This window comes from Micromonospora parathelypteridis (assembly GCF_014201145.1).
GTDB classification, from domain to species: domain Bacteria; phylum Actinomycetota; class Actinomycetes; order Mycobacteriales; family Micromonosporaceae; genus Micromonospora; species Micromonospora parathelypteridis.
Genome location: NZ_JACHDP010000001.1, coordinates 4,577,970 through 4,808,655, shown reverse-complemented (window position 1 = coordinate 4,808,655; position 230,686 = coordinate 4,577,970). Strand labels below are relative to the sequence as shown.

Genomic DNA, 230,686 nt, shown 5'->3' with positions numbered 1-230,686 from the left:
GCAGTTGCGGCCCAGCAGTCGAGCGAGCGCGGCGATGCTCGCGTGCTCGGGAAGCCGCTCGGGAACCCCGTAGCAGTCCACGACCGTCGCGAACTCGCCCGGCGCCTGCCAGACGTCACACACCACCGCGTACGCCGGCAGCCGGGCCGGGTCGGCCACCGCCAGCGGCATCACCACCCGACCAAGCGCCTCGGCCAGCGCAGGGTAGACCTCCACGGGTCGTACCCCGTCGATTCTCCAGTTCCACAGCTCGGTCATTCCGCCTCCTCGCTGCGTTCGTCCCACCGGCCTCCGGATCGGGCCTTACACACGATGGTGGGGGGCATTTGACCCCAGCCGGGGGCAAGTTACCGGTCTGTGACCATTCCGGGCAAAATTTCCCTGAGCAACGTTGCTCGGAGTAGCGGGAAGGTGACAGTTTATCGGCTATGGTGCGCCGACCGCACCACCGCCGCCGCGTGTCCTCGCGTTCGCAACCGCCCTCCGACCGGTCGCCGGGCGGCGGTCAGCGCAACACGACCAGGTGCTCGCTGCGGGGCAGCAACTCACCCACCACGGGCGCGCCGGGCACCTCGCCGGCGACCAGCAGACCGCCGGAGGTCTGCGCGTCGGCCAGCAGCAACCGCTCGTCCTCGCCCGCGGCTCCGAAATCGGTCCACGGGGTGACCCACTGCAGGTTGCGCTGGCTGCCGCCGCTGACGTACCCGTCGCGCAGCGCCTCTCGCGCACCGGCCAGGTACGGCACCCGGGCGGTGTCGATGGCCACCGTGAGCTGGCTGGCCCGGGCCAACTTCGAGGCGTGCCCGAGCAACCCGAACCCGGTCACGTCGGTGCCACAGCGGATGCCGGCCGCGACCGCCGCGCGAGCGGCATCCCGGTTGAGGGCGCTCATCGTGGCCACCGCCTCCGGGAAGCTCTCACCGGTGGACTTGTGCCGGGTGTTCAGCACACCCACACCGAGCGGCTTCGTCAGCGACAACGGCACCCCGGCCCGCCCGGCGTCGAGAGTGATCAACTCTTCCGGTCGGACCGTGCCGGTGACCGCGAGGCCGTACTTCGGGCCGTCGTCGTCCACGCTGTGCCCGCCGGCCAGATGACAGCCGGCCTCCCGGGCCACGTCCTGGCCGCCGCGCAGGACCTCACCGGCCAACTCCATCGGCAGTACGTCGCGCGGCCAGCAGAGCAGGTTGAGGGCCACCAGCGGGGTGCCGCCCATCGCGTACACGTCGGACAGCGCGTTGGCCGCGGCGATCCGACCCCAGTCGTACGCGTCGTCGACCACCGGGGTGAAGAAGTCGGCGGTGCTGACCAGGCCGGTCCGCTCATCCAGGCGCACCACCGCCGCGTCATCGCCGTGGTCCAATCCGACCAGCAGCTCGGCGGTGCCGGTGGCCGGGCCGAGGCCCGACACCATGATCTCCAGCTCCCCCGGCGGGATCTTGCAGGCGCAGCCACCGCCGCGGGCGTAACGGGTCAGGCGTACGGGTTCGGTCATCCCTCCATGATCTCGACAACACACCACGATCGCCACCGTCCCGGCTCGCACAGTGACCGGAATCGGACGCGCGACGACGATCGTGACCGGTGTTACCGCTCCGTGACCCGCTGAGTTGCATTCCGCCACATCACGCCGCCTACAGTGGCCGCACCGGGGGTCAACCGACCCCGATCCGGGAGACGACAGGGGACGGTGGACGACGTGACGACGGGCGAACCGCTCATCGTGCTGGACGCGGTCAACAAGTGGTTCGGGCCGCTGCACGTGCTGGACGACGTCTCGCTGTCGGTCGGCCGGGGCGAGGTGGTCGTGGTGATCGGCCCGTCCGGCTCCGGCAAATCGACGCTGTGCCGCGCCATCAACCGACTGGAACCAATCAACTCGGGCACCATCACCTTCGACGGCCAGCCACTGCCGGCCGAGGGCAAGCCCCTCGCGAAGCTGCGCAGCGAGGTGGGCATGGTGTTCCAGTCCTTCAACCTCTTCGCCCACAAGACCATCCTGGAGAACGTCACCCTCGGCCCGATCAAGGTCCGCAAGGAGAAGCCGGCCGCCGCCCGCGAGCGCGGCCTGGCCCTGCTCGACCGGGTCGGCATCGCCAACCAGGCGGACAAGTTCCCGGCCCAGCTCTCCGGCGGCCAGCAGCAGCGGGTGGCCATCGCCCGGGCACTGGCCATGCAGCCCAAGGCGATGCTCTTCGACGAGCCCACCAGCGCACTGGACCCGGAGATGGTCGGCGAGGTGCTCGACGTGATGACCTCGCTGGCCAGCGACGGCATGACGATGGTCGTGGTCACCCACGAGATGGGCTTCGCCCGGCACGCCGCGAACCGGGTCATCTTCATGGCCGACGGGCAGTTGGTCGAGGATGCCCCGCCTGCGGAGTTCTTCGCCAACCCGCGCAGCGAGCGAGCCCGGGACTTCCTCTCCAAGATCCTCACGCACTAGGCGTCCGTAGTGGAGCGCGCCGTACTCGGTGGGCTCCGTTGAAGAAGGAGAAGAGTATGCGTATCAAGCGCGTTGCGGCAGTCGCCGCGGTCGCCGCTCTGGCGCTCGGCCTCACCGCCTGTGGTGGCGACGACGGCGGGGAGGGCACCGGCGCTGGCAGCAAGTCCTTCACCGCCGGCAGCACCATGGAGAAGCTGAACAAGGCCCAGAAGATCAAGGTCGGCACCAAGTTCGACCAGCCCGGCTTCGGCCTGAAGGGTCTGTCCGGCAAGCCGGAGGGCTTCGACGTCGAGATCGCCAAGATCATCGTCAAGGAGCTCGGCATCCCCGAGGACAAGATCGAGTGGGTGGAAGCCCCCTCGAAGGTCCGCGAGGACGTGATCGTCAACGGCACGGTCGACCTGGTCGCCGCGACCTACACGATCAACGACAAGCGCAAGGAGCGGATCGCCTTCGCGGGCCCGTACTACGAGGCCGGCCAGAACATCCTGGTCAAGAAGGACGACACCACCATCACCGGCCCGGACTCGTTCAAGGACGGCACCAAGAAGGTCTGCTCGGTCACCGGCTCCACCCCGGCCGAGACGATCAAGCAGTACGTCAAGGACGTCGGCTCCCAGCTGGTGCTCTTCGACACCTACGACAAGTGCCGGGACGCCCTCAAGGGTGGCCAGGTCAACGCCGTGACCACGGACAACGTGATCCTGCTCGGCTACATCGCCAAGGACGAGGCCTCCTTCAAGCTGGCTGGCACCAACTTCACCAAGGAGCCGTACGGCATCGGGGTGAAGAAGGAGGACGCCGACTTCCGCAGCTTCGTCAACGACACGCTGGACAAGGCGGTCGCCGACGGCAGCTGGAAGAAGGCCTGGGACGACACCGCCGGCAAGTTCGGCGCGGAACTGGGCTCGGCGCCCACCATCAACCGCTACTGATCTGATCCTTCGATCTGGAGGGTGGGGAGGAACACCGACCCGTGAACGTGCTCATCGACAAGTTCGACGTCTTTGCGGGTGGTTTCTGGCTCACCCTCCAGCTCTGCCTACTCGCCGCGATCGGCGCCCTCATCCTGGGCGCCATCGTGGCGGTACTCCGCATCTCCCCGGTGCCGCCGCTGCGCGCTCTCGGCACCAGTTACGTGAACGTCTTCCGCAACATGCCGCTGACGGTGGTCATGTTCTTCGCCGCGTTCGGTCTGCCGGCGCTCGGCTCCAACGCGGACTTCCTCCGCATCCCGGTGGTCGACTCGCTGTTCAAACGACTCGGCACCGACCTACCGTATTTCCGGTTCGCGTTGATCGCCCTGGTGCTCTACACCGCCGCGTTCGTCTGCGAGGCGCTGCGGTCCGGGGTGAACGCGGTGCCCGCCGGTCAGGCGGAAGCCGCGCGGTCGCTGGGGCTGACCTTCGGGCAGAACCTGCGCTACGTGGTGCTGCCGCAGTCCTGGAAGGCCTCGATCGTGCCGCTCGGCTCGGTGATCATCGCAATGATCAAGAACTCGGCGCTGGCCGGCTTCTTCGGGGTGGTCGGCGACCTGTCGGCCAGTGCTGATCAGCTCACCGGGGCCGAGGGCTACGCCTTCGTCCCGGTCGCCATCGGCATCTCGATCGGCTACCTGATCATGACGGTGCCGCTCGGCGCCCTGCTGGACCGGATCGAGAAGCGACAGGCGGTGGCCCGATGAGTCAGCAGACCAGCGTCCTCTACGACGTCCCCGGGCCTCGGCAGCGGCGGATCACGCTGATCAGCAGCATCGTCGCCGGGCTGGTCCTGCTCGTCGGGGCGTACTTCCTGATCTACCGGCCGTTGGACGACAAGGGCCAGCTCTCCATGGAGCTGTGGGGCCCGTTGATCGACCCCTCCAACGAGAACTTCTCCCAGGTGTGGGACCGGATCGGCCTCGGTTTCAAGAACACCCTGATCGCGGCGGCGCTGGCCATCGTGGCGTCGCTGATCCTGGGCACACTGCTCGCCGTGCTGCGGATCCAGCTCAAGAGCCTGACCCGGCTCCGGTTCACCGGTATGGCGACGCCGCTGGCGTACCTGCTGCGCGGGCTGAGCACCCTGCTCTCGGCGCTCACCCGCGTCTGCGTCGAGGTGTTCCGCGGCCTGCCCGTCGTGCTCACCATCTTCTTCGTGGCCCGAGGCTTCCCCGAGTTCGGCCTCTACCTCGACAACCTCTGGTATCTGATCATCGGCCTCACCATCTACAACTCGGTGGTGATCGGCGAGATCCTCCGCTCCGGTATGGAGGGACTGCCGGGCGGCCAGGCCGAGGCCGCCGCCGCCATCGGGCTGTCCCCGGCACAGAGCACCCGGATGATCCTGCTGCCGCAGGCCTTCCGGATCATGCTGCCGGCACTGATCAGTCAGCTGGTCGTGGTGCTCAAGGACACCTCGCTGGGGTTCATCATCAGCTACGAGGAGACCCTGAACATCGGCAAGCAGATCATCGGCGTGCTGGGCAACCCGATCCAGGTCTACGTCGTGATCGCCGTGCTCTTCATCGTGGTGAACTACTCGCTGTCGAAGCTCGCCCAGTACGTGCAGCGGCGGCTCGCCAAGGGCCGCAAGACCGCCGGCACCCCGGCACAGAACCCGCCGCCCGCGGCACTGATGTCCCAGGCCGAGGGCACCGGGGGCATCTGACCCTCAGCTCGCAGCAGAAGGGCCAGCCCGGTGTCCGGGCTGGCCCTTCTCGCTTCGGTCACAGACTGGCTGGCCCAAACGTCGGTCGGGCGGGTGCGAAGGTCTAGCGGGCGATCTCGGTGACCCGGGACTCGCGGACCACGGTGACCCGGATCTGACCCGGGTAGGTCAGCTCCTCCTCGATCTGCTTGGCCACGTCCCGGGCCAGCACGGCCGCCCCGATGTCGTCCACGTCGTCCGGCTTGACCATCACCCGGATCTCCCGACCGGCCTGCATGGCGAAGACCTTGTCCACGCCGAGCTTGCTGGCCGCGATCTCCTCGATCCGCTCCAGGCGCTTGACGTACGCCTCCAGGCTTTCCCGACGCGCGCCCGGCCGACCGCCGGAGCAGGCGTCCGAGGCCTGGGTGAGCACGGCTTCGATGGTCTGCGGCGGCACCTCGTTGTGGTGCGCCTCGATGGCGTGCACCACGTCCTCGTGCTCGCCGTACTTACGGGCCAGGTCCGCGCCGATGATGGCGTGGCTGCCCTCCACCTCGTGGGTGAGCGCCTTGCCGATGTCGTGCAGGAACGCCGACCGCTTGATGATGGGCACATCCAGCCGCAGCTCGGCGGCCATGATGCCGGCGATGTGCGCGGTCTCGACCAGGTGCTTGAGCACGTTCTGCCCGTACGAGGTGCGGTAGCGCAGGCGGCCGAGCAGGGTCACCAACTCCGGGTGGATCTCGGTGATGCCGACCTCGACCAGGGCATCCTCGGCGGCGCGGAGGCAGAGCTCCTCCACCTCCTGCCGGGCCAGGTCGTAGACCTCCTCGATCCGGTGCGGGTGGATCCGCCCGTCCAGGACCAGCTTCTCCAGGGTCAGCCGCCCCACCTCGCGGCGGACCGGGTCGAAGCAGGAGAGCAGCACCGCCTCGGGGGTGTCGTCGATGATCAGGTTGACGCCGGTCACCGACTCGAAGGCGCGGATGTTGCGCCCCTCCCGGCCGATGATCCGCCCCTTCATCTCGTCACCGGGGAGGTGCAGGACGCTGACCACGCTCTCCGCGGTCTGCTCGCTGGCGACCCGCTGGATCGCGTCCACCACGATGTGTCGGGCCCGCTGCTCGGCGGTGCTGCGCGCGTCGGACTCGATGTCGCGCACCAACAGCGCCGCCTCCCGCTTGGCGGACGTCTCGATCGCCTCGACCAACTCCAGCCTGGCCGCGTCGGCGGTGAGCCCGGCGACCCGCTCCAACTCCCGACGGCGCAACTCCTCCGACTCGGTGAGCTCGGCCTCCCGCTGGGCGAGCGTGGACTCCCGGGCCGCGAGAGCCGCACGCGCCTCGGTGAGCTGCCGCTCCCGCTCGGCGAACCGCTCCACCTCCTCGGTGTGCATCCGCTCCCGCTCGTCCATCCGGGCCGCCCGACGCTCCACCTCCGCAGCCTGCTCCCGGGTGGTGGCGGCGAGCACCGCGACCTCCCGCTCGCCGCTGCGCCGGGCCGTCGTCCGCAACTGCTCGGCGTCCGCCTCGGCCTGGTTGTGGGCACGCTCCAGGACGGTGTCCGCCTCGGCGCGGGCGTCGTCGAGCACCCGGCGCGCCTCGGCGCGGGCGGCCTTCGCCTCGGCCTTCGCCGCCGCCGCCTCGGTACGCGCTGCCGCCGCCGCGGACTTCGCCACGTCGATCGTGCTGTTCGCCTCGTCGGCCGCGTTGCGAAGGGCGGCCAGCGACTGCTCCTGGCGATCCTTCTCGGCGATGAAGGCGGGATCCTCCGGGGCCGGCGCAGCGCCCATGCGGCGCAGCGTCCGAATGCCAACCAGCACGGCCCCGATCACCACCACGGCGAGGACGAGGACGGCCGCGAGGAGCACGACGTCGAAGGCGTTCATGCCGGGACCGAGTCGGGTCTACCGGTGAACCTGTGCCGCCGCCCCGCCATGGCCGCCTCCCCTAACGTCGAGACCGCAGCGACCGTGCCGAGGGCACACTCCTGCGGCTGTGGACGCCCGACCGGAGCGGCTGGCCATGGGTAGCTCTCTCCGCCGGCGGTGCCCGCGGGCAACGTCGGCGACCGGGTGCAGTTGTCGCGGCGTTCCGGACCGGCCTGTCCGGATCTGCCGCCAAAGGCCGGGAGTCGGCCAAAGTGATGCTGTTCTGTTACGCGATCTATGTTGTGCGCTTAGCCTGCGCTGGTCGGGCAATGTGAGCCTGTATGGCGAGGCTAGGTCGCCGGGGGTGCTCTGGTCAAGGACTCATGATCAAACCCCCCGAACGGAGCGAAGTTGCACGGTCACTGAAAGCTGATGTCGTGCCGGACACCGGCGGACAAACACGGCGAGCCGACGGCTCGGATACGGATGTCGTACCTGTTCAGCGACGGCGACACCATGCCCAAAGGCGACTTTGTGACAACCACGACCCCAGCACCCGCGAACGTGCCGCACCCCACCCCGGCAAGATCGCGCTAGATCCTGGAAGTCGTGGCTTCAGCGCCGCGACGTTGCCCCTGGATCCTGGATCGAGCGTGATCATCCGTCCGGTGTCCACGCCGATGCGCGTGTGGACAGACTCCACGCCGCCGGGGGATTGTCGACCTTCTGCTCCGCCCGTACGTTCCGCGCATGATGCGGAAGGTGCTCCTCTTCGGGGTCGTGCTGGTGCTCTCGTTCGGCGTCGTGGTGGCCCTCGGCAACCAGCGGTCGAGCACCGGCGCGGGCGACACCACCCGGGCGGGCGACACGACCCGGCTCGACCCGGGTGAGCGGACCACCACCGAGGATGGCCGGGTGAGCTTCACCGCGCCGAAGGGTTGGACGGCACGCCCGTGCCTCCCCCTCGCCAGAGCGGGCTGTGTCCAGCTCTCGCCCAGGGGCGCGGCCGAGGGCGACACCGTCTCGGTGATGGTGACTCCGGCCAACCCGGTCGAGGGCACACCGATGGACCTGCTGCTGGTCGACGACCCGGCGCTGATGGTGCAGGACCCGTCGATCGAACGGCTCACGCTGGACGGCGCGAAGGTCGTCCGGATGGACATGTCCAACGTCCCCACCGGTCCCTGGTCGGACGGTGCGGCGCTGCCGGGTGTCGCGGACGTGATGGTCTTCGGCATCATGCCGGGCAGCACCGACCAGCTCTTGATCGACTGCCGGCACGACCGGCTGGCGGTGGAGATGCGGGCGGGCTGCGACCTGCTCGTGGAGAGCCTGCGCTTTCCCCGCTGAGCCGACGTCAGCCGCTGCGCCCGCCGCTCAGAAACGCCTTCACCATCGGGCCCACGCCTCCACCGGGCCGCTCAACCCTACGAGCGGTTGTCGCGGTCCAGCTCGCCCTCGGCGTCGGCGAGCGCGTCGGCGTCTATCTGCTCCGCGAACTCGGCGGCCTCGGCGCTCTGCGCGGCCAGCGCGTCCTTCACGGCCCGGATCGCCACGCCGGGCGGGTAACCCTTGCGGGCCAGCATGCCCACCAGCCGCCGGAAGATCGCGTCAGGCTCACCTCGGGCGGTGCGGAGCTTGCGCTCCACGAGGCCACGGGCGGTGTCCGCCTCGGTCTCCTCGTCCAGCTCGCCCAGCGCCTCGGTGGCCACCTCGCCGTCCACGCCCTTTCGGCGCAGCTCGTTGGCGAGCGCCCGGCGAGCCAGGCCACGCCCGGCGTGCCGGCTGGACACCCAGGCCCGGGCGAACGCCGCGTCGTCGATGATGCCGACCTCGTCATACCGGTCGAGCACCTCGGCCGAGATCTCCTCGGAGATGCCCCGCTTGGCCAACGCCCCGGCCAGCTCGGCCCGAGTGCGTGGCCGGACGGCGAGCTGGCGCAGGCAGATCTCGCGGGCGACCTCCGACTCGTCACGAGGCGGTGCCGGGGACTCGACGGCGTCGGCCTCCGCGGACCGGCCCCGGCCGCCCCGCCGAGGGCGAGGCGGCTCGCTGGCGTCGCCCGTACGGGGCGGACTGGCATCCCAGCCCCGCCCCGTACGGGCGCGTCGTCCTGCCATGGGTCAGCGACCGGTCAGAAGTCGACCGGCGGCAACTCCGGGCCACCGGCGGCGTCACTCGCGCCGACCCCGACGCCGAGCTTCTCCAGGATCTTCTTCTCGATCTCGGCGGCCACGTCCGGGTTTTCCTTCAGGAACTCCCGGGCCTTCTCCTTGCCCTGGCCGAGCTGGTCACCGTCGTACGTGTACCAGGCGCCGGACTTGCGGATGATCGCCTGCTCCACGCCGACGTCGATCAGCGAGCCCTCACGCGAGATGCCCTTGCCGTACATGATGTCGAACTCGGCCTGCTTGAACGGCGCGGCGACCTTGTTCTTCACGACCTTGACCCGGGTGCGGTTACCGACCACGTCGGTGCCGTCCTTGAGGCTCTCGATGCGTCGCACGTCGAGCCGGACCGAGGCGTAGAACTTCAGCGCCCGACCACCGGTCGTGGTCTCCGGGCTGCCGAACATGACACCGATCTTTTCCCGCAGCTGGTTGATGAAGATCGCCGTGGTGCCGGTGTTGCTGAGCACACCGGTGATCTTCCGCAGGGCCTGGCTCATCAGCCGGGCCTGGAGGCCCACGTGGCTGTCGCCCATCTCGCCCTCGATCTCGGCGCGCGGCACCAGGGCCGCCACCGAGTCGATCACGATGATGTCCAGAGCGCCGGAGCGGATCAGCATGTCCGCGATCTCCAGCGCCTGCTCGCCGGTGTCGGGCTGCGAGACCAGCATCGCGTCGGTGTCGACGCCGAGGGCCTTCGCGTACTCCGGGTCGAGCGCGTGCTCGGCGTCGATGAAGGCGGCGATGCCGCCGTTGCGCTGGGCGTTGGCCACCGCGTGCAGTGCCACCGTGGTCTTACCGCTGGACTCGGGACCGTAGATCTCGACCACCCGGCCGCGCGGCAGGCCGCCAATGCCCAGCGCCACGTCAAGGGCGATGGAGCCGGTCGGAATGATGGCGGTCTGGATGACCGGCCGGTCACCCAGTCGCATCACCGAGCCCTTGCCGAATTGCTTGTCAATCTGAGCGAGAGCAAGGTCGAGTGCCTTCTCCCGGTCAGGCCCTGCTGCCATGGTTGCCACCCCTGCCTTCGCCGGCGTCTTTGCTGAGCTTCGCGTCACGCGGACACGCTAGGCGCTGGGTCCGACAGAAAACCAGCCGACGGGCCGCGAGCTGTGGACGAGCACCCCGCTGTGGACAATAGCCGAACAGGTGTACGACTCGACAAGCGACACGCGGAAGCGGCGAAAAGGCTGCTCAGCGTAGTCGAGCGGGCACTCGATCGGGGTACGCGGCACAGACCGCCCTCCACACGACATGCGTCTGCTCCCCCGACGCCAGTGCCTGCTCGATGGTCCGTCCGCCGAGCTGCGACAGCACCTGGTCGCGGGCGATGCTGGCCGCGTAGCCGGGCCCGAACGCCTCGTCCAGGCGCGTCCAGAAGTCGGTCAGCCGCACGGTGATCAGCCCTCCTCGTCCGGTGCCCCGGTCGGCACCGGGCGCAACGCTAGCGCCACCAGGGGCACCACCGCGACCGCCGCGAGCAGGGTGAGCACGGGATAACCGGCGAACTGCATGACAAACCCGCTGACCACGGCGGCACCGGCCCCGGCCAGGCCCATGATCAGATCGGACAACCCCTGGACGCTCGGCCGCACACCCGCCGGCACCGACTCGGACAGCAGCGTCGAGCCGGCCACCATCGTCCCCGACCAGCCCAGCCCGAGCAGGACCAGACCCACCGAGAGCCGGGGTGTGTGGTGCCCGGCGGTGCCGGCCACCGCGCAGGCGGCCAGCAGCAGCCCGACCCCACCGAGGATCACCGCCCGCCGGCCGAGCCGGTCGGTGAGCCAGCCGACCACCGGGGAGAACGCGTACATGCCGGCGATGTGCAGACTCAGCACGATGCCGACCAGCCGCAACACGTCGGCGTCGGCGTGCGACTCACCGAGCCGGACCGGGGTCATCGCCATCACCGCCACCATCACCAGGTGGCCCACCGCCACGGCGGCGATGCCGAGCCGGGCAGCGGGCAGCCCGCGTACCACCGACCAGGCCGCACGCATCCCGGCGCCGCGCGGCGCGCCCACCCCGACCGGCGCGGCGGCGGGCGCACCGCCGGCCGGGCCGCCGTCCGCCGGCGCGTCGGCGGCAAGCGGCCGGTCGACAGCCGGCGCGTTGGCCGCCGCGAGCCGCCGCGCGGTGAGCAGCGGGTCGGGCCGGAGCAACCCGAGGAGTACGACGGCAGCCAGCGCGAACGCGACCGAGCTGAACGCGAACGGGCCGGCCAGCGCGGGCAGCCCCCAGCCGGTGGTGACCCGGTCCGCCAGCGCGGCGAAGTTCGGGGCGGCCACCGCACCGATGGTGGTGGCCCAGACGATCAGGGAGAGCTGCCGCCCCCGGCGGGCCGGCTCGGCGAGATCCACAGCCGTGTAGCGGGCCTGCAGGTTCGCGGCGGTGCCCCCGCCGAAGAGGAGCATGCCGAGGAAGAGCAGTGGCACCCAGCGGGTGGCCGCGGCCAGCACCACGAGCACGCCGCCGACGGCACCGACCGCGTACGCCACCACCAGGCCCGGTCGCCGGCCGTTCCGCGCCATGATCCGGGTGACCGGGACGGCGAGCAGCGCCGCGCCGACCACCCCGGCGCTCTGTGCCACGCCGGCCATCGCGGTGCCGGCGACCCGTGCGGCGAGCAGCGCTCCGACGGAGAGGCCGATGGTCACGCCGATGCCGCCGATGATCTGGGTGGTGAAGAGCAGCCGCAGGGTGCGGCGCTGGATCGACGCGACGTCGGGTCGGGCGGTGGTGCGCGGCGCGGTCAGGTCGGTGGCCATCGGCGCTCCTCACGACGGGGGGGTGACCCATCCTCGCGCACTCACGCCGACCAGCGGCAGTGGGTTTCACCCCGGTAGGGCAGGCACCTCCGGACGTCGTTCACTCACGCGGTCCCGGTGGGTTGGGCGCGGCGAGCAGGTGCGTCAACCGGCGGATCCGGGTCAGGGTGAACGCGGCGACGGCCACGCTGACCACGGCGACGGCACTGAAGATCACCGCGAAGCCCTCGTTGTCGGCGCCGAGCAGAGCGAGCAGGACCAGACCGAGGGACACGCCCATGATGAACAGCAGTGCCGCCCAGGTGGCCCGCCGCTGTCCTGCCAGGTACGCGGGCAGGTCGGCCCGTGCCGCGTCGTCCTCGGGCACGGTGCCGGTGCGTAGTGCATACCCGTCGGGATCCCGCCGCACGTCACCCACGACCCGCTGGCCCAGGTAGACCGAGGGGCCGATCCAGACGACGCTCAGGGCGGCGTTCAGCACGGCCTCGACAAGGGACTCCTGCCGGTCGAAGAGCCAGCGCACCGGCAGCCCGATCAGCAGCGTCATCGGCACCCAGTAGACGGCCATTATCTGCAGCCCGGTCGCCCGCTCGACGAATCGCTTCCATCCCCGACGCCCGGTGGCCTCGGCGGACTCCCCGGCCCGCCGCGCTTCGCTGTTCACGTCCATCGATCCTCGTTACCCAGCGGCGACCACTGCGAAATCCCCGGCGGACCGTCGATCCTGGACAGATCCTGACGTCAGTCGCGTAGGGCGCGGGTGACGACGGCGAGGTCGGTGACCAGCCCCTCGTACGCCTTGTCCTGGTCGTCGGCGCGCAGCACCGCGGACGGATGGATGGTGGCCAGCAGCCGAGCCGTCGGCGCATCGGCCCGCTGCCCGGAGTCGTCCACCGGCACCCGCCGGAAGTCCTCCGGGTGCTGGGCCGCCTCCGGCCAGAGCAGCAGTTCGCCGCGTTGCCGGGTGACCCGGAAGGACGGGCCGAGCAGCGCCTTGGCGGCAGTCGCGCCGAGCACCACCACGATCTCCGGACGCAGCCGGGCGAACTCGGCGACCAACCAGGGTCGGCAGGCGGTGATGTGCACCTGGTCCGGGGTCTGGTGGATGCGTCGCCTGCCGCGCAGCTCGAAGCGGAAGTGCTTGACGGCGTTCGTGAGGTAGAGCTCGGCCGGGTCCAGCCCCGCGTCATCGACCGCGCGGCGCAGCAGCCTTCCGGCGGGGCCGACGAAGGGCAGCCCTTTTTGATCTTCCATGTCGCCGGGCTGCTCGCCGACCAGCACCACCCGGGCACTCTCGTCGCCCCTGCCGAAGACCGTCTGCGAGGCGTCCCGGTACAGCTCACAGCCCCGACAGCCGCCGGCCGCGGTGCGCAGGTCGTCGATGGTGTCGGCGTCGGACGGGATGAACCGCTGGGCGCCTACGGCGCTCCCGGTCTGCTCGGCCATACCGACTGTTATATACCTGTTCGATGCTCAGTGCCGGGTACGCCCCGGCGCGGTGCCGAACGCTGCCCCGCGTCAGTACCCGTTACCGCCGCCGTCCCCACCGGACGCGATCGCGATCAGCACGATGATGATGATGATCACCGCCACCGCCACCGCGATCCAGACACCCTTGCGCGAACCACCTGAAGCCATGACCCCACCTCCGGCGCCCGCATACCCATCGCGTCCGCCCCGAATCCTCGCGATCTTGCACTTTCTGCCCCGACTTATCGGCCATAGCGGGCATATCAACGACACAAAGTGCAAGATCGCGGGTGGGGTTGGGGGTTAGGTGGGGAAGCCTCGGGGTGGGGTGGGGTTTTCGGCCTGGGCCAGCGCTGCCGCGAGGGGGGCTAGATCCTCTGCGCCCAGGGGGCTGACGGTGATGCGGAGGGCTGGTGGCGCGGCGATCCGGTAGAGGGCGCCGGGGGCCACCGCCCAGCCGGCATCGCGCAGCGCGGTGACCGTGCTGGTCTCGTCCGCGACCGGCAGCCAGATGTTGATGCCGCTGCGGCCGTGAGCGGTCAGGCCGTGCTCGGCCAGCGCGGTCAGCAGCCCGTTGCGCCGCTGCTCGTAGCTCTGCGCCGCCCGCTGCACCAACTCGGTGACCGTCGGGTCCTGCCAGAGGGCGAGGACCAGCCGCTGCAGCACGGTGGAGACCCAACCGGCGCCGACCCGCGTACGGCCGGTCACCCGGGCCACCGTGGTCTCGTCGCCGACCAGCACCGCCATCCGCAGGTCCGGGCCGAAGGGCTTGCTCACCGAGCGGACGAAGGCCCAGCTCCCGGTCGCCCCAGCCAGCGGGTGCAGGGGTACGCGGGCCAGCTCCGCGGCGTGGTCGTCCTCGATCAACAGCAGGTCCCGCCGGCCGGCGAGCAGCGCCCGCAGCGCCTCGGCGCGGGCGGCCGAGACGGCGGCGCCGGTCGGGTTCTGCGCCCGGCTGGTGACCACCAGCGCCCGTGCTCCGGCGTCGAGCGCGGCGGCCACCCCGGCGACCAGCGGCCCCTCGTCGTCGAGCGGTACGCCGATCGGGCGCAGCCCCAGCGCGGCGACCAGGTCGAGCAGGTTGGCCCAGCCCGGGTCCTCCACCGCCACCGCGTCTCCGGGGCGCAGGTGTGCGCCGAGCAGCCGCTCGATGCCGTCCAGCGCGCCGCCGGTGAGGGTGAGCTCCCCCGCCGGTACGCCGTCAGCGCTCAGCCGGGCGCGGGCCACCTCGGCCAACTCGGGCAGCACCCCGGCGTCGGAGTAGCCGATCGACGGGCCGGTCTCGGCGGCGAGCGCCGCCAGGTGCGGGCCGAGCGGGGGGAGCAGTCGACGATCGGGCTCACCCCGGGACAGGTCTCGGGCACCGGGCAACGGTGGGGGACGCAGCGCGGAGCGGCGAGCGGCGACCGGAGGGCGGGGGCGTACCCGGGTGCCGTGCCGGCCGGCCGTGGCGAGCAGGCCGCGCTGACGCAGCTCCTGATAGGCGCGGGCCACGGTGGCGGGGCTGACGCCCAGCTCGGCGGCGAGTGCCCGCACGGGCGGCAGGGCGGCCCCTGGCGACAGTGCGCCCGTACGGATGCCCGACTCGATGCTGGCCGAAATCTCGACGGCCGTCGTACCGGTGAACTGATAGCGTGCTGACACAAACAAGAGATTGTACTAGAACAAAGGGGCGAGCATGTACCCACCCACCGCCCGGACCACACCGAACCGGTCGCGCGACAAGATGAGCTACGACCGGGCCGCCGCCCACGCGGTGCTCGACGAGGCGTACGACTGTGCGCTCAGCTTCACCGTCGACGGCCAGCCACGGGTGCTGCCCACCCTGCACGTCCGCATCGGCGACACGCTCTACCTGCACGGCTCCACCGGCAGCCGTCCGCTGCTCGCGGCCCGGGGCGACGGGCTGCCGGTCTGCGTCGCGGTGACCCTGCTCGACGGGCTGGTCTACGCCCGCTCCCAGTTCCACCACAGCGCCAACTACCGCTCCGTCGTCGCGCTCGGCACCGCCCGACTGGTCACCGACGAGCAGGAGAAGATCGCCATGCTCACCGCGCTGGTCGAGAAGGTCGGCGCGGGACGCAGCACGGACACCCGCCCACCCAGCCGACGCGAGCTGGCCGAGACCGCCGTGCTGGCGCTGCCACTGCACGAGGTGTCGGTCCGTGCCCGCACCGGCGGGGTCCGCGAGGACGAGGCCGACCTGCACCTGCCGCACTGGGCCGGCGTGCTGCCGCTGCGGCTGACCGCCGGGGCACCCGAGCCGGACGCCGGGGTCACCGCACCGCTGCCCGCGTTCCTGCGAACGGCCCGCACTCCCTGGCACGAACCGGTGTCGCTGCACGGCGCGCAGGTCCGGCTGGAACCGTTGGAGTTGGCGCACGCCGACGAGCTGCACGCCGCCACGGCGGACGCGGAGGTGTGGCGGCACCTCAGCGACGCGCTGCCCACCGCCCCCGCCGGGACCGCCGAGGTCATCGGCACCGCCCTGGCCGCCCAGCACCGTGGCGAACGGGTGGCCTGGGTGCAGCGGTGCGCCGCGACCGGGGCGGTGGTCGGCAGCACGTCCTACTACGACATCGACCCGCAGCGACGGTCGGTGGCGATCGGGCACACCTTCCTCGGCCGACCCTGGTGGCGCACCGGGATCAACACCGAGGCGAAGCTGCTGCTGCTCAGCAGGGCCTTCGACGACCTGGGCGCGGTCCGGGTGGTGTGGCACACCGACATCCGCAACGTTCGCTCCCAGGCCGCCATCGAACGCCTCGGCGCGACCCGGGAAGGGGTGCTCCGGATGCACCGGCAGCGCCCGGACGGCTCCTGGCGCGACACCGTGCAGTACGCGATGACCGTCGATGAGTGGCCGAACGCACAGGTCAGGCTGCGAGAAATGCTTCGTCGGACCGCATCGGTGGCGTGATGATGGCGGGCGTGCTGGGAATCACCGACATCTGGACGTACGTGCTGGGCACCGTGGCCATCATCCTGCTGCCCGGGCCGAACTCACTCTTCGTGCTCTCCACCGCGGCCAAACGGGGCGTCAGGGTCGGCTATCGGGCCGCCGGTGGCGTGTTCGTCGGCGACGGGGTGCTGATGTTCCTCTCCGCCGCCGGAGTGGCGTCGCTGCTCAAGGCGTACCCGCCGTTGTTCCTGGTGATCAAGTACGCCGGTGCCGCGTACCTCGGTTATGTCGGGGTGACCATGCTGCTCGGCGCCGCGCGGCGCTGGCGCGACCGCAACGACCCGTCTACGCCGCGGCTCATCGACGCCGCGGAGCCGGCGGCGATGCGCAGCCCGTTCCGCAAGGCGCTGGTGATCAGCCTGCTGAATCCGAAGGCGATCCTCTTCTTCATCTCGTTCTTCATCCAGTTCGTCGACCCCGGCTACGCCTGGCCGGCGTTGTCGTTCCTGCTGCTCGGACTGATCGCCCAGCTGACCAGCGCGCTCTACCTGACCGCGTTGATCTTCGCGGGCACCTTCCTGGCCACGCAGTTCCGCCGACGCCGCCGACTGGCCGCAGGTGCCACCACGGCGGTAGCCGCCCTCTTCCTGGCCTTCAGCCTCAAGCTGGCCACAGCCAGCGCCGGCTAACCCCCGGCCGCGCCGCACCGCCCCGCGCTGGCCCGCCCCGCCCGCCCCCATGCTGCGCGCGATCTTGCACTTACTGTCGCCAAAATGCCCAGCTTGGGCGAATTGCCGGGGCAGAAAGTGCAAGATCGCGCGCGGGGCGCGGGGCGCGGGGCGGGTCGGTCAGGTGCCGTCGCCGCCGGAGCCGCCGCCACCTACGCCGGCGCTGCCGGCGGTGCCGCCGAGGCCGTAGCCGGGCTGGACCGGCTCGTCGGGGTGGCGACTGACATGGGCGGACCCCGCGATCTGCGCGGACCAGTCGGCGTGCGCGGCAGCGGCCGCGTGCCGGTTGATCGCCTGGCGTATCCAGCCGTCCACGGTGGCGACCCAGTCCCGCCGATCCGTGTCCGCATGCCAGATCCGGAACCGGCTGATGCTCTGGTGGGTGATCCCGGCGAGCGCCAGCCGACGATCCATCCAGAGGATCGCCTCCATGCCAACCGAGTTGGTCACGAAGATCACCTCCAGCTCGGTGATCGGGCCGGCGTAGAGCGGCCCCACCCAGTACCCCCAGCGCTGGTGCAGTGGCAGGGTGTGCTCCACCCCGGGCAACCCGCCCTCCTGCAACCCGGCCTGACGAATCATGAAACCCAGCGTGCCCAGCGCCGCCAGCACGTGCTGCTGGGTGGGGATCGGGTGCACGAAGACCGGCACCATGGCGCCCTGGTCGAGATCGGGGTCGACGGACACCTCGGTACGCAGACCCATCCGCAGGCTCAGCAGCGGCACCCCGCCGAAAATGGTCAGCGGGGTCTCCCACGGCAGTGGCAACGCGAAGTCGACCGCCCGACGCCGACCGGCCGGTACGACGAACCGGCCGGCGATCGGCAGTTGGTGGAACTGCACGAGTCGCCGGGCGGCGGCCGGGTCATCCGGCTCGACCGTGGTGACGAGGCCGAGCCGGATGTGTCGAACCAGCACATCCTCCGGCCCGGCGGCGAGGGTGACCCGCCCCGGCAGGCGCAGGCCCGGCCGGGTGCTCGGGTTGGGCAGCGTGGTCTGCACGGAAAGTCCCGTCGAGCCGGACTCCCGGGACACCCCCGTCAGCCGCACCGCGCGCCCCTTCCCGGGACAGGGCCCCGGCGGCCCCGCACCAGCCGCGCCTACCCCGTCGAGCCGACCTCAAGCCCGCAGCGCCGACCCGGCCGCACCGCGCGCTGACCCGGCCGCACCTCGTCGGCGCGGCCGGGTCGGCAGCTCAGCGCAACCGCCGCCCGCGCGGCACCGTGTCGGTCTCGTCGTCGAACTCGCCGATGACCTCCTCCAGGAGGTCCTCCAGGGCCACGAAGCCGATCGGCCGAGCCGGGCCACCGCCGTTGCGCACCAGCGCGAGCTGCGACTGCCGGGCCCGCATCGCTGCCACCGCCTCGGTGACCGAGGACGTCGCGGGCAGGGTGAACGCGGGCGTCATCAGTGCCCCGGCGGTGGCGACACGGCCGGTGGTGACCACCCGCACCGCCTCCCGGACGTGCACGAGGCCGCAGACGTCGCCCGCCTCGTCCAGCACCGCCAACCGGGACCGACCGCTGTCCCGGCTGATCTCTTCGATCCGCTCGGCCGGGTCGTCCCGCTGGACGGTGACCATGGTGGCGAACGGCTCCATCACCTGCGCCACGGACGTGCCCTGCAACTCCAGCATGCTGGTCAGCAACTGGTGCTGCTCGGCGCCGAGCAGCCCGTGCTCACGGGACTGCTCCAGCAGGATCCGCAGCTCGTCCGGGCCGTGCACCTGGGCGAGCTGATCCTGCTGGTTCACCCCGACCAGCCGCAGGATCGCGTTGGCCAGGGCGTTGAGCGCGGAGAGCACCGGTCGGGACACCCGGGCGAACCCGCGGAACGGCAGCGCGAGCAACGTCGCCGAGCGCTCCGCGTCGGTGATCGCCCACGACTTCGGCGCCATCTCCCCCACCACCAGGTGCAGGAAGGTGACCACCCCGAGGGCGAAGACCAGGGCGATCAGGTGACTGGCCGCGTCCGGCAGGCCCACCGCGTGCAGCAGCGGGCTGAGCAGGTGCTCGATCGCCGGCTCGGCCAACGCGCCGAGACCCAGGGTGCACAGCGTGATGCCGAGCTGTGCGCCGGCCAACATCAGCGACAGCTCGCGGACGCCGTCCAGCGCGGCGCGTGCCGCCCGACCACCTGCAGCCGCCGCCTGCTCGAGGCGGTACCGCTTGCTGGCCACCAGAGCGAACTCGGCGGCCACGAAGAACCCGTTCAGCGCCAGCAGGATCACCGAGCTGAACAGCGCGATCCCGGGGCTCACGCGCTCACCCCCGGTTTGGTCAGCTGCAGCCGTACCGAGTCGGCCACGTGCCGATCCACGGCCAGCACCTCGACCAACGCCCGAGGTTCCGCCTCGTTGTCCTCGCCGTCCGCCCCCTCGGGCAGCAGGCTGATCTCCAGCCGGTCACCGACCTCCGGCACCCGGCCCAGCTCCCGCATCACCAACCCGGACAGGGTGTCGTACTCCGGCGCCTCGGGCAGCGCGATCCCGGTGCTGTCGGCGACCTCGTCGATCCGCCAGCGGGCCGGCACCACCCAGGACCCGTCGTCCTGCCGGGCCGGCGCCCGATCGGGCGGGTCGTCCTCGTCCCGGATCGGGCCCACCAGCTCCTCGGCGATGTCCTCCAGCGTGATCACGCCGGCGAAGCCGCCGTACTCGTCGACCACGCAGGCCATCTGCCGGTGCCCGGACCGCAGGCGGTCGAGCACCGTGGGCAGGGGCAACGTCTCCGGTACGAGCAGCGGCGGCACGGCCACCTCACTCACCGGCGTGGTTGCCCGCTTCCCCGGGGGTACGCCGAGCACGTCGGCGATGCCGACGACGCCGAGCAGGTCGTCGACGCCCTCCGCCCCGCGCACCGGGAAGCGGGAGTGGCCGGTGTCGAGCAGCTCGACCACCCGGCTGACCGGCTCGTGCGCCCGTACGGTGTGCACGTCGACCCGGGGCACCATGGCCTCGCCGGCGGTCAGCTCGCGGAAGTCCAGACCTCGGTCGAGCAGCGTGGACATCTCGGCGTCGAGGCTGCCCTCCTCGCGGGACTCGGCGATGATCTGTTCCAGGTCCGCCGGGGTGGCGCCGCTGGGCAGCTCCTCGATCGGCTCGATGCCGATGCGGCGCAGCAGACGCACCGAGGCCCGGTCGAAGAGCCGGATCAGTGGCCCGGCGACGGCCAGGTAGATCAGGGTGGATCGGCTCAGCGCCCGGGCCAGTTGCTCGGCTCGCGCGATGGCCAGGTTCTTCGGAGCGAGCTCACCGAGGACCATCTGCACGACGGTGGCGATGACCAGGGCCAACGCCACCGACAGCGGCAGGCTGACGGCCTCGCTGACGCCGGCCACGCCGAACAGGTCGGCGATGCCACCGCCGAGGTACGGCTCGGCGACGTAACCGACGAGCAGGGCGGTGACGGTGATGCCGAGTTGAGCGCCGGAGAGCATGAAGGAGAGCCGGCTGGTGACGGTCAGGGCCCGGGCGGCGGCCTGATCGCCGTCATCGGCGAGCTGGCGCAGCTTGCCCCGGTCCACGGCGACATAGCCGAACTCCTGCGCCACGAAGTAACCGGTGGCGGCAGTGAGAACGATGATCAGAAGAAGACCAACGACGATCAACACGGGTCGCTCAGGGCTCCCGGGGTCGTCGGTACGGGGATATGCCGGGCACGACCCGGCTGGCTACTGCTGCCCTCCTGGGCAGAAGAGTCGATCATGCCGCTATTTTATCGGCGCTGGCTGGGACTCCGCTGGGGGTGGGCCGAAGGAGCGGAACGTCCGGTTCACCCGCCGCCGACCAGGTCGTCACGCCGGCCCGGCCGACCCACCACCCGGCCCACGTTCGGCCAGCTCATCGGCGTCGAGCAGGCCCCGATCGAGCCGCCCCGAGCGGTACGCGGCCCGCCCGATCATCTGGGCCGCGACCGGCGCGGTCGCCAACTGGAAGACCGCCACCAGCAGGATCATGCCCAGATCCGCCGGGGACCGCAGCCGCAACGCGATGCCCAGCAGCAGCAGGAGCACCCCGAGCACCTGCGGCTTGGTGGCCGCGTGCATCCGGGACAGCGCGTCCGGGAACCGCAGTACGCCGACCCCGGCGGCCAGGCCGAGCAGCGCGCCGGCTATCAGACAAGCGGCGCCCAGCCAGTCCGCGATCGTCGCGATCACTGCTGCTCCCGGACCGCGAAACGGACCAGCGACACCGAGCCCACGAAGCCGAGCAGGGAGAGCACCACCAGCACGGGCAGTGTGGTGGCATGGCGGTTGACCGCCGCCTCGGCGCCCACCGCGCCGATCATGGTGGCGAGCAGCATGTCCGCGGCGATCACCCGGTCCACCAGCGACGGGCCGCGGTAGAGGCGGGCCAGCGCGAGGAGCGCGGTCACCGACAGCAGGACGGTGAGGACGACGGCCAGGAACGTGTTCACGGGCGGTTTCCCCTCTCGGATCGGTCGGTCTCGACGCGGCGCAGTTCAGCGGTGGAGCCCACCGCTCGGACGAGTCGCCGCTCGACGGTGAGGGTGCGTTCCCGGGCCAGGTCCAGGTCCGCCGGCCCGTGGGTGTCCAGCACGTGCAGGTAGAGCGTTCCGGAGTCCCGGTCCACCTCGAGGATCAGCGTGCCCGGCACCAGCGAGACCGCCTCGGCGGTGAGCGCCAGGTTCAGGTCGGTGGGCACCCGCAACTGGACCGCGATGATCGCCCCACGCGGCCGGTAGCCGGGCTGCACGGCGATCCGGGCGACGTGCAGGCTCGCGCTGACCAACTCCACACCGAACCGCGCCGCGAACACCAGCACCCCCCGGGCCCGCAGCCGCCCACCGAAGCTGACCGCCGGCAGCGGGAAGAAGACCAGCACCGCGCCGCCCACCAGCAGACCACCGGCCACGTTCGCCCAGTTGATGTCGCCCCAGAGCAGGTTCCAGACCACCACCAGCCACCCGAGCGCCACCGTCTGGTCCCGCCGGCGCCCGAACCGGCCGCGACCCGACGGGGCGGGCCCAGGAGCATCCCGGGCAGTCTCGGGAGGGCCGGTCACGGCACGCCGCCCGGCAGCACGGCACGGACGTACGGGGTGCGCAGTCGCAGGTCGGCGGCTGCGTCGGCGGTGACGTCGAAGAGCGGACCGGCCAGCACGGTCAGCGCCAGCCCGAAGGCGACCAGTGCCACCGTGGCCCCGACCATCAGCTTCGGCAGCCGGACGGCCGGCTCAATGGTGGCCAGCCGGGGTGCGCGCCAGAAGGCGAGGTTCCACACCCGCGACGCCACGTAGAGGGTGAGCAGGCTGGTCAACGTGCCAGCCGCGACCAGCACCCAGGGCAGCGGCCCGCCGGCCGCCACCCCGGCCTGGAGCAGGCCGAGCTTGCCGAGGAAACCGGAGAACGGCGGCACCCCGGCGAGGTTCATGGCCGGGACGAAGAACAGGACACCGAGCAGCGGCGCCACCCGGGCCAGCCCGCCGACGCGGCGCAGGTCGGTGCTGCCGGCGCGCTCCTCGACCAGCCCGGCCACGAGGAACAGCGTGGTCTGGATGGTGATGTGGTGCACCACGTAGAAGATCGCGCCGGAGAGCCCGGCGGCGGTGCTCAACGCCACACCGAAGATCATGTAGCCGATGTGACTCACCAGCGTGAACGAGAAGAGCCGCTTCAGATCGGACTGCGCCACCGCGCCGAGGATGCCGATCACCATGGTCAGCCCGGCGACGACCATGAGCAGCACGTCGGCCTGTCCACCGGGGAACAGCAACGTCTCGGTGCGGATGATCGCGTAGACGCCGACCTTGGTGAGCAGGCCCGCGAAGACCGCGGTGACCGGGGCCGGCGCGGTGGGATAGCTGTCCGGTAGCCACGCCGACAGCGGGAAGACCGCCGCCTTGATCGCGAAGGCCAGGAGCAACATCAGCTCCAGGGCCAGTCGGACGCCGTCGGGCAGGTCGTCGAGGCGGTGGGCGAGCTGGGCCAGGTTGAGCGTGCCGGTGGCCGCGTACACCAGGCCCACCGCCGTCAGGAAGACCATCGAGGAGAGGATGCTGACCACCACGTACGTCGACCCGGTCCGGATCCGGGTCTCCGTGCCGCCCAGGGTGATCAGCACGAAGCTGGCGGCCAACAGGATCTCGAAGCCGACGAAGAGGTTGAACAGGTCACCGGCGAGGAACGCGTTGGTGACGCCCGCGGTGAGCACCAGGTACGTCGGGTGGAAGATGACCACCGGCGTGGTCTCGCTCGTCTCACTGCGACCCTGCCCGATCGAGTAGAGCAGCACGCAGAGAGTGACCGCCGACGAGACCACCACCATCAGCGCGGCGAGTTGATCGGCGACAAGCACGATGCCGACCGGTGCCGGCCACGCCCCGACCGCCACGACCACCGGCCCGTACCGGTACGCCTGCACCAGCAGCAGCACCGCCACAATGAGGGTTCCGCTCAGGCAGAGCACACTGATGGCCCGCTGCAGCCGAGGCTGCCCCGCCAGCAGCAGCGTCAGCGCCGCACCGAGCAGCGGCACCACCACCGGCAGCGGCACCAGCGCGCTCATCACGCCTCGTCCCCGCGTCGCAGCCGGCGGCGGGCGGGCTCCGGATCGACCTGCTCCGGATCGCCGTTCGGGCCCTCCCCGCCGAGGTCGACGGTGCCCACCTCGTTACGCACGGCCCGGCGGATGATCTGCCGGTCCTCCAGGTCGTCGGGCACCTCGTCGTCGCCGGTCAGATACCAACTCCGGTACGCCACCGCGAGCAGGAACGCGGCCAACCCGAAGGTGATCACGATGGCGGTCAACACCATCGCCTGCGGCAGCGGATCACTCATCCGCTCGACCGGGCCGGTGTCAACGATCGGCGCCCCACCGGGCCGCCCGCCCAGCAGGATCAACAGATTGACCCCGTTACCGAGCAGGATCACCCCGAGCAGGATCCGGGTCAGGCTGCGCTCCAACAGCAGGATCACCCCGCAACCGACCAGCACCGCGACGGCCAGCACCAGCACCAGCGTCGGTCCAGCGCCGCTCGCCGTCATGGTGCCGCCTCCATTCGCGACTGCGGGGCTCGCAACCCCGGCTCACTCCTCGCGCTCATGCCCGCTCGCCCTTGTCGACGGCCAGGCCGCCCGTGGCCGCCCCGGTTGCCTCGATGTGCCGGTCCACCTCGGCCCCGAGACTGCGCAGGATGTCCAGCACCAGCCCGATCACGACCAGGTACACGCCGATGTCGAAGAAGAGCGACGTGACCAGGTGGGTGTCGCCGACCAGCGGCAGGGACCGGTCGACCTTGGCGCTCTCCAAGACCGATCCACCGACCAGCAGCGCCACCACGCCGCTGCCCACCGACACGGCCAGCCCGGCGCCGAGGATCGCACCCGCGCCGATCGGGGCCGCCTCGGTCAACTCGTACCGGCCGCCGGCCAGGTAACGGACCACCAGGGCGAGACCCGCGACCAGGCCTCCGGCGAAACCGCCGCCCGGCGCGTTGTGCCCGGAGAAGAGCAGGAACAGGGAGAACAGCACCACGGTGTGGAAGATCAGCCGGATGACCACCTCCAACACGATCGAGCGCCGCTCCTCGTAGAGGGTGGGGCCGCCGCGCAGCCACACCGGCCGGCCGGGTCGGTTCGCCTGCGTGTCCGACTCCGGCCGGCGCGGTCGCGGCCCGGTCCGGGACCGCTCGAAGATCAGGCTGGCCACCCCGGTCGCCGCCACCACCAGCACCGCCAACTCGCCCATGGTGTCCCAGGCCCGGATGTCGACCAGGGTCACGTTGACCACGTTGCGGCCGTACCCGTGGGCCACCGCCAGATCCGGGAAGGCGGCGGAGATGTCCGGTGCCCGGCGGGCGCCGGCCGCGGTGAGGGCCAGCCCGGCGGCCACCAGACCCACCGCCACCCCGAGCGCCCGGCGGGCCCACCGGCTGCGGCGCAGCGGGCGGGCCGAGAACCGCTCCGGCAGGCGACGCAGCACCAGCACGAAGACCGCGATCGTCGCGGTCTCCACCAGGAACTGGGTGAGCGCCAGGTCCGGTGCTCCATGCAGGACGAACAGCATCGCGGTGCCGTAGCCGGTCATGCCCACCAGCAGCATCGCGGTCAGGCGGCGGCGGGCACCGACCGCCAGCACGGCGGCCACCGCGATGACCAGCACGACCACCGGTTGCAGCAGACTGTCCCAGAGCGGGATCCGAGCCCGCCACGGGCTGGCGGAGAGCATCGCCCCGCCGGGCACCAGCACCAGGGTCACCAGGATGACGCCGAGATACTGCGGCAGGGAGCCGCGCTGGGTCGCCCCGGTGACCTCGATGGCCAGCCGGTCGAACCGACCCACGATCCACTCGTACCCCTGGTTGCCGCCCACCGGCGAACGGAGCCGGGCCAGCACCGGGACGAGCGGCCCGCGCACGGCGAAGAGCAGGCCGCCTCCGCCGAGGGCCAGCACGGACAGGCCGAGCGCCGGGGTCGGTCCGGACCAGAGCGCCAGATGCGCGTCGACCCCACCGAGCAGATCGGCGTACGGGCGCAGCAGGCCGTCCAGCACACTCGCGGCCGGGCCGACGAGCACACCGATCCCGGCGAGCACCGCCGGCGGGACCAGCAGCGCCGCGGCGATCGAGCCCGGCTGGACCGGTGCCACGCCGGCCCGGTCGGCGAACGCGCCCCAGAGGAAGCGGGCGCTGTACGCGACGGTGAGCACCGTCCCGGCGACCAGCCCGGCCAGGAGCACCGGCTGGTCGGTGAACGCCCCGAACACCGCCTCCTTGGCGACGAAGCCGACCAACGGTGGCACGCCGGCCATCGACGCCGCAGCGAGCACCGCGACCACGAACAGGGGCCGGGACCAGTGCCGCAGCCCGGACAGCTCACGCAGGTCACGGGTGCCGGCACCGTGATCGATGATGCCGACGACCAGGAACAACGCCGCCTTGAAGAGGGCGTGCGCCAGCAGCATCGCGGTGCCGGCCAGGGCGGCGTCCGGGGTGCCCGACCCGGTCACCGCGATCAGCAGGCCGAGCTGACTGACCGTCCCATACGCCAGCAGCAGCTTCAGATCGGTCTGCCGCAGCGCGGCCCAGCCGCCGAGCAGCATGGTGGCCACGCCGGCGATCTGCACGACCGGCCGCCACGGGCCTACCGTGGCGAGCACCGGCGCGAGCAACCCGACCAGGTAGACGCCGGCCTTGACCATGGCGGCGGCGTGCAGGTACGCGCTGACCGGCGTGGGCGCCGCCATCGCGACCGGCAGCCAGGAGCTGAACGGCAGCACCGCCGACTTGGACAGCGCGCCGGCCAGGATCAGCAGCACGGCGACCACCAGGTATCCCCCGCCGGGCAGCGGCTGGGCGGCGATCTCCGACCAGCGGTAGGTGCCGGCGTGCTCGCCCAGCAGGATGAACCCGACCAGCATGGCGAGCCCGCCCAGCGTGGTGACGGTCAACGCCTGCGCCGCCGCCCACCGACTGGAGCGCCGCTCGGTGCTGTGCCCGATCAGCAGGTACGAGAAGATCGTGGTCAGCTCCCAGCCGACGTAGAGCAGCAGCAGATCGTCCGCGAAGACCAGGACGAGCATCGCGCCGGCGAAGGCGACCAGGACCGCGGCGAACTGTGCGAGCCCGCTCGAACCGGCGCTGAAGTAGCGGGCGCTGTAGACCAGCACCAGCGCGCCGATGCCGCCGATCAGCAGGGTCATCAGCCAGGACAGGGTGGTGAGCCGCAACGCGATGTCGAGGCCCAACTGCCGGATCCACGGGTACGTCTCGACCACTGCCCCGCCGTCACCGACGGCTGGCGTATGGGCCACCGCCCAGCAGAACGCGGCGGCCGGTGCCAGCGCCAGCGGGTAGCACGCGCGTGGACCCCACCATCGGACGAGCAGAGGCGCAACGAGGGCCGCCACGAGGTGGAGGACGAGCAGTACCAGCACCTGCGCTCCCGATCGAGGTGGCCGACGCCCGGGCAGCGGTGGCGCCTAGCAGCGATCAGACGCCAGTTCGTTGCCCGCCGGGCGGTTTTACCGGAATTCGCCCGCACGTCGGGTGCCCCGAGCCCGAGTCGATCATGGAGTCGTGGTGCCCGTTCAGGTCCATCTCGCCAGCTTTGTCACCCACCACAACTCCATGATCGACCGTGGTGGGGGTGGGCGGAGGGTGCGGGGGTTAGTGCAGGAGGGCGTTGCTGATGGGCTGCGCGTCGTCGCGGGCGGGGCGGTCGCGCGCCAACTCGGCCAGCAGGTCGACACGGCCCAACTGGCGCGCGACCCTGTCGACCACCCGCTCCGCGGCGGCCAGCGACCGCACCGACAGCAGTCGGCCTCGGCTCTCGCGGCGCAGCACGAAGTAATGGACGGCGACGCGGACCTGGCCGCGATCGGCGGCGCTGGCCTGGGCGGTGCACAGAACCAACTCCCGCAGGCAACGGGCGAGGCGTTCGGCGAGCTCGAGCTCGGGACCGTGCAGGCCGCCGCGGAGCGCGGCAAGGTGGCTGTCAACCTTGCGAATCAGCACGTCGGTGCCCGGTTCGACGTTGCGCTGCTCGCCGGCCATCAAATCCCCTCACCCCGGTTCGCGTTGGGAGTGAAGTTACTTTATGTTGCTCCTTAGAAGCAAGCAGTTAAGTGAGACTTAACGTATTAAGCACACTTTTAGCGCTTTTTGCTTTCGTCCGGCACATTCCGCCGGGGGTCGGTCGTGGTTGTCGTACCGGCGGGGCACGATGGACCGGTGACCGGGGCAGACGCAGACGCCGGCGCGGTGCTGGCCGGCTTCGGCCCAGCCACCCGCGCCTGGTTCGAGGCCGCCTTCGCCGCGCCCACCGCCGCACAGACCGGTGCCTGGCGCTCGGTCGCCGCTGGCCGCAACGCCCTCGTGGTGGCGCCCACCGGCTCCGGCAAGACCCTCGCGGCCTTTCTCTGGTCACTGGACCGGCTGGCCCGCGAGCCCGCGCCGGCCGAGGCTCGCCAACGATGCCGCGTGCTCTACGTCAGCCCACTCAAGGCCCTCGCCGTCGACGTGGAACGCAACCTGCGTGCCCCGCTGGCCGGCATCCGGCAGGCGGCGACCCGGCTGGGCGTCGCACCACCCGACATCACCGTCGGCATGCGCACCGGCGACACGCCGGCCGACGAGCGGCGAGCCTTCGCCCGCACCCCACCGGACATCCTCATCACCACGCCCGAGTCGCTGTTCCTGCTGCTCACATCCGCGGCCCGCGATTCGCTGCGCGGCATCCAGACGGTGATCGTCGACGAGGTGCACGCGGTCGCCGGCAGCAAACGCGGCGCCCACCTCGCCCTCTCCCTCGAACGTCTGGACGAGTTGCTGCCCGCCCCGGCGCAGCGCATCGGCCTCTCCGCCACCGTCCGGCCGATCGATGCCTGCGCGCAGTTCCTCGGCGGGGCCCGCCCGGTCGACGTCGTGCAGCCGGCCAGCACGAAGACCATCGAGGTCAGCGTGCAGGTCCCGGTGGAGGACATGACCCGCCTGGACGAGCAGGAGCAGCCACCGGAGGACGACCTCGGCGGCCCCGGGCCGCGCCGCGCCTCGATCTGGCCGGCTGTGGAGGAGCGGGTCTTCACCCTCATCGGGCAACACCGCTCGACCATCGTCTTCACCAACTCCCGACGCAGTGCCGAGCGCCTCTGCGCCCGCCTCAACGAGTTGGCCGCTGAAGAGGTGGCCTCGGCGTCGGGCGAGGGCGCTCTCGTCGTACCGGATGGGTTGTCGGCGGGCGACGACCCGGCCGGCGACGACGGCGCGGCATCCGGCGCGCAGCGGTGGGGTGGCCCCGCCGGTCCGGCGCGCAACCGGCCACCGGCCGAGGTGATGGCCCAGTCCGGCGCGGCCACCGGCGCGACGCCGGTGATAGCCCGCGCCCACCACGGCAGCGTCTCCCGGGAGGAGCGCAAGCACATCGAGGAAGCGCTCAAGTCCGGTCAGCTCCCCGCGGTGGTGGCCACCTCCAGCCTGGAGCTGGGCATCGACATGGGCGCGGTCGACCTGGTGGTGCAGATCGAGGCGCCGCCGAGCGTTGCCGCCGGGCTGCAACGGGTCGGCCGGGCCGGGCACCAGGTGGGCGCCGTCTCCCGTGGGGTGGTCTTCCCCAAGCACCGCGGCGACCTGCTCTCCTGCGCGGTGGTCGCCGAGCGGATGACCGACGGCGCGATCGAGGAGCTGCACTACCCGCGCAACCCACTGGACGTGCTGGCCCAGCAGATCGTCGCGATGGTGGCGCTGGAGCCGTGGCCGCTCGGCGACCTGGCCGTGCTGGTCCGCCGGGCCGCGCCCTTCGCCGAGCTGCCCGACTCCGCGCTGCACGCCGTGTTGGACATGCTCTCCGGCCGCTACCCGTCCACCGCCTTCGCCGAGCTACGCCCCCGGCTGGTCTGGGACCGGGCCACCGATCTGCTCACCGGCCGTCCCGGCGCACAGCGACTCGCCGTGACCAGCGGCGGCACCATCCCCGACCGTGGGCTGTTCGGGGTCTTCCTGGCCGGTGCCGAACGGGCCGCCCGGGTCGGTGAGCTGGACGAGGAGATGGTCTACGAGTCCCGGATCGGTGACGTCTTCCTGCTCGGCTCCTCGTCCTGGCGCATCGAGGAGATCACTCCCGACCGGGTGCTGGTCTCGCCAGCTCCCGGGCAGGCCGCGCGCATGCCGTTCTGGAAGGGCGACCAGCTGGGCCGGCCGGTGGAGCTGGGCCGAGCCATCGGCGCGCGGGTGCGCACCCTGCTGCGGCAGAGCGACGAGGCGGCGCTGACCGCGCTGCGTGACGGCGGGCTGGACGACTGGGCCGCCGGCAACCTGATGGCGTACCTGCGCGAGCAGCGGGAGGCCACCCGCTCCCTGCCGGACGACCGCACGATCGTGGTCGAGCGGTTCCGCGACGAGCTGGGCGACTGGAGGCTCGCCGTGCACAGCGTCCTCGGTGCACGCGTCAACGGGCCGTGGGCCCTCGCGGTGGGCCGCCGGCTGGCCGAGCGGTACGGGGTGGACGCCCAGGTGATGCCCTCCGACGACGGCATCGTGGTGCGACTTCCGGACACCGCCGACGAGCCGCCCGGCGCCGACGTGGTGGTCTTCGAGCCGGACGAGATCACCCAGCTCGTGGAGGAGTCGGTCGGCACCTCCGCCCTCTTCGCCGCCCGCTTCCGGGAGTGCGCCGCCCGGTCACTGCTGCTGCCCCGCCGCGACCCGCGCCGCCGCCAGCCGCTCTGGCAGCAACGGCAACGGGCCGCGCAACTACTCGACGTCGCCCGCGAGTACGCGGACTTCCCGGTCACCCTGGAGGCCGCCCGGGAGTGCCTCCAGGACGTGTTCGACCAGCCGGCGCTGGCCGGGCTGATGCGCGACCTGGCCACCCGGAAGGTGCGACTGGTCGAGGTGGAGACCTCCGCGCCGTCCCCGTTCGCCCGGTCGCTGCTCTTCGGCTACGTCGGCGCGTTCCTCTACGAGGGCGACGCCCCGCTCGCGGAGCGGCGCGCCGCCGCGCTCGCCCTGGATTCCACGCTCCTGGGCGAGCTGCTCGGCCGGGTCGACCTGCGCGAGTTGCTCGATCCGGCCGTGCTCGCCGAGACCGATCGGCAGTTGCGCTGGCTGACCGAGCAACGCCGTCCCCGCGACGCCGAAGACGTCGTCGAGCTGCTGCGGGTGCTCGGTGACCTGAGCGACGCCGAGCTGACCGAGCGGGGTGTGCCGGAGGCCTGGCTGACCGAGCTGGAGGCCACCCGACGAGTGCTGCGGGTCCGCATCGCCGGCGAGCAGCGCTGGGTGGGTGTCGAGGACGCCGCCCGACTGCGCGACGCCCTCGGTGTCGCACTGCCGGTCGGAGTGGCCGAGGCGTACCTCGCCCCGGTGGCCGACCCGCTCGGTGACCTGGTGGCCCGCTACGCCCGCACCCACGGGCCGTTCGCCGCCGCCAGCTGCGCGGCCCGCTTCGGGCTCGGCGTGTTCGTCGTCGAGCAGGCGCTGCGCCGGCTCGGCAGCACCGGGCGGGTGGTTTCCGGAGAGTTCACCCCGGACTCGGCCGGCGCCCAGTGGTGCGACGCCGAGGTGCTGCGGATGCTGCGCCGCCGCTCCCTCGCGGCGCTACGCCGCGAGATCGAGCCGGTGCCGCCCCGCGCGCTGGCCACGTTCCTGCCCCGCTGGCAGCAGGTCGGCTCGTCCGCCCGAGGTGTGGAGGCGCTCGCCGCGACGGTGGAGCAGTTGCAGGGCGCGGCGGTGCCAGCCTCCGCACTGGAACGGTTGGTGCTGCCCGGTCGGGTCGCGGACTACTCCCCCGCCCAGCTCGACGAGCTGTGCGCCAGCGGGGAGGTGCTCTGGGCGGGGTCGGGGGCGATCTCCGGGGGCGACGGCTGGGTCACCCTGGCGTACGCGGACTCCGCACCGCTGCTGCTCCCGCCGCCCGACGAGGCGTTGACCCGTACCCCGCTGCACGATGCGGTGCTCGACGCGCTCGGCGACGGGCAGGCGCTGTTCTTCCGGCCGTTGGCCGACCGGGTCGGCTCGACCGACGACGCCGCGCTGACCGGGGTGATCTGGGACCTGGTCTGGGCCGGGCACCTCACCAACGACACGCTCGCCCCGTTGCGCGCCGTGCTCGGCGCCGGCGGCGCACACCGCTCGCGGCCGTCCGCGCCGCGCACCCGTTACCGGCGGCCCGGTCGGGTGGCGCTGCCCAGCCGAGGTGGCCCGCCGACCGTCGCCGGTCGCTGGTCGCGCCTGCCCGAACGGGACGTCGACCCGACCCGACGCGCCGCCGCCCTCGCCGACGTGCTGCTGGAGCGGCACGGGGTGGTCACGCGCGGTGCGGTGATGGCCGAGCAGGTCGTCGGCGGGTTCTCGGCGGTCTACCCGGTGCTGTCGGCGCTGGAGGAGCGTGGCGCTGCCCGTCGGGGCTACTTCGTCGAAGGGCTGGGCGCGGCGCAGTTCGCGGTGCCCGGCGCGGTGGACCGGCTGCGCGCGCTGGCCGAACCGACCGACGGTGCCCGGGGCCGGGGCGCGCCGGCCACCGTGCTCGCCGCCACCGACCCGGCCAACCCGTACGGCGCGGCGCTGCCCTGGCCGGAGCGCGTCGTCGACTCCGGCGACGGAGCCGCCCCGGCGACCGGGCACCGGGCCGGCCGCAAGGCGGGCGCGCTGGTGGTGCAGGTCGGCGGCGACCTCGTTCTCTATGTGGAGCGCGGCGGCCGGACGCTGCTGTCCTTCAGTGACGACACCGACGCGCTCGCCGCAGCCGGCAAGGCGCTCGCCGACGCCGTCCACTCCGGGGCCCTCGGCGCGTTGTCGGTGGAGCGGGCCGACGGCGAGGCCGTGCACTCCTCGCCGCTGCGCGACGCGCTGACCGCCGCCGGCTTCCGGGCCACCCCGCGCGGCCTGCGCCTGCGCGGCTGATCCAGCCCCGCGCCGTATCTCCTGGCGTCGCGGCTGGGCGGGCGACCACCCGACGGGTCGCACCCGGTCGGCGCTCAGCGAAGGGCGTTGAGCACCTTCTCGTAGCGAGGGCGCTCGGCGGCCGGGGTCTTCGCCTCAAGGTAGTTGAGCACCACCGTGCCGCGCCGGTACGACTGACCGCTCCAGGTCTCCGCGATGTCACCGGCGCTGATCTCGTCCGGAAACACGTACACGGTGACGGCGTCGGTGGCGATCAGCTCGGAGCAGCCCAGGCCGAGCCCGTCCGGTCCGCAGTCGACCGAGCGGTCCTTCGGGTGCGGCACCTTCAGGCCGGCCGCCTTGAACGCGTCGACGACCTGCTTCGCCCCGGGCGCCCCGGCCGGACGTTTCGGCAGCACCACCGGCGGTGGGGTGGCCGGCCGTCGCTGCGTGGGTCCCTGCGCCTCGGCGGAGGACGGAGCCGGCACGGGCGGGGAGGCCGCGCCGCCCGCGGTGGGCGAAATCGGCGAGGGTGTCGGCGCGCTCGGGAGACCGGTGGCCGCCGGAGCCGACACGGGTGAGTCGGATGGGACCGCCTTCGGTCGGCCGGTGTCGGCACTGCCGCAGCCGGCCGCGAGCGCGACGGCGGCCAGCAGGACTCCGACGGCGGGCAGGCTCCGAACTGTCACCATGGCAGTCTGCCCAACGGCGTCCGGCGGCGGGAAGGGCTGGCCGGTCACCGCGCTGTCCCATATCCGCCTTCCGCCGGTCGACCGCACGACACGACTACTCTCTCCGGCGGGCAGAGCAGAAGCGGCAACGATCGGAGGCCGGGACGTGGGTGGGTTCGAGGTACGGGGGGCCCGACCCGCCGAGCGGACGGCGATCGACGCACTGCACGAACGCGAGTGGGGCGGTCCCTACGTGATCGCCCACGACACCCGTTATGACCTGCGTACCCTGCCGACACTGGTGGCAGTCGACGGCGAGACGGTGGTCGGCGCGCTGGCCTACCGGGTCGACGAGGGCGGCCTGGAGGTGGTGAGCCTGGTCGCGTCCCAGCCCGGCGGTGGCGTCGGCACGGCACTGCTGGCGGCGGCGACATCGACCGCAGCCGCAGCCGGACTGGCCCGGGTGTGGCTGATCACTTCGAACGACAACCTACGGGCACTGCGGTTCTACCAGCGGCGCGGAATGCGGTTGGTCGACGTGGACCGGGGCGCGGTTGACCGGGCCCGACTGCTCAAGCCGGAGATCCCGCTGGTGGGCGAGGACGGGATCCCGCTGCACGACGAGCTCGTCCTGGAACGAAGCACTGTTGCCGAGGGTTAGCCTGCCGGCATGTCCGTCACGCCCTGGATCTCGCTGACCACCGACTACGGCCTCACCGACGGTTTCGTGGCCGCCTGCCACGGGGTGATCGCCCGGATCGCGCCGGCGGCCCGGGTCATCGACGTGACCCATCTGGTGCCACCGATGGACGTGCGGCGGGGCGCCGCGGTGCTGGCGCAGACGGTGCCGTACCTGCCGGCGGTTGTGCACATGGCGGTGGTCGATCCGGGGGTGGGCACGGCCCGGCGGGGCGTCGCGCTGGCCACCCCGGGTGGGCTGCTGGTCGGTCCGGACAACGGGCTGCTGCCGGACGCCGCGGCCGCGCTCGGCGGGGTGACCGCCGCCGTAGAGTTGACCGACCCGCGCTGGCTGGCCGACCGGGTGTCCGGCACCTTCCACGGCCGGGATGTCTTCGCACCGGTCGCGGCCCGGCTGGCGCTCGGCGCACCACTGGGCGAGGCGGGACCGCCGGTCGACCCGGCCGGTCTGGTCCGGCTGCCGTCACCGACGCTGACCTCGGACGCGCACGGTTTCACCGCCGAGGTGTCGACCGTGGACCATTTCGGCAACGTCCAGTTGGCCGCACCGGCGCACCTGCTCGACCCGCTCCCGGCGGCGCTGCGGGTCGGTCCGCCGGATTCGACGCCGGCCCGGCCGGCCGTACGGGGACGGACCTTCGGCGACGCCCCGGACGATGGCCTGGTGGTGTACGTCGACTCGGCCGATCTGGTCGCGGTCGCGGTCAACGGCGGGCGGGCGGTGGACGTCCTCCGGGTGGCTCCCGGGGACCTCCTGCGGGTATCCGGCTGATATTCGACTGTGGAATGCTGCCCCGGTGGGTGAACAAGTGGTTCCCGTGGGTTGTCCCTGCTGTGCATCCCGGACCGGCGGGGGGACCTGCCCGGTCTGTTTCTGGACCGATGATGGCCAGACCGACGCCGACGCGGACGCGGTCCGAGGCGGCCCCAACGGCGACCTGAGCCTCTCGCACGCCCGACTCAACTACGCCGTCTACGGTGCCAGCCACCCTCGTTACCAGGACATGGTGCGCCCGGCTCGCCCCGACGAGCGCCCCTGATCGGCGCCCGTCGGGCGAGCGTGGCTCAGCAGACGGGCACGCTGCCGCCGTACACGCTTGAGATGTACGCGTGGCTGACGTACTGCCCGGTGGCCAGGCGGTTCCAGCGGGTGGTGGTGCGGTAGGGACCGGCCACCGACTGGCCGATGACGTAGCACTGGATCGGCACGTGGGCCAACCGGGCGGCGAGACCACGGATCGCGTACGACGTGCTGGCCCCGGCGCGAATGTTGAGCGGTCCGTCACCGACCACGCCGCGCGGCCCGCCCCCGGTCCACAGGTAGGCGACGTCCACCCAGGCGTTCGTGGTCAACCGCAGGCCGTCCCAGAAGGTGCCGTCGGCCAGGTCGATGCCCGCCGGGTTGAGCACGGTACGCCCGAACTGGTCACGCCCGCCGTTGTAGCCCGACTGGTACGCGGCCTGCGCCTCGGGCCGGCCCTGCGGCAGGTCCTTCCAGTTCTCCCGGACCGAGGAGAGGTTCCAGTAGTCGTCGCGGGTGTTCCACGGCCCGACGTCCCAGACCGGGGCGTACTCGCAGCGGGAGCCGCTGGTCGTGCAGACCCGCACGGTGTAGTCGCCGGTGTTGAGTGGGGACAGGCCGCGCCGCGACGGCAGCGCCACGAAGTGGTCCCGGGGTTGGACGGTTCGACCGTTGGCGGTCAGTTCGCCGACCAACCCGATGCGGGTGGCGTACACCCGGTAGGTGCGACCGGGCGTGGCGGCGGAGACGGCGGCGGCCGCGTCTGCGGTGAGCTGCACGCCGCGTACCGTCGCGGTGGCGCCGCCCCTGGGCGCGGTCAGCACCACCCGGGTCTGCACCCGGGTGACCGGTCGGTCGAAGACCGCGCCGGTGGTGGCGGCCCGCCACTCCGTCCAGCCGGCGGCCCGCCACCCGCGAACCTGCGCCTCCACGGTGGTGCCCGCGGGGACCGAGGCGGTGATCTGGGCACGGACGCGGGTGGCCGGCCGGGCGAGGGTGCGGGATGCGCTCAGGAGCATCCCCTCGGCGACCGCGCTGTGTGGGCTGTGCGCGCTGCGCCCGGCGGGACGGGACGCCCGCAGTCGAAGCCCGCTGGCGGTGCGCCGGACGTTGACGTCGTCGCGGTCGACGACGGACAGGTCGATGTTCCACCGTTCGGCGCCCGGGGCGGCGGCGAGGGTGATCGGACCGCCGACTGCGCCGAGGGTGATCGGGCCGCCAGCGGCGGCGTTGGCCGAGACGTCGCCCACGGTGGGCAGGAGCGCCGCGGTGAGTGCCAGGGAGAGAGCGCCGACGAGGGCGACGGATGGGAAACGACAACGAGGTCGTGTCATGGATATTCTCCTCAGAACCCCCTGACCTTCGCATGTCGGGAGATCATGAGGAACCTGTGTACAAATAGCGACACATGCGAATCCCGCTCGAAAGAGGGAGGATGGCGGGGTGCCCGAAGGCGACACCGTCTGGAACACCGCGCGTGTGCTGCACCGCGCGCTGGCCGGCGCGCGGATCACCAGCAGTGACTTCCGGGTGCCGCAGCTCGCGACCACGGATCTCACCGGCTGGACCGTCCGTGAGTCGGCCAGCCGGGGCAAGCACCTGCTGCTGCGCCTCAGCGCCCCGGACAAGACGCACTGGACCCTGCACTCGCACCTGAGGATGGACGGCGCCTGGCGGGCGTACGCCCCGGGGGAACGCTGGACGGGCCGGCCCGCGCACCTGATCCGGGTGGTGCTGCGCAGCCCCGGCGCAGTCGCCGTCGGCTATCACCTGCACGAGATGACCCTGGCGCCGACCGCGGAGGAGAACGAGCAGGTCGGGCACCTCGGCCCCGATCTGCTCGGCCCGGACTGGGACCCGGCCGAGGCGGTCCGCCGACTCGCCGACCACCCGGAGCAGACCATCGGCGAGGCGCTGCTCGACCAACGCAACCTTGCCGGGGTGGGCAACCTCTACAAGTGCGAGGTGCTGTTCCTGCGCGGCGTGTCGCCGTGGACGCCGGTCGGCGCGGTGCCCGACCTGCCCGGCCTGGTCGCCCTGGCGCAGCGGCTGCTCGCCGCCAACCGTGGTCGGTGGACACAGAGCAGCACCGGCTCGCTGCACCGGGGGCAGACCAGCTACGTGTACGGCCGCCGCGCCCAGCCCTGCCGCCGCTGCGGCACCGCGATCCGCAAGGAGGAGCTGGGCGAGCGGGTCACCTACTGGTGCCCGGTCTGCCAGCCCGAGCACCCGGGCCCGCCGATAACCGGCTGACCAGGGCGCCCGTCGCGCCGAGGCCATCCCAGATACGGACGATTGGGTAATTCCTATCTGGCCGCCGGAGTCGCATGCTGCGGTTGAGTGCTCACCGATCGTCAGCAGAGCGCCGAGGTCCACCACGCCGGGGTGGCGGGCCTCGCGCCCCGGCCCGGGGAGAGTCATGGCGATGTTCCGCAGACTCCGCTCCACCTTCTTCGCGCGGACCACCCGCGTCACCAACGGCCGCGCCAACGGCCGGACGGCGTCCGTGCCGGCCGCGCGTACCGCCGAGGAGAGCGCCCCGGCGCCGAGCCTGGACCCGGCCGTGGTGCCCCGCTGCTTCGGCCCCGTGCCGAACTTCGCACACAGCCCTCGCCCAACGCGCGACGGCTCCGGGCTGGTGGTGCCCGGGACCGGGCTGCGCAAGTTCGTCGACCCGTTGCCCACACCGGGCCAGCAGGGCCGCACCGACCTCGGCGGCCACCTGCCGGTGGCAACGCCGGACACGATCAGCTATCCGGGCTGCGACTACTACGAGATCGGCGTGCAGGAGTACGCGCAACGGCTGCACCGGGACCTGCCAGCCACCCGGCTGCGCGGCTACCGGCAGCTCAACCTGGGCACCGACAAGGCGGGACACAACACCGTCGCGCCCCCGGAGCGGCCCTGGCACCTCGGTCCGATGATCCTCGCTCGCCGGGGCCGACCGGTCCGGGTGAAGTTCATCAACCAACTCCCGACCGGTCGGGCCGGTGAGCTGTTCCTGCCGGTCGACGACACGATCGAGGGCGCCGGCCTCGGTCCGCTGGACGGGCCGGCGCCGTTCCCGCAGAACCGTGCGGTGCTGCACCTGTCCGGGGCGCAGACCGGCTGGACCAGCGCCGGCAACCCGGGGCAGTGGATAACTCCATCCGGGGAGATCACCCCGTACCCGACCGGGGTGGGGGTGACCCACGTGCCGGACATGCCGGCGCCGGGCGCCGGGGCCACCACGCTGTACTACCCGAACGAGCAGAGCGGCCGGCTGCTGTGGTTCCACGACAACACCCTCGGGCTGGCCCGGCTCACCGTCTACGGTGGACAGCTCGCGCTCTACCTGCTCACCGACCCGGCCGAGGACCAGCTCGTCGCCGACACGGTGCTGCCGGCCGACCAGCTACCGCTGGTGATCGAGGACAAGACGTTCGTGCCGGACGACGCCCAACTCGCCGCCGAGGACCCGACCTGGGACCGGGAACGCTGGGGCGCCCGGGGAAGCCTCTGGCACCCACACGTCTACCAGCCACGGCAGAACCCGTACCGGTCCGGCGGACGCAACCCCACCGGCCGGTGGGACTACGGCCCCTGGTCGCGCAACACGGCCCTGCACGGCGCCCACACCGACGGCTGGGTCCCGAACCCACACCACGACCCGGTGGGCGCGCCGGACGAGCCGCCGTTGAGCCCTGACGTGCCGCACCCGTCCGCGGTCCCCGAGGCGTACGGCGACACCCCGCTCGTCAACGGCGTCGCCTACCCGTACCTGGAGGTCCGGCCGCGCACGTACCGCTTCCGGATCCTCAACGCCTGCCTGGACCGCAGCCTCAACCTGCAGCTCTACCGCGCCTGCTCCGACGCCGCCATGTGGTCGGCCGACGGGGCACTCGCCGACGCCGACGCCGGTGAGGTGCCGATGGTGCCCGCCGTGCGGGCGGCGGACCGGCCCACGGGGTGGCCGACCGACGGACGCGACGGCGGTGTGCCCGACCCGCGCGCCGCCGGACCGGAGTTCATCCAGATCGGAAACGAGGCCGGGCTGCTGCCCGCCCCGGTGGTGCTGCCGAGCCGACCGATCGGCTACCGCTACGACCGGCTCGACCCGACGGTGCTGAACGTCGACGGGCACACCCTGCTGCTCGCCCCGGGTGAACGGGCCGACGTACTTGTCGACTTCTCCGCCGTGCCGCCGGGCAGCACGCTGATCCTCTACAACGACGCCCCGGCTCCGCTGCCCGGCTTCGACCCACGCAACGACCAGCACACCGACGCGCCGGACCGGACCGCCGAGGGCGGCCCGCCGACCACCGAACCGGGGTACGGCCCGAACACCCGCACCCTGCTCCAGTTCCGGGTTACCGGGGCGCCGGCGCCGCCGTACGACCTGGACCGGCTGCGCGAAAGGCTGCCCCTGGCGTACGCCGCCAGCCAACGCCCGCCGATCGTGCCGCAGCCGGCGTACGACCCGGCGTTCGGCACCCGGACCGCGTCGCAGACGACGGTGCCGGTGCACGCCACCTCGGTGACGTTCACGCCGACGGCCGGCGCCGGCCCGGTGACCCTGCCGATCGCGGTCAAGGCCGCACAGCAGGTCTTCGAGCCCGACCACGGCCGGCTGGCCGGCCGGCTCGGCGTCGGACACCCGCAAGCCGGGCCGCTCAACCCGACGACCCTGCCGCTCGGTCCGACCGACCCGGTCACCGAGGTCGTCTTCGCCACCGACCTCGCCGTGCCGGTGGGCGCTCCGACCGACGGCACCCAGCTCTGGCGGATCAGCGGCAACGTCCGGCAGACCGAGCCGCTGCATTTCGGCGGCTGCGACGTGCAGGTGGTCAACCGGGTCGGCTGGGACGGCACGCTCCGGCTCCCACACGGCACGGAGTTGGGCTGGAAGCAGATCGTCCGGGTCAACCCCCGGGAGGATGTGATCGTGGCGCTGCGCCCGGTCGCCCCGGTGCTGCCGTTCAAGTTGGGCGAGAGCGTCCGGCTGCTCGACCCCGGCCGCCCGGCCGGGTCCCGGACCGGGTCGACCCCGATCAGCCCGGCGGACGGGCGGCCCGCCACCGTGGTCAACCAACTGGTCAACCTGGGCTGGGAGTATCGCTGGCACAGCCAACTCGCCGGGCACCGCGACGGCGGGATGACCCGGCCGCTGGTGCTGCGAGTGGCGCCGAAGGCACCCACCGGGCTGACCGCCACGCCGGTGCCCGGCTCGGCCACCGCGCTACCCGCGATCGCGCTGGCCTGGACCAGCAACGGCGGCCGACCACCCGCCACCAGCCACCTGCTGCAACGGGCCACCGACGCGACCTTCAGCGAGGTCACCACGATCACCGTCGCGGCTGCCGCCACCCGATACACGGACGCGTCCGTCACCCCCGGGGTGACCTACCACTACCGGATCCGGGCGGAGAACGCGGTCAGCTACTCGTCCTGGTCGAACAGCGTGCCCGCCTCGGTGCACCTGGCCGCGCCGAGCGGCCTGGTCGCCACACTCGCGCCCGCGGCGCCACTGCGAGTGGCGCTGCGCTGGACGAACCGCTCGTTCGCCACCGGAATCGACGTGCAGCGGGCCACCAACCCGACGTTCACCAGCGGCCCGGGCACCACTGCGATCGGCGCCGGCGACAACCACCTGGACGTCACGATCGCGCCGGACACCACGTACTACTACCGCGTACGGACCACCTACCTGGGCGCCGCCTCGGCCTGGTCCACGGTCGCCCCGGTGACCTCTCCACCCGCGCCGGACACCCCGAGCGGGGTGAACGTCACCGCCACCGCACCGGGGCCGGACACCGCGACGGTGATCCTCGCCTGGGCGGCGAGCACACCTGCCGGCCCGGGGTCCGGGTTCATCGTGCAGCGGGCGCTGGACCCGGCGTTCGACCAGGAGGCGGCCACCTTCACGGTGACCGGTCGCGGCTTCACCAACACGGGACTGGCCCGAGGGGTGACCTACCACTACCGGATCCGCTCGTTCAACGTCGTGGGCAGCTCGCCGTACACCGGCCCGGTCCTGGTCACGACGCCGCCGTGACCGGCCGCGGCCGCGTCGTTCGGCGGGCGTGCGGGTCAGCGGGTGGGCGCGCGCAGCGGGGTGCCGGCGGCGCGCAGCTCGGCCAGGGCCCCGGCAACCCCGTGCAGCAGATCGGTTGCCTCGGTGAGCCGGTCGGCGGCCGGGTGGGCGGTCTCCGGTCGGGCGTCCTCGGCCAGATAGCCGGCGGCGGCGACCACCAGCCGTTCGTAGGCCGTGACCCCGCCCTCCAGTTGGGCGTTCAGCATGGCGTGTGCCTCGGCCAGCGGCGGCCGGGCGTCGACCGGGGCCAGCCGCAACGCACGTTCGACGCTGGCCACCCGTGCGGCCAGGTCGCGCAGCGAACGGTCGGCGGCGGCAGCCTCCAACACCGCCGGCTCGGCCAGCCCGGTGAGCCGGGGGGCCATCCCGGCCAGGGTGAGTGCCGCCCGGTCCAGTCGGGCCCACTGCTCACCCGCGCTGGTGCCGCGCAGCGCGATCCGGGAGCGGACCCGGCGGACCTCGGCCAGCACACCCGGACCGATCGGCAGGCGCTCGACGGCGGCGATCAACCGGGCCCGCGACCGGGCCGCGGCCTCGGCCGGGTCGAGCGCGGGGGGCGCCGGTTGGGCGGCGAGGGCGCGCACGTCGATCCAACGCCAGGCCGCGAGTGCCACCGCGCTGCCCGCGGCGCCGGCCCAGGCCGCATCGGGCAGACCGAGCCCGGCGTACGGGGTCAGCACCGCCGCCGCGCCGGCAAGCCCACCGGCCAGCACGCTCCACGATCGGGCGGACCGGCGAAGCCGACCCAGCCTCCGGAAGTACCGCGTCCGCTCGTCTGCCACCCTGACCTCCTCGGTCCGGTCGTTCAGCCGGCGGCGGTCGGGTCGCCGGTGCCCCGCTCGCGAGCCATGCTGGCGCGCAGTTCGTCCAGCCGAGCTGCGGCCGTCGGGTCGTTGGCCGGGGCGGCCTTCTCGGCCTGCGGCACGGCCGGTCGCTGCGACGCGCCGCCGAGCTGCTCCCCAGCCATGCTGGACCGGATCTGTTCCAGCCGGGCCGAGCCGGCCGAGTCGATCGTCGCCTTCTGGATCTCCAACATCCGGCCCTCGACGGAGTTGCCGGCCAGCTCGGCGCGGCCCATCGCGTTGGCGTACCGCCGTTCGATGCGGTCCCGCACCTCGTCCAGTGACGGGGTGGTGCCCGGCGCGGTCAGCGACGACATCGACTCCAGCGAGCGGGCCACCGTCTCCTGCATCTTGGCCTGCTCCAGCTGGCTGAGCAGCTTGGTGCGCTCGGCGAGCTTCTGCTGGAGGATCATCGAGTTGTTCTCGACCGCACGGCGGGCCTGGGCGGCGGCACCCAGCGCCTGGTCGTGCAGGGTCTTGAGGTCTTCGGTGGCCTGCTCGGCGGAGACCAACTGGGTGGCCAGGGTCTGCGCCGACTGCTCGAACCGCGCTGCCTCGGCCTCGTCACCCTTGGCCCGGGCCTGGTCGGACAGGACCAGGGCCTGCCGGGCGTTGCCCTGCAACCGCTCGACCTCGGACATCTGCCGGGACAGCTTCATCTCCAGCTGACGCTGGTTGCCGATCACCGCGGCAGCCTGCTGGACCAGCGCCTGGTGCTGCCGCTGGGCATCCTCGATGGCCTGCTGGATCTGCACCTTGGGGTCGGCGTGCTCGTCGATCTTCGCACCGAAGAGCGCCATCAGGTAGTTCCAGCCCTTGACGAACGGGTTCGCCATCTCCGCGGTATCCCCTCAGTAGCGTCGCTCCACCACGGCCGGGCCGGATGGACCGACCCGACCACCACCGGCCGGTCTCCATCGTCCCAGTCGAACGCCAACGAGGCATCCGTACCGGGCGGTCGAGGGCACCGGCAGCTCTTGCGGGCCACCCTACGCGGCCGGGGCCAGCCCACCCAGGGTCAACCAGAGGCCGGGCCTCAGGCGGCGCAGACCACGTCCCGGTCGCGCTCGGTCGGTCGGACGCGGGAGCTGCGCAGCGTGGCCTTGAGCGGAGAGTCCTGGCGGACCGAGACGGCGACCTTGCCATCGGAGGTGACCTGACGGACACCCCGGCTGGTGCTCTTCGGCACAGCCGCGGCATCGGCCGGCTCGTCCTGCATCGAGACGAGCACCTCGGGCATCTGCTCGGCGAGTGCCACGGTGTCGCTCACCTCACGCAGAAGCTCGGACAGACGGGCGCCGAGGGCGTCACAGATCGCGGCGAGCAGCTCGCTGGACGGCTCCTTGTGCCCCCGCTCGATCTCGGAGAGGTAGCCGAGGCTGACGTTGGCAGCGGTGGACACTTCACGCAGCGTGCGCTGCTGCCCCTGCCGGCGCGCCCGCAGTGCGTCACCGATCACCCGGCGTAGCAGGATCATCGCACCTCCCCCTGAGGGATACCTCGCGCCCGGCGCTGGGCAGCCGGCCGCGGTACACCGCGCCGACCCCGAAACGTCGGAGCCTTCCCGCAACCGTACCCGTTGCGGGCCCGGCCGACATCCCGCCCCGCCCGTCGGTTCGCCGGGACGGCCTCACCGGCGGCCGGCGCGGGCGGTTCCCACCCCGCCCCGAGTGGCCCCGGGTGTGGTCTGGGAGCCGGCTTCGGGGGTGGTTTCCGGGATGGCGGCCTCCGGGCTGACGGCGTCGTCGGCAGCGGAGGCTTGTGCGGCGTCGGCGGCGTGGATCCGCTCGGCGAGCAGCCGCAGCGCCTCGACCACCGCCGCCGCGCGGACGTGCTCTCGCCCGCCGCTCAGGGCGAGCTGGCGGACCTCACCGCCGTTCGGGCCGGCGACCGCGACGTAGACCAGGCCGACGGGCTTGCCGTCCTGCGGCTCGGGGCCGGCGACACCGGTGGTGGCGACGCCCCAGTCCGCGCCGCAGCGCTGGCGGCCACCCTCGGCGAGCGCCGCCGCCACCTCCGGGTCCACCGGTCCCCGCTCGGACAGCAGTTCGGTGGGTACGCCGGCCAGGGTGCCCTTCAACTCGGTGGCGTAGACCACGAGGCCGCCGCGGTAGATCCCGCTGACCCCGGCGATGTCCACGATCGATGCGGCCAGCAGCCCGCCGGTGAGCGATTCGGCCGTGGCCAGGGTCTCGTGCCGCTGCGACAGCCGGTGCACCACACCCGCCGCCGCGCTGCCTGCCGCGCCATCGTCCGCCGCACCATCCGCCGGCCGTCCGAAACCCGCCTCCCGCTGCATCAACCTGTCCTTCCCCACCCACCGACCCCCAACCTTCCCGGCCCGACCACGTTGATCATGAAGTTATCGGCCCGACACGCCGCCCAGAATGGCAATAACTTCATGATCAACCGGGGGCTCCGGGGGTGGGGGTGGGGTGGGGTGGGGTGGGGTTAGTGGGGGCGGCGGAGGCGGAGGGCTTGGGCTATGTAGTCGAAGCCGGTGGCTACCGTCACCAGGACGGCGGCGGCCATGATCCATGGGCCGACGGCGGCGAGGGCGGCCGGCATCGGCCAGAGGTACCAGGCGATGGCGAGGATCTGCAGCGCAGTCTTGACCTTGCCGCCTCGGCTGGCGGCGATCACGCCGTGCCGGAGCACCCAGAACCGCAACCCGGTGATGCCCAGCTCGCGGACGAGGATCAGCGCGGTCACCCACCAGGGCAGTTGGTCGTACCAGGAGAGCAGCACCAGGGCCGCACCCGTGAGCGCTTTGTCGGCAATCGGGTCGGCCACCTTGCCGACCGAGGTGACCAGCCCGAACCGGCGGGCGATCCAGCCGTCCACCAGGTCGGTCGCCGAGGCCACCGCGAAGATCAGGCAAGCCGCCATCCGCCAGCCCGAGTGGGTCATCCCTGACATGATCACCGAGGCTGCGAAGACCGGCACCAGCACGAGCCGCAGGGCGGTCAGCGCGTTGGCCGCGTTCACGACGGGCACCACGGCAACCACCCGGGCGGGGGTCGACTCCGCCGCCCCGGTCACCGCCGCACTCCGCTCGGGCAGCCGTGGCGTTCCCGGCACCGCACCACTGGGCTCCCCCGCTCCGCTCGGGCCCACCGTCACCGTGCCGCGCCGGGCGCTGCCGAGATCATCTCATCCGGCACAGCGAGCAGGTCCACCCCTTCGGTGCCCGTCACCGTTGCGCGTACCAGATCACCCGGGCGCAGCGCGGCGAGGTCGACCCCGCCCTCGGCCGGCGCGACCAGGGTGGTGGAGCCGTCCACCTCCGGCGCCTGGTGCGCCGCCCGGCCCTCCACCACGCCGTCGGCGATCGAGTCGACAAGCACCTCGACGGTCGAGCCGAGCCGGTCCTCGGCCCGCTGCGAGCACAGCTCGTCGGCGAGCGCGCTCAGCCGGTCGTAGCGCCGCTTGATCGTCGCGGCGGAGACCTTGCCGGGCAGGCCGGCGGCCTCGGTGCCGTCTTCGTCGCTGTAGTCGAACATGCCGATCGCGTCGAGCCGGGCCTCGGTCAGGAACCGGACCAGCTCGTCGACGTCGGCGCGGGTCTCGCCGGGGAAACCGACGATGAAGTTGCTCCGGGCGCCCGCGTCCGGGGCCAACGCGCGGGCGCTGGCCAGCAGCTCCAGGAACCGGTCGGTGGAGCCGAAACGCCGCATCCGGCGCAGCACCGGTTCGCTGGAGTGCTGGAACGACAGGTCGAAGTACGGGGCCACGCCCGGGGTGCTGGCAATCGCCTCGATCAGCCCGGGGCGGGTCTCGGCCGGCTGGAGGTAGCTCGCCCGCACACGGACGATGCCCGTCACCGCGGCGAGCTGCGGCAGCAGCTTCTCCAACGCGCGCGGGTCGCCCAGGTCCTTGCCGTACGAGGTGGAGTTCTCACTGACCAGCACCAGCTCCCGTACGCCGGTCTTGGCCAGCCACTCCGCCTCGGCGAGCAGCTCGTCCGGGGTACGCGAGACGAACGCCCCACGGAACGCGGGGATGGCGCAGAACGCGCAGCGGCGGTCGCAGCCGCTGGCCAGCTTCAGCGAGGCGACCGGGCCGTTGTCGAGCCGGCGGCGCAGCACCTGACGCAGGTGTGCCGGGGTGTGCTCGTCGGTGTCAACGACGGTGCGGGACACCGTGCCGTGCCCGGGCAGCGACACACCGGCGTCACGCCGCTTCACCGGGGTCAGCGGCAGCAGCTCACGCCGGTCGCGCGGGGTGTGCGCGGTGACCTGCTCGCCGGCGACGACCGCGTTCAGCCGGGCGGCGATGTCCGGGTAGTCGTCGAAGCTCAGCACCGCCTGCGCCTCGGGCAGGCTGTCGGCCAGCTCCCGGCCGTACCGCTCGGCCATGCAGCCCGCGGCGACCACCTTGGCACCCGTGCCGGCGGCGGCGAGCAGGGTCTGGATGGAGTCCTGCTTGGCCTTCTCCACGAAGCCGCAGGTGTTGACGACCACGACGTCGGCGCCTTCGCCGTCGGTGGTCACCTGCCAGCCGTCGGCGTGCAGCCGGGCGGCGAGCTCCTCCGAGTCGACCTCGTTGCGGGCACAGCCCAGGGTGAGCAGGGCGACGCGACGGCCCTCGGCGTGGTCAGAGGGAGAAGGAGAGGTGGCAGACACCATCCGAGGGTACCGGGCCGGCCGGGGAAGCCCACGCACGCGGGCTGGCAGCACGGCCGGAGAGGCCTCGTCAGCCCGCTCCGCCGTGCTGCGGCGCGGGCTCGCTCGGCAGCCGGGACAGGGCGGTGGCGAGCAGCGCGCCGAGCTGGGCGGCCTCGATCCCGCCGACGCCAGGTCCGCGGGCCACCAGCAGCACGAGATCCCCGCGGCGGGCGACCGCCCGGTCCGGTCCGGTGTACGCCTCGTCACCGACACCGGGCAGCGGCACACCCGTACTCCGGCCGAGGGCCAGGTTGAACCGGGCCATCATTCCCCGAGTGACCTGCAGCACGAGGATGATCGACCGGCCGCCCTCGGCGAACGACACGATGCCTCGCGCCTGGCTGCTGTGTCCGGTCGGTGGCACCAGCGACACCCGACGCCCGGTCGCGGCACCCACCTCCGCCGCGCTGAGCAGGCGCTCCGGCGCAACGGCGGCGTGGGTCGCGGTGGCGGGCAGGGCGGTGCCGAGCGGCGGGTCGTCATCGGCGTACGCGTTGGCAGGCTCCGGCGCGGCCCGCTGGACGGTCACTCCGATCACCCGCCGGGTCCACGGTCGGACGTGTGCGGTCACCACGTCACCGAGCCGGCATTCGCCCGCGATCTGGCGCGGGAGGACCCAGGCGCGCAGCTGGTCGGCATGGCCGTCGTCGATGACGAGGTAGTGGTTGATGATCCTGCCGGGCCCGTCGTCCGACGCCTGCCGCTGCCACACCTCGTGCCAGAGCACCTCGCCGGTGACCGTGGCCGGGGTGGCCAGGTCGAGAACTGCCCGGAGGGCTAGGTACCCGGCGAGGCCGAGCAGCGCGAAGCCCACCAGGACGATGCCGAGTGTGACCGGCCCGAGGTCGGTCAGCCGCGCCCACCCGGCCGACGACGGTCCCACCGAGGCGAGGAACGAGCCGCCCACCACGCCGACGAACGTCCAGCCCAGGGCACCGGCGAGCAGCGCCCAGAAGAACACCCAACCCAGCGCCTGCCCGTACCGGGGGAGCCCGCCCGGATAGCTGACGTTGACCTGTCGCCAACTGCCTCCGTACGACGACCAGAGCCGCCGGCGGTCGGCCATGCCGAAATTGATCAGCGGTGACGCCGTCCGGGTGAGGCCGAGCGCGGAGCCGTACGCCAGGTAGCGGTCCCACACCGCGACGGCGGCGGGCGGCAGGTCGCCGAAGGCCTCATGCCCGACGAGCCAGGCGCGCAACCCCAGCCAACGGGCGGCGGCGGCACGGCCTGCGGGGGTGTCCCGCTCCCCCAGGTCCCGACGCGCGAGGGCGACGAGCACCATGGCGGGGACGAGGAAGGCGGCGACCGCGCCGAACCTGTCCCCGCCGGACCGGTTCACGTAGTGCCAGGAACCGGCCGCGACCCCGCCGGCGGCGATCAGGCCGAGCACGCTCTGCAGGATGACCAGCGGGCGGGAGAACCGCCGGCGGGACAGCCCGAGCCGTTGGGCGTCGGCCACGACCGCTCGGCGCAGCCGCTTGGACCAGGCGGCGAATCGGTTGGCGTCGGAGAAGCTCAGCGCGGTCAGCGGGACCACCCCGTCGACCGCGCGCTCGGCCACCCGGTCGTAGACCTGCCGCTCGTACGGATTGAGGTCGTCGGGGGCGCGGTCGGTCAGGTGCACCGTGGTGTTGCGGGGATCCTGGTCGGCCTGGCGTAGCTGGAGATAACGGCGCGCGGCGAGGTCGAGGAGGGTGGACTCGGCGGCGTCCACCGTGTGCCGCCACCGGTTGGCCAGAAGGCCGACCACGGCCGGGGGCTCCTGGCCGGGCAGTCCCGCGGCGGCGGTAGCCGGAGTCACCGCGGCGGGGCGGCTGGCCAGCCGGGTGATCCCGTAGACCACCGCCCAGCAGGCCAGACTCGCCACTGGCAGGCCGATCTCGATGACCGGGTCGGAAAGGCTCGTTGCGGCGAGGGTCATGGCACCTCATGTTCGGGTTGCTTCGCCGGCCCCGTCGCGGCGGTCACCCTCATCATGATCGCTTAGCGACGCCGCCCGGGCCGACCGGTCGCCCAGGTGGTGATCAACTGTTCGGTCAGTCCCGTCCGCGACGGCGTCCCGGTGAGGGTCAGCGGGCCGCCGCGCTCATCCGGGTGAGCGCGTCGAGCAGGAAGACCTCGGTGCCGGCCAGGCCGGTGGAGCAGAAGACGGAGATCTGGTCCGCGCTGGTCCGGCCGGGGACCGCGCCGGCCAGGATCCCGCCCAGGTCGCGCAACCGTCCGGCGTACGGGGGTGTCGCCGCGAGCATCGGCGGCTGGTAGTCCGCCGCCTGGGCCGGCGAGTCGGTGACCAGCAGGTCCGCGGCGTCCAGCAGGTCGGTGCCGAATTCGCTGCGGTCGCGCTGCTTGAAGCCGACCGCGTTGACGTGCGTGCCGGGGCTGAGGTCGGCGGCGCAGAACACCGGGGTGGGGCTGGTGGTCGCGAGCACCACGATGTCCCGCCCGGTCACGGCAGAGGCCGGGTCGGCCACCGTGCGGGCCGACACGCCCAGCTCGGCGCGGACCCGAGCGGCGAAGGCGTCCCGCCGGGCGGCGGAGCGGCTGTGCACCACCACCTCGCGCAGCGGGCGGACCGCGGCGGCGGCCCAGACCTGGGTCCACGCCTGCCGGCCGGAGCCGATCACCCCGAGGCTGGCCGCGTCCGGGCGGGCCAGCACGTCGACCGCCAGGGCACCCAACCCTCCGGTACGACGGGAACCCAGCTCCTCGCCGACCGCAACCGCCCGGATCGCCCCGGTCCGGGCATCGTGCAGCACTACCAGCTGCTCGCTCTCCGGGTGGCCGAAGGTGTCGTACGAGCGGAAGCCGTACCACTCGCCGACCAGGTGCCCGGCGGTGAGCACCAGCCGCCCACCGTCGAGCGGCGCGGCGGCACGAGGCGGGGCGACCAGGCGTCCCTCGTACGCGGCCAGGAGCGCGGCACGCATGGCGTCGACCGTGGTGGCCGCGTCCAGCGCGGTGGCGACCTCGGGGTCGGCATAGATCAGCGTCATGTTGGCAATACTGCAAGTTAGAGTCAAGTGCAGGTCAAGACGGGGTGGCGAAGGTCACCGGATCATCGGCACCCGGCCCGACCGATCCACCACGACCGCTGACCGGTGCTAGCGTCGGCGTCGGTGGCCCGGTCGCCCGTGGCCACCCCGGACGAGTGGTGGGCGTACCCGGTCAGGCCAAGACGCCCTGCGACGTGCAGACACGACTCGTCCCGGCCCCGGCGGTCCGGGCACTCCCGCGTGAGGTGAACGATGGCCTGGCTCGTACTGGTGATCTCTGGACTGATGGAGACGGCCTGGGCGATCGCCCTGGACCGCAGCGCCGGCTTCAGCCGGCTGGTCCCATCAGTGGTGTTCGTGGTGACCCTGGCCCTGAGCATGGCCGGGCTGGCGTACGCGCTGCGCGAGATCCCGGTCGGCACCGGCTACGCGGTCTGGGTCGGTATCGGCGCCGTGGGCACCGCCCTGGTCGGGATGGTCGCGCTCGGCGAGTCGGCGAGCCTGCCCCGGATCCTGTGCCTGCTGCTGGTGGTCGCCGGCGTGATCGGCCTGAAGATCTTCCACTGAAGAGCCGCATCGACATGCGTGGCCGCCGCCCACAGTGGGTAGTGATCGGTCCATCACGACAGGCTCTCAACCGGAGGAAGACATGGCCGACTTGCCCAGCACCGCCCGTCCCCGCAGCAACGCCGCCCGCATCCTCACCATCGTGGGCTTCGTCTTCGCGGTCCTCGCACTTCTGCTCAGCCCGATCATCTTCGGCGTGCTCGGCCTCATCGCGGGCATCGTCGGCGCGGTGCTCGGTGACAAGCCGCTGGGCTGGTACGCAGCGGCGGCCAGCGTCGTCGGCGCGATCATCGGAGTGGTGATCGCTGCCGCAGTGCTCAACAACTGACCACTCCGCACAGACTCGGGCCCGCCGGATTCCGGCGGGCCCGTCGTGCGCTGTGGCTCGGTCGTACCCCCGACGGTCAGTCGCCGTCGCCGCGCAGGCCGACCAGGACCTCCTCCAGCTCGTCCGGCTTGACCAGCACGTCGCGCGCCTTCGACCCCTCGGACGGCCCGACCACGCCACGGGTCTCCATCAGGTCCATCAGTCGGCCCGCCTTCGCGAAACCGACCCGCAGCTTGCGTTGCAGCATCGAGGTCGAGCCGAACTGCGAGGTGACCACCAACTCCACCGCCTGCATCAACAGGTCGAGGTCGTCACCGATGTCCTCGTCGAGCTTTTTCTTGCTCTCCTGAGCGGGGGCCAGCACGTCCTTGCGGAACTCCGGCTCGCGCTGGTCCTTGCAGAACTTCACCACGTCGGCGATCTCCCGCTCGGTGACCCAGGCGCCCTGGATGCGTACCGGCTTGGAGGCGCCCATCGGCAGGAAGAGCCCGTCGCCGCGACCGAGCAGCTTCTCCGCGCCCGGCTGGTCGAGGATGACCCGGGAGTCCGCGAGCGACGAGGTGGCGAACGCCAGCCGGGACGGCACGTTCGCCTTGATCAGACCGGTCACCACGTCGACCGAGGGGCGCTGGGTGGCCAACACCAGGTGGATGCCGGCGGCCCGGGCCAGCTGGGTGATCCGGACGACCGAGTCCTCCACGTCGCGTGGCGCGACCATCATCAGGTCGGCCAACTCGTCCACGATCACCAGCAGGTACGGGTACGGGCGCATCTCCCGTTCGCTGCCCGGCGGGGCCTTGATCTCGCCGTTGCGGACCTTGCGGTTGAAGTCGTCGATGTGCCGGACCCCGTTGGCGGCGAGGTCGTCGTAGCGCATGTCCATCTCGCGGACCACCCAGTCCAGCGAGTCGGCAGCCTTCTTGGCGTTGGTCACGATCGGGGTGACCAGGTGCGGGATGCCCTCGTAGCCGGTCATCTCGACCCGCTTCGGGTCGATCAACAGCAGGCGCACCTCGTCCGGTGTGGCCCGGGTGAGAACGGACACCAGCAGGGTGTTGAGGCAGCTCGACTTTCCGGCTCCGGTGGCCCCGGCGATGAGAATGTGCGGCATCTTGGCGAGGTTGGCCACCACGTAACCGCCCTCGATGTCCTTGCCGAGCGCCACCACCATCGGGTGGTGGTCGCTCGTCGCCGCCCGCGAGCGCAGCACGTCGCCGAGGGCGACGTTCTCCGGGTCGGTGTTCGGGATCTCCACACCGACGGCGCTCTTGCCCGGGATCGGGCTGAGGATCCGCACGTCCGGTGACTTCACCGCGTACGCGATGTTGCGGGAGAGCTGCGTGATCCGTTCGACCTTGACGCCGTGCCCCAACTCCACCTCGTACCGGGTGACCGTCGGGCCGCGGGTGAAGCCGGTGACCGCGGCGTCCACATCGAACTGGTCGAAGACGCCCGTCAGCGCGGCGATCACCTCGTCGTTGGCCTTGCTGCGGGTCTTCGCGGCGGCTCCGGCGCTGAGCATGTTGGCCGGCGGCAGGACGTAGTCCCCGGCCAACCCGGTCAAGGCGAGTTGCTCGGCCCGGGTCGGCGGGGGCGAGTGCTCCGGCGGCTCGGCCGGCGGCCGGCGGCTCGCCGGCACCTTCGCCGGCGACTTGCGCGGCAGCACCAGGGTCTCCTGGAGGTCGGCACCGTCCAGATCATCGAAGTCGTCCGGGTCCAGCGGCGGCGGCATCCGCTTCGCCGGTCTCTTGCGTGCCGGCCGCGGGGCCGCCTCGTCCGACTCCTCGTCCACTGCGGCGTCCGGCGAGGCGACCAGACCGCCGGCGAGCAGGCCCAGCCGCTCGGGGATCTTGTTGATCGGGGTCGCGGTCACCACGAGCAGGCCGAAGAGCAGCAGCAGGATCAGCAGCGGCACCGCCACCCAGGCGGTGACCGCGCGCTCCAGCAGCCCGCCAATGCCCGCGCCGACCAGGCCGCCCGCGAAGTCCCGCTCCAGCGGGGTGGCCGGGGCCTGACCGATCTGGAGCAGCGCGGCGGTCGACACGAGCAGGGAGGTCCAGCCGATCAGCCCCCGGCCCCGGTGCTCCGGATCGGCCGGCTGACGCATCAACCGCCACGCCCCGATCATCAGCAGCACCGGCACGACAACGGAGATGGCGCCCAGGAACAACCGGACCGAGTCGGCCAGCCGCGCGCCCACCGGGCCCGCTCCGGAGAACCAGAGCGCCACCGCGGTGAGCAGGGCGAGCCCGAACATCAGCAGACCGGCACCGTCACGGCGGTGCTCCGGGTCGAGGTCGCGAGCCGAGGCGGCCTGCCGACCGGCGGCCCGCACCGCCCAACCCATCCCGTGTGCCACGCCCATCCACAAAGCACCCACCGCGCGGCCCACGTATGCCGCGGGGCTGGGCCGGGCCGGCGTGGTGCGACGCCGGACCGGCGCCCGGGTCTTCTTCGCCGGTTGACGGGCACGACTGTTGGTGCCACCGCGCGGCGACGCGCCGCGCCGCCGACTCGCCTGAGAGGTACGGCCCGCCATAGAGTCACGGTAACGGTGTGGCCGGGCAGATCCCCGCTTTTCCGGGTCGTGTCCGCGCGTCGCAACACCGGCCCTGCCGCCGGTCGTGATATCCGCCTCAGAAGGGATGCCCCATGGCGTCGCCGGAAATCGAGAGCGATCCGGGCGAACCGCTGGCCGGGCACCCTGGCGCACTGCGCCCACTGACCGGCGAGCTGGTCGCCGCAGTGCTCGCCGCCCGCGGCCTGCCCGTCGGCCTGACCGTGGACGGCGATCTGGTGGGCCGCTTCGACGACAACACGATCTGGTTCCTGCGCCTCGGCGGGGACGGCGAGCTGCTCCAGGTCCGCACCATGGTCACTGCCACCTTCGGAATCGAGCAGGTGCCCGCCCTGTACGCGTTCTGCAACTCGTGGAACCACGACCGGCTCTGGCCCAAGGCGTTCGTGCACGTCGACGACGACGGTCGCGCCCGGGTCTACGGCGAGGTGATCACCGATCTGGAACGCGGGGTGACCCCGCACCAGCTCGACCAGCTGCTCGACTGTGGCATCTCCACCGGCTGCCAACTCGCCGTGGCGGTCCGACGGCTGCCCGGCGCGGTGCCGTCGTGACCGGCCGGGACGAGTTCACCGACAGGCGCACCGACCGGGCGGCCCACCCCGACGCGCCGCACCTCGGTCCCGTCGGCTGGGCCGGCGGGCGTCGCCTGCCGGAGCTGGAGGCCGCGCTCGCCGATGCCCGGGACCTGCCCGACGGGCCGGCCCGACAGGTCGCCCTGGAGCGGCTCGCCGAGCGCGCCGACGCGGCCGGCGACGTCCGGTCCGGCGTGGACGCACGGTTCGCGCTGATCGAGGCGTACCTGCTGCACGGGGAGCGGTGGCGCCTGGTCGAGCCGGTCCGGCGCTGTCGGGCCGCCGCCGACCACCGGTCCGAGCTGCTCACCGACGCTGAGGCGGGGCTGCTGCTGCGTTATCAGCGGTACGCGGTGGAGGCGCTGATCGGCACCCCACGGGTCGGTCTGGACCAGACCAGGTCCCTGCTGCACGACCTGGCCCACCGCGTCGGCGTGGGCGGTCCGGACACGCCGACCGTTGCCGAGCTGCACTGCCGGATCGCCGACCACCTGGGTGACGAGCCCACCGCCCGCCACTGGTTCGAACGGTGGTCCGGTAAGCCCGGTCCGGCCGGTGGCTGCCCGGGCTGCGCCGCGGCCCGGCGCGCGGAACTGCTGGCCGGCTGGGGCGAGTGGCGGGCCGCGCTGAGCGAGCTGCGGGAGTCCGACGACGCCCGAGAGGCCTGCACCGACCAGCCCGAACGGGACCTGGTCGCCGGCCTGCTGCCCGCCCTGCGGGCCGGCGAGCCGGAGCGGGCCGCAGCGGCACACGTCCGGGCGTACCGCCGACACCGGCGCGAGCGCGCCGCGTTCGCGCATCTCGCCGCGCACCTGCGGTTCTGCGCACTGGGCGGGCACCTGGAACGCGGGCTGACCATCCTGGCCGAGCAGCTGCCCCGCCTGGACCGGCCGACCGACGACCTCGCCGCCATGGAGTTCGCCGCCGCCGGGGCGCTGGTTTGCGGGCTGGCCGTGGAGGCCGGGCTGGGCGGGCGGACGATGCCACGTCCGGCGTACGGCGAGCGACCCGCCGCCGAGCTGGACGTGGCCGCACTCGGCACGCTGCTGCTCGGGGTGGCCAACGAGCTGGCCGGTAGCTTCGATGCCCGCAACGGCACCGGCCACCACTCCGGACGCATAGCCGCCTGGCTCGCCGAGCGCCCCCTCGCGGCACCGGTCCCGCTGCCCGCCGACGACGAACCCGACGAGTCCGACGAGCCCGACGCCGACCGGTCCGACGACGAGGCCGAGGCGAGCGAGCGAGAGCTCGTGGCGCTGAGCCTCGACATGATCACCGCAGTCCTCGACGGGCGCGGCGACCGGCACCTGGTGGAGGAGGGCGACACCGTGGTCGGCCGGTGGGGTGGCGCGGTGATCCAGTTCCGGCGCGCCGGTGAGCGCGGGGAGGTGCTGCACGCGCGCGTCATGGCCGCCCGCCGGCTGCCGGCCGCCCGCCGCGCCGAGGCGTACGCCTTCTGCAACGCGTGGAACCACGACCGGCTGCTACCCAAGGCGTACGCGCACGACCTCGGCGAGGAGTTGGTGCTGGCCGGCGACGTGGCCACGGACCTGACGCACGGGGTGGCCCAAGCGCAGCTCATGGTCCTGGTGGACGCCGCCATCACCACCGGCGTGGCGTACGCCGAGGCGGTCGCCGCGCTGCCCTGAGTCGCGAACGGGGCAACAGGTTGCGGGGCAGGGCCAACCAGGTGACATCCGACAGTGCGAAACCGGAAGCGCGGTGTCGGTGTGGTACGGCCATCACCGACCACATCTTCCGGGAGTCGTCATGAACCGCCTGCTCAGCTCCGGCATCCTCGCCGCCGCCCCGACGAACCGCTACACCAACAGGGACACCGCGATGACGCTTCGCCTGAGCGGCACGGGCGGATCCGGCGCCGGCGCGGCCGCCACCCCGTCGCCGGCCGATCCGACCGCCACGCCGACCACCTCGGGTTCGTCCGCCCCGTCCGAGGCGCAGCTTCCCCGCACCGGCGTCTCCGGCAGCACGTCCGCCCTCGCCGGCGCAGTGCTGCTGGCCCTCGGGGTCGGGCTGCTCGTGCTGCGGCGTCGGGTGTCCCGCGGCTGAGCCGGAGCGCGCACCGATATGACCCGGGCCGGCCCCCGACATCCACGGGGGATGTCGGCGGCCGGCCCGATCACGCGTGTCAGACCTCGACGACGGTGGGCACAATCATCGGCCGACGACGGTACGCGTCGTTGACCCACCGCCCCACGGTCCGCCGGACGATCTGCTGGAGCTGATGCGGGTCGGTGATGCCGTCCGCCGCCGCCCGGTTGAGCGCCTCGGTGACCAGCGGGATCACCGGGTTGAACGCCTCCGGGTCCTCCGAGAAGCCCTTCGCGGACAGGGTCGGGCCGGCGACGACCTTGCCGGTGACCGAGTCGACGACCACGGTGGTGGCGATGAATCCGCCGTCGCCGAGGATCCGACGCTCGGTGAGCAGCGACTCGCTGACGTCACCGACGGCGAGGCCGTCCACGTAGACGTACCGGCTCTTCACGTGCCCGACCAGGCTGGCGCGGCCCTCGACCAGGTCGACCACGTCGCCGTCCTCGCAGAGCACCACCCGGTCGGCGGCGACCCCCGACTCGATCCCGAGCCGGGCGTGGGCGCGCAGGTGGCGCCACTCGCCGTGCACGGGCATCAGGTTGCTGGGCCGCACCACGTTGAGCAGGTAGAGCAGCTCCCCGGCGGGGGCGTGCCCGGAGACGTGCACCTTCGCCACGTCCTTGTGTACGACCACCGCGCCGGCCCGGGCCAGCCGGTTGATCACCCGGTAGACCGAGGTCTCGTTGCCGGGCACCAGCGAGGAGGCCAGCACGACCGTGTCGCCGGGGGCGATGGTGATGTGCCGGTGGTCGCCGCTGGCCATCCGGCCCAGCGCGCTCATCGGCTCACCCTGGGACCCGGTGGACATCAGCACGATCTCCTCCGGCGGCAGCGTGGTCGCCTCGTCGATGCTGATGACCAGGCCGGCCGGGATGTTGAGCAGGCCGAGGTCCCGGGCGATGCCCATGTTGCGGACCATGGACCGGCCGATCAGCGCGACCTTGCGGCCGTGTTCCGCGGCGGAGTCGAAGACCTGCTGCACGCGGTGCACGTGCGAGGCGAACGAGGCCACGATGATCCGGCCCTTGGCCTTTGCGAAGATCGAGTCGAGAACCGGCCCGATCTCCCGTTCCGGGGTGACGAAGCCGGGGATCTCCGCGTTGGTGGAGTCGGACAGCAGCAGGTCGACGCCTTCGGCGCCGAGCCGGGCGAAGCCGGCCAGGTCGGTGATCCGGCCGTCCAGCGGGAGCTGGTCCATCTTGAAGTCGCCGGTGTGCAGCACCAGGCCGGCGGGAGTGCGGATGGCCACCGCGAGGGCGTCCGGGATCGAGTGGTTGACCGCGAAGAACTCGCACTCGAACGGGCCGAGCCGCTCGCGGCCGCCCTCCCGCACGGTCAGCGTGTACGGCTGGATGCGCCGCTCGGCCAACTTCGCCTCGACCAGGGCGAGGGTGAACTGTGAGCCGACCAGGGGGATGTCGGGCTTGTGGGCGAGCAGGTAGGGCACCGCGCCGATGTGGTCCTCGTGGCCGTGGGTCAGCACGATCGCCTGGACGTCGGCCAGCCGGTCCAGGATCGGGCCGAAGTCGGGCAGGATCAGATCCACTCCCGGCTGCTCGACGTCGGGGAAGAGCACCCCGCAGTCGACGATCAGCAACTTGCCGTCGTACTCGAAGACGGTCATGTTGCGACCGATGGCGCCGAGCCCGCCGAGCGGGATGATCCGCAGCCCGCCCTCGGGCAGCGGCGGGGGAAGCTCCGCGTCGATGTGCGCCTCGGTCACGCGTCCACCTCATTCTGCGACGCCGTAACCCGGCGCCCATCGTGTCGTTCGATCATTCGGGCAGCTCCAGGCCCACTGCCGCGAAGTCCGCGCGCAGCTGGGCGATCTCGTCGTTGGTGGCGTCCACCAGCGGGGGTCGCACCGGGCCGGCCGGCAGGCCCAGCGATGCCAGGCCAGCCTTCACCAGGATGGTGCCCTGGGTGCGGAAGATGCCGGTGAACAGCGGCAGCAGCCGCCGGTGCAGGGCAAGCGCGGCCGGCATGTCCCCCGCGTCGAACGCCTCGATCATCTGTGCGGCCAGCGCCCCGACGAAGTGCGTCGAGGTGCCGACCAGGCCCACGCTGCCGGCGGCCAGCGCCGGCAGGGTGAGTGCGTCCTCGCCGCAGTAGAAGGCGAGGGCGGTCCGGCTGGTCACCCAGCTGGTGGCGACCAGGTCGCCCTTGGCGTCCTTGACCGCGACGATCCGGCCGTGCTCGGCGAGCCGGACCAGCGTTTCGGTGTCGATCGGCACGCCCGAGCGGTGCGGGATGTCGTACAGCATCACCGGCAGGCCGGTGGCGTCGGCCACCGCGGTGAAGTGCCGCAGCAACCCGCTCTGCGGCGGCTTGTTGTAGTAGGGGGTGACCACGAGCAGACCGTGCGCGCCAGCCTTCTCGGCGGCGGCGGCCAGCTCGATGGTGTGCCGGGTGTCGTTGGTGCCGACCCCGGCGACCACCTTGGCGCGGTCACCGACCGCCTCCACCACGGCGCGAATCAGGTTTTCCTTCTCCGCGTCGGTGGTCGTCGGCGACTCGCCGGTGGTGCCGTTGACGACCACCCCGTCGTTGCCCTGCTCGTCGACCAGGTGGCTCGCCAGCCGGGCGGCACCGTCAAGGTCGAGGGAGCCGTCGGAGGCGAACGGGCTCACCATGGCGGTGAGCAGCCGGCCGAACGGGCGGGACACCGGTCGGGCAGCGGCGTCAAGGTGGTCGTGCGTCATACCCCCCAACCTAGCGGACGACCAGCCGGGGCCCGCCAGGGAAGGGCTCAGGACGCCTCGTGCGGGCTGGCCGCCACCTCGGTGCCGTCCGGCAACGTGGAGATCACGAAGTCGGCGAACACGTTGGGGGCGACACCCTGCAGTTGGCGCAGGCACTCCACGGCCAGCTCACGGATCTCCACATCGGCGTGCTCGGTGGCCCGCATCGCGATGAAGTGCCGCCAGGCCCGGTAGTTGCCGCTGACCACGATCCGGGTCTCGGTGGCGTTGGGCAGCACCGCGCGGGCCGCCTGCCGGGCCTGCTTGCGGCGCAGCGTCGGGTTCGGCTCGTCGGAGAAGCGCTGCTCGAGGCCCTCCAACAACTCGGTGTACGCCCGGACGCTCGCCTCGGCGGCCTCCACGAACTTCTTGTGCAGCTCCGGGTCGTCGGCGATGACCGCCGGCTCGACCATGGCCGCGTCCCGCTCCGGGACGTAGCGCTGGGACAGCTGGGAGTACGAGAAGTGCCGGTGCCGAATCAACTCGTGGGTGAAGGAACGGGACACCCCGGTGAAGTAGAAGGTCACCGACCCGTGCTCCAGCACCGAGAGGTGCCCGACATCGAGGATGTGCGCCAGGTAGCCGGCGTTGGTGGCGGTGGCCGGGTTCGGCTTCTTCCACGACTGGTAGCAGGCCCGGCCGGCGAACTCGGCGAGCGCCTGGCCCCCCTCGGCGTCCGTCGACCACGGCACGTCGTCCGGGGCCGCGAACTGGGTCCACGCGATCAACTTGACCTGGGGCTGCACCATCTCCGGCATTCCTGGGACTGTAGTGGCGCGACGCCTCGGGGCCCAACTCAGGCGCGCCTCGTGCAATGTCGATCACTCAGCCGGCGGGTCCGAGCCGCCCGCCGACTACTTCCGCCCGCAAGATCGCACAACATCGTGGATGTAGTGGCATCCGCCGCGTCCGAGACCACTACATCCAGGATCGAGCACGATTTTGGGGCGAGGTGCGTCGGCCGGGGCGGGGCGCTCAGACGTAGAGCGAGGTGAACGGCGCCCAGGGCAGGTTGCGCAGCACCGAGAAGGCGAGCCACGCGGCCAGGAAGCCGCCGATGACCTTCGAGCTGATCCGCAGCTCGGGCAGTCGCCAGCCGAACGCCTGGTTGCCCGCCCAGGCCACGAAGAGGTACGCGAGGAACGGCAACGCGAAGACGAACAGGAAGTGGTGTCGGGCGGCGGCCGGCAGGTCGCCGTGCAGCACGTACCAGAGTGCGCGGGTGCCGCCGCAGCCTGGGCAGTCCAGCCCGGTGGTCAGCTTGAGCAGACAGGTGGGCGCGGCGTCCGGGTTGGCGTCGGCCGGATCGCTGAGCAGCGCGTAGCCCATGCCGGCGGCGACGCAGCCGACCGCGGCCAGCGGCACCGCCCAGCGCGGCGAACGCTCGTAGAGCCGCAGCACGAACCGGGTGATCCGGTCCGGCTCGGGGGCCGGGTAGCCACCCGGCGGGGTCGTCGGCCAACCGACCGGACCCGCGCCGACCGAATCAGCGCCGGCCGGGCCCGCGCCGGCCGGATCGGCCGGCACCGTGTGGACCGCCCCGGGGGCGGGCTGCGGCTGGTCGACCGGACCGGGGGCGCTCGTCACGCGCTCACGGTACACCGGACACGCTGGCCAACGCGGCGGTGAGCGGACCGGCCAGGTCGCCGGCCAACGGCGGTGCCACCGCGTCCAGGCCGAGCCAGCCGGCGAGCCGGTACAGCTCGGCGGCGAGCGCCGACGCGGTCTCCCCCGGGTCGGCGCCGGGCTCGATCCAGGCGGCCGGCACCAGCAGCACCCCGGCCTTGCGGTCGGCCTTCAGGTCGACCCGGGCGGTGAACCGGTCGCCCTGCAGGAACGGCAACACGTAGTAGCCGTAGACCCGCTGTGGCGCGGGAACGTAGATCTCGATCCGGTAGCTGAAGTCGAACAGCCGCTCGGTGCGGGCACGTTCCCAGACCAGCGGGTCAAAGGGGCTGACCAGCGTGTTACCCCGAATCCACCGCGGCACCCGGGCGGACGCGTGCAGCCACGCCGGCTGGCGCCAGCCCGCAACGGTGACCGGCACCAACTCACCGGCCTCGGCCAGCTCCGCCACGGCCTGCCGGGCACCGGCCAGCGGCAGCCGGAAGTAGTCGCGCAGCTCCGGCTCGGCGGCCACGCCGAGCGACCGTGCGGCACGAGCCACCAGCGAGCGGTACGCCTCGGCGTCGGTCGGGGTGGGCGCGGCCAGCACCGCCGCGGGCAGCACCCGCTCGGGCAGGTCGTAGCGGCGGGCGAAGGAGGTGCTGCGCTCGGCGGCGGCCACCTCCCCAGCCCAGAAGAGGTACTCCAACGCCCGCTTGACCGCCGACCAGTTCCACCCCCAGTTGCCGGTCTCCCGGGGCGCGTCGTGCTCGATCTCGGCAGCGGTCAGCGGGCCTCGGGCGGCCACCTCGTCGCGGACCCAGGCGACCAGTTCGGGCTGCTCCTGGGCGATCCGCCGCATCCCGCCCCAGGATTCGCTCTGCGCCCGGGCCATCCGCCAGCGCAGCATCGGGTGCAGCTCGACCGGGACCAGCGACGCCTCGTGGCCCCAGTATTCGAACAGCTCACGCGGGCGCCGGTAGGCGGCCTGGTCGAGCAGCGTGGTCGGGTAGGGCCCGAGCCGACTGAACAGCGGTAGGTAGTGCGCGCGTTGCAGCACGTTGACCGAGTCCATCTGGATCAACCCGACCCGGTCGAGCACCCGGCGCAGGTGCCGGCGCGTGGGCACGCCGACCGGCGCCGGGTCGGCGAAGCCCTGGGCGGCGAGCGCCACCCGCCGGGCCTGGGCGAGCGAGAGTGATTCCGGTGCGGCCATCGTCGGCGACCTTAATTCATCGGTACGACGTCGGTGCGGGAAGCTGGACGCGACGACCAACGGGGCATAGAACGGTGCAATGCTGACCATCCGCCGGGAGGAGCCGGACGACGCCGAGGCGGTCGCCCGGGTGCACGTGCACGGCTGGCAGGCGGGCTACGCCGGCTTCATGCCGGACGAGGTGCTCGGGCGGCTGAACGTGATGGCCTGGGCACAGCGCCGCCGCGACGTCGGCACCGCCGATCCGGAGCATCCGTTCACCACCCTGCTCGGGGAGGTGGACGGGCTGGTCGTCGGCTTCACCACCTTCGGGCCGTACCGCCGCAACCAGGACCGGGACGACCTGGACCCGACGGTTGGCGAGGTGGTCGCGCTCTACGTGGAACCCGCGTGCTGGGGTGACGGGACCGCCGCCGCGCTCCTGGCCGCCGCCCGGGACGGGCTCAGCGAGCGGGGCTGGACCGGGTACCGGGCGTGGGTGCTGGCGGACAACCGGCGGGCCCGCCGGTTCTGCGAGCGGGCCGGGCTGTCAGCGGACGGTGAGCAGTCGACCTATCAGGTGCCGCTCGCCGGCGGGCGTGGGCCGGTCGGGCTGGTCGAGCTGCGGTACGCCGGACGCCTCGACCACTGACCCGGCCGGTGCCAGCCAGCGGCGGATCGGCAGGAAGGCCAGCAGCGCCAGGCTGATCCACACGTAGGCGTTGCTGCCGAGGAAGCCGTCGACGCCGGTGAAGTCCTTCTCCCAGAACCAGACGGTCCGGCTGATCAACAGCGCGTACCCGATGGTCGCGGCGACCAGCAGGACCCGCCGTCGCCGGCCGGCCGGCGCGGCCATCGCGTTGTCGACCAGCAGGATCAGCGCGGGCAGCAGCCAGACCAGGTGGTGCACCCAGGTGACCGGGCTGACCAGGCACATCACCGCGCCGGTCAGCGCCAGCCCGGTCGCCTCGTCGCCCACCGCGACGGCGGCCCGGGATCGCCAGGCCCACAGCGCCAGGGTGCCGAGCACCAGCAGCAGCCAGAGCAGGGTGCTCGGGTGTTGCGGGTCGAGCCGGGCGACCACCCCACGCAGCGACTGGTTGGAGACGAAGGCGAGCTCGCCCACCCGGCCGGTGTTCCACAGGGCCTCGGTCCAGAATTCCCGGGACGCGTCCGGGAAGAGCGCGCCGGCCAGCAGCGACACCCCGGCGGCCGTGCCGCTGGCGGTGAGAGCCGCCCGCCACCGCCCGGTCAGCAAGAGGTAGACGATGAAGATGCCCGGGGTCAGTTTGATCGCGGTGGCGAGCCCGATGCCCACCCCGGCCCACCGGTTGCCGGCCGGCAGCAGCCGCAACAGATCCACCGCCACCAGGAAGAGCAGCAACGTGTTGACCTGGCCGAAGTTGACGGTCTCACGCATCGGCTCGAACGCGGCGGCCAGGCAGAGGGCCACGGCGAGGGCGAACCACCTGGTCCAGCCGGAACGCCGGGCGATCGGGTCGACCAGCCACCAGATCAGCACCGCCGTGGTGACCACGCTGGCGAGCACGCTCACCACGATCGCGGCCGTCCACGGCAGGTACGCCATCGGCAGCATGACAAGCGCGGCGAACGGCGGATAGGTGAAGCCGTACTGGGTGTTGGGCTTGAGGTAGTCGTAGATTTCCCCGCCGTCGTGCACCCACCAGGTCAACGCGCCGTAGTAGACCTTGAGGTCGAAGAAGCCGTGCCGTACGGCGGCGACGGCGAGGAACGCGGTGACCGCCGCGGCGAGCAACACCACCCCGCCGACCTGCGCGGTCGTCCTGTTGGCACCCTGCGCCACCGTCGCCTCCCTCGCCCTGCGTAGGCTTCCGTCCCATGGCTCTCGGGTTCGTCCGCCCGGCGCGTCCCGAGGACGCCGGCGAGATCGCACGCATCCAGCTCGCAACCTGGCGGGTTGCGTACCGCAGGATCCTGCCTCGGCACGTGCTCGACAACCTGGACGAGGCGTTCCTCGCCCGGCGGTGGAGCGCGGCGGTGCTGGAGCCGCCCTCGGCCGCGCACCGGGTGCTGGTCGCCGTCGAACAGGCCGAGCAATCGTATCTGGTGGGGTTCGCCGCCTCCGGGCCGGCCGACGGCGAAGCGCTGGCCCCGGGTGAGCCGGCCGACGCGCTCGGCCCGGACGTGGCCGCGGTGACCGACCTGCTGGTGGAGCCGCGTTGGGGTCGACGTGGGCACGGCAGCCGGCTGCTCGCCGCCACCGTCGACCTGTGGCGGGAAGACGGGTTGAGTCGCGCGGTCGCCTGGGCGTTCGACGGTGACGAGGCGACTCGCAAGTTCCTCACCAGCACGGGTTGGGAGCCCGACGGCGCGGCCCGCGCGCTGGACGTCGACGACATGCTGGTGCCGCAGGTGCGCCTGCACGTGGGCGTCCCGACGGAGAAGGTGACCGAGGACGTTCCAGCCGGCTGATCCGGTGCGGCGACCCGACGCGGGGCCGCCACACCGGCGGTCAGCCCTTGTCCGAGCCGTCGTTGGCGTCGCGGACGAAGTAGCGCTGGAACACCATGAAGATGATCGCCACTGGGATGGTGGCCAGCAGCGCCGCGCCGAGCTTGAGCGGGTACTGGGTGCCGCTGCCGAGTGAGCCGCTGACCAGGTCGGCCAGCCCTCGTGGCAGGGTGAACAGATCCGGGTTCTGCACCGACACCAGGCTGTGCGGGAACTCGTTCCAGGACCCCTGGAACGACAGGATGGTCAGGGTGATCAGCGCCGGTTTCGCCATCGGCAGCACCACCGACCAGAAGGTGCGGAAGATGCTCGCCCCGTCGATGCGGGCGGCCTCCTCCACGCTGACCGGGATCGACTCGAAGAACTGCTTCATGATGAACACACCCGCCGCGTCGGCCAGCAGCGGCACCACCAGACCCGCGTAGCTGTTGTAGATGCCGAGCTGGTTGAGCACCAGGAACTTCGGGATCAGCAGCACCACCCCGGGCACCGCCAGCACCGCGACGACCGCGGCGAACAACCCGTTGCGCCCCCGGAACCGCAGCCGGGCCAGCGCGTACCCGGCGAGCGAGTCGAAGAACACCCGACCGATGGTCACCAGCACCGTGACCAGCAGCGAGTTGCCCAACCAGAGCGGGAAGTTGGTGCCGGCGAAGATCCGCTCGAAGCTGTCCAGCGTGAGCGGGTCCGGGAACGGCGAGAGCGGGTTCGCCGCCGCGTCGGACTCGGTCTTGAGCGAGTTGCCGATCTGGATGACGAACGGGTAGAGGAACACCAGCCCGAAGAAGACCAGCGTGGCGTACCCCAGGAAGCGCGTGGCCAGGGTGCGGGCCGCGCGCTCGTCGCGCCGGGCGGGCGCCGCCGGCGGGCGGTCGTTCAGCACGGCCATCTCAGGACCTCTCCGGTACGCGCCGACGCCACCAGCCGCGGCGCGGCCGGTCGGTGTCCCGTTCGGCCAGCACTCGGCGCTGGATCAGCGTGAGCACGATGATGATCAGGAACAGGACGAACGAGATCGCCGCTCCGGAGCCGTAGTCGAAGTCCCGGAAAGCGGTCCGGTACGACAGGTAGGCCGGGGTGAGCGTGGTCTTGGCCGGGGCGCCCTGGCTCATCACGTACACCTGGTCGAAGACCTGCCAGGAGCCGATCAGACCGAGGGTGAGCACCAGGAACGTGGTCGGCCTGAGCAGTGGGAGGGTGACGTGCCGCAACCGCTGCCACCGGGACGCGCCGTCGAGGGTGCTCGCCTCGTCCAGGGTGACCGGCACGTTCTGCAGACCGGCCAGGAACATCAGCATGAAGGTGCCGGAGGTGGTCCAGATGACCAGAGTGATGATCGAGATCATCGCGACGCTCGGGCCGGCCAGCCAGTCCCACCAGCTCAGGCCGAGCGGGCCGCCGTCGGCCAGCGCCGCCGGGGGCGAGTCGACGCCGACCACCCCGAACAGCAGGTGCAGCACGCCACGGGAATCGGCGAACCACTCCGGGCCGTCGATACCGAAGAAGCCGAGCAGGGCGTTCACCGCGCCGGAGTTGGCGAAGAGGAACAGGAACACCACGCTGATCGCGACAGAGCTGGTGACCGAGGGGAAGTAGAAGGCGCTGCGGAAGAAGCTCTTGCCCTTGAGCATCCGGTTGTTGACCACCAGCGCCAAACCGAGCGCGAGCGCGGTCTGTGCCGGCACCACGATCGCCACATAGTAGAAGTTGTTGCGGATGCTGGTCATGAAGTCGCGGCGGGCCAGCCCGTCCTCGGTGAACAACTGGGTGTAGTTGTGTGCGCCGACGAACGGGACGTCGCCGGTGAACGGGCTGCCCTGGCCGTTCCAGTCGGTCAGGCTGACCCAGAACGCCATCAGGATCGGCAGCAGCAGGAACAGCCCCAGGATGACGATCACCGGCGCGACGAAGAGCCAGCCGGCGACGTTCTCGTTGCTGCGGATGCCGCCCCGGCGTCGACGCGGGCCGTCCCCGGTCGCGGTCGCCACGGCGGTCTGTGTCTCGGTTGCCATCTCCCCTCCCTCCCTGTCTCAGGCTGGAGGTGATGCAGGGGCCCCCGTGGTGTCGGGGACCCCTGCCGTCACCTCAGCTGCCGCCGAGCGCCGCCTTGGCGTTCTTGTCGAAGTTCTGCAACACGGTCTTCGGGTCGCCGGTGGTCAGGCTCTGCAGGCTGGCGTCGAGGTCCTTGAGGACGCTGTCCATCTTCGGAGCGTTCACCGGGCCCTGGGCGTACGCGGCGCCGTCGATGAACGGCTTGTCCTCGGGGTTGGCGGCGGTGTACTGGTCACTGACCGACTGCCGGGACGGCATCACGCCGACCGCCTTCGCGAAGACCAGCTGCTGCTCTCCGCTGGTCATCGCCTCGACGAACTTGATCGCCTGGTCCTTGAACTTGCTCTTCGCCGCAATGCCCCAGCACTGGGTGAAGGAGAGCGTGCCCTGCCCCTTCGGGCCGGCCGGCAGCGCCGCGACCTTGTACTTCACGTTCGGGAAGTCGTTCTTCAGGGCACCCTTGATCCAGTTGCCCTCGATGGTCATCACGGCCTTGCCCTTGCCGAACGCCTCACCGGACCAGCCGGCGTCGAGCTGCTTCGGGTACTTCGCCAGCCCGGTGGTGAGCATGGTCTTGACGTACTGGAGGGCGGCCAGGTTCTCCGGGGTGTCCGCGGTCGACTGCTTTCCGTCCTTGCTCAGCAGCCAGCCACCGTTCTGCACCATGAAGGCACCGATGCGGTCGCGGGTGTCGCCGAGTGCCAGCGGGACCTGCCCCTTGGCCTTGATCTTCTGGGCGGTCGCGGTGAGCTGGTCCCAGGTGGTCGGCACGTCGGCGTCGGTCAGCCCGGCCTTGGCCCACAGGTCGCTGTTGATCTGCAGGGCCAGGGTGGAGAAGTCCTTGGGCGCGCAGTACAACTTGCCGTCGTACGTGAACGCGGTACGCAGGCTCTCGTAGAAGTCGCCCGAGTTGCTGATCTTGTCGCCGTACGGCTCCAGGGCGCCGACGCTCGCGTAGTCGGCGAACTGGGCCGCGTCGACGTAAAAGACATCCGGGGGCGTGCCACCGGCGAGCGCCTGGCCGAGCTGCTGGGTGAGGTCCTGCGCCGGAGTGACAGTGGCGGTGTTGCCGGAGCTGCTGGCCCACTTCGCGGCAGCGTCCTGGACGGCCTTGGTCTCGGCCTCGCCCGAGGAGCCAATCATGATCTGCAGGCTGGCCGGGCCGCTGGACTGTGCGGCGTCGCCGGACGAGTCGTCGAAGCCGCTGCCGCAGGCCGCGGAGCCGAGGAGGGCGACGGCGGCGAGGCCGGCCACCGCCGCCCGGGTGATCGTTCGAGGTGCCATGTTCTTCTCCTGGTGGGGGTGGGACTACGCGGTGTGCCGCAACGCCAGCGAGGGCTGGAGCAGCACGTGGGTGGGGGTCTCGTGGTTGCCGTCGAGGACCCCGGTGAGCAGGTCCACGCAGCGGGCGGCGGCCTCGCCGAGCGGTTGGCTGACGCTGGCCAGCCCGACCGCCGCGGCCACCGGCGTGTCGTCGAAGCCGATCACCGACACGGGCGGGTCGGTGCCGCGGATCGCCTGGAGAGCGCCGAGGGCGAGCGAGTCGCTGGCGCAGACCACGGCGGTCGGCGCCACGGCGGCGAGCAGGTCACGCATCAACCGTTCGCCCTCGGCGATGCCGTCCTCGGTCTCCCGGTGCAGCCCGGTCGGGTCGACGCCGACCTCGTGCAGCGCGTCGCGCCAGCCGGCGCGCCGGTCGTCACCGACACCGGAACCGGCCGGCCAGCCGATGAACGCGATCCGTCGGTGCCCGGCGGCCAGCAGGTGCCGGGTGGCTCCGGCAGTGCCGGCGGCGCCGTCCACGTCCACCCAGGGGTGCGCGTCGAGGGCGTCCCACGGACGGCCGAAGGTCACGAACGGCACGTCCCGCTCGGCGAGCCAGGCGGTACGCGGGTCGCCGTACTTCGTCCCGACGAGCACGAACGCATCCAGCTCGTACGTGCCGAGCAGGTCGTCGTAGGTCGAGATCTCCCGCTCGTCGTCGGTGGCGGTGTAGAGCAGCACCCGGTAGCCGGCGGCGTCGGCGGTCTCGGTGAGACCGTGCAGGAAGCGGTCGAGCACCGAGCCGTTGATGCCGTCGCGGGTGGGTTCGATCCGGGCGGCGATGAGTCGGGACCGGCCGGTGCGCATCTGCCGGGCGGCCTGGTTGGCCCGGTAGCCGAGTGCGTTGATCGCGTCCTCGACCCGCAGTCGGGTCTCCTGCCGCACGATGTGCGGGGCGTTGAGGACGTTGGACACCGTCTGCCGGCTGACTCGGGCATGCCGGGCCACCGTCGCGATGGTCACCTTTTCAGCCACTTAATTCCTCTCGCCACCTTGAACGATCCAATTCGGATAGTGCAGGATTAGATCGTTCAAGTTTCTGGAATGTTTCGCACTTTGCACCGCCGGGGGCACGTTGTCAAGACGTCCGCCCCGCACCCCGATGATCTGGAGCCACAACCGTGATCGAACGCCAGCTGCAACCCCTCCTGCACGAGTTGGTGGGAGCGGTCTTCGCCCCCACCAGCGCGCTGGGGGACGCGACCGGGCAGATCCGTCCGACCGGCGTCCAGGGCGTCTTCCACGCCGACGCCCGCGTGCTCTCCCGGGCCGAGCTGCGGGTCGACGACCGGGAGTTGGAGAGTCTGACCCACGGTGACGACGACCCGCACGGGGCTCGCTTCGTGAGCCTGGCGCGCTGGCTCGGCGACCCCGTGCCCGACCCCACCGTCCGCGTCGACCGGCTCCGCCGGGCCACCCGCAACGGCCTCACCGAGGAGCTGCGGATCGTCTCCACCGCCACCGTCGACGTACGGGCCACCGTCACCATCGACCTCGGCTGCGACCTGGCACCCATCGAGGTCGTCAAGTCCGGTGGCGCCGCCAACGCGCTGGAGGCCAAGACCGGCCAGCCAGGAGTGCTCACCTGGTCGGCGGAAGGAATCACCGTCACCGTCACCGCCCCGGACGCCGACGTGCTCGCCACCGATGAGCGGGCCACCGCACCCCGGCTGGCCTGGCCGATCGAGCTGCCCCCCGGTGGCGAGACGGTGCTGCGCTGGCAGCTGACCGTCGAGGACCCACGCGCCGTCGTCGTCGGCCCAACCGGCGAACCGGAGTGGTCACGACCCGAGGTGACCGCAGACGACCGACGCCTGGTCCGGCTGCTCGACCGCAGCCTGAGCGACCTGCGCGGCCTGCGACTGGCCGAGACCGGCACCCCGGAGGACGTGTTCCTCGGTGCCGGAGTGCCCTGGTTCCTCACGCTGTTCGGTCGGGACAGCCTCTGGGCCGCCCGGATGATGCTGCCGCTCGGCACCGACCTGGCCGCCGGCACCCTGCGGGTGCTCGCCCGGCGGCAGGGCACCCGGATCGACCCCGCCACCGGCGAAGCCCCGGGCAAGATCCTGCACGAGCTGCGCCGCCACGAGCTGGCGCTGCCCGAGCACGGGCTGCGCCTACCACCGGCCTACTACGGCACCGTCGACGCCACCATGCTCTGGGTCAACCTGCTACACGACGCATGGCGCTGGGGCCTGCCTGCCGACCAGATCGAACCGCTGCTGCCATACCTGGAGGCGTCCCTGCGTTGGCTCGGCGAACACGCCGACCCGGACGGCGACGGCCTGGTCGAGTACATCGACACCACCGGGCACGGCCTGTCCAACCAGGGCTGGAAGGACTCCGGCGACGCCGTCCGATTCCACGACGGCACCCTGGCCACCGCGCCGATCGTGCTGGCCGAGGTGCAGGGGTACGCGCACGAGGCGGCGGTGAACGGCGCCGCCCTGCTGGACGCCTTCGGTCGACCGGGCGCTGACCGCTGGCGCGAGCACGCCGCCGCGCTGGCCCGCCGGTTCCGGGACAGCTTCTGGGTCGACGGCCGGTACGGTCCGCAACCCGCGCTCGCCCTCGACCGGGACAAGCGGCCCGTCGACTCGCTGACCAGCAACATCGGTCACCTGCTCGGCACCGGCCTGCTCAGCGGCGAGGAGGAGGACCAGGTCGCCAAGCTGCTCGCCACCGACACCCTCGCCGGAGGCTTCGGGCTGCGGACCATGTCCACCGAAGACGCCGGCTTCAGCCCACTGTCGTACCACTGCGGTTCGATCTGGACGCACGACACCGCGATCGTGCTCGCCGGGCTGGCCCGCGCCGGGCACCGGGAGGCCGCGCTCGGCCTGGCCGAAGGGCTGCTCAGCGCGGCCGAGGCCTTCGACTACCGGATGCCCGAGCTGTACGGCGGCGACGACCGGTCACTGGTGAACCGCCCGGTGCCGTACCCGGCTTCGTGCCGGCCTCAGGCATGGGCCGCGACAGGCGCCGTGCTCCTGCTCCAGGCGGCGACCGGCCTCTACCCGGACGTGCCGGGCGGGACGGTCCGGCTGGCCCCACTGGCCGGCGCCGAACTGGGCGCCCTCACCGTCAACGGCCTCCGCGTGGCCAACACCCCGGTCAACGTGGCGGTAGACCGCACCGGCCACGCCACGGTAACCGGCCTGCCCACCTCACTAACCCCAACCCTCCCCACCCAACGCCGCCCCACAACCCCCCTCCCCCATTAAGCCCCGACCCCGCCCCGCCGTCCCCCCGCGCCCGCGTACGGCACCCCAGCCCGCCCCGCCCGCGTCGATCATGGACTTGTGGTGGGCATTGGATCCGCATACGCCCCTTTTGCGAGGCACCACAACTCCATGATCGGCGCGGGCGGGGCGAGGCGCGGGCGGGGCGAGGCGCGGGGCGGGAGGCAAAGGGCGGGAGGCGGGACATGGGGGCGAAGTTGCCGCGGCAACGTGGGCCGCTTTCCCGGCGATCTTGCAGTTTCGGTCGCCGAAATGAACAAGATGTCCACTCATGTCTCGACAGCAAGTGCAAGATCGCGTAGGACGGGGCCTTGGGGTGGGTTAGGGGGCTTGCTCGGCTATTACTTCCTCGTCGTCCATCGCGCCCGTTGGACGGAAGCCCAGGGACGTGTAGAGGGAGGCGGCCGGGGTGTTGTCCGGGTGGTAGGAGAGGCGGACCGGGGGTTCGCCGTCCTTGGCACCCAGCCAGGTGGCCAGGGTCTGCACTGTCGCTCTGCCTACGCCGCGGTTCTGCTCGGCGGCGTCGATCAGCATTCCGCCGATCCAGTGCGAGCCGTCGTCGTCCGCACCCCACATGACGTGGCCGACGACGGTCTCGTCCGCGTACACGGCTAGCGACGTCCACACCTCGGAACGGGTGCTGAGCAGCAGGTAGCGGGCGCCCAGGGCGGCCACGAACCGGCGCTGGTCGTCGTGCGGAGCAACGTCGGCCACCGCCCGCCAGTTGTCGTCATCCACCGGGCGCAGGGTGACGAGTCGCCCGGCCCGGTCCAGGTGTCCACTATCGATCATGGCGGCAGCATAGGAGCGACCCGGCGACCCGGCGACCCCGTCCGCCCGGGGCGAGGCCACCATCGCGCGAGCGCCCCGCAGGCGCGGTCAGTCGAGCAGCGCGTCCAGGCCGACGGTGAGGCCGGGGCGGCTGCGCACCGCGCGGACGGCCAGCAGGACGCCCGGCATGAACGACGCCCGGTCGTACGAGTCGTGGCGGATGGTCAGGGTTTCTCCGGTGGCGCCGAAGAGCACCTCCTGGTGGGCGACGAGCCCGGTGGCACGCACCGCGTGGACGCGTACCCCGTCGATCTCGGCGCCGCGCGCGCCCGGCACCTCGTCCTTGGTGGCGTCCGGCACCGGGCCGAGGCCGGCCTCGGCGCGGGCCCGGGCGATCTGCCGCGCGGTGTGCGTGGCGGTGCCGCTCGGCGCGTCCAGCTTGGCCGGGTGGTGCTGCTCGATGATCTCGACGGACTCGAAGTGCCGGGCGGCCCGCGCGGCGAACTGCATCATCAGTACCGCGCCGATGCCGAAGTTCGGGGCGATCACCACGCCCACCTCGGGCTTGCGGGCCAGCCACTCGCGCACCTGCTCCAGCCGCTGCTCGCTGAAGCCCGTCGTGCCGACAACGGCGCTGATGCCCCGGTCGATGCACCAGCGCAGGTTGTCCATGACCACGTCCGGGGTGGTGAAGTCGACGACCACCTGGGCGTTGGAGGCGGCGGAGCGGTCGTCACCCTGGTCCATCGCGGCGACCAGCTCGACGCCGTCGGCGGCTTCGACCGCCTTGCAGACCTCGATGCCCATCCGGCCCCGGGCACCCAGCACACCGACCCGCAACGGCCCGGCCGGGGTCTTCTCCTGCTCGTCAGTCACGGGGCACAACCTATCCCAATCGGGACGTGCCCTCCCGGCCGGGACGTCCCCCGACCAGCGCGGCAGACCTCAGACGGCGAAGTCGCCCTCGCCGAACGGGCCGACCACGGCCAGCGACATCGGCCGGCTGAGCAGTTCGGCGGCGAGGGTGTTCACGTCCTCGACGGTGACCTCGTCGACTCGGCGGAGCAGCTCGTCCACCGGCATCAGGTCGCCGTAGAGCAGCTCACCCTTGGCCAGCCGGCTCATCCGGGAACCGGTGTCCTCCAGGCCGAGCACGAACGAGCCCTTGCTCATTCCCTTGCCCCGGGCCACCTCGGCTTCGGTCAACCCGTCGGCGGCCACCCGGGCCAGCTCGGCGCGGGTCAGGGCCAGCACCTCGTCCACCTTGCCCGGCGCGCAGCCGGCGTAGACGGCGAACAGGCCGCTGTCGGCGTACTGGCTGGCGTAGGAGTAGACCGAGTACGCCAGGCCGCGCTGCTCGCGGATCTCCTGGAACAGGCGGCTGGACATGCCACCGCCGAGCACGTTGTTGAGCACCCCGAGGGCGAAGCGCCGATCGTCGAGCCGGTCGATGCCGGGGCAGCCGAGGATGACGTGCGCCTGCTCGGTCTCCTTCGGCTCCACCAGGGTGGTCGCCGGCTTGGTGCGTACCGCCGGGGTTGCCGCGCGGTACGGCGCGGGCGTCGCCGGGTCGCTGTCCAGCGGGGTGCCTCGCACCGCCTGGCGGACCAGCTTGACCACCGCGGCGTGATCGAGGTTGCCGGCGGCGGCGATGACGATCTGCGGTGCGGTGTAGCGGTCGCGGTAGAAGCTCTGGATCTGCCGCCGGGTCATCGGCGTGACGGTGTCCGCGGTGCCGGAGATCAACCGACCCAGCGGGTGGTCGCCGTAGACGGCCTGGACGAAGAGGTCGTGCACCTCGTCACCGGGCTCGTCGTCGTGCATGGCGATCTCTTCCAGGATCACGCCACGCTCGGTCTCGACGTCGGCCGGCTCCAGCAGCGAATCGGCGACCAGGTCGCACATCACGTCGATCGCCAGCGGCAGGTCCTCGTCCAGCACGCGGGCGTAGTAGCAGGTGTATTCCTTCGTGGTGAAGGCGTTGGTCTCACCACCCACCGCCTCGATCTGCGAGGAGATCTCCAGCGCGGTGCGCTTGTGGGTGCCCTTGAAGAGCAGGTGCTCGAGGAAGTGCGCGGCACCGGCCTGCGGGCCGGTCTCGTCGCGCGAGCCGACCGCCACCCAGATGCCGAACGAGACGCTGCGCATCGCCGGGATCGCCTCGGTGAGGACGCGCAGGCCGCTGGGCAGCACGGTACGTCGTACCGTGCCGCCCAGCGGGTCGTCGCTGAGCGTCCGGGTCACCGCCCGGGCGGCACCGCCGGAGCGGCCCACCCCGGTGTCCCGGGACGCAGCCACCCCCCGTCGATCCGGTGGAAACGGCGCGCTGAAGGCCCGACTCACGTAGTGCTCCCGGTTCGACGAGGGGTGGGTGTTGCGATGTTCGACGATCAGCTGTGCCGGGTCCGGCGGCGCGGACGCTCGCCGCCCTCGCCACCCTCGCCGCCGCCGTTGCCGCCCTCGCCGCCACCGTTGCCGCGCTCCGGGCCACGTGCGCCCCGGTCGCCGCCACGCTCGCGGTCACCGCGGTCACGCGGGCCCCGGTCGCCCCGGTCCCGACCAGCCGGCCGGTCGCCACCGGCGGCCTCACCGGCGGCCGGCGCCTCGGCGCCCTCCGGGCGGACCTTGTCGAGGTAGATCTTGCCGCGGGCGTCGATGTCCGCGATCTCGACCTCGACCCGGTCGCCGACGTTGAGGAAGTCCTCAACGCGCTCGACCCGCTTGCCGTCGCCCACCTTGGAGATGTGCAGCAGGCCGTCGCGGCCCGGCAGCAGGGAGATGAACGCGCCGAACGCGGCGGTCTTGACCACCGTGCCGAGGAAGCGCTCACCCTGCTTGGGCAGGGTCGGGTTGGCGATCCCGTTGATCCGGTCGACGGCCGCCTGGGCCGACGGGCCGTTGGTGGCGCCGACGTAGATCGTGCCGTCGTCCTCGATGGAGATCTCGGCGCCGGTCTCGTCCTGGATCGCGTTGATGGTCTGACCCTTCGGGCCGATCACCATGCCGATCTTGTCCACCGGGATCTTGACGGTGGTGACCCGCGGGGCGTAGTCCGACATCTCGGCCGGAGCCTCGATCGCGGCCTTCATGACCCCGAGGATGACCTGCCGGGCCTCGTTCGCCTGCTGCAGCGCGGCGGCCAGCACGTCCGACGGGATGCCGTTGAGCTTGGTGTCGAGCTGGAGCGCGGTGACGAACTCCGGCGTGCCGGCGACCTTGAAGTCCATGTCACCGAACGCGTCCTCGGCACCGAGGATGTCGGTCAGCGTCACGTACTGGGTCTTGCCGTCCACCTCGTCGGAGATGAGCCCCATCGCGATGCCGGCGACCGGCGCCTTCAGCGGGACACCCGCGGAGAGCAGGCCCAGCGTCGACGCGCAGACCGAACCCATCGAGGTGGAGCCGTTGGAGCCGAGCGCCTCGGAGACCTGCCGGATGGCGTACGGGAACTCCTCGCGCGACGGCAGCACCGGGATCAGCGCACGCTCGGCGAGAGCGCCGTGGCCGATCTCGCGACGCTTCGGCGAGCCGACCCGGCCGGTCTCACCGGTCGAGTACGGCGGGAAGTTGTAGTTGTGCATGTAGCGCTTGCGGTTCTCGGGGGACAGCGTGTCCACCATCTGCTCCATGCGGAGCATGTTCAGCGTGGTGACGCCCAGGATCTGGGTCTCGCCCCGCTCGAACAGCGCCGAACCGTGCACCCGGGGCAGCACGCCGACCTCGGCGGTCAGCGCCCGGATGTCACGCGGGCCACGCCCGTCCATGCGGACCTGCTCGCGCAGCACGCGGTTGCGCACCTCGGACTTGGTCAGCGACCGGAAGGCAGCGCTGAGCTCCTTCTCCCGACCCTCGAACCGAGCACCCAGCTCCTCGGCGACGCGGGCCTTGACCCGGTCCAGGGCCTCCTCGCGGTCGGCCTTGCCGGCGATGGTGATCGCCTCGGCCACCTCGGTGCGGGCCAGCTCGGCGACGGCGTCGTACACGTCGTCCTGGTAGTCCAGGAAGACCGGGAACTCGGTGACCGGCTTGGCGGCGACCTCGGCCAGCTCGCTCTGCGCGCGGCACAGCTCACGGATCGCCGGCTTGGCGGCCTCCAGGCCGCTGGCCACGATCTCCTCGGTCGGTGCGGTGGCACCGGCCGAGATCAGGGCGACGGCGTTCGGGGTGGCCTCGGCCTCGACCATCATGATCGCGACGTCGCCATCCTCGAGCGTGCGGCCGGCCACGACCATGTCGAAGGTGGCCCGGGCCAGCTCCTCCAGGGTCGGGAAGGCAACCCACTGGCCGTCGATGTGGGCGACGCGGGTCGCACCGATCGGGCCGGAGAACGGCAGGCCGGAGAGCTTGGTCGACATCGAGGCGGCGTTGATCGCCACGACGTCGTACGGGTGCTGCGGGTCGAGCGCGAGGATGGTCTCGACGACCTGGACCTCGTTGCGCAGGCCCTTGACGAACGACGGGCGCAGCGGCCGGTCGATCAGCCGGCAGGTGAGGATCGCGTCCTCGCTGGGCCGGCCCTCACGGCGGAAGAACGAGCCGGGGATGCGGCCCGCGGCGTACATCCGCTCCTCGACGTCGACGGTCAGCGGGAAGAAGTCGAACTGCTCCTTCGGGTGCTTACCGGCGGTGGTGGCGGAGAGAACGACCGTCTCGCCCAGCTGGGCGATGACGGAACCGGCGGCCTGGCGAGCCAGCCGACCGGTGGAGAAGGTGATCTCGCGGGTGCCGAAGGACCCGTTGTCGATCACGGCGGTACGGGATTCGGTGCCGAGTTTGGTCTCGGTCATGTGCTGTCGTGCTCCTTCGCGTCGTGGGCCCACGACGTCGGGGAGCTGCTCAGCCGGCCGGTCTTCGATCGAAGCGCCCGGGTGGTCGGCATGATGCCGGGTTCCCGGGGGCCACTACCGGAGACCGGTACGCTGACCGGCTCCCTCTCGGGTGGTCGCGCGGCCCGTGATCTTCAGGTGGGACGCCGTACGGGGGAGCAGCCGATCGGCTGCTCCCCCGTCACGTCACCGGCGCAGGCCGAGCCGCTCGATGAGCGACCGGTAGCGGGCAATGTCCTTCTTCTGGACGTAGTTGAGCAGCCGACGGCGCCGGCCGACCAGCAGCAGCAGACCACGACGGCTGTGGTGGTCGTGCTTGTGCACCTTCAGGTGCTCGGTCAGCTCGGCGATCCGCTTGGTGAGGACCGCGACCTGGACCTCCGGCGAACCGGTGTCGCCCTCGGCGGTCGCGTACTCCGCGCGGATGCTGGCCTTGGCTTCTTGATCGAGCGCCATGTTCTCCCTGTTTCGGTGGGTTGATCAGTAGGTGTCCGTCGTCCCGGTAGACCGGGAACGGACCGGTACCTCGCACCCGCGGCGTCGAGCAGGCACGCGAGGCCCCACGCCGGTCACCCGACGTCTCGGCAAGACTACCAGCACTCGCCGGTAACACCCGGCCAAGGGCCTCGGTGGGGCCACGTCACCCCGCGACGATCAGGCCAGAGCGCTCCGGGTACGTGCGACGTCCTGGTTCATCTGGGCGATCAACGGCTCGATCGAGTCGTACCGGATCTGGCCGCGCAGGTGGGCCACGAAGTCCAGGGCCAGTCGCTCGCCGTAGAGGTCTCCGGAGAAGTCGAGCGCGTACGCCTCCACCCGCCGCTCCCGGCCGGAGAAGGTCGGGTTGGTGCCCACCGACACCGCCGCCATCAGCGGTTCGTGCTGCCCGCGGCGGATCAGCCGGGCCGCGTACACCCCGTCGGCCGGGACCGCCGCGTACCGGTGGCAGAGCAGGTTGGCGGTGGGGAATCCCAGTTCCCGTCCCCGCTGGTCGCCGCGGACCACCACGCCCTCCAGCCGGTGTGGGCGGCCCAGCGCGGCGGCGGCCGCGCCGACGTCACCCGCGTCGACGCAGGAGCGGATGTACGTGGAGGAGAAGACGGTGCCGTCCTCGGCGACCAGCGGGCTGCCCTCGACGCCGAAGCCGAAGGTCTGCCCGAGCCGCTCCAACAGCGCCACGTCGCCGGCCGCCCGGTGCCCGAAGCGGAAGTTGCCCCCGACCACCACCAGCGCGCTGTGCAGGTGCTCGACCAGGACGTCGTGCACGAACTGCTCGGCCGACAGCCGGGAGAACTCCGGGGTGAACGGCACCACGCAGAGCACGTCCACGCCGAGCGCCTCGATCAGCTCCGCCTTGCGGGCCGGTTCGGTGAGCACCGCCGGGTGCGAACCGGGGCGAACCACCTCAGCCGGGTGCGGGTCGAAGGTGACCACCACCGACTGCACGCCCAACTCCCGGGCTCGGGTCACGGCGTGCCCGATGGTCGCCTGGTGCCCCTTGTGCACGCCGTCGAAGACGCCGATGGTGACGACCGAGCGCCCCCACCCACCGGGCGCCGCGTCGTACCCCCGCCACCGCTGCATGCCGTTCCTCCCTGCTGTCCCACCGGCCGGCGGGTCGACACCGTCGGCCAAGGGCCGCCGGACCTGCGCCCCGCCGTCAGGCCGGGGCGAGCACGATTTCCGCGCGAGCCCGTCCGTCCCGCTCGCTGACGATAGCGATCAGGCCGCCCTCCGGTCCGAAGACGGCGTACGGCCCGGTGAGGCCGGCCGGGTCCAGCGGTCCCCCGTGGGCGAGCACCCGGGCCTCGTCGGGCGTGGCCTCCCGGCGCGGGAAGAACCGGTCGGCCGCCGCGTCCAGCGGCAGGTTCACCACGTCCGGGGCGCGCTGCTCCAACTCGTCGAGGGTCGCCGCCTCGGCGAGGGTGAAGCCGCCCACCGCGGTCCGCCGCAACGCCGTCAGGTGCCCTCCGACGCCGAGCGCCTGGCCCGCGTCCCGGGCGATGGCCCGGATGTACGTGCCGGAGGAGCAGGTCACGTCGACGTCCACGTCCACCACGTCCGGCTCGGTGCGGCGGATGGCCAGCACCTCCAACCGGGAGATGGTGACCCGGCGCGCGGGCAGTTCGACGCTCTCCCCGTCGCGGACCCGCTTGTACGCCCGCTGCCCGTCGATCTTGATGGCGCTGACCGCGCTCGGCACCTGGTCGACCTCGCCGCTCAGCGCGCCCAGCGCCGACCGGATCGCCTCGTCGGTGACCTGACCGGTCGGCGTGGTGGCGATCACGTCGCCCTCGGCGTCGTCGGTGACGGTGGCCTGACCGAGCCGGATGGTGCCGGTGTAGCTCTTGCCCGCGCCGATGACGTAGGTCAACAGGCGGGTGGCCCGGCCCACACCGATCACCAGCACACCGGTGGCCATCGGGTCGAGGGTGCCGCCGTGCCCGACCCGCCGGGTCTTGGCCAGCCGGCGGATCCGCGCCACCACGTCGTGCGACGTCATGCCGCCGGGCTTGTCGACCACGATCAGACCATCGGTGCTCACGTCGGCCAAGCCTGCCAGATGGCCGGTACCCCGGCGTGTGTGGGCGGGCCCGGCGTGACCCGAGCCTCCGGCAGCGCCAGGAGGAGACCTCAGCGGACCGCGCCGGTCACCGCCCAGTTGCCGTTGCGCAGGCGCAGCAGCAGCGCGACCAGCCGGATCACCACGAACAGGGTGAGCCCGGCCCAGATGCCGCCCAGCCCGAGGTCGAACCCGTACGTCAGCCAGATGGCCGGCAGGAAGCCGCCGAGCGCCGCCACGATGGTGAGGTTGCGCAGGTACCGCACGTCGCCGGCGCCGATCAGCACGCCGTCGAGGGCGAACACCACTCCGGCCAGCGGCAGCATGACGACGAACCACGGCCAGGCCGCCATGGCCTGCTCGCGTACGGCCTGGTCGGAGCTGAACCACGACGGTAGGACGCCGGCGCCGGCGGCGATGAGCAGCGCGAAGGCGACGCCACAGACGCCGCCGAGCAGCCCGATCCGGCGGGCGAGCGCCCGGGCGCCCGCGTCGTCGCCGGCGCCGAGCGCGGCCCCGACCAGGGACTGTGCGGCGATGGCCAGCGCGTCGAGCACCAGCGCGGTGAAGAACCAGAGTTGCAGGGCGATCTGGTGGGCGCCGACGGCGGCGGCCCCGAAGCGGGCGGCGACGGCGGTCGCGGAGAGGAAGCTGGCCTGGAACGCCAGCCCACGGATCAGCAGGTCCCGGCTGAGCACCAGTTGCTGGCCGATCACGCGGGGCCGGGGCCGCAGCGACACCCGCTCGGCGACCAGCGCGGCGGCGAAGAGCACCCCGCAGAGCGTCTGCGCGACGACGTTGGCCACCGCCGAGCCGATCAGGCCCAGGCCACCGGGGTAGACCAGCAGCGGGCAGAGCAGCGCGGAGATCAGGTTGGGACCGAGCACGAAGAACAACGGGCGCCGAGTGTCCTGCACACCGCGCAGCCAGCCGTTGCCGGCGGCGGCGAGCAGCAGACCGGGGGCGCCGAGGGCCGCGATCCGCAGCCAGTGCGCGGCGGCGTCGGCCACCTCGCCACCACCACCGGCGAGGGTACGCGCGAGCGCGCCCCCGCCGAACTGCATGCCGATCGCGATCAGCAGACCGACACCGAACGCCAGCCAGGACGACTGGACGCCCTCGGCCACCGCGGCAGCACGGTCGCCTGCGCCGAAGCGGCGGGCCGCGCGCCCGGTGGTGCCGTACGCGACCACGGTGCCGACCCAGGCGGTGAGCGTCATCACCGTGCCGCCGACGGCGAGCGCGGCGAGTGGCACCCGGCCGAGGTGACCGACCACGGCCGTGTCGACCAGCACGTAGAGCGGCTCGGCGGCGAGCACCACGAGGGCCGGCAGGGCGAGGCTGGCGATCCGGCGCGGCGAGGCGGGTCGGGTGGCGGTGGCGGTGGCGGCGTGGTTCATCGCCGCCGATCCTGGCACGAGGGCGGTAAGGATCGCAATCCCGCTGAGGGCTTACGTCGTCGGTGGGTGGCGGTCAGGTTCGACGTGGACCGGCCCCTCTGGTCGCCCGCCACCCAGCGGCTCCGACGTCACCGCCGGACGAACTGGTCTACTGGCGGGTGTCCATCGAGGTCTGCAGGGCGCGGCGAGCCTGCTCGCGGGCGTCGTCAGTGGTGGCCTCGGGCTTGGGCTTGTTCGGCATGGTGGCGCTCCTTCCAGGGCGCGAGCCGCCGGCACGCGGCGGCCCTCGCGGGCGGTCGTGCTGAGCGCCCCACGGCGGTCCGGGGTGACCGGAGCAGCCGGCTGGGCAGCGTGAGCCCGGGTCGGTCCGACCCTGGAGGGAGGCAGCACGAGGTGTGGCACCACCACCCATGACCTGCGCCGCCACGCGGCACCGGCCTGTCTCCCAAGTTATCGTTCAGGTCCATATGCTGCTTACGGTTCCCGCCATTTGGACAGGCGGTGACCCGGTTCAGCGGGCCAGGAAGTGCCAGCCCAGCCACCACCAGAACCCGAACAGACCGATCCGGCCCACCGGCACCGGGCCGACCTCGTAGCGCATCACGTACGCGCAGACCTCGCCCAGAGTGGGGATCCGGGAGCCTTCCCGCCGGGCCATCCACTCGACCAACGCGAACAGGGCCAGCGCGGTGAGGAAACCGCCGATCGCGAGTGCTCGCATCATCGCCGCACCAGCCCCCAGAAGGCGGCCAGCCAGGCGAACCACGCCGCCGACCGGGTCAGGTGATCTTCCAGGAGAGGGTCGGCCAGCCGGGAGAAGGTGGGGAACTCATCGCCCGCCGCCAGCACGAAGGTCACGCCCTCGAACACGCCGAAGACCACCACCGGCACCGCCCACCAGACCGCCCCAGCGCCCAACCGACGCGGTGCCGGTCGACGAGGCACCCGATTGCTCAGACCGAGCCAGATCAGCACCCCGCCAGTGCCGAGGGTGAACAGATTGGCTTCGGTGGAGAAGGAAACGAACCGACCACCGACGAGCGACAGGCAGACGAGGACGGGAACGGAGACGGCGGGCCGGTCCCAGGCGCGGGGGGCCTCCACGGTGAGGTCGTGCGGCTGCTCCATCCCGCAATTCTTCCCGGTCTCACGGAGCGCGGGAAGACCAACACTCCCCGGAACTGACCCTGATCTTCCCGGCCAACCGATCGACGGCGGCGATTAGATTCGCCAGGGTCAGCCGCGGGGGCGGATCAGTGCCGCGTCCAGTTGGCCGCGGATCGACTCGACCACCTGCTCGGCGCTGCCCCGACCGGTGAACCCGGCCGCGAACCGGTGACCACCACCGCCCAGCGTGACCGCGACCCGGCTGACGTCCACCGCGCCCTTGCTGCGCATCGACACCGCCCACTCGCCGGGCGTGGTCTGCTTCAACACACAGCTCACATCCGCCTCGGCGGTGCAACGCACCGAGTCGATCAGCGCCTCCAGCACGTACGGCCGCTGGTCGTGCCGGGCCAGGTCGTCCAGGGTGGCGAAGGTCCAGACCAACCCTCGGCCGCCAGCGGCGGCCGACTCCAACTGTGCCCGGCCGAGCACCTCACCGAAGAGGCGAACCGCGCCGAAGGGCCGGGTGTCGAAGACCCGCCGGGAGATGTCACCCGGCGAGATGCCGGTCGCCAGCAACCGGGCGGCCATCTGGTGGACCGCCGGGGTGGTCGCCTCGAACCGGAACGAACCAGTGTCCGTGGTCAGCGCCACGTAGAGGCACTCGGCGATGGCCGGATCCACCACGACCCCGAGCCGGGCCAGCAACTGCTCAGCCACCACCGACGTCGCCGCGGCACCCGCGTCGACCAGGTTGACCGTGCCGAAGCCGGGGTTGGAGGCGTGGTGATCGAGCACCAGCGCCGCCGGAGCGGACGACAACCGCCCGGCCAGCTCACCGAGACGTGACTCGCTCGCCGCGTCGAAGCAGATCACCAGGTCAGGTGCCGGGTCCGCAGCGCTCGCCGGGACCAGCAGGTCCAACCCGGGCAGCCCCCGGAACGGCTCGGGCACCTCCGGCGGCCCGGGGAAGGTCGCCTGCACCTCGCGTACGCCGAACTGCCGCAGACCCAGACCGAAGCCGAGCATGCTGCCCAGCGCGTCGCCGTCCGGGTTGACGTGACAGATCAGCAGCACCCGACCGCTCGGCGGGAGGGCCCGCACCAGCGCCTCGGCCGCAGCCCAGTCCGTCTCGGCGGGGCCGGCTCCGGCCGCCCCGGTGAGCGGGACGCTGGCGGTGCTGGTCACCGCGTTTCCCCACCCCGCGGGGTGCCCTCGACGCCGGTGGCCTCGTCGGCCTCGTCCGTCTCGTCGGCCTCATCCGTCTCGTCATCCACCCGGTACGGCTGCGCTTCGCCCGCGTACTTTGCCTGGGCGGCGAGCCGCTGCACCTCGGCGTCGGCGTTGCGGGCGGCGGCGAGCAGGTCGTCGATGTGCTTGACCTGGTCCTGCACGTCGTCCAGGACGAACGTGAGAGTCGGCGAGTGCCGCAACCCGAGCGCCTTGCCGACCGTGCTGCGCAACAGCCCCTTGGCGCTCTCCAGCGCCGCGGCGGTGTCCGCCTGGGCGACCGCGTCACCGAGCACGGTGTAGAAGACCGTCGCGTCACGCAGGTCCGCGGTGATCCGGGCGTCGGTGATGGTGATCATCCCGAGCCGCGGGTCCTTGATCTGGCTCCGCACCACCGACGCGACCAGCTCACGCACCCGTTCCGCGTGCCGGCGTACCTTGGCCGGATCAGACATCTCGCCACCTCCACGGCGTCCTGCTCCCGGCCGACCCGGCGACCCGGGGGCCGCCGGCCGACCGGCCAACATCTCGAACACTACCTTCGCGGCCGCACCGGTCGCCCGGCACAGCCGGCACCGTGGTCAGTCGTCGTCCACGCCGTACAGCCGGCGCCGCACCGACAACAACTCGACCTCGGGGCGGCCGGCCACCAGACGCTCACAGGAGTCGAGCACCTCGCGGACGTGCGCCGTCTCAGCGGCCACCACGGCCACCGCTATCTGCGCTCGACCATGCAGGTCGTGCGCTCCCACCTCGGCGGCCGACACCTCGAAGCGGCGCAGTGCCGCCACGATCGGCCGTACATATGATCTCTTGGCTTTGAGCGACCGGGAGTCGCCCGGCAGCAGCAGGTCGAAGACCGCGGTTCCGGTGAACATCGCCCCGGACGATACCGCCAACCCGCCCCGCATGATCAAGGGGTTTACGCCGTTCGGCGTAAACCCCTTGATCAGCGTGTCACTGCCGGATCAGGCGCGAACCTTCTCCCGCATCTCGAAGGTCTCGATGACGTCGCCGACCTGGACGTTGTTGTAACCACCCAGGGTCAGACCACACTCGAAGCCCTCGCGGACCTCGGTGGCGTCGTCCTTGAACCGCTTGAGCGAGGTGATCGTGAGGTTGTCCGCCACGACCGTCCCGTCCCGAAGCAGGCGAGCCTTCGCGTTGCGTCGGATGATGCCCGACCGGACGATACAACCGGAGATGTTGCCGATCTTGGACGAGCGGAAGACGTCGCGGATCTCCGCGCTGCCCAGCTCGGCCTCCTCGTACTCCGGCTTGAGCAGGCCCTTGAGCGCTGCCTCGATCTCCTCGATGGCCTGGTAGATGACGGTGTAGTACCGGATCTCCACGCCCTCGCGGTCGGCCATCTCACGGACCTTGTTCGAGGCCCGCACGTTGAAGCCGATGATCGTGACCGGCTCGGACGAGGCACTCGCGAGCATGACGTTGCTCTCGGTGATCGCGCCGACACCCCGGTCGAGGACCTTGAGCTGGACCTCCTCGGGAATGTCGAGGTTGAACAGCGCGTCCTCCAGGGCCTCCACCGAACCAGAGACATCGCCCTTGAGGATGAGGTTGAGCGACGTCTTCTCGCCCTCCTTGAGCTGCTCCATGAGCGTCTCGAGGGTGGCCCGACCACGGGAGTTGGCGAATGCCGCCGCCCGCCGCCGTGCCTGCCGCTGCTCGGCGATCTGCCGCACCGTGCGGTCGTCCGCCGCGGCGAGGAACGTGTCACCCGCACCGGGCGGCGCGGTCAGACCCAGAACCATGACCGGACGGGCCGGCCCAGCCTCGGAGAGCTGGTTGCCGTTCTCGTCGAGCATGGCCCGGACCCGGCCGTGCGCCCCGCCGGCGACGATCGAGTCGCCCGCCCGCAGGGTGCCCTTCTGCACGAGCACCGTCGCCACCGCACCGCGACCCTTGTCCAGGTGCGCCTCGATGGCCACACCCTGCGCCGGCCCGTCGATCGGAGCGGTCAGCTCCAGCGACGCGTCGGCGGTCAGCAGGACAGCCTCGAGCAACTCCTCGATGCCGATGCCCGGCTTGGCGGCCACGTTGACGAACATGGTCTCGCCGCCGTACTCCTCGGCGACCAGGCCGTACTCGGTGAGCTGCTGGCGGACCTTGTCCGGGTTCGCCTCGGGCTTGTCGACCTTGTTGACCGCGACCACGATCGGCACGTCGGCCGCCTTGGCGTGGTTCAACGCCTCGATGGTCTGCGGCATCACGCCGTCGTCGGCCGCGACCACCAGGATCACGATGTCCGTCACCTGGGCACCACGAGCACGCATGGCGGTGAACGCCTCGTGACCCGGGGTGTCGATGAAGGTCACCGCGCGGTCCACACCATCGTGCGGAACGTGCACCTGGTACGCACCGATGTGCTGGGTGATGCCACCCGCCTCACCGGCAACGACGTTCGCCTTACGGATCGCGTCGAGCAGCTTGGTCTTACCGTGGTCGACGTGACCCATGACGGTCACCACCGGCGCACGGCTGACCAGACGCTCCTCGGCCACCTCCGCGTCGAGGTCGATGTTGAACTGCGCGAGCAGCTCGCGGTCCTCGTCCTCCGGGCTGACGATCTGGATGTCGAAGCCCAGGTGCTCACCCAGCAGCTGCAGGGTGTCGTCAGAACAGGACTGGGTCGCGGTGACCATCTCGCCCAGGTTGAACATCTCCTGGACCAGCGAACCCGGGTTGGCGTTGATCTTGTCGGCGAAGTCCGACAGAGAGGCGCCACGGGACAGCCGGACGACCTGACCCTGACCCCGGGGAGCACCCGAGCTCATGGTCGGAGCCGACAGGTTGTCGAACTCCTGTCTGCGCTGCTTCTTGGACTTGCGACCGCGCGTCGGCCGGCCACCCGGACGCCCGAAGGCACCCGCGGCGCCGCCGCCACGGCCACGACCACCCGCACCGGGACGACCGCCGCCACCGGACGGAGCACCCGGACGGAAACCGCCACCGGGGGCACCGCCACCGCCGCCGGGACCGCCACGGTAGCCACCGCCACCGCCGGCACCCGCGCCGCCACCAGGGCCGCCGCGGTAACCGCCACCGCCACCGGCGCCACCGCCGGGACCGCCGCGGAAGCCACCGCCGCCGCCGCCGGGACGACCAGCGCCACCGCCACCGGGACGACCAGCGCCACCGGGACCGGGACGACCGGCAGCCGGACGCTGGCTCGGCATGGACGCCGGGCTGGGCCGCGGCGGCATGGAGTTCGGGCTCGGCCGCGGCGGCATACCCGCCGGGGTGTTGGGCCGAGGGCCACCCGCGCCAGCGGCCGGGGGCCGCTGCTGCTGGCCACCCTGGATGCCGAACGGGTTGTTACCGGCGCCGCGCGCCGGCGGGCGACCGCCCGGCCGGGCACCCGGACCCGGTGCCGGCGTGCTCGGGCGAGCTGCCGGCGAACCGGGACGGGGGGGCATCGCGGCGGGACCCGGCCGAGGGCCGGGGCCGGGACGGTTGCCGTCTGCCGGAGGCTCCCGGCGAACGGGGTTGTCCCGCTGCTGCTGGCGGGCGGCCTGCGCGGCCTTGACCGCGGCCTCCTGCTCAGCCTTCAGCGCGGCGGCACGCGCCTCCGCGGCCGCCACCTCGATGTCGTGGGCACTCGCCGGCTTGGCGACCGGGGCCGCCGACTGCGGCGCACCGGGCACCGGACCCTTGGGCTTCGGACCGGGTGCCGGCGCGGCCGGCCGCCGAGGCGGCATCGGCTTGGCCGAGACCCGGGGCGCGCCCGGGGTCGGGGACAGCGTCGGGGTCGGATTCGAAGCCGGCGTCGACGCGGGCGCCGACGGGGCAGCCGGTGCCGGAGCACCAGCGGACGCGACGAATGCGTTACGCAACCGCCGGGCGACGGGCGCCTCGACGGTGCTGGACGCGGACTTCACGAACTCGCCCATTTCCTTCAGCTTGGCGAGAACGGTCTTACTCTCGACCCCGAGCTCTTTTGCAAGCTCGTGTACGCGGGCCTTGCCTGCCACTGCACTCCTCACTCCGAGGTCGTGCGGGCAGCACCCGCAGCGACCTCACTCGTGCACTTGAAGCCTGGTCATTTCAGGGACTTCATCGTGTGCTCATGTCGGTCGTCCTACCCTGCTAGCGACCCTCGCCCGGTCGGGCTGACCGGACGTAGTGGTTGGCGCATCGACGTGCTCTGCCAGCAAACCGTGGTCGAGGACCTCGGTGATGCGCAGCGCGCGCCCGAAGGCGCGGCGACGCACCGCCAGCGCGAAGCAGGCCGGATCCGGGTGCATGTTCGCTCCCCGACCCGGCAGCCTGCGGCGCGGATCAGGCCGGAGACTGAGACCAGCCTCGTCCCTGACCGCGACGATCCGCAGCAATTCGCTGGCCGGCGCACGTTGCCGGCAACCCACACAGGTGCGCTCCGGCGTTGCGCGTCGTACCACTGGAGGAAGTCTACCCCTAGCTGCCCGAGATCGCGCCGCCCGGCTCCCGCACGTGATCAGCTGCCTCACGTGCGGCCGGGGCGGTCTGCTCCGCGTCGGACCGAATGTCGATCCGCCAACCGGTCAAGCGGGCCGCGAGTCGGGCATTCTGCCCCTCCCGACCGATCGCGAGCGAGAGCTGGAAGTCTGGAACGGTCACCCGAGCGGCTCGACCGGCCAGGTCGACCACCTCGACCCGCAGCGCCTTGGCCGGCGACAACGCGTTGCCGACGAAGGTGGCCGGGTCGTCCGACCAGTCGATGATGTCGATCTTCTCACCGTGCAGCTCACTCATCACCGCGCGCACCCGCTGGCCCATCGGGCCGATGCAGGCGCCCTTGGCGTTCACTCCGGGGGTGGTGGAGCGTACGGCGATCTTCGTGCGGTGACCTGCCTCACGGGCGATCGCGCCGATCTCCACCGTGCCGTCGGCGATCTCCGGCACCTCCAGCGCGAACAGCTTCTTGACCAGCGCCGGGTGCGACCGGGACAGGGTGATCTGCGGCCCGCGCATGCCCTTGGCGACGTGCACCACGACGCAGCGGACCCGCTCGCCATGCGCGTACCGCTCGCCGGGCACCTGCTCGGACTGCGGCAGCACGCCCTCCAGCTTGCCGAGGTCGACGCTGACGATGCCCTTCTCGGTACGCGTCTCGTGCGCCTGCACCACGCCGGTGACGAGGTCACCCTCGCGGCCCACGTACTCACCGAAGTGCACCTCGTCGGTGGCCTCCCGCAGTCGCTGGAGGATCACCTGCTTGGCGGTCATGGCGGCGATCCGACCGAAGTCGTGCGGGGTGTCGTCCCACTCCCGCACCAGGCCGCCGTCGGAGTCCATCTCCTGCGCGTACACCAGGGCGGCGCCCGACTTGCGGTCGATCTCCACCCGGGCGTGCGGTTCGGCGCCATCGGTGTGCCGGTAGGCGGTCAGCAGCGCGGTTTCGATCGCCGCGAGAATCGTGTCGAACGGGATCTCCCGCTCGCGCTCGAGTGCGCGCAGCGCCGCGAGGTCGATGTTCACCTCTCCTCGTCCTCCACATCATCTTCGTCGTCGATGTCGTCTGAATCGTCGATCTCGTCTGAGTCTTCCGCGTCGTCGAACTCTTCGTCCGGCTCGCCGAGCTCGGCGAGCCGGGTGAACTCGACCTGCACGCGGCCCGGGCCGAGCTGGGCGTACGCCCAGGAAGCACGGCCGCTCTCGGTCTCCAGCTGCACACCCTCGTCGTCGGCCGCGATCACCCGGCCGGTCAGCTGGCGGTCACCGGCGGGCTGCTCGCCCCGCTGGCCGGGCAGCGCGGCCGCGCCCCGGACAGTGACCTTGACCAGCCGGCTCACGTTGCGCCGCCAGTGGCGGGGCAGGGTGAGTGGCCGGTCGACGCCCGGCGAGCTGACCTCGAGCTGGTATTCCCCGGCGACGATGTCGCCACCGGTCTCCTCCGCGGCGTCCAACGCGGTCGACACCGCGCGGGAGACGTCCGCGACGGCGTCCAGGTCGATCCCGCCGTCGGCGTCCACCAGCACCCGCACCACGTGCCGTCGGCCGGCCCGAGAGACCGACAGGTCCTCCAGGTCGTAGCCGGCGTCGTTGACCACGGGCTCGATCACGGTCCGCAGCCGGGCACGCCGCGCGGCGAGGTCGCCGCCGCGGGGGCCCGCGCTATCGCGGGGTCGACCTGTCGACCTGGTGGCACGGCCACGCTGCGTCATCTCCGCACCTCTCCCTGGTCGACGGCGATCGGTCGTCCCGCCATGCCGGCACGCCACCGGAGCGGACGCGCCGGTGGCTGCGCAGAGCGTAACGCGCCTGCCCGGCGGCGGACCGGGCGGCGCACCGACGTCGGTGGCCCCCGCACCGGCGCGGATGGTGTTGACTTGCCCGGTGGGGACCGGCAGAACGACGCAGCGCGACCAAGCATCCGGACAATCCCGGCGAAAGATCCTGCGCGCCGGGGCACTGCTGGCGCTCGGCGGCGCCGCGGTGCCGCTGACCGGCTGTGATCTTTTCGACCGTGACGATCAACCAGCGCCACCACCGGACCCGCTACGGCCGATGGTCGACGAGTCCCTCGCGCTGGCCGCCACGTACCGGGCGAGCGCCACCGCGCATCCCGAACTGGCCGACCGGCTCAGCCCGATCGCCGAGGCGCACACCGCGCACGCCACCGAGCTGGCCCGGGTGATCGGTGTCGCCCTGCCGTCGGCGGTCGCCGCCCCGCCCAGCGACCCGGCCAACGACCCGGCCAGCGCGCTCGCCGCCCTGCGCAGGCTCGAGAAGACCGCCCAGCAGTCCGCCACCGTCGCCTGCGCGGCGGCGCCCGCGGAACGGGCCGCACTGCTCGGGTCGATCGCCGCGGCCCGAGCCACCCACCAGGAGGCACTGAAGTGAGGCAGCCGTCCGCCGGGGAGGCGCTCGCCGCCGCCCTGTCCGCCGAGTACGCGGCCATCTACGCCTACGGGCGGATCGGTGTCCGGCTCACCGGCGCGGCGCGGGACGCCGCACACCAGGCGGAGGCCGCCCATCGAAGTCGGCGCGACACGCTGGTGGTGCAGCTCAGTGCGGCCGGTGGCGTCGTGCCGCCGGACCGCGCGGGGTACGCGCTGCCGTTCCCGGTCACCGACCGGGCCAGCGCGCTGCGGCTCGCCGCGGAGGTGGAGGAGCGCACGGCCGCGCACTGGCGGGCAGCTCTGGCGTCCACCACCGGCGCCGACCGGGACCAGGCCCTGGCTGCCCTGGTCGAGTACGCGGTACGGGCCACCCGGTGGCGCAAGACGGCCGGGCTGGCCCCGCTGACTGTCCCGTTTCCCGGTCGACCGACCTGAACCGGCCCGCTCCGGTTGCGGTACGCATACCAGGTATGCATACTCCGTTGCCATGTCCATCCGTCACGGGTTGCTCGCCCTGCTCGAACGGGGCCAGATGTACGGCTACCAGCTGCGGGCCGCGTTCGAGGAGTCGACCGGCTCGACCTGGCCGCTGAACATCGGGCAGGTCTACACCACGTTGTCCCGGTTGGAACGGGACGGTCTGGTGCGCCCGCTGCCGGAGAGCGAGGCCGGGCAGCGCCCGTACGAGATCACCGACGCCGGGCGGGCGGATCTGGCGCTGTGGTTCACCACCCCGGTCAGCCGTACCGACCGGCCCCGCGACGAGCTGGCGATCAAGCTGGCGTTGGCGTTGACCACCCCGGGGGTGGACGTCCGCGCGGTGGTGCAGGCCCAGCGCAGCGCGACGATCCGGGCTCTGCAGGAGCTGACCCGGTTGAAGTACGGCAGCGAGCGACCGGAGGACCTCCCCTGGCGCCTGGTGCTGGACTCGATGGTGTTCCAGGCCGAGGCTGAGGTGCGCTGGCTGGACCACTGCGAGACAAGTCTGGTCCGGCACCAGCCCACCGGCCCGGCGCCTTCCGCTCCCCTCCCGGGTGACGCCGACGCACGCGACGCGGCGCGATGGGCCGGCGAGGAGGCACGACGGTGAGCGGATCGGACGACGCGGTGCTGGAGCTACGCGCCGTCCACCGCACCCACGGGGCCGGACCGGCGGCGGTGCAGGCGTTGCGCGGCATCAGCCTGGTCGTTCGGCCCGGCGAGTTGGTCGCCGTGATGGGTCCGTCCGGCTCCGGCAAGTCGACGTTGCTGGCCCTCGCCGGTGGGCTGGACCGCCCAACCGGCGGCGAGGTCCGGGTCGAGGGGCAACCGCTGGGGGACCTGGACCGTCGCGGGCTGGCCCAGCTGCGCCGGCGGCGGATCGGCTACATCTTCCAGCAACTCAACCTGCTGGGCAGCCTCAGCGCACTGGAGAACGTGGCGCTGCCACTGGAGCTCGACGGCGCCAGCGGACGCCGGGCCCGGGCGCTGGCCATGGCCGCGCTCACCGAGGTGGGCCTGCCCGCACTGGGTGACCGCTTCCCCGACCAGCTCTCCGGTGGGCAGCAGCAGCGGGTGGCCATCGCCCGCGCGCTGGTTGGCGAGCGTCGGCTGGTGCTCGCCGACGAGCCCACCGGGGCACTGGACTCGCAGACCGGCGAGGCGGTGCTGCACCTCCTGCGCCGCCGGATCGACGCGGGTGCCGCCGGGGTGCTGGTCACCCACGAGGCACGACATGCCGGCTGGGCCGACCGGGTGGTGTTCCTCCGCGACGGCGTGCTGGTCGACACGACGGCACCCCTGGGCAGCGTCGAGCAGCTGCTGTCCGGCAGCGAGCGGTGACCACCCGCCGTACGATGCGGGCCCCTGGCCGGGTCGACACCCCCGCGGCGCGGCCGATCGCGTCACCCGGCCGTGTCGGCCGGCGGCGGATCGCCGAGCTGACCGGCTCCTGGCGGGCCGCGTTGCGGATCGCCCGGCGGGAGTCCCGCCGGGCCAAGCGACGAACCGCCCTGGTGCTCGCGATGATCGCCCTGCCGGTGGCCGCGTTGGCCTTCCTGGCGGCCAGCTACGACATGGCCGAGCTGACCCCGCAGGAACGCATGGACCGCCGCCTCGGGGTGGCCGACGCCGAACTGCGCTGGGTCGCCGACAGCCCGGTGGGACAGGACGAGTGGGGCGAGGGCTGGTACACGCGGGAGGCAGAGCGGCAACCCACCGCCCCAGCCACCGCCGCCCAGGTGACCGCGCTGCTCGGGCCGGGCAGCCGGGTCACCGAGGTTCGCACCCGAATCCCGTTGACGCTGCGGGGCCCGCACCGCGACGAGGACGTGGAAGGGCGGGTGCTGGACCTCACCGACCCGTTGGCCCGCGGACTGGTGCGGTTCCGGGCCGGCCGGGCACCACGACAACCGGGCGAGGTCGCGGTGAGCCCCGCGGCGCTACGCCGCCTGGACCTGCGACTCGGTCACGCCGTGGCCCTCGCGGACGGGAGCAGGGCGTACACCGTGGTCGGGGTGGTCGAGTTCCCCGACGATCTCGGCACGGTGGTGGCCCTGCACCCGGGGGCCGCGCCACGGGCCGGTCCCGGGCCGGAGAGCACCTGGCTGGCGGACGTGCCCGGCACCGTCGATGCCGCACTGGTGTCCCGACTCAACGACCGGGGGGTGGTGGTGGCCGCACGCCCGCCGGCCGGCTCGACGGCGGGCTCGACGACCGAGCGGACGCGGATGTGGCTCGGTTCCATCGGCCCGAGCGACACCAACGACCTGAGCACCGGCGTGTTGATCGCCGGCCTCGGCCTGTTGGAGGTCGTGCTGCTGGTCGGGCCGGCCTTCGCAGTCGGCGTCCGTCGCCGACGCCGGGACCTGGCGCTCGTCGCGGTGGCCGGCGGGGACGCCGCCCAGCTTCGTCGGGTCGTGCTGGCGGACGGTGTGGTGCTGGGTGTGCTGGGCGCCGCCGCCGGCCTGCTGGTCGGCGTCGCCGCGGCGTTCGTCGGTCGTCCGCTGGTGGAGCAGTACGTCTTCGGCGCCCGCTTCGGTGGGTACCGCTGCTGGCCGACCGCGCTGGTGCTGCTCGGCGGGGTCGCGGTGCTGACCGGGGTGCTCGCCGCGCTGGCACCGGCCTGGACCGCCGCACGGCAGGACGTGAGCGCCGGGCTCGCCGGTCGACGCACTCCACCCGTGTCCCGGATCCGGTGGCTGGCCTTCGGGCTGTCGCTGGTGGCCGGCGGGGCGGGTTTGGCGGCGTTCGGGGCCGCCCGCACCTCCCCGGCGGTGATCCTCACCGGCCTGATCCTCGGCGAGTTGGGCCTGGTGTGCTGCACGCCCACGCTGATCGGCGCACTCGCCCGGCTCGGCCGGGTGTTGCCGTTGGCGCCGCGAATCGCGTTGCGCGATGCCAGCCGCAACCGGGCATCCGCCGCGCCCGCCATCTGCGCCGTGATGGCCGCCGTCGCCAGCAGTGTCGCGCTCGGCGGGTACCTGGCCAGCGACGGAGCCCGCGACGCGCGCGCCTACCGGCCGATGCTGCCGGCGGGCCATGTGCTGGTCTACCCCCACGATGCGGCTCGGCAGCCCACGCTGGCCCAGGTCGCCAGCGCGGCCCGGGACCAGTTGGGTACCGACGCGATCGCCCCGCTGCAAACGGTCGGCTGCGCGCCACCCGGCACGGGCTACTGCGACATCGCGCCGGCGCTTCCGCCGGAGCAGACCTGCCCCTGGCAGCCGGGGGACAACCTCTCCGCGGCGGACCGTCGGCAGGCTCGAGCCGACCCGCGCTGCCGGATCCCCGGGACGGACCAGTACGGCGGCTACGTGCAGACCGGGGTGGACGACGGGAGGGCGCTGCCACTGCTCACCGGCGCGGACCCGGCCGCCACCGCCGCCGCCACGGCGGTGCTGCGCGCCGGGGGCGTGGTGGTGACCGATCCGCGCTACCTGCACGACGGCCTGGTGACCGTACGGGTGAACGAGGTGGATTCCGGGACGGACCGGCCGACCGCCTCCGCCGACCTCCCCGGGTACGCGCTGCCGACGCCGATCGGCCAGCCCCAACTGCTGCTCTCACCGTCCGCGGCCCGGCAGCTCGGCCTGAGCTGGTCACCGGCCGGTTGGGTGATCGGCACCTCGACCCCGCCGGACCGGCACCGGCAGGATCGGTTCACCGACGCGTTGCGGAACTTCGGCACGTTCTCGGTGAGCGTGGAGTACGGCGGTGGCCCTCGCGACATCTCGCCGCTGCTCCTGCTGCTCGCGGCAGCCGCCGGGGTGATCACGATGGGTGCGGCCGGAATCGCCACCGCGCTCGCCGCCGCCGAGGGACGTGCCGAGCTGACCACCCTGGCGGCCGTCGGCGCGGCACCGGCGGTACGCCGGATGCTGGTGATCTGCCAGGCCGGGGTCATCGCTGGACTGGGTTCGGTGCTCGGCATCGTGGCCGGGCTGGGCACCGCCGCGATCGTCCTGTTCTCGGCCAACCGGCAGTACGCGACGAGCTGGCCGGTACCCGATCCGTACCCGTACCTGGTGCCGTGGCCCGCGCTCGGGGTCCTGGTGCTGGTGCCGGTGGTGTCGATGCTCGGGGCGGGCCTGTTCACCCGCGCCCGGCTGCCGATCGAACGGCAGCTCGACTGACGTCGGTGCCGTGGCCGGCCGGTCGGCGATCAGGTCCCCCTACGGGGGTGTCGCCGGGGCCCGGCAGCCGCCACACTGATCCGCGTGTCAGTGCTGGGAACCCTCACCCGTCGAGTCGGTCATCATCGCTGGTTCGGCGCCGCCGCACGTCTGCTGGTCCCCGCCGACCGGGTGGTCGGTCGACTCACCCGGGGCCGGGTGGTCGCGCTCGGCCTCATCCCGTCCCTGGTGATCACCACGACCGGCCGCCGCTCCGGCAAGCCACGCAGCAACCCGCTGCTCTACGTGCCCGACGACGACGCGTACGTGGTGATCGGCTCCAACTGGGGACAGACCCAGCACCCCGGGTGGGCGATGAACCTGCTCGCCGATCCCGCCGCGGAGGTGCACGTCAAGGGTCGGCGGGTCCCGGTGCGGGCCGAGCCGGCCACCGGCACCGAACGCGACCGGCTGTGGCAGCTGCTGGTCACCGAGTGGCCCGCGTACCGCACGTACGTGCAGCGGGCCGGCGGCCGGGAGATCCGCATCTTCCGGCTCGTGCCGACCGGGCGCGGCGCGCCGGCCGGTCCGCCGTCAGCTGGCTAGGCTGACCGGACCGCGAACAAAGGCATTCCGATGAGCGCGAGCAGCGGAGAGACCGGCGTCGGCCGGGGTTTCGACGATCCACGGTGGATGGTCGCGGAACGGGTCGCCGAGGCGGTTCAGCGGCGTTTCCCGGCCGATGTGCTCGCGGTCGCGGTGCATGGACCGCTGGCCCACGGCGACGATGACGGCGGTGGGGACAGCGAGGCGGGTTTGCTGGTGGTCACCTACCGGCCCGGTTCCGGCCCGCGACCGGCGACCCGGCGGGTGGACGGGGTGCTTGTCGATCTGACCGTGGCCTCCGCCGAGGACTACCTGGCGCAGGCCCGGGTGCTCTCCCCGCTGTGGCCGCTGACCGCCGACCGGTACGTCACCACCCAGGCGTTGCACGACCCGACCGGCTGGTTGCGGACGCTGCGCGACGAGCATCTCGGCCGGCTGGCCCGGGCCCGGCCGGCGGAGTTCAGCACCGCGGCCCGGCAGGCCTGGTATCGGGGCAGCGCGGCGCACGCGCGGGCCGCCCGGCTCGCCGAGTGGTACGAGACCGACCAGGCCCTGCTGATGCTCGGTGAGGCTCGGCTGGCGGCGGCCACGGTGTCCGGCCTGCTGAGCCGGACGTACTTCCGTGACCCGGGGGACGCGGTACGGCGCACCGGGTTGGCCGGCGCGGACATGACCGAGGTGGGTGTGGTGCTGGGTCGGCAGGCCGAGGAGTTGGCCGCCCGCGGTCGGGCGGTCGACGGCACTGTCGACGAACTGCTCACCGCTTGAGCGGTGTCACAGCCCGCCCTGTACGCCGATCAGCGAGCCGATCAGGTAGGTGGCCCCGGCCGCAGCCGCGCCCAGCAGCAGCTGACGCAGCCCGCTGGTCCACCAGGGCCGCCGGGTGAAGCGGGCGACCACCGCACCGGCGGCGAACAGGCCGAGCCCGCCGACGGCGAGTGCCAGCCACAGCTCGGTGGCGCCGAACAGGTACGTCAGCAGCGGGACCAACGCGCCCACCGAGAAGAACAGGAACGACGAGATCGCCGCTGCCCAGGGGCTGGGCTGGTCGTCGGGGTCGACGCCCAACTCCTCGCGGACGTGCACCCGCAGCGCCTCCTCCGGGTCGCGCCGCACCGCCTCCGCGACCTGGGTGGCGAGGTCCCGCGGAAGGCCTCGCGCCACCCAGGCGTCGGCCAGCTCCCGGGCCTCCGCCTCGGGGTGCCGCTCCAGCTCCCGTCGCTCCTTGGCCACCTCGGCGGCGACCTGTTCGTTGGCGGAGCGCACGCTGGTGTACTCGCCGAGCCCCATCGAGATCGCACCGGCCACCAGGCCGGCCGAGCCGGTGAGCACGATGCTGTGCGGCGACACCCCGCCGCCACCGACACCGGCGATCAGGGCGATGTTGGTGACCAGTCCGTCCATCGCGCCGAAGACGGCCGGGCGCAGCCATCCGCCGGAGACGTCCGCGTGGTGCGCCTCGCGCAGCGCGGCCGGGGTGTCGGTCACGGCAGGGTCAGGATTTCGTGACCGTCGTCGGTCACCACGATGGTGTGCTCGAACTGAGCTGTCCACTTCCGGTCCTTGGTGACCACGGTCCACCCGTCGTCCCACATGTCGTACTGGTAGGTGCCGAGCGTGATCATCGGCTCGATGGTGAACGTCATCCCCGGCTCCATGACGTCCGTAGGGCGCGGGCTGTCGTAGTGCGGCACGTAGAGCCCGCTGTGGAAGGCCTCGCCGATGCCGTGGCCGGTGAAGTCGCGGACCACGCCGTAGCCGAACCGCTTGGCGTACGACTCGATGACCCGGCCCACCACGTTGATCTGCCGACCCGGGGCGACCGCGCGGATGCCGCGCATCATGGCCTCGTGGGTCCGCTCGACCAGCAGCCGGGCCTCCTCGCTGACCTCGCCGACGCAGAAGGTGGCATCGGTGTCACCGTGCACCCCGCCGATGTACGCGGTCACGTCGACGTTGATGATGTCGCCGTCGGCCAGGACGGTGGAGTCCGGGATGCCGTGGCAGACGACCTCGTTGAGGCTGGTGCAGCAGGACTTCGGGAAGCCCTTGTAGCCCAGCGTCGACGGGTACGCGCCGTGGTCGCAGAGGAACTCGTGCACCACCTTGTCGATCTCGTCGGTGGTCACGCCGGGCTTGCAGTGCTCGCCGGCGAGCTGGGTCGCCTGGGCGGCGAGTCGGCTGGCGAGCCGCATCTTCTCGATGGTCTCCGGCGTCTGCACGTGCGAGCCGCGCCACTCCTGCGGGCGCTTCTTGCCCACGTACTCCGGTCGGGCGATCTGGGGTGGCACCGGTCGCATCGGGGTGAGCGCGCCTGGTGTCAGCGGCGGACGGACGGTCATGCCGCAAGCCTATCGCCGGGGCCGCTGGTGACCCGCGCCACGGGCGCTCCGGAGGGGTTGTTGCCCTGCCAGGTCGGCTGTGCCATGGTGTCAGCGTGGATCAAGGGGGAGCACCGCCCGTCTTCTCTGCCAGCGCGGAGATCGACGGCGACCACCTCCAGGTGCTGGTGGCCGGCGAGGTGGACATGGCGACCGCCGACACGATGCTCCAGACCGCGCTCCGCGAGCCCGCCAAGCGGATCACCCTCGATCTGAGTGCGGTCACCTTCTTCGACTCGGCCGCCATCCATGCCGTGGTCCGGCTCGCCCAGCAATTTCCGGGCACGCTCACCGTCCTGCCGTCGCGCCAGGTCCGCCGGGTGCTGGAGATCTCCGGCCTGGGCGAGCAGAGCTGGCTCGGGCCGGCCTGAGACACCCCGACGCCGTCGGGCGCACGGTCAGCCCCGCAGCTGCCGGCGCAGCGTCACCTCGGTGCCCTCATCGGTACGCCGCACCGTCAGGTCACCCAAGGCCCTGATCAGGGCCAGGCCACGCCCTCGGAATCCGGAGCCGGTCGACTCACGCCACTGCCCGGTGTCGCGCACGGTGGCCGTCACCGTCCGATCCTCGATGGCCACCTCCACGCTGATGACGGCCTCGACGGGGTGGACCGGATGCTCGATGGCGTTCGCCGCGGCCTCGGAGACGGCGACGGTCAGGTCGAACACGTCCGTCTCGTCGACCGCGTGCGCGACCAGGAAGTCCTCCAGGCGCTTGCGCAGTACGCTCAGCCGGGTCGGGTCCGCCGGTAGCCGCAACGCGAAACGGTTCAGCTCGGCCGCCTCAAGGGCGAGGAGCGCCACGTCGTCGCGGCGCGGTCGCCCGTCGACCCGCTCGACGACCGCGTCGATCAGGTCCGCCACGTGCTCACTGGGGGTCGCCGCGTCGACGCGCAGCTGGGCCAGCGCGGCGTCGATGCCGAGCTGACGGTCCTCGATCAGCCCGTCGGTGTAGAGCAGCAGTCGGCTGCCGGCCGCCAACTCTCCCTCGACCGTCTCGTACGTCGCGCCCGGGATGGCGCCGACCGGCGGGCCGAGCGCACGGCCGTGCAGGAACGCCACGTCACCTCCTCTGATCAGCAGTGGGGACGGGTGACCCGCGCTCGCGTAACGCAGCCGGCCGGTGCGGGGGTTGAACAGCAGGCAGACCACGGTCGCGAAGGAGCGGTGCTCGGTGGACTCGACGAGCCGGTTGAGCCGGGTCAGTGACTCGCCCGGGTCGTAGCCCTCCAGCAGGTACGCCCGCAGGGCGTTGCGCAGTTGCCCCATCGCCGCGGCGGCCTGGACGCCCTTACCGACCACGTCCCCGATGACCAGCACCAGGTCGTCGTCGGAGAGGGCGATCGCGTCGTACCAGTCGCCGCCAACCTCGACGTCGGCGCTGCCGGGCAGGTACCGGCTGGCCAGCACCGCGCCGGGCAGCTGCGGCAGCGACCGCGGCAGCAGGCTGTGCTGCAGGGTGGTGGCGATGCGGTGTTCGGCTTCGTAGAGCTGGGCGTTCTCCAGGCGCACCCCGACCAGCCGGGCGAGCTGGGTCAACGCGGCCTCGTCGGCCTGCGCGTCGTCGCCGGCCGGCCGCCAGACCCGCAACTCGCCGAGCGTGGCGCCGGTGGTGCCGGTCAGCTCGGCCACGAAGGACGGATCGGTGGCGGTGGCGCCGCCGGTGTCCGCCTCCGAGCGCGCCCCGGAGGCGGTGACCACCACCCGCGCGGCCTCGGCGAGGCTCAGCGCGTGCCGGGCGGCGACCTGGAGCACGTCGCCGGTGGAGCGGGCGGTGTTCACGGCCACCGCCGCGTCGGCCAGTGCCCGGAGTCGACGGATGATCTGCCCACGGAGCTGGCCCAGCTCGACGTTGGCCCGGACCCGGGCGATCAACTCCTGGCCGGAGAACGGCTTGGTGAGGTAGTCGTCGGCACCTGCGGAGAGGCCGGCGACGGCCTCCGCGGAGCCGGCCCGGGCCGAGAGCAGCACGATCGGCACATGCCGGGTACGCGGGTCCGCCCGCAGCGCGCTGACCAGCCCGAACCCGTCCAGTCGGGGCATCATCACGTCGGTGAGCACCAGGTCGAACCCACCCTCGCGGGCCAGCGGCAGGGCGACCAACCCGTCGCTCGCGGTGACCACCTCCCAGGTTGGGGAGAGCAGCCGGGTGACGTGCTCGCGCAGGTCCACGTTGTCGTCGACGACCAGGATCCGGCCGGCCGGTGCACCCTTCGTCGGCCGGCCACCTCCGCGCAGAGCGCGGATGCCGTCGTCGAACTCGGGTGCCGGCTCAACGCCGGTCCACAGGGCGGTCTCCGCCACGTAGAGCCGGGCCTGCTCGGGCTCTTCCGCGGGCAGCGGGCCGAACGCCGCCACCCGGTCGGCGGGCAGGTGTGCCGACCCGAACGGCACGGTCACCGAGAAGGTGCTGCCCTCGTCGACCTGGCTGGTCAGCCCGACCTCGCCGCCGTGCATCTCGACCAGCTCCCGGACCAGAGCCAGGCCGATGCCGGTGCCCTCATGGGTGCGCGCACGCACCCCGGGCACCCGGTGGAACCGTTCGAAGACGTGCGGCAGCTCGTCCGGCAGGATCCCGATACCGGTGTCCGTCACCTCCAGGCGGGCCGCGCCGCCCACGTCCCGGACCCGCACCCGGATCTCGCCGTCGAAGGTGAACTTGACAGCGTTCGACACCAGATTGAGGACGATCTTCTCCCACATGTCCCGGTCGACGAAGATCGGCGCCGGCAGCGGCGGACAGTCCACCACCAGCCGCAACCCGGCCCGGTCGGTGGCCGAGCGGAAGGTGCTGGCCAGCCGGGCGGTGTAGCCGGCGAGGTCGGTGGGCTGGTAGCGGGCGGCGAGCCGGCCAGACTCCAGCCGGGAGAAGTCCAGCACGGTGTTGACCAGCTTGAGCAGGCGCAGCGCGTTGCGGTGCATCATGGTGAGCCGGTCGGTCTCGGCCGCGGGTAGTGCCGGGTCGGCCAGCATGTCCTCCAGCGGGCCGAGCACCAGGGTCAGCGGGGTGCGGAACTCGTGGCTGACGTTGGCGAAGAAGTTGGTCTTCGCCAGATCCAGCGCGGCCAGCTCGGCGGCGCGGGCCCGCTCATGCTCGTAAGCCCGCTGCGTGCCGACCGCCCGGGAGATCTGGGCAGCGATCAAATCGAGGAAGTTGCGGTAGTCGTCGCCGAGCGGCAGCAGGCGGGCCACGCCCACGACCAGCGCGCCGACCGCCTGGTTGCTCGCCGTGAGGGGTAGCACGAGGGCCTGGTCGGCGGCGTCGACCGGCGTCGGGTCGAGCAGATCGGCCACGTCGACCGTGGCGGGCGCGACGCCAATCCGGGCAGACAGCTCGGCGGCGCCGACGGCGGCCGGGGCGGCACCGGTGGACCCGACCAGGGTGAGACGACCGCTCTCGTCAGTCAGGTAGATCAAGGCGAAGGGCACATCGGCCCGGTGCCGGTCGAGCACCCCGGCGGCGGTCCGGCCGAGCTCGGCCGCACTGCCGATGTCGCTCAGCTCCGCACCGAGTTCGGCCAGTGCCCGCAGCCGGCGCTCGCCGAGCACCCGCCCGGTGGTCTCGTTGACGATGCAGTAGACGCCACTGACCGAGCCGTCGTCACCCCGGATCGGGTCGTACGAGACGTTGAAGTAGGTCTGCTCGACAAAGCCGTCCCGGTCCAGCAGGAAGGGGTGGTCGTCGCCGCGATAGGAGCGCCCACTGCCCCGGACGCCGTCGAGCAACGGGCCGAGCACCGCCCAGGTCTCCGCCCAGTGCAGACGGGCCGGTTGGCAGAGCACCTCCGGATGTTTGCTGCCGATGGTCGATCGGAAAGCGTCGTTGTAGAAGGCGAGCTGCTCGTCGCCCCAGAACATGACGATCTGGGCGCTGGAGGCGAGCATCATGCCGACCGCGTTGGCAAGCGCCGTCGGCCATCGGTCGGGCCCGCCCAGCGGGCCGGTGGACCAGTCGAAGTCGCCCAGCCGCTCGCCCATCTCGCCACCGGCCGCGAACGCGGCCGTCAGCAGCGCGGGGGTCTCCCGGGCGGGCGCGACGGGATGCCCGATGTCCGCACCCCCCTGGGCCGAGCTCATGCAGCCTCCCGCTCCGGCCGTACCCCGCGACCGTTGATCTTCACCCGCCGTGCTTCGACTTGTACCCAGGCGGACCAGCAACGTAACGCATCACGAGCCATGGACGCTGTTTACGTACGCCGGGGCGGTCGGGCACCGGACGGTGCGGGTACGCACCGGCGTCGAGCGGCGGTCGCCGGAGCGCCCTGACGAGTCAGAAGACCGGAAGCCCGTCGATGCTCGCCGCGTTCCTGGTGGCCCGGTAGACCGCCAGGTCGTCGGCGGTACGGCGGGAGTGCGAGGTGAGCAGCAGGTCGCGTTCGGCGCGGAAGTCCATCAGTGGCACCGCATAGCCGCAGGAGTCGCTGACCCGGTCCACGTCGACGGTGATCACAGCCCGGACGGCGTGCACGTCCGGCGGTGCCGGAAACTCGGCGATCCGGTCGGCGAAGGTCTCCTCGGTCACCGCGACGCTGCTGCCCCGGCCCTGCAACCGGACGATCTTCGGCGGCCCGTCGAAGGCACAGAACATCAGCGTTATCCGGCCGTTGTCCCGCAGGTGGGCGATGGTCTCCGCCCCGCTGCCGTGATAGTCGAGGTAGGCCACCCGGTGCGGGCCGAGAATCACGAACGTGCCCCGCATGCCCTTCGGCGAGACATTGACGTGCCCCTCGGCGCCGGACGGCGCGGTGGCCACGAAGAAGACCGGCTGGCCCACGATGAAGTCGCGCAGTCGACCGTCGATTTCCGGATAGACCTTGCCCATACGGCGATCCTCCCACCGGCCTGTCCAGCGGGCCGGTGCGACTTGCGTCACACCGGGTGACGCCGCGCGATACGTTCGGTCTCGTCCTGGGCCACGACGACCCGAGCAGCCGCCGCGACCAGCGCGCTGATCGGGCGCGGGTCCGGCTCGTTCTCCGGATGCCACTGGACGCCGAGCACGAACGGCAGGGCCGGGTCCTCCACCGCCTCGATCACGCCGTCCTCGGACCAACCGGTGACGGCGAGCCGGCCCGCGTCGGCGACCGCCTGGTGGTGGTACGAGTTGACCCGGTCCACCCCGGCCAACACCGTCGCCGCGAGGCTGCCCGCCGCGAACCGCACCGGGTGGGAGCCGTAGACGCCGGGTGCCGGACGGTGCTCGTCGTGACCGACCACATCCGGCAGGTGCTGGTGCAGGGTGCCGCCGTAGGCCACGGCGAGCAACTGCATACCCCGGCACACGCCCAGCAGCGGCAGCTCGGCGGCGAGCGCGGCGGCCAGCAGGGTCATCTCACCGGCATCCCGGTCCGGTCGGGCCTCGGTACGCGGGTGCGGCGGCTGGCCGTACCGCCCCGGGCCCACATCGGCGCCCCCGGCCAACAGCAGCCCGTCGAGGACGGCCAGCACGTCGCCGTCCCCGTCGTCCGGCGGCAGGACCACCGCCCGGCCACCCGCGGCAGTGACCGCCCGCACATACGCCTCCGGGACCAGCACCGCCGGTACGCCCCGCCAGACCGCCCAGTCGGCCGGCTCGACGTACGCGCTGATCCCGATCAGCGGCCGCCGCCTCACAGCGGGGTGACGTACGCGCCCGTGATGCCGCCGTCGACCACGAACTGCGCGGCGGTCATGAACGAGGCGTCGTCGCTGGCCAGGAACGCCACCGCGGAGGCGATCTCCTCCGGTTGCCCGAAGCGGCCCATCGGCACGTGCACCAGTCGACGGGCGGCCCGCTCCGGGTCGGCGGCGAACAGCTCCAGCAGCAACGGGGTGGCCACCGGGCCGGGGCAGAGCGCGTTGACCCGGATGCCCTCGCGGGCGAACTGCACGCCCAGCTCCCGGGTCATCGCCAGCACGCCGCCCTTGCTGGCGGTGTAAGCGATCTGCGACGTCGCGGCGCCCATCAACGCCACGAACGAGGCGGTGTTGATGATCGACCCTTTGCCCTGCGCGCGCATGTGCGGGATGGCGTACTTGCAGCAGAGGTAGACGCTCGTGGTGTTGACCCGCAGCACCCGCTCCCAGGCGTCCAGGCCGGTGTCCAGGATGGAGTCGTCGTCCGGTGGGGAGATGCCGGCGTTGTTGAACGCGATGTCGACCCGCCCGTGCCGGTCGGCCACCCCGTCGAACAGGTCGCGTACCGCTGACTCGTCGGCGACGTCGGTGGCCACGAACTCGCCGCCGCACTGCTCGGCGGCCTTCTCGCCGGCGGCCGTGTCGATGTCCACGCAGACCACCCGGGCCCCCTCGGCGGCGAACCGCCGCACGGTGGCCAACCCGATCCCGCTGCCCGCCCCGGTGACCACGGCCACCCGGTCCTGCAAACGACCCTGCACTGGCGTCACTCCTCCGTCGCGATGAACACGTTCTTGACGTCCGTGAAGGAGTGCAGCGCGTCCGGGCCCAGCTCACGGCCGAGCCCGGAGCGCTTCATCCCGCCGAACGGGGTCCAGTAGCGCACCGAGGAGTGCGAGTTGACGCTGAGGTTGCCCGACTCGACGGCGCGGGCCAGGCGCAGAGCGCGACCCACGTCCCGGGTCCAGATCGAGCCGGAGAGCCCGTACTCGGTGTCGTTGGCGAGCCGGACCGCGTCGGCCTCGTCGTCGAACGGCAGCACCGAGACCACCGGGCCGAAGATCTCCTCCCGCCAGTGCGGGTCGGCCGGCGAGTCGGCCAGCAGCACGGTGGGCGCGTGCCAGAAGCCGGGGCCGTCGGGGCAGGAGCCGGTGAACGCGACGGTCGCCCCGGCCAGGTGGCCGGCGACCCGGTCCCGGTGAGCCGCGGAGATCAGGGGGCCCATCTCGGCGGTCTCCCGGGACGGGTCCTCCACCCGCACCGCGCGTACCGCTGGTTCGAGTAGTGCCAGGAAGCGGTCGTACACCGGACGCTGGACCAGGATCCGCGACCGTGCGCAGCAGTCCTGGCCGGCGTTGTCGAAGACCGCGCCCGGCGCGGTCGCGGCGGCGCGTTCCAGGTCCGCGTCGGCGAACACGATGTTGGCGCTCTTGCCGCCCAACTCCAGGGTGAGTCGCTTCACCTGGGTGGCGCAGCCGGCCATGATCCGGGTGCCGACCTCGGTGGAGCCGGTGAAGCAGATCTTGCGGACCGCCGGGTGGCTGACGAACCGCTCCCCCACCACGGCGCCCGCACCCGGTACGACGATGAACACGTCGTCGGGCAGGCCCGCCTCGCTGGCCAGGTCGGCCAGCCTAAGCGCGGTGAGCGGGGTCAACTCGGCGGGTTTGAGCACCACGGTGTTGCCGGCGGCGAGGGCCGGGACGAACCCCCAGGCGGCGATCGGCATCGGGAAGTTCCACGGCACGATCACCCCGACCACGCCGAGGGGCTCGTGGAAGGTGACGTCCAGCCCGCCGGGCACCGGGATCTGCCGTCCGGTCAGCCGCTCCGGCGCCCCGGCGTAGTAGTCCAGGACGTCGCGGACGTTGCCGGCCTCCCACCGGGCGTTGCCGATGGTGTGACCGGAGTTGCGGACCTCCAGCGCGGCCAGCTCGTCCAGATGCGCGTCGACGACGGCGGCGAACCGCCGCAGGAGCCGCGCCCGGTCCCCCGGAGCCACCCCCCGCCACGTCTCAAAGGCCTTCGCGGCCCGGTCTATCGCCGCGTCGACCTCCCCCAGGGAGGCCCCCGGAACCTCCCGAAACCCAACCCCGGAAGCCGGATCCACCACGAGAGTCACGCACCCAACCCCCTGCCATCGTCGAGGCCGGCCGGCGTGGGGGTGGGGGTTCTACAGGCGTTCGAAGCCACGGGTCAGCTCCCAGTCCGTCACGGCGGCGTCGAAGGCCGCTAGCTCTACCCTCGCCTGGTTGGCGTAGTGGGCCACCACCTCGGCGCCGAACGCCTCCTGGGCGACAGTGGAGGCCTCCCAGAGGGCCAGGGCGTCGCGCAGGGTGCCGGGAACGCGCTCGGCCTCCGGGTCGTCGTACGCGTTGCCGGTGCACTCCTGCCCCAACTCGAGCTCCCCGTCGATGCCGTGCAGCGCGCCCGCGACCAGCCCGGCGATCGCCAGGTACGGGTTGACGTCAGCGCCGGGCACCCGGTTCTCCACCCGCATGCCCTGCCCGTGCCCCACCACCCGCAGCGCGCAGGTGCGGTTGTCCACCCCCCAGCGCAGCGCCGTCGGGGCGAACGAACCCGGCTGGTAGCGCTTGTAGGAGTTGATGTTCGGGGCGAAGAGCAGGCTGAACTCCCGCATGGTGGCGAGCAGCCCGGCGAGCACCCGCTGCCCGGTCTGCGACAGGTGCGCCGGCCCGTCGCCGAGCATCGCCGAGGCCCCCGCGTTGTCACGCAGCGAGAAGTGGATGTGGCAGGAGTTGCCCTCCCGCGCGTTCGGCTTGGCCATGAAGGTGATCGCCATGCCCTCCTGGGCGGCGATCTCCTTGGCGCCGTTCTTGTAGATCACGTGGTGGTCGGCGCAGGCGACCGCCTCGTCGTAGCGGAAGGCGATCTCGTGCTGGCCGAGGTTGCACTCGCCCTTGGCGCTCTCCGGCGTGAGCCCCGCGCCGGCCATCTCGGTGCGGATCCTGCGCAGTAGCGGCTCCACCCGGGCGGTGCCGAGCAGCGAGTAGTCCACGTTGTACTGGTTCGCCGGGGTGAGGTCGCGGTAACCGCGCCGCCAGGCATCCTCGTACGAGTCGCGGAACAGCACGAACTCCAACTCGGTGCCGGCGTACGCGGTGAGCCCGTGCTCGGCCAGCCGGTCCAACTGCCGGCGCAGGATCTGCCGGGGCGAGGCGACCACGTCACCCGAACCGTCGAGCCAGGTCAGGTCGGCCAGCAGCAGCGCGGAGCCCGGTTGCCAGGGCATCCGGCGCAACGTGTCGAAGTCCGGCACCATCGCGAAGTCGCCGTAGCCACGCTCCCAGCTCGACATCGCGTACCCGTCGACGGTGTTCATGTCGACGTCGACGGCGAGCAGATAGTTGCAACCCTCGCTGCCGTTGGCGACCACCTGGTCGAGGAAGAAGGGCGCGTGGAACCGTTTGCCCTGCAAGCGGCCCTGCATGTCGACGAGGGCCAGCACCACGGTGTCGATCTCACCGGCTTGGACGGCGACCCGCAACTCTTCCAGCGAAAACGGCGTTCTGCTCATCAGCGGGCCTCCATCACCAAGGTCTACTGGCAATCCGGATCACCGTCAATGCCCCCGGCCCGGCCGACGGCAAACCACGCGAGGAGAAGTCATGCGTCTTCGAGTCATATTGACCACCCTCCTCGCCCTCGGGCTGGGCGCGACGGCGAGCGCCGAGGCAGGCACGACGGCCAGCGGTCGGCCGGAGGGCGGATCGGTCCTCGCACTGGGGGCCGGCGATTTCGACTTCGCCCAACCGGACGTCGTCGCGACCGGGCTCGAGGCCCCCTGGGGGCTCGACTTCCTGCCCGACGGCAGCGCCCTCGTGGCCCAGCGCGACCAGGGCACCGTGCTGCGGATTCGACCGGGTCGACCACCCGTGCAGGTCGCCCAGATCACGGGAATGGTCGGCGGCGGCGAGGCGGGCCTGCTCGGCCTGGCGGTCTCGCCCACGTACCGCTTCGACGGGTGGGTCTACGTCTGCTTCACCACCGCGTCCGACATCCGGATCGTGCGGTTCCGACTGAACGCGCCGCGGTACCAGCAGGTGATCCTCAGCGGCCTCGCGCGGGCGTCGGTGCACGACGGCGGCCGGATCGCCTTCGGCCCCGACGGGCTGCTCTACGTCGGCGTTGGTGACGGGGGTGTCCCCGCCAACGCGCAGAACCTGGCCAGCCGGAACGGCAAGATCCTCCGGATCCGGCCGAACGGAGGCATCCCGGCGGGCAATCCGTTCCCCGGCTCGCCCGTGTTCAGCTACGGCCACCGCAACGTGCAGGGTCTGACCTGGGACGCGCAGGGCCGACTGTTCGCCACCGAGTTCGGCCAGAACACGTGGGACGAGGTGAACGTGATCGTCCGCGGCGGCAACTACGGCTGGCCGATCGTGGAGGGCCCGAGCACCGACCCCCGGTTCCGTGCCCCGGTGGTGGTCTGGGCTCCGGCGCAGGCCTCACCGAGCGGCGCCGCCTTCGCGAACGGCACGCTGTTCGTCGCGGCGCTGCGGGGGGCTCGGCTGTGGACCGTTCCGGTCAGCGCCGCCGGCACGGTCGGCACTCCGGCCGCCGAGCTGGTGGGGGCGTACGGCCGGCTTCGTACCGTGGAGTTGGCCCCGGACGGCTCCCTCTGGGTGGCCACCAGCAACCGCGACGGCCGGGGCACGCCGGCCCCTACGGACGATCGCATCCTGCGCTTCACGACCGGCGAGCGGCAGCCGCCGCCCGCCGGTCGTGCCGGATCCCACGCCGCCGACTCCGCGCAGCCCTGATCCGACGGCAGGCGGATCAGTCGGACCCGTCGACCGCCGCCGGCCGTGGTTCGCCCGCCGGTTCCTCGACGGTACGCACGGGGCCGGTGAACCACCTGCGGGCCGAGGCGTACCACCACACGGCGACCACCAACAGCACCCCGCCGACGGCCAGTGGCGCGTAGTTCACCGCCGACCAGGTGAACCCGTCGTTGCCGGGCACCCCGGCGGGAACGATCGGCAACACGAAGTAGACCGCGATGACCACGATCTCGACGACCGCGATCCAGCCGAGCACCTTGTACTTCCGGCCCAGCGTCCACGGCCCCGGAACGAACCTGTCACCCATCCGCAGTCGTAGCGCGATCGGGATGAGGAAGGACAGGTAGAGCCCGAGCACCGCGACGGAGACCACCGCGTAGAAGGCGATCGGGATGCCGGCCGAGCTCTCGTAGAGGGCGGGCAGGGTGAGCACCAGGCCGGCCAGGGTAGCGCCGATGATCGCGTTGACCGGGGTGCCGTTGCGGTCGACCTTCGACCAGAGTCGCCATCCGGGCACCGCCCGGTCGCGGCTGAACGCGTACGCCATCCGGCTCATCGACGTCACGCAGCTCATTCCGCAGAAGAACTGGCCGATGGTGGAGATGATGATGACGACCTTGAAGAAGACCGGGGTCAGCGCGGACTCGAAGATGGCACCGGAGAAGCCGCCCGCGGCGTTGACCGCCTCGACGTCGGTGGCCGCGAACAGGAACGCCAGCAGCAGGATCCAACCACCGATCGCCGAGTAGAAGATCGACTGCCAGAGCCCACGGGCCGCGGCCTGCGAGGCGCCCCGGGTCTCCTCGGAGACGTGCGCGCAGGCGTCGAAGCCGGTGATCGTGTACTGGGTCAGCAGGAAGCCCAGCGGCAACACGTAGAACCAGAACGTCAGCCCGCCGATGTCCCCGTCACCGAAGCCGGAGTTGTTGAACCGCTCGGTGAACACGAACTGGAAGCTCTGGTGGTTGTCGGGCACGAAGACCAGGATGGCCACCACGACGGCCGCGCCGGCCACGTGCCACCAGACCGAGACGTTCTGGAGTACGTCGATGATCCGGTGCCCGAAGATGTTGATCAGGCCGTGCAGCGCCAGAATGATCACGAACAGGATGAACGCCTGCCGCAGCGTCCCGGCCCAGCCGTCGAAGAGCGCCGACAGGGTCAGGTTGAGAAACGTCGCGCAGCCGTAGTCGACCGAGGCGGTGACCGCCACCAGCCCGATCAGGTTCAACCAGCCGGTGAACCAGCCGTGCACCGGGCGACCCATGGTGGCCGCCCACCAGTAGATCCCGCCCGCGGTCGGGTACGCCGACACCAGCTCCGCCATGCAGAAGCCGATGATCAGGATGAACAGCGAGATCAGCGGCCAGCCCCAGGAGATGGCGACCGGTCCGCCGTTGTTCCACGCCTGACCGAAGGTGGTGAAGCAGCCGGCCAGGATCGAGATGATCGAGAACGAGATGGCGAAGTTGGAGAAGCCACTCCATTTGCGGCGCAGCTCCTGTTTGTAGCCGAGTTCGGCGAGCCGTCGGGCGTCGTCGTCCATCGGATGCTCGGCGGTTGGCACGGGGGTCGTTGCCACTGCACACCTCCCTGAGGTGGTTCCGCGTGCGAGTGCGCAAAGTGTCGTCCCGGCCGATCAAGGCGGTCAATACGATGTCGGTGGGAATCTCACCGCCGTCGCGGCTAATTACGTTGCCATCAGGCCGACCCGGACCCCATCCTTGACCCGTGACCAGGCCCGATCGCGACGGGCCACCCCCGGGCGCTCGGACCGCCCGGACCGCGGCGGCGCGGGGCACGCCTCTCTCTCCGTACGGCGATCCGCCGTACCCACAAGGTGCCCCGCGCCCCCTCCCCACGATCGAGAGGCCGGCGTCATGGTTTCGGCCATGCCCGACGCCGGCCTCTCGATCACCGCGGCGGAGCGGCGGTCAGGTCAGCAGGAGGCCGACCACCCAGAGGGCCGCGACGAGCAGGCCCGCCCCAAGCTCCACCAGCATCGACAGGCCGACGGCTTTGAGCGCCTGCACGGTCGACGGCCAGGCGAGCTGATTGCTGCCCAGCCGCAGCCGCTCCGCCGCCCACACCCCGGCGACGAAGCCGAGCACCAGCCCGACGACCGGCACCACGAAGAACCCGACGATGCCGAGCACCCCACCGGCGAGCAGCGTGGACGTCGGCACACCCGTGCGCTTCAGGTTCCGGCCGGGCCACGCGTACTTGATCACGGTGCCACCCCCGGCGACCAGCGTGGCGGCGGCGAACACCGCCCAGCCGCCCGCGCCGGCCCCGCCGAAGATCGCCCAGACCAGCACGCCACCCCAGCACAGCGGCAGCGCCGGCAGGCCGGGCACCACCACGCCGGCCAACCCGGCCAGGATGGCCAGCCCGGCCACCACCGTCACCACCGTCTGCGAGTCGTTCAGGCTCACGCCGCCGCCTTCCGCCGCCACCATCGGGACCGTCCGAGCCGCACCGAACCCTCGCTCACGCCGTCGCCTCGCCGCGCAACCGGGCGGTGATCGCGTCGGCCGGGGCAGGGGCGCCGAAGTATCGGCCCTGCCCGGTGTCGCAGCGCAGCGCCCGCAACCGTTCCGCCTGCACCCCGGTTTCCACGGCCTCGGCGGTGACCCACAATTCCAAGGCGTGCGCCAACCGGACCAACGCGTCGACGATCCGTTCGTCGCGGTGGTCGGCGGCGACGTCGGTCCCGTCGGCGCGGATGCCCTCGACGAACGGGCCGGCGAGCTTCAGGGAGTGGATCGGCAGCCGCCGCAGGTACGCGAGGTTCGAGTAACCGGTGCCGAAATCGTCCACGGCCAGCCGGACGCCGAGCGCGGCGAGCCGGTGCAGGCTGCGCAGGGGCTCACCGGCGCTGCCCATCACGGCGCTTTCGGTCAGCTCCAGTTGCAGCAGCTCCGCGGGCAGCCCGCTGGTGTGCAGCGCGTCGGCCACGGTGTCCACGATCGCCGGGTCGTCGGCTTGTCGCGCGGCCAGGTTCACGCTGACCACCAGCTTGGAGTCGGGGAACTCCCGCCGCCACTGCTCGGCGTCGTGACAGGCCCGCCGCAGCACCCACTCACCGAGCCGGACGATCAGGCCGGTCTCCTCGGCCAGGCCGATGAACTGGTCCGGCCCGATCAGGCCCAGCTCCGGGTGCTCCCACCGGACCAGCGCCTCCACCGCGAGCATGGTGCCCTCCAGCAGCGACACGATCGGCTGGTAGTGCAGCACGAACTCGCCCCGGTCGAGTGCGGCCGGCAGCCCGGCGACCAGTGCCGAGCGGGCGATGTCCCGAGCGCTGCGCTCCGGGTCGTAGACCGCCCATTGGCCCCGGCCGGCCCCCTTGGCCCAGTAGAGCGTGGTGTCGGCGGCCTTCATCAGCTCGGACGCGGTGGTCTCCGCGACCGGGCACTGCACGATGCCCACACTGGCCGAGACGGCCAACTGATGGTCACCAACGTGCACCGGGGCGGCGACGGCGGCCAGCGCGGCCTCCGCGACGGCCACCGCGTCGTCGATGTCGTTCCCCCCGTCGACGAGGATCACGAACTCGTCGCCACCCATCCGGGCGACCAGATGGCCGTGGTCGGCCACGCACGCCGCCAGCCGCTGGCCAATCATCACCAGCAGTTGGTCGCCGAGGTCGTGGCCGAGGCTGTCGTTGATCGCCTTGAAGCCGTCCAGGTCGAGGAAGCACACCCCGACCCGCTGTCCGGCGGCTGCGGTGTCGAGGACCCGGCCCAGCGTCTCGAAGAACAGCGTCCGGTTGGGCAGCCCGGTCAGCGGGTCGTGCAGCGCCTGGAAGCTCAACCGCTGCTGGAGCGCGTACCGCTGGGTGATGTCCTTGACCATCGCGACGGTGAACCGGGGCCGGCCGTCGCTGTGCCGGATCAGCGAGACGGCCAGGTCCGTCCAGACCATGGTGCCGTCCTTGCGGTGGTAGCGCTTCTCCAGCCGGGCCGCGTCGTGCTTGCCCTCGACCAGCCCCTGGTAGAGCTCCCACATGCCGGCGGCGTCGTCGGCGTGGAACAGCGCCGCCACGTTGGTGTCGCGCAGCTCCTCGATCGAGTAACCGAGCATGTCCGCGAAGGCCTGGTTGACATCGATGATCCGGCTGTCCACGTCGGCGATGCCGATTCCGATCGCGGCACCGGTGAAGATTGCCCGGAACCGGGCCTCGCTGTCGCGCAGCGCCTGCTCGACCTCGTCGCGCGCCTTCCAGGCCGACCGGGCGATCCGCTCCTGCTGTTTGAAGGTGCGGTCACGCAGCGCGCGGGCGAACCCGGCGGCCAGCCCGCCCTGCACGGCCGCGATCCGGTCCGCGAGGTCGGCCGGCCGGTCGGCGACGGCCAGCACCCGGCGCGGGAAGTCCACACCGAGGGCGTGCAACGTCCAGGCCAGGGCCTGCGGCTCGGTGAGGTGCGCCTCCACCAGCGCCCGCCCGACCTCCTCGGCAGGGCGGGCGCTGAACGGCTCCGCCCGCACCACCTGCTCCAGCCGGATCGTGTGCGCCAGCAGCAGCCGCTCGGTCTCAACCACACTGAGCGGCACGAACCCGAGACGGCGTACCGCGCGGGCCCAGTCGGCGGCGTACCCCTGGGCGTCGGCCCGGCCGGCGTCGACCCCGGCGGAGTCCGGGACGGCGGCCATTCCGATCAGCCGGCGGGCTGGTCGTACCGGGCGACGCCGCCGAAGGCGCCGAACCGCTCCGGGTGCTCGTCCACGTCGGACGGTGAGTCGGGACGCCAGAGCGGCATGTGCACCACGCCCGGTTCGAGGACCGTCCAGTCCCCGAAGAAGCCGGTGACCTGGGCGCGGGAGCGCAGGGTTATCTCGGTGGCCGTCCGCGCGGACAGCCGCTGGGCGTCCAGCATCTCCTGCGGTTGGTCCTCGAAGGTGGAGTGCGAGACGACCAGGAAGCTGCCCGGCGCGGCAGCGGCCCGCAGGCTGGCCAGGATCTCCTCAGGCCGGTCGCCGTCCGGAATGAAGTGCACGACCCCGGCCAGCAGGATGCCCATCGGCCGGCTGAAGTCGATCAGCCCGAGCTGCCGGGTCTCGGCGAGGATCTTCTCCGGCTCCCGCAGGTCGGCGTGGATGACCCCGGTCAGCTCGTTGCCGGCGAGCAACTCCCGGCTGTGCGCGACCGCCACCGGGTCGATGTCGACATACACCACCCGGGCCTCGGGGTTCACCCCCTGCGCGACCTCGTGCACGTTGCCCACGGTGGGAATTCCGGAGCCGATGTCGAGAAACTGGTCGATGCCGGCGTCGAGCAGCACCCGTACGGCCCGACGGAGGAACTCGCGGCCGGAGCGCATGGTGGCGGCGAGATTCGGCGTCATGCTCGCGATCTGGTCGGCCAACTGCCGGTCGATCTCGAAGTTGTGCGCCCCACCCAGGAAATAGTCGTACACCCGGGCCGCGCTCGGCCTGGTCAGATCGATATCGGTCGGCAGTCCGTCGGGCATCAGCGTGCTCCCCAGTTCATCGCCGCGGCGCGGGCCGACACCAGCGTCGGGGCGCACCGAGGGCACGCGCGAGCACCGGTCGACCCGCGGGTCGTGTGGTGTGGACCACTCTAGGCGGCTGACTCCAGCATCAGGGAGATGCCTTGACCAACGCCGATGCACATGGTGGCCAGAGCCCGGCGGCCACCGCGACGGCGCAGCTCCAGCGCGGCGGTCAGCGCCAGCCGCGCGCCGCTGGCGCCGAGCGGGTGCCCCAGCGCGATGGCGCCACCGTTCGGGTTGACGTGTTCGGCGTCCACCGGCAGCCCCAGCTCACGCAGCACCGCCACGGACTGCGCGGCGAACGCCTCGTTGAGCTCCACCACGTCGACCGCGCTCAACTCGACACCAAGCCGGGCGAGCAGCTTGCGGGTGGCCGGCACCGGGCCGATCCCCATGATCCGGGGCGGCACGCCGGCCGCCGCCGCGCCGCTGATCCGCGCCAGCGGCGTGAGGCCGTACCGCTGCACCGCCGCCTCGCTGGCGACCAGCAGCGCGACCGCGCCGTCATTGACGCCCGAGGAGTTGCCCGCGGTCACCGTGCCGCCGTCCCGGAACGGGGTGGGCAGCGCGGCGAGCTTCGCAAGCGTGGTCTCCCGCGGGTGCTCGTCGACCTCGACCAACCGGGTCTCTCGACGACCGGCCGGCACGGACACCGCCACGATCTCCTCGGCGAACCGACCGTCGGCCTGCGCCTTGGCCGCGCGCTGCTGCGAGCGGTACGCGAAGGCGTCCTGCTCGGCCCGGCTCACGCCGTACTCGGCGGCCACGTTCTCCGCCGTCTCCGGCATCGAGTCGACGCCCCACCCGTCGGCCATCAACGGGTTGACCAGCCGCCAACCCAGGGTGGTGTCGTACACCTCGGCCGAGCGGGAGTACGCCGACGTCGCCTTCGGCATGACGAACGGCGCCCGGCTCATGCTCTCCACCCCGCCGGCGATCACCAGCTCCGCGTCCCCGGCCACGATCGACCGGGCCGCCGTGGCGAGGGCATCCAGCCCGGAGCCGCAGAGCCGGTTGACCGTGCTGCCCGGCACCTCCTCCGGCAGGCCGGCCAGCAGCGCCGCCATCCGGGCCACGTTGCGGTTGTCCTCGCCGGCCTGGTTGGCGCAGCCGAGCACGACGTCGTCCACCCGCGCCCAGTCCACCGACGGGTGGCGGGCGACCAACTCGCGGATCACGTGCCCGGCCAGGTCGTCGGGACGGACACCGGCCAACGCGCCCGCGTACCGGCCGATCGGGGTACGGACGCCGGCCACCAGGTATGCCACGGTCATCGCGAGTCCTTAGGGGGTGCAGACGGCGGGGGTGGGGGCCGCCCACCGGGTCGCGGGGGCTGCCAGGCGCCAGGATATCCGCGCGCGCAGCGGATAGGTTGGCGGCATGGCCCGGGCCCAGTTCAGCGCAGAGACCAGCGGCGGTGGCGCGTTCGTCCGCCAGCCCAACCGGTTCACCGGTCGGGTCACCGCCGACTCGACCTCCCCGCCCGGTGGCGGGCCGGACGAGCAGGGCCGCTGGCCGCTGGAGGCCGACCGGTACCGGCTGATCTGGTGCCGCGCCTGCCCGTGGGCGCACCGGGCGCGGATCGTGCGCGGCCTGCTCGGGCTGGACGACGCGATCTCGCTGGGCACCGTCGACCCGATCCGGGACGAGCGGGGCTGGGCGTTCGCCCTCGACCCGGACGGCTTCGACCCGGTCCTCGGCGTGAGCTTCCTCTCCGAGGCGTACCTGGCCACCGACCCGGACTACACCGGCCGGGTGACCGTGCCGGCGCTGGTCGACACCCTGACCGGCCGGGTCGTCACCAACGACTACCCGCAGCTCACCCTCGACCTCTCCACCGAGTGGCGGCGGCTGCACGCCCCCGACGCGCCGGATCTGTACCCGGTCGCGCTGCGCCCCGAGATGGACGCGCTGATGGCCGAGATCCACACCGACGTCAACAACGGGGTCTACCGGTGCGGGTTCGCCACCTCGCAGGAGGCGTACGACGAGGCCTTCCGGGCTCTCTTCGCCCGACTGGACGCGCTCTCCGAGCGGCTGGCCGGGCAGCGTTACCTGCTCGGCGACGCGATCACCGAGGCCGACGTGCGGCTGTTCACCACGTTGGTCCGCTTCGACGCCGCGTACCACGGGCACTTCAAGTGCAACCGCAACAAGCTGACCGAGATGCCGGTGCTCTGGGCGTACGCCCGGGACCTGTTCCAGACCCCGGGCTTCGGCGAGACGGTGGACTTCGATCACATCAAGCGGCACTACTACGGCACCCACCGGGAGATCAACCCAAGCGGCATCGTGCCGCTCGGGCCTGACGAGTCCGGCTGGAGCACGCCGCACGGGCGTGGCTGAGCCGGGTCGGCGCGGCACGACGACCGCGCCGAAGGCCCGCGCGGACGTCGCTCGCCGGGTCGCCGGGTCTGCCGCCGCCGGCTGCGCGCTGGCCGGTGCGGTGGCGGTGACGGTCGCCGTGGTCGCCGGTCCCGGTCCGGGGCTCACCGGGTACGTCAGCGAGGCGGGCATTGCCGGCAGTGGACACGCCGCGACGTACCGGATCGGGGTCCTCGCTCTGGCTGGCGCGCTGCTGCTGGTCGGCGCGGCGCTGCCGCCCGGGGTGTGGGCGGCGCCGGCGCTGCTTGCCACCGGTGCCGTGTTCACCGCCGTGTCCGGGGCGGTGACCTGCTCCGCCGGGTGCCCGCTGCCGCCGTTCGAGCGGGCCACGGCGGCGGATCTGGTGCACGGCGGCGCGAGCATCGCGGCGACCGCGGCGGTGGTCTTCGCGATGATCACGCTCACCGTCTCCGGGCCGGCCGGCCCGGCGGTGCGCTGGCTGGCCCGCGTGGCCGCCGCGGTGGCCCTACCGCTCTGCGCGACGGTCGGCCTGGCCATGCTCGTCGTCGGCCGGGGCACGGTGGTGGGTGTGCTGGAGCGACTGATCCTCGCGCTGGCCGTCGTGTGGGGCATTACAACCGCCACCACTCTCGCCCTGGACCGGTGGCCCCCCGCCAAGATCCGGCTGGAAGATCTGTAAGGAGCCTCACGCTGACGGCTCCTTGCGATCCAGCACGGCCGGGGTAGCCTCGTCGAGCGATGACCAATGTCTGGGGCCTCACCGTCCGCCTGTATGTCGATCTCCGACTGCAGGCTAGCGGCATCTGTCCGGGCTAGCCGCGTTCCCACGCCTGCCCTGATCAGACCGGACAATTGGATACATCCATGCCCTTCAGCCTGCGCAAGATTCCCTTCTCCGTGCAGATTCTGCTCGGCCTCGTGCTCGGCGTCGCGCTGGGCTTCCTGGCCCGCACCAACGACCTGAGCTGGCTGACCACCACGCTGCACACCGTCGGCAGTCTCTTCATCCAGCTGCTCAAGCTGGCCGTGCCGCCGCTTGTCTTCACCGCCATCGTGGTCAGCGTGGTCAGCCTGCGCGGCGTGACCAACGCCGCCCGGCTCGCACTCAAGACCCTGATGTGGTTCGGCATCACCGCGCTGATCTCGGTGAGCATCGGCATCGTCCTCGGCCTGATCATCAACCCGGGTAAGGGAGTCACCCTCGACCTGGGTGGCGCGACGCCGCCGAAGAACACCGGCTCGTGGACCGACTTCCTCACCGGCATCGTGCCCACCAACCCGGTCGGCGCGTTCGTCGAGGGCAACGTCCTCCAGATCGTCTTCCTCGCCCTCGTGTTCGGTGCCGCCGCCATGCTGGTCGGCGAGGCCGCCGAGCCGTTCGTGGCGCTGAACCGCTCCCTGCTGGCGATCGTCCAGAAGGCGCTCTGGTGGGTCATCCGCCTCGCCCCGATCGGCACCCTCGGCCTGATCGGCAACGCCGTCGCCTCGTACGGCTGGGACCTGCTGGCCCCCCTCGCGAAGTTCACCACCGCCGTCTACATCGGCTGCGCCATCGTGCTGTTCGTGCTCTACCCGCTGGTGCTGGTCCTCGCCGGCCGCCTCAACCCGCTGCGCTTCTTCGCCGGCGCCTGGCCGGCGATCGAGCTGGCCTTCGTGTCCCGTTCCTCGGTCGGGACCATGCCGGTGACCCAGCGCTCCGTCGAGCGTCTCGGCGTTCCCCGCGAGTACGCCTCGTTCGCGGTGCCCTTCGGCGCGACCACGAAGATGGACGGCTGCGCCGCCATCTACCCGGCGCTGGCCGCGATCTTCGTGGCCCAGGTCTTCGGCGTGCACCTCGGCATCGGCGACTACCTGCTGATCGCGTTCGTCTCGGTGGTCGGCTCGGCGGCGACCGCCGGTCTGACCGGCGCGACCGTGATGCTCACCCTGACCCTCAGCACGTTGGGTCTGCCGCTGGCCGGTGCCGGTCTGCTGCTGGCCATCGACCCGATCCTGGACATGATGCGCACCGCCACCAACGTGGCCGGACAGGCGCTGGTGCCGATCGTCGTGTCCGCCCGCGAGGGCACTCTCGACCGGGTCGCGTACGAGTCCGCCGGTCAGCGCGACCTGACCGAGCCGGAGCCGGTCGCGGAGACCCGGCCCGAGCTCAGTCCTGTCCCTGCCTGACCAGTCGCACAGCGACGGAAACTGGCCCCTCCCCCCGGAGGGGCCAGTTTCCGTTTCCGAGAGGATGAACACATGAGTTCCCTGTTCGCACCGCTGGCGTTGCGCGCGGTCACCCTGCCCAACCGGATCGCCATGGCACCGATGTGCCAGTACTCTGCCGGCCCGGACGGCCTGCCCACCGACTGGCACCTGATCCACCTCGGCAGCCGCGCGATCGGTGGCGCTGGTCTGGTGCTGAGCGAGGCGACCGCGGTGCTCCCCGAGGGCCGGATCAGCCCACAGGACACCGGGCTGTGGTCCGACGCGCACGTCGACGCGTGGCGACCGGTGACCGCGTTCATCGCCGCCCACGGCGCGGTGCCGGCCGTACAGCTCGCGCACGCCGGGTTCAAGGCCTCCACCTACCGGCCGTGGGCGCCCGAGCGCGGCGGCGTGCCGGACGCCGAGGGCGGCTGGACGCCCGTCGCCCCCGGTTCGGAGCCGTTCACCGCCGGCTACCGGACGCCGACCACCCTCGACGAGGTCGGCATCGCCGGTGTGGTCCAGGCGTTCGCGGCCGCCGCCGAACGCGCGCTGGCCGCCGGCTTCGCCGCCGTGGAGATCCACGCCGCCCACGGCTACCTGCTCAACGAGTTCCTCTCGCCGCTGACCAACCACCGCACCGACTCCTACGGCGGCGACCGGACCGCCCGGATGCGGCTCACCCTGGAGGTGGCACGCGCGGTGCGCGGCGCGGTCGGCGAGGACGTGCCGGTGCTGACCCGGATCTCCGCCACCGACTGGGTCGAGGGCGGTTGGACGATCGAGGACAGCGTCGTGCTCGCCGGCGAGCTGGCCGGCGTCGGCGTCGACCTGGTCGACACTTCCTCCGGTGGGGTGAGCGTGCAGCAGAGCATTCCCCTCGGCCCCGGCTACCAGGTGCCGCTGGCCGCGCAGATCCGCCGCGAGGCCGGCGTGCCCACCGGCGCGGTGGGCCTGATCGTCGAACCGGAGCACGCCGAGCAGATCGTCGCCAGCGGCGAGGCTGATCTGGTGCTGCTCGGCCGCGAGTTGCTGCGCGACCCGTACTGGCCGCGCCGCGCCGCCGCCAAGCTCGGCGTCGCGTACGCCGGACCCTCCCAATACGCCCGCGCCTGAAGTAGGGACACCTCGGGCGGCTGCCGCACTGGGTAGCCGCCCGAGGTGTCAACCGGCCAGGTGCGACCAGTCGCCCTCCAGGTCCTGCCAGGTGCCCTGGGCCGCCACCGTGCCGCCGAGCAGCACCACCACGTGGTCGGCGCGGACCAGCGCGGCACGCTTCGCGGTCGAGCCGACGACGGTCACCCCGTGTCCGCGCAACGCCTGCCAGAGCGCCAGCTCGGTGGTGACGTCGAGCGCCGACGACACGTCGTCGGCGACCAGCAATTCGGTACGCGGAGCCAACGCCCGAGCCAGCGCCAACCGCTGCAGCTGCCCACCGGAGAGCCGGGTGCCCTTGTGCCCGATGAGCAGACCCAGCCCACCGCCGGCAGCGGCCAGGTCATGGTCGAGCTGGGCGGTGCTGACCGCGCCGGCCGCGTCCACCTGGTGGCCCAGCGCGATGTTGTCGGCCACCGTGCCGGAGAGCACCCGAGGCAACTGGCCGACGTAGCCGACCTGGTTGGGGCGTAGGAACAGCTCCGGCTCGGTGACCGGGTCGCCGTTCCAGGTCAGCTCGCCGGTGTGGTGCACGATCCCGGCCAACGCCCGCAGCAACGAGGACTTGCCCGACCCCACCGGCCCGACGACCAGCACCAACTGCCCCCGCTGCACGGTCAGGTTCACGTCACGGACGGCCACCATGCCGTCGGAGTGCACCACCCCGAAGCCGCGCAACTCCAGCCGGCGCAGCGGATGCCGCGGCGGTGGCGTCGGCGCGGGAGCCGTCCCGGCGGCCAGGTCCACCGCCGCAACCGCCGCGGAGTACGCGCCCACTCCGGTCATCGCCGCCGTGCGCCGCGTCCAGACCCGTGCCGAGGGCAGCTGGGAGATCAACGAAGCGGTGGTCCAGGCGAACCAGCGGGCCGCGCCCAACGTGGACACGGCCACCAGCACCGCCCCGGCGGAGAGCGAGCCGTTCAGGTAGAGCGCCCACGCGCCGATCGGCAACAGACCGCTGGCCACCGACGGGGTGGAACGCGCCCACACCTGCGCCGAGATCTCCCGGCGCTGGCGGTCACTGCGCAGCACGTCCAGGTCGGCGAGGTGACGCAGCACGGCCGCGCTCGCACCGGCGAGCTTCACCGTCCGCGCCGAGGACAGCACGGAGACCAGCGCGGTGGCGAAGGCGGCCCGCGCGGACACGGTCGCCCGTGCCGACCGCTCCAGCTTCGGCCCGAACAGGGTCGCGGCCAGCCCGGAGACCACCATCGTGCCGACGAAGAACAACGCTGGTACGACGCTGCCGGAGACCACCGTCATGGCAACCGCCAGGACCACCGCCGCAGACTGGTCGAACAGGTTGTCCGCGAGTTGGACCACCCGCTCGGTGTCGCCGCCCTGCGCCACCACCTCGGCCGGGGTGTGTGTGCTGACCCGGCGCGGCCCGGTCTGGCCGTGCACCAGACGCAGGCTGATCCGCAGCATCTGCCGCACCCACCACTGTGGAAACCAGATGCCGGTGTAGTAGGGCACCGGCAGCGTGAGCAGCAACCCGGCCACGATCCCCCACGCCGGCAGGTACGGGTCACCGACGCCGTCGACCAGATCCGCCCAGAGCCACGGCAACACCGGGCCGTCCAGCCCGAGCAGGATGATCACGAGGAACAGGGCCATCGCCCCCAGCCCGAACCGGGGGTCGTTGCCGCAGAGCCGGAGGATCTCCCGGAACGTGCGGGCCGGCGGGGTCGGCGGCAGGGGCGGCGGGTCCGCCTTCACCGGCACGACTGCTCCGTCCGCCACCGTCGGCTCGACCCGCCCGCCGGTGGGCCAGGTGTCCGTCGGGCCCGGGCCGGTCAGCAGATCCGTGCCGCCGCCAGCGCGGGCTGCCTGCGGCGCAGCGGCGTACGCGGCCGCGTGACTGGTCGCCAACAGCTCGGCGAAGCGGGCAGACGCGTCCAGTGGGCCGGCCTCGACCACCGCACCGTCGGCCAGCACCACCACCTCGTCGCAGCGGCGTACCGAGGAGAGCCGGTGCGCGATGACGATGCCGATCCGGTCGCGCAGCAGCCGTTCGGTGGCTCGCTGCACCCGCGCCTCGGTCACCGGGTCCAGCCGCGCGGTGGCCTCGTCGAGGATCACCACGTGCGGCTCCCGGACCAGGATCCGGGCGAACGCCACCAGTTGCTCCTGACCGGCGGAGAGCACGTGCCCGCCCTCCCCCAGCCGGGTCGCCAACCCGTCGGGCAGCTCAGCGATCCAACCGGCGAGGCCCAACTCGTTCAGCGCCCGTTCGGCGACGTCGAGCAGCGCCGGGTCGAAGAGTGCGACGTTCTCGGCGAGCGTGCCGGCCAGGATCTCGGTGCGCTGGGGTACCAGGGCCACCCACCGGCGAAGCTGCTCGACGTCGAGGTCACACAGGTCGGTGCCCCCGAGGAAGACCGACCCTGCCGGCACGTCGACGGCCCGGGTCAGCACCTTCGCCATGGTCGACTTGCCCGAGCCGGTTCGCCCGATGAGCGCGTAGGAACGACCCCGCGCAAAGGTGAGGCTGACCCCACGCAGCGCGTGCCCCCGGCCGCTCTCCGGACCGCTCACCTGGTAGCCGAAGGTGAGGTCGCGGATGCGCAGGTCGCCCTCGGTCGGGCTGGCTCCACCTGTGGGTTCCTGCCGGGCGTCCTCCAGCAGCAGCACCCGGCCCCATGCGCCGAGCGCGTACTGCAGATCCGGAACCATCCGGCTCACGTGTTCGACGGTGGCGCCGAAGGCCAGCGCGAGCAACCACACGGCGGTCAACCGGGCAGCGTCGATCTGACCGCTGGCCAACGCCCACGCGCCGCCGAGCACCACGGCACCGACGCCGCACCGGATGGTCGCGGCGGCGATCGTGGTCACCTGGGCGGACATCACCCAGACCCGTTTGCCGCGGGACAGGACGGCAGCGGCCCGCCGGGCGTAGAGCCGCAGCACGTACGGCCGGGCCAGGCTGGTACGCACGTCGTCCTGACCGTGCACCGCCTCCTCCATGACGGCGGCCAGGTCCGACCAGGCCTCCTCCTCGGCCATCCGGGCCGGGACGATGCGGGCGGTCGGCCGGCGCAGCCCCACCGCGAGGGCCACGGTCAGCAGCAGCATCGCGATCCCCGCCGGCCACCAGACGAACAGCGCGACGGCCACCGACAGCACGCCCACGCAGAGCCCCTGCGCGAGCCGCGTGCCCTCGTTACGGACCGCAGCCGCAACCTGGTAGACGTCGCCGTCGATGCGGTCGAGCAACTCGCCCACCGGAGTGGTCTCCAACGTGGGCAGGTCCTGCCCGAGGGCCACCCGGCAGAGCCGCCGCCGCACCTCAGCGGACCAGTCGGCGGTCAGGCCGGCCATCAGCAGACTCACCGCGAAGTCGGTGAGCACCGCGGCGACCAGCGCCGCGGCCAACACCGCGAAGAACCCGGTCGAGCGGTGCAACAGCACCGGACCGGCCAGCGCCGACGCGGCCGCCTGGCCGGCGGCACCGAGCAGGATCAGGATTGCCACAACCGTCATACGGCGTGGCGAGGTGCCCCACAGGTCTCGGAGCAGGCGCATGGAAGTCCTCCGGACGCGGGGGTGGCGGAGAACCCAGCCTGCCGGCGCCGACCCGTCATTTCAACCGATTTTCCGTGCTCTGAGCAGGGCATCCGCCAGGTCTGGACAACCCGACCCGCGCTGCCGAGCGACGCCCCGATCACGTGTTTGAGATGGATGAGCCAGCCACGCCCTCCAGGGACCGCCTGCCCCCAGTTTCCTCTCAGATCCCCCCAGATCCCCTCAGATACCCTCAGATCCCCTCAGATCCCCTCAGCCGACCGAAGTCTCATGATCGACTCGACATCCCCGATATCGCGGTATCGCGCCGCCCGGTTACCCCCACATCGGCGATGTCGAGTCGATCATCTCCGGAAAGGTGGTCTGGCGTCGGGCCGGCTGGGATCCATGATCGCTTTGTCCGGTCTGGGGTGTTCTGGCCTGTGACCGGTCGCACCCGTGGCCCGGAATCATGGCCGGGCCGGGGTCGTTACATACCCTGACGATCACAGCACCACCGGCTAGCCGCCCCGCCCCCGGAGTTGGAATGCCGGCCCCGGCCCGGTCGTTGCAGTCCCCACGAACGACCGCCCGCCCGGCCGCCTCCACGAGGTGCCGATGGACGGGCCGCTCCCGGAATGACCGCGGCCTGTGCGTCGTTACATCTGGACCCGACGCCATGAGCTCTCCGCTCGTCGGCCGCCCCGGGGAATGACCCCGGCCCCCGGGTCGTTACACCCGGACCTGGCGCCACGAGCCCTCCGCTCGTGAGCTACCCCGGGAATGGCCCCGGACCTCGGGTCGTTACGCACGGACCCGGCGCCACGAGCCCCCCGCTTGTAGGCCGCCGACCCCGGCGCCACCAGCCCCCCGCTTGTGGGCGCCGACCCTCTTAAGACTTTCCGCGTTCGTTTGTTTGTGCAGCGCCCGGACGAGGTGCTCACACCGGGCACGCCTTCCCCCTTATGGGCGTGTGGGTGTCCTTACCCCCGAAGGAGCTACCCCCATGAACACCATCATGCGTAAGAGTGTGCTGTCCGTTGCTGGTCTCGCGTTCGCCGGTGGTGTGTTCGCCGGTCCGATCGCCGGCCACGCCAACCCGGTCGATGCCAAGCCCGTCGCGGTGGCGGTGCAGGCCGACAAGCCCGACACGAGCAAGCTGATCCCGCACGGCACCCAGGGCGACCAGTCCCGCATCACGTTGAACGACGAGCAGACCGCCAACGCCAAGGCGATCATCGCCGCCACGAAGAAGGCCGGCCTCCCCGAGCGGGCCGCGGTCATCTCGATCGCGACGAGCCTGCAGGAGTCGAAGCTGGAAAACCTCGGCCACCTGGGTGACATGAACGACCACGACTCGCTGGGCCTGTTCCAGCAGCGCCCCAGCTCGGGTTGGGGCACCCCGGAGCAGATCACCGACCCGGCCTACTCCACCACCGCGTTCCTCAAGGGCCTGCGACAGGTCGACGGGTGGCAGGACATGCCCCTGACCCAGGCCGCGCAGACCGTCCAGGTCTCCGCCTACCCCGACGCCTACGCCCAGTGGGAGCAGCAGGCCGCCGACCTCGTCGGCCAGCACTGGAACAGCTGACCACCACACATGAACAACCGACCGCTGGCCGGCACCCCGCACCCGGGGTGCCGGCCAACGGCATACCCACACCCCACGCGCCTTGACACCCGCGCCGACCCACACCCACACCCACACCCACACCCACGTCGATCATGGACTTGTGGTGCCTGATCGAGGATGCTTCGGGAGACTTTGTCCCCCACCACAACTCCTTGATCGACGCGGGCTGGCCCAAGGCACACGCCCCCGCAGCCACGAGCTTCGGCAATCTTGGACAGTTTCCGTCAGCAGCTGACGGAAACTGTCCAAGATCTCCACAGCCGGACGTACCGCCGATCAGGCCGACCGCCCGGCGCCGCCCACGAGGCGAGCACAAGGCGAGCACAACGCGGGCCGGCACGGCCCGGCGCTGACTCAAGGCGGGTCGGGACCGCCCGGCGGCAACCCACCGGGCGATCAGCGATCAGAAGAGGACCGTGGCGAGAGTGCCGATCGGTTGGAAGCCGCAGCGTTCGTAGACGCGGCGGGCCGGGAGGTTGAAGTCGTTGACGTACAGGCTGACTGTGGGGGCGACTCGCAGCAGCGCGTCCCGCACCACGGCTGCCATGGCGGCAGTGGCGATCCCTCGGCCCCGCCATTCCGGTGCCACCCAGACGCCCTGGACCTGTGCCGTCCGTTTGGTGACCACGGCCAGCTCGGCCTTGAAAACGACCTTGCCGTCGACGAAGCGGGCGTACGCCCGACCGGACCGGACCAGGTCGTTGACCCGTCGGCGGTAGCTGCGCCCGGCGTCCTCGGCCAGTGGGGAGACGCCGACTTCTTCGGTGTACATGGCCACTGCCGCTGGGAAGAGCCGATCGACCTCGCCGGAGCGGACCCGGCGTACCTCCGGGTCGGCAGGTACGGATGGCAGGGCGTCGGCGGCCAACAGTGGCTGGTTGGGGCGGACGTCTCGGGCTGGCCCCCAGGTGTCGGAGAGCCGGTCCCACAGCCCGAGGACGGCGTCCGCCCGGCCGACGATGGATGAGCAGAGCCGTTCCTCGCCCGCGAGCAGGTCGGCGAAGGCGGCCACTGCGGCGTCGGTCGCCAGCACGGGGGTCAGGTTGCCGCCGAGCCAGCAGAGCGATTCCAGGTTGCGCCGGGCGCCGTACCCCAGGATCCTGCCCTCGGCCCGCCACCAGGAGAGCCCGCGCGCGGCGATCCGCTCGGCGACCTGCGCGCCCGCGAACGGGTCGTGGTCGAGCAGTCGCTCGACCGCGCGGCGCTCCGATTCCCCGAGTTGCCGTACCGGCACCGTCAGCACGACTACCAGCCTGCCAGATCGACCCCCCGCTCCGCCGGTCGAGTGACGATGCCGCAATCAGACGGTCGCCGGTTCTGCGGGCTCGCTGACCGGCCGGGTCCGCCCGGCCCAGCGGACGACCGGGGGCACCAGTGCCCCGAGCAGGAGGAACAGGGCACCGAGCACAAGCCAGCCCGGTACGCCCCAACCGAGCGCGAGGGTGGTCACCACCACCGGGGCGAGCATCTTGCCCAGTTCGTAGCCCATGCCGTACGCCCCCTGGTACTGCCCCTGGGCGTCCGCTGGCGCCAGCCCGAAGGAGATTCCCCAGCCAGCGGCGGAGTGCCACAGTTCCCCGATCACGTGGGCGAGGGCCCCGACGCCGAGCAGTCCGACAGCGCCGGCGGTGGGCAGCGCGCCGCTGGCGGCGAAGAGTACGCAGGCCAGGGCGATGGCCACGCCCGCTCGACGGGAGGCGCGGGCGGCTCCGGGCAGGGTGGCGGCGGTACGCGAGACGCGGACCTGCAGGAGCACCACCAGCACGGTGTTGACCAGCGTCAACGCAGAGATCATCCAGACCGGTGCCCGGGTGTGGTTGGCGATCCACAGCGGCAGGGCGATGGTGAGCAGGCTGAAGTGCATCGACATCAGCCCGTCGACCAGGGTGAAGGCGAGGAACGGGCGGTCTCGCAGGGCGATCAGCCGGGGGCCGTGCGTCGGGGCGGCGACCGGGGCGACGCTGGGCAGTCGGAGGAAGATCGCCGCTGCGGCCAGGGACGCCGCCGCTGCGGTGAGGATCAGCGCGACGTAGCCGGTTCGGGTGTCCGCGGCGATGGCGAAGCCGCCGAGGACAGCACCGACGGAGATCCCGACGTTGGTGGTGGCCCGCAGGTAGGCACGGGTGCGTACCCGCTGGTCGGCCGGGATCGCTCCGGCGATGAGCGCGCCTCGGGCACCGCGCTCGATCGCGTCGGCGAGCGCGGTGACGGCCCCCACCAGCACGAACGTGGGAAACGACCGGACGGCGATCAGGCCGATGGTCATCAGACCGGCGGCGAACAGCGCCCCGACCTGGACTCCGCGTGGGCCGACGCGGTCGGCCAGGTAGCCGCTCGGGGTACTGGCCAGCACACCGACCAGCGCCGAGATGGTCAGCCCGATGCCCACCTGGGTCGCCGACAGGCCGACCGAGCGGGTGAGGAACAGGGCGCTTGCGACGAGCCAGAGGCCCCGGCCGACGGTCTTGACCAGGGTGCCGAGGGTGAGGACCCGGGCCGGACCCGGCGGGGGAAGCAGGTGCATGATCGACACCTTAGCAAGACGTACGTACGGTTTTCAAAGAAGAGGTTGTCGGCGATGCATTGCCGATATATCGTTGATGCATCAGCGACAGTACGAAGGAAGGAAGAACCCGATGAGGTTCCACCGAGAGCACCACCCGATGCACGAGGCCCGGATGCGGGGATTCGGCTTCCCGCCGATCCCGCCCGGCCCGCACGGACACGAGCACGGACACGGCGGCCCCTGGGGCGGCCGGGGGCGTGGACGGGGTCGGGGCCGACGCCCCAACGTCCGAGGCGCCGTGCTGGCCCTGCTCACCGAACGGCCGATGCACGGCTACGAGATGATCCAGGAGATCGACTCCCGCACCGGCGGTGCGTGGCGGCCGAGCCCGGGCTCGATCTACCCCACCCTGCAGCTACTGGAGGACGAGGGTGTGATCGTCGCCAGCACGGAGGAGTCCGGCGGCGGGCGCAAGCGGTTCACGGTCACCGAGGCCGGTCAGGCGGAGGCCACCGAGGCCGCGCAGACCCCGCCGTGGGCGGACGTCGCCCAGGGCACGGTGAGCAGCTGGCACGACATCCGCGACTCCGGCGCGCAGGCGATGAACGCCCTGCGCCAGGTGATGATGAATGGCACCGACGACCAGCGTGAGCGGGCCGCCCAGGTGCTCGACGAGACCCGCCGCAAGCTGTACGCGATCCTCGCCGAATCCGAGTGACGCGAGGCCGCGCCACAACACAAGCACCACAGCGCCACAGCACCGGCCCTCCGCGTACCGGAGGGCCGGGGACACAACGAAAGCGGCCGTTCCCTGCCGGGAACGGCCGCTTTTTCCACATGGAAAATCAGTGCACGGTGACGGTCGGGCCGGTGACCAGCCCGCGCAGCTCCTCGGGAAGCTCGGCGCCCATCTCGTCGGCGATGCGCAGCGCCTCCTCGATCAGCGTCTCCACGATCTGCGCCTCGGGCACCGTCTTGACGACCTGCCCCTTGACGAAGATCTGGCCCTTGCCGTTGCCGGAGGCGACGCCGAGGTCGGCCTCGCGAGCTTCGCCCGGACCGTTGACGACGCAGCCCATCACGGCGACCCGCAGCGGCACCGGCAGTCCTTCCAGACCGGCGGTGACCTCTTCGGCGAGTTTGTAGACGTCCACCTGGGCGCGCCCGCAGGACGGGCAGGAGACGATCTCCAGGCCTCGCTCACGCAGGCCCAGCGACTCCAGGATCTGGTTGCCGACCTTGATCTCCTCGACCGGCGGGGCGGACAGCGACACGCGGATGGTGTCGCCGATCCCCTCGGCGAGCAGGGCACCGAAGGCGACCGCCGACTTGATGGTGCCCTGGAAGGCCGGGCCGGCCTCGGTGACGCCTAGGTGCAGCGGGTAGTCGCACTGCTCGGCGAGCTGCCGGTACGCCCGGATCATCACGACCGGGTCGTTGTGCTTGACCGAGATCTTGATGTCGCGGAAGCCGTGCTCCTCGAACAGCGAGCACTCCCACAGCGCCGACTCGACGAGGGCCTCGGCGGTGGCCTTGCCGTACTTGGCCAGGAGCCGCTTGTCCAGGGAGCCGGCGTTGACGCCGATCCGGATCGGCGTACCGGCGGCGGAGGCCGCTGCCGCGATCTCCTTGACCTTGTCGTCGAACTGGCGGATGTTGCCCGGGTTGACCCGGACGGCCGCGCAGCCGGCGTCGATGGCGGCGAAGACGTACTTGGGCTGGAAGTGGATGTCGGCGATCACCGGGATCTGCGACTTCTTGGCGATCGCGGGCAGCGCCTCCACGTCGTCCTGCGACGGCACGGCCACCCGGACGATCTGGCAACCGGACGCGGTCAGCTCGGCGATCTGCTGGAGCGTGGCGTTGATGTCGGAGGTGAGGGTCGTGGTCATCGACTGCACGGACACCGGCGCACCACCACCCACCGGCACTGAACCGACCATGATCTGGCGGCTGGCCCGGCGGGGAGCGAGCGGCGGGGGCGGCATGGCGGGGATACCGAGACGGACAGCGGTCACTTCAGCACTCACCTTGGGAAGAGCGTGATCGGGTTGACGACGTCCGCGGTGATGGTCAGCAGCGTGAACACGCCACCGATGAGGATCACCACGTACGTGAAGGGCATCAGCTTGAGGTAGTCGACACGGCCGGGGTCGGCGCGGCCGATCCGTGCGTACAGCCAGGAGCGTGCCCGTTCGAACCAGGCGATGGCGATGTGGCCACCGTCCAGTGGGAGCAGCGGCAGCAGGTTGAACACGCCGATGAAGAAGTTCAGCGAGATGAACAGCGTCACGAACAGCAGCCACGCCTTGTTGGCGAACGCCTCGCCGCCGAGTCGGCTGGCGCCGACGACGCTGATCGGGGTGTCCACGTCACGTTCGCCGCCGGTGATGGCGGTCCACAGGGCGGGGACCTTCTGCGGCAGTCGCTGCAACGCCTGGACGGTGCCGACGGCCAGCTCGCGGGTGAATTCGCCGGTGGCGCCGAAAGCGGCGACCGGGCCGTACGTCACGCGGGTCGGGGTGGTGATGGTGAGCGCGACGCCGAGCGCGGCGACCGGGCCGACGGTGCCCTTCGGGTCGTCGATCGGCGGACGCTGGGTCTGCGCCAGCACCGTGCTGGTCTGGGCGGGCTGCCCGTCGCGGACGTACCCGATCTGCGCGGTCTCGCCCGGCTTCAGGGTCCGCAGGCTGGCGAGCATCTCACCGTAGTTGTTGATCGGCTTGCCGTTGAGCGAGGTGATCCGGTCGCCGTCGCGCAGCTGGGCCTGGGCGGCCGGACTTGCGGCGTCACCCGGCGCGCAGGCGCGTGCCGTGGTGTCCGGCACGACACAGTCGGAGATCGAGATGACCGCCGGCTCCTGCCGGACCTCGGCGTCGTTCGTGGGGAACTTGGGGTTGGGCAGGCCGAGGGAGACGGCCGCCACCCAGATGGCGATCAGTGCCAGCGCGAAGTGGGTGATCGAGCCCGCGGACATGACGATCGTGCGCTTCCACACCGGGAAGCGCCACATCGCCCGCGGCTCGTCGGCCGGGTCGACGTCGTCGTCCTGCGCGGTCATCCCGACGATCTTGCAGAAGCCGCCGAGCGGAATCCCCTTGAGGCCGTACTCCGTCTCACCCCGCTTGAACGACCAGATGGTGGGGCCGAAGCCGACGAAGTACTTGGTGACCTTCATCCCGAACGCCTTGGCGGTGAGCATGTGCCCCGCCTCGTGCAGGCTCACCGAGATGAGGATGGCCAAGGCGAAGATCGCCACCCCGAGCAGGTTTGCCATCAATTTCCTTCCACCGGACCGGCGATGATCTCCTGCGCGTGCGCGCGTGCCCACGACTCGGCCGTGAGCACGTCCTCGACGGTACCTGGTTCGTCGAAGTCCGGAGCCTCCTCCAACACGCGTTCGAGGGTGTCGACGATGCCGAGGAACGGCAGCCGGCCCGCCACGAACGCCGCCACGCACTCCTCGTTCGCCGCGTTGTAGATCGCCGGGCGGCAGCGCCCGGCCTCCCCGGCGGCCTTGGCCAGCGCGACCGCCGGGAACGCCTCGTCGTCGAGCGGGGCGAACTCCCAGGTGTGCGCGGTCGTCCAGTCGACGGCGGTGGCCGCCCCCGGCACCCGGTCCGGCCAGCCGATGCCCAGCGCGATGGGCAGCCGCATGTCCGGCGGGCTGGCCTGGGCGATCGTCGACCCGTCGACGAACTCGACCATCGAGTGGATCACCGACTGTGGGTGCACCATGACCACGATGTCGGCGTATGGCACGTCGAACAACTCGTGCGCCTCGATCACCTCGAGCGCCTTGTTGACCATGGTTGCCGAGTTGATCGTGACGACCGGGCCCATGTTCCAGGTGGGATGCGCCAGCGCCTGCTGGGGCGTGACCTGCGTCAGCTCGTCGCGCCGCCGACCCCGGAACGGGCCGCCGCTGGCCGTGACGATCAGCCGGCGCACCTCGCCGCGCGTTCCGCTGCGCAGGCACTGAGCCAGCGCCGAGTGCTCCGAGTCGACCGGGACGATCTGCCCCGGCCGCGTCACCGCGGCCTTGACCAGCGGGCCGCCGGCCACGAGCGACTCCTTGTTGGCCAACGCGAGAGTACGACCACCGCGCAGCGCGGCCAGCGTAGGAGCGAGGCCCAGCGAGCCGACCACCCCGTTGAGCACGATGTCGCACGGCCACTGGGCCAGCTCGGTCATCGCGTCCGGCCCGGCCACGATCTTCGGAAGCTTGAAGTCGCCGGTGGCCCAGCCACGCCTGCTCGCCTCGGCGTAGAACGCGAGTTGAAGGTCCTGCGCGGCGGACGCCTTGGCGACCCCGACCGCCTCGACGCCCAGTTCGAGCGCCTGCGCGGCGAGCAGCTCGACGTTGCCGCCACCCGCACCCACCGCGACCACCCGAAACCGGTCCGGATTGCGCCGGACGATGTCGATGGCCTGCGTGCCGATCGAACCGGTGGACCCGAGCAGGACGAGGTCGCGGGGGGAAGTCACCCGCCTATTCTTCCCCACCCCCGCTGTACGCCCGCTGGGAGCCTCAGCCCTCCCCACCCACCTGCGGCTCTTCCGGCCCGCCGTCGGTGAGTGATCGACTCCAGGTCGCCGACATGGCGCTATCCCGGCACCCGGACACCCCCATATCGGCGAAACGGTGTCGATCACGCGGCCGTGACCCGGCAGATGGACGTGCTCCCCCGGTGCCGGAGCACCGAGGGAGCACGGGTCAGGCGAACGAACAGCGGCACTAGCCGCCGTTGATGACGAACTGCGAGCCCGGCTGGATGACGATGTTGCCGTCGGCCGAGTTGGTGATTGTCACGTTGGTCAGGTTGGCGTTGCCGCGCGCGCCGCTCATCGCGAGGATGCCGGCACCGTTGTTGGACTTGTCGATCCGCACGTTGGTGATCGCGAGGTTCGGTATGTTGCCGCCACCGTTCTTGAACTGGATCCCGTCGTAGGTCGAGTCGATGATGTCGGTGTCCCGGATCGTGACCCCGACGATGTCCCGAGTGGCCGGGAAGATCGTGATGGCGCCGAACTCCTGGTCCTCGTTCCAGAAGGCGCCACCGGTGCGGTAGAGCCCGTTGTTGGCGATCAGCGTCGTCCCGGAGAACGGCAGCGGGTCGTGGTCGGTCGCCAGCATGATGCCCGGGTAGTTGGCGGTGTCGTAGATCAGGTTGTTCTCGATCGAGTTGTCGTAGCCGCCGTAGATGGCGATGCCGTTCGCCCGCCAGGGCAACTGGATGGTGTTGTTGACGAAGTGGTTGTCGTGGGCGATGTCGACGTTGCGGTCCTTCACGTACGGGTTGGCCCAGACGGCGAGCGCGTCGTCACCGGTGGTGCGGAAGGACGAGTTGAACACCCGCGAGTTGCGCGTGCCGTTGCTGAAGTTGATGCCGTCGGCGTACGTGTCGCGGATCCGCATGCCGCTGAACTCCAGCCCGTCGGCCGGCCCCCAGAGGTCGGGGATGTTGTCGTAGTCGCGACCCACCCAGACGCCCACGTTGGCGTGCTCGATCCAGACGTTGCTGATCCGGGTGCCGGTGCCGAAGCGACCGTTCAGACCCACGCCGCCCTCGCCGTTGCCGTCACCACCACGGATCCGGCCCGAGCCGAAGATGGCGATGTCGGAGATCTGGGTGTTCTTGTCGATGTCGAAGCCGAAGTTGCCCTCGTGCGGGTGGTTGATGCCGCCCACCACGTTCTGCGGCTCGGTCAGCGTGTAGAGCTGCGAGTGCCACATGCCGGCGCCCCGGATGGTGACGTTGCTGATGCCGACCTGGTTGTGCGTACCCCGGTTCAGTGGGTCGTCGGTCAGGATCTTCTGCTCCTGCCGCCACTGCCCGGCGGGGATCCAGACGCAGCCGATGACGCCGTTCTGGTCGTCGGTGACCGCCCGCTGGATGGCGGCGGTGTCGTCCAGGCCGTCGTTCGCGATCGCACCGTACGAGGTGATCGAGGTGCAGCCGGCCGGCTGGCTCGCCGCCGGCGCCACCTGCTCCAGGTCGATCATGTCGATGACGTAGAACGAGGCGCTGTCACCCGAATCGCGCTGCAACTTGAAGCGGGTGCCGGCCGGGTACGACTGCCCCAGCAGCGCGTTCGACTCGTCGAACAGCCGTCGGGCGTCGGCCTGCGGGGTGTTGGTCAGCGCCTCCGGCCCGTCGGTGTTGCCGTAGAGCCAGCTGTGCTTCGAGGACAGGGTCAGCTTCCGGGAGAAGACGTCGTTGACGTAGAGGCTGATGGTCGCCTCGATGCCACCGCCGCCCGGCGCGTCCGGGATGGAGTTGCGCACCACGATGGAGTTGGCCTGGTTGGCCGACGTGAACTCGACGAACTGGCCGGTGCTGTTGAGTCGTACCGACTTGCGGCCCGAGGACTCGGTGGCGAAGTTGGTGTGGCCGAAGGTGCGCAGCGCGTCGGTCTCCAGCAGGGTGCCCTGGTAGCGACCGGCCTCGGCCTCGTAGGAGACGTACGGGACCGCGGCCCCACGCCCGACCACGATCGACTGGCTGAACGCGTTGTTGGTCTCGTTGGTCTCGGTGACCGCGTTGGTCGCGTCGGCGGTGGCGGTGATGGTGGCGCCGCCGCTGGTGGCGGTCCAACTACCGCTGATCGCCACGTTGACCGTCGCGCCGGCGGCGATCGAGGCGGTGTTGGTGTTGAGCGTGGTGCTGCCCGCCACCAACCGGGTGACCGTGGTCGCTCCGGTCGCGGTGGTGCCTCGGTTGCGGACCGCCACGGTGAACGTTACGGACGCCCCGACGGCCGGGTTCGGCGGGTTGGAGGCGATGCTGAGCACCTGCAGGTCGGGGCCTGGGGCCTGCGCCACCACCAACGGCGACGCTGCGGTGAAGCTGTTGTTGCCGTTGTTCTGCTCGACGATCGTGTTCGTCGGGTCGACCACCGCCGAGACGGCGTAGCTGCCCATCGGTCGCGTGCCGGCGTTGAACGACACGGTGGTGGAGGCTCCCGCGCCGAGCGCGCCCACCGTGGCGCCGCCGACGACCGCGCCGGCCAGGCTGAAGTTGACCGTGGTCGCACCGGCGGAGGCCGAGCCGATGTTCTGCACCACGGCCGAGAGCGTGACCGGGGAGACTTCGCTGGGCGACGTGGGCGACCAGGTCACCGAGTTGACGACCAGGTCCGGGTTGGGTGCCGGCGTGCCGCACACCTCGAGTTCGGCCACCTGGCCGGACGGGGCGCCGGTGTTGCCGGTGAACCGCAGTTGCACGTCGGCCGTGGTCGCGCTGACCGGGATGCTCACCACGTTGGTGCCCTGGACGAACTGGTAACTCGCCGCCGACACCAGGTTGGTGTACGTGGAGGAGGCCTGGTCACGCCCGAGGATCTGGATGGTCTGGGTGCGGGTTCCCCAGGCCGGGTCCGGGTTGAGCTTGACGGTCACGCCGGAGATGGAGTGGTTGGCGCCCAGCGCCACGGTCAGGTTCTGCGGGTAGCTCGCCGCACCTTCCCAGTACGTGCTGAGCTGCCCGTCGTTCGCCTTGTCCGGGGTGAAGGTGAAGGTGGAGCCGCTCGCCGTCATGCTCTTGCCCTGCGCCACGTTGGTGCAGGCGGGCGGGTTGCTGCCGGTCCGGGTGACGGTGTTGCTGTTGCCGGACAGGTTGCCGGCGCCGTCGCGGGCGCGGACGTAGTACGACACGGTCGCCGTCGCCGGCTGGGTGTCCTGGTACGTGAGGGTGGTGCCCAACGTCGCGATCAGGTTGCCGCCCCGGTAGACGTTGTAGCCGGCGAGACCGCTGCCACCGGAGTCGGTGGAGGAACCCCAGGTGAGCGTGATCGTGCTGCCCGACGTGCTGTGCGACAGCGTTCCCGGGACGCTCGGCGCGGTGGTGTCACCGCTGCCGTTGCGGGTCACCGTGTTGCTTTTGCCGGAGATGTTGCCGGCGACGTCGCGGGCCCGGACGTAATACGACACGGTCGCCGTGGCCGGCTGCGTGTCGTTGAAGGTGGTCACGTTCCCGACGGACTGCAGGAACGCGCCGTTGCGGTAGACGTCGTAGCCGGCGATGCCGCTGCCGCCCGCGTTGTCGGTCGACGCGACCCAGTTGAGGCTGATGGTGGTGCCCGACTGGGTGTACGAGAGGTTGCCGGGCACGCTCGGCGCGGTGGTGTCGGGGGTGGTGCCGCCGCTGCCGTACACCTCCAGCTCGGAGAACTGGCCCGCCGGCCAGCCGCTGTTGGCGGTGACGTTGATCCGCACGTAGCGGGTTGCGGTCTGACCGAAGTTGATCGTGGCGGTGCTGCCGCTCGCCGGGTTGAAGGTGTAGGTCTGCGACCCGACCAGGTCGGTGAACGACGAACCGTTGGCGCTGCCCTGCACGCTCAACGTCTGCGTACGGGTCCCCCAACCGGAGGTCGGCAGCTTCAGCACGACCTGGTTGACGCTCTGCGATGAGCCGAGATCGACCTGCACCCACTCGGGGAACGAGTTGTTGACGCTCTCCCAGTAGCTGCCCGCGTTGCCGTCGACGACCTTCGACGAGTCGTAGACGTCGGCGTGACCACTCTCCTGGGTGGGACGACCCAGGGCGAGGTTGGTGGCCGCCGGCGCGAAGCCGCTGCTCGGCGCGGCTGCCGCGTCGGCGGGGCGGGCGGCGCCGGCCGGGTTCGCGAGGGCGGTGAGCCCGGCGGTGGCGATCAGCGTGGCCGCGGCTGTCGCCGCCACCGTCCTGAACAGATTCCTTCGTCTCATCACAGTCCTGTCGTTGGGGGGACGGCTGCCGCGGGGGCGGCTGGACCAGGGGATGGGGGTGTGAGCTGAATCTTCCGAGCACGTGCACGAAAAACCGCACGCCTTTGTCGAAATCTTGCACGACTTTGACCAAAGGTTACTGACGTGCTACGGGAGCGTCAACACTTCGACCGACTTGACTATTGATGGACATGCCTGCGCCAGGGATGCACGGCGGGGGCCCGTAGTCATGTGCTCGCGCGGCGAGATCCAGCCGCTGCTCTGCGCCATATACCTCAGGGTCATCAATGTGACCCTGAGGTATACGGCGCCTCGGGGCGCGGGCGTCTCGCGCGGAGCCGCCACGTGCCTGGACGTTCAACCTGCGGGTGCCGGCACCCACGCCGGCCGCACCTTCGAACGGGTCAGTTGGCCGACGCCGCCAGGACGAAGGTCTCCAACTCCTCGCCGCCGTACCAGTCGGTGCGCCGGCCCACGTGGGCCATGCCGAGTCGCCGACAGACCGCCATCGACGGCTCGTTGCCCGGCGACACGAGCGCGTAGATCTCCGGGGTGCCGGTGGCGAACTCCCGCGCGACGAGCGCACCGGCCGCCTCGGTGGCGTAGCCGTGACCCCACGAATCCGGGTGCAGGTGCCAGCCCGTCTCGATGTCCGTGGTGAGCCGTGTCTCCGGCGTTCCCGGCAGCGGCTTGAGCAACACCGTTCCCGCCACCAGGCCGGTCTCGCGCACCTCGATCGCCCAGGTGCCGTACCGGCCGTCGTCGGCGGCGTGCCGGTCCTGCCAGAAGCGCAGCCGCTCGGCGGCCTGCGCCGGGTCGGTCATCGGCAGGCCCGGCGACACGGCCAGCCAGCGGGTGATGTCGGGACGGGAGTAGATGTCGTAGATCCGGGCCAGGTCGGCCGGATCGTCGGTCCAATCGCGCAGGATCAGACGTTCGGTGGTGAGAACAGTCATGACAGGCGATCTTAAGGAGTGACGCCCCCGACGAGAGGGAAAGAGACCACGATGGGCAGCGGCTGGCAACGGGCGAAGCGGATCACCAGTGCCGCGTTCCGCCCGGTGCGCGGACGCGACCTGTCACTGCACGCCGCCGCGATCACCTTCTACGGCGCGATAGCGGTCGTGCCGGTCGCGCTGCTGGCGATCTGGCTCACCGCGCTGGTTGCCGGGGCGGACCGGGTCCGCCGGCTCACCTCGTACGCGGTGGAAGCTCTGCCCACCGCGATCGGCGCTCCCCGGGCGGTCGACGCGCTGGTCAACGCCGGGGTGGAGTTGACCCCGCTGCTGGCGCTGGCCTCCCTGCTGCCCGCCTCGCTCTACGGCGAAGGGCTGCGCCGGGCGTTCGTCTCGGTCGCCGCCCCCCGCTCCGACGAGCACCTGGTCGGCTGGCGGGGCCGGCTACTGCTGCTGCCGCTGCTCGCGCCCGCCCCCGCGCTGCTGCTGTCGATCCTGCTGGCGTTGCCGCTCACCACCCGTCTCGTACGCGAGGGCGGCTGGCTCGGCGTGCTGGGCGTGGTGCTGTCGTTCCTGGCGGTCTGGCTGGTGCTCACGCCGGTGCTGGTCTGGGTGTTCCGGGTGGTCGGGCCAGCCTCGCCGGACCGACTCTCCACGCTCGCCATCGGGTCGTTCACCGCAGCGAACCTGTCCGGCTTCCTGCACGGCTTCGTGCTCTTCGCCTCGCTCCCGCTGGACCTGGGCGTGCCGTTCGGTGGCTTCGACGAGATCGGCGCGGGTGTAGCGGTGCTCCTCTGGCTCTACCTGTTCCACGTGATCGTCCTGGCCGGCTACTCCGCCACCCTGGCCCTCTCCCGCTGGCGAGCCCAGCGGGAACAGCGAGAGGGCTGACCGGGCCGGTGGGGCGGACTAGGCTGCCGCGGCATGAGCAGTGAGATTCCAACCCGCGCCGACGTCGTGATCGTCGGTGCCGGGCACAACGGTCTGGTCTCCGCAGTCCTGCTGGCCCGCGCCGGCCTGGACGTCCTGGTGCTGGAGGCCGCCGAGGTGATCGGCGGCGCCACCCGCACCGAGAACCCGTTCCCGAAGGTGCCGGGCCTGCGTCACTCCACCGGCTCGTACCTGCTCGGGCTGATGCCGCCGGAGCTGCTCGCCACGCTCGACCTACGGATCCCGGTGCTGCGCCGCGACCCGCACTACTTCCTACCCACGCCCGGCGGCCTCGGCTCGCCGTACCTGCTCTTCGGCAGTGACACCGCCGCCACCCGGGCGCAGCTCGCCGAGTTCTTCTCCCCCGCCGACGTGTCCGCCGACGACGCGATGCAGGCCGAGTTGGCCGCGCTGCGCGAGGATCTCGCCCCGGCCTGGCTGGCGGAGCCGCTGAGTGTCCAGGAGACCGCCGAGCGGCACGTCCGCCCGGCGCTCCGGCAGGTCTTCGTCGACCTCGTCCAGGGCTCGGTCGCCGACTACCTGGCCCGCTTCGAGTTCCGCTCCGAGCTGCTGGTCAGCATGTACGCGGTCACCGACGGGTTGTCCGGGCTCAACGCCGGCCCGGACGACCCCGGCACCGGCCACAACTTCCTGGTGCACAACATGTGCCGGCTGCCCGGCTCCGGCGGCACCTGGATGATCGCCGAGGGCGGGATGGGCACCGTCTCGCGCACGTTCGCGGAGGCCGCCCGGGCCGCCGGGGCGACCATCCGCACCGGTACGCCGGTGAGCGCGGTGACCCTGGACGGCGGCGCGGCCAGCGGCGTGGTGCTGGCCGACGGCCGACAGGTCGCCGCCCGGGTGGTGCTCGGCGCGTGCGACCCGTACCGGCTGATCGACCTGTTGCCCGACGGCGCGCTCCCGGCGCCGCTCGGCGAACGGATGGCGGCGGTCCGCCGCCCCGGCACCACCCTCAAACTCAACCTGGCGCTCACCGGGCTGCCACAGTTCGCCTGCCTGCCGCCCGGTACGCCGAGCCCGTTCGGCTCGACCATCCACCTGCTGCCCGGCTCCGCGTCGCTGGTCGGTGGGGACGCCACCTCGCCGATGACCGCGCTGCGCGCCATGTGGGCGGACGTGCAGGCCGGGCGGCTGCCGGCGGAGCCGACCATCGAGTGGTACCTGCACACGACCGTCGACCCGTCGCTCTCCGACGCGGCCGGGCACCACTCGTCGGCGCTCTTCGTCCAGTCGGTCCCCTACGAGCTGGTGGGCACCACCTGGGACGCGGCGCTGCCCGGCTACGTCGCCCGGCTCATCGAGATCGTCGAGCGGTACGCCCCCGGCACCGGTGACCTGATCGCCGACGCGGTGCCGCTGCCCCCGCCCGGCATCGAGAAGCACTTCGGCATCACCGGTGGGCACATCCACCACGTCGACAACACGGTCTCGTTCACCGACCGGATGCCCTACGCCACCGGCATCGACGGCGTCTACGCCGGCAGCGCCGGCTGCCACCCGGCCGGCAGCGTGATCGGCGCGGCAGGCCACAACGCCGCCCGCCGCATCCTCACCGACCTAGGCCGCTGACCCTTCCTCGGTCGCGCTCGCGGACGGTCGGAGGTCGCCCGGCCCCCCGATCAGGTAGAAGCCGACCAGCAGGAGGTACGCGCACAGACTGAGGATGGGGTCGACGAAGACCACGGCGAAGGCGACCAGGTAGAACAGCGGCTTGAGCAGTATTCGTCGTGCGATCGCCCGGACCAGCCGGGGATCCAGGCCGGGGTGGAGCAGTGCCCGTCGACGCGCCCACCACCAGGTCAGATTGACGAAGACCGCCTCACCGAGCACGGTGCCGACGTAGAGGGCGGCCGTCAGCCGCTGCTCGGTCGGACTACCGCGCAGGTTGTCCGACAGCAGGTCGGCGGTGAAGGGGATCGTGGCGATGAAGAGCAACACGAACAGGTTGAAGACCAGCAGCATCTGGTCGACCCGGACCACGTACCGCCACAGGTTGTGGTGGGCGAGCCAGACCTGCCCGGCGATCGCGAAGGTGATGATGAACGCCAGGTAGGACGGCCAGGCATGGGCCAGGGCGTCCGGCAGCTCTCGCCCGCTCTCCCGCGCCGGGCCGCTCTGCAGCAGCTCGACGGCCATCACCGTCAACACGACGCCGAAGACCCCGTCGCTGAACGTCTCCACCCGGGCAGCGTCCCGCGTCTTCTCCCGGCCACGTCCGTAGCGGTACCGGTTGTCCCCCGCCCCCGCCACGCCCGCGCCGGCCGACTCGTCAGATCACGGCTTCGCCGGCGGGGGCGGGAGCCTCCGCGTCCACCCGGTGGGCGCGGACCTTGTGGCCGACGCTCGTCAGGCAACGGCCGCTGGGCAGGTCGAAGCGCCAACCGTGCAACTGGCAGGTGAGCTGGTCACCGTCGACGATGCCGAACCGGGTCAGGTCCGCCTTCAGGTGCGGGCAGCGCCGCTGCACCACCCAGTCGCCCAGGGTGATGTCCTCGGCGTCGGTGCTGCGCTCGTGCTCGTCGTACCAGCCCTCGGCGTACTGGAGGCGCTCCTCGGAGAGGCACTTGAAGAACGCGTAGACGAACTCGTTGTACTGGCCGATCCGGGCCGCCGAGAACCGGCAGGACAGGAAGAGTGAGTTGACCCAGTCCACCTCGTCGATGAAGAGCAGGTGCTCGATCAGCGCCCGCTCCATACGGAACCGGTAGCGCACCTTCTCGTCCGCGTACGGCCGGACCTCCTTGCCGGGGAAGTCCACCACGATCGACTCGACGCTCTCGCCGTCGTACCCCACCAGGTCGAAGCGGACCGGGCCGCCCACACCCTTGGCGAGGTAGATCGACTCTTCGAGCAGCGGCTCGATCCGGTGCTTCATCTGGCCGAGCACGTCCACCTCGGGGTGCCGCCAGGACGCCTTCTCCGCCTCGATGACGGGGCGCTTGCGCTCCCGCATCTCCTCCAGGTGAGCGACCTTGTTCGCGAAGAACTCGTCGACCGGCACCGGGTGGGTGGTGGTCGCGCCCTCGGTGGTGACCTCGGTGACGCTGCCCGGCAGCAGCACGATGCCGTTGGTGCCGCCGACCTTGGCGTACTCCGACTGGAAGACGGACTGGTCGGGGAAGATGTTGCCCTCGTCGCCGTGGATGTCGTTGAACTGCCACAGCGCGTCGTCGAGGAAGCACGGCGGGCCGGCGATCGGGAAGACGTGATCGGCCTTCAGGTCGTCGATGTAGCGCCAGGTCCGGTCGAACTGCCGGTCGCGCTTCTGCTTGCCGAACGCCGTCTTCGCCGCCTGCGGCAGCTCGTAGACCATCGGGTACCAGATCGCGCCGGAGAACTGGAGCAGGTGCGCGTGCACGTGCCCCAGGTCGGCGAAGACACTCAGGTCGGTCGGGCGGGCGTCGTTCTGGTTGAGCAGCCGCACCCCGTCGTACTCGACCCAGAGCGAGGAGTCGCCGATCGGCCCGTCGGTCGGGCTGGTCAACGCCTGAATCATGATCTTCAGGCCGCCCGGCAGCTCCACCACCTGCTCGTTGGGGGCCTTCAGGAACTTGGTGAAGCCCAGCGCCCGGAACTCGTCCTCCATCTCCGAGGTGGGGAACTCGGGGAGCAGAACGGTGGCGTCCTTCGAGATGAAGTCCCGCAGGTGCTTCGCGTCGAAGTGGTCCCGGTGCAGGTGGGAGACGTACAGGTAGTCGACCTGGCCCAGGCTCTCCCAGTCGAGCAGGGAATTGTCCGGAAACGGGAACCACGAGGCGAAGTAGGCCGGATTGACCCATGGGTCGCACAGGATGCTGCCCGCGGCCGTGTCGATCCGCATGCTGGCGTGCCCGGTTCCGGTCACTCGCACCGCACAGTCCCCCTCAAACAGACAATCAGGTGTACGCCAAACGCTACCGGAGTGAGTCTGAGTGCCGCCCCGCGACGCCGGTAGTGTCGTTCGGCCCAGGTCGGCAGGGCTGATGGCCGGGAAACCCCCACCGCACCGCACCGCGTACGAGGCGTGCCAGACTAACCAAAGATCCGATCGCGAAGGAAGGACCGACAGTGGCAGGAAGCGAGCCGGTAACGTCGCCAGACCAGCACAAGCCCGGGCAACGGAAGCTCGGGCGAATCGGCGCGGTGCTGTCCGCGCTGGCGCTGCTGGCGATGATCTGCGGCAACCACGAGGGCAGGGTCGAGGACATCTGGCTGATCGGCCTGGCCGCGCTGCTGCTGATCATCGTGATCGGCGACGCCGTGCTGCGGCGCAACGGCCTGCGCTCCTGACCCGACCGACCGCTGGACGACCGGCCAACGTACGCCGAGGGCCCGCCCCACCCGGGGACGGGCCCTCGTCCGTACGTGTCGGGGTCAGCGCCCGAACAGGATGTCCTGCACGTCCTTGAGCGCGGCGTCGACCTCAGCCTCGAAGTAGCCACCGGGCACCAGGCCGAACCGGAGCGTGTCCAGGTCCTTCGGGTCGACCGGCATCGGATTGCGGCGCTGCATGCCACCGAGCAGGGTGTCGAAGAACCGGTCCACCTGGTCGGGGTCGTACCCGCTGCCGAACCGGCGGACCTGGAAGCTACGGCGGATCTGGTCGACCCGGTAGAGGTCGCTGCCGGGCGGACCAGCCATCGGGGGGCCACCCATCGGCGGGCCACCCATGGGCGGGCCGGCAACGGCGGGCGGGCCGGCCATCGGCGGGCCACCGATGCCCTGCTGCGGCATCGGAGGCGGACCGCCGGGGCCTCGGCGCATGTCGCGCAGGTCCCGCTCCGGCATCCGGATCTCAGCGGTCATGTCCGTGCGGCCGTGTCGCCCGGCCTCGAAGCCGTCGAAACGCGGCTCCTCCGGCGGGTAACCGCCAGGAGCGCGCTGGTCGTCCGGGCCGTAACCACCGGGAGCACGCTGGTCGTCGGGGCCGTAGCCACCGGGAGCCCGGTGGTCGTCCGGGCCATAACCAGTCGGGCCGGCGGGCAGGCCGCGCGGCGGAGCACCGTGCCCACCCATCGGGCCCGGGCCCATCGGGCCGCCGGGGCCCATCGGGCCGGGACCGGCCGGGCCTCGCGGCGCGTCGTAACCGCCGCGGGGGGCGTCGTACCCGCCGGCGAAGGCACCGGTCGGCTCGTCGTAGCGGCCGTAGCGGTCGGCGGGTGGGCCGGCCTGCGCGGGCATCGGCCGGGGCGGCATCGGCTGCGGGATCATGCCGCGGTCATCGCGCATCGGCGGCCCCATGCGGTCCGGTGGGCCCATCCGGTCACCCATCCGGGGGTCGCCGCCGCGCCCGGCGCTGTTGCGCTCCTCAAGCTCGGCCAGCTGCCGCTCGACCCGGTCCAGGTGCAGGTCGACCTGCCACTCGTCGTAGCCGTTGAAGCGGACCCGGAAGACGACGTCGTGGACCTCCTGCGAGGCCACCGGCGCGCCGACCTGTCGGCCGTCGAGCGTCGCCTCGACCCGGTCGAGGAAGGCATCCACCTCGTCGACCTTGTATCCCCGGCGGAGCGCCTTGCGCCGGAAACGCTGACCCTGACTCGCCACTATGTCTCCTGGTCTCGTTCGCCACGCCCGGTCACGCCGGTGCCTCTCCGGCGCGGTCGGTGTTGGTGTCGTTGTCCTCGGCGGCGGCGAGCTGACCACACGCGCCGTCGATCTCGCGACCTCGGGTGTCCCGTACGGTGGTGGACACCCCGGCGTCGCGCAACCGCCGGACGAACTCCCGCTCAACCGGCTTCGGGCTCGCGTCCCAGCGGCTGCCCGGCGTCGGATTGAGTGGGATGAGGTTCACGTGGGCCAATTTGCCGGCCAGCAGCCGCCCGAGCAGGTCGGCTCGCCACGGCTGGTCGTTCACGTCCTTGATCATCGCGTACTCGATCGACACGCGACGGCCCGTCCGGGCGGCGTAGTCCCACGCTGCGTCCAGCACCTCAGCTACCTTCCAGCGCTGGTTTACCGGCACGAGTTCGTCGCGCAGATCATCATCGGGCGCGTGCAACGACAACGCAAGGGTCACTGAGAGGTCTTCGCTGGCCAGTCGGCGGATGGCCGGAACCAGGCCGACCGTGGAAACGGTGATGTGCCGCTGGGACAGGCCGAGCCCTTCCGGAGCTGGGCTGACCAGGCGACGGATGGCCGCGATGACCCGGGAGTAGTTGGCCAGTGGCTCGCCCATGCCCATGAACACGACGTGCGACAACCGCGGCGGGGAGCCGGCGACGGCGCCGGAGGCCGCCACGCCGGCCAGGTACACCGCCTGGTCGACGATCTCGGCGGTGGACAGGTTGCGGGTCAGCCCGGCCTGGCCGGTCGCGCAGAACGGGCAGGCCATGCCACAGCCCGCCTGGCTGGAGATGCAGACGGTCACCCGGTCCGGGTAGCCCATCAGCACGCTCTCCACCAGCGCGCCGTCGTGCAGCCGCCAGAGCGCCTTGCGGGTCGCGCCGTCGTCACACGCCAGCTCGCGCACCGGGGTGAGCAGATGGGGCAGCAACTGCTCGGACAGCCGCTCCCGGGTCGCCGCGGGCAGGTCGGTCATGGTCTGCGGATCGCGGACCAGCCGCCCAAAATAGTGGTTCGAGATCTGCTTGGCGCGGAAAGCCGGCTCACCCAACTCGGTGACCAGCGCCTGGCGGCCGGCCAGGTCCAGGTCGGCAAGGTGCTTCGGCGGCATGGAGGCCCGGCGCGCGGCGGGGGCGTCCGAGAGGGCGGGGATCAACGGCAGGCTCGTCATGGCTGGTCCAGTGTGTCACGCCCTCGGCGGCAACTGCCGATCCGGAGGTGTCGAACAGGCCCCGACCGTTGGAGCCGGATAACCGGAACGCCGTGATTCATGCCTCAGCCCACCACCGGCACGAAGATCGCCAGCAGCAGGTAGGCGGTCGGCACCGCGAACAGGATCGAGTCCAGTCGGTCCATCAGACCGCCGTGGCCGGGCAACAGGTTGCTCATGTCCTTGACACCGAGATCCCGCTTGATCATCGACTCGGCCAGGTCACCGAGGACCGCCGCGCAGGAGACGGCCACGCCGAACAGGGCGCCCCACCAGGGTGCCACCTCGAACATCAGCCACAGCAGCAGCGCGCTGCCCAGGGCCGCGGCGGTGACCGAACCGGCGAAGCCCTCCCAGGACTTCTTCGGGCTGATCGACGGCGCCATCGGGTGACGGCCGAAGGAGACACCGGCCGCGTACCCGCCGGTGTCGGAGAGGACCACCGCGATCAGCGTGGCCAGGATGCGCCGCGGGCCATCGTCGGGGGCCGCCGCCAGCAGCGCCGCGAACCCGCCGAGGAACGGCACGTAGACGGTGATCAGGGTGGCCGCGGTGATATCGCGTTGGAAACCGGCCGGACCGTCGCCCAGCCTCCAGATCATGGTGCCCAGCACGGTGACCAGCAGCCCCAGGCTGAGCGCGTCCGGGCCGGCGAACCAGGCCAGACCCACTGTCAGCACACCACCGGCGAGCAGCGGCACCAGTGGCGGGTGAGCGCCGCTGCGTCGGACCGCCCGGGCCATCTCCCAGATGCCGATGGCGATGGCGGCGGCGATCACCGGCAGGAACGCCAACGGGAAGAACGCCAGCGGCACCACGATCAGCGCGCCGAGGCCGAGCCCCACGCCGATCGCCGCCGGGAGATTGCGGCCGGCCCGCCCGTTACCCAACTGCTGGGTAGCCGGACGGTCGGCGCTGGCCCGGCGTCGGCCCTTCGGCCGTCGACCGGTCGGCGCCGGGACCTCGTCCGATGCCACGTCAGGTGCCAGGTCGGCCCGGACGGGCGCGAGCTGCTCGGTCGGATATCCCGGGTCGTCGAAGCGGGCAGGAAAGCCCTGGTCCGGCTGCCCCGGGCCGTCGAAACGAGGCGGCTCGTCGAAGCGCCTCCGGTCCGGGCCGTCGAAACGGGGCGGCCCGTCGCCAGCGGCGGGCGGACGGTCGAGGTAGCGGCCCGCGCGGCCCCGATCGTCGTACCGGTCGGGCTGGTTCCGGTCGTCCTCGTACCGGTCGCGGTCGCCGAAACGATCGTGCCGGTCGCGGTCGTCGAAGCGGTCCCGGTCGTCCGGACGGACCGCACGGCCACGCTCGTCGTACGGGTCCGTCGGGTGCGGGTCGGCATGCGGCCGGGTGTGCGGGTCCGCGTACAGCTCAGGGCCGGCCGCTGGGCGGCGGTTCCACTGGCCGGCGTCCAGGTCCTGGTCCGGCCAGGGCAGCGCCACCGGGTGCTCGGGGCGGTCCCAGCCTCGGGGTTCGCTGGCGTAGGGGTCGGGGTGGGACATCACGCACCGCGACGCGGCACGAGAACCACCACATGACGCAAGACCACAAGCATCCCCTACACGCGCGATGTTCCTCCGATTGACCGCCCCGACGGTCGGTCGATTCCCGGTGTTCACCGCCCGGTGGCCGGGAATCCTGCAGAGCCTACTGCACCCGCCGCACCGGCATGGCGGACGAGGCACGGCGACGGCCGCAGGCCCACCCCGGACCGGCTGGATTCCCTGCTGGCGTACGGCACGAGGCCCGACCCCCGCTTGGGGGGACGGGCCTCGGAGCACCTCACCCGCGCAGCGGGCGGACGATCACACCTCGAGCAGTTCGGTTTCCTTGTGCTTGACCAGGTCGTCGATGTTGGCCACGTAGCGCTGGGTCAGGTCGTCGAGTTCCTTCTCGGCGCGGCGACCGTCGTCCTCGCCGGCCTCGCCGTCCTTGACGATCCGGTCCAGCTCTTCCTTGCCACGGCGGCGGACGTTGCGGACCGCCACCTTGGCTTCCTCACCCTTGTGCCGGGCCACCTTGATCATGTCGCGGCGACGCTCCTCGGTCATCTGCGGGAGCAGGATGCGCAACTGGTTGCCCTCGTTGTTCGGGTTCACCCCGAGGTCCGAGTCGCGGATCGCCTTCTCCATCGCATTGATCTGCGAGTTGTCGTACGGCTTGATGATGGCCATCCGCGGCTCGGGGACCGCGATGGACGCCATCTGGGTCAGCGGCGTGGGCGTGCCGTAGTAGTCGATGATGACCTTGGAGAACATGGCGGCGTTGGCGCGACCGGTGCGGATGGCGCCGAACTCCTCCTTGGCGTGCTCAACCGCACGCTCCATCTTTTCCTCGGCCTCGAGGAGGGTGTCGTCGATCACCGGTCTCCTCGCCTCCTTCTGTGCTCGTCGTGGGCTCTGCTGAAAGTCGTCAGACCGCCGCTGCCATCGCCGTCGGCGAGACTCAGGCGGTGATCAGGGTCCCGATCTTGTCGCCACCCACCGCGCGGATGATGGTGTCGTCACCCTGCGCACCGAAGACCAGCATCGGCAGGCCGTTCTCCATGCAGAGGCTGAACGCCGCGGCGTCCGCCACCCGCAGGTTGCGGCGCAGCACCTCGGAGAAGGTGATCGAGTCGAGCTTGCTGGCGGTGGGGTCGATCCGAGGGTCGGCGGTGTAGACGCCGTCCACGCCGTTCTTGCTCATCAGCACCACGTCGGCCCGGATCTCCAGAGCCCGCTGAGCGGCCACCGTGTCGGTGGAGAAGTACGGCATTCCCGCGCCCGCGCCGAAGATGACCACACGGCCCTTCTCCAGGTGCCGGATCGCCCGCAGCGGAATGTAGGGCTCGGCGACCTGGGCCATGGTGATGGCGCTCTGCACCCGGGTCTCGATGCCTTCCTTCTCCAGGAAGTCCTGCAGCGCGAGGCAGTTCATCACGGTGCCGAGCATGCCCATGTAGTCGGCGCGGGCCCGGTCCATCCCGCGCTTCTGCAGCTCCGCGCCGCGGAAGAAGTTGCCGCCCCCGACCACCACGGAGACCTGCACGCCGCGGCGGACCACGGTGGCGATCTGCCGGGCGATGGCCTGGACGACGTCCGGGTCGACGCCGATCGCGCCGCCGCCGAACACCTCACCGGAGAGCTTCAGCACCACCCGGCGGGCGCGCCCCGGCGGCGGTGCCGTCGGATCGTCCATCGCCAGCGTTCGGTCACTCACAACCTGCGTCATCCGCCCCGCCCTTCCCCACGCGCACGCCCCGTGCGGCGCGTACCGCGAACCTGCCGCTGCTGACCCTATGTGACGAGGAGGCCGCGGTGCCTGTCACGTACACCGGCGGCCTCCTCGTTGACGTCTCCTGCCCACGGGCGCTCGCGGCACCCGGTGGCGGCTCAGGCCTGGCCGACCTCGAACCGCACGAAGCGGGTGACCTCGATGCCAGCCTCGGCCAGCATCTGCTTCACGGACTTCTTGTTGTCGGCCACGGACGCCTGCTCGATCAGGACGTAGTCCTTGAAGAAGGAGTTCACCCGACCCTCGATGATCTTCGGCAGGGCCGCCTCGGGCTTGTTCTCCTCGCGGGCGGTCTGCTCGGCGATGCGCCGCTCGGACTCGACGACCTCCGCCGGAACCTCGTCCCGGGAGAGGTACTTCGGCCGCATCGCGGCGATCTGCATGGCCACACCGCGGGCGTCGGCGTCGCCCGCCTCGTCGGTCTTGCCGGTGTACGACACCAGCACACCAACGGCCGGCGGCAGGTCCTGGGCCTTGCGGTGCAGGTAGACGGCGGTGGTGCCCTCGACCCGGGCGAACCGGTTGAGCACCAGCTTCTCGCCGATCTTGGCGGACTGCTCCTGGATCAGGTCCGCGACGACCTTGCCGTCGAGCTCGGTGGCGAGCAGCTCCTCGGCGGAGTTCACGCCGGCGCGCTCGCCGTGCTCGACCAGCTGCTGGGCCAGCGCGATGAACGACTCGGTCTTGGCGACGAAGTCGGTCTCGCAGTTGACCTCGAGCAGGGCCTTGCCGGAGTGGGCGACCAGGCCGTTGGCGGCCGTACGGCCGGCCCGCTTGCCGACGTCCTTGGCGCCCTTGACGCGCAGGATCTCGATGGCCTTGTCGAAGTCGCCCTCGGCCTCGGTCAGCGCCTTCTTGCTGTCCATCATGCCGGCGCCGGTGAGGTCGCGGAGCTTCTTGACGTCCGCGGCGGTGATTTGGGACATGGCTCTCTCTTCGATGTTGAGACGGCGTGTGGATGGTCAGAGATGCCGGTTACCCGGATCCGGGCGGATCGTGCCCGGCGTACCGTCGCTGCCCCTCGGTCCGAAAAACGGACAGCGGGGCAGCGACGGTGCGATCACTCCGCGGTAGCGGTCGCCGGCTGCTCGGTGGTGGCCTGCTCCGGGGCGGCGGGCTGCTCGGCGGCGGCGGCCGGCTGCTCGGCCGGGGTGGCCGACTCGTCGGCCTTCTTCGGCTCGAGCAGCTCGCGCTCCCACTCGGTCAGCGGCTCGTCGCTCGCGACACCCTCGGGCTTCTCGTCGTTGCCCCGGCGACGGCCGGAACGCGCGATCAGACCATCCGCCACGGCGGCGGCGACGACCTTGGTCAGCAGCTCGGCCGAACGGATCGCGTCGTCGTTACCCGGGATCGGGAAGTCGACCTCGTCCGGGTCGCAGTTGGTGTCCAGGACCGCGATCACCGGGATGCCCAGCTTGCGGGCCTCGTCGACGGCGATGTGCTCCTTCTTGGTGTCGACGATCCAGACCGCGGCGGGAAGCTTCTGCATGTCCCGCAGGCCACCGAGGGTGCGGGTCAGCTTGATCTTCTCGCGGGAGAGCTGCAGGGTCTCCTTCTTGGTGTAACCGGCGGCGGTGCCGCTCAGGTCACCCAGGCCCTCCAGCTCCTTCATCCGCTGGAGACGCTTGTACACCGTCTGGAAGTTGGTCAGCATGCCACCGAGCCAGCGGTGGTTGACGTACGGCTGGCCGACCCGGGTCGCCTGCTCGGCGATAGCCTCCTGGGCCTGCTTCTTGGTGCCGACGAACAGGATGCTGCCACCCTCGGCGACGGTCCCACGCACGAACTCGTACGCCTTCTCGATGTACTCGAGGGTCTGGCGCAGGTCGATGATGTAGATGCCGTTGCGCTCGGTCATGATGAAGCGCTTCATCTTCGGGTTCCAGCGCCGGGTCTGGTGCCCGAAGTGGACACCGCTCTCCAGCAGTTGGCGCATGGTCACGACGGCCATGGTTGGGGTACTCCTCAAGATCCCTGGTTGTCACGCCCGGCCGGTGGCCGGGCGTCCTGGCGCCTGGTCGCCGACCCATGGTGGACCCGATCAAGATCGGGACCAGGGAGGCCGTCGCTCCACGACGATTCGTGAAGAGGGCGCGCGAGGTCGACCGCGCGAGGCGGTCGCCAGTTGGCCAGTGTACGCCCCTCACCCGTTCAGCCGCCCCGGGGTACGCGCGTGATCGGGCCGGGCATTCCGGGCCAGCGGGGGGTGATCGACTCGACATCGCCGATATTGGGGTATCCGGGCGGCGCGAAACCGCCACAACGCCGATATTGAGTTGATCCTGAAACGGCCGAACGCGTCAGCCGGCGGCGAGCGCGGCGGCCACGAAGAGCACCAGACCGACGGTCAGGTAGGCCGTCGGTGGGCGGAGCCAGCCCCGACCACCGTCGGTGAGCGCCAGACCTCCGGTTCGTAGCCCGTACAGCCCGGTTGCGAAGATCGGCAGACCAGCGACCAGGGCGATGCCCACCACCACGTTCCCGGCGTCCACCGGATCGCCGGTCGCCCCGGCCAGCAACACGCGCATCGCGGGAATCTCGAAGATCAACACCAGCACGGCGAAGAGTACGGCCAGCACGGGCCGGCGGGTCCGGTAGACACCGTCGGCCGTCGGCGGGTACACCGTCGGCTCCGTCGCGGGCAGGTCCGTGCGCGGGCCGATCCCCGGCATCGGGCCGGTCGGCATCTCCAGCGGGTGTGGCGTCTCGCCGCCGCCCCGGGTCGGCTCGATGATCGGGTACCCGCCGAGCGGGGCCGGACGCGCCTGGTCGGCGAGCACCCCAGCCGACGTGTCGCTGGGCGGCGTCCCCGCACCGGTGGCCGCTTCGCGGCTGCCGACCGTCAGCGGGGTGGCCACTGCGCCCGGCTCCCGCGCTGCCCGGCGACCGGGCAGCTCACCGGAGATCTCCGAGGGGTCCCGGTCCGTCCGCCGTGAGCGACTGGCCCGGTAACCGTCGGTCTCCGACCGCGCGTCCGACAACGGGTCGACCGCGCCGAACCTCCCCGAGTCGGACTCGGGCACACCGAAGCGAGCAGACTGGGCGTCGACGGCCCCGAAGCGAGCGGAGTCCGGCTCGGGCGATCCAAACCGACCGGAGTTCACCACGCCAAAACGGCCCGAGTCCGGCTCCGACGCGCCGAGAAGACCCGGGTCCACCGCGCCAAAGCGGCCCGAGTCCGGCTCGGTCGATCCGAGGCGACCTGGGTCAACCGCGCTGGAGCGGCCGGAGTCCGGCTCGCGGCGTCGACCGGCGCTCGTGTCCTCGCCGTAGCGACTTTCCTCGGCACCGCGCTGCTCGGGAACCTCGTTGTCCCGGTACCGCTGTTCACCCGCGCCACGCCACTCCGACTCGCCGTAGCCGCGACCCCGCTCCTCGGGATACCAGCGCGACTCCTGATCTTCGGGAAAGCTCCGTCGTCCGTCCACGTCCGGCACCGTATGCGACCGACTGCTCCCGCGCCATTTCAACCCCGGCCCGGGACTGAGCCGACCCGCCCATGACCACATGATGCTGAGTCGCTGAACCCCGTTGCGTGGGCTCCCACGCCCGCCCGCACCAGGGGTGCCGTAGCACAGTTGGGCTTGATCGTGCGGCTGTCCACAAGGCACCCGTTGTCCACAGGCAGCCGCCGTCGGGGTCGCGGCGCGCCCGCCTCGTCGAGCACCGTGCCGGCCATGACGAAACGGAACCAGGCGGTCGGCGCGTACGGCGAGCGGTGCGCCGCCCGGCACCTGACCGAGGCAGGGCTGCGCCCGATCGTCCGGAACTGGCGCTGCTCGGCCGGGGAGATCGACATCATCGCGTGGGACGGGCCCGTGCTCGCCTTCTGCGAGGTGAAGACCCGCCGGGGCGACGACTTCGGCACCCCGGCCGAGGCGGTCGTGCCGTCCAAGGCCCGCCGGCTGCGGGGGCTCGCCGCGCGTTGGTTGGACGAGACCGGCACGACCGCCGACGAGGTGCGTTTCGACGTGCTGTCGGTACGGCTGCCCGACGCCGGCCCCGCCCAGGTCGACCACCTCAAGGGCGCGTTCTGAGATGCGCACCCCGAAGGAACGGTGACGCGCCATGAGCTACGCGAAGGTGCTCTGCGTCGGGCTGGTCGGGGTCACCGGTCATCTGGTCGAGGTGGAGGCCGACCTGGCCGCCGGCCTACCGGCGGTGGTGATCTCCGGCCTGCCGGACACCGCCCTGCACGAGGCCCGCGACCGGGTCCGCGCCGCCGTGGTCAACTCCGGCCAGCGCTGGCCCAATCGGCGGATCACCCTCAACCTGCTGCCCGCCACTCTGCCGAAGTTCGGCTCGGCCTTCGACCTGGCCATCGCCGCAGCTCTGCTCGGCGGCTCGGGTGAGCTGCCGCTGCTCCCACTGGAGGGGGTGGTGGTCCTCGGCGAGCTGGGGCTCGACGGGACGGTCCGGCCGGTGCGCGGCGTGCTCCCGATGGTCGCCGCAGCCGCCCAGGCCGGCGTCGGGCGGGTGATCGTCCCGGTCGGCAACGCCGCCGAGGCCGCGGTCATCCCCGGGGTACGGGTGCGAGCGGTGGACACGCTGCACCGGCTGGTCGCCTTCGTTCGCGACGGCACCCCGCTGATCGAGCCGCCGACGGCCGCCCCGGCACCGGCCGCCGACGGGCCGGATCTCGCCGAGGTCGCCGGGCAGCAGGTGGGTCGGCGGGCACTGGAGGTGGCCGCCGCCGGCGGGCACCACGTGGCGCTGCTCGGTCCCCCCGGCGCCGGCAAGACGATGCTCGCCGAGCGACTGCCGTCGATCCTGCCCGAGCTCGATGACGACGCGGCACTGGAGGTCACCGCGCTGCACTCGGTCGCCGGGCTGCTGCCGCCGGGCGGCCGGTTGCTGCGTCGCCCACCGTTCCAGGCGCCGCACCACACCGCGACCGTGCCGTCGCTGGTCGGCGGCGGCTCGGGGCTGGCCCGACCCGGCGCGGTGTCGTTGGCGCACCGCGGCGTGCTCTTCCTGGACGAGGCCCCCGAGTTCAGCAAGGGCGCGTTGGAGGCGCTGCGCCAACCGCTGGAGCACGGCCACATCCAGCTGACGCGCAGCGGGGGCGGCACCGTGTACCCGGCCCGGACCCAGTTGGTGCTGGCCGCCAATCCCTGCCCGTGTGCAAAGCCGGCCGGGGACTCGCACTGCGAGTGCACCGCGCTGGCCCGCCGCCGCTATCTCGGCCGGCTCTCCGGGCCGCTGCTCGACCGGATCGACGTACAGGTGCGGTTGATGCCGGTGCGGGCGGCGGAGCTGATGGCACCCGACGGCGAGGCCGAGCCCTCGGCGACGGTCGCCGCCCGGGTGGCGGCGGCCCGGCAGGCGGCGGCCACCCGCTGGGTCGGACTCGGCCGGCGGCTCAACGCCGAGGTGGAAGGCCCGCACCTGCGCCGACCGCCGTGGCGGCTGCCCGCCCGGGTCACCGCCGAACTACGTGGCCGGCTCGACTCGGGCTCGCTGTCGGCACGCGGCTTCGACCGGGTGATCCGGATGGCCTGGACCATCGCCGATCTGGACGGGCGGGAGCGGCCAGATCTGGACGACGTCCGGGAAGCGCTTCAACTACGGACGGGGGAGGCGACGTGAGCGCCGACGAGGAGAACAGGCTGGCCCGGGTCGCACTGACCTGGCTGGCGGAGCCGGGCACCCGCGCGGTGCATCGACTGGTCGAACGGCTCGGCCCGGTGGCGACGCTCGACCTGCTGCTCGACGGCGGCAGCCCGGACGGCTGGCTGCACACCACGGTGGCCGCCCGGTCGACGGCCGGCGACGCCCGGGCGGTGGCGGCCGAGGCGCTGGAACGGGCGGACCGCCTCGGCGCCCGGCTGGTCACGCCGGACGACGAGGAGTGGCCGGCGCGGGTGGCCGGCCTGTCCACGCTGCACCTGCCCGACGTCACCCGCCGGGTGGACGGTGAGACCGCCCCGCCGCTCTGCTTCTGGGTACGCGGGAGCTGGCCGCTGGGCGAGGCCCTGGAGCGCTCGGTGGCCGTGGTCGGAGCGCGGGCGGCCACCGGCTACGGCCAGCACGTGGCGACCGAGCTGGGATATGGACTGGCCGAACGGGACTGGACCGTCGTGTCCGGCGGCGCGTTCGGCATCGACGCTGCAGCCCACCGGGGTGCCCTCAACTCGGGCGGGCTGACCGTCGCGGTGCTCGCCTGTGGGCTGGACCGGCCGTACCCGATGGGCAACGCCGGGCTCTTCGACCGGATCGCCGACACCGGGCTGTTGGTCAGCGAGTGGCCGCCCGGCGCCGAGCCACTGCGGCCGCGGTTCCTGATCCGCAACCGCGTGATCGCCGGAGGCACCCTGGGCACCGTCGTGGTGGAGGCGTCGGCGCGCAGTGGTGCGACACAGACCGCTCGGCGGGCCATCTACGCCAATCGGGTGGCCATGGTGGTGCCCGGGCCGGTGACCTCGGCGATGTCCGTCGGCACGCACGAGTTTCTCCGCGAGTTCCCCAAGGCCCGGCTGGTCACCGGGGTGGCGCACGTGCTTGAGGAGGTGGGCCGGATCGGCACGGACCTGGCCCCGCTGGCACGCGGACCGCAGCGGCCCGCCGACACGCTCGACGACGACGCGCGGTCGTTGCTGGAGGCGCTCCCCCGCCGGGGCGCGATGGGCGTGGACCGGCTCGCCGCCCGCGCTGGCGTCGACGTACGGACGGCGTTGCGCAAGCTGTCCCTGCTGGAGGAGTTGACGCTGGTGGTGCGCCGCGACGACGGTTACGCCCTCGCCCCGCCCGCCAAGTCGAAGCGCGGTAAGCCGGCTACAGCGGCGGAAACGTCCGCGTCGGCTTAGGGCCGCACGCGGATGCGTCGCGGCAGGCCAGTTGGGTGGTCGTCCGGACGCGATCACCCGCGGAAGCTGCTCGGGATCCCCGTCAGCCGACACTGCCGGTACTGTGCGCGGTCATGGGCGCTATCAAGCCGTGGCACATCGCCGTCCTGTTCTGTCTCGTCGCGTCCATCGCACTCGTTGGCGGTCTGGTCGCGCTCCTGGTCAAGAGGACCAACCGCCGCTAGTCGGGGGTGGACGAACACCGGCATCATCGTGGCCGGTGACGGACGACGATCGGCCGTAGGCTGGTGCCGTGCCAGCTGTCATTGGGGATGCCTGGGCCGATCGACAGGCCAGCGCGCCGACGCGACCAGTGCGGCCTCGATGAGCCGACCGGGCCGGGGCAGCACCCGGGCCATGCACCAGGCGCTACCGCCAGCGTTGCGCGACGCGGTCGACGATTTCGCCGAGCACCTGTCCCGGGTTCGTAACCGCTCGGCGCACACCGTCCGCGCGTACGTCACGGATCTCGTCTCGCTGCTCGACCACGCCGTGCGGATGGGCTGCGTCGACCTGGCCGAGGTGGATCTGTCGGTGCTGCGCAGCTGGCTGGCGCGGCAGCGCACCATCGGTGCGGCCCGCACGTCGTTGGCCCGGCGGGCCGCGTCGGCGCGGGCGTTCAGCGCATGGGCGCACCGGGCCGGGCTGCTCCCCGCCGACGTGGGCGCCGCGCTGGCCAGCCCTCGGGCACACCGGGAGCTGCCCAGCGTTCTGCGCGCCGACCAGGCCGCCGCCCTGGTCGAGGCGCCGGCCCGGCAGGCACCGGTCGCGGACCCACCACCGGACGGGTCGGCATCGGGCGCAGCGAAAGAGCCCGCGACCGAGGCGGTGCCGCTGCGCGACCGGGTGCTGCTGGAGCTGCTCTACGGCACCGGGGTACGGATCAGCGAGGCCTGCGGGCTGGACGTCGGGGACGTCGACCACGGCCGTCGGGTGATCCGGGTGCTCGGCAAGGGTGGGCGCGAGCGGTCGGTGCCGTACGGGGTGCCCGCGCAGAGGGCGTTGGACGACTGGCTACGACAGGGTCGGCCAACGCTGGTTGCCGCCCGTTCGGGCGATGCGCTGCTGCTCGGTGCGCGCGGCGGCCGGCTCAACCCGACGACCGCGCGGCAGATCGTCGGCGGGTACGCGCAGACCGCCGGCCTACCCCGGACCAGCCCGCACGGCCTGCGCCACTCGGCCGCCACTCACCTGTTGGAGGGTGGTGCGGATCTGCGTGCCGTGCAGGAGCTGCTGGGCCACTCGTCGCTGGCCAGCACCCAGATCTACACGCACGTCTCGGCGGAGCGGCTGCGTGCCGCCTACCGGCAGGCGCACCCGCGCGCCTGATCAAGCGCCGGAGGGCGAGGAACCCCGGCGGTTACGATCATCAAGTGAGCGTCCCGCAACCCCCTGAGCCGATCCCGGGCGCGCGCCTGCTGTTCTCCCTCGATCCGGCGGTCAGCCATCTCAACCACGGCTCGTTCGGCGCGGCCCCGATCGGCGTGCAGCGAGCCCAGCAGCGGCTGCGCGACGAGATGGAGGCCAACCCCCTGCGCTTCTTCACCCAGGGGCTGGTCGACCGGATCGCGCACACCCGCCGGCACCTCGCCGGGTTCCTGGGCGCCGACCCGGACGGCAGTGCCCTGGTGGGCAACACCACCACCGGCGTCGCCGTGGTGCTTCAGTCGCTGGGCCTGCAAGCCGGTGACGAGGTGCTCAGCACCGACCACGGGTACGGGGCGGTGAGCCTGTCCATCCAGCGCGAGTGCCGCCGCACCGGGGCGGTCAGCCGCGTCCTGCCGATCCCGTTGGCCGCCACCGACGAGCAGATCGTGCAGACCATCCGTGCCGGCCTGCGCTCCGGACGGACCCGGCTGCTCGTCGTCGACCAGCTCACCTCGGCCACCGCGAAGCTCTTCCCGACCGCCGCCATCGTCGGGGTGGCGCGCGAACACGGCGTGCCGGTACTGGTGGACGCCGCGCACGCCCCCGGGATGTTGGGCACCACGGTGAGCAGCATCGGCGCCGACTTCTGGGTGGGCAACCTGCACAAGTGGGCGTACGCGCCGCGCGGGACCGCCCTGCTGGCGGTGGCACCGCGGTGGCGGGACCGGATCGAGCCGCTGGTGGTCTCCTGGGAGCAGGACTCGGGCTTCCCGGCCCGGATCGAGTGGCAGGCGACTCTCGACTACACCTCCTGGCTGGCCGCCCCGGCGGGGCTGTTCACGCTGCGCAGTCTCGGTGTCGACCGGGTACGGGCGCACAACGCCGCGCTCGCCGCGTACGGCCAACGGGTGGTGGGGGACGCTCTCGGGGTGCCCCCCGCTCAACTGCCCGACCCCGGCGGGCCGGGGGTGTCTCTGCGCCTCATCCCGCTGCCGGCGGGGACTGCCACCACCATCGACGCGGCGCGGGCGTTGCAGACGCGGATCGGCGAACGGCTCGCCGCCGAGGTCGCGGTGATGTGCTGGAACGGCCGGGGGTGGCTGCGGCTCGCCGGCCAGGTCTACAACACCGCCGACGAGTACGAGCGGCTGGCCGTGCGGCTGCCGGCGCTGCTCGCCCAGCGCTGACGCTGACCCCGTCGACCGGAAGCAGTCGCACCGCGCCGAGGCCGAGCAGGGCCAGGGGGTCCAGATATTCCGTGCCCCGGCGCAGGCCCCAGTGCAGGCACGCTTCGGCCGGGCAGCCCGGATGCCCGGGCAGCAACTCGCCCAGCGGCGCGCCGGCGGTGACCGGCTGGCCGGCGTGTACGGATGGTCGGACCGGTTCGTGGGTGGTCCGCAGCCCGTCGGCGTGTCCCACGGTGATCACCGGTCGGCCGGCCACCACGCCGGCGAAGAGCACGATGCCGGACCCGGCGCTGCGGATCACCGCTCCGGGCGGTGCGGCCAGGTCGACGCCCCGGTGCCCGGCCAGCCACGGCCGGGGCGGCGGGTCGAACCGGCGCACCGGCCGAAGCGGCCCGGCGACCGGCGAGCGGAACCGCCCCGGCCCGACGCCCGCCGCGGCAGGCCCGGCGACCGGCACCGAGACAGCCACCGGCACGGCCCTCGACGCTGGGCGGCCGGGCACCGCCGCGACCAGGACCGCCAGCCCGCAGAGCAGGACGGTCAGCGCGAGGGGGAACGCGGCGCAGAGCAGCACGGTCCGGCTGATGGACCCGGTACGCGGGGCGGATGGCGGTCTCATGACGGCAGCCTGGTGCCGAGGCCGGGTCGTCCGCGCGCCCGGCCGACCCGGCTGTGGACAACCGGCGGCGCTGTGGACGACCACCAGAAGCGCCGATGATCTGCTATGCCCGGGGACCGAGGATGCTGCCCGGGCCGTGTTCGGGCCGGCGCGGAGGGCCTAGGCTGGGCCGCGTACGGCGGGTGCCGCCGTTTGGACCGGGGAGGCCCGCATGACCACGCTCGACGACCGGACGTCGCCCCCCAACGGGCCGACGGTGGCCGACGTGAGCGAGCCGTCCCGGCTCGCGGAGCCGGACGAGGCGATCAGCGCCGAGGAGTTGCAGCTCGCCGCCCGCAACCACGGCATCCCGTTGGAGGCGCTGCGCTACGACGTCACTCCCGCCGGGCTGCACTACCTGCTGATCCACTACGACATCCCAGAGGTCGACGCGGCGACGCACACGCTGACCATCGGCGGCGCGGTGAACCGGCCGCTGACGGTCACTCTTGCCGAGCTGCGCGAGCGGCCCCGGGTCACCCATCAGGTGACCCTGGAGTGCGCGGGCAACGGTCGAGCCCTGCTGCACCCCCGGCCGGTGAGCCAGCCCTGGCTGGTCGAGGCCGTCGGGAACGCCGAGTGGACCGGCACCCCGCTGGCGCCGTTGCTGCGGGAGGCGGGCCTCGGGCCGGACGCGGTGGACGTGGTCTTCACCGGCGCGGATCACGGGGTCGAGCGCGGGATCGAGCAGGACTACCAGCGGGCGCTGCCGGTCGCCGACGCGCTGCGCGAGGAGGTGCTGCTGGCGTACGAGATGAACGGTGCTCCCCTGCTGCCGCAGCACGGCGCGCCACTGCGACTGATCGTGCCGGGCTGGTATGGCATGGCGCACGTCAAGTGGGTCCACTCCATCGAGGTCCGGACCGAACCCTTCGAGGGCTACCAGAACGCGGTGGCCTACCGGGTGCGCCGTGACGCCGACGACCCGGGCGTGCCGGTCACCCGGATCGAGCCGCGGGCGTTGGTCCGACCGCCCGGTTTTCCGGACTTCATGTCCCGTCGCCGGGTGGTGCGGCCCGGGCCGTGCACCCTGGATGGTCGGGCCTGGTCGGGGCACGCGCCGGTGGTCGCCGTGGAGGTGACCACCGACGGCGGGGAGAGCTGGACCCCGGCCGAACTGGACCCGGCGGGCGGCGGGGACTTCGCCTGGCGGCGCTGGCGACACGAGTGGGTCGCGACGCCCGGTCGGTACGTGCTCGGCGCGCGGGCGACCGACGCGTCCGGGCGGACCCAGCCGGTCGAGCAACCGTGGAACCGTGGCGGCTTCGCCAACAACCTGGTGCAGCGGGTCGAGGTCGTGGTGCCGGCCGAGTGACCAGCGGCAGGTGCTACGCCACGGGTGGGGGGCCCGTGGCGCGGCCGGGCGGCACGGGTGCGATCAGCCGCCGAAGCCGGAGTCGGCCGGGAGCGAGATGTCCGGCTTCTCGAGCTCCTCGACGTTGACGTCCTTGAAGGTCATCACCCGGACGTTCTTCACGAAGCGGGCCGGACGGTACATGTCCCACACCCAGGCGTCGTGCATCTCGACCTCGAAGTAGACCTCGCCGTCGGAGTTGCGCACGTGCAGGTCGACCTGGTTGGCCAGGTAGAACCGACGCTCAGTCTCCACCACGTACGAGAATTGGCGGACAATGTCGCGGTACTCCCGGTAGAGCTGCAGCTCCATCTCGGTCTCGTACTTCTCGAGATCTTCCGCGCTCATCGCACTCCGCCTTCCATGGCCACATCTTCCCCCACCGGCGTCTGAGGCCGAGGCTGCTCGCCCAACGCCACGCCGACGGTACCCCCTGACGCCCCGGAGCGCTCCATCGGCTCTTCCGGGCCGTAACCGCCGGGCCGTCGGGCCCGCGGCGGCCGACCGTCGCGGCCGGAGACCGCGGCGACATTGACGTACGAGAACCGGTGCTCCCGGCACGGCCCGTGCTCGCGCAGCGCCGCGGAGTGCTCCGGAGTGATGTAGCCCTTGTGCTCGGCGAAGCCGTACGCCGGGAACACCTCGTCCATCTCCACCATGATCCGGTCTCGGGTGACCTTGGCCAGCACGCTGGCTGCAGCGACGCACGCGGCCACCCGGTCGCCCTTCCACACCGCCAGCCCCGGCACCCCCAGGCCGTCCACGCCGAAGCCGTCGGTCAGCACGTACTCCGGCCGCGTGGTGAGCGAGGCGAGCGCCCGGCGCATCGCGGCCAGGTTGCACACGTGCAGCCCGCGGGCGTCGACCTCCTCGGCGGGGATGACCACCACGGCGTACGCGAGTGCACGGTCCACGACCTCCGCGTACACCCGTTCGCGGCTGGCAGGGGTGAGCAACTTCGAGTCGGCCAGCCCTTCGATCTCGCCGCGCCGACCTTCGGGCAGCACCGCGGCGGCGGCGACCAGGGGACCGGCGCAGGCGCCCCGGCCCGCCTCGTCGGCGCCGGCGACGTGCCGGAAGCCGCGCCGCTGCAGCGCCCGTTCCAGGGCGTACAGCCCGGCCTCCCGGCGCACGACGGTACGCGGCGGGGTCAGCACGACGACTCGTCCAGGTCGGCGGCGGTCGCCTGCCCCAACCGGTTCAGCAGGGCGGGCAGCCCAGCGGGGTAGAACCGCTCCCCGCTGGCCGCCAGCTCGTCGGGGAGCCACCAGCGGTGGCCGGCGATGCTGCGCTGCTCGATGTCGTCGAAACCTGCCGTGTCCACCTGCCAGGACTGCACTCGAAGGAGGAAGAAGTCCTGCTCCTGGCGGTACCACGTGCCGTCGAACGAGAACTCGGTCGTGTCGGACCAGACCGGCTCACCCAGCTCGGCCGGGTCGAGCCGCAGCCCGGTCTCCTCGGCCAACTCTCGGGCCGCGCCCGCCGCCGAGGACTCCCCCGGGTCGAGCCCGCCGCCCGGGGTGAACCAGTAGCGGTGCCCTGGCCGGGCCGGGTCGAAGCCCTCGAACAGCAGGACCTGGCTGGCCGCGTCGACGAGCAGCACGCGGGCGGCGCGTCGAGGGGTGTAGACGGTCACCGCCCCAGCCTGCCAGACCGATGGCGGATCGCCCACGCCCCGTCGGTCTACGGCTTGGGAATGCCGTCGAACTCGTCGGGCACCGTCAGCCAGGTGGCCCGACTGACCGGCCAGAAGACGGTGAATGCCCGCCCGACCACTTCGTCCTCGGGGATCGTGGCCTCGGTGATGTTCTGCCCGGACTGCTGCCAGTGCTCCAGTGAGTCACCCGAGGCGGAGCGGTGGTCACCCATCACCCACAGCCGGCCCTTCGGCACGGTGATGTCGAACTCCTGGTCGGCCGCCTTGTCGCGGATCCCGTCCATCGAGAAGATGTACGGCTCGTCCAGCGACTTGCCGTTGATCATCAGCCGTTCCTGCGGGTCGCAGCAGACCACGTGGTCACCGGGGATGCCGATCACCCGCTTGATGAAGTCCTCACCCTTGGGGTTGCCGCTCCACTCGATCGGAGCCTTGAAGACGATCACCTCACCGCGGTGCGGCGATCGGAAGTCGTAGACCAGCTTGTTGACCAGCACCCGGTCATCGATCTTGAGAGTGTTCTCCATGGACGGGGAGGGGATGAAGAAGGTCTGCAGCACGAAGGCGCGGACCAGCACCGCGACCAGGATCGCCACACCCAGCAGGATCGGCAGCTCCTTCCAGAAGGAGCTGCGCGGCTTGTCGGTCTGCTCGTCAATCACGCCAAGGAGCCTACGTTGCCGAACTGGACGTCATCGTCCGGAACGCGCGGGAACCCCGTAGGGCGGCAGCCAACGGGAGAATCAGCAGCACACCGCCCTGTGGGGTCGGTCGCACCGGGGGCGCGCCCGAGGATGCCGCGCCCGGCCCGGACACGTCGTCGAACGTCGACGGCACCGACAGCGAACTCCACCGCGACGAGGGCCAGACCACCATGAAGGCCCGGCCGACCACGTTGTCGATCGGCACCGGGCCCTGGCAGCGGGCGTCCTGGGAGACCTCGCGGTGGTCGCCCATCACGAAGATCTGACCGGGCGGTACGACGACCTCGTCGAAGCGCCGGGAGCGGCACTCCGACGGGTTGGGCGGCAGGTCCAGTGGAGAGTCCCGCAGGACGTACGGCTCGTTGAGCGGCGTGCCGTTGACGGTCACCCGACCCTGGCTGTCGCAGCACTTGACCCGGTCGCCGGGTAGGCCGATCACCCGCTTGATGAAGTCCTTCTCACCGGGGCGACTCACCCCAACCAGGTCGCCGACGGTCCGGGTCAGCTTGCCGGCGAAGCCCGGCTCGGGCTGCTCGTCGACCTGCGGCGCCCAGCGGTCGGTGCCCCGGAAGACCACCACCTCGCCGCGTACCGGGTCACGGACGTCGTAGACGACCTTGTTGACCAGCACCCGGTCCCCGATGAGGAGCGTGTCCTCCATCGAGCCGGACGGGATGAAGAACGCCTGCAGCAGGAAGGTGCGGATCAGCACCGCGAGGCAGAACGCGACGACCAGCAGCAGCGGAAGCTCCTGCCAGAGGGGCATCTGCCGCCGGCTGCGGCGGGCCCGCCGGCGCCACGGATCTACGGTGCCGTCCTCGTCAAGCGTCTGCACGCGCACTCCCCGGTCCACAGAAACACCACCGCCCGGGAGCCTCGTCGAGGCTCCACGGGCGGTAGTGGACGGCTGCCCGCCACGTGGGCGGGCCCGCCGCTTTGCTGCGCCCGTGACGACCAGGGTAGTGCGGTCTGGTCGTCACGGCATACGCGCAGGTCAGGCGGCGTGGCGAGCGGGGGGTCAGCTGGGCAGCTTCTCCCGCTTCTCCTTGATCTTGGCCTTCTTGCCGCGGAGCTCGCGCAGGTAGTACAGCTTGGCGCGACGCACGTCACCGCGGGTCACGATCTCGATCCGGTCGATGCCCGGGCCGTTGAGCGGGTAGGTCCGCTCGACGCCGACACCGAAGCTGACCTTGCGGACCGAGAAGGTCTCGCGCAGACCGTCACCCTGGCGGCGGATCACGACGCCCTGGAAGATCTGGACACGGGACCGGTTGCCCTCGACGACGCGGGCGTGCACCTTGACGGTGTCACCGGCCCGGAAGTCGGGAAGGTCGGTCCGCTTCGACTGGGCGTCAAGGGCGTCCAGGATGTTCATCGCTGCGTCCTCGTAAGGCTCACGGCGCACCGTCACTCGGTGCGCGGGTGGGTGATTCTGATCCCCGGGTGGTGGTCGGCGAGCCGACCCCGGTCGGGGATCCTCGCAGCCGCCCACGGGCGCGGGCGGATGCGGCAACCCCCCTACTTTGCCACATCCCCCGGTGACGACTGAAATCCGGCCCGGTCCAGTGCCGCGATGTCCCGTTTGTCGAGCCGATCGGCGGGCAGCGCGGCGAGCAGGTCGGGGCGCCGGGCGGCGGTCCGCAGCAGACCCTCCTCGCGCCGCCAGCGGGCGATCTTGCCGTGGTCGCCGGAGCGGAGCACCTCCGGCACGTCGTGCCCGCGCCAGCTCGGCGGCTTGGTGTAGATCGGGGCCTCCAGCAGCCCGTGGGCGTGCGACTCCTCGTCCAACGAGCCCGCGTTGCCCAGCACCCCCGGCAGCAGCCGGGTGACCGCCTCCAGCATCACCAGGACCGCGACCTCGCCGCCGAAGAGCACGTAGTCACCGAGCGAGACCTCGGTGACCGGCATCCGGGTGGCGGCGTGCGCCAACACGCGTTGGTCGATTCCCTCGTAACGGCCGCAGGCGAAGAGCAGATGCGACTCGGCGGCCAACTCGTACGCCATGGCCTGCGTGAACGGCACACCGGCCGGCGACGGCACCAGCAGCCGGGGCGGCGGGGCCTCGGCCGGCGCGAGGGCGTCCAGCGCCTCCCCCCACGGCTCCGGGCGCATCACCATCCCCGGCCCACCGCCGTAGGGGGTGTCGTCGACCGTGCGGTGCACGTCGTGGGTCCAGGTCCGCAGGTCGTGCACGGCAAGCTGGAGTACGCCGTTGGCCCGCGCCCGCCCGATCAGCGACAGGTCCAGCGGGGCGAAGTACTCCGGAAAGATCGACACGACGTCGACGCGCATGGGGGTGGTCCTAAAGATCGAGCAGTCCGGCCGGCGGGTCGACGATCACCCGTCCACCGGCGAGGTCGACCTCCGGAACGATCGCCCGGACGAACGGGATCAACGCGGTACGCCCCTCGGGGCGTCGCAGCACCAGCAGGTCGGAGGAGGGTGCGTGGTCGATCCGAGCGACCTCGCCCAGCCGTTCGCCGGCCGGGGTCACCACGGCCAACCCGACCAACTGGTGGTCGTGGAACTCCTCCGGATCGTCCGGCGGGGCCACGTCGGTGCTGTCCACCACGAGCAGCGTCCCGCGCAGCGCCTCGGCGCCATCGCGGTCCAGGATGCCCTCGAAAGCGACAAGCATCCGACCCTGGTGGAAGCGGGCTTCCTCGATGGTCAGCTCCGCCGGAACCCGGAACAGCACCCCGGGTCCGTCCGCAGGAGGGGGTGTCGCCCCCGGCTCAGTGCGCAGCACTGTGCCGGGGGCGAACCGTGCTTCGGGCTCGTCGGTCCGCACTTCCACGGTGACCTCACCGCGGACACCGTGCGGCTTGCCGATCCTGCCGACGACGAGCTGCATCAGTACGAGTCGACGATGTCGACGCGTACCCCGCGCCCGCCGATGGAGCCGATCACCTGGCGCAGCGCCTTGGCGGTCCGGCCGGACCGCCCGATCACAGTGCCGAGGTCCTCGGGGTGCACGCGGACTTCGAGCCGCTTGCCCCGACGGGAATCGACCATCCGCACCCGGACGTCGTCCGGGTGGTCGACGATGCCCTTGACCAGGTGCTCCAACGCCGGACGCAGAGGCATGTCAGGCCTGCTCACCGGCGTCGGCAGCGGCGGGAGCCTCGGCCGGAGCCTCGGTCTTCGGCGCCTCAGCCGCAGCCTCGGTCTTCGGAGCCTCGGCAGCCTTGGCGGCCTTCTTGGCCGGCTTGGCCGGGGTCTCCGGGGCGAGCCCGGCGGCAGCCTTCGCCTCAGCCTCGTACGCCGCCTTGCGGTCGGCCCGCTCGGGGGCGACCAGGAGCGGCGGCGGGGCCGGCAGGCCCTTGTACTTCTGCCAGTCACCGGTCAGCTCCAGCAGCCGCTGAACCGCCTCGCTCGGCTGAGCGCCGACGGACAGCCAGTACTGGACCCGCTCCGACTTGACCTCGATGATCGAAGGGTCTTCCTTCGGCTGGTACACACCGACGAACTCGATCGCCCGGCCGTCACGCTTGGTGCGCGAGTCGGCGACGACGATGCGGTACTGCGGGTTGCGGATCTTGCCCATCCGCAGGAGCCGGATCTTTACGGCCACAGTTGTTTCGCTCCTGTTGCGATCTCACCGACCCGTACGGGCGGTGTGCATGGGTGAGCGCCGACCGGACCCGTGGGGTTGGGCCGGAGACTACTCGGTGGACTAGCGACGTGCCCGGGTTAGAGGGCGCCGGACGCGCGCCGGATACCAGCGACCCATTCTGCCAGATGGAGCGCCGATCACTCGCACCGGAGCCCCAGGCGGGCCCGCCCGTCGCCGCTACGTGACCGACATCACCCTGCCTTCGGGGTCCACGGGGCCCGGCAGCCCGGGGGCGGCCAGCCGAGCCAGCAGCTCGCGGGCCGGGCCGGCGGGCACCACCCGCAGCGCCTCGCGCGCCCGTTGGGCGTGCTCGGCGACCAGGCCGAGCAGCCCGGCCACCCGAGGGTCGTCGCGCGTAGCCGCCCCGGGCTGCGCCGACCCGCCCCACCGGGACGCCCCTGCCAGCTCCCGAAGCTGCTCGCCGAGGGCGTAGGCCGCACCGACCTCGCGACCGTACGCGGCCAACGCGTTCACCACCGGCACCCGGGCGCCTCCGAGCCGACCGCCGAGCCGACACGGCAACTCGAACGCGATGGCGGCCCGCCCGGCCAGGACAGGACCACCGGCCGACGACGGGTCGTCACGCAACTCCAGAGCCCGACCCTCACAGGCCACGGTCAACGCCTCGGCGAACTCGGCGACCACCGGGCCACCGCCCTGCGCGGCGAACTCGTACGCGCGGGCCAACAGGAAGTCCGCGACCAACACCGCGAACCGGTTGCCCCACGGCGTCGGTCGGGGCCCGGCCGACCGGGTCTCCTCCCGGGCGCTGTCCACCGCCAACCCGGCGAGCAGACCCAGGTCCACCGCCGCGGCGAGGGCGTGCCGTAGCGAGTGTTCACGGCCCCCGACCGCTGCGGCGACCAGCAGCAGCACCGCCGGACGCAGCGAGAGGGTCGACAGATCCTCGTCCACCCCGCCGAGCCGGACGAACATCGGCCAGTCCTCCCGAACACAGCCGGCCAGCAGTTCGCCCACCGCCAGGAGATCGCGCCGCAGGTCGCGGGCGAGTTCCGGAGCCGGCCGGGGCAGCGGGTCCAGCAGGACACCGGCCCGCGCCCCGTCCGGGAAGAGCGCCAGCCGGCGGCAGAGGGCGAAGAGTGGGCGGTCGTCGTCGAACGTGGCGTCGAGCACCCGCCAGGCGAGCAGGTACCGGCGCACCGAGTACCGACCGGTCTCGAAATAGCCGGACTGCCGGGCGGCCAACTGCCGGGCGTACGGAGCTGGATCCACCGGTCCTGCTCCGGCGCGACGGAGCGCCGTGTCGATCCGGTCGGCGGCGAGCAGGCCCGACTCCAGGGCGAAGCTGATGCCCTCGCCGGTGAACGGGCTTACCAGCCCCGCCGCGTCGCCGACCAGCAGCAGGCCCGGCACACCGCACCGGGACGGGTCGAAGTCCAGCCGCAGCGGCGCACCGGTCATCGGTCCGGCCGGACGGGCCGCCCGAAACCGGTGATCGGTCGCCGCCAACTCGGCGACGAAACGCTCGTACAGCAACCGGACGTTCTCCCGGTGGGCCGGGTCGAAGAGGCCCACGCCGACGTTGGCCGTCCCGTCGCCGACCGGGAACACCCAGCCGTAGGAGGGCAGCACCCGTCGGTCCGTTACGTCCGCCAGCGGTAGGTGGATCTCCAGCAACTCGTCGAGGTCCGCCACCTGGGTGAAGTAGCCCCGGGCGGCGAACCCGGTCCACTCCCGGTCCGGACTACGCAACCCGGCCTGGTGAGCCAGCCGCGAGGAGGCCCCGTCGGCGGCGACCACCGCCGGGGCACGCAGCGCGAATCGGCGGCCCTCGTACTCGACCTGCACGCCGTGGACCCCGGCGGCGCCGCCGAGCAGCCGCGTGGCGCGTGCCCCGGTCCAGAGCACCGCCCCGGCGCGTACCGCCCGGCGGCAGAGCACCGCGTCCAGCTCCAGCCGGGGCACCACCATGCCGTACCCGGTGCCGTCGGAGTCCTCGTAGTGGAAGTCGCGCCCACCTCGCCCGCGCATCCGGATCCGCACCCCGTCGACCCGCTGGGCGCCCGTCAGCTCGTCGAGCACTCCCATTCCGGCGAGCAGACGCACGGCGCTGCGGGTCAGGCCGTCGCCGCAGCACTTGTCGCGGGGGAACTCGCGCCGGTCGATCAACAGGACCCGGCGGCCCAACACCGCCAGCCGGTACGCCGCGGCCGCACCGCCGGGGCCGGCGCCCACCACGATCGCGTCGAAGCCGTCGAGCCGGTCCGGAACCATCGTCGGGGTCGGCGTGACCATCTCAGCCCGCCCGGCTGACGGCGTAGTCGGCGAGTCGGACCAGCGAGTCCCGGGCCGGGCCTGGCGGCAGCGCGTCCAGGCGCCGGGCGGCCTGCGCGGCCCTGCTCCGGGCCTCGGCGAGGACCTCGTCCACCGCACCCGAGGCGACCACCAGGTCGGCCACCTCGGCCAGCTCCGCCGGAGTGGGTTCGCGTACCTCCAGGAGGTCGCGCACCCGCCCGGCCGCCGGTGTGTCGCGGGCCAGCAACCGCAGCACCGACATGGTGTAGACCCCTTCCCGTACGTCCGTCAGCGGCCGCTTGCCGAGTGCCGCGTAGCTGCCGCGCACATCGAGCGCGTCGTCGGTGAGCTGGAAGGCGACTCCGAGGTCGTGGCCGTACCCGGCGAGCGCCTCCACGGTCGCCGGCGGTGCCCCGGCGAGCAGCGCGCCCAACCGGCAGGGCAACTCGAACAGGGTCGCCGTCTTGCCGGCGATGATCTCCAGGTGCTCGGCCTCGGTCAGTCCGGTGTAGAACGCGTTCTCCGTCTCACGGAGCTGGCCCGTGCAGAGCGCGACAAGCGCGGCGGCCGCCTCCCGGCCGTACCGGTCGTCGAAGGCGGCGAGCAGGGCGATCGCCCGGGCGACCAGGAAGGTCCCGGCCACCACGGCCGCCGGCTCGCCCCATTCGGCGTTGACGCTGGGGCCGTGCCTCCGGGTGACGGCCCGGTCCATCACGTCGTCGTGGTAGAGCGAGGCGAGGTGCAGCAACTCCAACGCCGCGGCGACGTCGAGCAGGTGTGCCGGACGGACGGTGCCGAATTCAGCCGCGACCAGCAGCAGCGCGGGACGGATCCGCTTGCCGCCACGGCGTTGCAGTGCCGTCGCCATCGCCCACAAGGCCGGGTCCGACGCGGCGACGGCCTCCCGCATCCGCCGGTCCAGGCCGGCCAGCGCCTCAAGGGTACGGGCGCTGGCCAGCCAGTCCGGGCCGGTTGCGTTGCCCACTGTCACCGCTTCCGCTTCGGCTTCGGCTTGGGCTTGGTGGGCTTCTCAGCCGCCGGTTGGCCGGGGTCACCACCGCTCCCACCGCCACCGCAGCCACAACCACCGTCGCCCCGCCGGCCACTGCCCGGAGCACACAGCGTCGGCACCCGCTCGACAAGTTCCTGCGCCTTGTGCAGCAGTTGCTCGTCGTCGAGCATCCGCAGGATCTCCACCGGAGTACGACCGACGGCGTCGTTCGCCAGCGCCAGCACCTCCTCGGCGGCGGAGACCTCCTCGGCGGTCATCCGGTCCGCGAAGCGGCGCAGCGTCTTGCGGGCCTCGTCGAGGTGCTCGGTCGTGAGCGTCGCCTCGGACCGCTGCGGCTGGAGCAGTGCCGCACGGGCCGTCTCGGCGTAGGTGTCGTAGAGCTTCTGCAGGTGCCGCCGATCGGCGTCGGAGAGCTTCGACGCACGGGCCCGGGCCACCAGCGCGTCCTCGTTGGCGAAGTAGGTGTCGACAGCGAACCGGCCGACCCTGGTCTGCTGCAGGTAGCGCTGCCGGAACTCCTTCTCGACCGCCACGTCGAGGTCGACGTCACGGTCCAGGACCCGGCGGGCGGCGCTGCTGGAGGCGCAGCCGCAGGCGCTCTCGTTGCCACCCTCGCCGCCCAGGTAGACCACCGACCCGGAGTCGCCACCCTCGGACAGGTGGGCCGTGGCGATCTGGCCCTCGAAGGTGGCCACGCCGACGCCGGGGCCGTAGTCGATGCTCGCGCTGACATCCAGCTCGGTCACCGTGGAGGTGGTGTACTCCGTGGTCCGGCCGACCTTCTCCACGTTGCTGCCGATGTCGACGCCGGCGATCGCACCCGCGCCGCTCAGGAAGGTCACGTCGAGTTGGCGCAGCACCTCGTCGATGGGATTGATCAAAGTCCGGTTGCACGAGCCGGCGAAGAGCAGACCGATCGCCGGATGGTCGCTGCTGGCCACCGGGAAGATGTCGTCCTTGACCCGGTCGATCACGTCGTTGGGCTGGGCGACCTGGCCGATCGCGCAGTCCACCCGGTTGCCCGCCGGGTTGATCATGACGAATCGCTTGAGCGTGGCGATGGTGTCGGCCGGCGCGGTGCCGCCGTCGTACGAGCCGGGCTGCACGATCGCGTCGCCGATCGCCCCGGCGTTGGAATTCGCCAGCACGTGGTTGTTGCTCAGGATGCAGAGCGAACCGTCGGTGTTGTCGGTGACCAGCGCGCCAAGCGTGCCGGCCGTGACGTCGATGTGCGCGACGCTCACCCCGTTGGGTGCCGGACGTTCCCGGGCGGTGAACTCCTGGGCGAAGAACGGTCCGGTCTCCACCACGTCGACCTCGACGAAGTCGGGCCCGAAGTAGACCCGCCGCGGCAGCAGCCGGGTGGTGGGCAGGAACTGCCTCGGCACCTTGCGCACCACGTACACGACCAGGGCCGGCTCGTCCGTGCGGCGGCCGCTGACCTCCCGTCGGCCGTAGGCGAGCCCGCTGACGTTCGGGTCGCCGAGCAGCCCGGCCAGTGGTCCTTGACGGGCTGCCCGAGCCAACGCCCGGGCCTTGACGTAGCTGTCGTCGTTCGGATTGGACATGGCCGCCTCCTGCCGGTGCAACGGGGTGATGGATCAGGTTCGGCGGGCCTCGAACGGCCCGGTGAGCACGAAGCGCAGCGCGACACCGTCGACGCGCTCGCTGGTGAGGGCCACCAACACGGGGTTGGTGACGTAGACGGTGATGACATACGGGCCGGACGGGTCGGGCCGGCCGATGCCGGTGCCGACGGCGGCGAACCGTCGGGTGAGGTCGGCCCGGTGCGCGGCCAGCACGGCACGGACGGCGTCGAGCGAGTCAGGTTCAACCACAGCAGCCACCACGGAGCGGCGGGTCGGTCCGACGCGTCGGACCGGTGACACCGGGGTCGATCGGAGCGGGGTGCGACGTGGGGTCGCCGTGGTCGTCAGCGGAGTTGTCGCCGGGCTCGGTGTCGTCGTCGTACTCGGCACAGAGCCGGACCAGCAGCCCTTCCGCCGACCGTCCGACGATCCGGACGGCGACGATGCCGGGGCCGACGAGAGTCACCGTCGCCGGGCCCGGTGGCGAGTTCGCCGGCACGTCGACGCGGTCGAGCTGCGTACCGTCGTCGTCGAGCGCGGTCAGCTCGACCGGTTTGCCGCCCTGGTTGGCCAGGGTGACGACGACCCGGTCCGCCGGGTGGGGCAGTTCGACCTGGACGCCGGCGCCGAGTTGGAGGGCCGCGCCGCCGGTCGGTAGCCCGACCGCGACGACGACCCGGCCGGCGCCGTCCAGGGAACGGATGAGGAACTCGTGGTCGGTCCACTCCGCCGGGTACTGCGTGCCGGGCTGACGGCCGGCGAAGTCGAGGCAGTCGCGCGGCCTTGGCGGCGGCTGCTCCGGCGGGCAGTACGGCTGCGCCGCCAGCAGGTCCACGTCGTCGAACCACACCCGTCCGCCGCCCCTTCGGGGTTCACCCCCGCCGGCGGCGGCCTCCAGGAAGACGGTCACCGCGGCGGCCTGGGCGGCGACGCGTACCGTCAGCGGGCTCCACCGCTGGGCGCTCGTGCCGTCGGTCCAGACGACGGCGGCGGAGGTCGGGTCGGTGCCGCCGGTGGGGTCGACGCCGAGCCGAGCCGTCGCGGGCTCGGCCTGGTCGAGGTCGTACCAGGCGGTGAGCTGGTAGGCCCAGCCCGGGTTGGCCCCGATCTGCTGCCGGACGCCGACCCGCTGCTGCGGACCTGGCACGAGCCCCTGGGCCCGGCGACCACCGTGCACCACGAAGTTGCTGGCGACGTGTTGGCCGGTGCCGCCGGCCGCCGAGCCGGCCAGCACGTACGGCTCCCAGCCGTTGGCGACCTGTCCGGTGGTGCGCTGGGCGAACCCGTCCTCGAAGTGCCGGTTGACCACGTCGATGGCCCGGACCACCAACTCGTCGAACCCGGTCCCACCGTCGTCGTCGACCACCGTGCACCGGGTCAGGAACGTGCCGCAGTCCGGATAGCGGTGGGACAGCACGGCGGTCCCCCGGCCCGCCGGCGGCTCGTGCGTCTCGGTGACCACGGCCGGAAGCGGCGGGGTGCAGTCGCCGAAGTCCCAGACGGCGGTGTGCGTGTCGCACCAACCGGGATCGGTGAACCGGGCGGTGAGGGTGAGGACCGTGCAGGGGTAGGTGAACAGATCGGGGCCGGCGTCGACCACGGGCGGGACGTTGCGCACCGTCACGGTCCTGGTGTCGGTCGCCATCCCACCGTTCTGGTCCCGGACCCGCAGGGTCACCTCGTACACACCGTTGTCGCACCAGGCGTGCTGGACGGTGCTGGTGCCCTCGGCCCGGGGCGGGGTGTTGGTCTCCACGACCGTGCCCGGCTCGGTGGGTTGGGCGTCGCCGAAGTTCCAGGTGGTCTCGTGGGTGTCGGCGTACTCGACGTCGCTGAACCGGCCGACGAGTGTGACCATCTCGCCCTCGTCGACGGTGAGGTCCGGGCCGGCGTCGACAGTGGGCGGCACGTTGGCGACGTACACCAACGCGAAGTGGCGGCTGGTGGCGCCGCCGGGCTGGTTGATCGTCAACGAGTGCGCCGCCAGGTAGGCGCCGCTGGCGGCGTAGACGTGGTTGACGTTCTCGGTGGCGGCGGGTGCCGTGCCGTCGCCGGTCAGCCAGGTGTAGCCGGCCGCCGCGCTGGTGTGCCCGGCGGCCAACAGCAGGGCCGACTGGGCCGTCCCGGTGTACGGTCCGCTGCTGCGGGCGGCGAGTACCTCGGTGCTCTCACAGGAGCTGAGCACCTCCAGGTCACCGGCGAGGACGAGGCCGTCGGCGTTGATCACGATCGGGTCGAAGAAGACGGCCCTGACCCGCCCGATCCGGGCCAGCTCGGGCGGCCAGCCGGTGATGCCGCTGACCGCTCCGGTGATCGGGTCGACGAGGCGCGATCCGCCGATGTTGTTGACCACGGCCGTGACCACCGCGGCGACCACGATGATGATGATCCCGATCAGGATGCTCCCGGCACCGAAGCTGATGATCGCCAGGATGACGGCGATGACCCAGAACAGGACCGACTCCTCGGGGTCGACGTCCGGTTCGCCGATCAGGTGGTTGTCCATCCGCTGGACGCCGTCGGGGTTGAGGTCGCCGCTCGGGGTCCAGTGCAGTCCCACGTCGGCCCGGAAGCTGGCGTCGACGTCGATGCTGCCGAGGATCGCGTCGATGACGGTCAACTCCCCGGTCATCCGGATCGACCCCTCGCGGAGTACGACGTCCAGCTCGCGGACGTCCGCCTTGTCGTCGCCCTGGTCGACACGGCGCGGCAGGTCGCTGTCCGCCCAACCGTTGGTGACCCGGGCGGAGTCGATGTTCTCCTGCACGATCGTCCCGTCGAGCAGGATGGCGAAGTCCCGCCCGGCCGGTACGACGTTGGTCATCGCCCCGATGTCGGCGCCCTCGCCGGCGTTGATCGCGATCACCAGCAGGTCGGCGAAGACCCGGGTGGCGACGTTGTCGGCCTCGAACACCTCGCCACCGACCTCCGGCGTCCACAGGGCAAGGAAGCCCCGGGCGGCCAGGTCGTCGAAGAGCAGGTCGCCGATGGCCGTCTCGATCTGCGCCACGGTGGGCACCACGACGCTCTGCGACCCGAAGCCGTGCACCAGCGCCGCCCCCTGCTGGTTGAGCTGGGCTTGCAGCGCGTTGTCGAGGAACCCGAAGAGGGTGGCGTTGTTGGTGGTGAAGTGGGTGCCCTCGATGCCGGGCGCCGGGTTGATCGCCCCCGCCACCACGGTCGCGGTGTCGAAGCGCAACGTGTACGCCCCCGGCGGGGTCTCCAGCGGCACCGTGATGGCGAGCCGCGTCTCCACAGCCATCGGGTCGGCCAGCGCGGGTGCCGCACCACTGCCGACGATGTGGAACATCCGCAGGTAGATCGGCATGCTGATGAGGACGTGCCCCGGATCCGGCTGACTGACGTCGATCCGGTGGGCGGGATCAGCCTGGTCGTCGTAGATCTCCAGGTGGGTGTCGAGGGTGTAACTGCCGACGCCGAGGCCCAGCACCAGCCCGGTGTCGTCCTGCTCGTGCGGGATCGCCGGGATCCCGGGATGCAGCACGCCCCCGGGGCCGCCGTTCTCGTACGCGAAGTGGATGTACTCCCCGAGGATCTGGACGAGTTTCGGGGCGAGAGGGTCGCCGCTGGTCAGGGTCGCGGTGACCGCGCTGCGGGGCAGGCCGTCAAAGCGCAGCCCCACGTTCTTCGAGTCGGGCAGCACCCCGATCGGCACGGCGGCGTGCGCGGTGGCGGTGAGGTCCAGCAGTTGCGCGGATGGCACCGGCGGGTCGGCGACGGTCACCTGGATGACCAGGCCGAAGGTGAGTTCGCAGCCGTCGATGTCGGGTCGTGGGGTGGCGTCGAGCTGGTCGCGGGGGATCTCCACCTGGCCACCGGCCGTGGTGAACCCGCCGATGCCGAGGCCGGCCGGGACCGGCAGGTATTGCGGAATGCGTCCCTCGTCGGTGCTGGTGTCGCCGCACTCGGCCGACTTCCAGGCACCCTGCAGGGCCTTGCGGAGAACGGGCGAAGTCGCCTCGACGACGACCTCGAAGCCATGGGTGTCGGCCATTGGTCCCCCTTCGGGGCCGATGTGGTGGAGGCCGGAGGGTGTGGACGGCCGGATGCCGGACCGGACGTCAGGACATGCTCGGGGGCCGTCGCCGCGCGACGGGCCGCCCGATGGTCAGCGGGGGTTGGTGTCGGGTTCCGGCGACTGGAGCCGGCCGTTCGCGGCCGTCAACGGTGTGGTCACCGCGCCGCTGAGGATCGCGGCGAAGGCCTGCGGGGGCGCGAACCTCGGCCGGCGGGCGGAGATCCTCCGGTACTCCAACAGCGGTTCCATCACCGGGTGCCGGTCCCGGAACGGTTCCAGCGGGTCGGGGCCGGCACCGCCGGGCTGCCAGCGCGGCGGGTCGGTGTCCGGTTCATCGCCGTCCGAGCACGGCAACACGCCCAGGTCGGTCAGGAGACGGCGGACGGCGGGGCCGTCGTCGGGGTCGACCTGGCGGTCGACCAACCGGGCGATCGTCGTACGCAGGTCGGCGAGCTTCTCGGCGGCGGCCGGTCCGAGCCGGATGCGGTCACCGATGCCGGTACGGGTCTCGGGGTTGAACTCGTAGCCGAGGTGCTCGACGGCCAGCAGCGGATTCGTGGCTGCCGCGATCGCGACGGCGGGAGCGGCATTCAGCCGGGCGAGGATCACGCCGGCGCGGGCCTGCAGGTCGGAGAAGGTGTTGATCTGGTCGGCCATCGGGCCTCCCACCACTGGGGGTGTCGTTGCCTGAAACCCTAGGCCGACACACCGCTCGCACACCCTCTATGTCTGCAGGATGACACAGGGTAATCGATGCAGGTCAGCGAACTGGTGGGCGGTCCCAGCCGGCAGGCAGCCCATCCGGTACGCCCCAGTTCGGCGGCGGGGTGTAGTCACACCAGGTGCCGTCGAACGGAAAGACGCCCGCCTCGGCGAGGCCGATCACCCGCTTGCCTTCGGCGCGTACCGCGGCCTCGTCGGTCACCCAGTAGTCGGCACCGAAGGCCAGCCGCTCGACGAACTCCTCCTCGTCCTTCCACTGCCAACTGAGGTCCGGGTGGACGACCACGTCCAGGTCCTGGTCCACCACGTCCACCCCGGCCACCGAGCCGTCGTCCCACCGGACGCCCGGCTCCTCCAGGTTGACGTACCAGCTCAGGAAGCGCCCCTGGGCGTCACGGAACCACCAGACCGAGTGGGCCGCGCCGGTGGGCAGGAACTTCAGCAGCGGCGGGCCGTTCCAGTGGCCCTCCGCCAGCCGGTACGTCGACGAGATCCACTGGGCGAACGGCATCGACCGCATCCCCAGCCCCGCCTCGGTCACCTCGTGTGCCACCGGCGAATCCCGGGCGATCCACACCAGCAACCCTCGATCGTCGTCACTGACCACACGGGCCGGCCGAACCCACCCGATCCGACCGTGCCGCACGTTTCGATGCATGATCAGCCGACCGGGCGCGAACCGGTCGACAGGGTTGCCCGGCCGCACCTCAGTAGGCGCGGGCGAGGATGGCGATCAGGTCGGGCTCGTCCTCGGAGTCCGGCACCGAGCCGTCGGCACGCAGCAGGCAGCGCACCGTGACGCCCTGACCGTTCGCCTCGGCCTCGCCGGCCACGCCGACCGCCGACCACGGCACCCGGGCCCAGCCGGTCGCGGCGGCCTCGATCGCCTCGGCGAGGGTCGCCACCTCGACCGTGCGCGACTCGCGGTTGGCCAGCGCCTGGTCGTGCAGCACCTGCTGGTCGGTCTCCAGGGCGGCCAACACCGCGCCGACCACGTCGGCCACCGGCGTCGGGGACTTCGAGCCGTCCGTCCGCCGCACCACGACCGCGTTGCCGGCGGCCAAATCACGGGGGCCCACCTCGACGCGTACCGGATAGCCGCGCAGCTCGGCGTCGACGGCCCGGCGGCCGAACGGGGTGTCGGTCCGGTCGTCGAGCGCGACCCGGACACCGGCGTCGCGCAGGCCGTCGCGCAGCTTGGCCGCCGCCTCGCCCACGCCGTCGCCGTCCTTGACCACCATGACGTACGCCTGGATCGGCGCCAGCTTCGGCGGCACGCGCAGACCGTTGTCGTCGCCGTGCGCCATGATCAGGCCACCGAGCATCCGGGTCGACGTGCCCCAGGAGGTGGTCCAGGCGTGCTCCCGGCCGCCCTCCTTGGAGGAGTAGCTGATGTCGAACGCCTTGGCGAAGTTCTGGCCCAGCTCGTGGCTGGTGCCCAGTTGCAGCGCCTTGCCGTCGCCCATCATGCCTTCGCAGGTGTACGTGGCGGTCGCGCCGGCAAACCGCTCGCGCGTCGTCTTCAGGCCCACCACGACCGGAATGCCGATCACGTTGACCATCAGGTCCTCGTACGCCTCGTGCAGGATCCGCCGCGCGTACGCCCGGGCGTCCTCGCGGGTGGCATGCGCGGTGTGCCCCTCCTGCCAGAGGAACTCGCTGGTACGCAGGAAGATCCGCGGGCGCAGCTCCCACCGGACCACGTTGGCCCACTGGTTGAGCAGCAGCGGCAGATCCCGGTACGAGTCGATCCACTTGGCCATGAACTCGCCGATGACCGTCTCACTGGTCGGGCGCACCACCACCGGCTCGGCGAGCGGCTTGCCACCACCGTGGGTGACGACCGCCAGCTCCGGCGAGAAGCCCTCGACGTGCTGGGCCTCACGCTTGAGGTAGCTCTCCGGGATGAAGAGCGGGAAGTACGCGTTCTCCGCGCCCGCCGCCTTGATCCGGGCGTCCATCTCGGCCTGCATACGCTCCCAGATGGCGTAGCCGGCCGGTCGGATGACCATGGTGCCGCGGACCGGGCCGTTGTCGGCCAGCTTCGCCTTGGCGATCAGGTCCTGGTACCAGCGGGGGAAATCCTCCGCACGGGGAGTGAGCACGCGTGCCATGACCGCACATCCTATGCGGCACGCGGACGGCCACCGCGCCCGGGAGTCGCCGTCGTGTCTCGCGGACCGCTCGCGCGCTGCGCCGCCCACTCGTCGTGCCGCCGGCCCCTCGGCGTGCCGCCGGCCCCTCGGCGTGCCGCCGGCCCCTCGGCGTGCCGCCGGCCCCTCGGCGTGCCGCCGGCCCCTCGTCGTGCCGCCGGCCCCTCGTCGTGCCGCCGGCCCCTCGGCGTGCCGCCGGCCCCTCGGCGTGCCGCTCGCCGCCCGGCGTGCCGCCCACGGCGTGCCGCCGGGCTGTCGGCCGCCGTGGCCGCGCTGGGCTGGGCGGTGGCCCGCCAGTAGAATTCGACCACCATGACTACGCCGACGGACTCGCCGCGCCAGCGACTGCGGGACACGATCGTGGACGCGGCCCGCGCGCGGACCATCGCCGCCGGGTGGGACGCGGTCCGGATGGGCGGGGTGGCCACCACGGCCGGGGTGAGCCGGCAGACCGTCTACAACGAGTTCGGCAGCAAGGCGGGGCTGGCCGAGGCGCTCGCCCGCGCCGAGGTGGACCGGTTCGTCGGCGACGTCCGTGCCGCGCTCGACGCGCACGGCTCCGACGTGCGGGCCGGCGCGTACGCGGCCATCGCGCACACCCTCGCCACGGCTGCCGACAATCCGCTGGTCAAGGCGATCCTGACCAGCGCTCGCGGCGGCTCGGACGAGCTACTCCCATACCTCACCACCCGGGCCGAGGTGGTGCTCACCGAGGCGTCCGGCGCACTCATCGAGTGGGCCGACGACCACCTGCCGGGGGCGGACCGGGCCGCGCTGACCTTCGCCGCCGACACCGTCGTCCGCCTGGTGGTGAGCCACATCGTGCTCCCCCGCACCCCGATCGAGCAGACCGCCGAGGCCCTCGCCGACCTCGCCGTACGCCTCTTCGCCGCCGCGACCCACCCCACCCGCTGACCCCACCCGACGTACCGGTCGCGCCGGTCGCGCCGGCGGCAAGATCGCGCTCGATCATGGATGTAGTGGCATCCCACAACGCCGAGGCCACTACTTCCTGGATCGAGCGCGATCTTGCCGCCCGCAGCGGGTTCAGCAGGCAGGCGGGGACGGGGACGGGGACGGGGGCAGGGACGGGGACGGAGGCGGGGACGGGGACGGGTCAGCGGATCACGTTGCCGCGCAGGATCGTGCGGGCGGGGGCGCGGACGACGCGCAGGTCGCGGCGGGGGTCCTCGGGGTAGACGGTCAGGTCGGCGAGGCCGCCCTCGACGAGGCCGGGGAAGCCGAGCCACTCCCGGGCACCCCAGGACGCGGCGGCGAGCACGTCGATCGGCGCCATGCCGGCCTGCTCGTGCAACAGCAGCATCTCCTCGGCGGCCAGGCCGTGGTCGATGCCACCACCGGCGTCGGTGCCCACGTAGATCGGCACACCCGCCTCGTGGGCGGCACGCACCACCTCGGGGAAGTTGTCGCGCAGCGCGAGCATGTGCTCGGCGTACCCGGGGAACTTGGCCCGCGCCTGCTCGGCGATGCCCCCGAAGGTCGCGATATTGATCATCGTGGGGATCAGCGCGGTGCCCTGGCGGGCCATCTCGTCGATCAGGTCGAGGCTCAGCCCGGTGCCGTGCTCCACCGAGTCCACCCCGGCCCGCACCATGATCTCGACGGCCGACTCAGAGAAGGTGTGCACCGCGGCGCGTACCCCGGCGTCGTGCGCGGCCCGCACCGCCGCGGTGAGGGTGTCCGCGTCCCAGGCCGGCGCGAGGTCGCCCACGCCCCGGTCGATCCAGTCGCCGACCAACTTCACCCAGCCGTTGCCGGCCCGCGCCTGCGCGGCCACCGTCGCGGCCACCTCGGCCGCGCCGACCTCCACCCCGATGTCGCGCAGGTAGCGCTTCGGCGGCGCGACGTGCCGGCCCGCGCGGGCCAGTCGCGGCAGGTCCGGCTCGTCGTCCAGTTCGGGGTACGGGTACGGCGAGCCGGCGTCGCGGATCGCCAGGACCCCGGCGTCCCGGTCGACGTGGGCCAACTCGCGGGCCTGGTCGAGGGAGGTGATCGGGGCGCCGCCACGGGCGATGCCGATGTGGCAGTGCGCGTCGACCAGCCCGGGCAGGACGAAACCGCCGTCGACGACCGTCTCCGCCCCGGGCACCGGGGTGAAGGTCACCCGGTCGCCGACCAGCCAGAGATCCCGGACCTCGTCGTCGGGGAGCAGCACACCGCGCACATGAAGAGCCATGCGCACAGTCCTACCCGATCACCTCGTCGTCGGCGACGCCGCCACCGTCAAGCGTCAGCGGGGGCGGTTGTCGCCGCCCTTGCCGAGCTTGTTGAAGTCGATCTTCGGAAGCTTGAAGCCGGGCGGCAGGCCCTGGCCACCGGCGAGGTCGTTCGGGTCCATGCCCGGCGGGAGCTGCGGCATGCCGCCGGGGAAGCCGCCCGGCATTCCGGCGCCCGCCCCGGTACGCGGACGACCGCCGCCCTTGGTGCCCTTGCGCTTGTTCTTCGGCGACTTGGTCGCCTTGCGCCGGCCACCGCCGGGCAGGCCCATCATGCCGCCCATCTGCTTCATCATCTTCTGCGCGTCGGCGAAGCGGTTGAGCAGTTGGTTGACGTCCATCACGGTGACCCCGGAGCCGTTGGCGATGCGCGCCCGGCGGGACCCGTTGATGATCTTCGGATTGGTTCGCTCGCCCGGGGTCATCGATCGGATGATCGCGGTGACCCGGTCGAAGTGGCTGTCGTCCAACTCGGAGAGCTGGTCCTTCATCTGCCCCATGCCGGGCATCATGGCCAGCACGTTGGCGATCGGGCCCATCCGCCGCACCGCGATGAGCTGGTCGAGGAAGTCATCCAGGGTGAACTGCTCACCGCCCATCAGCTTGGCGGTCATCTTCTCCTTCTGATCGGAGTCGAAGGCCTGCTCGGCCTGCTCGATCAGAGTGAGGACGTCGCCCATGCCGAGGATCCGGCTGGCCATCCGGTCGGGGTGGAAGACGTCGAAGTCCTCCAACTTCTCACCGGTGGAGGCGAACAGGATCGGCTGCCCGGTCACCTCACGCACCGACAGCGCGGCACCACCACGGGCGTCGCCGTCGAGCTTGGAGAGGACCACACCGGTGATGCCGACGCCGTCGCGGAACGCCTCGGCGGTGCGGACGGCATCCTGACCGACCATCGCGTCGATGACGAAGATGACCTCGTCCGGCTGGACCGCGTCGCGGATGTCGGCGGCCTGCTGCATCATCTCGGCGTCGATGCCGAGCCGGCCGGCGGTGTCGACGATGACGATGTCACGGGCCGCCCGCTTCGCGTGCTCGATCGACGCGCGGGCCACCTGCACCGGGTCACCGGTGCCGTTGCCGGGCTCCGGGGCGTACACCTCGACGCCGGCCCGACCACCGAGCACCTGGAGTTGCCCGACGGCGTTGGGGCGCTGGAGGTCGGCGGCGACGAGCAGCGGCTGGTGCCCCTGGCCCTTGAGCCAGCGGGCCAGCTTGCCGGCCAGCGTCGTCTTACCGGAACCCTGGAGGCCGGCCAGCATGATCACCGTCGGCGGCTGCTTGGCGAACTGGAGCCGTCGCCCCTCGCCGCCGAGCACGTTGATCAGCTCTTCGTTGACGATCTTGATGATCTGCTGGGCCGGGTTCAGCGCCTGGGAGACCTCGGAGCTGCGGGCACGCTCCTTGACGGCCGCGATGAAGCCCTTGACCACCGGCAGCGCGACGTCCGCCTCCAGCAGCGCGAGGCGGATCTCGCGCGCGGTGGCGTCGATGTCGGCGTCGGTGAGCCGCCCCTTGCCGCGGAGCTTGGTGAAGATCCCGGACAGGCGGTCACTCAAGGTGTCAAACACGCGAACATCCCGTTTGTCAGTGTTCCGGCGGGCACAACGCGGCCGGCACTGCGGAGTCCGGCCACCGCTAGGGTAGCCGCCCGGCCGCGGGGCCGCTGTCGCCCGGCCCGGCCCGCCGGGGCCGTCACTCCGACACCAACCCCGACTGGTACGCGAAGACGACGAGCTGGGCCCGGTCCCGGGCTCCCAGCTTGCCCATCGCCCGGCTGACGTGGGTCCGCGCGGTCGCCGGGCTGACCACCAGCCGTACGGCGATCTCCTCGTTGTTCAGGCCCTCACCGACCAGGCCGACGACCTGGCGCTCCCGGTCGGTGAGCGCGTCCAGCCGGGGGTGCGGACGAAGCACCCGGGACGGCCGGGTGGCGAACTCCCGCACCACCCGTCGGGTCACCGACGGCGACAGCAGCGCCTCCCCCTCGGCGACCAACCGGATCGCGCGTAGCAGCTCAGCCGGTCGGGTGTCCTTGGTGAGGAACCCGCTCGCACCGTGCCGCAGCGCGTCGAAGACGTACTCGTCCAGCTCGAAGGTGGTCAGCACCACCACCCGCGTACCGGTCAGGTCAGGGTCCGCGACGATTCGCCGGGTCGCCTCGATGCCGTCGATGCCGGGCATCCGGATGTCCATCAGCACCACGTCCGGCCGTTCCCGACGCGCCAGCTCGACCGCCCGCAGCCCGTCGGCCGCCTCGCCGGCCAGCGCCAGGTCGTCCTCGCTCTCCACCAGCGCGCGCAGACCGAGCCGGACCAGGTCCTGGTCGTCGGCGATCAGCACCCGGATCACGTGGTCGACCCCACGGGCAGCCGGGCGTGGACCCGGAACCCGCCACCGGTACGCGGCCCGGTGGTCAACCGCCCGCCCAGCGCCACGACCCGCTCCCGCATCCCGGCCAGACCGTGCCCGCCGACGCCGTCAGCGGCCAGATCGATCCCATCGCTGGCCGCGCCGGTGCCCCGGTCGGTGACCTCGACGGTCAGCTCGTCGGCCCGATAGTCGACGGTCACCTCCGCGTCGGAGACCCCAGCGTGCCGCAGCACGTTCGTCAACGCCTCCTGCACCACCCGGTACGCGGCCAGGTCCACCGCCGCCGGCAGCTCCCGAGGGTCGCCGACCACGCGCAGCTCGACGGCGAGACCGGCCCCGGCGAGCCGCTCCCGCAACGCCGCGAGCCGGGCCAGGCCGGGCACCGGCCCACGCTCCGCGCCCTGCCGTACCGCCCCCAGGGTGACCCGGAGTTCGTCCAGCGCCTCCCGGCTGGTCCGGCTGATCGCGGTGAGCGCGGTCTCCGCCTGCTCCGGCCGCTTCGGCAGCAGGTGCAGGGCGATCTCCGCCTGCATGCTGATCGCGGCAAGCCCGTGCCCCACCACGTCGTGCACCTCCTGCGCGATGCGCAACCGCTCCTCGTCGGCCTGCCGTCGCGCCTCCTCGGCGCGGCTGCGGGCCTGGTCGGCACGCTCACGCGCGGCAGCCTCGCGGTTGACCCGCACCACCACCCCCACCGCGAACGGTACGACCACCCAGGCCGAAGCGGGCAGCACTCCCGTCCATCCGGGGGCCGGGCCACGGGAGAAGAAGACGTGCGCCAACAACAGCACGAACGCCCCGGCGGCGGCGCGGGCCGCCGGGGCCACCGGCAGCCGCACGGCGACGGTGTACACCGCGATCAGGAACGCGAGCAGGATCGGCCCGTACGGGTACCCGAGCACCAGGTACGCCGACGTGGCCACGGTGACCACGGCGAGGGTGACGACCGGAGCACGCCGCCGGACCAGCAGAGCGAGCGCGGCGACGGCGATCAGCACCCGGCAGGCGGCGTCCACCGGCCGCGACCCCGGCTGGTTGTCCCCGGCCAGACCGGTGGCGAGCAACCCGAACGCGAGCAGCACCAGAGCGAGCGCGGCATCCGCCGCCACCCCCGGCCACCGCCACTGCCCGCCTCGTCGCATGGCCGTCATTCTGCCCGCGCCAACGCCCCGCGACGTGCGCCCACAAGCGACACCGCCCCTACGCCCCCAGACGTACCCGCCCGCCCCGTCCCCGCCGCCCCTCGCCCCCGCGATCTTGCACTTTGTGTCGCCGCTATGCGTTCTTTGCGCAGTTTGCGGGGACACAAAGTGCAAGATCGACGCGGGAGTGCGGGCGGGGTGAGGGGCGTGGGCGCGGGGCGCGGGGGGGGTGGGGGGGGTTAGACGGCGGCGAGGACTGTGGCTTCGAGGCGTGCTCGGGCTTCGTCGTCCGGCCAGCCGCCGACGAGGTAGAAGGCGTCCACCACGTCCGCGCCGAGAGTGGAGATGCGGGCCGCCCGGACCAGGGCGCCCGCGTCGTCGAGCGCGCAGGTGACGCGGTAGAGCAACCCGGCGGCGTCGGCCGCGCGCAACTCCAGCAGCACCGCGTCGGTGGCCGCCTCGCGGTGCCAGACGACCCGGGGAGCAGCGCCGCCGCCGCGAGCGGCGAGCGCACGGCCGCGCAGCCGCTGGGTCACCGACACGTCACCGCCGACCGCCCGGCGCAGGTCGGCGCGGAGCGACACCGGATCCGGCGGCAGGCCGTAGCGGGGTTGCACCCGGCACTCGACCAGGGCACGGCCGTCGACCACGGACGCGTCCGCGGAGATCACTTCCAGCCGGTGCAGGGCGAGGCAGCCGGCAACCGTGGCGAGCAGGCCCCGCCGGTCGGCCGCGGCGACCGACACCCGGTCCCCGGTCAGGTGGACGACTGGCAGTGGCCCGGCCAGCAGAGCCGGGTCCGGAGCCGGGGGCTCGGGCAGCACGCCGGTGTCCAGGGCGGTGCGGACCCGGGCGACCAGCTCGGCGACGAGCCGGCCCTTCCAGTCCGACCAGGCCGCCGGACCGGTCGCCGCCGCGTCGGCACGGACCAGCGCGTGCAGCAGGTCGAGGGTGCCGGTGTCGCCGACCGCCTCGGCCACCGAGGCGATGGTGACCGGGTCGGCCAGGTCCCGGCGGGTGGCCACGTCGGGCAGCAGCAGGTGCAACCGGACCAGCGCGCCGATCAGCGCGACTTCACCGGGTGGCAGACCGATCCGGGTCGCCACCGCCTGGGCCAGTGGCACACCGACGGTGCTGTGATCACCGGCGAGGCCCTTGCCGATGTCGTGCAGGAGCGCACCGAGGAGCAGCAGGTCGGGGCGTTCCACTTCGCGGGCGTGCCGGCTGGCCTCGTGAGCTGCCTGCACGAGGTGCCGGTCGAGGGTGTAGCGGTGCACCGGGTTGTGCTGGGGCAGGCTGCGCAGCCGGGTCCACTCGGGCAGCCAGCCGTCGACCAGCCCGTACCGATCGCAGGTCTCCCAGGCCGGCACCAGGCCGGGCCCGGCGCCGAGCAGGGTGGTCAGCGCGGCCCGGGCCTCAGCCGGCCAGGGCGCGGGCAGCGGCGGGCAGTAGGCCGCCAGCCACTCACAGGTGGCCCGGGCGATCGGGAGTCGGGTCGTGGCCGCCGCGGCGGCCACCCGCAGCGAGAGGCTCGGGTCGGGACGTGCCCCGATCGCCGTCCGGGCCAGCACCAGCTCGCCGTCGTGCTCGACCACGTCGCGGGCCACCGGGCGGCGCGCCGGGCGACCGTTGCCGCCTCGGGACCGGCCGGAGCGCAGCCGCTCGGCGGCACGGAAGGCGTCGTCCAGAGCGTGGCTGACCGTGCGGGCATCACCGGCGACCCGGCGCAGGAGGGCGTCGCCGTCGTCCAGGTCGAGGAGCCGAGCCACTCCGTCGCGTTCCTGGGCGACCAGCCGGTCGACCCGTCGGCCGACCTGCTGGTGCAGGGCGTCCCGGGTGTCCAGCAGGCGCAGGTGGGCGGCGCGCACGGCCGGGCGCAGCGCGTCGGTGATGCCGGCGGTGGCGATCGCCCGCAGCAGACCCACGTCGCGCAGGCCACCGGCGGCCTCCTTCAGGTCGCCCTCCAGCAGGAACGCCAGCTCACCGTGGGCCTGCCAGCGGGCGGCCGTGACCTCCCGCAGGCCGGGGAGGTGACGTACGGCGGTGCGCCGCCAATGGTCGGAAGCGGTGCGGATCAACGCGTCGGCCAGCGCCTGGTCGCCCACGATCAGCCGGGCGTCGAGCAGCCCGAGGGCGACCTTGACGTCGTCCTGGGCGACCGAGAGGGCCTCGGCGACGGTACGTACCGAATGGTCGAGCCGCAGGCCCGCGTCCCAGATCGGATACCAGATCGAGGCGGCCAACTCGTCCGTGCCGGGCACCCCGGCGTGCAGCAACACCAGGTCGAGGTCGCTGTACGGGGAGCATTGCCGCCGGCCCAACCCCCCTACGGCGATCAGTGCCACCCCGTCCTGAGCGGGTAGCAACCCCCGCAGGAAGTCGTCGTACGCCGCCGCCCGTGCCAGCCGAGCCGCCTCGCCGATCCCCCCGGGAACGCCGACGACCTCGTTGATCAAGAAGTTCGCGTCGCCGTCGCCGGCGTGCCCTGACGCGTTCTTCTTGATCAACGAGGTCATGTCGGTCGTGGTCCAGGTCAGAGTGCGTCGAGGCCGCGTTCGCCGGTACGAACCCGGACGACCTCTTCGACACCGGTGACCCAGACCTTGCCGTCGCCGATCTTGCCCGTCCGTGCTGCCCCGACGATGGCGTCCACGACCTTGTCGACGTCGATCTCGTCGGTGAGCACCTCGACCCGGATCTTGGGCAGGAACTCGACCGTGTACTCGGCACCCCGGTAGACCTCGGTGTGCCCCTTCTGCCGCCCGTACCCCTGAACCTCGCTGACGGTCAGCCCGGCCACCCCGAGGGCGTGCAGGGCCTCCTTCACCGCGTCCAGTTGGTACGGCTTGATGACCGCGGTCACCAGCTTCATGTCCAACCCCTCCATCCCAGGAACGTTAACCGGCGACCTTTTCGCTGACCGGCTCGGCGGGCTCCGCTTCCGGCTTCGCGGCGTTCGTCGTGCCGCCACCGGGGGTGCCGATGCCGGCCATCGCGAACGCGCTGCCCGTGCCGCCACCGGCCGGGGACAGGTCGTAGCTGCTCTCGGCGTGCTCGCCGATGTCGATGCCCTCGACCTCGGCCTCGGCCTTCACGCGGAAGCCGATCGTCTTCTCGATGACGAAGGCGAGCACCCAGGCGATGCCGAACGACCAGACGGAGACGATCAGACCGGCGAGGGCCTGCCGCCCGAGCTGGGTGACGCCGCCCCCGTAGAAGAGACCGTCGGAGGCACCCACCACGTCGGTGATCGCGGCGTTGACCGAGTTGGTGGCGAAGAGACCGAGCCAGAGCGAGCCGATCCAGCCACCGACGAAGTGCACACCGACCACGTCGAGCGAGTCGTCGTAGCCGAGCTTGTACTTGAGGCTGACGGCGAGCGCACACACGACCCCGGCGACGATGCCGAGCAGGACGGACGCCCAGGGGGCGATGAAGCCACAGGCCGGGGTGATCGCGACCAGGCCGGCGACCGCGCCGGACGAGGCACCGACCATGGTCGGCTTACGCGACTTGACCCACTCGACCGCGATCCAGCCGAGCACCGCCGCCGCCGTGGCGAGCTGGGTGTTGATGAAGGCGAGGCCGGCGACCGAGTCGACGGTCAGCTCCGAACCGGCGTTGAACCCGAACCAGCCGAACCACAGCAGACCCGCACCGAGCGCGACCAGCGGGATGTTGTGCGGCTTCATGCCCTCGCGCGGCCAACCGAGCCGCTTGCCGAGCACCAGGGCCACGGCCAGGGCCGCCGCACCGGCGTTGATGTGCACCGCGGTGCCACCGGCGAAGTCCAGCGCGTGGATGTCGGCGCCGATGATGCCGCCGCCCCACACCCAGTGGGCGACCGGGAAGTAGACCAGGGTGGCCCAGCCGAAGGCGAACAGCAGCCAGCCGGCGAACTTGGCCCGGTCGGCGATGGCACCGCTGATCAGAGCGACGGTGATGACCGCGAAGACCATCTGGAAGGCCATGAACACGTAGAGCGGGACCCCGATGCCGCTGGGGTTCTCCGCCGTGGCCCCCCACAGGTCGGTCTCGGCGAGGAAGGTCTTGGTGCCGAGGTACGCGCCCGGGTCGCCCCAGAAGCCGTTCACGTCGGTCCCGAAGGCGACGCTGAATCCGTAGAACCACCACAGAATAGAGATGAGCCCGATAGCGGAGAAGCTCATCATCATCATGTTGAGTACGCCCTTGGCCCGGTTGAGGCCGCCGTAGAACAGCGCCAGTCCGGGGGTCATGAGCAGCACGAGCGCGGTCGAAACCAGCAGCCAAGTGGTATTGGCGCCGTCGATCGTCGGTGCTTCAGGCACGCTGGCCTCCTAAAGGTGAAGTCCTCCTTCGCGGCTTTCCGGGGCAGCGTCGCCCGTTGGCCGGTTGCGCGGAAGCTTCGCGGCCGGCTGTTTCACCCGAGGTCCCGTGCGGGTTTCCGTTTCGTGACGGGTTGTTTCGTACGTGTCACGAAGTCCGCACAGTCAGCGGCATGGACGGTGGTGGATCACCCGGACGGCGGACGTCGATGACTGACCGGCCGCACCCATTGACCGGTCCGCTTGACCGGACCGGCCGAGCATCGACCGGGTCGACGCTCAGCGGAGGGCGTTCTCCAGGGCGTGCCGCTCGTAGTCGAGCAGCCGCAGATCGCGCATCGGCCGGCGCAGGTGGCCCTTGTGCACGATCCGGACGAACGCCGGCTCACCGGCGGCGGCCATGCGGCGGATCCCCTCGACGTGGTCCACGATCCGCTTGCGGATGGTCCGGATCAGCCGGTGCCGGTCCCGGGGGATCAGCCCGTACGCGTCGGCGAAGAGCCGTAGCCGGCGCGGCCGGTCCGGGTGCTTCCAGCCCAGCGTGATCGAGTCCCGGTCCGCGAAGATCGGCACCCAGGTCCAGGCCGCGTACGCCACGTCGTAGATCCGTGCTCCGGGCGAGGCGAGGTCGAAGTCGATCAGCCCGAGGGTGCCGTCCGGTCGCCAGATCACGTTGTGCGGAGCCGCGTCGTGGTGGCAGATCACCTCGGTGTCCGGTGGTGGGGGCCCGAACGAACGCCACACCGCCCCCGGTGGCGGGGTGAAGCCGTACTGCGCGTCGTGGAACATCCGCAGCATGGTGGCGACGGTGACCAGCGCCTCGTCGGTCACCCAGTGCGGGGCGAGCGGATATTCTCCGCACTCCCCCTCCAGGTACGACAGGACCTCACGGTTGCGCTCGTCCATGCCGAGCGCTCGTGGGGCGCCGGTGAAACCCACGTACTCCAGGTGCCGCAGCAGGGCGTGCACCGACGGTGTCCACGGCCCGGCGTTGCGGCGCACGGTGTCGCCCACGCGGACGACGGTGCTCACGTTGCCGCCGTGCAGCGGGATCTCCTGCGAAGTCACGTACGGTCTCCCGAGGCGCTGCGAAGGGTGGCCGGGCTCGCGCCAGCCCGCGTAGGCGCGGTTGTCACTGGTCACCCGAGACTACGCGTCCCGTCCGGTGGCCTCGGTCCCCAGCAACGCGTCCACGAACTGCGCGGGGTCGAACGGGGCCAGGTCGTCCTTGCCTTCACCGAGGCCGACCAGCTTCACGGGGATGCCGAGCTTGCGCTGGACGGCGATCACGATGCCGCCCTTGGCGGTGCCGTCGAGCTTGGTCAGCACCACACCTGTCACGTTGACCACGTCGGTGAAGACCCGGGCCTGCTCCAGGCCGTTCTGCCCGGTCGTGGCGTCCAGGATGAGCAGTGTCTCGTCGATCGGGCCCTGCTTCTCCACCACGCGCTTGACCTTGCCCAGCTCGTCCATCAGGCCGACCTTGTTCTGCAGGCGGCCGGCGGTGTCGATGAGCACGGTGTCCACGCCGGTGTCGATGCCGCGCTTGACCGCGTCGAAGGCGACGCTGGCGGGGTCGGCGGCCTCGGGGCCACGGACGGTCTCCGCGCCGACGCGCGAGCCCCAGGTCTCCAGTTGGTCGGCGGCGGCGGCCCGGAAGGTGTCCGCGGCGCCGAGCAGCACGCTGCGGCCGTCGGCCACCAGCACCCGGGCGATCTTGCCGCAGGTGGTGGTCTTGCCGGCGCCGTTGACGCCGACGACCAGGACCACTGCCGGCACGCCGTCCTTCGGGGCGGTCCGCAGCGACCGGTCCAGGCTCGGGTCGAGCGCGTTGACCAATTCGGCGGCGAGCAGTGCCCGCAGCTCGGCGGCCGAGCGGGTGCCGAGCACCTTGGTGCGCTCGCGGAGCCGGTCGACGATGTCGCGGGTGGCGTCGACGCCGACGTCGGCGGTGATCAGGCTGTCCTCGATCTCCTCCCAGACGTCCTCGTCGAGGTGGTCGCGGGCGAGCAGGCCGAGCAGGCCCTTGCCGAAGACGTTCTGCGAGCGGGACAGTCGCGAGCGGAGCCGGACCAGCCGCCCGGCGGTCGGCTCGGGCACCTCCACGGGTGCCTCGAGCACCGGTGGCGGCTCGACCAGGACACCGGTGGACAGATCCGACTCCGGTGCCTCGACCGGCGGGCCGGCGAGATCTTCCTCAGCTCTGGTGTCGACCTCGGTGCGCGGCAGCGGAGGCTCGGGCCGCCGCCGCAAACGCGGCACGACCAGCCCGACTGTGCCGGCGATCAGCACACCGAGCAGGACCAGAGCGAGGACGAGATATTCGGCCATGCCGGAATCCTGTCAGATGCGGGCGGCGGCGTCCCAGCCACCGCACCCCGGGCGGTGCCCGGAGTCTCAGCTACCGCACCCGGTCGGTGCCAGGAACCGGCGGTAGGCTCGGCCGCATGTCCGCCGCACACCTCCTCATCGGTCCACTTCTGCGGCGAGTGGTGGACACCCGGGCCACCGTCTGGGTGGAGACGGCCGCGCCCGCCGTGGTCACCGTCCGCACCGCAGGCGGCGCCACCGGCACCGCGCCCACCTTCTCGGCGTACGACCACCACTACGCCCTCGTGGTGGTGGAGGGGCTCACTCCGGACAGCGAGACCACCTACGAGGTGCTGGTCGACGACGAGTTGGTCTGGCCGGTGCCGAGCACCGGTTTCCCGCCGAGCGTGATCCGCACCCGGGCCGCCGACGACCGGGACCAGCCGGTCAGCCTGATCTTCGGCTCGTGTCGGGAGACCACCCAGCACGCGACCACGCGGAAGCTGCCGCCGGACGCCCTGGACGCGTACGCCCGGCGGTTGATGGCCGACCCGGAATCGAACCCGCTTCCCGACCTGCTGGTGCTGCTCGGTGACCAGGTCTACGCCGACGTCACCTCGCCGACGGTGCGCCGGTTGCTGCGTCGCCGGCGGCGGCGTCCGAAGGGCGCCCCGTCCGACCAGGTGGTGAGCTTCGACGAGTACACCAAGCTCTACCTGGAGTCCTGGCGTGATCCGGAGATCCGCTGGCTGCTCTCCACCGTTCCGAGCGTGATGATCTTCGACGACCACGAGATCATCGACGACTGGAACACCTCGGCCGCGTGGCGTGCGGAGGTGCGTGAACAGCCGTGGTGGCAGGAGCGGATCGGCAGTGGGCTCGCCTCGTACTGGGTCTACCAGCACCTGGGCAACCTCTCCCCCGACGAGATCGCCGCCGATCCGGTCTTCGCCAAGGTCGCCGCCGCCGAGGACGCCACCGGCTTGCTGCGCGAGTTCGGGCACCGGGTCGATCAGGAGTCGGACCTGGCACACGACACCGATCGCTGGCGCGCGGTGCAGTACCAGTGGAGCTACGCACTGGACCTGGGCCGGACCCGGTTGGTCATGCTGGACAACCGGTGCAGCCGGGTGCTCGATGGGGGCAGTCGGGCCATGCTGCCGCCCGGCGAGTGGTCCTGGTTCCTCGACCAGGCGCACGGCGTCTACGACCACCTGGTGGTCGGTGCTTCGCTGCCCTGGCTGCTCCCGCAGGGCATCCATCACATCGAGGCGTGGAACGAGAAGCTGGCCGAATCGCGTCGCCCCTGGGTGGCACAGGGGGCGGAGAAGCTGCGCCGCGCACTGGACCTGGAGCACTGGGCGGCGTTCCGACGCTCCTTCGAGGCGCTCGCGGAGACTTTCGCCCGCATCGGCACCGGCACCCCGAGTCCGTCCGGGGCACGGGTCGGTGCCGGTCCGGCGTACGCCCCGCCGGCGTCGATCAGTGTGCTCTCCGGGGATGTGCACCACTCGTACGTGGCTCGGGCCCGGTTCCTCGACCCGGCGGTGGTCACTCCCGTGCATCAGCTCACCTGTTCGCCGATCCACAACCAGGTGCCGGCCGGCATCCGTCCGCTGATGCGGTTGGGCTGGTCGTCCGGCCCGGCGGGGGCCACCCGGGCGCTGGCCCGCTCGGCGGGTGTCCGCCGCCCCAGGGTGCGCTGGCACAAGCTGGCCGGCCCCTACTTCGGCAATGCGGTCGCCACGCTGACCCATCAGGGTCGGGGGGCCGAGGTGACCATCGAGGGCACGACGAGTGACGGTCACCTACGGCCGGTGATGCACCGCCGGCTCTCCGGTGCCGATCGAGCAACATCGCCGTAGTCTCTACGCCGTGGACGAGCACCTCCCGGAACCGATCCGGGCAGTCGAGCACGAGTTGACCGCTCTGCTGCGTCGTGGGCGGGCGGTTTCGTGGGAAATCGCCCGAGAGGTGCACCCGACTCTCGAGCCGAACACCTACGGGCTGCTGCTCTGGTTGCGCCGCAGTGGGTCGATCCGGTTGACCGAGTTGGCGTCGCGGCTCGGTGTGGGCAAGGGGACGCTGAGCCGGCAGATCAACGCACTGGAGGTGCTCGGCCTGGTCCACCGCGACCCGGATCCGAGCGACCGGCGGGCCGCCCAGATCAGCCTCACCGACGAGGGCCAGCGCCGGTTCGATGTGGCCAGGTATGCCCGGTTGGGCGAATTCGTACGCGCTCTGGACGGCTGGCCGGACCGGGACGTGGAGGAGTTCGCGCGGTTGCTCGGCCGCTTCAACGACTCCTGGCAGTAACGCCCCATGAGCAGGGAATAGGGCGCCGCCCACACAAGTTGTTGCTCTAGGCAACCAAGGCATACGGTTGCTTCAGGCAACTCTCAGGCGAGCCGCGCAAGCCGCCCGCCGCCGCTCCCCTCTACCCCGCTCGGAGGCAACAACGATGAGCCAGGCGACAGCGCCCACCCAGGCGACCGCCGTCAACATGACCCACCGGCAGATCCTGGAGGCGCTCTCCGGCCTGCTGCTGGGCCTGTTCGTTGCGATCCTTTCCTCGACGGTCATCTCGAACGCGCTGCCGCGGATCATCACCGAACTGCACGGCGGCCAGTCCGCGTACACCTGGGTGGTGACCTCGGCCCTGCTCGCGACCACCGCGACCACCCCCATCTGGGGCAAGATGGCCGACCTCACCAGCAAGAAGACGCTCGTTCAACTCGCCCTGGGGATCTACGTGCTGGGCTCGGTGCTAGCCGGCCTCGCGCAGGGCACCGGCGAGCTGATCGCCTGCCGCGTGCTGCAGGGCGTCGGCGCCGGTGGCCTCACCGCGCTCGCCCAGGTGATCATGGCGACGATGATCGCGCCGCGCGAGCGGGGCCGCTACAGCGGCTACCTCGGCGCCGTGATGGCCGTCGGCACCATCGGCGGCCCGCTGATCGGCGGCGTGATCGTCGACACCTCCTGGCTCGGCTGGCGCTGGTGCTTCTACGTCGGCGTGCCGTTCGCCATCCTCGCGCTGATCGTGCTGCAGAAGACCCTGAACCTGCCGGTGGTCAAGCGGAAGGCGCAGATCGACTGGTGGGGCGCCACCCTGATCACCGCGGCCGTCTCGGTGCTGCTGATCTGGGTCTCGCTCGCTGGCGACCAGTTCGCCTGGGCCTCCTGGCAGACCGCCGTCATGGTGGTCGGCGCCCTGCTCCTCGGCGCGCTGGCGATCCGGGTCGAGACCCGGGCGGCCGAGCCGATGATCCCGCCGCGGCTGTTCCGCAACCGCACCATCACCCTCGCCGTCATCGCGAGCATCGCGGTCGGCGTGGGCATGTTCGGTGCGTCGATCTTCCTCGGCCAGTACTTCCAGATCAGCCGTGGCGAGACCCCGACCATGTCCGGCCTGATGACCCTGCCGATGATCCTCGGCCTGCTGGTCGCCTCCACGGTGGGCGGGCGGATCATCACCAAGACCGGCCGGTGGAAGCGGTTCCTGGTGATCGGCTCGGCGCTGCTCACCATCGGCTTCGCGCTGATGGGCACACTGCGCGCGGACACCAGCTTCACCGTGCTCAGCGTCTACATGGTGCTGATCGGCGTCGGCCTGGGTCTGACCATGCAGAACCTGGTCCTCGCCGTGCAGAACACCGTCGGCCCGCACGAGCTCGGCGCGGCCAGTTCGGTGGTGGCATTCTTCCGCAGCCTGGGCGGCGCGATCGGCGTCTCGGCACTCGGAGCGGTGCTCGCCCACAAGGTCAAGGACTACACCGCCGAGGGGCTGTCCCAACTCGGCATCCCCGCGTCCAGCTCGGGCAGCGGCGGCACCCTGCCCGACGTGCACACCCTGCCCGGCCCGCTGCGGGCGGTGGTGGAGAGCGCGTACGGCCATGGCGCCGGTGACATCTTCCTGGTCGCCGCCCCCTTCGCGCTGATCGCGCTGATCGCGGTGATCTTCATCAAGGAGGTTCCCCTGCGGCAGCACAACGGCGATCCGGTTTCCGACGAGGTCGAGCGGGAATCGACAGTCGCCGCCGGCGCTGGCGCCGCAGTGGTCCGTACCGGCGAGCAGAGGTGAGGTAGAGCCATGGGCGTGGGAGCACCGGACCGCGAGGAGTACGGCCCCAGGACCCGCCCGCTGCCCTTCGAACGGGGCACGGACGGTCCTCGGGTGATCATGGTGGGTGTCGACGGCACCCGCACCTCCGAGCGGGCCGGCTTCTACGCCGTAGGCCTGGCCCGCCGCCAGGGCGCCGCCCTGGTGGTGGTCTTCGTCAGCTCGGCGAGCGGGCTGACCGCCCTGGTTCCCGGCATGGACGCCGGCGCGGTGCAGCGCACCCACGACGAGTTGGCCGACGAGCTACGCCAGGCGTGCCGGCGTGGGGCCGAGCAGTGGGGCATTCCGGTGACCCTGGTGGTCCGGCGCGGCGACGCGTACGGCGAGCTGTGCACGGCGGCGGACGAGTTCCAAGCCGACATGGTGGTGGTGGGCGCCTCCGAGCAGGCCGGCCACCGGCTGGTCGGCTCGGTCGCCACCCGCCTGGTCCGCACCGGCCGCTGGCCCGTCGTCGTGGTGCCCTGATAACCCGTCGCGGCATGTCGGGGTCGCCGGGCAGGATGCGCGGCATGACCTGGATCGCACCGGAGATCACCCGGACCCCCGAACCGTACGTCGGCGACGAGCGCACCATGCTCGACGGCTGGCTCGACTACCACCGTCAGACACTCCTGCTCAAGTGCGCCGGTTTGACCGAGGAGCAGTTGCGGACGCCGAGCGTGGAGCCATCCGGCCTGACGCTGCTCGGTCTGGTCCGGCACCTTGCCGAGGTAGAGATCTGGTGGTTCCGGGAGAACTTCGCCGGCGAGCAGGTCGACTACCCGTACTTCACCCCGGAGACGCCGGACGCCGACCACGACGTCAGCGACGCTGACGCCGAGGCCGACTTCGCCATCTTCCACCGCGAGGTGGCACTGGCCCGCGAGGCCGCTGCGGGTCACTCACTCGACGAGACGTTCACCGAGGTCAGCGCCAAGAAGCGCACCTTCAACCTGCGCTGGGTGTACGTGCACATGATCGAGGAGTACGCCCGGCACAACGGCCACGCCGACCTGATCCGGGAACGCATCGACGGCGTCACCGGCGAGTGACCGGAGCTCAGTAGTTCAGCGCCGCCCGCAGGTAACGCAGGTCGGCGTGGCCGCCCCAGCGGTGCGCCGACAGCCCTGCCGACCGGGCGCCCCGCACGGCCCAGTCCTCGTCGTCGACGAAAAGGACCCGGGCCGGTGGGGTGGCCAGGGCCGCGCAGGCGGCCTGGAAGTACTCCGGGGCGGGCTTGTGCACCCCGAGCGTCGACGAGTTGACCACCACGTCCAACTCGCCGACCAGGCCGAGGGCGGCCAGGTCGGCGTCGAGCAGGTCGGTGGCGTTGGTGCCCAGGCCGACCTTGATCCCGGCGGCGCGCACCTCCCGGACCAGGTCGAGCACCTCGGTGTCCACCTCGCCCCGGTACCGCTGCCACTGCTCCACCGCCGCCCGGGCCCGGTCCGCACCGCCGGCCGGCTCGGCGAGCGCGTCGGCCACGCTGCTCACCCACTCGTCGTGGCTGACCTGGCCGGTGAGCACCGGCTGGAGCCGGCCCCACTGCATGGCGATCTCGGTGAGAACACCGTCGGCGAGGCCGTAATCCCGCTCCACCCCGGCGGCGACCGCCGGGTCGAACCGGCGCAGCACGCCGTCCAGATCCAGCAGGAGCGCCGTCGCGCGTTCCCGAGCCACTACCCGTTCTCCTCGCCGCGGCTGTGCCGCTGGTCGTCCTCGTCGGCCCGGTTGAGCCGTTGACTGATCACCTGCGTGACCCCGCTGCGCATGGTCACGCCGTAGAGCGCGTCGGCGATCTCCATCGTCCGCTTCTGGTGCGTGATGACGATCAGCTGGCTCTTCTCCCGCAACTGTGCCAGCAGCGTGATCAACCGGCCCAGGTTCACGTCGTCCAGGGCCGCTTCCACCTCGTCCATGATGTAGAACGGGCTGGGCCGGGCGCGGAAGATCGCCACCAGCATGGCCACCGCGGTCAGCGACCGCTCGCCACCGGAGAGCAGCGACAGTCGCTTGATCTTCTTCCCCGGCGGGCGGGCCTCCACCTCGACACCGGTGGTGAGCAGGTCGTCGGGGTCGGTGAGGATCAGCCGGCCCTCGCCACCGGGGAAGAGCACGGTGAACACCTGCTCGAACTCCCGCGCAGTGTCCTCGAACGCGTTGGCGAAGACCTCCAGGATCCGCTCGTCCACGTCCTTGACCACGGTGAGCAGGTCCCGACGGGTGGCCTTGAGATCCTCCAACTGCTCGGAAAGGAACTTGTAGCGCTCCTCCAGCGCGGCGAACTCCTCCAGCGCGAGCGGGTTGACCTTACCGAGCAGGGTCAGCTCCCGTTCCGCCTTGGCGGCCCGCTTCTCCTGCACCGGCCGCTCGTAGCGCACCGGCTCCGGCACCGGCAGGCCGTCGCGTTCGGCCGCCGCGACATCGACCTGGGTCGGCGGGACTGGCTGCGCGGGGCCGTACTCGGCGACAAGCGTCTCCACGTCCAACCCGAAGTCCTCGGCAGCCTTCGCCTCCAACTGCTCGATGCGCAGCCGTTGCTCGGCACGGGCGACCTCGTCGCGGTGCACCTGGCTGGTCAGCCGCTCCAACTCCGCGCCGAGCCGCTTGGCCGCCCCGCGTACCTCCTGCAGCTCCGCCTCGCGTGCGGCGCGTTCCAGGGCGACCGCGTCGCGGTGCTCCTCGGCCGTCGCGATCGAGGTGGTGAGCCGGGTGAGCGCCTCCCGGGCGCCGCCGGCGACGGCCCGGGCGATGCCCGCGCCCCGCGTCCGCGCTGCCCGCCGGGCCGCGGCGCGTTCCCGGGCGGCCCGCTCCGCGGTGGCCTGCCGGGCCAGCGAGTCGGCCCGGCCAGCGATCGAGGAGACACGCTCCTCGGCGGTACGCACCGCGAGCCGGACCTCCATCTCGTTCTGCCGCGCCTGCGGCACCATGGCGGCGAGCTGGTCCCGCTCCTCGGCGGAGGGCTCGGCGTCGACCGGGGTCTCCTCGGCCAGCCGCAGCCGCTCCTCCAACTCGTCGAGCGCGGTGAGATCCCGCTGCCGGGCCGCCTCTGCGCGGGCTCGGGACTCGCCGAGGCGGTCGGTCTCCGCCTTCGCGGAACGTGCTGCCGCGCCCAGCTCGGCCAGCCGACGGGCGGCGGCGTTGCGGTGGCTCTCCGCCTCGCGCTTCTCGGCAGCGGCGTGCTGCACGGCCTCCTTGGCGGCGGCCACCTCGGCGCGCGCCTCGACGAGCTGGTCACGCAGCTCCGCTCCACCGCGCTCGGCGGTGGACCGGTTGGCGCGGGCCTCCTCGACGGCCGCCTGCACCTCGATGTAACTGGGGGCCTTGGCCGACCCGCCAGCCGCCGCGTACGCCCCGACCACGTCACCGTCCGGGGTGACCGCCCGCAGCTCGGGGTTGCTGGCGACCAACTCGGCCGCGGCGGCGAGATCGTCGACGAGGGCCACGTCCCGCAGCGCACGGTGCACCGCCGGACGAAGCTCGGCGCTGCACTCCACCAGGTCGGGTGCCCACCGGGCCTCGTCGGGCAGCTTTGGGCGCAGGGCGTCCGCGGAGCCGGTCATGCCGGGCCCCGCCGGGCTGCCGACGAGCAGGCCGGCCCGGCCAGCGTCGGAGATCTTCAACAGCCGCATAGCCTCGACGGCCTCGTCCACCCCACTGATGGCGACCGCGTCGGCGAGGCCGCCGAGCGCGGCGGCCAGCGCGGCCTCGTGGCCCGGCGCGACGGTGAGCAGCCCGGCGAGGCTGCCGAGTAGGCCGGGCACGTCGCCGGCGCGGGAGAGCAGCGCCCCCGCGCCATCCTTGCGCCGCAGACCGAGTGCGAGCGCCTCCTCCCGGGCCTTCCAGGTGGCGGCGTCCTTCTCCGCCGTCCGCTCGGCGTCGGCCAGCGATCGCACGGTGGCCTGCGCCCGCTCCTGCACGGCGACCGCCTCGGCGTGCCGGGCGTCCAGGTCCGCGTTGTCCCGGTCGGCTTCGGTGGACTGGGCGGCTACCGCGTCCAGGTCGGCCTGCGCCTGCTCGGCGCGGCCCAACGCGTCGGCGTGCGCGACGGCGAGCCGTTCGATCTCCTCACCGGCGCTGGTGGTCCGGGCTCGGGCCGAGTTGACCTGGCCGGTGAGCCGGGCCATCCCCTCCCGCCGGTCGGCGATGGCCTTGGCCGCGGCGACCAGCTCCCGCTCGGCGGCGGCGAGCTGCCGTTCCAGCTCCTGGCGGTGCTCGACCGCCTCGGCCAGCCGGATCTGGTCGTCGGTGAGCGCCGCGCGCAGCTCCTCCTCCTGCTCGCGGACACGTTCCGCCTCGGCCTCCAGCTGGTCCGGGTCGCGGCCGGGCCGCTCGTCGTCACCGCTGGCGCTGAGGTGCCGCAGTCGTTCCCGGGCCAACTGCTCGATCGAGCGGAAGCGTTCCTGCAGGGCCGACAGCTTGTACCAGGTGTCCTGGGCAGCGGCGAGCAGCGGCGCGTCCTCGGCCAGCGCGGCCTCCAGCTCGCCGAGCCGGCCCTGCACCTCGGCGTGCTCGCCCTCGATCTGCTCGCGCCGCTCCCGTAGCGCCGTCTCGTCGGCGATCTCCCGGTCGAGGGTGGTGCGCAGGGTGGCCAGGTCGTCGGCGAGCAGGCGCAGCCGGGCGTCGCGCAGGTTGGCCTGGATGGCGGCGGCGCGCCGGGCCACCTCCGCCTGCCGGCCCAGCGGCTTGAGCTGGCGGCGCAGCTCGGCGGTGAGGTCGGTGAGGCGGTTGAGGTTGGTCTGCATCGCGTCGAGCTTGCGCAGGGCCTTTTCCTTGCGCTTGCGGTGCTTGAGGACGCCGGCCGCCTCCTCGATGAACGCCCGGCGGTCCTCCGGCTTGGCGTGCAGCATGCCGTCGAGTCGGCCCTGCCCGACGATGATGTGCATCTCCCGGCCGATGCCGGAGTCGGAGAGCAGCTCCTGGATGTCGAGCAACCGGCACGTGTTGCCGTTGATCTCGTACTCGCTCTCGCCGGAGCGGAACATCCGGCGGGTGATGGAGACCTCGGTGTACTCGATCGGCAGCGCGCCGTCGGTGTTGTCGATGGTGAGGGTGACCTCGGCGCGACCCAGCGGTGCCCGGCCGGCGGTGCCGGCGAAGATGACGTCCTCCATCTTGCCGCCGCGAAGGGCCTTGGCGCCCTGCTCGCCGAGGACCCAGGCGATGGCGTCGACGACGTTGGACTTGCCCGAGCCGTTCGGGCCCACCACGCAGGTGATCCCGGGCTCCAGCTTCAACGTCGTGGCGGAGGCGAAGGATTTGAACCCCTTCACCGTCAGGCTCTTGAGATACACCTTCTCGATCCTCGTCCGGTGGCCGCCGTACCGTCGCCGGCTGTGGGGACCTGGGTGAACTCGCAGACTAACCCGGAGGTGGAAGCGGGCCGGCACGCGACCCGCCCCGGGTCGCGTCGGTCGAGGGCGCGCTGTTGTTCCGTCGGCCGCGAAAAAGACAAGGACCGTTCATGATCGGCTTATCCGGCGGCACGCTATTCGGTTACCGTCGGCGCGGGCCGACGACAAGATCATAAATCGTCGACGCCGAAAGGGGCCGGACAGTGTTGCGCGCCGGCACAGACGTGTCGGCGCGCATTTTTGCGATAGTGCGATTCAGTTTTTTCGACGCGAAGATCAGGTCAGCGCCGGCTCGGCCAGACGGAGCAGATCGTCCGCCTCCGCCGCAGCCGCCGCGAGCCGATCGTTGTCGGCACGCAGACGCGTGATCTCGAACTCCAGCGCCTGAACCCTGGCACGCAGTCGGGTGACCTCGTCGAGCAGACGCCGATCGGGCGCTGCACCTACGTGGCCGTAGAGGGCCTTCGCCATGCTGACTCCTTGATATGCGCTGCCGGAAAGGCCGGCCAACGCGCGCCCATTTGTACGCGGCTGTCATTCCAGGCTGTATCTGGGCATGACCGGGCGCGACTGGCGACACCTATATATTGAGCCGCAAACCCCTCCTTCGTCAAGTTCTCGCAGGCCGTAGATCATCTCCACGTCGACCTGTCCACTTGTCGGGGGGCTGCCGCAAAGGCACGGACACTCTCTGTCCGGACACCTTTACTGTACGCCCGGATCCGCGGAAGTCCGCACCCTGGCGTCCGACTTCCCCTTAACTCTTCCTTAGCCACGTTGCCGCAGGTCGCGGGCGCGCCGTAGCGTCAGCCCGGCCCGTAACCGAACCCATGGAGGCATAGGCGTGTACGGCTGGACCGACCCGATGGACCCGAACGGCGCCCCCCGGCGCGCCGAGCGGCCGACCGACGAGCCGGCCTGGCTGCACGACCGCCCGGAGCCCCGCTCGGCCTACCTGTTCGGTGACGGCCCCGATCAGCCCGGCGAGGAGTGGCACCGGGAGCAGCCCCCGCCGGGCCCGGCGACCCGCGCGGGATCAGCCGACGCCCACACCGCCGCGTGGCCGGCACACCGGCCGGATCACGAGCCGACCGGTGACTGGCACCACAGTGGCCCGGCCGAGGCGACCACCGACGGCTGGCACGGCAGCGGCCCGGCCGAGGCGACCACCGGCACCTGGCACGTCGACCCGGACCCGACCGATGGCTGGCGGAACGACGCCGACACGACCGGTGGTTGGCGGGCCGACACCGATCCGGAGACGACCGATGGCTGGCGCGCCGGTGCGGGCCGGTCCGGCGAGGGGCGGCACCGCTCCCCCCGCCGCTGGCGACGGCCGCTGATGATCGGTGGCGCCGCCGCGGCGGCCACCCTCGTGGTGAGTTTCGGCGTCGGCGCGCTCGCGATGCCCGGCGGTGACGACGGGGCCAGTCAGCCGACGGCGGTGGACGACACCTTCGCCGCGTCGGCGGCACCGAGCGAGACGCCGGCCCTCGACACCCTCGCCGCACCCTCCCCGACCAGCACGCCCAGCTCGACCCCGCCGAGCCCGTCACCGAGCAGGACCGTCAAGCCCACCCCGGAGTCGTCGCGTTCCACCGCCGCGTCGCGCCGCAGCACTCCGCGTACCAGCGCGCCGAGTACCAGCAGCGGCTCCGGCGGTTCCAGCGGCACCGTCAGCGCCCAGGCCCGCGAGGTGGTGGACCTGGTCAACGCCGAGCGGGCCAAGGCCGGCTGCAACGCTCTGAGCATCGACGACAAGCTGATGACCGCCGCCCAGCGGCACAGCCAGGATCAGGCCGACCACCAGAACATGTCCCACACCGGCAGCGACGGCAGCAACTCCGGCGTCCGGCTGGACCGGGTCGGCTACGCCTGGCGCACCTACGGCGAGAACGTGGCCTGGAACCAGAAGACCCCGGCCGCGGTGATGGACGCCTGGATGAACAGCTCCGGCCACCGGGCCAACATCCTGAACTGCGCCTTCACCGAAATCGGCGTCGGCATCGCCAGCAGCAACGGGCCGTACTGGACCCAGGTCTTCGCGGCGCCGCGCTGACCGCGCGTCGTTCGCGCCCCCGCGCTCGTTTGACCCGGTGAGGTACGCCGGGCCGGAGCGTGGGGGCGGCGTACCGGTGCGGGCGGCGACGGGCCGTCCGGGACCCGGGAGCTGCCGATGCGGATCCGGCCGCGGCGACGTACCGCCGCACGCCCACTGCGCCGCGTCCTGTCGGCCGGCGTCGTGCTCGTCCTGGTGGTGCCGGCGTACGGGTGCCGACCCGAGCTGACCCCGCCCGGCGCGCCCACCCCGTGGCCGGCCGCACAGGCGCGGCACTGGCAGTGGCAGTGGCAGCTCAGTGGCCCGCTCGACCCTGCGGTGGACGCGGACGTCTTCCTGCTCGACCCGGTGGACACCACCGCCGCGCAGACCGCCGAGCTGCGTTCCCGGGACCGCCGGTTGATCTGTCAGGTGCACGTCGGCTCGGTTCGCTCCGCCGACCCGGATGCCAGTCGATTCCCGGAGATCGTGCAGGGCTCGGCCGCTCGCCGACCCGACAGCCGGTGGCTGGACGTCCGGAGCTGGGACGCGCTGGAGCCGGTGCTGGCCGACCGGTTCCGGCTGTGCCGGGGCAAGGGCTTCGGTGCGGTGGCGCTCGCCGACGCCGACGGGTACGCGTCTCGGACCGGCTTCCCGCTCGACTTCGACGACCAACTGCTGTTCAACCGCCGGCTCGCCCAGCTGGCCCGCTCACTCAGCCTCTCCCCCGGGCTGGTCAACGACGTGCCGCAGCTCGCGGCGCTGGCCCCGGACTTCGACTTCGCGGTCAACGAGGAGTGCGTCCGGCTGCGCCAGTGCGCCAAACTGCTGCCGTTCGCCGACGCGGGCAAACCGGTCTTCCACGTCGAGTACACCGGCGCGACCGACGACTTCTGCGTCACCACCGTCGGCTACGGCTTCGCCTCGATCCGGAAGGACCGCGACCTGGACGCGTGGCGGGAAGCCTGCCCGCTGCCCTGATGCCACTGGCCGGGCCGCGGTCGCGGCCCGGCCAGAGCGCATGGTCAGGACACCGGCACCAACTCCGGGGCAGGTGCGGGCGGATCGGCGGGGGCGGGTGCCGGGCGCTGGCGCAGGAAACGCGGAGCCCACCAGTTGGCATCGCCGAGCAAGGTCATCAACGCCGGCAGCACCACTCCCCGGATGATCGTGGCGTCCAGCAGGATCGCCGCCGCCAGGCCGATGCCGAGCTGCTTCATGTCGATCGTGCTCAACGTGGCGAAGATCGAGAAGACGCCGACCATCACGATCGCCGCGCTGGTCACCACCCCCGCGGAGGAGGTGATCCCGTACGACACGGCGTCGCGGTTGGGCATGCCGGCCCGGATTCCCTCGCGGATCCGACTGACCACGAACACGTGGTAGTCCATCGAGAGACCGAACAGCACCACGAAGAGGAACAACGGCAGCCAGGACACGATCGCGCCCATCGAGGTGAAGCCGAGCAGCCCTTCGGCCCACTCGCCCTGGAAGACCAGCACCAGCAGCCCGTACGCGGCACCGGCGGAGAGCAGGTTCAACGCGATGGAGCTTGCCGCAACCACCACCGACCGGAAGGTGAGCACCATGACCAGGAAGGTCAGCACCAGTACGAAGCCCATCACCAGCGGCAACTTGTTCCGGACGTGCTTCGCGTAGTCCTCACTGTCGGCCACGCTGCCGCCCACCGCGTACTCGATGCCGGGGATGCCCCGCAGCTCGGCCGGGACCAGGTCCCCGCGCAGCTTCTCCAGCGACCGCACCGACCGGTCGTCCCGACTGGAGTACGGGGTGGCGACGTCCAGCACCGACACCCGCCGGTCGGCCGACACCTCGATCTTCGGGCCGTCCGCCTCGGCCGGCGCGAACAGCGGATCCGCGGTGGCCCGGGTGGAGAGGTCGGTGAGGGCGGCGCGAACCCGGTCGGCCTGCTCGGCCGGCGCCCGGACGGCAACCACGTGGTTGGTGCCGGTGCTCGGGAAGGCGGCGGTGAGCCGGTCGTACGCCTGCATCGCCGGCGTGGTGCGCGGCAGGTCCTCCATGCCGGGAAACTTCAGCTTCATGCCGAGCGCCGGCGCGGCCAGCGCGAGCAGCAGGCCGACCGAGATGACCAGCGTCAGGACCGGGGCGCGCAGCGCCGGCCGGAGCACCGCGGGCCAGAGCCGGGGCGCGCGCGGCTCGCCGTGCCGGGCCGTGCGCGGCGCGGTCAACCGCCAGAGCAGCGGCACCCGGGGCCGGTCGACCCAACGGCCGAGCCTCGCCAGCAGGGCGGGCAGCACGGTCAGTGAGCCGGTCACCGCGACGGCGACCACCAGGATCGAGCCGATCGCCAGGGACGAGAAGACCACGTCACCGGCGAGCAGCAGCCCGGCCATCGCGATGATCACCGCGAAACCGGAGACCACCACGGCGTGCCCGGAGGTTTCGGCGGCGATCTCCACCGCGTCCAGGCCGGAGCGACCCTTGGCCCGTTCCTCCCGCTCCCGGCGGATGTAGAACAGCGAGTAGTCGACCCCGACCGCCATGCCGATCAGCAGGATCACGGGTGCCGTCGTGTCGGTGGCCGGCACCAGGTGCGAGGCGAGCGTGGAGAGGCCCATCGCGGCGGCGACCGAGGAGAGCGCCAGCAGCACCGGCACGCTGGCCGCGATCAGCGCGCCGAACGCGATGATCAGGATCGCCAGGGTGACCGGCAGGCTGAGCAACTCGGCGCGCTTGAAGTCCTTGCCCAGGGTGTCGTCGAGAGCCTGGCCGATCGACGGCCCGCCGACCTGCTCGATGCGCAGCTGCGGGTGCGCGGCCTGCACGCTGGCGGTGGCGTCGCGCAGAGGCTGCACCCGGTCCGAGGCGGTCTCCGGGTCACCGGACATGGTGATCGGCAGCAGCAGCGCGGAGCCGTCCCGGGCGGTGATCGGCTGACCCACCTCGCCGACGCCGGTGACCGTACGCAGCCGGGCGGCCGCGTCGTCTGCCGCTGCCTTCGCTGCCGTCTGGTCCAGCGCGCCGCCCCGCGAGGTGATGAGGACGTTGTCCACGGCCGGGTCGTCGAAGTCGGCGGCGTCCACGATGAGGCTGGCCCGCCCCGCCTCGCCGATCGCCTGGTCGGCGCTGGTGGCCTCGTTGAGGCCGGCGGCGTTGCCACCGACGAAGCACACCGCCACGAACACAGCCCACAGTGCGATCGCCCGCCACGGGTGTTCGGCGCTCCACCGCGCCAACCGCACCGTCACCGGTCTGTTGCCCATCTCGGGTCCCCCTGTCACGTCAACCCCCTGTCAACGGTGCTGACGTTAGGGACGTGACGAGGCGGTCACATCGGGGAACGGCCCTGGCCCGCCCCGGAACCCGCACACCATGGCAGCGGGCCCGCCCGGCGGGCGGTAACCCGTGATTCGGACAGTTCCCGGGGGCCAGCCCGGAGCGTCCGGCCACGACCCGCCGGGACCGACCCGGAGCCGGCTCCGGGTCATCCCCGAAGGGAGCCCCGGGGCCGTGGCTGACAGTGCGGGCAGCTGTACGAGGACCGGTTCATGAACGCCTCGCGGCGGATCGGCGCCCCACACCGACGGCACGGCTCGCCCTCACGGCCGTAGGCGTTCAGCGTTCGGTCGAAGTAACCGCTCTCCCCGTTGACGTTGACGTAGAGGGCGTCGAAGCTGGTCCCACCCACCTTGATCGCCTCGGCGAGCACGTCGCGGACGTGGCCGAGCAGGCGCTGTGCGGCCGGGCCGGTCAGCGCGTCGGTGGGGCGTCCGCCGTGCAGCCCGGCGCGCCAGAGCGCCTCGTCGGCGTAGATGTTGCCCACCCCGGAGATCAGCGTCTGGTCGAGCAGTGCCCGCTTCACCTCGGTGTGCCGCCGGCGCAACGCGGCGACGAACGCCGCGTCGGAGAACTCCGGGTCCATCGGGTCACGGGCGATGTGCGCGATCTCGTCGGGCAGTTCGGCGCCGCCCTCGCTCACCGAGAGCCCACCGAACGTGCGCTGGTCGACGAAGCGCAGCTCCGGCCCGTCGTCGGCGAACCGGAACCGGACCCGCAGATGGGTCTCGTCCGCGGTGCCCGGCGGCTGGATCAGGAGCTGACCGGACATACCGAGGTGCCCGATGATCGCGTCGCCGCTGTCCAGCGGCAACCAGAGGTACTTGCCGCGACGGCGGGCGTCCAGCACGGTCCGGCCAGCGAGCACGTCGGCGAAGTGCACGCCGCCCAGGACGTGCCGGCGAACCGCACGCGGGTGACGGACCTCCACCGAGGCGATCCGGCGACCGATGACCCACTGGGCCAGCCCCTGCCGGACCGTCTCCACCTCGGGTAGCTCAGGCACGCCGCAACCCCGTCTCGTGGCCGTCGGCACCCCCGGCCGGCAGAGCCTGCGCCAGGTGGTCGGCCTGCTCGGTCTCGGCCGCCCGCTCGGCGCGCTCCAGCGGCCCGAACGGCTCGTCCCGGTCGGCGGCGTCGTCCGGGTCGATCGGCTGGTCCGGGCGCTCATCGCCGGCCCGCCCGTCCTGGCCGTCGTCGCCGGCCCGCCCGTCCTGGCCGTCGTCGCCGGCTTGGCCGTTCTGCTCGGCGAGCGTTCGCCAGGCGGCCTCGGCGGCCCGCTGCTCGGCCTCCTTCTTGCTGCGCCCCTCGGCGCCGCCGTACCGGTTGCCGGCCACCACCACCCAGGCGGTGAAGGTCTTGAGATGGTCCGGGCCGGTGCCCTCGATCCGGTACTCCGGCACGCCGAGCCCGAGCGCCGCCGTCAGCTCCTGCAGGCTCGTCTTCCAGTCCAGGGCGGCGCCCCGGCCGGCCGACTCGGCCATCAACGGGTCGAAGAGCCGGTGGATGACGATCCCCGTGGTGTCCAGCCCGTACTGCAGGTAGATCGCGCCGAGCAGCGCCTCCAGCGTGTCGGCGAGGATGCTCGCCTTGTCCCGGCCGCCGGTGGTCTCCTCGCCCTTGCCGAGCAGCAGGTACGCGCCGAGGCCGTCCGGGCCCAGGCCACGGGCCACGTCGGCGAGCGCCCGCATGTTGACCACGCTGGCGCGCAGCTTGGCCAACTGCCCCTCGGGCAGGTCCGGGTGGTTGTGGAAGAGCGCGGTGGTGATCACCACGCCGAGCACCGAGTCGCCGAGGAACTCCAGCCGCTCGTTGGTCGGCAGCCCGCCGTTCTCGTACGCGTACGAGCGGTGGGTCAGCGCACGCTGCAGCAGCTCGGGTTCCAGGCTCACGCCGAACGCGGCTTCCAGGTGACCGACGGACGCCCGCCGCCGCTTGTCGTTGCTCATGATGTGCGTACCTCGGTGTCGGTGGAGCGGTCGGTGCGGTTCGTCGCGGCGTCGCCGTCGAGCAACGCCGAGACCAAATCGGTGGCGCGCCGCCGCCACAGGTGGGCGGCGAAGGCTATGCCGGAGGCGACGTCGTCGGCACGAGCGGAACCATGGCAGACGACCACCGTCCCCGCGACGCCCAGCAGGGCGGCCGCCCGGGGCGCACCGCCCTCGGCAGGTGGGCCGCCGGCCATCGCGTACGCGCCCTCGATGGCCTTGAGCAGCACGTTACCGGTGAAGCCGTCGGTGACGACCACATCGACGCGCGCGCCGAGGGTCACGTCGTACCCCTCGACCAGCCCGACGTAGCGCGCCCCACCGGGCAGCGGCTCAACGGCGAGCAACGGGTCGGTGGCCCGGCGGACCCGGTCGCCCTTGCCGGCCTCGGTGCCGACCGAGAGCAACCCGACGCGCGGCGCGGCGATCGAGTGCGCCACCGCGGCGTAGGCGGCACCGAGCACGGCGTGGCGGGCGAGGGTGGCCGGGCGGGGCTCCAGCGAGCCGCCGACGTCAAGAAGCACGACCGGCCCCGCCACGGCGGGCAGGGTGGCGACAAGCGCAGGTTGGCGGATCTCCGGCCAGCGGCCGAGGCCGAGCACGGCCGCAGTGACGGTGGCGCCGGTGGCGCCGGCAGAGACCAGGGCGTCGGCGGTGCCGTCGCGGACGGCGGTGACCGCGGCCCGGACCGTGCTCTGCGCGCGGGCGGCCATGGGATGGTCGGCCATGCCGACGACAACGCGGACGGGCCGCACTGTGATCCGGGCGCGTTGCGCCGGATCGAGGGCAGCGATCAACTCGTCGGCGACCTCGGCCGGGCCGACGAGGAGCAGGTGCAGGTCAGGGTCGGCGCGCATGGCCCGCAGAGCGCCGTCAACCACGACGGCGGGAGCGTCGTCCCCGCCGAGGAGGTCAACGGCGATCCGCGCGGTGCCCGGCTCCACCGGAACGCCGACCGGAGTGGGCCGGCCAGCGTCGGAGGAAGCCGGGGCACCGGGCGAATGCCAGGATGCGCGCGGCGCCCGACCTGAGGTCGGGGGCGTCACTCGGCGTCCAGGTCAGACCTCGAGAACCTGGCGGCCGTTGTAGGTGCCGCAGACGGAGCAGGCAGCGTGCGGCAGCTTCGGGGACTTGCACTGCGGGCACGCGACGGTCGCGACCACGGTCGCCTTCCAGTTCGCCCGGCGGGACCGGGTGTTGCTGCGCGACATCTTGCGCTTCGGGACGGCCACGGTTCTTACTCCTCTGTAACGGTCAGTTGCGACAGGCCCGCCCAACGCGGGTCGATCTGCTGGTGACTGTGGTCGGCCGGCAGATCATCCCAGTGCGCCCCGCATTCGGGGCACAACCCTGGGCAGTCCTCCCGGCAGAGCGGGTTGGTCGGCAGCGTGAGCACCAACGCGTCCCGCAGCGCCGGCTCCAGGTCGATCAGATCGCCCTGCATCCGGCCCACCTCGTCCTCGTCGGTCGTGGCGTCCGTGGTGCTGTCCTCATACGCGTACAGCTCCTGGATCGTCACGCCCATCGAGTCGTTGATCTCGCGCAGGCAACGGCCGCACTCGCCCCGGACGGGACCGGTGATGGTCCCGGAGACGAGCACGCCCTCGGACACCGACTGCAACCTCAGATCGAGGTCGAGGTCCGCGCCCTCCGGCACGCCGATCAACTCCACACCGAGGTCCGCCGGTGCCGGCACGACCCGCTGGACCTCACGCAACGCGCCAGGTCGGCGCGGCAGGTCCCTCGTGTCGAGGACCAGCGGCGACCTGGGGTTGAGTGTCGATGGCGAGTGCTTGGGCATAGTCAGACTCCGGCCGGTGAGAGGCCGACAAAAAAGGTTACCTGGGCGACCGCCGGACCGTCGAACCGGGGGCGACGCCCGCCTGAGAATGTCGGCTGGTGAGGTGCCGCTCAGAAGGGTAGCGGGCGATCCGCCTCATCCCCACCGAAGGTGCCGATCTCCCGTAGTGCGTGCATCTTGTCTCGGCCACGCTCTATCGAGGCCAACGCCCGGGTGAGGAACTGCTCGAAGTTGGCCAGCGCGGTGTCGACGTAGTCGTCGACCTCCTCGCGCAGGCGCTGCGCCTCGGCCCGCGCCTCGGCGATGATCCGGGCACCCTCGTGCTCGGCCGACACGGTGATCTCGTTCACCGAGACCAGGCGGGCGTGTTCTGCCTCACCCTCGCTGATGATCCGGTCTGCCTCGCGCTTGCCGGCTTCCATGATCTTGTCGCGCTCCTCTAGGAGCGCGGCGGCGCGACGCAGGTCGGCGGGGAGGTCGGCGCGCATCTCGTCGAGGGCAGCGATCATCTCGCCCCGGTCGACCATGCAGTTGTTGCGCGACATCGGGACGGAGCGGGCCTGCTCCACCATGGTGATCAGTTCGTCGATGCGATCGAGCGGGTCCACCGGTACCTCACTCCTGTCGTTCGTCGGCCGACCTCCATGATGCGGGCTACGGCCGTTCCCCGCGCCACCAATCATGTCGTGCGAACCCCACACCGGCCCCATCCGCCCCAACCCGGCGCGTCGCGACATCGTCACCCCGCACCCCTCCCGCACCCCTCCCGCGCCCCTCCCCCACGCCGATCTTGCACTTTCGGTCGCGCCAAACCACCCCGAAAGGGGCGATCCGGGGACCACAAGTGCAAGATCGCGGGGAGCGGGAGCGGGTACGGGAGGGGGTTAGGTCAGGGGCGGGGGCCCAGGCGGGACTGCAGGGCTTCGCGGACCGGATCGGGCACATGGGCGGAGATGTCGCCGCCCCACTTGGCCACGTCCTTGACCAGACTCGAGGAGAGGAACGAGTAGAGCGGGTTGGTCGGCATGAAGAGCGTCTCGACGCCGGCCAGCCCGATGTTCATCTGGGCCATCTGCAACTCGTAGTCGAAGTCGCTGACCGCCCGCAGGCCCTTGATCAGCACACTCGCCTGCTGGGCCCGGCAGAAGTCCACCAGCAGCCCGCGGAACGACTCGACCCGCACGTTCCCGTACGAGGAGGTCACCTCGCGGAGCATGTCGATCCGCTCCTCGATGGTGAACAAGCCACTCTTGGACTGGTTCACCAACACACCGACGATCACCTCATCGAAGAGCCTGCTGGCCCGCCCGACGATGTCGAGGTGTCCGTTGGTGACCGGGTCGAACGAACCGGGGCACACCGCACGTCTCATGATCGGCGACCGTACCAAAGGGTGGTCTCGCCGTACCGGCGACTGCGCTCGGCGGTGATCCCGTCCACCCAGTCGACCGGCCCGCTGCGGCTGGACCGCTCCACCACCACCATGGCGTCGCTGGCCAGCCAGTCACCATCGACGAGCGCGGCCAGCAGCGCGGTGATCTCCTCGCCCGGCACCGCGTACGGCGGGTCGGCGAAGACGACGTCGTAGGTCTCGCCGCCGGGGCCAGCGGCCAGCACCGTCGCCACCTTGCCGGTGACCAGGCGGGCGGCCGGGCCGGCGCGCAGGGCCGCGACGTTCTCCCGGATCACCCGGGCCGCCCTCGGGTCGGACTCGACAAGCAGCACGTGCCGGGCCCCCCGCGAGAGCGCCTCCAGCCCGACCGCGCCGGAACCGGCGTACAGGTCGGCGAAGCGGGCGCCGTCGAGGTCGACCTCGGCCTGGACGGCACTGAACAGCGCCTCCCGCACCCGGTCGGACGTCGGTCGGGTGCCGGCGCCGGGAGGCGCGGCTATTCGCCGACCGCCGAGCGTCCCGGCCACGATCCGGGTCACCGTTTCCACCTGCTCATGCCCGCGACGCTACGCGAGCCGGCGCGGACCACGACCGACACCGCCCGCATCGCCGGGGCCGGGCAAATGATCGCTATTCGGGTATCAGCGATCTCGCATGTCGTCGACCGGCTGGTCGGAGCATCCTCGGAAGCTCCGGGTCCACTGCGGAACCCCGTCCGACCGTCCACATCGCAGATCCTCAGTGATCAGATCAGCACGACCCGTTCATCAAAGATCACAAATAGATTACATTGCCTGATGGCAATGACATGAACTCCCTTCATTCGTGACCCGCCAGTACAGTCACCCCCTGTCCCCGCTTCGCGCGGGAACACCCCCGCGTTGCGCGACGTCCCGGTGAGCAGACGATCCGTCCGGTCGCCAGGCCTCCCGACCTCCCGCACGCGATCCGTACCCCCTCACCAGGAGCAGGCGTTGAACCTCCCCAAGTCTCCGTTGCGGCGCGTCGCGGCCATCGCCGCCGGCGCACTGATCGGCCTCACCGGTGCAGCGACGTTCGCCACCCCGGCACTCGCGCACCACACGACCGTCTCCGGCACCGCTTGCGCCACGGCCACGAAGGGCGTGTACCTCGTTGACTGGAAGGTGGTGAACAGCGAGCGCGACCTCGAAGCCACCATCACCAAGGTGTGGACCCCGTCCGGCACCGCCATCGATGGCATCGCCGCGGGCCGCAAGCTGCCGGCCAACGGCAAGGTGACCGGCGTTCAGACCACCACCAAGAACTCCAAGCTCGACCTGAAGGTCACCGCCGAGTGGATCCGCGACGGTAAGCGGATCACCAACACGGCCAGCGGCACCGCCGAGGTGAGCAAGAAGTGCACCAAGCCGCCGACGGCCTCCCCGACGCCGTCGCCGACGACGCCCACGCCGTCGCCGACCGTGACGCCGACCGTCCAGCCGTCCAGCCCGGCGCCGACGACCCCGGCCCCCACCACTCCGGTCCCGACCAGCCCGGTCCCGACCAGCCCGACCCCGCAGCCGAGCGAGCCGACCGGCCCGCTGGTGCCGGAGGAGCCGAACGCTCCGGTGTTCGAGATCATCTTCGACTGTGACTCGCTGGTCGTCACCGCCGACAACCCGGCCGACGGCGTCGCCGAGACCGTCGTGCTGACCTCGGAGAAGAACGTCGTCAAGAAGCTCGAGCTGGTCCCGGGCAAGAAGACCGAGGTCTCCTTCGAGGCATACGAGGGTCTGACCGTCACCCCGAGCATCGAGGGTGAGCAGAGCGACCCGGCCGAGGCCGTGAAGTGGGTCAAGCCGGCCGACTGCACCCCGGGTCAGGGTGGCGGCGACAAGGACGAGCCCGCTCTGCCGCTGACCGGTGCCGCGACCGGCGGGATCATCGCTGGCGCCGTGGTGCTGCTCGCCGCTGGTGCTGGCCTGTTCGTGATGGCGCGTCGTCGTCGGGTGCGCTTCACCGCCTGAGACAACCCGCTCTGACAAAAACTGAGGGCGCGTCGACCATCCGGTCGGCGCGCCCTCAGCCCATTCCGCAAGTGATCAGTACGGGGAAGCGGCTGTCCGCCAGGACCAGCCGGCAGGGCTGAGTCCTGACAGGACCAGCCAGCGGGGCTCAGCCCTTCTCCAGATACTCCGCTCGGTCCTCGTCGACCAGCGCGGCGACCGAGGCGGCCAGCGCCGGGTTGCGGGTGAGCTCCGGGTCCTCCTCGACGAGGGTGATCGCCTCGGCGCGGGCGTCGCGGATCAGGTCGGCGTCGCGACGCAGGGACAGCAGCCGCAGGTGCGAGCGGTGCCCGGACTGGGTGGCACCGAGCACGTCGCCCTCGCGGCGCTGTTCCAGATCAAGTTCGGCGAGCTTGAAACCGTCGCTGGTGGACGCCACCGCGTCCAGGCGTTCCCGTGCCGACGAACCCTCGGCCGCTTCGCTGACCAGCAGGCAGAGCCCGGCAGCGGCGCCACGGCCGACCCGGCCGCGGAGCTGGTGCAGTTGGGAGACACCGAACCGGTCGGCGTCCAGCACGATCATGACGGTCGCGTTCGGTACGTCCACGCCGACCTCGATCACGGTGGTCGCCACCAGGACGTCCAGGTCACCGGCGGCGAAGGACCGCATCACCGCGTCCTTCTCGTCGGCCGGCAGGCGACCGTGCAGCACCCCGATCCGCAGGCCGTGCAGCGGCCCCTCGGCCAGCAGCGGTGCGACCTCGGTCACCGCCAGCGGCGGCCGTCGGCCGTTGTCGTCCTCGGGCGGCGGCTCCTCGTCCGCTGCCGGCCCCTCCCCGATTCGCGGGCACACCACGTACGCCTGATGGCCGGCGGCCACCTCCTCGCGCACCCGTCGCCAGGCCCGGTCCAGGTAGGCCGGCTTCTCGGCGGCCGGCACCACGTGCGAGGCGATCGGCGATCGACCACGGGGCAACTGGGAGAGGGTGGAGACCTCCAGATCGCCGTAGACGGTCATCGCCACCGTGCGCGGGATCGGGGTGGCCGTCATCACCAGCACGTGCGGCGGCTGGTCGGCCTTGGCCCGCAGAGCGTCGCGCTGCTCGACGCCGAAGCGGTGCTGCTCGTCGACGACCACCAGGCCGAGATCAGCGAAGTCGACGCCCTCGTAGAGCAGGGCGTGGGTGCCGAGCACGATGCCGGCGGCGCCACTGGCCACCTCGCCGAGCGCCCGTCGACGAGCTGCCGCGCCCAGCGAGCCGGTGACCAGCTCGACCCGGGTGGCGTGGTCGGCGGAACCCAACTCGCCGGCCTGCCCGAGCGGCCCGAGCAGGTCGAGCATGCCGCGGTGGTGTTGAGCGGCCAGCACCTCGGTCGGCGCCAGCAGCGCGGCCTGCCCTCCCGCGTCGACCACCTGGAGCATCGCCCGCAACGCCACCACCGTCTTGCCCGAGCCGACCTCACCCTGCAACAACCGGTGCATCGGGTGCGGGGCGGCCAGATCCGCGGCGATCTCCACACCGACGTCGCGCTGACCGGTAGTCAGCTCGTACGGAAGTCGGGCGTCGAAGGCGTCCAGCAGCCCGCCCGGGTGCGCCGGGCGGGGCCGGGCCGGCCAGTCCGCGGCCCGGTGCTTGCGCTGCACCAGGGTCAACTGGACGGCGAACGCTTCGTCCCACTTGAGCCGACGCCGAGCCCGGTGCAGCTCCTCCTTGCTGGTGGGCCGGTGGATCTCCTGCAGGGCCTTGCCGAGCCCGACCAACTTGCGGCTGGCCCGCACGCTGCCCGGCAGCGGATCGTCCGGCGGAGTGAACGTGTCCAGCACGACCCGCACACAGCGGGCGATTACCCAGGTCGGCACGGCCGCGGCGGCCGGGTAGACGGGGATCAGCGCGCCGGCGAACTCCTCGATCTCGTCGTTGACCGCCGCCTCGCCGTCACCACCCTCGCCGAGCAGGACGTACTCCGGGCCGTTGAGCTGCCGTTTGCCCCGGAACTCGGTGACCTTGCCGGCGAACAGCCCCCACCGGCCGGGGCGCAGCTCCCGCTCGCGCCACGCCTGGTTGCCGAAGAACGTCAACGTCAGCAGCCCGCCGGAGCCGTCGCCGACGGTCACCTCCAGCAGGTTGCCGCGCCGCTGCCGCATCGGGCGCACGGCGGTGCGCTGCACCTGGGCCAGCACGGTGACCTGCTCGCCGACGTCCAGCGAGCGGATGTCGGTGTGCTCGCCGCGCTCGTCGTAGCGACGCGGGAAGTGGTAGACCAGGTCACCCGCGGTGTGCAGGTCGAGGTGCGCGGCCAGCGCCTTGGCTGTCTTGTCCCCGACCAGCTTCTTCAGCGGAGTGTCCACGGTGGCTGGTTCGCTCATTCGATCCCTACCAGGAGCGGATAAAACGGCTGGCCGCCCGGGTACGTGTGCACCTCGACGAACGGCCAGCGCCTCGCGACGTGCGCGCGGACGGCATCGGTGAGCCCGGCCGGGGCGTCCGCCCCGGCCAGCAGGGTGACCATCTCGCCACCGCCGCCGAGCATCCGGTCGACCACGGCCGCGCAGGTGTCGGTGAGGTCGGTGCCGATCAGGTGCACCTCCCCCTCCACCAGCGCCAGCACGTCGCCCGGACGACACGGGCCGGCCACCGTCAGCGCCTCCCGGCTGGCATGGCAGACCTCGGCGTAACGGCAGGCCCCGGCAGCCTCGGCCATCGCGATGACGTCGTCCTCGAAGCGGCGGTCACCGTCGCGGACCGCGAGGGCGGCCAGCGCCTGCACGGGCGAGCGGGTCGGCACCACGCTCACCTTGATGCCGTACCGATGGGCCTCGCGGGCCGCCGCGCTCGCCACCGCCTCGGTGTTGGGGTCGTTGGGCAGCACCACCACCCGGGCCGCGCCCGTGCCGCGGACCGCGTCCAGCAGCTCACCCGTGGACGGGTTGCCCGGCACCACGGTTGCCCCCTCCGCGGCGAACAGCTCGGCGATGCCGCCGCCGGTGGCCACCACCACCGCGGCCCGGCCGTCCGCGACCGGGCCGCGGGGCGGCTCCGGCTGGTCGGCGAAGCGGGTCACCGAGATCCGGTACGGGCGGCCGGCGGCGACGCCCGCCTCGACCGCCGCGCCCACGTCGTTGACGTGCACGTGGACGTTCCAGGTGCTCTCCGGCTCACGCCCGTCGCCGACGACGACGAGCGAGTCACCCAGCGCGTCCAGTGCCTGCCGCATCCCGGCCACCGCCTCGGCCCGGGCGTCGAGCAGGAACTGCACCTCGTACGCGTACTCGTCGGAACCGGCCTCGCGGGCGACGGTGGCCGCCGGACGGGCGGAGCGCGGCGTCGGTGCGGGCCGGGCGGCGCTCTCCCCGGTGAGCACCTCGACCAGGGCGTCGAGCAGCACGCAGAGCCCTCGGCCGCCCGCGTCGACCACGCCCGCGCGGGCCAGGGCCGGCAGTTGCTCCGGGGTCCGGGCGAGTGCCTCGGCCGCCGCCCGGGCCGCGACGCGGGCCACCGCCGGCAGGTCGCCGCTGTCCGCCCGTTCGGCCGCGGCGGCGGCCGCCGCGACCACGGTGAGCAGGGTGCCCTCGACCGGCCGGGCAACCGCGGTGTACGCGGCGGTGGCGCCGGACCGCAGCGCGGCGGCCAACTCCCGGCCGCGCACCGCCGGGACCACGGCGACCTCGTCGGCGAAGCCCCGCAGGATCTGCGAGAGGATCACCCCGGAGTTGCCCCGCGCGCCGAGTAGCGCGCCCTGGGCCATCAGCCGCAGCGCGTGCCCGTGCGCGGTCGGCCCGCTGTCGGGGAGAGTGTCCAGATCCATCGCGAGGGCCTGCTGGGCCGAGGTGAGGGTGAGCACCAGGTTGGTGCCGGTGTCGCCGTCGGGCACCGGGTAGACGTTGAGCTGGTCGATCTCGCCCTGGTGCCGCTTCAGTGCGGCCAGCCCACCCGCGCACCAACGGCGGACCGCGGCGGCGTCGAGGGTGTCCAGCACGGCCAGAAGCCTACTGGCGCGCACCGACACGCGTCGGACTCGTCCGGCGTGTCCGGTTGCCCCGCACCGGGTGGCGCTCCTTCGCCGGGTCGCAGGCTGGACCTGCCCTACGGGTACAGTTGCCGCCGGAACCACCCCCCTTCACCCGGCGGGCCGACCCACCATCCGCTGGCGGGGGCGCGGCTGGTCACCGGGCCAGGGCGGTTGGTCCCGCCGGTGGGGCATCGGGTAGGCTGAGCCGGTTGCCCGTGCAGCACCTCTGCCGGCTACCTCATGAACGTTTCAATCCCAGGAGTATCCCGTGGCTAGCGTGTGCGACGTCTGTGGCAAGGGGCCGGGCTTCGGCCACAACGTGCCCTGGTCCAAGAAGAAGACCAACCGCCGCTGGAACCCGAACATCCAGTCGGTGCGCACCCCGGCCGGTGGCGGCAACACCAAGAAGCTGCAGGTCTGCACCTCGTGCATCAAGGCCGGCAAGGTCACCCGCGCCTGACGCGGCAGCACCAAACTTCTCGTTCGGCTCAGCCGGCGGACCCTGAGGTCCGCCGGCTCTGTCGTGTCCACGTCGCCTGCCGCAGGGCGGGCCCGGAGCCGCAGGCCGCGCTCGGATACCGCTGGCCGCGCCCGGAGCTGTCGGCGACCGCAGGTCAGAGGGTGCGGCCGAAGGAGACGCAGCCCTCCTCGTCCTTGTAGAAGCCGAAGTTCGGGATCCGCTCGTAGCCGGCGGAGCCGTACATGGCGATGGCCTCGGGCTGCTTGTCGCCGCACTCCAGGACCACCCGCTTGCGGCCCTGCTCGCGAGCCGAGCGCTCGACGGCTGCCAGCACCGTGCGGGCCACGCCCCGCCCACGCGCCGCCGGGGCCGTGTACATCCGCTTCAGCTCCGCGGTGTCCGCACCGTGGCTGCGCCAGCCACCGCAGCCCACCGGCTCGCCGGCCAGGTAGGCGACGAGGAACGCCCCGTCGGGCGACTCGAACTCGGTCGCGTCCACCGGGGTGTCGTCGCCGGAGCCACCGTAGCGGGCACCCAGGTCGGCCAGTGCGGCACTGATCAACTGCTGCGCCACCGGCGCGTCGAACCGCACCGCCCGGATCTCGATCTCACTCACGGTGTCCAGAATACGGCGGCTGGCAGACCTCACCGGAAGTGGTCCCAGCCGGTCGCGCCCTCGTAGGGTGCGCCGTCGACCGTCACCCCGCCACCGTCCGTCACCACGCCGATCGGCCGCCAGTCCGGCGGCAGCACCACCGCCGGGGGGAAGGTCGCGGCCAGCGCATGGTCGTCGCCACCGGAGAGGATCCAGGTGTACGGGTCGACGCCGAGCGCCTGCGCCGCGTCAGCCATCTGCCGGGGCACCTCGAAGGCGTTCCGGCGCACATCGATCGCGACCCCGCTGGCCGCCGACACGTGTCCGAGGTCGGCGAGCAGCCCGTCCGACACGTCGATCATCGAGGTGGCACCGAGCCGGGCGGCCTGCGGGCCGGCCTGGTAGGGAACCTGCGGCCGCCGGTACGCCTCGACCAGCAACCGGGGGGTGCGGAAGCCCCGGGTGAGCACGGTCAGCCCGGCCGCCGCGTGCCCGGTGCGCCCGGCCAGGGCGAGCACGTCCCCCGGACGGGCACCCGAGCGCAGCACGGGCGGTCGGCCCTCCAGGTCGCCCAGGGCGGTGACCGCAACGGTCAGGGTCGGGCTCGACGACATGTCCCCGCCGACGACGCTCGCGCCGACCGTCGCCGCCTCGGCGGCGAGCCCGTCGGCCAACTCCTCCGCCCAGCCGGTGTCCAGGTCGGCCGGCATGCAGAGCGCGACCAGCAGCGCCGTCGGCGTGGCACCCATCGCCGCGATGTCGGCCAGATTGGCCGCCGCCGCCCGGTGCCCGACGTCGCGGGCGGAGGACCAGTCCCGCCGGAAGTGCCGCCCGTCGACCAGCACGTCGGTGGAGGCCGCCACCCGGCCGTCCGGCGCGGCCACCACCGCCGCGTCGTCGCCCGGGCCGAGCAGGGTCGTCGGTCCGTACGACAGTCGAGCGGTGATCTTTCCAATCAGCCCGAACTCCCCGATCCCGGACACGCTGGCACCGCCGCCGGCGTTCCGCCCGTGCTGCTGCCCGGCTCCGCCGTGCTCGCTCACCGCTGCTCCTTGACCACCGATAGGGATCAGACCTGGTCCGTAAGGTACTTTCACCCTTCGGGCCGCTCCCGGGCGGCGACGGACGGAGGTCGAGTCGTGGTACAGGCGTACATCCTCATCCAGACCGAGGTCGGCCGCGCACGTGACGTGGCGGGTCTCATTGCGGACATCACCGGCGTGGTACGCGTCGACGCCGTCACCGGGCCGTACGACGTGGTCGTCCTCACCGAGGCGAACACCGTCGACGAACTCGGCAAGCTCATCGTGAGCAAGGTGCAGATGGTGCCCGGCATCACTCGTACCCTCACGTGTTCGGTGGTGCGGCTGTAAGTGGACGAGATGAAGACTTCCTCCGCAGCTCTCGACGACGACACGCGCGAGCCGGCTGACGGTACCGGCGAGCCGGTCGATCCAGCCGCCGCCGCGCCGGTCGGCCGGGACCGGACCATTCGCGGCGCCGCTCTGCTGGCCACGCTGATCGCGCTGCCGATCACGCTGCTGGTGGCCCTGCTCGCGTTCACCAAGCTCACCCCGGACACGCCGGCCGCCGCGCCGACCCCCTCCGCGACCACCGCCCGGGTGCAGTCCACCGACCCGGTGCAGATGGCCGCCCCGGCTCTCGCCGCCCGCCCGGCCACGGTCTGCCGGGCCCTGCTCTCCCAGTTGCCGACGGGCATCCGCGACCTGACCCAGCGGCCGGTCACCGCCGGCCCGGAGCAGAACGCCGCGTACGGCGACCCCGCGCTCACCGTTGCCTGTGGCGGCACCGAGCCGACCTTCCCCAGCACCGACGAGGTCTGGACGGTCAACCGGGTCTGCTGGCACCTGGCCGAGGAGGCCGAGGCGAACGTCCTCACCACGGTCGACCGGGAGACGCTGATCACGGTCCGTGTCCCGCGCTCGTACGAGCAGCCGTTGCAGTGGGTGCCGACGATTTCCAGCACGATCGTGGCGGCCGTGCCCTCCGGCGGCGCCGTCCCGTCCGGCTGCCAGCGCTGAACCGGCCTCGCGGGCCGGCTGACCGCGCTGGGCCGGCGGGCGGGGCGGGGTGGCTCAGTGCAGGCCGACGCCGCGCCGCTGGGCGGTGCGGATGAGCCGGTTGACCAACTTCGGATACTCCAGGCCGGAGGCCGCCCACATCCGCGGGAACATCGACGTCGGGGTGAACCCGGGCATCGTGTTGATCTCGTTGAGGTAGACGTCCAGCTCGGGGGTGACGAAGAAGTCGGCCCGGGCCAGGCCGGCGCAGTCCAACGCGGTGAACGCGCGCACCGCGTACTCCTGCACCTGACGGGTCACCCGCTCCGGCAGGTTGGCCGGGATGTCGTACTCGCAGGAGTCGTCGAGGTACTTCGCCTCGAAGTCGTAGAAATCGTGGTCGGCGACGACCCGCACCTCGGCCAGGACGGACGCCTCGGGCGCGCCACCGGCCTCGCCCTCCAACACGCCGCACTCGATCTCGCGGCCGACGATCGCGGCCTCGATGATGACCTTCGGGTCGAACTGTCGGGCGGCGGCGACCGCGTCGTCCAACTGCGCCCAGTCGGTGACCTTGCTGACGCCGAACGACGACCCGGCCCGGGACGGCTTGACGAAGACTGGCAGGCCGAGCCGCTCCTTGTCCTGCTCGCTGAGGGTCATCCCGTTGCGCAGCACGGCGTACGTGCCGACCGGAATGCCCTCGACGGCGCAGAGCTTCTTGGTGAACTCCTTGTCCATGGCGGCCGCGGAGGCGAAGACGTTCGCCCCGACGTAGGGGATGCCGGCCATCTCCAGCATTCCCTGGATGGTGCCGTCCTCCCCGTACGTGCCGTGCAGCACCGGGAAGACCACGTCCACGTCGGCCAGGACCCGCGGGCCCTCGGTCGGGTCGAGCACCATCAGCCCGTTGCCGGTGGGGTCGGCACGCAGCACGATGTCGTCGCCGGAGTCGGCGGTGATCTCCGGGAGCTCACGGGCGTTGATCGCCAGCTGGGCGGGATCTCCGCTGGTCAGCACCCACTGGCCGGCGCGGGTGATGCCGACGGGCACCACCTCGAACTCATCCGGATCGAGCGCGCCGAACACACTGCCGGCGCTGACGCAGGAGATGCCGTGCTCCGGGCTGCGGCCGCCGAAGACGATCGCCACGCGGGTTTTGCCTGGGGTGGTCACTCCGGTCACCTCTTCGTACGCGACTGCGGCTGGTCGTGCTCGCCGGTGGCGCTCACCCGGTTGACCTTACTGTGCGTGGCGGTAAGACGAGGCGATACCCGGCGAGCCACGGCACGACACGGCAATCGGTCATCAGAGGATATACGGTGCGTGACGGGACTGTTGCGGTGCCGCAGGTCAGCGGCCTGAGCCCGCTCAGTCGCGGGAGTGCCGACGGCCGACCGCGATCACCTTCACCCGCTGCCGACCGGCCCGCACCATGCCCAGCGCCATGAACGCTCCGGCGATCCGGTCGGCGGCCTCCCGACTGCTGGCGCCGACCACCTGACGTCGCCGCTCCGGCGCGGTCCGCTCGTCGCGGTCGACGCCCTCGACGGCACGCACGTCGGTGAGCACCACCAGGAAGCGGGTCATCGAGGGCCGGCCGGATGCACGGCGGAGGGCTCCGAACCGTTACGCACGTCGTCGTCTCCTTCCGGCGGGCCGGGATGGCGGCGGCACGCGACGATCGGGTACGGGGGAGAAACCCGATCGCCGCGCGCCCCATCCCCTCCGGTCGCTCACCACCACCGTCGCCACGACAACCGGCGGTGAGGACGCGATAACAGATTGACACGTGTACAGCCGTGAATGCAACTCTCATCGACGTTCTCTCATGCAGACGTTCCCGCAGATGTGTGCGACCATCGATGTATGGCCCCGAAGACAGCCCGTGCCCGCCGGCTCGGTATCGCCCTGCGCCACCACCGGGAAGCCGCCGGACTGACGCTGGAGACCGCGGCGGATGAGATCAACAGCACCCGCAGCACCCTCTCCCGGTACGAGAACGCCCAGACCCTGATCACTCCGGCCACCGTGCGCGCCCTGCTCACGTCGTACGGGGTGGGTTCCGAGGAGGTGGCCGCCGCGGTGCAGCTCGCCAAGGACGCCCGCAAGCCGGGCTGGTGGGTCTCGTACTCATACCTGCTGGATCCACGCACCATCGACTTCATCGCACTGGAAGCCGAGGCGACCGCCATCGCCAACTTCGAGCCGTCGGTGGTGCCCGGCCTGCTGCAGACCGCCGACTACATCCGTGGCGTCATGCGCGGTGGCCCGCACACCCTCGGCGACGAGTTGGTGGAGCAGCGGGTCAAGGTCCGGCTCGACCGGCAGCAGCGGCTCACCGGCGACGACCCGCCCATCCTCGACGCGATCATCGACGAGGGCGCGCTGCTGCGCCCGGTCGGCGACCAGTCGGTGATGGACGGGCAACTGCGGCACCTGGTCAAGATGGCCGAGTTGCCGAACATCACCGTTCAGGTGATCCCGCTCTCCGCCGGTTACCACCGGGGCACCCGGGGCTCACTGCACATCCTCGAGTTCGCCGACCCGGAGGATCCGATCATCGCGTCGGTGGAGACCGTCGCCGGTCAGATGATCCTCGATCGGGCCGGCGAGACGCGTACCTGCACCAAGATCATGGAGCATCTCCGGAGTGTGGCCCTCAGCCCGGCCGACAGCCGCGGGATGCTCCTGACAGTCCTGAAGGGACGGTAGGACCGATGACACCGACGATCACAGCGGCCTTGGCCGCGGCGGCGTGGCGCAAGAGCAGCCGCAGCGGCGACGAGGGCGCCTGCGTGGAGGTGGCCGCGATCCCGCGGCTGGTGGCCGTCCGCGACTCCAAGGACCCGTCCGGCCCGGCCCTGCTGTTTCCGCCGGCCGCCTGGGCCACCTTCGCCCAGGCACCACCCCGCCACTGACAGGGCGGCCGCATCGCTGACCTGACCGGACGCACCACCCCGCCGCTGAACCGGCCGCCGCGTCGCCGAACGCGCCGCGCGGCGGCCGGGACAGGGCGGACCGCAGCTCAGGCGACCAGCGGGCGGGGCTCCCCGACGGTACGCAGCGACTCCAGCGCGGCGATTGCCACACCCCGGGCACCGGCCATGTCCCGGTCCGGCACCAGCGCGAAGGTGGCCACCGCCGCCTGCTCCTCGCGAAGCACGGTGTGCTCGCGGACCGTCGCCAGGAACCAGTCGCGGAACTCCGGCGCCGCCTCCACCACCCCACCGCCGACGAAGTACGCGTGCGGGTCGGTGAAGTTCGCCGCCACGGTGAACAGTCGGCCCAGCGCCATCGCCTGCTGGGCGAAGAGGTCCCGCGCGAGGGCGTCTCCCCGCTCGCCGTACCCCCGGACCAACTTGGCCGCCCGGGCCAACGGCTCGGCGGCCAGCGGGTGGTCGGGATACCGGGTCAGCCAGTACGGCAGCAGGTTGCGCTCGATCCCGGTCAGCGAGGCGATGCTCTCGACGTCCCCGGTGAAGCCGCAGGCGCAGGTGGGCTCCGCCTGCCCCGAGCCGAGCAGCCCGGTCAGCGGGATGTGCACGTGGCCAAGCTCGCCGGCCATCCCGGCCGCGCCGGCGATCACCCGGCCGTTCCCGACCACACCGCCACCGAGGCCGGTGCCGACGATCGCGGAGACCGACGAGCGGCTCATGGCGTCGGCGCCGAAGTGCTCGTGGTGGGCGTAGAGCGCGGCCGCGTTGCCGTCGTTGTGGTAGATCACCGGCAGGCCGAGCCGTCGCTCCAGCGCGCCCCGCACGTCGAAGCCGCGCCAGGCCGGTTGGGAGAAGTTGGTGGAGCCCCGCGACGAGATGACGCCGTCGGCGCTGGCCGGGCCGGGAGTGTCCAGCCCCACCGCCCGGACCAGCTCGCGCGGCACGCCGGTCTGTGCCAGGGCGCCGTCCAGCGCGCGGGCCAGCGCCTCGATCGCCGCCTCCGGCCCGGACCGTACCTCGCTGGGGATCTCCAACAGCCCGTCCACCAGGAAGTGGCCGTCCACCGTCAGCACGGTGGCGTTGTTGCTGGTGCCGCCGTTGTCCAACCCGACGACCACCGGCACCCCTGCGCTGCCCACCGAAACCGCCTCCCGCCGTCGTAAGTGTGAGCCGAGGCTAGTGCCAACCCCTCTCCCCCGCCACGCCCGCCCACCCCACTCAGGGTGAGAGACCAGCCGCCCTGCCCGCGATCTAGCGGTTACTGTCCCGACATAAGGGGTGTTCGGCTCATCTCGACGACAGAAACTGCAAGATCGCCGGGCTGTGGTGGCGGGGTCAGGGGCGTTGGGCGGTTACCGCGGTGGCGTCCAGGTCCTCGTCGTGCCGCACAGTCGGCACCAGGCCGGCCGCGTCGAACGCGGCGCAGAGCGCCTCCACCTGCGTGGTCCCGGCCTCGACCACCAGGTGTCCACCAGGGGCAAGCCAGCGGGCCGCGTCGACACCCACCCGCCGCAGCACGGAGAGCCCGTCCGGTCCGCCGTCGAGCGCCACGGGGGCCTCGTGCAACCGCGCCTCCGGCGGCATCAGCGCCACCGCGTCGGTCGGCACGTACGGGGCGTTGGCCACCACCAGGTCCAGCCGGCCCCGCCACTGCCGAGGCAGCGGCGCGAACAGGTCGCCCTCGAACACCTCGGCGGCCAGCCCGGCGAGATTGCGTCGGGCGCACGCCACCGCCACGGGGTCGATGTCGGCGGCGGCCAGCCAGCGCGGCGTGAGGCGGTGCGCCAGCGCGACCGTGGTGGCCCCGGACCCGCAGCAGAGGTCGACCACGGCCGGGGCCGGGCCGGTCAGCGCGGCCGCCGCCTCGACCAGCAGGGCCGTCCGGCCGCGCGGCACGAAGACGCCCGCGTCGACGGCGATCCGCAGGCCGCAGAACTCCGCCCAGCCGAGCAGATACTCCAGTGGCTCGCCGGCGACCCGACGCTCGGTCAGGTCGGCCAACGTCGCCGGATCGTCGGCGGCGGCCAGCAGCAGGTCCGCCTCGTCCTCGGCGTAGACGCAGCCAGCGGCGCGCAGCCGCCCCACGAGTGCGGACCGGTCGCTGAAAGATGGTGTTGCCATGGGAACCTCCGGAGAAAACGTCCGGCGCTCCCGAGGGCCGCTATCGCGACGTGGACCTGGGAGGAAGCGCCGGTCCTGCTGATTGGCGGATCGGACTCACCTCCTCACGGTCGGGGCCCACCGATCTGGGCCGTCGACACGATAACTCAGACCCCTCCAGCGGCGTCGAGCGCGGCGCTGATGTCGGCCACCAGGTCGGGGGTGTCCTCCACACCACAGGACAGCCGGACGAAGCCGGGGGCGGTGTCGTCGCCCCACTGCGCCCGCCGGTCCGCCGTGGTGTGCAGGCCCCCGAAGGAGGTCGCCGCCGCCACCAGCCGGGCGGCATCGACGAATCGGCCCACCCGGTCGGCGTCACCCAGGTCGAACGAGAGCACCCCGGGCATCCGGCGCATCTGCGCCGAGGCCACCGGGTACGCGGGGTCCTCGGGACGCCCGGGCCAGCGCACACCGGTCACGTCGGGCCGGCCGGCGAGCAGTTCGGCGACGGCGGCGGCGTTCGCGCTCTGCCGAGCCAGGCGCAGGTCGAGAGTGGCCAACGACCGGTGTGCCAGCCAGGCGTCGAACGCGCCCGGGACCGCCCCGGTGGTGGTACGCCAGGTCGTCACCGCCTCGATCAGCTCGCTGGACCGGCTGGCCAGGTAGCCCAGCAGCAGGTCGGAGTGGCCGGTGAGCGCCTTGGTGCCGGAGGCGACCACCAGGTCAGCACCGAGGTCCAGCGGGCGCTGACCGAGCGGGGTGGCGGTGGTGTTGTCCACCGCGAGCAGCGCGCCAGCGGCGTGCGCCTCCTCGGCCAGGGCCCTCACGTCGACAACGTCCAGGCCCGGGTTGGCCGGCGTCTCCACCAGCACCAGCCGGACGCCCTCGAACGACGGGTACGGCCCGACGGTCGGCACGAAGAGCACCCGGACGCCGATCGCCTCCAACACGTCCGTGGCGAACGCCCGGACCGGGAAGTATCCGTCGCTGGGCAGCACCACGGTGTCCCCCGGGCGCAGCAGGGTGAGCAGCAGGCCGGTGATGGCCGCCTGACCGGTGGCGAAGACGCGGCAGTCGCCGCCCTCCAACTCACCCACGGCGGCTTCCAGCAACCGTCGGGTCGGGTTGTCGGGGCGGCCGTAGCCGTTCGGCGACGCGGCAGGGCCCTGCCACGGGTCGAGGTGGTACGGCGCGGCGAAGACCGGTCCGGGCAGGAACGGGTCCCCCGGTGCCGGCTCGGGCAGGCCGGCGCGTACGCAGCGGGTCCCGTCTCCCAACTCGCTCATCGGATCCTCACTCGTACGACTCGGGTTTGGCGGTTCGGCTCATCAGGTTCTCCACGGCGAGACGCGGGTCCATCCCCTCGTGGCAGATCCGCTCGACGTGCTCGGTGATCGGCATCTCGACGCCGTGTGCCCGGGCCAGGTCGCGGATCGCCAGGCAGCTCTTCACGCCCTCGGCGGTCTGCCGGGTGGCGGCCTGGGCCTGCTCCAACGTCTCGCCCCGGCCCAGGTGCTCGCCGAAGGTGCGGTTGCGGGCCAGCGGGGACGAGCAGGAGGCGACCAGGTCGCCCATGCCCGCGAGGCCGGCGAAGGTGATCGGGTCCGCGCCGAGCGCCACGCCCAGCCGGGCCGTCTCGGCCAGCCCTCGGGTCATCAGCATGGCCCGGGTGTTGTCGCCGAAGCCCATCGCGGTGGCGATGCCGTACGACAGGGCGATCACGTTCTTGACCGCCCCGCCCAACTCGCAGCCGATCACGTCGTCGTTGGTGTACGGGCGCAGGTAGGGCGTCCGGATCGACGCCTGCACGAGAACGGTGCGGTGGCTGTTCGTCCCGGCGACCACGGTCGCGGCGGGCTGCTCGGCGGCGATCTCCGGGGCCAGGTTCGGACCGGACACGACGACCACCCGGTCCGCGGCGACCCCGGCGGTCTCCACGATGACCTCGCTCATCCGTTTGGTGGTGCCGAGCTCGATGCCCTTCATCAGCGACACCAGGGTCGAGTCCGGGTGCAGGTGCGCGGCCCATTCGGCGAGGTTGCCGCGCAGGGTCTGCGACGGCACGGCGAGCACCACCACCTCGGCGCCGGTGATCGCCTCGGCCGCGTCCGCGGTGGCGGTGACTCCGGCCGGCAACAGCACGCCGGGCAGGTACTCCGGGTTGCGGCGCTCGACCCGGATGCTCTCGGCGACCGGCGCGCGACGGGCCCACACCGTCACGTCCCGCCCCGCGTCCGCGAGGATCTTGGCGAACGCGGTGCCCCAGGAACCGGCACCGAGAACCGCGACGTGGCCGGTCATGCCACCGCTCCGCTTCGCTCCGCTGGGGCCCGCCCGGCGCCGGTGCTGAGCCTGATGAATCGCTCGCTCATGCCTCACCACCCTGCTGCTCGCGTCCGGCGGAGGACCGGCTCGTTCGCTGCCACAGAGGCGGCGGGGTGCCGCCACGAATCTCGGCGAGCATGTCCCGCAGCCGCAACATGATGGTGTCCGTCATCTCTTCGAGGGTGGCCCGGGTCGGCTGGGCGTCCGCCCACCGGCTCAGGTCGATCGGTTCCCCGGCGACAACGGTCACCGGGAGCCGGGGGCGCGGGTTGACGCGGCTGGTCCGTGGGTCGAAGAGTTGCTCCGGCCCCCACATCACCACCGGTACGACGGGGGCGCCGGTGGCCAGGGCCAGCCGGGCGGCACCGGTCTTGGCCTTCATCGGCCACAGATCCGGCTGTCGGGTGGTGGTGCCCTCCGGGTAGATCACCACGGCGCCACCCTCCTCGAGCGCGGCAACCAGCGAATCCAGTGAGCGGACCGCGTCGACGGTGCCCCGCTCGACCGGGATCTGCCGGCACCGGTGCAGGATCCAGCCGACCACCGGCACCCGGAACACGCTGGCCTTGCCCAGGTACTGCGGCCAGAGCCCGGAGTCGAAGATGAAGTGCGCGGAGACCAGCGGGTCGGCGTGCGAGATGTGGTTCGCCACGATGATCACGCCACCGTCGCGTCGGAGATGCTCCTGGCCGCGCCAGGTGCGCCGGGTCCACACGGTCATCACGGGCTTCACCAGCCCCACGGCGAACCGTTGCCAGAACCCCAGCCTCCGCCGTGCCACTGTGCCTCCTCCTCGCGCCCCAACCCCGCCGCGAAAACCCGTCCGCGACACCCGCAGCGGAAATCATGCCTGCTCGCCCCCGGTACGGCCAGCGAGGGTCCCGTCGTCCGGCTGGCAGGATTGCGGGTGTGAGTCAGCCGAGGTGGGCCGTGGTGGTGCCGGTGAAGCATCTGACGGCGGCCAAGAGCCGCCTGCGGGGCGCGCTGCCTGGCGTACCGCACGAGGAGCTGGCACTGGCGCTGGCGGCCGACACACTCCGCGCGGTGCTGGCCTGCCCGGCGGTCGCCGAGGCCCTGGTGGTGACCGACGACACTCGGGTGGCGGCGGCGGCGCGGGCCGCCGGAGCGCGGGCGCTGCCCGACGGGCCGGACGCCGGCCTGAACGCCGCTTTCCGGCACGGCGCGGCCGGGACCATCGCCGGGTGGGTGGCGGCGCTCACCGCGGATCTGCCAGCGCTGCGCCCGGCCGAGCTGGCCGGCGCGCTGCTCGCGGCGCAGAACGGCCGACCCGCGGTACGCCGCTTCGTGCCGGACGCCCCCGGCAGCGGCACGACGCTGCTCACCGCCCCGCCGGGCGTACCGCTGGATCCGCACTTCGGGGTGGGCTCGGCGGTGGCGCACGCGGCCAGTGGGGCGCTGCCGCTGAGCGGCGACTGGCCCAGCCTGCGCCGGGACGTGGACACCGCCGCGGACCTGACCGCCGCCGCCCGGCTCGGGCTGGGGCCGCGTACCGCCGCACTCGTCGCCGCCAGCCGCCCGGCCCACTCCGCCGGCTGACCCACCCGGCCCGCTCCGCCGGCTGAACCTCCGGGTGTACGGTGCCTGCATGCAGGGCACGGTGGCCAGCTACGACGCGGCGACGCGCAGCGGAGTCCTGCTGCTCGACGACGGCACCGAGATGCGCTTCCCCGCCCGGGCCTTCGACGCCTCCGGGCTGCGGCTGCTCCGGCTCGGTCAGCGGGTTCGCATCGACACCGATCCCGACGGCGAGGTCGTCCGGGTGACATTGCCGACGATGATCTGAGCCAGCGAGGCCAAGTTCATTTTGCGTTTACCGTAATCGGGTGATTATGAGCGGGTGAGCACCCCTCGCGAGCAACCGGCCCACCCGCCCGCCACCGACCTCCGCAACGGCTCCCGCGTACGCGGCACCGACGGCCGCTTCCGCCCGTCCCGCGCCGAACGCGCCGGTGCGGCCCGCGCCGACACCCTGGCCGACGACCCCGGTGCCGCCTCCACCGGGCTGGACGAAGTCCTCGACCCCGCGCCGTCAAACGCCGAGGGGGTGAACGGCCCGACCACCGGTGACGTCCACCAGGTCCTGCCGAGCGACCTACCGACAAACGCCGAGAAGGAGGACGAGGACGACGAACCGCCGGCGGCCCCGCCGCTGCCGGAGGACCGTTTCCTCAACCGGGAGCTCTCCTGGCTCGACTTCAACGCCCGGGTGCTCACCCTGGCCGAGGATCAACGCACCCCGTTGCTGGAACGGGCCAAGTTTCTGGCGATCTTCGCCAGCAACCTCGACGAGTTCTACATGGTGCGGATCGCCGGGCTGAAGCGGCGGCTCTCCGCCGGCCTGCCCGTGCGCGGCGGGGACCGGCTGCCCCTGCGCACCCAGTTGGAGCTGATCGCCGAGCGGACCGCCGAGCTGGGTGCCCGGCACGCCGCCTGCTTCGTCGACGACGTGCTGCCCAAGCTGGCCGACGAGGGCATCCGCATACTGCGCTGGGCCGAGCTGGGCGACCCCGAGCGGGAACGGCTGCGCACCTACTTCCGGGAGCACATCTTCCCGGTGCTGACCCCGCTCGCCGTGGACCCGGCGCACCCGTTCCCGTACATCTCGGGGCGGTCGCTGAACCTGGCGGTGGCGGTTCGCGACCCGGATGGCGGTTCGGAGCTGTTCGCCCGGGTGAAGGTGCCCAACAACGTTCCCCGCTTCGTCCGCGTGGACCGGGACCAGCCGGGCGTACGGATGCTGCCGGTGGAGGACCTGATCTCGGTGCACCTGGGCCAGCTGTTCAGCGGCATGCAGGTGGTCGAGTGCCACCTGTTCCGGGTCACCCGCAACGCCGAGGTGGAGGTCGACGAGGACCGCGACGAGGATCTGCTCCAGGCCCTGGAGCGGGAGCTGGCCCGGCGGCGGTTCGGCCCACCGGTCCGCCTGGAGGCGGCCGCGTCCATCTCCGATCACATGCTGGAGTTGCTCGTCCGCGAGCTGGACATGAACGAGCAGGACGTGTTGCGGGTGCCCGGGCTGCTGGACCTGTCCGCGTTGTGGCAGGTCTACGGCGAGGCCGACCGGCCGGACCTCAAGGACCCGCCGTTCGTACCCTCCACCCACCCCCGGCTCGCCGAGGGTGAGGTGCCGCGCAGCGTCTTCTCGACCCTGCGCGACGGGGACATCCTGGTGCACCACCCGTACCACTCGTTCGCCACCAGCGTGCAGCGCTTCATTGAGCAGGCCGCCGCCGACCCGAACGTGCTGGCCATCAAGCAGACCCTCTACCGCACCAGCGGCGACTCCCCGATCGTCGACGCGTTGGTCGACGCGGCCGCCGCCGGCAAGCAGGTGGTGGTGCTGGTGGAGGTGAAGGCCCGCTTCGACGAGGTGGCCAACATCGGCTGGGCCCGCACCCTGGAACGCGCCGGCTGCCACGTGGTGTACGGCCTGGTCGGCCTCAAGACGCACTGCAAGACCGCGCTGGTGGTCCGCCAGGAGGGCAACCAGATTCGCCGCTACTGCCACATCGGCACCGGCAACTACCACCCGAAGACCGCCCGACTGTACGAGGACTTCGGCATGCTCACCGCCGACCCGGAGATCGGCGCCGACCTCACCGACCTGTTCAACGTGCTCACCGGGTACAGCCGGCAGACCGCGTACCGGCGGTTGCTGGTCGCCCCGCAGGGCATCCGCAGCGGCCTCATCGAGCGGATCGAGCGGGAGATCTCCCACGTCCGGCTGGGCATGCCCGGCCTCGTCCAGTTCAAGGTCAACTCTCTGGTCGACGAGGGTGTGACCGACGCGCTGTACCGGGCCTCCCAGGCCGGCGTGCACGTCGACCTGCTCATCCGGGGCATGTGCACGCTGCGCCCGGGCGTGCCGGGGTTGTCGGAGAACATCCGCGTCCGCTCGATCCTCGGCCGTTTCCTGGAACACTCCCGGGTCTTCCGGTTCGGCAACAACGGCGAGGCCGAGTTCTGGATGGGCTCGGCCGACCTGATGCACCGCAACCTCGACCGCCGGGTGGAGGCGCTGGTGCAGGTGAGCGACCCGATCGCCCGCGCCGAACTGGACCAGGTGCTGACCGCCGCGATGAGCCCCGACGTGGACGCGTTCGAACTGGCCGGTGACGGCACGTGGACCCGGCGTGCCGGCGGGGACGAGAAAGCCCCGGCTCATCTGCAGGAACTCCTGCTACGCCGCGTCGGTGGCACGGCCAGTTGACCGATCAGCGCATAGGCTGAACCGATGGTCGAGGAGGAACAGAAGTACGAGGTGGACGACGCCTACGTGCTGCCGGACCTGACCGCCGCGTCCCCGGCCGGAGGTCGGGTCCGGGCGTTACCACCGGTGACGCTCGTCGCCCGCTACCTCGACACGGTCGACCTGCGGCTGGCCCGAGCCGGCGCCTCGCTGCGCCACCGCCGTGGCGACCAGCTGCCCTGGACGGTGAAGCTGCCGACCGGGACGCCGGGCGTCCGGCACGAGATCTCCCGCCCCGGTCCGGCGGGTCAGCCACCGCCGGACCTGCTGGAGTTGGTCACCGTGCTGCACCGCGGGGCCCCGGTGGCCCCGGTGACGGTGGTGCGCACGGTCCGGCACGCGTACGAGGTGTGTGACAAGTCCGGCACGGTGCTCGTCGAGGTGGTGGACGACCGGGTGACCGTGCTCGACGACGCCGGCGCCACCACTGGCACGTTCCGTGAGTTGGAGGCGGAGCTCAAGGCCGGCGACCGGAAGCTGCTCGACCGGGTCGGCGCGGTGCTGCGCGAGGCTGGCGCCCAGGGCGGCGCGTTCACCCCGAAGCACGTACGGGCACTGGGCGCGACCGCACAGGCCGATCCGGACCTGGTCGCGCCGGCGGGGCTGACCGCGGAGCCGAGCGCCGGCGACGTGGTGACCGAGGCGATCCGCAAGGAGATCCGCCGGCTGCTGGCCCACGACCCGCTGGTCCGGCTGCGTGCCCCGGCCGCCGGTGGCGACACGGCCGTGCACCAGATGCGGGTTGCCTGTCGACGCCTGCGCAGTGATCTGCGCACCTTCAAACCGCTGATCCGCAAGACCTGGTCCCGTCCGCTGCGTGACGAGCTGCGTTGGCTGGCCGGTGTTCTCGGCGCGGCCCGCGACGCCGAGGTGCTGCGCAAGCGACTCCGTAAGACCGCGAGCGCCGATCCGCTCAGCCCGCTCGACCAGGGCGCGGTGGACCGGCTGGACGAGGTGCTCGCCGGGCGGCAACGGAGGGCACTCACCGCTATCGACGAGGCGCTGCGCTCCACGCGCTACCTCGCCCTGGTGGACTCCCTGGTGCTGGCCGCCCGGTCGCCCCGGCTCACCCGTCGGTCGGCTGCCCCCGCGGCGGAGGCGCTGCCCGCGCTGGTGGCCCGCCCCTGGAGGCGGCTGGCCGGGCCGGAAGGCGTCGACGGGCTCGACGCGCAGTCGCCGGACGACCGCTGGCACGCCGTGCGCAAGGAGGGCAAACAGGCCCGGTACGCGGTCAACGCGGTGGCACCGACCGTCGGCAAGGGTGCCCGCCGGCTGTCCCGCGCCCTCGCCGGTGTGCAGGACGTGCTCGGCGAGCACCAGGATGCGGCCGTGGCAGCGGACACCTGGCTGGAGATCGCCGCCGAGCGGCCGGACGACCACGAGCTGGCGGTCACCGCCGGGCGGCTGGCCGAGCGCGAACGCCAGTCGGTCCGCCGGATGCGGGATGCCTTCCCGGCTGCCTGGCACCGGGCCACCCGGCGGCGGCGGACCAGTTGGCTGCCGTGACCGGCATTCGGGCGGCGGGCGGGGTGGCCTGGCGGCCGACCTCCGACGGCGTGCGCGTCTGTGTGGTGCACCGCCCCCGCTACGGCGACTGGACGCTGCCGAAGGGCAAGCTGGAGCCGGGCGAGCACGCGCTTGCCGCGGCGGTCCGCGAAGTCGCCGAGGAGGCCGACGTGCGGGGCGTACCGCAGGTCCGGCTGCCGTCGGTGCGCTATCGCAGCGAGGGGCAGGACAAGCTGGTCGACTACTGGTCGATGCTCGCGGCGGCGAGCGGCGGTTTCCAACCGGACACCGAGGTGGACGACATCCGTTGGCTCGCGGTGGACGACGCGATCCGGTTGGTCAGCTACCCCCACGACTCCGAGGTGTTGGCGGCGTTCGCCGCGCTGCCGTCGGTGACGGCGACGATCGTGCTGGCCCGGCATGCCCACGCCGGTAGGCGGGCCACCTGGTCCGGCCCGGACGTCGGCCGCCCCCTGGACGCCGAGGGGTGGGCCCAGGCGAACGCGCTGGCCGGCCTGGTCGCCCTGATCCGGCCGGCCCGGCTGGTGTCGGCGTCACCGCGACGCTGCGTGCAGACACTGGATCCGGCTGCCGCGCTGCTCGACCTGCCGATCGAGATCTGCGGCG

201 protein-coding genes, 3 pseudogenes and 1 riboswitch (2 of these 205 only partly in view) are annotated in these 230,686 nt (G+C 72.1%); of the genes and pseudogenes, 64 read left to right on the top strand and 140 right to left on the bottom strand.

The features are described 5' to 3' along the window. Both HNR20_RS21655 and selD read right to left on the bottom strand, forming a co-directional pair. A protein-coding gene (locus HNR20_RS21655) for a hypothetical protein (RefSeq protein ID WP_184182713.1) crosses the window boundary here: on the bottom strand, positions 1 to 258 show its 5' portion. Its footprint begins 222 nt before the window's first position; the window shows 258 of its 480 coding nt (coding positions 1-258); it begins with the start codon at positions 256 to 258; its stop codon lies beyond the left edge, outside the window. 247 nt (positions 259 to 505) lie between these two features. After that, positions 506 to 1,495, bottom strand: a complete 990-nt coding sequence (selD, locus tag HNR20_RS21650) for a selenide, water dikinase SelD (protein WP_184182710.1) — start codon at positions 1,493 to 1,495, stop codon at positions 506 to 508. Positions 1,496 to 1,690: 195 nt separating this feature from the next. On the opposite strand from selD, the gene HNR20_RS21645 reads away from it, so the two are divergent. From HNR20_RS21645 to HNR20_RS21630, 4 genes are read left to right on the top strand one after another with little or no spacing between them, the layout of a single operon-like run. Beyond that, positions 1,691 to 2,446 carry an amino acid ABC transporter ATP-binding protein gene (locus HNR20_RS21645; RefSeq protein WP_124778255.1) on the top strand — a complete coding sequence of 252 codons (756 nt, stop codon included), beginning with the start codon at positions 1,691 to 1,693 and terminating at the stop codon, positions 2,444 to 2,446. 56 nt (positions 2,447 to 2,502) lie between these two features. Continuing rightward, positions 2,503 to 3,381 carry a glutamate ABC transporter substrate-binding protein gene (locus HNR20_RS21640; protein ID WP_184182707.1) on the top strand — a complete coding sequence of 293 codons (879 nt, stop codon included), beginning with the start codon at positions 2,503 to 2,505 and terminating at the stop codon, positions 3,379 to 3,381. 41 nt (positions 3,382 to 3,422) lie between these two features. Further along, positions 3,423 to 4,130, top strand: a complete 708-nt coding sequence (locus tag HNR20_RS21635; RefSeq protein WP_184182704.1) for an amino acid ABC transporter permease — start codon at positions 3,423 to 3,425, stop codon at positions 4,128 to 4,130. After that, a complete protein-coding gene (locus HNR20_RS21630) occupies positions 4,127 to 5,095 on the top strand; it encodes an amino acid ABC transporter permease (RefSeq protein WP_184182701.1) in 969 nt (322 codons plus the stop codon). The genes HNR20_RS21635 and HNR20_RS21630 overlap by 4 nt, the downstream gene beginning before the upstream one ends. A 103-nt stretch (positions 5,096 to 5,198) precedes the next feature. Here the strand turns inward: HNR20_RS21630 and rny are convergent, their stop codons facing one another. Then, the gene (gene rny / locus HNR20_RS21625; protein WP_184182698.1) at positions 5,199 to 6,965 is read right to left on the bottom strand and encodes a ribonuclease Y; all 1,767 of its coding nucleotides are present in this window, start codon (positions 6,963 to 6,965) and stop codon (positions 5,199 to 5,201) included. Between the two features lie 732 nt (positions 6,966 to 7,697). Between rny and HNR20_RS21620 the strand changes: the two genes are divergently transcribed. Next, a complete protein-coding gene (locus tag HNR20_RS21620) occupies positions 7,698 to 8,297 on the top strand; it encodes a hypothetical protein (RefSeq protein ID WP_184182695.1) in 600 nt (199 codons plus the stop codon). Positions 8,298 to 8,374: 77 nt separating this feature from the next. Here HNR20_RS21620 and HNR20_RS21615 read toward each other — a convergent pair whose 3' ends face one another. From HNR20_RS21615 to HNR20_RS21585, 7 genes are all read right to left on the bottom strand, one after another. After that, positions 8,375 to 9,067, bottom strand: a complete 693-nt coding sequence (locus HNR20_RS21615) for a regulatory protein RecX (RefSeq protein ID WP_184182692.1) — start codon at positions 9,065 to 9,067, stop codon at positions 8,375 to 8,377. 14 nt (positions 9,068 to 9,081) lie between these two features. After that, the gene (gene recA, locus HNR20_RS21610; protein ID WP_110563317.1) at positions 9,082 to 10,128 is read right to left on the bottom strand and encodes a recombinase RecA; all 1,047 of its coding nucleotides are present in this window, start codon (positions 10,126 to 10,128) and stop codon (positions 9,082 to 9,084) included. Positions 10,129 to 10,312: 184 nt separating this feature from the next. Continuing rightward, positions 10,313 to 10,513, bottom strand: coding sequence for a DUF3046 domain-containing protein (locus tag HNR20_RS21605; RefSeq protein ID WP_030489422.1), 201 nt, complete (start codon positions 10,511 to 10,513; stop codon positions 10,313 to 10,315). 5 nt (positions 10,514 to 10,518) lie between these two features. After that, positions 10,519 to 11,889 carry an MFS transporter gene (locus tag HNR20_RS21600; protein ID WP_184182690.1) on the bottom strand — a complete coding sequence of 457 codons (1,371 nt, stop codon included), beginning with the start codon at positions 11,887 to 11,889 and terminating at the stop codon, positions 10,519 to 10,521. A gap of 100 nt (positions 11,890 to 11,989) precedes the next feature. Beyond that, positions 11,990 to 12,559, bottom strand: a complete 570-nt coding sequence (locus tag HNR20_RS21595) for a hypothetical protein (RefSeq protein WP_184182688.1) — start codon at positions 12,557 to 12,559, stop codon at positions 11,990 to 11,992. Positions 12,560 to 12,630: 71 nt separating this feature from the next. Further along, entirely contained in the window at positions 12,631 to 13,335 is a 705-nt protein-coding gene (locus tag HNR20_RS21590) for a UdgX family uracil-DNA binding protein (protein WP_184182685.1), read from the bottom strand. Positions 13,336 to 13,662: 327 nt separating this feature from the next. Further along, entirely contained in the window at positions 13,663 to 15,003 is a 1,341-nt protein-coding gene (locus HNR20_RS21585) for an aminotransferase class I/II-fold pyridoxal phosphate-dependent enzyme (RefSeq protein WP_184182682.1), read from the bottom strand. Between the two features lie 34 nt (positions 15,004 to 15,037). Between HNR20_RS21585 and HNR20_RS21580 the strand changes: the two genes are divergently transcribed. Continuing rightward, a complete protein-coding gene (locus HNR20_RS21580) occupies positions 15,038 to 16,279 on the top strand; it encodes a bifunctional pyridoxamine 5'-phosphate oxidase family protein/GNAT family N-acetyltransferase (protein ID WP_184182679.1) in 1,242 nt (413 codons plus the stop codon). Beyond that, positions 16,279 to 16,950, top strand: coding sequence for a leucine efflux protein LeuE (gene leuE / locus HNR20_RS21575; RefSeq protein WP_184188773.1), 672 nt, complete (start codon positions 16,279 to 16,281; stop codon positions 16,948 to 16,950). The genes HNR20_RS21580 and leuE overlap by 1 nt, the downstream gene beginning before the upstream one ends. 159 nt (positions 16,951 to 17,109) lie before the next feature. Here the strand turns inward: leuE and HNR20_RS21570 are convergent, their stop codons facing one another. From HNR20_RS21570 to HNR20_RS21525, 10 genes are all read right to left on the bottom strand, one after another. Next, the gene (locus HNR20_RS21570) at positions 17,110 to 18,039 is read right to left on the bottom strand and encodes a sporulation protein (RefSeq protein WP_184182676.1); all 930 of its coding nucleotides are present in this window, start codon (positions 18,037 to 18,039) and stop codon (positions 17,110 to 17,112) included. Between the two features lie 145 nt (positions 18,040 to 18,184). Further along, positions 18,185 to 19,249 carry a hemolysin family protein gene (locus tag HNR20_RS21565; RefSeq protein WP_184182672.1) on the bottom strand — a complete coding sequence of 355 codons (1,065 nt, stop codon included), beginning with the start codon at positions 19,247 to 19,249 and terminating at the stop codon, positions 18,185 to 18,187. Next, a complete protein-coding gene (locus tag HNR20_RS21560) occupies positions 19,246 to 20,601 on the bottom strand; it encodes a hemolysin family protein (RefSeq protein WP_184182669.1) in 1,356 nt (451 codons plus the stop codon). Before HNR20_RS21560 ends, HNR20_RS21565 begins: the two co-directional genes overlap by 4 nt. A 183-nt stretch (positions 20,602 to 20,784) precedes the next feature. After that, complete coding sequence (mnhG, locus tag HNR20_RS21555) at positions 20,785 to 21,144, bottom strand: monovalent cation/H(+) antiporter subunit G (protein WP_184188770.1); 360 nt, start codon at positions 21,142 to 21,144, stop codon at positions 20,785 to 20,787. Next, a complete protein-coding gene (locus HNR20_RS21550; RefSeq protein ID WP_184182666.1) occupies positions 21,144 to 21,407 on the bottom strand; it encodes an MrpF/PhaF family protein in 264 nt (87 codons plus the stop codon). Before HNR20_RS21550 ends, mnhG begins: the two co-directional genes overlap by 1 nt. After that, positions 21,404 to 22,015 (bottom strand): Na+/H+ antiporter subunit E, encoded by a 612-nt coding sequence (locus tag HNR20_RS21545; protein WP_184182663.1) that lies wholly within the window; start codon positions 22,013 to 22,015, stop codon positions 21,404 to 21,406. Before HNR20_RS21545 ends, HNR20_RS21550 begins: the two co-directional genes overlap by 4 nt. After that, the gene (locus HNR20_RS21540; protein ID WP_184182660.1) at positions 22,012 to 23,517 is read right to left on the bottom strand and encodes a Na+/H+ antiporter subunit D; all 1,506 of its coding nucleotides are present in this window, start codon (positions 23,515 to 23,517) and stop codon (positions 22,012 to 22,014) included. The genes HNR20_RS21545 and HNR20_RS21540 overlap by 4 nt, the downstream gene beginning before the upstream one ends. Beyond that, complete coding sequence (locus HNR20_RS21535; protein WP_184182657.1) at positions 23,517 to 23,996, bottom strand: Na(+)/H(+) antiporter subunit C; 480 nt, start codon at positions 23,994 to 23,996, stop codon at positions 23,517 to 23,519. The genes HNR20_RS21540 and HNR20_RS21535 overlap by 1 nt, the downstream gene beginning before the upstream one ends. A gap of 55 nt (positions 23,997 to 24,051) precedes the next feature. After that, on the bottom strand, positions 24,052 to 26,886 hold the full coding sequence (locus tag HNR20_RS21530; protein WP_184182654.1) for a Na+/H+ antiporter subunit A: 2,835 nt from the start codon (positions 26,884 to 26,886) through the stop codon (positions 24,052 to 24,054). A 232-nt stretch (positions 26,887 to 27,118) separates the two neighbouring features. Then, entirely contained in the window at positions 27,119 to 27,505 is a 387-nt protein-coding gene (locus HNR20_RS21525; protein WP_184182651.1) for a hypothetical protein, read from the bottom strand. A gap of 177 nt (positions 27,506 to 27,682) precedes the next feature. On the opposite strand from HNR20_RS21525, the gene HNR20_RS21520 reads away from it, so the two are divergent. Further along, positions 27,683 to 32,350, top strand: coding sequence for an ATP-dependent helicase (locus tag HNR20_RS21520; RefSeq protein ID WP_184182649.1), 4,668 nt, complete (start codon positions 27,683 to 27,685; stop codon positions 32,348 to 32,350). Positions 32,351 to 32,424: 74 nt separating this feature from the next. On the opposite strand, the gene HNR20_RS21515 is transcribed toward HNR20_RS21520, so the two are convergent. Then, the gene (locus tag HNR20_RS21515) at positions 32,425 to 33,018 is read right to left on the bottom strand and encodes a hypothetical protein (RefSeq protein ID WP_184182646.1); all 594 of its coding nucleotides are present in this window, start codon (positions 33,016 to 33,018) and stop codon (positions 32,425 to 32,427) included. A gap of 148 nt (positions 33,019 to 33,166) precedes the next feature. On the opposite strand from HNR20_RS21515, the gene HNR20_RS21510 reads away from it, so the two are divergent. The 3 genes from HNR20_RS21510 to HNR20_RS21500 are packed head-to-tail and all read left to right on the top strand — an operon-like array spanning position 33,167 to position 34,739. Further along, the gene (locus HNR20_RS21510) at positions 33,167 to 33,661 is read left to right on the top strand and encodes a GNAT family N-acetyltransferase (RefSeq protein WP_221309872.1); all 495 of its coding nucleotides are present in this window, start codon (positions 33,167 to 33,169) and stop codon (positions 33,659 to 33,661) included. A 9-nt stretch (positions 33,662 to 33,670) separates the two neighbouring features. Beyond that, entirely contained in the window at positions 33,671 to 34,471 is an 801-nt protein-coding gene (locus HNR20_RS21505; RefSeq protein ID WP_184182640.1) for an SAM hydrolase/SAM-dependent halogenase family protein, read from the top strand. Continuing rightward, entirely contained in the window at positions 34,356 to 34,739 is a 384-nt protein-coding gene (locus HNR20_RS21500) for a CPCC family cysteine-rich protein (protein WP_229687463.1), read from the top strand. Before HNR20_RS21505 ends, HNR20_RS21500 begins: the two co-directional genes overlap by 116 nt. Positions 34,740 to 34,764: 25 nt before the next feature. Here HNR20_RS21500 and HNR20_RS21495 read toward each other — a convergent pair whose 3' ends face one another. After that, positions 34,765 to 36,054, bottom strand: a complete 1,290-nt coding sequence (locus tag HNR20_RS21495) for a DUF8814 domain-containing protein (RefSeq protein WP_184182637.1) — start codon at positions 36,052 to 36,054, stop codon at positions 34,765 to 34,767. Positions 36,055 to 36,163: 109 nt separating this feature from the next. Here HNR20_RS21495 and HNR20_RS21490 point away from each other — a divergent pair, with 109 nt between their 5' ends. Continuing rightward, complete coding sequence (locus HNR20_RS21490) at positions 36,164 to 36,973, top strand: DNA-formamidopyrimidine glycosylase family protein (protein WP_184182634.1); 810 nt, start codon at positions 36,164 to 36,166, stop codon at positions 36,971 to 36,973. A 166-nt stretch (positions 36,974 to 37,139) separates the two neighbouring features. Beyond that, entirely contained in the window at positions 37,140 to 40,754 is a 3,615-nt protein-coding gene (locus HNR20_RS21485; RefSeq protein WP_184182631.1) for a hypothetical protein, read from the top strand. 35 nt (positions 40,755 to 40,789) lie between these two features. Here HNR20_RS21485 and pspM read toward each other — a convergent pair whose 3' ends face one another. The 8 genes from pspM to HNR20_RS21445 form a co-directional block, all read right to left on the bottom strand. Further along, positions 40,790 to 41,575, bottom strand: a complete 786-nt coding sequence (gene pspM / locus HNR20_RS21480) for a phage shock envelope stress response protein PspM (RefSeq protein WP_184182628.1) — start codon at positions 41,573 to 41,575, stop codon at positions 40,790 to 40,792. A 23-nt stretch (positions 41,576 to 41,598) separates the two neighbouring features. Continuing rightward, on the bottom strand, positions 41,599 to 42,471 hold the full coding sequence (locus tag HNR20_RS21475) for a PspA/IM30 family protein (RefSeq protein WP_184182625.1): 873 nt from the start codon (positions 42,469 to 42,471) through the stop codon (positions 41,599 to 41,601). 200 nt (positions 42,472 to 42,671) lie between these two features. Continuing rightward, complete coding sequence (locus HNR20_RS21470) at positions 42,672 to 43,112, bottom strand: helix-turn-helix domain-containing protein (RefSeq protein WP_184182622.1); 441 nt, start codon at positions 43,110 to 43,112, stop codon at positions 42,672 to 42,674. Positions 43,113 to 43,265: 153 nt separating this feature from the next. Continuing rightward, positions 43,266 to 43,934: a CinA family protein gene (locus tag HNR20_RS21465; protein ID WP_184182619.1), complete on the bottom strand. Its 669-nt coding sequence runs from the start codon at positions 43,932 to 43,934 to the stop codon at positions 43,266 to 43,268. Between the two features lie 152 nt (positions 43,935 to 44,086). Beyond that, entirely contained in the window at positions 44,087 to 44,677 is a 591-nt protein-coding gene (gene pgsA, locus HNR20_RS21460; RefSeq protein WP_184182616.1) for a CDP-diacylglycerol--glycerol-3-phosphate 3-phosphatidyltransferase, read from the bottom strand. 77 nt (positions 44,678 to 44,754) lie between these two features. Beyond that, positions 44,755 to 46,263, bottom strand: coding sequence for a 30S ribosomal protein S12 methylthiotransferase RimO (gene rimO / locus HNR20_RS21455; RefSeq protein WP_184182613.1), 1,509 nt, complete (start codon positions 46,261 to 46,263; stop codon positions 44,755 to 44,757). 67 nt (positions 46,264 to 46,330) lie between these two features. Further along, complete coding sequence (locus HNR20_RS21450; protein WP_184182610.1) at positions 46,331 to 48,226, bottom strand: DUF2207 family protein; 1,896 nt, start codon at positions 48,224 to 48,226, stop codon at positions 46,331 to 46,333. Positions 48,227 to 48,374: 148 nt separating this feature from the next. Continuing rightward, positions 48,375 to 49,298, bottom strand: coding sequence for an ornithine cyclodeaminase family protein (locus HNR20_RS21445; RefSeq protein ID WP_184182607.1), 924 nt, complete (start codon positions 49,296 to 49,298; stop codon positions 48,375 to 48,377). A 125-nt stretch (positions 49,299 to 49,423) separates the two neighbouring features. Further along, a riboswitch (guanidine-III (ykkC-III) riboswitch) is annotated at positions 49,424 to 49,489 on the top strand. Between the two features lie 61 nt (positions 49,490 to 49,550). Between HNR20_RS21445 and sugE the strand changes: the two genes are divergently transcribed. Next, complete coding sequence (gene sugE / locus HNR20_RS21440) at positions 49,551 to 49,865, top strand: quaternary ammonium compound efflux SMR transporter SugE (RefSeq protein WP_184182604.1); 315 nt, start codon at positions 49,551 to 49,553, stop codon at positions 49,863 to 49,865. Between the two features lie 82 nt (positions 49,866 to 49,947). Continuing rightward, positions 49,948 to 50,193, top strand: a complete 246-nt coding sequence (locus tag HNR20_RS21435; protein WP_184182601.1) for a hypothetical protein — start codon at positions 49,948 to 49,950, stop codon at positions 50,191 to 50,193. A 76-nt stretch (positions 50,194 to 50,269) separates the two neighbouring features. Here HNR20_RS21435 and HNR20_RS21430 read toward each other — a convergent pair whose 3' ends face one another. Continuing rightward, entirely contained in the window at positions 50,270 to 52,732 is a 2,463-nt protein-coding gene (locus HNR20_RS21430; RefSeq protein ID WP_184182598.1) for an FtsK/SpoIIIE family DNA translocase, read from the bottom strand. A gap of 113 nt (positions 52,733 to 52,845) precedes the next feature. Between HNR20_RS21430 and HNR20_RS21425 the strand changes: the two genes are divergently transcribed. From HNR20_RS21425 to HNR20_RS21415, 3 genes are all read left to right on the top strand, one after another. Beyond that, positions 52,846 to 53,325, top strand: a complete 480-nt coding sequence (locus tag HNR20_RS21425; protein WP_184182583.1) for a type III secretion system chaperone family protein — start codon at positions 52,846 to 52,848, stop codon at positions 53,323 to 53,325. Continuing rightward, positions 53,322 to 54,995 carry a type III secretion system chaperone family protein gene (locus tag HNR20_RS21420; protein WP_184182580.1) on the top strand — a complete coding sequence of 558 codons (1,674 nt, stop codon included), beginning with the start codon at positions 53,322 to 53,324 and terminating at the stop codon, positions 54,993 to 54,995. Before HNR20_RS21425 ends, HNR20_RS21420 begins: the two co-directional genes overlap by 4 nt. Before the next feature lie 121 nt (positions 54,996 to 55,116). Then, on the top strand, positions 55,117 to 55,416 hold the full coding sequence (locus HNR20_RS21415; RefSeq protein WP_184182578.1) for an LPXTG cell wall anchor domain-containing protein: 300 nt from the start codon (positions 55,117 to 55,119) through the stop codon (positions 55,414 to 55,416). Between the two features lie 79 nt (positions 55,417 to 55,495). Here the strand turns inward: HNR20_RS21415 and HNR20_RS21410 are convergent, their stop codons facing one another. The 5 genes from HNR20_RS21410 to HNR20_RS21390 all read right to left on the bottom strand — a co-directional run bounded on the left by HNR20_RS21410 (position 55,496) and on the right by HNR20_RS21390 (position 61,023). Further along, positions 55,496 to 57,184, bottom strand: coding sequence for a ribonuclease J (locus tag HNR20_RS21410; protein ID WP_184182575.1), 1,689 nt, complete (start codon positions 57,182 to 57,184; stop codon positions 55,496 to 55,498). A gap of 52 nt (positions 57,185 to 57,236) precedes the next feature. Further along, positions 57,237 to 58,163, bottom strand: coding sequence for a 4-hydroxy-tetrahydrodipicolinate synthase (dapA, locus tag HNR20_RS21405; protein ID WP_184182572.1), 927 nt, complete (start codon positions 58,161 to 58,163; stop codon positions 57,237 to 57,239). Between the two features lie 47 nt (positions 58,164 to 58,210). Continuing rightward, complete coding sequence (gene thyX, locus HNR20_RS21400; protein WP_184188768.1) at positions 58,211 to 58,951, bottom strand: FAD-dependent thymidylate synthase; 741 nt, start codon at positions 58,949 to 58,951, stop codon at positions 58,211 to 58,213. 226 nt (positions 58,952 to 59,177) lie between these two features. Next, complete coding sequence (locus tag HNR20_RS21395) at positions 59,178 to 59,729, bottom strand: DUF2752 domain-containing protein (RefSeq protein ID WP_229687475.1); 552 nt, start codon at positions 59,727 to 59,729, stop codon at positions 59,178 to 59,180. Positions 59,730 to 59,793: 64 nt separating this feature from the next. Next, the gene (locus HNR20_RS21390) at positions 59,794 to 61,023 is read right to left on the bottom strand and encodes a winged helix-turn-helix domain-containing protein (RefSeq protein ID WP_184182566.1); all 1,230 of its coding nucleotides are present in this window, start codon (positions 61,021 to 61,023) and stop codon (positions 59,794 to 59,796) included. A 79-nt stretch (positions 61,024 to 61,102) separates the two neighbouring features. Here HNR20_RS21390 and HNR20_RS21385 point away from each other — a divergent pair, with 79 nt between their 5' ends. After that, on the top strand, positions 61,103 to 61,654 hold the full coding sequence (locus tag HNR20_RS21385) for a GNAT family N-acetyltransferase (RefSeq protein ID WP_184182564.1): 552 nt from the start codon (positions 61,103 to 61,105) through the stop codon (positions 61,652 to 61,654). Here the strand turns inward: HNR20_RS21385 and HNR20_RS21380 are convergent. Then, positions 61,553 to 62,827, bottom strand: coding sequence for a glycosyltransferase 87 family protein (locus HNR20_RS21380; protein WP_184182562.1), 1,275 nt, complete (start codon positions 62,825 to 62,827; stop codon positions 61,553 to 61,555). The genes HNR20_RS21385 and HNR20_RS21380 overlap by 102 nt on opposite strands. 35 nt (positions 62,828 to 62,862) lie before the next feature. Between HNR20_RS21380 and HNR20_RS21375 the strand changes: the two genes are divergently transcribed. Beyond that, positions 62,863 to 63,456, top strand: coding sequence for a GNAT family N-acetyltransferase (locus HNR20_RS21375; protein ID WP_184182560.1), 594 nt, complete (start codon positions 62,863 to 62,865; stop codon positions 63,454 to 63,456). 40 nt (positions 63,457 to 63,496) lie between these two features. Here HNR20_RS21375 and HNR20_RS21370 read toward each other — a convergent pair whose 3' ends face one another. The 4 genes from HNR20_RS21370 to HNR20_RS21355 all read right to left on the bottom strand — a co-directional run bounded on the left by HNR20_RS21370 (position 63,497) and on the right by HNR20_RS21355 (position 67,845). Continuing rightward, on the bottom strand, positions 63,497 to 64,384 hold the full coding sequence (locus tag HNR20_RS21370; RefSeq protein ID WP_184182558.1) for a carbohydrate ABC transporter permease: 888 nt from the start codon (positions 64,382 to 64,384) through the stop codon (positions 63,497 to 63,499). A gap of 1 nt (position 64,385) precedes the next feature. Beyond that, complete coding sequence (locus HNR20_RS21365; protein WP_184182556.1) at positions 64,386 to 65,507, bottom strand: carbohydrate ABC transporter permease; 1,122 nt, start codon at positions 65,505 to 65,507, stop codon at positions 64,386 to 64,388. A gap of 73 nt (positions 65,508 to 65,580) precedes the next feature. Then, entirely contained in the window at positions 65,581 to 66,831 is a 1,251-nt protein-coding gene (locus HNR20_RS21360) for a sugar ABC transporter substrate-binding protein (RefSeq protein ID WP_184182554.1), read from the bottom strand. 24 nt (positions 66,832 to 66,855) lie between these two features. Next, on the bottom strand, positions 66,856 to 67,845 hold the full coding sequence (locus tag HNR20_RS21355; protein WP_184182552.1) for a LacI family DNA-binding transcriptional regulator: 990 nt from the start codon (positions 67,843 to 67,845) through the stop codon (positions 66,856 to 66,858). A 146-nt stretch (positions 67,846 to 67,991) separates the two neighbouring features. Here HNR20_RS21355 and HNR20_RS21350 point away from each other — a divergent pair, with 146 nt between their 5' ends. Next, positions 67,992 to 70,094 carry an amylo-alpha-1,6-glucosidase gene (locus HNR20_RS21350; protein ID WP_184182549.1) on the top strand — a complete coding sequence of 701 codons (2,103 nt, stop codon included), beginning with the start codon at positions 67,992 to 67,994 and terminating at the stop codon, positions 70,092 to 70,094. A gap of 339 nt (positions 70,095 to 70,433) precedes the next feature. Here HNR20_RS21350 and HNR20_RS21345 read toward each other — a convergent pair whose 3' ends face one another. The 17 genes from HNR20_RS21345 to rimP form a co-directional block, all read right to left on the bottom strand. Then, a complete protein-coding gene (locus HNR20_RS21345; protein ID WP_184182546.1) occupies positions 70,434 to 70,904 on the bottom strand; it encodes a GNAT family N-acetyltransferase in 471 nt (156 codons plus the stop codon). Positions 70,905 to 70,991: 87 nt separating this feature from the next. Beyond that, entirely contained in the window at positions 70,992 to 71,759 is a 768-nt protein-coding gene (dapB, locus tag HNR20_RS21340) for a 4-hydroxy-tetrahydrodipicolinate reductase (protein ID WP_184182543.1), read from the bottom strand. 69 nt (positions 71,760 to 71,828) lie between these two features. Further along, on the bottom strand, positions 71,829 to 73,226 hold the full coding sequence (locus HNR20_RS21335) for a M16 family metallopeptidase (RefSeq protein WP_184182541.1): 1,398 nt from the start codon (positions 73,224 to 73,226) through the stop codon (positions 71,829 to 71,831). 47 nt (positions 73,227 to 73,273) lie between these two features. Continuing rightward, positions 73,274 to 75,670, bottom strand: coding sequence for a polyribonucleotide nucleotidyltransferase (locus HNR20_RS21330; protein WP_184182538.1), 2,397 nt, complete (start codon positions 75,668 to 75,670; stop codon positions 73,274 to 73,276). A gap of 225 nt (positions 75,671 to 75,895) precedes the next feature. Then, positions 75,896 to 76,165: a 30S ribosomal protein S15 gene (gene rpsO / locus HNR20_RS21325; protein WP_030337594.1), complete on the bottom strand. Its 270-nt coding sequence runs from the start codon at positions 76,163 to 76,165 to the stop codon at positions 75,896 to 75,898. Between the two features lie 198 nt (positions 76,166 to 76,363). Beyond that, complete coding sequence (locus HNR20_RS21320) at positions 76,364 to 77,293, bottom strand: bifunctional riboflavin kinase/FAD synthetase (RefSeq protein WP_184182535.1); 930 nt, start codon at positions 77,291 to 77,293, stop codon at positions 76,364 to 76,366. A 76-nt stretch (positions 77,294 to 77,369) separates the two neighbouring features. Next, on the bottom strand, positions 77,370 to 78,254 hold the full coding sequence (gene truB / locus HNR20_RS21315; protein ID WP_184182532.1) for a tRNA pseudouridine(55) synthase TruB: 885 nt from the start codon (positions 78,252 to 78,254) through the stop codon (positions 77,370 to 77,372). 89 nt (positions 78,255 to 78,343) lie between these two features. Further along, the gene (locus tag HNR20_RS21310; protein WP_184182529.1) at positions 78,344 to 79,672 is read right to left on the bottom strand and encodes an MATE family efflux transporter; all 1,329 of its coding nucleotides are present in this window, start codon (positions 79,670 to 79,672) and stop codon (positions 78,344 to 78,346) included. Positions 79,673 to 80,183: 511 nt separating this feature from the next. After that, positions 80,184 to 80,393 carry a DUF6186 family protein gene (locus tag HNR20_RS21305; RefSeq protein ID WP_184188765.1) on the bottom strand — a complete coding sequence of 70 codons (210 nt, stop codon included), beginning with the start codon at positions 80,391 to 80,393 and terminating at the stop codon, positions 80,184 to 80,186. Then, a complete protein-coding gene (locus tag HNR20_RS21300) occupies positions 80,393 to 80,800 on the bottom strand; it encodes a hypothetical protein (protein WP_184182526.1) in 408 nt (135 codons plus the stop codon). The genes HNR20_RS21305 and HNR20_RS21300 overlap by 1 nt, the downstream gene beginning before the upstream one ends. Before the next feature lie 108 nt (positions 80,801 to 80,908). Further along, positions 80,909 to 81,967, bottom strand: a complete 1,059-nt coding sequence (locus HNR20_RS21295) for a DHH family phosphoesterase (RefSeq protein ID WP_184182524.1) — start codon at positions 81,965 to 81,967, stop codon at positions 80,909 to 80,911. Beyond that, entirely contained in the window at positions 81,964 to 82,464 is a 501-nt protein-coding gene (rbfA, locus tag HNR20_RS21290) for a 30S ribosome-binding factor RbfA (RefSeq protein ID WP_184182522.1), read from the bottom strand. Before rbfA ends, HNR20_RS21295 begins: the two co-directional genes overlap by 4 nt. 126 nt (positions 82,465 to 82,590) lie before the next feature. Further along, positions 82,591 to 82,887: a DUF503 domain-containing protein gene (locus tag HNR20_RS21285; RefSeq protein WP_184182520.1), complete on the bottom strand. Its 297-nt coding sequence runs from the start codon at positions 82,885 to 82,887 to the stop codon at positions 82,591 to 82,593. A 90-nt stretch (positions 82,888 to 82,977) separates the two neighbouring features. Next, the gene (gene infB / locus HNR20_RS21280) at positions 82,978 to 86,001 is read right to left on the bottom strand and encodes a translation initiation factor IF-2 (RefSeq protein WP_184182518.1); all 3,024 of its coding nucleotides are present in this window, start codon (positions 85,999 to 86,001) and stop codon (positions 82,978 to 82,980) included. Positions 86,002 to 86,094: 93 nt separating this feature from the next. Further along, entirely contained in the window at positions 86,095 to 86,427 is a 333-nt protein-coding gene (locus HNR20_RS21275; protein ID WP_184182516.1) for a YlxR family protein, read from the bottom strand. A gap of 16 nt (positions 86,428 to 86,443) precedes the next feature. Further along, a complete protein-coding gene (nusA, locus tag HNR20_RS21270; RefSeq protein ID WP_184182514.1) occupies positions 86,444 to 87,487 on the bottom strand; it encodes a transcription termination factor NusA in 1,044 nt (347 codons plus the stop codon). After that, entirely contained in the window at positions 87,484 to 88,173 is a 690-nt protein-coding gene (gene rimP, locus HNR20_RS21265; protein ID WP_184182512.1) for a ribosome maturation factor RimP, read from the bottom strand. Before rimP ends, nusA begins: the two co-directional genes overlap by 4 nt. 229 nt (positions 88,174 to 88,402) lie before the next feature. Here rimP and HNR20_RS21260 point away from each other — a divergent pair, with 229 nt between their 5' ends. From HNR20_RS21260 to HNR20_RS21230, 7 genes are all read left to right on the top strand, one after another. After that, positions 88,403 to 88,852 carry a hypothetical protein gene (locus tag HNR20_RS21260; RefSeq protein ID WP_184188762.1) on the top strand — a complete coding sequence of 150 codons (450 nt, stop codon included), beginning with the start codon at positions 88,403 to 88,405 and terminating at the stop codon, positions 88,850 to 88,852. Then, positions 88,849 to 89,286, top strand: coding sequence for a ferritin-like domain-containing protein (locus tag HNR20_RS21255; protein WP_184182510.1), 438 nt, complete (start codon positions 88,849 to 88,851; stop codon positions 89,284 to 89,286). The genes HNR20_RS21260 and HNR20_RS21255 overlap by 4 nt, the downstream gene beginning before the upstream one ends. A gap of 52 nt (positions 89,287 to 89,338) precedes the next feature. After that, on the top strand, positions 89,339 to 89,941 hold the full coding sequence (locus HNR20_RS21250) for a PadR family transcriptional regulator (RefSeq protein ID WP_184182508.1): 603 nt from the start codon (positions 89,339 to 89,341) through the stop codon (positions 89,939 to 89,941). Beyond that, positions 89,938 to 90,672: an ABC transporter ATP-binding protein gene (locus tag HNR20_RS21245; RefSeq protein WP_229687462.1), complete on the top strand. Its 735-nt coding sequence runs from the start codon at positions 89,938 to 89,940 to the stop codon at positions 90,670 to 90,672. Before HNR20_RS21250 ends, HNR20_RS21245 begins: the two co-directional genes overlap by 4 nt. Beyond that, positions 90,669 to 93,464 (top strand): FtsX-like permease family protein, encoded by a 2,796-nt coding sequence (locus HNR20_RS21240; RefSeq protein ID WP_184182504.1) that lies wholly within the window; start codon positions 90,669 to 90,671, stop codon positions 93,462 to 93,464. Before HNR20_RS21245 ends, HNR20_RS21240 begins: the two co-directional genes overlap by 4 nt. A gap of 84 nt (positions 93,465 to 93,548) precedes the next feature. Further along, the gene (locus tag HNR20_RS21235) at positions 93,549 to 94,049 is read left to right on the top strand and encodes a nitroreductase family deazaflavin-dependent oxidoreductase (protein WP_184182502.1); all 501 of its coding nucleotides are present in this window, start codon (positions 93,549 to 93,551) and stop codon (positions 94,047 to 94,049) included. A gap of 30 nt (positions 94,050 to 94,079) precedes the next feature. Further along, a complete protein-coding gene (locus tag HNR20_RS21230; RefSeq protein WP_184182500.1) occupies positions 94,080 to 94,817 on the top strand; it encodes a nucleotidyltransferase domain-containing protein in 738 nt (245 codons plus the stop codon). A gap of 6 nt (positions 94,818 to 94,823) precedes the next feature. Here the strand turns inward: HNR20_RS21230 and HNR20_RS21225 are convergent, their stop codons facing one another. Next, on the bottom strand, positions 94,824 to 95,537 hold the full coding sequence (locus HNR20_RS21225; RefSeq protein ID WP_184182498.1) for a VIT1/CCC1 transporter family protein: 714 nt from the start codon (positions 95,535 to 95,537) through the stop codon (positions 94,824 to 94,826). Then, positions 95,534 to 96,391 carry a type I methionyl aminopeptidase gene (map, locus tag HNR20_RS21220; RefSeq protein WP_184182496.1) on the bottom strand — a complete coding sequence of 286 codons (858 nt, stop codon included), beginning with the start codon at positions 96,389 to 96,391 and terminating at the stop codon, positions 95,534 to 95,536. The genes HNR20_RS21225 and map overlap by 4 nt, the downstream gene beginning before the upstream one ends. A 95-nt stretch (positions 96,392 to 96,486) precedes the next feature. Between map and HNR20_RS21215 the strand changes: the two genes are divergently transcribed. Continuing rightward, complete coding sequence (locus tag HNR20_RS21215) at positions 96,487 to 96,801, top strand: STAS domain-containing protein (RefSeq protein WP_184182494.1); 315 nt, start codon at positions 96,487 to 96,489, stop codon at positions 96,799 to 96,801. Between the two features lie 27 nt (positions 96,802 to 96,828). Here the strand turns inward: HNR20_RS21215 and HNR20_RS21210 are convergent, their stop codons facing one another. The 6 genes from HNR20_RS21210 to HNR20_RS21185 all read right to left on the bottom strand — a co-directional run bounded on the left by HNR20_RS21210 (position 96,829) and on the right by HNR20_RS21185 (position 105,583). Then, on the bottom strand, positions 96,829 to 100,506 hold the full coding sequence (locus HNR20_RS21210; protein WP_184182492.1) for a SpoIIE family protein phosphatase: 3,678 nt from the start codon (positions 100,504 to 100,506) through the stop codon (positions 96,829 to 96,831). 193 nt (positions 100,507 to 100,699) lie between these two features. Then, the gene (locus tag HNR20_RS21205) at positions 100,700 to 101,251 is read right to left on the bottom strand and encodes a pyridoxamine 5'-phosphate oxidase family protein (protein ID WP_184182490.1); all 552 of its coding nucleotides are present in this window, start codon (positions 101,249 to 101,251) and stop codon (positions 100,700 to 100,702) included. 47 nt (positions 101,252 to 101,298) lie between these two features. Continuing rightward, entirely contained in the window at positions 101,299 to 102,042 is a 744-nt protein-coding gene (locus tag HNR20_RS21200) for a gamma-glutamyl-gamma-aminobutyrate hydrolase family protein (protein ID WP_229687461.1), read from the bottom strand. After that, entirely contained in the window at positions 102,039 to 102,806 is a 768-nt protein-coding gene (locus tag HNR20_RS21195) for a 3-oxoacyl-ACP reductase (protein WP_184182488.1), read from the bottom strand. The genes HNR20_RS21200 and HNR20_RS21195 overlap by 4 nt, the downstream gene beginning before the upstream one ends. A 5-nt stretch (positions 102,807 to 102,811) precedes the next feature. Beyond that, positions 102,812 to 104,167 carry an aldehyde dehydrogenase family protein gene (locus tag HNR20_RS21190; RefSeq protein WP_184182486.1) on the bottom strand — a complete coding sequence of 452 codons (1,356 nt, stop codon included), beginning with the start codon at positions 104,165 to 104,167 and terminating at the stop codon, positions 102,812 to 102,814. A 51-nt stretch (positions 104,168 to 104,218) separates the two neighbouring features. Continuing rightward, entirely contained in the window at positions 104,219 to 105,583 is a 1,365-nt protein-coding gene (locus tag HNR20_RS21185) for a glutamine synthetase family protein (RefSeq protein WP_184182484.1), read from the bottom strand. Positions 105,584 to 105,674: 91 nt separating this feature from the next. On the opposite strand from HNR20_RS21185, the gene HNR20_RS21180 reads away from it, so the two are divergent. After that, positions 105,675 to 106,829, top strand: a complete 1,155-nt coding sequence (locus HNR20_RS21180; protein WP_184182482.1) for a PQQ-dependent sugar dehydrogenase — start codon at positions 105,675 to 105,677, stop codon at positions 106,827 to 106,829. A gap of 16 nt (positions 106,830 to 106,845) precedes the next feature. Here the strand turns inward: HNR20_RS21180 and HNR20_RS21175 are convergent, their stop codons facing one another. The 5 genes from HNR20_RS21175 to pcaF all read right to left on the bottom strand — a co-directional run bounded on the left by HNR20_RS21175 (position 106,846) and on the right by pcaF (position 113,640). After that, a complete protein-coding gene (locus tag HNR20_RS21175; protein WP_184182480.1) occupies positions 106,846 to 108,432 on the bottom strand; it encodes an amino acid permease in 1,587 nt (528 codons plus the stop codon). A 352-nt stretch (positions 108,433 to 108,784) separates the two neighbouring features. Then, a complete protein-coding gene (locus HNR20_RS21170; protein WP_184182478.1) occupies positions 108,785 to 109,285 on the bottom strand; it encodes a DUF456 domain-containing protein in 501 nt (166 codons plus the stop codon). A 55-nt stretch (positions 109,286 to 109,340) separates the two neighbouring features. Next, positions 109,341 to 111,506 (bottom strand): putative bifunctional diguanylate cyclase/phosphodiesterase, encoded by a 2,166-nt coding sequence (locus HNR20_RS21165; protein ID WP_184182476.1) that lies wholly within the window; start codon positions 111,504 to 111,506, stop codon positions 109,341 to 109,343. Between the two features lie 5 nt (positions 111,507 to 111,511). Next, positions 111,512 to 112,324, bottom strand: a complete 813-nt coding sequence (locus HNR20_RS21160; protein WP_184182474.1) for an SAM-dependent methyltransferase — start codon at positions 112,322 to 112,324, stop codon at positions 111,512 to 111,514. Positions 112,325 to 112,434: 110 nt separating this feature from the next. Then, positions 112,435 to 113,640 (bottom strand): 3-oxoadipyl-CoA thiolase, encoded by a 1,206-nt coding sequence (gene pcaF, locus HNR20_RS21155; RefSeq protein WP_184182472.1) that lies wholly within the window; start codon positions 113,638 to 113,640, stop codon positions 112,435 to 112,437. Between the two features lie 106 nt (positions 113,641 to 113,746). Here pcaF and HNR20_RS21150 point away from each other — a divergent pair, with 106 nt between their 5' ends. The 4 genes from HNR20_RS21150 (at position 113,747) to HNR20_RS21135 (ending at position 118,018) form a co-directional block, all read left to right on the top strand. Further along, positions 113,747 to 114,712 carry a glutathione S-transferase family protein gene (locus HNR20_RS21150; protein WP_184182470.1) on the top strand — a complete coding sequence of 322 codons (966 nt, stop codon included), beginning with the start codon at positions 113,747 to 113,749 and terminating at the stop codon, positions 114,710 to 114,712. Further along, positions 114,705 to 115,391, top strand: a complete 687-nt coding sequence (locus HNR20_RS21145) for a DUF998 domain-containing protein (protein WP_184182468.1) — start codon at positions 114,705 to 114,707, stop codon at positions 115,389 to 115,391. The genes HNR20_RS21150 and HNR20_RS21145 overlap by 8 nt, the downstream gene beginning before the upstream one ends. A gap of 197 nt (positions 115,392 to 115,588) precedes the next feature. Then, complete coding sequence (locus tag HNR20_RS21140; protein ID WP_184188757.1) at positions 115,589 to 116,881, top strand: dicarboxylate/amino acid:cation symporter; 1,293 nt, start codon at positions 115,589 to 115,591, stop codon at positions 116,879 to 116,881. Positions 116,882 to 116,953: 72 nt separating this feature from the next. Further along, positions 116,954 to 118,018: an NADH:flavin oxidoreductase/NADH oxidase gene (locus HNR20_RS21135; RefSeq protein ID WP_184182466.1), complete on the top strand. Its 1,065-nt coding sequence runs from the start codon at positions 116,954 to 116,956 to the stop codon at positions 118,016 to 118,018. Positions 118,019 to 118,066: 48 nt separating this feature from the next. Here the strand turns inward: HNR20_RS21135 and HNR20_RS21130 are convergent, their stop codons facing one another. Next, the gene (locus HNR20_RS21130) at positions 118,067 to 121,582 is read right to left on the bottom strand and encodes an ATP-binding cassette domain-containing protein (protein ID WP_184182464.1); all 3,516 of its coding nucleotides are present in this window, start codon (positions 121,580 to 121,582) and stop codon (positions 118,067 to 118,069) included. Between the two features lie 985 nt (positions 121,583 to 122,567). Between HNR20_RS21130 and HNR20_RS21125 the strand changes: the two genes are divergently transcribed. After that, entirely contained in the window at positions 122,568 to 123,152 is a 585-nt protein-coding gene (locus tag HNR20_RS21125) for a hypothetical protein (RefSeq protein WP_184182462.1), read from the top strand. Positions 123,153 to 123,597: 445 nt separating this feature from the next. Here the strand turns inward: HNR20_RS21125 and HNR20_RS21120 are convergent, their stop codons facing one another. Together HNR20_RS21120 and HNR20_RS21115 are read right to left on the bottom strand one after the other, a co-directional pair. Then, complete coding sequence (locus tag HNR20_RS21120) at positions 123,598 to 124,437, bottom strand: GNAT family N-acetyltransferase (RefSeq protein ID WP_184182459.1); 840 nt, start codon at positions 124,435 to 124,437, stop codon at positions 123,598 to 123,600. Positions 124,438 to 124,494: 57 nt separating this feature from the next. After that, positions 124,495 to 125,718: an MFS transporter gene (locus HNR20_RS21115; RefSeq protein ID WP_184182457.1), complete on the bottom strand. Its 1,224-nt coding sequence runs from the start codon at positions 125,716 to 125,718 to the stop codon at positions 124,495 to 124,497. Between the two features lie 112 nt (positions 125,719 to 125,830). Here HNR20_RS21115 and HNR20_RS21110 point away from each other — a divergent pair, with 112 nt between their 5' ends. Next, complete coding sequence (locus HNR20_RS21110) at positions 125,831 to 126,418, top strand: PadR family transcriptional regulator (protein ID WP_184182455.1); 588 nt, start codon at positions 125,831 to 125,833, stop codon at positions 126,416 to 126,418. 127 nt (positions 126,419 to 126,545) lie between these two features. Here HNR20_RS21110 and ispG read toward each other — a convergent pair whose 3' ends face one another. The 5 genes from ispG to HNR20_RS21085 form a co-directional block, all read right to left on the bottom strand. After that, entirely contained in the window at positions 126,546 to 127,718 is a 1,173-nt protein-coding gene (gene ispG / locus HNR20_RS21105) for a flavodoxin-dependent (E)-4-hydroxy-3-methylbut-2-enyl-diphosphate synthase (protein ID WP_110562372.1), read from the bottom strand. A gap of 8 nt (positions 127,719 to 127,726) precedes the next feature. Further along, on the bottom strand, positions 127,727 to 128,977 hold the full coding sequence (locus HNR20_RS21100; protein WP_184182453.1) for a M50 family metallopeptidase: 1,251 nt from the start codon (positions 128,975 to 128,977) through the stop codon (positions 127,727 to 127,729). Next, positions 128,977 to 130,188 (bottom strand): 1-deoxy-D-xylulose-5-phosphate reductoisomerase, encoded by a 1,212-nt coding sequence (dxr, locus tag HNR20_RS21095; protein ID WP_184182451.1) that lies wholly within the window; start codon positions 130,186 to 130,188, stop codon positions 128,977 to 128,979. The genes HNR20_RS21100 and dxr overlap by 1 nt, the downstream gene beginning before the upstream one ends. Before the next feature lie 250 nt (positions 130,189 to 130,438). Further along, positions 130,439 to 134,410 carry a CARDB domain-containing protein gene (locus HNR20_RS21090; protein WP_184182449.1) on the bottom strand — a complete coding sequence of 1,324 codons (3,972 nt, stop codon included), beginning with the start codon at positions 134,408 to 134,410 and terminating at the stop codon, positions 130,439 to 130,441. A 404-nt stretch (positions 134,411 to 134,814) separates the two neighbouring features. Beyond that, positions 134,815 to 135,366, bottom strand: coding sequence for a GNAT family N-acetyltransferase (locus HNR20_RS21085; RefSeq protein WP_184182447.1), 552 nt, complete (start codon positions 135,364 to 135,366; stop codon positions 134,815 to 134,817). A 51-nt stretch (positions 135,367 to 135,417) separates the two neighbouring features. On the opposite strand from HNR20_RS21085, the gene HNR20_RS21080 reads away from it, so the two are divergent. Both HNR20_RS21080 and HNR20_RS21075 read left to right on the top strand, forming a co-directional pair. Then, complete coding sequence (locus tag HNR20_RS21080; protein ID WP_184182445.1) at positions 135,418 to 136,257, top strand: YhjD/YihY/BrkB family envelope integrity protein; 840 nt, start codon at positions 135,418 to 135,420, stop codon at positions 136,255 to 136,257. 33 nt (positions 136,258 to 136,290) lie between these two features. After that, the gene (locus tag HNR20_RS21075; RefSeq protein ID WP_184182443.1) at positions 136,291 to 137,886 is read left to right on the top strand and encodes a phytoene desaturase family protein; all 1,596 of its coding nucleotides are present in this window, start codon (positions 136,291 to 136,293) and stop codon (positions 137,884 to 137,886) included. Here the strand turns inward: HNR20_RS21075 and HNR20_RS21070 are convergent. Further along, positions 137,875 to 138,567 (bottom strand): TMEM175 family protein, encoded by a 693-nt coding sequence (locus HNR20_RS21070; RefSeq protein ID WP_184182441.1) that lies wholly within the window; start codon positions 138,565 to 138,567, stop codon positions 137,875 to 137,877. The genes HNR20_RS21075 and HNR20_RS21070 overlap by 12 nt on opposite strands. Before the next feature lie 19 nt (positions 138,568 to 138,586). Next, on the bottom strand, positions 138,587 to 140,167 hold the full coding sequence (locus tag HNR20_RS21065) for a Rieske 2Fe-2S domain-containing protein (RefSeq protein ID WP_184182439.1): 1,581 nt from the start codon (positions 140,165 to 140,167) through the stop codon (positions 138,587 to 138,589). A gap of 197 nt (positions 140,168 to 140,364) precedes the next feature. Between HNR20_RS21065 and HNR20_RS21060 the strand changes: the two genes are divergently transcribed. Then, the gene (locus tag HNR20_RS21060) at positions 140,365 to 140,586 is read left to right on the top strand and encodes a DUF2631 domain-containing protein (RefSeq protein WP_184182437.1); all 222 of its coding nucleotides are present in this window, start codon (positions 140,365 to 140,367) and stop codon (positions 140,584 to 140,586) included. An 84-nt stretch (positions 140,587 to 140,670) separates the two neighbouring features. Here HNR20_RS21060 and HNR20_RS21055 read toward each other — a convergent pair whose 3' ends face one another. The 8 genes and pseudogenes from HNR20_RS21055 to HNR20_RS21020 form a co-directional block, all read right to left on the bottom strand. After that, positions 140,671 to 141,840, bottom strand: coding sequence for a DivIVA domain-containing protein (locus HNR20_RS21055; RefSeq protein WP_184182435.1), 1,170 nt, complete (start codon positions 141,838 to 141,840; stop codon positions 140,671 to 140,673). Positions 141,841 to 141,871: 31 nt separating this feature from the next. Continuing rightward, positions 141,872 to 143,029: a dual-specificity RNA methyltransferase RlmN gene (gene rlmN, locus HNR20_RS21050; protein ID WP_184182433.1), complete on the bottom strand. Its 1,158-nt coding sequence runs from the start codon at positions 143,027 to 143,029 to the stop codon at positions 141,872 to 141,874. A 104-nt stretch (positions 143,030 to 143,133) separates the two neighbouring features. Continuing rightward, entirely contained in the window at positions 143,134 to 144,567 is a 1,434-nt protein-coding gene (locus HNR20_RS21045; protein ID WP_184182431.1) for a phosphatidate cytidylyltransferase, read from the bottom strand. A gap of 303 nt (positions 144,568 to 144,870) precedes the next feature. Beyond that, the gene (frr, locus tag HNR20_RS21040) at positions 144,871 to 145,428 is read right to left on the bottom strand and encodes a ribosome recycling factor (RefSeq protein ID WP_184182429.1); all 558 of its coding nucleotides are present in this window, start codon (positions 145,426 to 145,428) and stop codon (positions 144,871 to 144,873) included. 82 nt (positions 145,429 to 145,510) lie between these two features. After that, complete coding sequence (gene pyrH, locus HNR20_RS21035; RefSeq protein WP_110562390.1) at positions 145,511 to 146,278, bottom strand: UMP kinase; 768 nt, start codon at positions 146,276 to 146,278, stop codon at positions 145,511 to 145,513. Between the two features lie 161 nt (positions 146,279 to 146,439). Continuing rightward, positions 146,440 to 147,267, bottom strand: coding sequence for a translation elongation factor Ts (gene tsf / locus HNR20_RS21030; RefSeq protein ID WP_184182427.1), 828 nt, complete (start codon positions 147,265 to 147,267; stop codon positions 146,440 to 146,442). A 134-nt stretch (positions 147,268 to 147,401) separates the two neighbouring features. Further along, positions 147,402 to 148,292, bottom strand: coding sequence for a 30S ribosomal protein S2 (gene rpsB / locus HNR20_RS21025; protein WP_184182424.1), 891 nt, complete (start codon positions 148,290 to 148,292; stop codon positions 147,402 to 147,404). Between the two features lie 349 nt (positions 148,293 to 148,641). Then, positions 148,642 to 149,806: pseudogene (locus tag HNR20_RS21020) on the bottom strand (hypothetical protein). Between the two features lie 212 nt (positions 149,807 to 150,018). Here HNR20_RS21020 and HNR20_RS21015 point away from each other — a divergent pair. The 5 genes from HNR20_RS21015 to HNR20_RS20995 all read left to right on the top strand — a co-directional run bounded on the left by HNR20_RS21015 (position 150,019) and on the right by HNR20_RS20995 (position 155,741). Further along, positions 150,019 to 150,378, top strand: a complete 360-nt coding sequence (locus HNR20_RS21015; RefSeq protein WP_184182420.1) for a YraN family protein — start codon at positions 150,019 to 150,021, stop codon at positions 150,376 to 150,378. 31 nt (positions 150,379 to 150,409) lie between these two features. Then, positions 150,410 to 151,930, top strand: coding sequence for a YifB family Mg chelatase-like AAA ATPase (locus HNR20_RS21010; RefSeq protein ID WP_184182418.1), 1,521 nt, complete (start codon positions 150,410 to 150,412; stop codon positions 151,928 to 151,930). Continuing rightward, complete coding sequence (locus HNR20_RS21005; protein WP_184182416.1) at positions 151,927 to 153,147, top strand: DNA-processing protein DprA; 1,221 nt, start codon at positions 151,927 to 151,929, stop codon at positions 153,145 to 153,147. The genes HNR20_RS21010 and HNR20_RS21005 overlap by 4 nt, the downstream gene beginning before the upstream one ends. A gap of 363 nt (positions 153,148 to 153,510) precedes the next feature. Next, entirely contained in the window at positions 153,511 to 154,515 is a 1,005-nt protein-coding gene (locus HNR20_RS21000; RefSeq protein ID WP_184182413.1) for a tyrosine recombinase XerC, read from the top strand. A 44-nt stretch (positions 154,516 to 154,559) separates the two neighbouring features. Next, a complete protein-coding gene (locus HNR20_RS20995; protein ID WP_184182411.1) occupies positions 154,560 to 155,741 on the top strand; it encodes an aminotransferase class V-fold PLP-dependent enzyme in 1,182 nt (393 codons plus the stop codon). 7 nt (positions 155,742 to 155,748) lie between these two features. Here HNR20_RS20995 and HNR20_RS20990 read toward each other — a convergent pair. Next, positions 155,749 to 156,360, bottom strand: a pseudogene (locus tag HNR20_RS20990) (murein hydrolase activator EnvC family protein); the annotation flags it as partial. A 211-nt stretch (positions 156,361 to 156,571) separates the two neighbouring features. Between HNR20_RS20990 and HNR20_RS20985 the strand changes: the two are divergent. Next, positions 156,572 to 157,714: a sulfite oxidase gene (locus HNR20_RS20985; protein WP_184182409.1), complete on the top strand. Its 1,143-nt coding sequence runs from the start codon at positions 156,572 to 156,574 to the stop codon at positions 157,712 to 157,714. A 63-nt stretch (positions 157,715 to 157,777) separates the two neighbouring features. Here the strand turns inward: HNR20_RS20985 and HNR20_RS20980 are convergent, their stop codons facing one another. The 18 genes from HNR20_RS20980 to proS all read right to left on the bottom strand — a co-directional run bounded on the left by HNR20_RS20980 (position 157,778) and on the right by proS (position 175,463). Next, a complete protein-coding gene (locus HNR20_RS20980) occupies positions 157,778 to 158,101 on the bottom strand; it encodes a DUF2469 domain-containing protein (protein WP_007075222.1) in 324 nt (107 codons plus the stop codon). Further along, positions 158,098 to 158,910, bottom strand: coding sequence for a ribonuclease HII (locus tag HNR20_RS20975; protein WP_184182408.1), 813 nt, complete (start codon positions 158,908 to 158,910; stop codon positions 158,098 to 158,100). Before HNR20_RS20975 ends, HNR20_RS20980 begins: the two co-directional genes overlap by 4 nt. Continuing rightward, a complete protein-coding gene (locus tag HNR20_RS20970) occupies positions 158,904 to 159,389 on the bottom strand; it encodes an NUDIX hydrolase (RefSeq protein WP_184182406.1) in 486 nt (161 codons plus the stop codon). Before HNR20_RS20970 ends, HNR20_RS20975 begins: the two co-directional genes overlap by 7 nt. 47 nt (positions 159,390 to 159,436) lie before the next feature. Continuing rightward, positions 159,437 to 160,072 carry a signal peptidase I gene (gene lepB, locus HNR20_RS20965; protein ID WP_184182404.1) on the bottom strand — a complete coding sequence of 212 codons (636 nt, stop codon included), beginning with the start codon at positions 160,070 to 160,072 and terminating at the stop codon, positions 159,437 to 159,439. Positions 160,073 to 160,082: 10 nt separating this feature from the next. Then, positions 160,083 to 160,949 carry a signal peptidase I gene (lepB, locus tag HNR20_RS20960; RefSeq protein WP_184182402.1) on the bottom strand — a complete coding sequence of 289 codons (867 nt, stop codon included), beginning with the start codon at positions 160,947 to 160,949 and terminating at the stop codon, positions 160,083 to 160,085. 183 nt (positions 160,950 to 161,132) lie between these two features. Further along, positions 161,133 to 161,489, bottom strand: a complete 357-nt coding sequence (gene rplS, locus HNR20_RS20955; protein ID WP_184182400.1) for a 50S ribosomal protein L19 — start codon at positions 161,487 to 161,489, stop codon at positions 161,133 to 161,135. A 143-nt stretch (positions 161,490 to 161,632) separates the two neighbouring features. Then, positions 161,633 to 162,406, bottom strand: coding sequence for a tRNA (guanosine(37)-N1)-methyltransferase TrmD (trmD, locus tag HNR20_RS20950; protein WP_184182398.1), 774 nt, complete (start codon positions 162,404 to 162,406; stop codon positions 161,633 to 161,635). 10 nt (positions 162,407 to 162,416) lie between these two features. After that, the gene (gene rimM, locus HNR20_RS20945) at positions 162,417 to 162,968 is read right to left on the bottom strand and encodes a ribosome maturation factor RimM (RefSeq protein ID WP_184182395.1); all 552 of its coding nucleotides are present in this window, start codon (positions 162,966 to 162,968) and stop codon (positions 162,417 to 162,419) included. Next, the gene (locus tag HNR20_RS20940) at positions 162,968 to 163,228 is read right to left on the bottom strand and encodes an RNA-binding protein (protein ID WP_172862164.1); all 261 of its coding nucleotides are present in this window, start codon (positions 163,226 to 163,228) and stop codon (positions 162,968 to 162,970) included. The genes rimM and HNR20_RS20940 overlap by 1 nt, the downstream gene beginning before the upstream one ends. Continuing rightward, positions 163,203 to 163,688, bottom strand: a complete 486-nt coding sequence (rpsP, locus tag HNR20_RS20935; RefSeq protein WP_184182393.1) for a 30S ribosomal protein S16 — start codon at positions 163,686 to 163,688, stop codon at positions 163,203 to 163,205. Before rpsP ends, HNR20_RS20940 begins: the two co-directional genes overlap by 26 nt. 219 nt (positions 163,689 to 163,907) lie before the next feature. Continuing rightward, positions 163,908 to 165,986 (bottom strand): geranylgeranyl reductase family protein, encoded by a 2,079-nt coding sequence (locus HNR20_RS20930; protein WP_184182391.1) that lies wholly within the window; start codon positions 165,984 to 165,986, stop codon positions 163,908 to 163,910. A gap of 1 nt (position 165,987) precedes the next feature. Then, on the bottom strand, positions 165,988 to 166,971 hold the full coding sequence (locus tag HNR20_RS20925; protein ID WP_184182389.1) for a polyprenyl synthetase family protein: 984 nt from the start codon (positions 166,969 to 166,971) through the stop codon (positions 165,988 to 165,990). A gap of 2 nt (positions 166,972 to 166,973) precedes the next feature. Continuing rightward, entirely contained in the window at positions 166,974 to 168,566 is a 1,593-nt protein-coding gene (locus HNR20_RS20920; RefSeq protein ID WP_184182387.1) for a hypothetical protein, read from the bottom strand. A gap of 33 nt (positions 168,567 to 168,599) precedes the next feature. Further along, positions 168,600 to 168,836, bottom strand: coding sequence for a hypothetical protein (locus HNR20_RS20915; RefSeq protein WP_229687459.1), 237 nt, complete (start codon positions 168,834 to 168,836; stop codon positions 168,600 to 168,602). Then, positions 168,829 to 172,602, bottom strand: a complete 3,774-nt coding sequence (locus tag HNR20_RS20910; protein ID WP_184182383.1) for a PKD domain-containing protein — start codon at positions 172,600 to 172,602, stop codon at positions 168,829 to 168,831. Before HNR20_RS20910 ends, HNR20_RS20915 begins: the two co-directional genes overlap by 8 nt. A 114-nt stretch (positions 172,603 to 172,716) precedes the next feature. Continuing rightward, positions 172,717 to 173,283, bottom strand: coding sequence for a hypothetical protein (locus HNR20_RS20905; RefSeq protein ID WP_184182381.1), 567 nt, complete (start codon positions 173,281 to 173,283; stop codon positions 172,717 to 172,719). Between the two features lie 103 nt (positions 173,284 to 173,386). Continuing rightward, positions 173,387 to 174,007 (bottom strand): ribonuclease FAU-1 family protein, encoded by a 621-nt coding sequence (locus HNR20_RS20900; protein ID WP_184182379.1) that lies wholly within the window; start codon positions 174,005 to 174,007, stop codon positions 173,387 to 173,389. 49 nt (positions 174,008 to 174,056) lie between these two features. After that, entirely contained in the window at positions 174,057 to 175,463 is a 1,407-nt protein-coding gene (proS, locus tag HNR20_RS20895; RefSeq protein WP_184182377.1) for a proline--tRNA ligase, read from the bottom strand. Between the two features lie 351 nt (positions 175,464 to 175,814). On the opposite strand from proS, the gene HNR20_RS20890 reads away from it, so the two are divergent. After that, positions 175,815 to 176,417, top strand: a complete 603-nt coding sequence (locus HNR20_RS20890; RefSeq protein ID WP_184182375.1) for a TetR/AcrR family transcriptional regulator — start codon at positions 175,815 to 175,817, stop codon at positions 176,415 to 176,417. Positions 176,418 to 176,619: 202 nt separating this feature from the next. Here the strand turns inward: HNR20_RS20890 and HNR20_RS20885 are convergent, their stop codons facing one another. From HNR20_RS20885 to ftsY, 9 genes are all read right to left on the bottom strand, one after another. Next, positions 176,620 to 177,699 (bottom strand): amidohydrolase family protein, encoded by a 1,080-nt coding sequence (locus tag HNR20_RS20885; protein ID WP_184182373.1) that lies wholly within the window; start codon positions 177,697 to 177,699, stop codon positions 176,620 to 176,622. 54 nt (positions 177,700 to 177,753) lie between these two features. Further along, positions 177,754 to 179,313 carry a signal recognition particle protein gene (gene ffh / locus HNR20_RS20880; protein ID WP_184182363.1) on the bottom strand — a complete coding sequence of 520 codons (1,560 nt, stop codon included), beginning with the start codon at positions 179,311 to 179,313 and terminating at the stop codon, positions 177,754 to 177,756. Positions 179,314 to 179,437: 124 nt separating this feature from the next. Next, positions 179,438 to 180,094, bottom strand: a complete 657-nt coding sequence (locus tag HNR20_RS20875; RefSeq protein ID WP_110562440.1) for a response regulator transcription factor — start codon at positions 180,092 to 180,094, stop codon at positions 179,438 to 179,440. Further along, a complete protein-coding gene (locus HNR20_RS20870) occupies positions 180,091 to 181,257 on the bottom strand; it encodes a sensor histidine kinase (RefSeq protein ID WP_229687458.1) in 1,167 nt (388 codons plus the stop codon). The genes HNR20_RS20875 and HNR20_RS20870 overlap by 4 nt, the downstream gene beginning before the upstream one ends. A 239-nt stretch (positions 181,258 to 181,496) precedes the next feature. Further along, the gene (locus tag HNR20_RS20865) at positions 181,497 to 183,773 is read right to left on the bottom strand and encodes a [protein-PII] uridylyltransferase (RefSeq protein WP_184182359.1); all 2,277 of its coding nucleotides are present in this window, start codon (positions 183,771 to 183,773) and stop codon (positions 181,497 to 181,499) included. A 17-nt stretch (positions 183,774 to 183,790) separates the two neighbouring features. After that, positions 183,791 to 184,129, bottom strand: a complete 339-nt coding sequence (locus tag HNR20_RS20860; protein ID WP_172862163.1) for a P-II family nitrogen regulator — start codon at positions 184,127 to 184,129, stop codon at positions 183,791 to 183,793. Positions 184,130 to 184,154: 25 nt separating this feature from the next. Beyond that, positions 184,155 to 185,567 (bottom strand): ammonium transporter, encoded by a 1,413-nt coding sequence (locus HNR20_RS20855; protein WP_184182357.1) that lies wholly within the window; start codon positions 185,565 to 185,567, stop codon positions 184,155 to 184,157. 276 nt (positions 185,568 to 185,843) lie between these two features. Further along, positions 185,844 to 186,707, bottom strand: a complete 864-nt coding sequence (locus HNR20_RS20850; RefSeq protein WP_184182355.1) for a phosphotransferase — start codon at positions 186,705 to 186,707, stop codon at positions 185,844 to 185,846. Positions 186,708 to 186,713: 6 nt separating this feature from the next. After that, positions 186,714 to 187,895 (bottom strand): signal recognition particle-docking protein FtsY, encoded by a 1,182-nt coding sequence (gene ftsY, locus HNR20_RS20845; RefSeq protein WP_184182353.1) that lies wholly within the window; start codon positions 187,893 to 187,895, stop codon positions 186,714 to 186,716. A 116-nt stretch (positions 187,896 to 188,011) separates the two neighbouring features. Between ftsY and HNR20_RS20840 the strand changes: the two genes are divergently transcribed. The 5 genes from HNR20_RS20840 to HNR20_RS20820 all read left to right on the top strand — a co-directional run bounded on the left by HNR20_RS20840 (position 188,012) and on the right by HNR20_RS20820 (position 193,025). Then, complete coding sequence (locus HNR20_RS20840) at positions 188,012 to 189,739, top strand: alkaline phosphatase D family protein (RefSeq protein ID WP_184182351.1); 1,728 nt, start codon at positions 188,012 to 188,014, stop codon at positions 189,737 to 189,739. A 10-nt stretch (positions 189,740 to 189,749) separates the two neighbouring features. Next, a complete protein-coding gene (locus tag HNR20_RS20835) occupies positions 189,750 to 190,190 on the top strand; it encodes a MarR family winged helix-turn-helix transcriptional regulator (protein WP_184182349.1) in 441 nt (146 codons plus the stop codon). Positions 190,191 to 190,335: 145 nt separating this feature from the next. Beyond that, positions 190,336 to 191,955 (top strand): MDR family MFS transporter, encoded by a 1,620-nt coding sequence (locus tag HNR20_RS20830; RefSeq protein WP_184182347.1) that lies wholly within the window; start codon positions 190,336 to 190,338, stop codon positions 191,953 to 191,955. A gap of 9 nt (positions 191,956 to 191,964) precedes the next feature. After that, positions 191,965 to 192,459 (top strand): universal stress protein, encoded by a 495-nt coding sequence (locus HNR20_RS20825; RefSeq protein WP_184182345.1) that lies wholly within the window; start codon positions 191,965 to 191,967, stop codon positions 192,457 to 192,459. Between the two features lie 44 nt (positions 192,460 to 192,503). Further along, on the top strand, positions 192,504 to 193,025 hold the full coding sequence (locus HNR20_RS20820; protein WP_184182343.1) for a DinB family protein: 522 nt from the start codon (positions 192,504 to 192,506) through the stop codon (positions 193,023 to 193,025). A 7-nt stretch (positions 193,026 to 193,032) separates the two neighbouring features. Here the strand turns inward: HNR20_RS20820 and HNR20_RS20815 are convergent, their stop codons facing one another. From HNR20_RS20815 to HNR20_RS20805, 3 genes are all read right to left on the bottom strand, one after another. Then, positions 193,033 to 193,653 carry an HAD-IA family hydrolase gene (locus HNR20_RS20815; protein ID WP_184182341.1) on the bottom strand — a complete coding sequence of 207 codons (621 nt, stop codon included), beginning with the start codon at positions 193,651 to 193,653 and terminating at the stop codon, positions 193,033 to 193,035. Then, the gene (gene smc, locus HNR20_RS20810; RefSeq protein ID WP_184182339.1) at positions 193,653 to 197,267 is read right to left on the bottom strand and encodes a chromosome segregation protein SMC; all 3,615 of its coding nucleotides are present in this window, start codon (positions 197,265 to 197,267) and stop codon (positions 193,653 to 193,655) included. The genes HNR20_RS20815 and smc overlap by 1 nt, the downstream gene beginning before the upstream one ends. A 336-nt stretch (positions 197,268 to 197,603) precedes the next feature. Then, entirely contained in the window at positions 197,604 to 197,798 is a 195-nt protein-coding gene (locus HNR20_RS20805) for a hypothetical protein (RefSeq protein WP_007456482.1), read from the bottom strand. Between the two features lie 373 nt (positions 197,799 to 198,171). Between HNR20_RS20805 and HNR20_RS20800 the strand changes: the two genes are divergently transcribed. Both HNR20_RS20800 and HNR20_RS20795 read left to right on the top strand, forming a co-directional pair. Beyond that, positions 198,172 to 199,386 carry a CAP domain-containing protein gene (locus tag HNR20_RS20800; RefSeq protein ID WP_184182337.1) on the top strand — a complete coding sequence of 405 codons (1,215 nt, stop codon included), beginning with the start codon at positions 198,172 to 198,174 and terminating at the stop codon, positions 199,384 to 199,386. Between the two features lie 117 nt (positions 199,387 to 199,503). After that, positions 199,504 to 200,346 (top strand): endo alpha-1,4 polygalactosaminidase, encoded by an 843-nt coding sequence (locus HNR20_RS20795; RefSeq protein WP_184182335.1) that lies wholly within the window; start codon positions 199,504 to 199,506, stop codon positions 200,344 to 200,346. Between the two features lie 44 nt (positions 200,347 to 200,390). Here HNR20_RS20795 and HNR20_RS20790 read toward each other — a convergent pair whose 3' ends face one another. The 9 genes and pseudogenes from HNR20_RS20790 to rsmD form a co-directional block, all read right to left on the bottom strand. After that, positions 200,391 to 202,610: an MMPL family transporter gene (locus HNR20_RS20790; RefSeq protein WP_184182333.1), complete on the bottom strand. Its 2,220-nt coding sequence runs from the start codon at positions 202,608 to 202,610 to the stop codon at positions 200,391 to 200,393. Between the two features lie 221 nt (positions 202,611 to 202,831). Next, the gene (gene mutM / locus HNR20_RS20785; RefSeq protein ID WP_184182331.1) at positions 202,832 to 203,689 is read right to left on the bottom strand and encodes a bifunctional DNA-formamidopyrimidine glycosylase/DNA-(apurinic or apyrimidinic site) lyase; all 858 of its coding nucleotides are present in this window, start codon (positions 203,687 to 203,689) and stop codon (positions 202,832 to 202,834) included. A gap of 193 nt (positions 203,690 to 203,882) precedes the next feature. Then, a pseudogene (rnc, locus tag HNR20_RS20780) lies at positions 203,883 to 204,632 on the bottom strand (ribonuclease III); the annotation flags it as partial. Next, entirely contained in the window at positions 204,629 to 205,615 is a 987-nt protein-coding gene (locus HNR20_RS20775; protein WP_184182329.1) for a phosphate acyltransferase PlsX, read from the bottom strand. The pseudogene rnc and the gene HNR20_RS20775, both read right to left, overlap by 4 nt. 114 nt (positions 205,616 to 205,729) lie before the next feature. Next, the gene (rpmF, locus tag HNR20_RS20770; protein WP_030335284.1) at positions 205,730 to 205,903 is read right to left on the bottom strand and encodes a 50S ribosomal protein L32; all 174 of its coding nucleotides are present in this window, start codon (positions 205,901 to 205,903) and stop codon (positions 205,730 to 205,732) included. A 5-nt stretch (positions 205,904 to 205,908) separates the two neighbouring features. Continuing rightward, positions 205,909 to 206,472, bottom strand: coding sequence for a YceD family protein (locus HNR20_RS20765; protein ID WP_110562455.1), 564 nt, complete (start codon positions 206,470 to 206,472; stop codon positions 205,909 to 205,911). A 110-nt stretch (positions 206,473 to 206,582) separates the two neighbouring features. Further along, the gene (locus HNR20_RS20760; protein WP_184182327.1) at positions 206,583 to 207,080 is read right to left on the bottom strand and encodes an SPFH domain-containing protein; all 498 of its coding nucleotides are present in this window, start codon (positions 207,078 to 207,080) and stop codon (positions 206,583 to 206,585) included. Between the two features lie 281 nt (positions 207,081 to 207,361). Then, a complete protein-coding gene (gene coaD, locus HNR20_RS20755) occupies positions 207,362 to 207,844 on the bottom strand; it encodes a pantetheine-phosphate adenylyltransferase (RefSeq protein WP_184182325.1) in 483 nt (160 codons plus the stop codon). Next, positions 207,841 to 208,404: a 16S rRNA (guanine(966)-N(2))-methyltransferase RsmD gene (gene rsmD / locus HNR20_RS20750; protein ID WP_184182323.1), complete on the bottom strand. Its 564-nt coding sequence runs from the start codon at positions 208,402 to 208,404 to the stop codon at positions 207,841 to 207,843. The genes coaD and rsmD overlap by 4 nt, the downstream gene beginning before the upstream one ends. A gap of 435 nt (positions 208,405 to 208,839) precedes the next feature. On the opposite strand from rsmD, the gene HNR20_RS20745 reads away from it, so the two are divergent. Then, on the top strand, positions 208,840 to 209,853 hold the full coding sequence (locus HNR20_RS20745) for an LPXTG cell wall anchor domain-containing protein (RefSeq protein WP_184182321.1): 1,014 nt from the start codon (positions 208,840 to 208,842) through the stop codon (positions 209,851 to 209,853). A gap of 148 nt (positions 209,854 to 210,001) precedes the next feature. Here HNR20_RS20745 and recG read toward each other — a convergent pair whose 3' ends face one another. Both recG and HNR20_RS20735 read right to left on the bottom strand, forming a co-directional pair. After that, a complete protein-coding gene (recG, locus tag HNR20_RS20740) occupies positions 210,002 to 212,200 on the bottom strand; it encodes an ATP-dependent DNA helicase RecG (protein ID WP_184182316.1) in 2,199 nt (732 codons plus the stop codon). After that, positions 212,197 to 213,810 carry a fatty acid kinase ATP-binding subunit FakA gene (locus HNR20_RS20735; RefSeq protein ID WP_184182314.1) on the bottom strand — a complete coding sequence of 538 codons (1,614 nt, stop codon included), beginning with the start codon at positions 213,808 to 213,810 and terminating at the stop codon, positions 212,197 to 212,199. The genes recG and HNR20_RS20735 overlap by 4 nt, the downstream gene beginning before the upstream one ends. A 301-nt stretch (positions 213,811 to 214,111) precedes the next feature. Here HNR20_RS20735 and rpmB point away from each other — a divergent pair, with 301 nt between their 5' ends. Next, the gene (gene rpmB / locus HNR20_RS20730; RefSeq protein ID WP_091671657.1) at positions 214,112 to 214,303 is read left to right on the top strand and encodes a 50S ribosomal protein L28; all 192 of its coding nucleotides are present in this window, start codon (positions 214,112 to 214,114) and stop codon (positions 214,301 to 214,303) included. 154 nt (positions 214,304 to 214,457) lie between these two features. Here the strand turns inward: rpmB and HNR20_RS20725 are convergent, their stop codons facing one another. Both HNR20_RS20725 and HNR20_RS20720 read right to left on the bottom strand, forming a co-directional pair. Beyond that, complete coding sequence (locus tag HNR20_RS20725) at positions 214,458 to 214,919, bottom strand: GNAT family N-acetyltransferase (RefSeq protein WP_184182312.1); 462 nt, start codon at positions 214,917 to 214,919, stop codon at positions 214,458 to 214,460. A gap of 29 nt (positions 214,920 to 214,948) precedes the next feature. Beyond that, entirely contained in the window at positions 214,949 to 215,881 is a 933-nt protein-coding gene (locus HNR20_RS20720; protein WP_373291119.1) for a thiamine-phosphate kinase, read from the bottom strand. A gap of 156 nt (positions 215,882 to 216,037) precedes the next feature. Here HNR20_RS20720 and HNR20_RS20715 point away from each other — a divergent pair, with 156 nt between their 5' ends. Then, positions 216,038 to 216,271 (top strand): Lrp/AsnC ligand binding domain-containing protein, encoded by a 234-nt coding sequence (locus tag HNR20_RS20715; RefSeq protein WP_110562464.1) that lies wholly within the window; start codon positions 216,038 to 216,040, stop codon positions 216,269 to 216,271. A 9-nt stretch (positions 216,272 to 216,280) separates the two neighbouring features. Next, positions 216,281 to 216,940 (top strand): DUF3515 family protein, encoded by a 660-nt coding sequence (locus HNR20_RS20710; RefSeq protein WP_184182308.1) that lies wholly within the window; start codon positions 216,281 to 216,283, stop codon positions 216,938 to 216,940. A gap of 54 nt (positions 216,941 to 216,994) precedes the next feature. Here HNR20_RS20710 and HNR20_RS20705 read toward each other — a convergent pair whose 3' ends face one another. Beyond that, entirely contained in the window at positions 216,995 to 218,095 is a 1,101-nt protein-coding gene (locus HNR20_RS20705; protein ID WP_184182306.1) for a D-alanine--D-alanine ligase family protein, read from the bottom strand. A 195-nt stretch (positions 218,096 to 218,290) separates the two neighbouring features. After that, a complete protein-coding gene (locus HNR20_RS20700; RefSeq protein ID WP_184182305.1) occupies positions 218,291 to 218,509 on the bottom strand; it encodes a hypothetical protein in 219 nt (72 codons plus the stop codon). A gap of 279 nt (positions 218,510 to 218,788) precedes the next feature. On the opposite strand from HNR20_RS20700, the gene HNR20_RS20695 reads away from it, so the two are divergent. Together HNR20_RS20695 and HNR20_RS20690 are read left to right on the top strand one after the other, a co-directional pair. Further along, positions 218,789 to 219,634, top strand: a complete 846-nt coding sequence (locus HNR20_RS20695; RefSeq protein WP_184182303.1) for a helix-turn-helix domain-containing protein — start codon at positions 218,789 to 218,791, stop codon at positions 219,632 to 219,634. Between the two features lie 5 nt (positions 219,635 to 219,639). Further along, positions 219,640 to 219,840, top strand: coding sequence for a DUF397 domain-containing protein (locus HNR20_RS20690; RefSeq protein WP_184182301.1), 201 nt, complete (start codon positions 219,640 to 219,642; stop codon positions 219,838 to 219,840). A gap of 107 nt (positions 219,841 to 219,947) precedes the next feature. Here the strand turns inward: HNR20_RS20690 and HNR20_RS20685 are convergent, their stop codons facing one another. The 5 genes from HNR20_RS20685 to HNR20_RS20665 all read right to left on the bottom strand — a co-directional run bounded on the left by HNR20_RS20685 (position 219,948) and on the right by HNR20_RS20665 (position 225,064). Then, complete coding sequence (locus tag HNR20_RS20685) at positions 219,948 to 220,997, bottom strand: ROK family protein (protein WP_184182299.1); 1,050 nt, start codon at positions 220,995 to 220,997, stop codon at positions 219,948 to 219,950. A 196-nt stretch (positions 220,998 to 221,193) separates the two neighbouring features. Further along, the gene (locus tag HNR20_RS20680) at positions 221,194 to 221,979 is read right to left on the bottom strand and encodes a putative protein N(5)-glutamine methyltransferase (protein ID WP_184182297.1); all 786 of its coding nucleotides are present in this window, start codon (positions 221,977 to 221,979) and stop codon (positions 221,194 to 221,196) included. 146 nt (positions 221,980 to 222,125) lie between these two features. Further along, the gene (locus HNR20_RS20675) at positions 222,126 to 223,244 is read right to left on the bottom strand and encodes a cystathionine gamma-lyase (RefSeq protein ID WP_184182295.1); all 1,119 of its coding nucleotides are present in this window, start codon (positions 223,242 to 223,244) and stop codon (positions 222,126 to 222,128) included. A gap of 7 nt (positions 223,245 to 223,251) precedes the next feature. Further along, entirely contained in the window at positions 223,252 to 224,259 is a 1,008-nt protein-coding gene (locus HNR20_RS20670) for an NAD(P)H-dependent glycerol-3-phosphate dehydrogenase (protein ID WP_184182293.1), read from the bottom strand. Positions 224,260 to 224,326: 67 nt separating this feature from the next. Then, positions 224,327 to 225,064 (bottom strand): lysophospholipid acyltransferase family protein, encoded by a 738-nt coding sequence (locus tag HNR20_RS20665; protein ID WP_184182291.1) that lies wholly within the window; start codon positions 225,062 to 225,064, stop codon positions 224,327 to 224,329. Positions 225,065 to 225,192: 128 nt separating this feature from the next. Here HNR20_RS20665 and cofC point away from each other — a divergent pair, with 128 nt between their 5' ends. The 5 genes in view from cofC to HNR20_RS20640 are tightly spaced (at most 54 nt apart) and all read left to right on the top strand, a layout consistent with a single transcriptional unit that may run on beyond the window. Further along, entirely contained in the window at positions 225,193 to 225,840 is a 648-nt protein-coding gene (cofC, locus tag HNR20_RS20660; RefSeq protein WP_184182289.1) for a 2-phospho-L-lactate guanylyltransferase, read from the top strand. Between the two features lie 49 nt (positions 225,841 to 225,889). Next, a complete protein-coding gene (locus HNR20_RS20655) occupies positions 225,890 to 226,087 on the top strand; it encodes a cold-shock protein (protein WP_030335323.1) in 198 nt (65 codons plus the stop codon). Between the two features lie 54 nt (positions 226,088 to 226,141). Beyond that, entirely contained in the window at positions 226,142 to 228,514 is a 2,373-nt protein-coding gene (locus HNR20_RS20650; protein WP_184182287.1) for an RNA degradosome polyphosphate kinase, read from the top strand. A gap of 24 nt (positions 228,515 to 228,538) precedes the next feature. Next, a complete protein-coding gene (locus HNR20_RS20645; RefSeq protein ID WP_184182285.1) occupies positions 228,539 to 230,059 on the top strand; it encodes a CYTH and CHAD domain-containing protein in 1,521 nt (506 codons plus the stop codon). After that, on the top strand, positions 230,047 to 230,686 hold the 5' portion of the coding sequence (locus HNR20_RS20640; protein WP_184182283.1) for an NUDIX hydrolase. Its footprint extends 239 nt past the window's final position; only the first 640 of its 879 coding nucleotides appear in the window; the start codon lies at positions 230,047 to 230,049; the stop codon falls past the right edge of the window. The genes HNR20_RS20645 and HNR20_RS20640 overlap by 13 nt, the downstream gene beginning before the upstream one ends.

Coding starts and splice junctions, on each gene's coding strand:
- selD (WP_184182710.1), bottom strand. CDS start 1,495: ATGACCGAACCCGTACGCCTGACCCGTTACGCCCGCGGCGGTGGCTGC.
- HNR20_RS21640 (WP_184182707.1), top strand. CDS start 2,503: ATGCGTATCAAGCGCGTTGCGGCAGTCGCCGCGGTCGCCGCTCTGGCG.
- HNR20_RS21630 (WP_184182701.1), top strand. CDS start 4,127: ATGAGTCAGCAGACCAGCGTCCTCTACGACGTCCCCGGGCCTCGGCAG.
- rny (WP_184182698.1), bottom strand. CDS start 6,965: ATGAACGCCTTCGACGTCGTGCTCCTCGCGGCCGTCCTCGTCCTCGCC.
- HNR20_RS21620 (WP_184182695.1), top strand. CDS start 7,698: ATGATGCGGAAGGTGCTCCTCTTCGGGGTCGTGCTGGTGCTCTCGTTC.
- HNR20_RS21615 (WP_184182692.1), bottom strand. CDS start 9,067: ATGGCAGGACGACGCGCCCGTACGGGGCGGGGCTGGGATGCCAGTCCG.
- recA (WP_110563317.1), bottom strand. CDS start 10,128: ATGGCAGCAGGGCCTGACCGGGAGAAGGCACTCGACCTTGCTCTCGCT.
- HNR20_RS21600 (WP_184182690.1), bottom strand. CDS start 11,889: ATGGCCACCGACCTGACCGCGCCGCGCACCACCGCCCGACCCGACGTC.
- HNR20_RS21595 (WP_184182688.1), bottom strand. CDS start 12,559: ATGGACGTGAACAGCGAAGCGCGGCGGGCCGGGGAGTCCGCCGAGGCC.
- HNR20_RS21590 (WP_184182685.1), bottom strand. CDS start 13,335: ATGGCCGAGCAGACCGGGAGCGCCGTAGGCGCCCAGCGGTTCATCCCG.
- HNR20_RS21580 (WP_184182679.1), top strand. CDS start 15,038: ATGTACCCACCCACCGCCCGGACCACACCGAACCGGTCGCGCGACAAG.
- leuE (WP_184188773.1), top strand. CDS start 16,279: ATGATGGCGGGCGTGCTGGGAATCACCGACATCTGGACGTACGTGCTG.
- HNR20_RS21540 (WP_184182660.1), bottom strand. CDS start 23,517: ATGAGCGCGCTGGTGCCGCTGCCGGTGGTGGTGCCGCTGCTCGGTGCG.
- HNR20_RS21535 (WP_184182657.1), bottom strand. CDS start 23,996: ATGACGGCGAGCGGCGCTGGACCGACGCTGGTGCTGGTGCTGGCCGTC.
- HNR20_RS21525 (WP_184182651.1), bottom strand. CDS start 27,505: ATGGCCGGCGAGCAGCGCAACGTCGAACCGGGCACCGACGTGCTGATT.
- HNR20_RS21505 (WP_184182640.1), top strand. CDS start 33,671: ATGTCCGTCACGCCCTGGATCTCGCTGACCACCGACTACGGCCTCACC.
- HNR20_RS21500 (WP_229687463.1), top strand. CDS start 34,356: ATGGCCTGGTGGTGTACGTCGACTCGGCCGATCTGGTCGCGGTCGCGG.
- HNR20_RS21495 (WP_184182637.1), bottom strand. CDS start 36,054: ATGACACGACCTCGTTGTCGTTTCCCATCCGTCGCCCTCGTCGGCGCT.
- HNR20_RS21485 (WP_184182631.1), top strand. CDS start 37,140: ATGGCGATGTTCCGCAGACTCCGCTCCACCTTCTTCGCGCGGACCACC.
- HNR20_RS21475 (WP_184182625.1), bottom strand. CDS start 42,471: ATGGCGAACCCGTTCGTCAAGGGCTGGAACTACCTGATGGCGCTCTTC.
- HNR20_RS21470 (WP_184182622.1), bottom strand. CDS start 43,112: ATGATCCTGCTACGCCGGGTGATCGGTGACGCACTGCGGGCGCGCCGG.
- HNR20_RS21465 (WP_184182619.1), bottom strand. CDS start 43,934: ATGCAGCGGGAGGCGGGTTTCGGACGGCCGGCGGATGGTGCGGCGGAC.
- rimO (WP_184182613.1), bottom strand. CDS start 46,263: ATGGTGTCTGCCACCTCTCCTTCTCCCTCTGACCACGCCGAGGGCCGT.
- HNR20_RS21450 (WP_184182610.1), bottom strand. CDS start 48,226: ATGACCCTCGCCGCAACGAGCCTTTCCGACCCGGTCATCGAGATCGGC.
- HNR20_RS21445 (WP_184182607.1), bottom strand. CDS start 49,298: ATGACGCTGATCTATGCCGACCCCGAGGTCGCCACCGCGCTGGACGCG.
- sugE (WP_184182604.1), top strand. CDS start 49,551: ATGGCCTGGCTCGTACTGGTGATCTCTGGACTGATGGAGACGGCCTGG.
- HNR20_RS21435 (WP_184182601.1), top strand. CDS start 49,948: ATGGCCGACTTGCCCAGCACCGCCCGTCCCCGCAGCAACGCCGCCCGC.
- HNR20_RS21430 (WP_184182598.1), bottom strand. CDS start 52,732: ATGGCGGGCCGTACCTCTCAGGCGAGTCGGCGGCGCGGCGCGTCGCCG.
- HNR20_RS21425 (WP_184182583.1), top strand. CDS start 52,846: ATGGCGTCGCCGGAAATCGAGAGCGATCCGGGCGAACCGCTGGCCGGG.
- HNR20_RS21415 (WP_184182578.1), top strand. CDS start 55,117: ATGAACCGCCTGCTCAGCTCCGGCATCCTCGCCGCCGCCCCGACGAAC.
- dapA (WP_184182572.1), bottom strand. CDS start 58,163: ATGACGCACGACCACCTTGACGCCGCTGCCCGACCGGTGTCCCGCCCG.
- thyX (WP_184188768.1), bottom strand. CDS start 58,951: ATGGTGCAGCCCCAGGTCAAGTTGATCGCGTGGACCCAGTTCGCGGCC.
- HNR20_RS21390 (WP_184182566.1), bottom strand. CDS start 61,023: ATGGCCGCACCGGAATCACTCTCGCTCGCCCAGGCCCGGCGGGTGGCG.
- HNR20_RS21385 (WP_184182564.1), top strand. CDS start 61,103: ATGCTGACCATCCGCCGGGAGGAGCCGGACGACGCCGAGGCGGTCGCC.
- HNR20_RS21375 (WP_184182560.1), top strand. CDS start 62,863: ATGGCTCTCGGGTTCGTCCGCCCGGCGCGTCCCGAGGACGCCGGCGAG.
- HNR20_RS21370 (WP_184182558.1), bottom strand. CDS start 64,384: ATGGCCGTGCTGAACGACCGCCCGCCGGCGGCGCCCGCCCGGCGCGAC.
- HNR20_RS21365 (WP_184182556.1), bottom strand. CDS start 65,507: ATGGCAACCGAGACACAGACCGCCGTGGCGACCGCGACCGGGGACGGC.
- HNR20_RS21360 (WP_184182554.1), bottom strand. CDS start 66,831: ATGGCACCTCGAACGATCACCCGGGCGGCGGTGGCCGGCCTCGCCGCC.
- HNR20_RS21345 (WP_184182546.1), bottom strand. CDS start 70,904: ATGATCGATAGTGGACACCTGGACCGGGCCGGGCGACTCGTCACCCTG.
- HNR20_RS21330 (WP_184182538.1), bottom strand. CDS start 75,670: ATGACCGAGACCAAACTCGGCACCGAATCCCGTACCGCCGTGATCGAC.
- rpsO (WP_030337594.1), bottom strand. CDS start 76,165: ATGGCGCTCGATCAAGAAGCCAAGGCCAGCATCCGCGCGGAGTACGCG.
- HNR20_RS21320 (WP_184182535.1), bottom strand. CDS start 77,293: ATGCAGCGGTGGCGGGGGTACGACGCGGCGCCCGGTGGGTGGGGGCGC.
- HNR20_RS21310 (WP_184182529.1), bottom strand. CDS start 79,672: ATGAACCACGCCGCCACCGCCACCGCCACCCGACCCGCCTCGCCGCGC.
- HNR20_RS21305 (WP_184188765.1), bottom strand. CDS start 80,393: ATGCGAGCACTCGCGATCGGCGGTTTCCTCACCGCGCTGGCCCTGTTC.
- HNR20_RS21300 (WP_184182526.1), bottom strand. CDS start 80,800: ATGGAGCAGCCGCACGACCTCACCGTGGAGGCCCCCCGCGCCTGGGAC.
- rbfA (WP_184182522.1), bottom strand. CDS start 82,464: ATGTCTGATCCGGCCAAGGTACGCCGGCACGCGGAACGGGTGCGTGAG.
- HNR20_RS21285 (WP_184182520.1), bottom strand. CDS start 82,887: ATGTTCACCGGAACCGCGGTCTTCGACCTGCTGCTGCCGGGCGACTCC.
- rimP (WP_184182512.1), bottom strand. CDS start 88,173: ATGACGCAGCGTGGCCGTGCCACCAGGTCGACAGGTCGACCCCGCGAT.
- HNR20_RS21250 (WP_184182508.1), top strand. CDS start 89,339: ATGTCCATCCGTCACGGGTTGCTCGCCCTGCTCGAACGGGGCCAGATG.
- HNR20_RS21230 (WP_184182500.1), top strand. CDS start 94,080: ATGAGCGCGAGCAGCGGAGAGACCGGCGTCGGCCGGGGTTTCGACGAT.
- map (WP_184182496.1), bottom strand. CDS start 96,391: ATGACCGTCCGTCCGCCGCTGACACCAGGCGCGCTCACCCCGATGCGA.
- HNR20_RS21210 (WP_184182492.1), bottom strand. CDS start 100,506: ATGAGCTCGGCCCAGGGGGGTGCGGACATCGGGCATCCCGTCGCGCCC.
- HNR20_RS21205 (WP_184182490.1), bottom strand. CDS start 101,251: ATGGGCAAGGTCTATCCGGAAATCGACGGTCGACTGCGCGACTTCATC.
- HNR20_RS21185 (WP_184182484.1), bottom strand. CDS start 105,583: ATGAGCAGAACGCCGTTTTCGCTGGAAGAGTTGCGGGTCGCCGTCCAA.
- HNR20_RS21180 (WP_184182482.1), top strand. CDS start 105,675: ATGCGTCTTCGAGTCATATTGACCACCCTCCTCGCCCTCGGGCTGGGC.
- HNR20_RS21165 (WP_184182476.1), bottom strand. CDS start 111,506: ATGGCCGCCGTCCCGGACTCCGCCGGGGTCGACGCCGGCCGGGCCGAC.
- HNR20_RS21160 (WP_184182474.1), bottom strand. CDS start 112,324: ATGCCCGACGGACTGCCGACCGATATCGATCTGACCAGGCCGAGCGCG.
- pcaF (WP_184182472.1), bottom strand. CDS start 113,640: ATGACCGTGGCATACCTGGTGGCCGGCGTCCGTACCCCGATCGGCCGG.
- HNR20_RS21150 (WP_184182470.1), top strand. CDS start 113,747: ATGGCCCGGGCCCAGTTCAGCGCAGAGACCAGCGGCGGTGGCGCGTTC.
- HNR20_RS21135 (WP_184182466.1), top strand. CDS start 116,954: ATGAGTTCCCTGTTCGCACCGCTGGCGTTGCGCGCGGTCACCCTGCCC.
- HNR20_RS21130 (WP_184182464.1), bottom strand. CDS start 121,582: ATGCGCCTGCTCCGAGACCTGTGGGGCACCTCGCCACGCCGTATGACG.
- HNR20_RS21125 (WP_184182462.1), top strand. CDS start 122,568: ATGAACACCATCATGCGTAAGAGTGTGCTGTCCGTTGCTGGTCTCGCG.
- HNR20_RS21115 (WP_184182457.1), bottom strand. CDS start 125,718: ATGCACCTGCTTCCCCCGCCGGGTCCGGCCCGGGTCCTCACCCTCGGC.
- HNR20_RS21110 (WP_184182455.1), top strand. CDS start 125,831: ATGAGGTTCCACCGAGAGCACCACCCGATGCACGAGGCCCGGATGCGG.
- HNR20_RS21100 (WP_184182453.1), bottom strand. CDS start 128,977: ATGGCAAACCTGCTCGGGGTGGCGATCTTCGCCTTGGCCATCCTCATC.
- HNR20_RS21090 (WP_184182449.1), bottom strand. CDS start 134,410: ATGAGACGAAGGAATCTGTTCAGGACGGTGGCGGCGACAGCCGCGGCC.
- HNR20_RS21085 (WP_184182447.1), bottom strand. CDS start 135,366: ATGACTGTTCTCACCACCGAACGTCTGATCCTGCGCGATTGGACCGAC.
- HNR20_RS21080 (WP_184182445.1), top strand. CDS start 135,418: ATGGGCAGCGGCTGGCAACGGGCGAAGCGGATCACCAGTGCCGCGTTC.
- HNR20_RS21075 (WP_184182443.1), top strand. CDS start 136,291: ATGAGCAGTGAGATTCCAACCCGCGCCGACGTCGTGATCGTCGGTGCC.
- rlmN (WP_184182433.1), bottom strand. CDS start 143,029: ATGACGAGCCTGCCGTTGATCCCCGCCCTCTCGGACGCCCCCGCCGCG.
- HNR20_RS21045 (WP_184182431.1), bottom strand. CDS start 144,567: ATGTCCCACCCCGACCCCTACGCCAGCGAACCCCGAGGCTGGGACCGC.
- pyrH (WP_110562390.1), bottom strand. CDS start 146,278: ATGACGCAGGTTGTGAGTGACCGAACGCTGGCGATGGACGATCCGACG.
- tsf (WP_184182427.1), bottom strand. CDS start 147,267: ATGTCCCAAATCACCGCCGCGGACGTCAAGAAGCTCCGCGACCTCACC.
- rpsB (WP_184182424.1), bottom strand. CDS start 148,292: ATGGCCGTCGTGACCATGCGCCAACTGCTGGAGAGCGGTGTCCACTTC.
- HNR20_RS21015 (WP_184182420.1), top strand. CDS start 150,019: ATGACGAAACGGAACCAGGCGGTCGGCGCGTACGGCGAGCGGTGCGCC.
- HNR20_RS21010 (WP_184182418.1), top strand. CDS start 150,410: ATGAGCTACGCGAAGGTGCTCTGCGTCGGGCTGGTCGGGGTCACCGGT.
- HNR20_RS21000 (WP_184182413.1), top strand. CDS start 153,511: ATGAGCCGACCGGGCCGGGGCAGCACCCGGGCCATGCACCAGGCGCTA.
- HNR20_RS20985 (WP_184182409.1), top strand. CDS start 156,572: ATGACCACGCTCGACGACCGGACGTCGCCCCCCAACGGGCCGACGGTG.
- HNR20_RS20980 (WP_007075222.1), bottom strand. CDS start 158,101: ATGAGCGCGGAAGATCTCGAGAAGTACGAGACCGAGATGGAGCTGCAG.
- rplS (WP_184182400.1), bottom strand. CDS start 161,489: ATGAACATCCTGGACGCCCTTGACGCCCAGTCGAAGCGGACCGACCTT.
- trmD (WP_184182398.1), bottom strand. CDS start 162,406: ATGCGCGTCGACGTCGTGTCGATCTTTCCGGAGTACTTCGCCCCGCTG.
- rimM (WP_184182395.1), bottom strand. CDS start 162,968: ATGCAGCTCGTCGTCGGCAGGATCGGCAAGCCGCACGGTGTCCGCGGT.
- HNR20_RS20930 (WP_184182391.1), bottom strand. CDS start 165,986: ATGGTCACGCCGACCCCGACGATGGTTCCGGACCGGCTCGACGGCTTC.
- HNR20_RS20920 (WP_184182387.1), bottom strand. CDS start 168,566: ATGTCCAATCCGAACGACGACAGCTACGTCAAGGCCCGGGCGTTGGCT.
- HNR20_RS20910 (WP_184182383.1), bottom strand. CDS start 172,602: ATGGCCGACACCCATGGCTTCGAGGTCGTCGTCGAGGCGACTTCGCCC.
- HNR20_RS20905 (WP_184182381.1), bottom strand. CDS start 173,283: ATGGCCGACCAGATCAACACCTTCTCCGACCTGCAGGCCCGCGCCGGC.
- HNR20_RS20900 (WP_184182379.1), bottom strand. CDS start 174,007: ATGCATCGAAACGTGCGGCACGGTCGGATCGGGTGGGTTCGGCCGGCC.
- proS (WP_184182377.1), bottom strand. CDS start 175,463: ATGGCACGCGTGCTCACTCCCCGTGCGGAGGATTTCCCCCGCTGGTAC.
- HNR20_RS20890 (WP_184182375.1), top strand. CDS start 175,815: ATGACTACGCCGACGGACTCGCCGCGCCAGCGACTGCGGGACACGATC.
- HNR20_RS20885 (WP_184182373.1), bottom strand. CDS start 177,699: ATGGCTCTTCATGTGCGCGGTGTGCTGCTCCCCGACGACGAGGTCCGG.
- HNR20_RS20870 (WP_229687458.1), bottom strand. CDS start 181,257: ATGCGACGAGGCGGGCAGTGGCGGTGGCCGGGGGTGGCGGCGGATGCC.
- HNR20_RS20865 (WP_184182359.1), bottom strand. CDS start 183,773: ATGACCTCGTTGATCAAGAAGAACGCGTCAGGGCACGCCGGCGACGGC.
- HNR20_RS20860 (WP_172862163.1), bottom strand. CDS start 184,129: ATGAAGCTGGTGACCGCGGTCATCAAGCCGTACCAACTGGACGCGGTG.
- ftsY (WP_184182353.1), bottom strand. CDS start 187,895: ATGGCCGAATATCTCGTCCTCGCTCTGGTCCTGCTCGGTGTGCTGATC.
- HNR20_RS20840 (WP_184182351.1), top strand. CDS start 188,012: ATGTCCGCCGCACACCTCCTCATCGGTCCACTTCTGCGGCGAGTGGTG.
- HNR20_RS20830 (WP_184182347.1), top strand. CDS start 190,336: ATGAGCCAGGCGACAGCGCCCACCCAGGCGACCGCCGTCAACATGACC.
- HNR20_RS20825 (WP_184182345.1), top strand. CDS start 191,965: ATGGGCGTGGGAGCACCGGACCGCGAGGAGTACGGCCCCAGGACCCGC.
- HNR20_RS20820 (WP_184182343.1), top strand. CDS start 192,504: ATGACCTGGATCGCACCGGAGATCACCCGGACCCCCGAACCGTACGTC.
- HNR20_RS20805 (WP_007456482.1), bottom strand. CDS start 197,798: ATGGCGAAGGCCCTCTACGGCCACGTAGGTGCAGCGCCCGATCGGCGT.
- HNR20_RS20795 (WP_184182335.1), top strand. CDS start 199,504: ATGCGGATCCGGCCGCGGCGACGTACCGCCGCACGCCCACTGCGCCGC.
- HNR20_RS20790 (WP_184182333.1), bottom strand. CDS start 202,610: ATGGGCAACAGACCGGTGACGGTGCGGTTGGCGCGGTGGAGCGCCGAA.
- HNR20_RS20765 (WP_110562455.1), bottom strand. CDS start 206,472: ATGCCCAAGCACTCGCCATCGACACTCAACCCCAGGTCGCCGCTGGTC.
- coaD (WP_184182325.1), bottom strand. CDS start 207,844: ATGAGACGTGCGGTGTGCCCCGGTTCGTTCGACCCGGTCACCAACGGA.
- recG (WP_184182316.1), bottom strand. CDS start 212,200: ATGAGCGAACCAGCCACCGTGGACACTCCGCTGAAGAAGCTGGTCGGG.
- HNR20_RS20710 (WP_184182308.1), top strand. CDS start 216,281: ATGAAGACTTCCTCCGCAGCTCTCGACGACGACACGCGCGAGCCGGCT.
- HNR20_RS20700 (WP_184182305.1), bottom strand. CDS start 218,509: ATGACCCGCTTCCTGGTGGTGCTCACCGACGTGCGTGCCGTCGAGGGC.
- HNR20_RS20695 (WP_184182303.1), top strand. CDS start 218,789: ATGGCCCCGAAGACAGCCCGTGCCCGCCGGCTCGGTATCGCCCTGCGC.
- HNR20_RS20690 (WP_184182301.1), top strand. CDS start 219,640: ATGACACCGACGATCACAGCGGCCTTGGCCGCGGCGGCGTGGCGCAAG.
- HNR20_RS20680 (WP_184182297.1), bottom strand. CDS start 221,979: ATGGCAACACCATCTTTCAGCGACCGGTCCGCACTCGTGGGGCGGCTG.
- HNR20_RS20675 (WP_184182295.1), bottom strand. CDS start 223,244: ATGAGCGAGTTGGGAGACGGGACCCGCTGCGTACGCGCCGGCCTGCCC.
- HNR20_RS20670 (WP_184182293.1), bottom strand. CDS start 224,259: ATGACCGGCCACGTCGCGGTTCTCGGTGCCGGTTCCTGGGGCACCGCG.
- HNR20_RS20655 (WP_030335323.1), top strand. CDS start 225,890: ATGCAGGGCACGGTGGCCAGCTACGACGCGGCGACGCGCAGCGGAGTC.
- HNR20_RS20645 (WP_184182285.1), top strand. CDS start 228,539: ATGGTCGAGGAGGAACAGAAGTACGAGGTGGACGACGCCTACGTGCTG.